The sequence below is a fragment of the Micromonospora sp. L5 genome, from assembly GCF_000177655.2.
Lineage (GTDB): Bacteria > Actinomycetota > Actinomycetes > Mycobacteriales > Micromonosporaceae > Micromonospora > Micromonospora aurantiaca.
In genome coordinates this window covers 5577601-5803326 of record NC_014815.1, presented here as the reverse complement: position 1 = coordinate 5803326, position 225726 = coordinate 5577601, and the positions used below count along the sequence as shown (strand labels likewise).

Sequence of the window (225726 nt, the reverse complement as noted above, 5' to 3'; positions counted from 1 at the left end):
CGACGTGACAGTCGTCAGCGTGGCGCTGCCGACGTTCCAGAGCGAGTTCGACGCCACGTACGCCCGCGTCGCGTGGACCATGACCGGCTACACGCTCGCGCTCGCCACGGTGATCCCGCTCAGCGGCTGGGCCGCCGACCGGTTCGGCACGAAACGCCTCTACATGGTGGCGCTGGCGTTGTTCACCATCGGCTCGGGGCTGTGCGCCACGGCCGACTCGATCGGCGAGCTGATCGCCTGGCGGGTGATCCAGGGCCTCGGCGGCGGCATGCTCATGCCGCTCGGCATGACGATCATGACCCGGGCCGCCGGCCCGCACCGCATCGGCCGCCTGATGGCGGTGCTCGGCATCCCGATGCTGCTCGGCCCGATCACCGGCCCGATCCTCGGAGGCTGGCTGATCGACGTCGCGAGCTGGCACTGGATCTTCCTGATCAACCTGCCGATCGGCGTGGTCGCCCTGGTCTACGCCCAGCTCGCCCTGCCCAAGGACAACGCCGAGCCGTCCGAGTCGTTCGACTTCCTCGGCATGCTCATGCTCTCGCCGGGTCTCGCGCTGTTCCTCTACGGCATCTCCACGCTGCCCGAGACCGGCACCGTCGCCGACACCAAGGTCTGGCTGCCGATGCTCGCCGGCGGCGCGCTCGTGGTCGCCTTCGTGCTCTACTCGTTCCGGCCCCGGCACCCGCTGCTCGACCTGCGGCTGTTCCGCAACCGCAACCTGACCATCGCCACCGTCACCATGTTCGTGTTCATCATCGCGTTCATGGGCGCGGGCCTGCTGTTCCCCAGCTACTTCCTCCAGGTGCGCGGCGAGACGACGCTGACCGCGGGCCTGCTGATCGCGCCGCAGGGCATCGGCGCGATGCTGACCATGCCGATCGCCGGCATGCTCGCCGACCGCGTGCCGGTCGGCCGGACGGTGCCGTTCGCGCTCGTGCTCATCGCCGCCGGGTTCTTCACCTTCACCCAGCTCGGCACCGACACGTCGTACTGGCTGCTCTGCGGCTCGCTGTTCGTGATGGGCCTCGGCATGGGCGGCACGATGATGCCGATCATGACCTCGGCGCTGAAGACGCTCAGCGCGGCGGAGGTGGCGCGCGGCTCCACGCTCGTCAACATCCTCCAGCAGATCGGCGGCTCGGTCGGCGCCGCGGTCATGTCGGTCATCCTCACCAGCGAGCTGAACGGCTCCCGGCCGATCCCCGGCGTCACCGACCCGGCCACCGGCGCCCCGCTGACCGAGGCCCAGCTCGCCATCGCCTCCCAGCAGCAGCCCGAGCTGACCCAGCAGTTCCCGGTGCCGCCGTCGCTGATCGAGCGCGGGCTCGACTACGCGGCGAACTCCTTCTCCACCACGTTCTGGGTCGCCTTCGGTCTGGTGCTGCTGACCTTCATTCCGGCCGCGTTCCTGCCCCGCCGCCGCGAGCCCTCGCACCTGCTCGACGGCGACCCGGGCGAGGACAAGCGTCCGGTGCCGGTCCCGATCCACTGACCGCCGCCGTGACCCGGGGCCGGACGCGTCTGCGTCCGGCCCCGGGCCGTTTCCGGCGCCGCGATCCGCCACCCCGGCGACGACCGGCGCCTAGGATCGGAGACGGAACCGAAGGAGGGCGGGTCAGCGTGAGCGCAGACGACGCGCAGCGGTCGGCGCGACGGCGTAACCGGCTGCTGCTGGCGGGCCTGCTCGCCGTCGTCGGGCTGATCCTGCTGCTGCTCGGTCTCACCGTCGCCACCGGCACCGTCGCGGGCGTCGAGGTGGTACTCGCGCTGTTGCTGCTGGTGACCAGCTACGCGATCCAGCGGGTGGCCCGCCGCGAGACCGTCTACCGCGACGAGCGGCGCTGACCGGTCCGGCGTTCCGGCCGGGCTAGGCTGCCACCGTGGATCACGAAGATCGCATCGCGCTGTTCCTCGACTACGAGAACCTCGCCCTGGGCGTACGGGACCATCACGGCGGCCGCCCGTTCGACTTCCGGCCGATCGCCGACGCGCTCGCCGAGCGGGGACGCGTGGTGGTACGCCGGGCGTACGCCGACTGGTCGTACTTCGACGAGGACCGGCGCATGCTCACCCGCTCACACGTCGAGCTGATCGAGATCCCGCAGCGGATGGGCGCCTCGCGCAAGAACGCGGCCGACATCAAGATGGCGGTGGACGCGGTCGAGCTGGCGTTCGAGCGCGGCTACATCTCCACGTTCGTGATCTGCACCGGGGACAGCGACTTCACCCCGCTCGTGCACAAGCTGCGCGAACTCAACAAGCGGGTGATCGGCGTCGGGGTGGAGAAGTCCACCTCCGCGCTGCTGCCGCCGGCCTGCGACGAGTTCCTCTACTACGACCGCCTCGAAGGCGTGGACGTACCGCCACCGGCCGCCCGCCGCTCGCGCCCGGCCCGGCCCTCACCGGCTGAGCCGGCGCCCGAGCCCGTGGTGGTGACCGCGGCCGAGGAGGAGTCGGCGCGGGACGTCGACACGCTCGCCGTGCAGCTCGTGCAGACAGTGGCCGGCATGCAGGGCAGCTCCAGCGGCGACGTGACCGCCTCCGCGCTCAAGCGCGCCCTGCTCCGCAAGGATCCCACGTTCAGCGAGTCCGACTACGGCTTCCGTACCTTCGGGGAACTGCTGCGCCACCTCGCGGCGCACAACGTGGTGGAGTTGGCCGCCGGGCCCGCCAAGGGCGACCCGGAGGTGTCACTTCCCGAGCAGGGCGACCGGGAGGTCGCGTTCGGGCTGCTCCGCTCCGTGGTGGTGGACCTCGCCGCGGACGGCGGAGCGGTGGCGCTGTCCGGGCTGAAGGACCAGCTCCGGCGCGCCCGGCCCGACTTCAGCGAGAAGAAGCTCGGCTACCGCAGCTTCCTCCAGTTCTGCAAGGCCGCCGCGACGGGCGGCGCGGTGGAGTTGCGCTGGAGCCCGGACGACGGCGACTACCTCCTCACTCCCCAGACCCCCTGACCCACTCCGCCCGCCCCGCCCCGCCCCTCGCCCCCGCCTTCGCCTCCGCGATCTTGCACTTACCGACCTCCGAAAGCGGGATGAATCGCCTATCCCGAGGGCAGCAAGTGCAAGATCGCGGGGGCTCGGGGCTCGGGGCTCGGGGCTCGGGGCTCGGGGCTCGGGGACTCGGGGACTCAAGGGCACGGTGGCTCAAGGGCTCGGGGTATCCCGAGGGGATGGGATCGGGCGGCGAGGGGATGCGGCGGTGGGACGTGGCTGCGGGAAGGGCTGCGCCGGTGGGCCACGGCGCTGACCGATCTTCCCCGCCTGGGACACCCAGCTTGATCCACGCCAGCTCGCCGAGGTGGCGGGGTCCGAGCCGGCTGGATGCCGCCACCTCGGCGTAATGGTGTCGATCAAGCGGCCACCACGGGTGTCGATCAAGCGGCCGCCACGGGTGCGATCAAGCAGTCGCCGCGGCAACCGCCCGGGCACAGCCGATCAGCAGCCTGGGCGCGGCCTCGTTCGCCGTCCTCGACCGGTACGCCGAGGATGGCGGCACCTTCATCCTCGGCTGGCACTCCACTCCGCGGGTCAGGAGAGGGCCGCGTCCACCTGGGCTGTCGCGCCGAGCCTTACGGCCAGGCCGAGCCGTCGGCCCACCTGGCCCACCAGGTCCAGCAGGGCCGCCTCGGATGAGGCGGTCGGGCTCGGGTCGCCGGTGGGACCGGGCTCTCCGGTCGGATCCGGGTCGCTCGTCGGGCTCGCGGTCGGCGCCGGAGTCACCTGGTCGGCGGGAGGGCTGGGCGGCTCGACGGGCGTCGACGGGCGGTCGCCGACCCGTGCCGGCGGCGACCCGGCGACGGGCGGTGCGGTGGTGAGGACTCGCGCCCCGGACGCTGCGGTCGCGTTCGGGAGGCGCTTCGGTGGCGGCGCGGGCCGGGTCGGCCGGACCACCGGCGACGGCGGGTCGACCGGAGTCGCCACGGGCGGCACCCCGGGCGCGGGCGGTGCGGCCGTGGTGGCGGGCGCGGTCGCCTGTCCGTGCGCCGGATCGGTCTGCCCGGCTGTCGCCGTCCAGGTGCCGGCGGAGGTGACGCCCAGCAGCACGGCCGCCGCCGCGACGCCCGCCGCGGCCAGCCGCTGGGGGAGTGCCCGGTCGGCCGGGGCGTCCCACGGGCCGAGCGGCCGGGGAGGCCGGGGCCGGGCAGCCCGGTGGGCGGACCGCAGCGCCTCGACGTCCTCGACGACCGCCTGCCGTGTGCCGGTGGCACCGGCGTGGGCGAGGGTGAGGTAGAACCTGGTGTTCGCCGCGCCCGGGGCCGGTACGCGCAGGCCCGCCGGGGCGCCGCCGTCGTGCAGCAGGGTGACCGGACGGTCCGGGTGGTGCCCGAGGCCGCGCACGTCCCGCAGCGGCCAGTCCCGCCGGGCGTTCTGCCCGGCGAAGGCCACCCGCCGGTCGGTCACCACGGCGGTGCCGCTGTCCACCACGCGCAGTCCCGCCGGCAGCGGGCCGTCGGACGGGTCGAGACAACCGGCGAGCGTGCGGTCCGGCACCGGCATCCCGGGCAGGTGCCGGGCCGTCGCCTCGACCAGGTCGACTGTGGGCAGGATGCGGTAGACGACCTCGCCGTCGTCCAGCGGCACCGGCAGCGCGGTGCCGGGCAGTGGGCAGCCGTGGAAGCCCGCCGCCTCCATCGACAGCCGGTCGAGGTGGTCGGCGCGGCGGCGCCAGGTCCGGGCCGCCGTCTCGTACGCCTGGCGCCCGCGCTCGTTCTCGCGCCGCGCCCAGGCCAGTCGCCGCTGCGGATGAGCCCCGATCGCGTCGGGTCGCCTCGCCGTCACACCTGGTACAACGTCCTGCGGAGGGCGCGGATACGTGAGCGCGGCTATCGTCCGGTTTGGCGGTGGTATGCCCCCGATTAGACTTCGCGCATGCCGCGGATCGTCCAGTTGCTGGCCTCACCCGTGCACCGGTACGTGGGCCGCCCGGCGGACGGACCCGCCCCCGCGCCACCGGGCGAGCTGGTGGACCGGGTGGAGCTACGCGCCGGGCTCGGCATCGTCGGTGACCGCTACTTCGGCCGTCCCGCGCACCGTCAGGCGAGCGTCACGCTGATCGCGCGGGAGTCGCTGCCGCCCGGCGCGGACCTCACCCAGCTGCGGCGCAACGTGCTCACCGAGGGCATCCCGGTGGACGATCTGGTCGGGCGCGTGCTCACGCTCGACTCCGGCGACGGCCCGGTCCGGCTGCGGGTGCACCGGGCCGCCCCGCCCTGCGCCTGGCTCGACGTGGTGGTCGCCCCCGGCACGTGGAAGGCGATGCGCCGCCGCGGCGGCGTCCGGTGCTCGCCGCTCACCGACGGCGTCCTGCGGGTCGGGCCGGTCACCGTCTCCGTGGACGACTGACAGCGAGGGAACTTTCCTGACCCGCCGGCCGACCAACCGGGGGTGACCGGACTCCGGCGCCGGCAGGAGGGACGCCACTGATGAACCGAGCGGGGCGCGCATCCGTACCGTCCGGCATGAGCATGCCGGACCGGCGGGTCGGCCGCGGATGAGCGCGGACGACGACGAGCAGGTGACCGGGTGGGCACGACGCGCCGCCCGGGGTGACCAGCTGGCCGCTGCCGCGTTCGTCAGGGCCCTCCAGGCGCCGGTGTGGCGTTTCCTCGCCCACCTGGCCGGGCCCGCCGAGGCCGACGACCTGGCCCAGGAGACCTTCCTGCGCGCGCTGCGCAGCCTGCCCGGCTTCGCGGGCCGGTCGTCGGCGCGTACCTGGATCTTCACGATCGCCCGCCGGGTCGCGGTGGACCACGTGCGGGCGGCGACCGCCCGGCCCCGGGTCGCGGCGCTGCCGGACTGGCAGGCCGCCGCGGAGGCGGCCGGCGCGGTGACCGGCGGCGGGGAGGACGGGGTGGTGCTGCGCGGTCTCATCGCCACGCTGGCGCCGGACCGGCGGGCGGCGTTCGTGGCCACCCAGGTGCTCGGTCTGTCCTACGCCGAGGCGGCCGAGGTGTGCGGATGCCCGGTGGGCACCATCCGCTCCCGCGTGGCCCGCGCCCGGGAGGACCTGGTCGCCGCATGGTCCGGCGACGCCCGCGACCGCCGGGCGCGCTGACACCACGACCGCCGAGACCACGACCGCCGAGGCCTGCGGGGACCGCGACCGGCCGGGGCCCGACCGCGACCGAGGGCCGCAGGGACGCCGCGAGCCGGAGACCCGCGCCGCGGGCCGTCAGGCGGCGCGCCGGTCGCGGGCCTGTGCGGGGTACGGGCCGGGCGGCACCAGCCGCAGCGCCGGCGCGGCCGGTTCCTCGGTCGGCAGCGCCCACCGAGATCCGTCCGGCCGGCGCTGACCGGGCGGGGTGTCGCCGGGGCGCCGGCCGAGGCGGGACAGCACCAGCATCACGGCCCAGCCGACCAGCAGGAAACCGTGACTGACCAGCCGGGTCATCGCCACCTGCCCGGTGATCAGGTCGTTCACCGACAGCAGCACGAGCGTGGCGACGAACGCGCTGAGCATCGGCAGCAGGCCGGACGGGGCGGACCGGCGCGCGGCCACGTAGAGGAACCCGGCGCCGACCGCGACGTTCCACGCCGCCGACTCGTGCCACAGGTGCTGGCCGGAGGTGTGCGCGTGGGTGACGACCGCCTCCCGGCCGATCTGGGCCAGGCCGAGTACGAGCTGCACCGCGCCGAGCAGCCCGAGCGCCCCGCGCAGCCCGAGCGTGATCCGATGGCGGCGGCTGGGCCGGGGCGGGGGAGCGGCGGCCAGGACCGCGTCGACCAGGTCGGGCACCCGCGGGGCGAGCTGCGTACGGGCCCGCCGGGTCACCGACGCGGCCGAGTCGAACCAGCCGCGGCAGCCGGCGCAGCCGGTCAGGTGCGCCTCGGCCGCCTCGATCTCCGACTCGGACGCCTCACCGTCCAGCTGTGCCGACAGGATCTCCCGCCACTGCTCACACACCATGTAGGGATAGTCGTCGGGAGCGCCGCGCTGGTTCCCGGCGGGGTGCGGGTCACGCCGGGCCGCCCGGCGGCGGCGGTCACGGCGCGGCGGCGACTACCCCGGGCGGGCACGGGTAAGCCGGCCGGGGAGGGGCCGCTGTGACACGCGAATTCGTGAACTGGTCCGGCAGTCTCCGCTTCACGCCGGCGGACCGGGCCGAGCCGGCCGACGAGGCCGAGGTGTGCGACCTGGTGCGCCGTGCCCGGGCCACCGGCGCCACCATCCGTCCGGTCGGTTCGGGGCACTCGTCCAGCCCGCTGGTGCGTACCGACGGGATCCTGCTCGGCCTGGACCGGCTGTCCGGCGTGATCTCCGACGACGGGCGGCTCGCGACCGCGTGGGCCGGCACCAAGCTCCGGGCGCTCGGCGAGGGGCTCTACGACGCCGGGCTGGCCATGGACAACCTGGGTGACGTCGACTACCAGTCGATCGCCGGGGCGACCGCCACCGGCACCCACGGCACCGGCATCGGCTTCGGGAACCTGAGCACCCAGGTCACCGGCGTACGCCTGGTCACCGGTACCGGCGACGTGCTGGACGTGGACGCGCGCCGCAACCCGGACCTGCTGCCCGCCGTCCGCCTCTCCCTCGGCGCGCTGGGCGTGGTCACCCGGATCACGCTCGATGTGCAGCCGACCTATCAGCTGCACCGCCGTTCCTGGTGCACGCACCTCGACTGGACCCTGGACCACCTCGCCGAACTCCAGCACACCAACCGCAACATGGACTTCTACTGGTACCCGCGCAGCGACCGGACGCAGATCCGGGTGATCAACCGCATCGACACGGACGCCGCGCCGGACCGGGCGGACGTCCGGTTGCCGGACGGCGAGCCCCGGCAGAGCCAGGTCGGGCCGACCCACCGCACCATTCCCCGGGAACGGGAGCTGCGCTTCGAGGAGATCGAGTACATGCTGCCGTCGGAGGCGTTCCCGGCGTGCTTCGCCGAGGTACGCCGCCGGGTGCGCGACCGGCACCGCCGGGTGGCCGCCTGGCGGGTGCTGGTGCGCACCATCGCCGCGGACGACATCTGGCTCAGCAACGCCTACGGCCGGCCCACCACCACGATCGCCTGCCTGCAGAACACCTCACTGCCGTACGAGGAGTACTTCCGGGACGTGGAGGCGGTGTTCCGGCACTACGGCGGGCGCCCGCACTGGGGCAAGAAGCACTGGCTCGGCGCGCGGGAACTGCGTCCCCTCTTTCCCCACTGGGACGACTTCCAGGCGGTGCGCCGCCGGCTCGACCCGGACGGGGTGTTCCTCACGCCGGACATAGCCCGGCTGCTGGAGGAGCAGTGAGCGCGCCCGTCGGCGCCCGGGTCTGGGTGGTGCCCGGCGGGCACGTGCCGTTCCCCGCGCACGGCCCGGAACCGGCGTTCACCGCCTTCGACCAGCTCTGCGTGCTCAACGCCGGTGACCGGGACGCCGCTGTGGAACTGGACTTCTACTACCAGGACACCGAGCCGGTGGGGCCGTACCGGCTGCTGGTCGGCGCCCGCCGCATCCGGCACGTCCGGGTCAATGACCTGATCGATCCGGAGGCCGTGCGGCTGGACCGCCCGTACGGCTGCGTGCTGCGCTCCCCGGTGCCGGTGGTGGTGCAGTTCCTGCGCCAGGACACCCGGCTGCCCGGTGTGGTGGCGCTGACCGGCACGATGGCGTACCCCGGATGAGATTCGAGCGGTCGGCCGCGGGTACCCCGGTATATGCGGGCTGCCGTCGACCGGGTGCGTGATGTGGGCCGGACCGGTCACCGGAGGCTGCGGACGTACTTCCTCGTGGCGGTCCAGGCCGGCCTGGCCGCCGCGCTGGCCTGGACGGTCGCCCGGGAGGTGCTCGGTAACCCGGACCCGACGTTCGCACCGGCCGCGGCGGTGAGCGTCATCGCCGCCTCGCTCGGCAACCGCACCCGGCGGACCGTGGAGCTGGTGGCCGGTGTCGTGCTCGGCATCGTCGTCGGTGACCTGCTGGTGAGTCTCCTGGGCACCGGGCCGTGGCAGACCGGCGTGATCGTGTTCCTGGCGGTCACCGCGGCGGTGCTCGTCCGCGGCACCGGCGCGCTCGTCACCCAGGCCGGCGGTACGGCGGTCCTGGTCGCCACGCTGACCCCGGTGTCGCCCGAGCTGGAGCTGCCCCGGACCGTCAACGCGCTCGTCGGCGGTGTGGTCGGCCTGCTCGTGGTGCTCGTGATCGCGCCGTTGAACCCGCTGCGCGCGGTCCGCCGCGTCGCCGACCCGGCGCTCGACAGGTTCGCGTGCCAGATGACCGCGTCGGCGGAGGCGCTGGCGCGGGCCGACGTGCGCGCGGCCGACGAGGTGCTGGCCCGGATGCGCGCCGCCGAGGCGGAGCTGGACCAGATCGACGAGATGGTCACCGCCGCCGACGAGGTGGTCCGGTTCTCCCCGGTGCGCTGGCGGCGACGGCGGGCCCTGGCCGCGTACCGGCACGGCGCCGAGCACCTGGACCGGGCGTTCCGCAACAGCCGCGGCATGGTCCGCCGGATCGGCACCACGTTGCGGGACCGGGAGCCGGTGCCGCCGCAGCTACCAGCCGCGCTCGAGCACTTCAGCGAGGCGATCCGGCTGCTGCACCGGGAGTTCCTGGCCGCCGAGGAGCCGGTCGCCGCCCGGGAGCGGGTGCTGCGCGCGGTGCGCGACGCGGGCGAGGCGTGCCGGCAGGACATCGGCTTCTCCGGCACCATCGTGGTCTCGCAGTTGCGGACCGTCGCCAACGACCTGCTGCGCGCCACGGGCGTGCCGCCGGACGAGGCCCGCCGGCTCGTCCGCCGGGCGGCCGCGGCCCGCTGAGGCGGCCGGTCACACCTCGGTCAGCCGGGACTTCTGCACCTTGCCCATCGCGTTGCGGGGCAGCGCGCCGACCAGCCGTACCTGCCGGGGGCGTTTGTGCGCGGACAGGTGCCGCGCCACGAAGGGCCAGCAGCGCGTCCTCGGCCACCCCTGCCGGGCGTGCCGTCGGGTATGTGTCATCGTGGTCGGCGGCGAGGGAGGGTGGCATGTCGGGTCCGTTGCGCGGGGTGCTGGTCGCCGACTTCTCCCGGATCCTCGCCGGGCCGTACGCGACGATGCTCCTGGCCGACCTCGGCGCGGACGTGGTCAAGGTGGAGGCGCCCGGCGGTGACGACACCCGCGGCTGGCGGCCCCCGGTGCGCGACGACGTGGCCACCTACTACCTGGCGGTCAACCGCAACAAGCGCTCGCTGGTGCTCGACCTGACCGATCCCGGCGACCTGACGCTGGCCCACCGGTTGGCCGACCGGGCCGACGTGCTGATCCAGAACTTCCGTCCGGGCGCGCTGCGCCGCTTCGGCCTCGACCACGGCACGGTCACCGCCCGCAACGCCCGCCTGGTGTACGCCTCGATCAGCGGCTTCGGCGACGCCGGGGGCGCCGACCTGCCGGGGTACGACCTCATGGTGCAGGCCGCCGCCGGGCTGATGAGCCTCACCGGGGACGCGGACGGCCCGCCCTACAAGGCCGGGGTGGCGGTGTTCGACGTGATCGCCGGGCTGCACGCGGCGGTCGGGATCCTGGCCGCGCTGCGGCACCGGGAGGAGACCGGTCGCGGGCAGCACGTCACCGTGGACCTGCTCTCCTCGGCACTGTCCGGGCTGGTCAACCACGCCAGCGCGTACGTCGCGGGTGCGGCGGCGCCGCACCGGATGGGCAACGCGCACCCGAGCATCGTGCCGTACGAGCCGCTGCCCACCGCCGACGGCGAGCTGGTGGTGATCGCCGGGAACGACGGCCAGTTCCGTACCCTCTGCGGGGTGCTCGGCGTGCCGGAGCTGGCCGGCGACGCGCGGTTCCGCGGCAACGCCGACCGGGTCGCGCACCGCGACGAGCTGCGGCCGCTGCTGGTGGCGGCGCTGTCCCGGCGCGGCAGCGCGGACTGGTTCGCCGAGCTGCGTGCCGCGGGCGTGCCGTGCAGCCCGATCAACTCGGTGGCCGAGGGGGTGGCGCTGGCTCAAGGGCTCGGCCTGGAGCCGGTGGTGACGGCCGGCGGGGTACCGGGGATCCGGAATCCGATCGGCCTGTCCGGGGCGCCACCTCGCTACGACCTGCCGCCGCCGGAGCTGGACGAGCACGGCGTCGAGCTGCGCGCCTGGCTCGCCGCGGAGTGACCAGCCCGGCCGCCGTCAGAGCGTCTCGACCAGCCGGAAGCGTTCCAGCACGGCCGGGGTGTCGTCGTCCACTGTGAACGCGGGGTCGCCGAGCCAGCCGCGGTAGTCGTCGCCGTGCCAGAACCGTTCGTGGCCGGCGCGCCAGGCGGCGACCGTCTCGAACCCCTCGCCCTCGTCCCGGGCGTGGTCGAGGTCGACGTCGCCGAGGCGGGCGACGCGGACCTCGACCAGCTCGATCACCGCCACCGGCCGGCCGTCGGAGTCGATCACCGCCGAGCGGGTGCCGACGGCCGGTAGCGGCTCACCGTCGATCTCGTAGTCCTGGAGCAGGCCGGTGGTGGTGGTCTTGCCCCCGTCGAGCACCGCGGCGACGAGCTGGTCGCGCAGCGGGCCGGGGAAGGCGAACTCGAAGGTGGGCAGCTCGGCGTCCATGCGCGGCAGCGTAGCGGTCAGCGGCGGCGCAGCGCCGGGTCGAGCAGGGCGGGCGGGGTGTCGTGCTTCTCCTCCGGGGCCAGGTCGACGCCGGGGGCGACGATCGCGTCGATCGCGTCGAGGACGTCGGCGTCCAGGACGGTGCCCGCGGCGGCGAGCTGGCTGTGCAGGTGTTCCGGCGTGCGCGGACCGATGATCGCGCTGGTCACGGCGGGGTGCGCGGTGACGAAGCCGAGTGCGAGCTGGATCAGCGTGAGTCCTGCTTCGTCGGCGACACCGGCCAGCCTTTCCACCGCGTCGAGCCGGGCCTGGTTGGCCGGGACCGTGGGGTCGAAGCGCTGCGGCATGAACGTGGACCGGTGGGTGGTGATCTCGCGGCCGGCCCGGATCGCCCCGGAGAGCCAGCCCGAGGCGAGCGGGCTCCAGACCAGGACGCCGAGCCCGTAGCGCTGTGTGACCGGCAGGACGTGTGCCTCGATGCCGCGTTGCAGGATCGAGTAGCTGGGCTGCTCGGTGACGTACCGGCCGAGGTGGTGCTCGCGGGCCGCCCACTGCGCCTCGACCAGGCGGTGGGCCGGGTAGGTGGAGGTGCCGAAGTACCGGATCTTGCCGGCCTGCCGCAGGTCGGTCAGCGCCGACAGCGTCTCCTCGTCGCTGGTTGCCGGATCCCAGCGGTGGATCTGGTAGAGGTCCACGTGGTCGACGCCGAGCCGGCGCAGGCTGTCCTCCAGGGCGGTGACCAGCCAGCGCCGGGAGCCGCCCCGGCGGTTGCGCTCCTCGCCCATGGGCAGGGCGGCCTTCGTCGCCAGCACCACGTCGTCGCGGCGGCCGGCGATCGCCCGGCCGACCATCTCCTCGGAGATCCCGTTGCCGTAGGCGTCGGCGGTGTCGATCAGGTTGATCCCGGCGTCGAGTGCGGCCCCGACGAGCGCGGTGGCCTCGTCCTGGGTGGTGCGCCCGATCGGGCCGAGGTTCATGGCGCCCAGCGCGAGCGTGCTGACCTGTACGCCGGTGCGGCCCAGGGTGCGGTACTGCATGGGGTGTCCCTCCGGTGGCCGCGACGGGCGCGGCCTGACTCGGTGATCTCTCGTCCCGCCTGGCATGATGGCCATGCGGAACATTGCTCCGGTAACGATACGGAACGCTGTTCCGTTTGGCAACCGCAGTCCAGGAGAGGACGCCGAACGTGACCGACACCACCGGGCCGGGCCGACGCCGGGCCGACGCGCGGCGCAACCAGCGCTCGCTGCTCGATGCCGCCGCCGCGGTGTTCGTCGCCTCCGGCGTCGAGGCCCCGGTACGCGACATCGCCGCCGCCGCAGGCGTCGGCGTGGGTACGGTCTACCGGCACTTCCCGACCCGCGCCGACCTCGTGGTCGCGGTGTACCGGCACCAGGTCGAGGCGTGCGCCGAAGCCGGCCCGGTCTGCCTGGCGCAGGCACCCACCCCGTACGCCGCGCTGACCCGGTGGATCGACCAGTTCGTCGACCTGCTGGTCACCAAGCACGGGCTCGCCGCGGCGCTGCGCGCGGACAGCGGGCAGTTCGACGCGCTGCACGGTTACTTCGTCGACCGGCTGGTGCCGGTCTGCGCCGCTCTGCTGGACGCCGCGGCCGAGGCCGGCGAGATCCGCCGGGACGTCGACGCGTACCAGCTGCTGCGCGGCGTCGGGAACCTCTGCATCGGCGCGGACAGCGATCCCCGCTACGACGCGCGCCGGCTGGTCGGCCTGCTGCTCGCCGGGCTGCGGTACCGGGACTGACCGCCTGCTCAGCCGGCGGGCGGCAGCCGCCGGTCGAGCCAGTCCAGCAGCACCCGCTCGTACTGCGGGCTGACGCTGTCCAGATCCTCGCCCTCGCCGAGCGTGGGGGCGTGGTCGCAGCCGGCCAGCCGGGCCACCGTCAGCTCGGCGTCGCGCGCCGCCCGCCGCCACACCGCGAGGCTGTCCTCGATCGGGATCCACGCGTCGGTCTCGCCGTAGCAGAGCAGCACCGGGCAGGTCAGCCGCGCCAGCACCGGCGCCGGGTCGTAGTCCATGTCGGTCCAGGTGCCGGGCATCGCGGGCAGTTCGTTCGGCAGGAACGCCAGCGGGAACCACCGGCGGCGGGCCGCCGAGTCGATCGCCGCCTGTGCCTCCGCGCGCGGCACGTCGCCGCGCTGGAATCCCTCGGCGACGCGGCGCAGCTCGGCCAGCTCGGCGAGGTCGGCCGGGCCGTAGCCGTTGCGGCGGAGCTGCTCGGCGGTGCCGTGGCGCATCTGGACCGCGGGGCTCACCGCGCTGCACCCCACCAGCACCAGGAAGTCGACCGGGTGCCGGACGGCGGTCAGGGCCGCCGCCCACGCGCCCTGGCTGAAACCCCACAGCCCGACCGGCGGCGACCCGACGTGCCGGCGCAGCTCCGCCACGGCCGCCGACGCGTCCTCGGCCTGGTCGGCCAGCGGCACGTCGTGTCCGTCGATCCGAGGGCGGCGGTCGTAGCGCAGCACCGCGATCCCGGCCGGAGGCAGCAGCCGGGCCAGATGGGCGTAGAGGAAGTAGGAGTGCTGCTCGGCATGCGAGCCGTGCAGCACCACCAGGCCGCCGCGTACCGGCCCGGCCGGCAGGTCGAGGACCGCCGGCAGGCCCGCCGTGCCGACTGTCGTCTCCATGCCGGGCAGTGAACCACGAACCGTCCCGCCCGGTGGTCCCGGCCGCCGTCCGGGACACCCGCGTGCGTACGCTGACCAGGTACGCCGCCGCGACCGTGGAGAACCGCCATGACCAGCCCCGCACCCCGTACCGTCCGGGTCGCCCGTCCCGAAGACGTGGCAGCCCTCGTCGACCTGATCGAGTCGGCGTACCGGGGTGAGCGCAGCCGGCAGGGCTGGACCCACGAGGCGGACCTGCTGGCCGGGCAGCGCACCGACCCGGCGATGGTGACCGCCGCGGTCACCGGCCCGGACGGCGTGGTGCTGGTCGCCGAGCAGGACGGCGACCTGGTGGCCTGCTGCCAGCTGGAGCGCCGCGACGACCACGTCTACTTCGGGATGTTCGCTGTCGCGCCCGGCCGGCAGGGCGGCGGCGTGGGCCGGGATCTGCTGGCCGAGGCCGAGCGCTACGCGGCCGAGCAGTGGCACGCCGGTGAGATGCGGATGACCGTGATCGTCCAGCGCGACGACCTGATCGGCTGGTACGAGCGGCGCGGTTACGTCCGCACCGGCGAGCTGAGCCCGTTCCCGTACGGCGACGAGCGGTTCGGCGTGCCGCTGCGGGCGGACCTGGCGTTCGAGACGCTGCGCAAGAAGCTCGGCTGACTCAGCCCGGCCGGTCGACGAGCGCGACCAGTTTCTTCGGGGCCAGCACGCAGTAGCTCTCGGTGAGCAGTTCGGCGACCTCGGTCCAGTCCGTGTCCGCGTCCAGCCGCAGGCCGACCACGTCGGCGGCCCAGTCCGGCTTGAAGAAGTGCGGCCCGGCCGCGAGCAGCCCGGCGATCTCGTCGCCGGGGGAGCGGAACGTCATCACGCAGACCGGCTCGTCGGTCGCCGCGGCCCGTGCGTACGCCGCCTGGTGGCCCGGGTCGACGGTGAGCACGTGGGCGAACGTGCGGCCGCGGACGCGCCACCGGACGCCCACCCAGGCCGCCTCCTCGTAGGTCTCCGGCAGGCCGAGGCAGACCGGCCGCAGGCGGTCGAGGTGCTCGGGCGGGACGTCTGCGGGGCCGGTCATGCGCGCAGGCTAGCCGCACCCCCCGACATTCCGGCCGCACCGGCGTGGCGGCGCCGCCGCCGCCCGCCCGACCGGGAAATGTCGTAGCCGGGGAGTACGACAGCGATGAGTTTCGGTGAGCCGCACGGTCATTGCGGGGAGAACCCCTCGGACGAGAGGACGAGACATGAGCGGCGTACGAGTACTGGTCGGCACGCGCAAGGGCGCGTTCATCCTGACCTCGGACGGCAAGCGCGACGACTGGACCGTCGACGGGCCGCACTTCGGCGGCTGGGAGATCTACCACCTGACAGGTTCGCCTGTCGAACCGGACCGGCTGTACGCGTCCCAGTCCGGCGGCTGGTTCGGGCAGCTGATCCAGCGCTCGGACGACGGCGGCCGGACCTGGACGACGGTCGGCAACGACTTCGCCTACAGCGGCGAGGTGGGGCAGCACCTCTGGTACGACGGCACTCCGCGGCCGTGGGAGTTCAAGCGGATCTGGCACCTGGAGCCCTCCCGCCACGACCCCGACACCGTGTACGCGGGCGGCGAGGACGCCGCCCTCTACCTGTCCACCGACGGCGGCCAGAAGTGGTCCGAGCTGACCGCCCTGCGACAGCACCCGACCGGCCCGTCCTGGCAGCCCGGCGCGGGCGGGATGTGCCTGCACACGATCCTGCTCGACCCGGCCGACCGGGACCGGATCTACGTCGCGATCTCGGCGGCGGGCGCGTTCCGCAGCGACGACGCCGGCGCGAGCTGGCTGCCGATCAACAAGGGGTTGCGCTCGGGCGAGATCCCGGACACCGACTCCGAGGTGGGGCACTGCGTGCACCGGCTCGCCCAGCATCCGTCCCGGCCGGACACGCTGTTCATGCAGAAGCACTGGGACGTCATGCGCACCGACGACGCCGGCGCGAACTGGCGGGAGGTCAGCGGCGACCTGCCGACGGACTTCGGCTTCCCGATCGCGGTGCACGCGCACGAGCCGGAGACGGTCTACGTGGTGCCGATCACCAGCGACTCGCTGCACTACCCGCCGGAGGGCAAACTGCGCGTCTACCGCAGCCGTACCGGCGGTGAGCACTGGGAACCGCTGACCGAAGGGCTGCCGCAGTCGCACTGCTACGTCAACGTGCTGCGCGACGCGATGGCCGTCGACACGCTCGACCCGTGCGGCGTCTACTTCGGCACCACGGGCGGTCAGGTCTACCACTCGGCCGACGGCGGCGACACGTGGGCGCCGATCGTGCGGGACCTGCCGGGCGTGCTCTCGGTCGAGGTCCAGGTGCTGCCGTGATCCGGGTGGTGCTGCCGGCGCACCTGAAGAACCTGGCGCACGTCACCGGCGAGGTCCGCGTCGAGGTGGCCGGGCCGCCCACCCAGCGGGAGGTGCTCGACGCGCTGGAGACCGCGTACCCGATGCTGCTCGGCACGATCCGCGACCGGCACAGCGGGAAGCGCCGGCCGTTCGTCCGCTTCTACGCCTGCGAGCTGGACCTCTCCAACGAGTCCCCGGACGAGCCGTTGCCGGAGGAGGTGGTCGCCGGCAAGGAGCCGTTCATCGTGCTCGGCGCGATGGCGGGCGGTTGAGCGGCACGGCCGGTGGTTGAGCGGCACGGCCGGGAACCGTGCTCGTCACCGCCACGTCTGACCGGCATGACCCGTCACGGATCCCGGACGTTTGGATGGACGATGGCCGCCGCGCTGGCTCTCGCCGGCTGCACCGCGTCACCGCCGGCCGCCGACCCGCCGCCCACCGGGCGGGTCGTACCGGCCGGCGGGCTGCGGCTGGTGGCTTTCGACGGCTGCGACGAGGCGCTGCGGCAGCTCCGCACGGCCGCGAAGGCGGCGGTCGGCCCGTGGGGTCTCGGCCCGGACGTACGCATGCAGTTCAGCGCGGAACGGGCGGCGGTCGGCGGCGCCGCCAAGGACGCGGCGTCGGCGTCCACGCCCGACTTCTCCGGCACCAACGTGCACGAGGCCGGCGTGGACGAACCGGACCTGGTCAAGACCGACGGGCGGCGGATCGTCACGGTCAGCCGGGGCGTGCTGTCGGTGGTCGATCCGGCGAGCCGCCGCGTGACCGGCCGGCTGGCGCTCGACCGCGATGCCGAGCGGTTCTCCGGCGACGAGGGGAGCCTGCTGCTGCACGGTGACCGGGCGCTCGTGCTGCTGCACGCCGGACGGACCGTCAAGGGCCCCGTACCGGACGGGCAGACGCGCCCGGGCGCGACCCCGCAGGCCCGGCTCGTCCTGGTGGACCTCGCCGGACCGCCCCGGGTGGTGGGGGAGTACCGGATGGACGGTCTCCTGGTCGACGCCCGGCAGTCCGGCGGGACCGCCCGTGTGGTGATCCGGTCCGCGCCCCGGCTCGACTTCCCGTACCCGTCCGGTCGCCGGACCGACGCCCAGCGGATCGCCGCCAACCGGGCGGTCATCGACAAGGCCACGCTCGACGACTGGCTGCCCCGCTACGAGATCCGCGACAGTGTCCGGACCGTCGGCACGGGGCGGGTCGGCTGCGACCGGGTCAACCGTCCGGCCGGATTCTCCGGCGCGTCGATGGTGACGGTGCTCAGCTTCGACCTGGGCGCGGCTGCGCTCGGTGCCGGTGACCCGGTCACCGTGGTCGCCGACGGCGACACCGTCTACAGCAACGGCGCACGCCTCTACGTCGCCAACGACCACCGCTGGCGGATGTGGCGGGGCGGACCGTCCGGGGCACGTGACACCAGCACCGAGATCTACCAGTTCGACACCGCGGCGGGCACGCCACGCTTCGTCGCCGCCGGGTCCGTGCCCGGCTGGCTGATCAACCAGTACGCGCTGTCCGAGTGGGACGGTCACCTCCGGGCGGCGACCACGACGGGTGACACCTGGGGGCGCGGCACGTCCTCGCAGTCCGGCGTCTACGTGCTGCGCGCCGACGGTGCCACGCTGAAGCGGGTCGGCGCGGTGACCGGCCTGGGCAAGGGCGAGCGGATCTTCGCGGTGCGGTTCGTCGGCGGCACCGGCTACGTGGTCACGTTCCGGCAGACCGACCCGCTGTACGGCGTGGACCTGCGCGACCCGGCCGCGCCCCGGGTCACCGGCGAGTTGAAGATCAACGGGTACTCGGCGTACCTGCACCCGGCCGGCGACGGCCGCCTGATCGGGGTCGGGCAGGACGCGACGGACCGGGGACGGGTGACGGGCACCCAGGTGTCGCTGTTCGACGTGGCCGACCCGGCCCGTCCGGCGCGCATCGCCCAGCACCACGTCCCGGGCGGCTGGTCCGAGGCGGAGCACGACCCGCACGCGTTCCTGTACTGGGAGCCCGAGCGCCTGGTGGTGCTCCCGGTGCGGCAGCCGGGCGTGGTCACCGACCGCGCCGACGGCACCAGGCGCCCGCCGTCCGGCGGTGTGCTGGCGCTGCGCATCGGCGACAAGGGCTTCACAGTGGCCGGTGCCGTCGACCACCCGGGCGTCCTGGCCGACGGCGGCGAGTGGGCGCCGATCCGCCGTTCGCTGATGATCGACGGTGTGCTCTGGACGGTCTCCGACGCCGGTCTCAAGGCGACCGCCCTGTCCGGCATGACCACCCTCGCCTGGGTGCCGCTGACCTGACGCTGACCGGACCTCGCCGCGCGCTGTGGGCGCGCGACGAGGTCCGGCACGTCACTGTTCCAGCGCCGCCTCGGCGGCCGCGACCTGCGGTCCCACCCGCAGCGCGTACGCGACGACGCCGCCGAGGAGGAACGTCGTGGCGGTGACCGCGGCGATCCGGTTGCCCGGCTCCTGCGCCATCCACAGCGCGACCTGCCGCCACTCCGGTCCGCCCGGTGCGGCGAGGAAAGCCCCCAGCGCGGCCCAGGCGGTCGGCACCTGCCAGGCGGCCCGCGCGCCGGCGAGCGCGGCCCCGAGTCCGACCAGCCCGGTCAGCCCGGCCGTGTTGCGGGCCAGCACGGACAGCGGCCCGAAGTCGGCGCCGAGCATGCGGGCGGCGGCCAGCAGCCCGACCACCACCGCCCCGTACGCGAGCAGGTGCCCGGCCCGGCGCGGCGCCCACTGCCACGCGGCGGTCCGCTCCAGCGCCGGGTCGGTGCCGGCGAGCGTCGGCCCGAGCGGTGCCACCGCCATCGCGGTGGTGAGCACGGCGAGGCCGGCGGGCACCTCGGGGCGGTCGCTGAAGGCGGACCAGGAGGCGGTCATCACCGCGACGGCGACTGCCGATCCGGCCAGGGCGGCGGGTAGCCGGCGGGACCGCACGTACAACGGCAGCCAGCGGGTCACGGCGCGGCCCGGCCGGTGAGCGCCGGCATCAGGTCCGGCTCGCACCGCGCGGCCGCGTCCCGCAGCGCGGTGACCCGCCGCAACTGCTCCGGCTCGGGCAGCGCGCGCAGTTGCCGCACCCCGGCCCGGATCTCCTCCTGCTGCTCGTCGGCGTACCGGTATCCGGTCCAGGAGTCCCACAGCCGCACGGTGTCGGTGTCCAGCAGCCAGGCCGCGACGATCGCCGGGGCGATGTCGTCGCCGCTGCGCCCGCAACCGGACCACCGGGTGCCGCCGCCCATGGCGATGCGCTCGGCCACGTCCGCGGCCCGGCCGGTGTCCGGATCGACCTCCAGGTGGAACTGCACGGTGCCGGGTGTGGGCTCGGGCCGGTGCCACTGCTCGCTGTCGTTGCTGCCGATGGTGTCCAGCCGCAGTTCCACCGCGCGGGTCGGCGCGTTCGGCAGCTTCGCCAGCGCGTGCAGCCCTCGCCGGGCCTCGGTGGTGACCTCGGGCAGCAGGTGCGCGTTGACGGCGGTGACGCACACCTGCGGCGTGCCGTCGGCGCAGACGTAGCGGCGTGCTTCCGCATCGAGCTGCCAGATGCCGGCGGGGCCCGGTACGCCGATCAGCAGGAGACCCGCCACACCACCGGCGAGGCTCGCCGCCGCGCCGGCCCTGGTCAGCCAGGATCTGCCTGCCGCCAGCAGCAGGCCGGCCAGGACCAGCCCGGCGCCCAGCACGAGGCGGCTCAGCAGCAGCCGGTCGGACAGCGTCTCCCACGGGGTGTCCGGCGGCCAGGAGATCATGAGGGAGGCGTTCGTCAGCCGGCTGCCCGTACCGCCGAGCATGGCCGTGCCCTCCTGCGCGACCAGACCGGCGGCGGCCAGCAGCGGCGGCAGCAGCGGTGAGGACCACAGCCGGCCGACCGCCACGCCGACCCAGGCCGCGCCCACCAGCACCAGCACGTCGATCAGGGGCCCGGCGAGTCCGCGTACGCCGAGGTGGGCGCCGCCGGAGGCGACCACCGCCGCGCTGGCGGCGAGCACGAGCAGGTGCGCGGCCGCGACGGCGACGCCGAGCGCTGCCATCGCTGGTAGCGCGCGCTGCCAGCGGGGCCGGCCGGTGCTGTTCATCAGTTCCTCGGCGCGGGTACGCCGGTCCCGGCGGCCCAGCACCGCGCCGCCGGCGAGCGCGAGCGGCATCAGGAAGAACACGTCGGAGGCGTGCACGTAGCCCAGCCGCAGCCACTGGCCCTGCCAGAAGCTGTACATGCTGGCGGTGCCGAGGGCGCCGACGGCCAGCAGCAGCACCGCCACGGCCGGCGCGTTGGAGCGGCGCAGCTCGATGCGTACCTGTCTGATCATCAGGCGCTCCGGTGCTGCTTGAGGAGGTACGAGTAGCCGCGCTCGGCGGCGCTGTCGCCGACGCCGCCGGTCTCGCCGTGGCGGATCAGGTCGGCGGGCAGGCCCTGGAACACGCGGGTGCCGTGGTCCATCAGGATGACGTCGGAGCAGGCCGCCACCACGTCCTCCACCAGGTGGGTGGAGACCAGCACGCAGGCGTCCGTGCCGAGTTCCCGGATCAGCTCGCGGAACTCGACCCGCTGTTCCGGGTCCAGGCCGACTGTCGGTTCGTCGAGCAGCAGCAGGTCCGGTTCGTTCACGATGGCCTGGGCGATGCCGGCCCGGCGCAGCATGCCGCCGGACAGCGACTTGAGCTTGGCGTCGGCCCGGTCGGTGAGGCGTACCCGGTCGATGGCCCGCTGGGCCGCGCCCGGCACCGCCGAGGCCGGCATCTCCCGCAGCCAGGCCACGTACTCGACGTACTCCCGGACGGTGAACCGGGGGTAGTAGCCGAACTGCTGCGGCAGGTAGCCGAGCCGGCGGCGCACCGGCCGCAGCTCACGGGACGCGGTGGCGTCCGCGCCGAGCAGCCGCAGCACGCCGTCGTGCGGCTTGACCACTGTGGCGAGCGCACGCATCAGGGTGCTCTTGCCGGCGCCGTTCGGGCCGAGCAGCCCGTGCACGCCGGCACCGAGCGTCAGGCCCAGGTTGTCGACTGCGAGGTGCCGCCCGGCCTTCACCGACAGTCCCACCGCCTCGATCCGCCAGGCGTGCCGGGTCGGCGCCACCTCGTCGGCGCTCACTGCGCGTACCAATGTCGTCTCCTTCTTCGGGCAGGGTCGGTCGCGGCACCGGACGGGCGCCGTGTCGTGGTGGTGCGGTTTTCGGGGTCAGCGCCAGGCGGCGGGCCGCCGCAGGTGTTCGGCGCGCAGCGTGGTGAGGAGGGTGAGCACGGCGGCGGCCGCCGCCCAGGCGGGCATGGTGGCGGGCCGGAGCAGGGCCTCGGTCGCGGCGGCGGCGCGGGCCGCGTCGGCGTCGCCGGTGAACGACACGGCCGCGACCACGGTGAGCCAGCCACCGCCGAGGACGGCGGCGGCCAGCGGCACGCCGACGCGGCTGCCGAGCAGCAGCGTCGCGGCGGTGAACGTCAGGCAGGGCAGCAGCCACAGCGCGGGGTTGCGGCCGACCGCCAGCCCGGCCACCGCGAGCACCGGCGCGACCAGGAGCAGAACCGCGAGGGTACGGCGAAGCAGCAGTTCCAGCCCCGCGCGGGCGGTGCCGGCGACCACCTCCCAGTTCGGGTTGGCGCGGCGGGACCAGGCCACCGCGAGCCCTGCGAGCGGCGCCACAGGTGCCAGCAGCAGCACCGCCGAGGGCTGCTCCGGGTAGTTGCGGTCCAGCAGCACCGCGGCGAGGATCGCCGTGCACGTCATGGCCGCCCACGCCAGCAGCGACCAGTCGGTCCAGCGCAGCCACCACTGTCGCAGCGGGCGCCGGCGCACCGGTCGTGGCCCGGTGCGGGCCTGTTCCAGGATCGTCTCCCGGGCGTCGCCGAGCAGGGCGCGCAGTGGCGGGCTGGCCAGCTCGCCGAGCCGGTCGCGGCACTCGGCGCAACCCTCCAGGTGCACCTCGATCGTCCAGGTGGCGGCGTCGTCGGGGCTGCCCGCCGCGTACGCGGCCAGTGCCGGCGGGGGAACGTGAGCGGTCATGTCAGTGCCTCCCGTAGGGCGTTGCGGGCACGCCGCGCCCGGCTCTTCACGGTGCCCTCGGGCACCCCCAGCAGGACGGAGGTCTCCCGGACGGTCAGCCCGTCCAGGACCATCGCGGCGAGCACCGCCCGCAGTTCCGGGGCGAGGGCGTCCAGCGCGGCGCCCACCTCCGAGCCGAACGACCCGGCGAGCGCCTCGTCCTCGGCGGCCGGCGCGCTGCGGACCGGAAGCACGTCGGTCGGCACCTCCTGCACCCGGGCGCGGCGGCGCAGCGCGTCGACCAGGCGCCGGGCCGCGATGGTCCAGATCCATCCGGCGGCCGAGCCACCGGGCGCGTCCGCGCCGCCTGCGGGACGGAGCCCGCTGAACGAGCCGGCGGCCCGCCACACAGTCAGGTACGTGTCCTGGAGGACCTCGGCGACGATGCCGTCGTCCGCGCACCGCCGCCGCAGCCGGATCGCGAGCCACGGCGACGTACGCCGGTACAGCTCGTCGAACGCGTCCAGGTCGGCGCGTGCGACCCGCCGCAGCAGCCGCTCCTCGTCCTGTCGGCTTCCTCCCACGCTCAGTTGGTCGTTCACGGCACCTCCGACGGATCACGGCGCGGCATGACCTGGGTCACACCGCGCCGTGATGGGCCGTCAGTCATTCCGCTGCGGCGAACGGTCCCTTCGGGCCGAACGCCAGCGCGGCGAACCGCTCGCCGATGCGGCGGTCGGCGGCCGGGTCGGGGTGCAGCTCGTCGGGCAGCGGCAGTTCGGCGTAGTCGGCCTCGCCGTACAGCTCCAGCCCGTCGAGGTAGTGCAGGTTCGGGTCCGCGCCGGCCCGGGACGCCACGATCCGGGCCAGCTCGGCGCGGATGACGCGCAGCGTGAGCCGGCCGGTGGCCACCTCGGCCGGGTCGCCGGTGGCCCGGAACCGGACCTTCCCGTCGACGAACTCGACCGCGCCCGGGCCGGGCGTGTCCTCCTGGATCGGGCACAGGACCGACGACACGACCAGCAGCGGCGTGTGCGGATGTCCCTCCCGGATGGTGTCCAGGAAGCCGTGCACGGCGGGGCCGAACGCGCGCAGCCGCATCAGGTCGCTGTTCACCACGTTGATGCCGATCTTGACGCTGATCACGTCGGCCGGGGTGTCGCGCATCGCGCGGGCGGTGAACGGGTCGAGCAGCGCGCTGCCGCTGAACCCCAGGTTGACCAGCTCCACGCCGGCGAGCGTGGCGGCCACGGCCGGCCAGGTGCCGGTGGGGCTCTCCGCGTCCGAGCCGTGGCTGATCGAGCTGCCGTGGTGCAGCCACACCCGGCGGCCACCCGTGTCGGCCGGCTCGACCGGCGCGTCCGTGCGCAGCGCCACCAGCTCGGTGATCTCCCGGTGCGGCAGCCAGATCACCACCTCCTTGTCGGTGGCGGGCAGGTCGGTGAAGCGCACCGTGCCGACCGGACCCGGCTCGACGCCGGACGTGCCGGCGGCCAGGTCGATGGTGAGCACCTTGCCGCCGTCGGCGGTGGCCTGACCGGCGAGACGGCCGTCGACGACCAGGTCGTAGCGGCCGTCTGGACGCGGCCCGGTGCCCCGGTAGACCATCTTCGTGGGCAGCACGTCCAGCTCCACGACTGTGGCGCGGGTACGGAACACCAGCCGTACGCCCGACGGCATCGCCTCGGCCATCGTCAGCTGCGGGTCGGTGTTCTGTGCCCGGGCCCACGCGGGCAGCCGGTGCGGCAGCACCCCGTCCGCTTTCTGTTCCAGGTCGAGCGCGCCGCGCAGCAGGTCGGTGGTGATCGGGGTGGTGATGTGCGGGGATGGCATGATCCCGATCCTGCCCCCGGATCCCGGGGAGCGGCCACCTGATTTATCCGACAGACCGGACTCGTCACGCTGGGTCAGTCGGTGAGCACCCGCGCCACGTAGCGGGCGATCATGGTGGCGAGGACCCGGTCCGGGTCGGTGGCCCACACCTCGGCGTTGAAGATCTCCACCTCGACGTCACCGGTGTACCCGGCGGCCTCCACCGCGCGGCGCAGCGGCGGGAAGTCGATGTGCCCGTCGCCCATCATGCCGCGGCCCAGCAGCACGTCGGCCGGCAGCGGGGTGAGGAAGTCGCAGACCTGGAAGCTCGCGATCCGTGCCCCGGCGCGGGCGATCTGCCGCCACACGTCCGGATCCCACCAGACGTGGAACGTGTCCACCACGACGCCGACCTGCTCGGCCGAGAACGCCTCGGCCAGGTCGAGCGCCTGCCCGAGCGTGGACAGCACCGCCCGGTCGGCGCAGTACATGGGGTGCAGTGGCTCCAGCGCGAGGCGTACCCCGCGCTCGGCGGCGTACGGCGCAAGCTCGGCCAGCGCGTCGGCGACCCGCTGCCGGGCACCCGCCAGGTCGCGGGAGCCGGGTGGCAGGCCGCCGACGACCAGCACCAGGCAGGCGGCGTCCAGCGCGGCGGCCTCGTCGATCGCGCGCCGGTTGTCTGCGAGCGCCTCGACCCGGCCGGCGTCGTCGGCGGCGGTGAGGAACCCGCCCCGGCACAGCGACGACACCCGCAGCCCGGCATTCGCGACGAGCCGCGCGGCGGCCGGTACGCCGATCTCGGCCACCGGCTCGCGCCACAGCCCGATCGCCGGGATGCCGGCGCGTACACAGCCGTCGACCGCCTCGGCCACCGACCAGCGCTGCGTGGTGCGCTGGTTGAGCGACAGCCGCGCCAGCCGGGCATCGGCGGTCATCCGGGCACGCCCGCGACGTCCAGGTACGCGCGCATCCGCCGCGCCGCCAGGTCCGGGTCGTGCAGCAGCCCGGCGGCGTCGGCCAGCCGGAACGCCTCGACCAGGTGCGGGACGCCGCGCCCGCCGTGCAGGCCGCCGACCATGGTGAAGCCGGGTTGCCGTCCGTTCAGCCAGGACAGGAACGCGATGCCGGTCTTGTAGTACGGCGTGGGCGGGGCGAACAGGTGCCGGGACAGCGGTACCGTCGGGTCGAGAATCGCCCGGAACCCGGCCGGATCGTCCGCGTCGAGCCGTCCCAGCGCGGCCGACGCGGCCGGGGCGATGGCCGCGAACGCTCCGAGCAGCGCGTGGCTGAACCGCTTACCGTCGCCCTCGATCAGCTCCGGGTAGTGGTAGTCGTCGCCGGTGTAGACCTTCACCGCGGGCGGTAGCAGCTCCCGCAGCCGTACCTCCCGGCCGGCGTCCAGCAGCGACACCTTCACCCCGTCGACCAGGTCGGCGTGGGCGTGCACCAGCGCGGCGAACGTGGCGGTGGCCTCGTCCAGGTCGGTCGATCCCCAGTAGCCGGACAGCGCCGGGTCGAACATGTCGCCGAGCCAGTGCAGCACCACCGGCGTGCCGGCCTCCCGCAGCACCCGTTCGTAGACGCGCAGGTAGTCGTCCGGGCCGGTGGCGAGCGCGGCGAGGTGCCGGCTGGCCATCAGGACCGGCGTGGCGCCGTACTCCTGGACCACGGCGACCTGCTCGGCGTACGCGGCGACGACCTCGTCGAGCGTGCCGGGCACGCCGGTGAGCTGGTCGGTGCCCGCCCCGGCGACGATCCGCCCGCCGCACGCGGCGGCCTCGGCGGCGCTGCGCCGGATCAGCTCGCGGGTGGCCGACCAGTCCAGCCCCATCCCGCGCTGCGCGGTGTCCATCGCCTCGGCCACGCCGAGGCCCCACGACCACAGGTCGCGCCGCACCGCGAGCGTCGCGTCCCAGTCCAGCCCCGCCGGGCGGGCGGGGGAGTTGTCGGCGTACGGGTCGGCGACGACGTGCGCGGCCGCGTACGCGATCCGGGTTGCCGGTGGCCCGGACGGCCGTCGCCACGCGGGGGGTTCCCGCAATGTCAGCCGCTCGGTGCCGCCGCCCGGTGCGGGAAGCGTGATGTGCGTGCTCACCGGGGGATCTCCTCGATCGTCACCCGCCGCCCCTCGCGGGCTGAGCGCAGCCCGGCCTCGGCCAGTTGCACGCCCCGGGCGCCGGCGAGGAAGTCCCAGGGGAACGGCTCGCCGTCGACGACGTGGCGCAGGAAGGCCTCCCACTGCACCTTGAACGCGTTGTCGTGCTCGCCGTTGTCCGGCACTGTCTGCCACTGCGCGCGGAACGCCTCGGTGACCGGCAGGTCGGGGTTCCACACCGGCATCGGGGTGGCGCCCCGGTGCTGGATACGGCAGTCGCGCAGCCCGGCCACGGCGCTGCCGTGCGTGCCGTCGACCTGGAACTCGACCAGTTCGTCCCGGTGCACGCGGACCGCCCAGGAGGAGTTGACCTGGGCGACGATGCCACCGGCCAGCTCGAAGATGCCGTACGCGGCGTCGTCGGCGGTGGCCCGGTAGCGGGTGCCGGTCTCGTCGACGCGCTCGGGGATGTGCGTGGCGGTGACAGCGGTGACGGCGGTGACCGGGGCGATGATCTGCTCCAGCACGTAGTGCCAGTGCGGGAACATGTCCAGCGTGATGCCGCCGCCGTCCTCGGCGCGGTAGTTCCAGCTCGGGCGCTGCGCGGCCTGCCAGTCGCCCTCGAACACCCAGTAGCCGAACTCGCCGCGCACGGACAGGATCCGGCCGAAGAAGCCGCCGTCCACGAGTCGCTTGAGTTTGCGCAGGCCGGGCAGGAACAGCTTGTCCTGCACGACGCCGTTGCGGACCCCCTTGGCGGCGGCGAGCCGGGCCAGCTCCAGCGAGGCGAGGAACCCCTCGGCGAGCGGCTTCTCGGTGTAGACGTGCTTGCCGGCCTCGATCGCCGCCCGGATCGCCTTCTCCCGCTGGGTGGTCACCTGCGCGTCGAAGTAGATCTGGTGGGCGTCGTCGGCGAGGGCCGCGTCCAGGTCGGTCGTGTACGCCGACAGCCCGTGCCGCCCGGCGATCTCGGCGAGCCGGTTCTCGTCGCGGCCCACGAGTGTCAGCTCGGGCCAGATCCGGCTGCCGTCGCGGGCCGGCACGCCGCCCTGTTCGCGGATGGCGAGCAGGGACCGGACGAGGTGCTGCCGGTAGCCCATCCGGCCGGTGACGCCGTTGAGGATGATGCCGACGGACGTGCGTTCCACTGTGCCTCCCGGCGGTGAATGCGCTTTCAGTAAGCGCTTTCAGGGTGCTACCGTAGCCACGCCGGAACACCGGGTCAAGACGTTCCGCAGGGAGACGCATCGATGTCGCACGTGACGCTGGAAGACGTGGCCAGGGCGGCCGACGTCTCACTGGCCACCGCCTCCCGGGCCCTCAACGGCAGGCGCGTCACCCCGCACCTGCACGACCGCGTCCTGGCCGCCGCCGCACGGCTCGCGTACACCCCGAACGCCCACGCCCGCGCGCTCGCCGGTGCGTCCCGCCGAAGCGTCGGCGTGGTCTGCCACGACGTCACCGACCCCTACTTCGCCGCCGTCGCCGGCGGCGTCATGCGCGTCGCCGCCGACAACGACCTGCTGGTCATGCTGGCCAGCACGTTCCGCGACCCGGAACGGGAGATCGCGTACGTGTCGATGCTGCGCGCCGAACGCGCCCCGGCGATCCTGCTCATCGGCTCCGGCTTCGAGGACCCCCGCTGGGAGCGGGCCATGGCCGCCGAGCTGGCGCCCTACCTCGACGGCGGTGGCCGGGTCGCGGTGGTCAGCCGGCACCGCACCCTGAAGGTCGACAGTGTCCTGCCGGAGAACCGGGCCGGGGCCGCCGAGCTGGCCCGCGCGCTGCTCGGCCTGGGGCACCGCCGCTTCGCGGTGCTCTCCGGCCCGCCCGAGCTGACCACAGTCGCCGACCGGCTCGGCGGGTTCCGCGACGAGCTGGCCGCCGCCGGTGTCACGCTCGACCCGGGCGCGGTGGCCGAGGCGGCGTTCACCCGCGACGGCGGCTACCGGGCGATGACCGAGCTGCTCGACCGCGGGCTCGACGCCACCTGCGTCTTCGCGTGCACCGACGTGATGGCCGTCGGCGCGTACGCGGCGTTGCGCGACCGCGGGCTGTCGGTGCCCGGCGACGTCTCGGTCGCCGGTTTCGACGACATCCCTGTCGTGCGTGACCTCACCCCGCCGCTGACCACAGTGGCGCTGCCACTGCACCGGCTCGGCGAGGAGGCGATGAAGCTGGCCCTGACCGAGAACGCCGGTCGCCGCCGCCGGATCGTGCGCCTGCCCGGCGAGGTCGTGATGCGGGCCAGCACCGCGCCGGTCGCCTGATCCCGGCCGGTAGGGTGCCGTCATGATCGAGGACGCACCGTGCCGCTGACGAACCCCTGGCTGACCGGTCCGACGCCGACGAGGAAGCTGGACCGGGACCGCCTGGAGGAACGGATCCTCAACCTGCTGTCGTCGCAGAACATGTGCGTGCTCGCCACCGTCGGGCCGGACGGGCCGCTTGCTACGCCGGTGCGCTACTACCCACTCGACTTCACGCTGATGTTCACCGCCGCGCCACGCTCGCCGAAGATGCGCAACATCGCCGCCGATCCGCGGGTGTCGGTCGGCGTCTTCGCGCCGCTGGTCGGCCTGGCCAGCAGCCGTGGCGCGCAGGTGTTCGGCACCGCCCGGGTGCTCGGCCCCGAGCACCCTGACCGGGCCCGCCACTGGGCCGCGTTCCGCTGGGAGAACGAACACGCCGAGCGGGGCCGGTCGCTGTCCGAGCCGCCCGAGGACCCGCTCGTGGTGATCGAGGCCGACCGGATCGTCTACACCGAACACTGGCTGCGCCGCGAGGGCTACTCCCCACGCCAGCACTGGCGTCGCTGACGCCGCTCGCCGTCCTTGCGGTGGTGTCGCGGCGGGCGCGCTACGGGCCGGCGGGGGAGCGGGTGGCGCGCAGCAGGTTGCCGGCCAGGCGCAGGTCCGCGCCGCCGACCCTCGCGAGCACGTCGATCCGCTCGGCCGTCACCTGCGTCCAGAGCGGGTCGGGGAAGGCCGCGCGCAGCGTGTCCGCGTCCAGGCCCCAGCCCTCGCCCGCCTCCGGCGACACAGCCAGGACGAACACCGCACCACCGGGCGCGGTCAGGCGCGGCAGCAGCGCCAGGTAGTCGCGTACCGCAGCGCCCCGCCGGTCCAGCGAGTGCAGCAGGCCGGAGTCGAACACCGAGTCGTACGGCACCGGCGGCACCGGGATCGCCGTCGCGTCGCACACCTCGAAGCGCACCGGCAGGCCCGCCGCGGCGGCCTTGGCCCAGGCCTGGTCGATCGCCACCGGCGAGATGTCGACGCCCGTCACGTCGTGGCCGCGGCGGGCCAGCGCGAGCGCCAGCTCACCCGTGCCGCAGCCGACGTCGAGCACGCGCGGGCCGCGTACCCCGGTGTCGAGGACCGCGGCGAGCGCCGGCTGCGGGCCGCCGATCTCCCAGGGCGGACGCTCGGCGTCGCGATAGAGGCGGTCGTAGTGGACGTCGTCCGGCTCGTCGGTCATCGCGTACCCCCTCGGTCGGCGCGGCCACCCCCGAGCGTGTCACGTCCGGCGGCGGCCGGTGCCCCGTCGCGGGTCAGAACCGCAGGCGGCGCAGGTAGCGGTAGCCGACGGCGGCGGTCTGCTGCGGCGTCACGTCGGGGGTGTCGTTCTCCACGATGTACTCCATCACCTGGTGCCCCCGGAAGATCCGCGCGAAGTCGATCATCCCGGTGCCCAGGTCGGCCATGTCGCCGGTGGCCGGGTCACGGTCCTTGACGTGGTACTGCAACACCCGCTGCGGCGCCGAGCGGATCACGTCGAGCGTGAAGCCCTCCGGGTCGTCGACGACCTCGCCGGAGTTGATGCCGCCGGTGACCGCCCAGTAGATGTCGATCTCCAGGTGCACCAGGCGCGGGTCGAGCTCCTCGGTCAGCACGTCCCACGGCCGCCTGCCGTTGCCGAAGTCGATGGTGAACTCGTGCGCGTGGTTGTGGTAGCCGTACCGCAGGCCCGCCTTGCGCGCGGCGGCGGCCTCGACGTTCATCTGCTCCGCCCAGCGCTTCCAGTCGTCCTCGCGGTCGGAGTTCAGGTACGGCACCACCATGAACCGCTGGCCCAGCGTCCGGGCGTTCGCGATCTTCTCTTCCAGCGCGGCGGCGTCGGCGGCGATGCCGTCGTGGCTGGAGCTGGCCTTGATGCCGATGCCGTCCAGGAAGCGGCGCAGCTCCCGGGCGGTACGGCCGAAGTAGCCGAGCGCCAGCTCGACCCGGGGGTAGCCGATGCGGGCCAGGTGCGCCAGCGTCGCGTCGTAGCCGGGCGAGCCGTTGAGCGCGTCGCGGACCGTCCAGAGCTGGAGGCTGATCAGCTCCTTCGGCACCGGGCGCCGGCCGTGATGGTGCCCGCCGGCCTGGGCCGCGGTCGCGCCGAGCCCGGTGGCGAGGCCGATTCCGGCGAGCGCCGCCAGTGAGCCGCGCAGCAGGTCGCGCCGGTCCAGCGACTGCCGTAGCGCGGCGTGTCCGTCATGTCCGTAGCACATGGTCGTACTCCTTCGTCGCCTGTGCGCCGACGCTACAAAAGGGATGTCGATATGTCTATTGCTTTCGGTGCTCCGAATCAAACTTTCGGTCGGCGTGGCGGAAAGTGGGGACTGCGCGTCGCCGGTGCCGCGTGGCAGGCTCAGGACGTGGCCGCATACGACGTCGCTCTCGTCCTGCTCGTCGACCCGACCGGCGCGATCCTCATGCAGCACCGCGACGGCAACACCTCGGTGTCTCCGTACCAGTGGAGCCTGCCCGGCGGCAGCATCGAGCCCGGCGAGACACCGGAGCAGGCCGCCCGCCGCGAGCTACGCGAGGAGACCGGGCTGACCGCCGGTGAGCTGCACCTGCTGTGGAGCGGCCCCCGCCCGCACGAGGACGGCTTTCCGCACACCGTCACCGTGTACGTCTTCCGCGGCGCCACCGACGCCCGGCAGGAGGACGTGGTGCTCGGCGAGGGACAGGCGATGGTCTTCGTGCCCCGCGACGAGGTGCTCGACCGCGACCTGGCGGTGAGCGCCGCGAAGGTGCTGCCGCTGCACCTCGCGGAAACCGCCTAGCGCCCGGTCAGCGCCCCGGCCAGCACCCCGGCGAACCGGGGGAGCAGCTCGTCGTCGGGCAGATGATCCGGGTTGATCTCGGTGACCGACAACCCGGCGAACCGCGGGCTCGCCACCAGCTCCGTCAGCGTCGCCGCCGCCTCGCCGAGGCTGAGCCCGAACGGCTCCGGCACGTCCGCCAGCGGCGCGTCCACGAAACTCAGCACGTCCACGTCGAAGTGCACCACGAACCGGTCGGCCGCACCCTCGGCCACCGACCGGGCCCGGCGCGCCGCCGCCCGCGCGTCGGCGTGCACCTCGTCGGCCGGCACGTACGCCAGCCCCAGCTCCGCCACCAGCTCCCGCTCGTGGTCACCACGGGGCAGCGAGTCCCCGTACACCACCACCCGCTCCGGCGGCAGCAGCGGCACCTCGGGCCCGACGCCCGCCACCTGGGGCAGCGTCCCCGGCAGGCCGAGCATGTGCGCCAGCCCCATCGCGTCCAGGTTGCCGTTGGCGCGGGTCTCCGGCGTGTAGAGATCCGGCCCGCCGTCCACGTACACCAGCGCGGGCGACAGCCCGGCCCGCGCGCAACCGGCGACCAGGCCGACGGTCACCGTGCAGTCGCCGCCGAGCACCAGCGGCGCGCGGCCCCGGCCCAGCGCCGCCGCGACCCGGTCGGCCACCGCCGAGGCGACGGCGGCCACCGCGCCCGCGTTCTGACCCCTGGGGTACGCCGGATCCGGCCGCCACCGGAAGCCCGGCACGTCACCGGCGTCCTCGACGTCGGCGCCCAGCAGATCGAGCAGGCCCGCGGCGCGCAGGGCGGCGGGTGCGCGCTCGATACCCGGGGTGTGGGCGCCGGCGCTCGACGGCGCTCCGACGACCGTCCACTGGCGATGATCCATCGGCCCACCCTAACCTTGCTTGGGCCTGACGCCGGGATCAGCGCAGCACCAGCAGGTCCAGTGCGTCGATCACCGGGCCGCTGTCCGCCTGTGCTGCTTCGTGCAACCGCTGGACGCCTGCGGCGTACTCCGCATCGGTGATGAGCTGAAGCGGCGTGTGCGCCTCCCGTCGCAGGCCGGCCGCCGCCTCTCGCAGCGAGGATGCGGTGACCTGCGGGACCTGCTCGACCGCCGCGGTGGCGAAGCCGGCGGCGGCGAAGGCGGCCTCGACGTCGGCGATGCCCGGGTACGTGTCCAGCACGCGGATCGCCTCGGGAAAGTAGTCGAACAGCGTGATCGCCTCGTGCCGTCCCGCGAATGCGGACCGGATCAGCACCGGTGCGCCCGGCCGCAGTACCCGGCGCAGCTCGTGCGCCGCGGCGGCCAGGTCGGGCACGTGGTGGATGACCGTGGACAGCCACGCGGCGTCGACGCTCCCGTCGGCCAGCGGGATGTGCCCGGCGTCGCCTGCTACGAGTGGCGCGAACGCGCAGCGGGCGCGCATCGCCGCCGACGGTTCGACGGCGACCACCTCGACGCCGGGGAACCAGCCGGTGAACGCGTGTGCCCAGCTGCCGGTCCCGGCGCCCAGGTCGAGCAGTCGCATCCCCGGGCGCGGTACGAGGTGCCGGGCGACGGCGGTCCGCCAGGCCGTGAGACTGTCGTCGGTGAGGTGCCGGGTCGCGGCGAACGCCTCGGCGTCCGCGTCGTGGTACGCGATGCGGGCCATACGCCACAGCCAACTCCCCGGCGGGCTGCCAGGGCAAGCACTGTGACGCGTTACCTGTGGACCTTGGGGAGGGGCAGAGAGTGCGGTATCGGATCCACTTCGACGCCGAGCTGCCGGCGGATGCCCTGCGCGCGTTCCTGTTGACGGAGTACGGCGTCGCGCCGGAGACCGTGTACGTCGGGCGGGTCGAGGGCCGGGCCGTCGATGACCCACGGCCGGTGGCGATGCTCACCCCGCCCGACGGGGACGAGGGTTTCGGCTGGATCCTCACCGGCGACACCGAACTGGCCGCCGCCATCGGGCTCCGCGAACATGACCTCGCGGTCACCCTCGCCCGCGCGTTCGGCGTGCGGGCGCTCGTCGACGGCGGCATCCACCCCGACCGGTGGGTGCTGGTGAGCGCCGACGGCAGCAGCGGCCGGGTGCTGACCGACTCCGACGCCGCCGCCGACGGGGACCTGCGGATCGTGCACGCACTGGAACCGATCAGTGGGGAGCCGCAGCTCGCCGTCGTACCGCCGCCGGACTGGGCCCGCGACTGCTGACCCGGCCGTGCCCCGAACCGGCAATTCCTTGGGAACTATGAACCGCCGCTCGGCTCGTAGATCGTCTCGAGACCACGTTCCACGCGGATCAGCGAGTTGAGCCATGCCCGGGTCTCGGCGTCTGTCGAGTACAGGATCGTGCCGCGCATGCCTCGCGTCATCAGCACCTTGTAGGTGTTACGGATCAGGCGGTCGGCCTCCGCGTCACTGAGCGACTTGCGGCTGCGGAATGCGGGGTCCTTCGACTCCGCCCGCTGGGTCACCAGCCGGCCGTCGCGGGCGACCAGGTCGGGTCCGAGGATGACACCGGACCACTCGTACTCGAAGCCCTGTGCGGTGTAAACGCAACCGACCTGGCCGAATCCGTGCGGATCGGTGGCCCAGAACGCGCTGCCCGGCGCGTCGCCGACGCTGCGGTCGCTCTTCACGTTCCAGGGACGCGCCCAACCACCGATCCGTACGTCGGCGACCAGGGACTCGTCCGGCAGCGGGTCGCTCCACGGCCAGCAGTACCCGGCCGACATCCGCGCCGTCTCCCCGGCCGCCTGCTTCGCGGCCAGGAACGCCTCCATCTCCTCCGGCGAACTCGCCAGCCGCAGGTCGAAGCGTCCGTCTCCGGCCCACACCGACGGCTTGCCGCCGTCGAGGCCGAGCAGGTCGACGACCCACTCCTCGTACGCCTCACTGCCGCCGCACCGGAACTGGTCGTGCAGCGACACGACCTCGACATCCAGATTGAGCTGTTTCGCGTACGTGGAGATGACCTCGACGTTCCCCAACTCGCCCGGCTTGACCACCTGGTGCTCGTCGAGCAGGAAGACCGGTACCCGGGCCGCGGCGAGGAGCTCGTCGATCTGCGGCCGGGCACGGTCCCGCTTCGCCTTCGGCGTGAACCGGTTGACCGAGGTCTCCCTGATCCGGTGCGCCTCGTCGCAGATCAGCACGTCGAGCCCGTTCCGCTCGGCGGTCATGAAGCTGTTGAAGTAACCGAACAGGTTCTTCAACCGGGTGGAGCCCTTGCCCGCGTAACGCCGCAGCGTCTGGGTGAACGATCGCGAACCCGTGGCGTGCATGACCGAGCGCTGCTGCCGGGCCAGTTCACCGAGCACCGAGAGTGCGATGACGCTCTTGCCGCTGCCCGGCCCGCCGGCCACCACCACTACCGACTTGCGGTCGGCGCTGCGCGCACGCTCCACGGCGTGCAACACCAGCTCGTACGCCAGGCGCTGCTCGTCGAGCAGGGTGAAGTGGGACCGGTCCTTCAGCTCGGCGGCGGCGTAGGACAGCAGGTGCTTGCTGGGGCGTACCGAACTGGTGAGGAAGCGGTCCGCGGCGGCTGCGCCGGAGCCGGGGGCCAGGTGGTTTCGCAGGTAGTCGAGGAACCGGCCGCGGCGCTGCTTGGTGAAGATCCGGCTCTGCTCCGTCGCCCGCCGGGCGAAGAGGTCGTCGACGTCGCGGTCGACGGCGTTGTGCAGGTAGGCGGCCCCGACGATCGGGTTGCGCGAATGGGCGAGCACCCCGAGGAAGTCCGCGAGGTACTCGCAGTAGTCCTCGACCTGCACGCCCGGATGCAGCCGAGGGGTGGCGGCGTGCTCGACCAGGACCAGGCTCTCTGATCCCTCGTACGACTCGACCCGGGACCACTGCTTCAACTCCACCACGACGTAGGAGTCCTCGGCCGTCTTCGGATGTGTTCCGGCGAGGACGACGTCGATCCGCTTGCTGGTCAGCGGGAGCTGGTACTCCACGAGCATCTCGACCTGCCCGAGACCCGCGTCGGCGAGATCCTGGGCGAGCACCGGCAGGCTCCGCTCCCAGGACCGCCGTTCGGAGGCGCTCACGTTGTGCCCGATGTGCTCCGCGATCCGGTCGGCGAGGGCGCCACCGGCCGCGTAGCGCAGCAGTCCGTCGGCGGAGGTGCGAAAGGCTGACACGACTTGCCCCCGGGCAGCACGAAATGATCGTGCGCATGGGGGGCGTGTCCGGCGACGACCGGAAGCCCGTCGTTACGCGCTTGTACCGGGTGGACTGTAGCGGAGAGATCATTCTCCGGCACGCCCCGCTATCGCTTGGCCGCAGAACCTCTGACTTCTCCAGCCGGATAGCGGACGGACACCTCGGCCAACTTGGCGACTGCGGCCTCCGTCAGGTCGATGCCGAGGACGTCCGCCAGTCTCGTCAGGTAGATCATGACGTCGCCGATTTCCGCCCGCACACGTGCGCCCGCCTCGGGGTCGTCCATCACCGTGGCGGCCTGCTCCGGGGTCAGCCACTGGAACTCGGCGACCAGTTCACCGACCTCGCCGGCGAGTGCCATGGCGAGGTTCTTCGGCGTGTGGAACTGCTGCCAGTCACGTTCCTCCGCGAACGCCCGCACCAGAGCCGTCAAATCGTCCATGTCGGCAGTCTGACACCGCGGGCCGGCCGGTCACGGGAGCCCAGCCCGGTGAGAAGGTTCGACACGTGAGTCTTGACCGGCGGGCGTCGGAGGCCTCTCTCCTAACGAGAGGAACCGGGGGCAGAAGAGGGTGCGGTATCAGATCCACTTCGAGGGCAAGCTGCCGGCGGACGCTTCCGCCTTTTCCTTGAACGGGAGTACGGCATCGCACCTGACGCGGTTTACATCGGGCGGATCGATGACTGGGCCGCGGACGACCCCCGCCCGGTGGCGATGCGTACCTCGCCTGATGCGGGCGAGAGGTTCGGCTGGATGCTGACCGGCGACACCGAACTCCTCGACGCCAACGGCCAGGACCAGCGGGACCTCGCCGTCACCCTCGCCCGGACCTTCGGGGTACGAGCACTCTTCGACGACACCGCACGTCCTGACCGGGTGGCATGTTCCGTAAAGACCGTCACGTCGTCCGCCTCGCACTTTGGTCGATGAGGCTGGCCAGCGGTTCATTCGGCACGGCGATCCAGCCCTCGACAGCAGCGGTGGCCAGGTCGGCTGGTCCGGGCCGGGTTGCCTGACCCACCGCCGCCGCCCGAGCGGTCAGAGCAGCCACCACCGCGTCAATAGCATGATCGGTGCTACGACACTCACGCTCAAACGCGCCGAGGTGCAGCCAGGGAGCGGCGGTGATCAGTTTGTCCACCAGCTCGCCGAGGGCGGTTCCGTTACGCGAGCCCTTGTACCCCCGGTAGGGGAGACCCCACTTTTTCAGCGACGCCGCTGGGTACACCTCGACGAGGGTGCCGGTGCCGGTGCGGTCAACCCGCTGGCCGTCCTCGGCGAGCCGCGCCTGCAGGGCGGCACATCGCATGGCCATGTGGGCGATCCTGTCTGCTGCCACAGTCAACGGAGGCCGGCCGATCAGTGTGTGGGTCACCTTGTCAGTGCGCCGCCAAACGAGGCTTCTGCGCCAGGCACGCCCGCTCAGATCGGCTGCGACGGCGAGCTCACCCCGATGGTGAGACACGAGGAAGTCGACGAACGGTACAGGCCAGCCCAGAGGGCAATCGATTCCGACCTTGTCCGCCGTCGAGACCGTGCGAAGAAGTTCCGTGTCATCGGCGCCGACGATCAGGTTTTCGAGCATCCCGCCTTTCGCTGTCCACCGGATCCAGGCCACCGCTGTATTCGAGTCCTCTGCTGCAAGGTCGATCCCGGCCGTCAACATTCGTCCTACCGTAGGGGTGCCGGAGAGTGAAGACATCATTCGCGACGCCACCTGGATGTCGGCCGTTCGATCGGCGCTGGCCGAGCCGCTACGTCCGGAGGTGAAACGCCGTAGGCCTGTGTCGGTATGGAGGATTGGCGGCCGAATATCCGCTGACCAGGATTGCATTCGTGACGCTCTTCCTGACCTTCCCACCGTGGTTGCTGATTGGATGCCGTCAGCGGGGGAGATCGTCTGTACGCGAGGTGTGGGGAAGAAAGCCACAGCCGGCTCGTGGGCTTTCGGATCGCCCCCGGGCGGTCGCATGATCGCCCACGGTTGGACGCCGGGGGGACCGGCTCACGGCGGATGCCTTCCAGGCCGTCGTGCGCGCCGTCGACCGCGAGACGGACCGGTAGGAGCTCCAGCTGGCCGGCTCCGACAGTCGATGACTTGGACAGGATCTGTCGGAACGGAGTGAGGGGTGGTCGAATTGCTCGGGAGGCGCTGGAACGCGGCATTCGAGGGGGAGCATCTCGTCCTTCGGCGGCGACGGTTCCTTCTCTGGTGGAAGCCGGACACCCGACGGATCCCGCTGCCCGCAGTCGTGGACATCCGACCACTGCCGGCAGCCGATCACGCGCGGCGGTATGCGCAGATCACGATTGCGGACCCGGCATCGCCGCGCGTGGGCGCCATCCTGCTGATCTGGTTCGCGCCTGATCAGTGGGTACACGCAGACGCGTTCATACGAGCGCGACGACCCGCGACCACCCGGCCGGCGCGTCCCGCTACGCCGCCGGGCGCACCCGCCGCGTTGCGTACCACCGTTCCTGCTCAGTCGAGGCGGCAGGCGTACCCGGTTCCGCCGCGGATCAAGGCGGGTGACGGTAAGCGGCCGATGTGGCTCTGGCTGGACGACGGGATGATCCACGCGTCCCTCGTGCCGACGGGAGACGTAACTCCGCGGCAACTGAGCGCTGCGGAGGTCGCCCAGCTGTTGCTCGTTGACCCGGCCAGGGCGCTGCCGGCGATCCGTTCGCTGACGGGCATCGACGACATCGAGCAGGCGTTGCTCAAGCTGCGGGAGTGGCTGGCGAGGGATCCGGTCGTGGTCACGCTGAGCGCTGCGGATCTGGCCGGGCGGCGTGTCAACGAGGCTCCGCCCAAGCGGGTCCGCAGCAATCCGGATGGCACCGTCCGGACTGTTTCCGGCGGTCTGCCGAGCCTGAACAAGCGCCGCCGATGACGCGGATCGGACACGGCCCGCGGATCCGTACTCAGGTCACCAGGCCGGTGCGGTACGCGTACACCACCGCCTGCACCCGATCGCGCAGGTCCAGCTTCGTCAGGATCCGCGACACGTACGTCTTCACCGTCTCCTGACTGATCACCAACCGCGCCGCGATCTCGCTGTTCGACAGCCCGTCGGCGATCAGCCGCAGCACCTCCAGCTCCCGCGGCGTCAGCCCCACGTCCGCCGGCGTGCCCTCGGCGGGACGGATCCGCGCCGCGTACCGGCCGACGAGCTGCCGTGTCACCTCCGGCGCGAGCAGCGCGGCGCCGGAGGCGACGGTGCGGATGCCGTGCAGCAGCTGCGCCGGTGGGGCGTCCTTGAGCAGGAACCCGCTCGCGCCGGCGCGCAGCGCCTCGTAGACGTACTCGTCGAGGTTGAACGTCGTCACCACCAGCACCTTGACCGGGTGGGCGACGCCCGCGCCGGCCAGGAGGCGGGTCGCCTCGATGCCGTCGAGCACCGGCATGCGTACGTCCATCACCACCAAGTCGGGCCGCAGGCGGCCGGCGAGGTCGACAGCGGCGCGGCCGTCGCCGCACTCACCCACCGCGGCCATGTCCGGCTGCGCGTCGATGATTGTGGTGAATCCGGTACGGATCAGCGCCTGGTCGTCGCAGACCAGCACCCGGATCGGGGCGGTCACGACGCGCTCCCGGTGGGGATGCGCGCGCGGACCACGAAGCCGTCGCCCGCCCGGCGCCCCGCGTCGAATTCGCCGCCGAGCAGCGTGACGCGCTCGCGCAGCCCGGCGAGGCCGCGTCCGCTTCCGCCCGGACCCGCGGCGCGCGTGCCGGGGCCCTCCGTGCTGATCTCCACAGTGATCTCCCTGTCGCCATGGTGTACGTGCACAGTGGTGGGGCGGCCGTGTGCGTGTTTGAGGGCGTTCGTCAGCGCCCTCCTGGACCACCCGGTACGCGGCCACCTCCGCGCCGCCGGTCACCTCCGCCGGGCTGCCCTCCTGCGTGAACTCCACCGGCTGCCCGGCTTGCCGGGTCTGCTCCACCAGGGCCTGCAGTTCGCCGGCCGAGGGTGTACGCGGCTCCGTACCGTGGTCGGGGTTGAGCACGTCGAGCAGCACCCGCAGGTCGCCGATGGCGCGGCGGCCGGTGTCGGTGATGGCGGTCAGTGTGGTGTCGAGCCGGTCGGGGGCGGCGGTCAGGTAGCGGGCCGCCTCGGCCTGCACCACCATCGCCGTCACGTGGTGGGTCACCACGTCGTGCAGCTCCCCGGCGATGCGGGCGCGTTCGGCGGCGCGGGCGGTCTCGGCGACGTGCCGGCGGCGCTCGGCCTCGGCGGCGCGGTTCTGCCGCAGCCACGACCCGGTGCCCCAGGCGAGCGCCAGCAGCAGGTAGAACGTGGTGAAGCCGACCACCCCTTCGGTCGACCCCTGCCGGTCGAGGGCGACGGCCAGTCCGACGTACGCGAGGGAGCCGACGAGCAGGGTGGTCCTGCGTCCGCGGTCCAGGTGGGCGCCAGCGCTCAGCAGTGCGATGGCGAGCGCGGTGCCCGCGAAGGTGTGGTAGGCGCGTACCTGGTCGAGCGCGAAGCCGAGCGACACCAGGGCGAGGGACAGCGCCGGACGGCTGCGGCGCAGCGCCAGCGGAAGGCACTCCAGGGCGATCACCACGACTGTGAGCGCGTCGAACGGCCGAGCGGGCAGATCGCCGAGCTGCGTACCGATGCCGCGCAGCGGTGGGGTCACTGATGCGAGCGCGATCACCAGTGCGAGCGGGAGATCCCGGACCGTGACGGGCCACTGCCGCCACGAGTCCGGGAGCATCCGTCGGGTGATCATCAGGAGACCTTAACGCTCTCCGCCGGGGCCTCGGCCGCGCGGCGGCGCCGCGTCACGATGTGGCCGCGGCGGTGGGCCAGCCAGAGGAAGACCACTGTCAGCGCCGCCCCGGCCGCCACCGTGTAGAGGCTGCCCTCCGGCCCGAAGTCGCCGCCGCTGAGCAGCGTCGAACCCGACGTGCCGGCGTCCAGCAGCCCCGCCGAGTCGCCGTTGCCGGAGACGACGACGCTGAAGACGCCGCCGGCGGCGAAGTTCCACCCGAAGTGCAGGCCGATCGGCACCCACAGGTTGCGGGTCGCGGCGTAGCAGGCCGCCAGCATGAACCCCGCCTCGATCGCGATGGCGGTCGCGCCCCACAGGCTGGCGCCCGGGTTCAGCAGGTGCATCAGGCCGAACAGTACGCCGGTCAGCAGCAGCGAGAGCCACGTACCGAGCCGCTCCTCGACCAGGCGGAACAGCAGACCGCGGAACATCAGCTCCTCGGTCACCGCCGCGGCGGCCATGAACCCGAAGATGCCCACCGCGCCGGACACCGAGCCGAGACCGTGTACGTGGTAACCGCCCATGAGGGCGATGTTGACGATGACCGCCGCGAACATGGCGAACCCGATCAGCACCCCGCGGCTGAGCCTTGCGGCCGCGCCGTCCCGGGCCAGCTCGGTGACCTCGCGGCGTTCGGTGCGGCGCACCACCCACCCGTACACCATGATCGCGGCCGCGGCGGTCGCGACGCCGAGGATCAGGCTGAGCCAGGCGTTGTCCTGTGCCGCGACGACCGCCCGGCTGCCGACGAGACTGACCGCGACGACGGCCAGGAACTGCTTCACCACACGCATGACGATTCCTTCGAGAGGTCCGCGGCCGGAGCGCCGCGGTTCACCTGGAACGCTATGGATTCGCAGGCCGGGAATCGTCACCGTGCGGTGGACACTTGCGGGTAGCTCGCACGGGGGACAAGCGCTTCGAGGGCCTGCCCTCAGCAGAAATGCTGGCTCGGAGACGACCGCGGCGGACAGGCTGCCGGCATGGCGACGGGCTTCGGCGGTGAGGTGGCGACCTACTATGCGCAGCATCGGCGCGGCTATCCGCCCGAGGTGCTCGACGCCCTGGCGGCAGCCTTCCAGCTCGGTGCCGACGACACGGTGGTCGACCTCGGCTGCGGCACCGGTCAGTTGAGCCTCCCGCTCGCCGACCGGGTGGGCACGGTCATCGGCATGGATCCCGAGCCGGACATGCTGGCGATCGCCCGGCGTACCGCCCTTGACCAGGGCATCGGCAACGCCACCTGGGTGCTCGGCAGCGATGGTGACGTGCCCGCGTTGGCCCGGCTTCTGGGCGGGCGGACGGTCGGTGCGCTGACCGTCGCCGTCGCCATTCACTTCGTGGACCGCGACGCCCTGTTCGAGGCGGCCCGGCCGTTGGTGCGCCCCGGAGGTGGCATCGCCGTCGTCACCAACGGCGAACCGCTGTGGATGCAGGACACCGAATGGTCGGCCGCACTGCGCGGCTGCCTGGAACGGATGCTCGGCCACCCGGTGACCGGACGATGCCAGACCGACGAGGCCGGGCGTCGGCGCAACCGGAAGGCGCTCGTGCGTGCCGGTTACCGGTACGAGGAGACATCGGTGCGGTACGACGCGCCGCTCACCGTCGACGACATGGTCGGCGGCGTCTTCTCCGCCATGTCGGCCGAACGGTTGCCGTCCTCGCGGCAGCGGGCGACGTTCGCCGCCGACGTGCGCGACGCCCTCGGCGGGAGGACCGAGGTGATCGAGAATGTGCGGGTCTGGATGCAGTGCGGCGTGCGTGACGAGGGCTAGCGCGCGCCGCCTGCTGTCGGCTGTTGCCCGATCCGGCGGGCCACGACGCGCATGTGAAGCCCTCCGGTGCGGTCAGGATCCTCGACGTCGTCGGCGCTGACACGCTCGATCGGTCAGCCCTGCAACCGCTGCGCCCAGTACACCTGCCCGTCCGGTCCCATGTAGACGAGCGCCAGCAGCAGGTCCGGCAACGTCACGGGCGCGGTGGCGATCGGGTGTACCCGCTCGTGTCTCTCCAGGTGGGGAAACCGGACGACGAACGTCAGGGGTGAGGCGGCGGCGTCGACGATCCCCAGGCGGCTGCCGACGCTGAGCCACTCGTGCTCGCTGACCCGGATGTCGCCCGCGCCGCGCAACCACGGGTAGCGGTCGGGGATCCTGTTCTCCACACCGGCGCTGCCCATGCCGACGCTCTCCTGCGGCGCGGCCACCGCGAACACCGACGGCTTGAGATCCGTGCGCTTGTCGATGAGGAACAGCGCGAAGTACCCGCCCTCAAGCGGTGCCGGTGGCTTCTGCCACGACACGCGGCCCAGCACCAGCTGGTCACCGTCGGACATCACCGGCGCCTGGTACGCCGGCCCGAGAGCGGCCTGCGCCTCCTCGTAGCCGACGAACTCCAGGGACGAGCGGAGGTGCAGCGCTTCCGGCCCGTACGGCGGGTGCTGGTGCCACCAACGCCACCCGCCGACGGCCGCCACGGCCAGGACCAGCACCGCCACCATCGAAGCCGCCCGCCGCCACGTCACGGTGCTCAGTGAACCAGCTCGCCGCCGATCCCGTGAGCCAGCCGGGCGATCGCCGCCACCGACCGGTCGACGTCCGCCTCCGTGGTGGTCGCGTTCGACACCGAGATCCGCATCAGCCGGCGTCCCCGCCACGTCGTCCCGCCTGCCCAGCACGTCCCGTCGGTCTGCACCGCGGCCACCACCCGGTCGGTGCGCGCGTCGTCGCCGAACCCGACCAGCACCTGGTTGAGCACCACGTCGTTCACCACCTCGAACCCGGCCGCGCTCAGGCCGTCGGCGAACCGCCGGGCCAGCGCACAACACCGCTCCACCAGCGCGGCGACGCCGTCGCGGCCCAGCTCCCGCAGGCCCGCCCAGACCGCGAAACCACGGGCGCGGCGGGAGGACTCCGCGGTCAGGTCCGCGCCCGCGGGCACCCCACCGGAACCCACGAGGTACGTGGCCGTGTACGACATGGCCGCCGCGTGCACGTCGGGCCGGGCGCAGAACGCGAACGCCGTGTCGTACGGCAGGTTCAGCCACTTGTGGCCGTCGCAGGCCCACGAGTCGGCCGTCTCCAGCCCGTCCACCAGGTGCCGGGTGGTGGGGCTGGCGGCCGCCCACAGCCCGAACGCGCCGTCCACGTGCGCCCAGCCGCCGTGCCGGTGGACGAGGTCGCAGGCGCGGCGCAGGTCGTCGCACGCACCGGTGTTCACGTTGCCCGCCTGCAGGCAGACGATCGTCGGTCCGGGACCGGCGTCGCGCAGCGCCGCCGCCAGCGCGTCCGGGTCGATCGCGCCCTGCGGGCCGGTGGACACCGGGTGCAGCGCGTCGGTGCCGAGGCCGAGCAGGCGCAGCGACCTGTCGATGGTGGCGTGCCGTTCCGCGCCGGCGAACACGCGGACCGCCGGCGCGCCGGGCAGGCCGCGTCGTTCCACGTCCCAGCCGGCGTCGGCGAGCACCTGGTGGCGGGCGGCGGCGAGCCCTGCGGTGTTGGCGGCCTGGCCGCCGGTGACGAAACCGGTCGACGCGGTCGCCGGGATGCCGAGCAGCTCCTTGAGCCAGGTCCCGGCGGCCGTCTCGGCGGCCACCGCGGCGGGGGAGGTGACCGCGTTGAACGCGATCTGGTCCCATCCGGCGGCCAGCATGTCGGCGGCGGTCGCGGCCGGGGAGGCGCCGCCGACGACGAAGCCGAAGTAGCGCGGCCCGGCGGTGGCCACGAGTCCCGGTTCGGCGGCGGCCACCAGCTCCGCGAGGACCCGCTCGGGCGGCGTGGGCGCGTCCGGCAGCGGGCCGGCGAACGCCTCGTTCAGCACGGCCTGGTCCACGGGTACGCCGACCGGCCGCTCCGGCAGCGACAGCCGGTAGTCGGCCGCGTGGTCGGCGGCGCGCCGGAACAGGTGCCTCAGCTCGTCCATCGCCGCACCCTAGCCGAGGGCGCGTTCCATCCGAGCCGCCGTCATGAACGGTCCTGACCGCCGGTCATCCCGAGTGCGGCGTCGAGCCGGTCCAGGTGCACGGCGACCGGTCCCACGGTGAGCAGACCACTGCCTGCCCCTGCCAGCTCGCCTGCCGCCGGGGCGAGCGCGGACCGTGCCCGGAGCATCGCGTCCCGGTCGCCCAGCGCTACGGCGGCGCGGCCGGTCAGGCACCACAGCGCCTCCATGAGCAGGTCACGCGGCGGCGCCGGGGTGCGCCGCAATGCCTTGGCGGCCTCCTCGCGCCGGCCGTCGGCGAGCAGGAGCAGCGGGCGGGCCCAGGGCGCGTACGGGCCCCAGTCCGTGTCCGCCGGGAAGACGGCCGGCAGGTCGTGCCACACCCGCAGGCAGAGCAGCGCCAGCGGCGCCAGCCCGCGTTCCACGCCGGGCATGCCGCAGCCGGCCAGTCCGGTCGCCCACGACCGGTACGCCGCCTCCGCGTCCGGGTACGCGGCTCCGGTGGCGGCTGTCCGCATGGCCCGGTAGCCGCCGGTGAACACGCCGACGAGCGGGCTCTCGTGCCGGGCGGCGAGCCGGTCCGCCGCCTCGGCGTGCGCGTCGGCGGTGGTGAAGTCGGCGAGTGCGCTCCGCGCCTGCACCCGGATCAGATGTCCGAGGATCTCCACTGTGGCCAGGCCGTGCCGCGCCGCGAGCGCGACCAGTTCGGCGCCGATCCCGTCCCGCTCGGCGGCCAGCCCCGCGCGGTGGAACGTCTGCATGTACACGCCGTTGAGGGCCTGGGCCAGCAGCGCCGGGTCGGCCACCCGCCGGGCGATCGCCTCCGCCTCCCGCGCGGCCTCGGCGGGGCGCGGCGACGCCGTACCGCGGGACTCGATGGCGACGGTGGCCAGCAGCCGGGCGCGGGTCGCCTCCGGCGCGTCCGGGCCCAGCCCGGCGAGGGCCCGCTCCGCGGCCGCGACGACCCGGGCCGCCTGCGCCGGGTCGTCCGAGCGGGTCCAGATCGCGGGTACGTCGTACCCGCCGATGACCCGCGCGGTGAACTCCGGGTCGCCCAGCTGCTCGGCCGCGGTGATGGCCGCCTCGCGCTGGTCCCGGGCGGCCTCCAGTCCGCCCGGCCCGGTCACCGCGAGGCTGCGCAGCAGCCCGACCGTCGACTCCAGCCGGGCCCGCGCGCCGGGGACCACACTGCGCTCGTACGCCGCCGCGGTCTCCGCCCAGACCCGCGCCGGGCCGGTCGGTTCGGGTTCGGCCTGGCGCAGCAGGTCGGTCTCCAGCCGCCGCAGCCGCGGTCCCGGGTCCAGGCCGAGTTGGTCGCGCAGCAGTTCCCGGGCGCGGCGCAGCACGGCGAGCGCGTCGGCCTGCCGCCCGGCCCGGTAGAGCGCCGACGCCAGCAGCGCCCACCCGTCCTCCCGCCACGGGTGCGCGGCGACGTGGGCGTCGAGATCGGGTACGGCGTCGGTGGCCCGGTCCAGCGCCAGCAGCGCCTCGGCCCGCCGCTCGACGGCTGTCAGCCGGATCTGGTCCAGCCGGGACCGCTCGGCGTGCGCCCACGGCTGGTCGAAGTCGGCGTACGCGGGTCCGCGCCACCAGCCCAGCGCCTCGTCGAGCCGGTCCAGCGCGGCCCGGGGCAGCGCGTCGGCCGCTGCGGTGACCGTGTCCTCGAACCGCCAGGCGTCGACGGTGTCCGGGTCGGCGCGCAGCGCGTACCCCGGTCCGTCGGTGACCAGCAGCCGGGCCGGCTCGCGTGGCGGACGGTGCGGTTCCAGGCGGCGGCGCAGCGCCGCGACGAACGTGCGGACCGCGCCCACCCCGCCGGGCGGCGGGTCGTCCCACAGGTCGTCGACGATCTGCCCGACCGGCACGGTCCGGCCCCGGGCGGCGACCAGCCGCGCCAGCACGGCCCGGTGCCGGGGCCCCTTCAGGTCGACCGGCGCACCCGCGTCGTCCCAGGCCGTGACCGGACCCAGCACACCGAAACCGACAGGCACCGACCCCTCCTCGACCCGGGTCACCGTATCGCGCTCATCGGTTGCTCATCCGGCGCCGCCACGCTGGACCGGTACGACGAGACGAAAGAGGGATCGAGATGAGCACCACCATCGCGGGATTCGACTACCAGCGCGTTCCGGTCGCCGAGGACGTGGCGCTGAACGTGGCGGTGGGGGGCTCCGGCAGCCCGGTCGTGCTGCTGCACGGCTTCCCGCAGACCCACCTGATGTGGCGGCACGTCGCCGCCGACCTGGCAGGCGAGCACACGGTGATCTGCCCCGACCTGCGCGGCTACGGCGCCAGCGACAAGCCGGCCGCGCACACCGAGGACACGTACAGCAAGCGGACCATGGCCGCCGACGTGGTGGCGCTGGCCCGCGCGCTCGGACACGAGCGGTTCGCGCTCGCCGGGCACGACCGGGGCGCCCTGGTGGCGGTCCGGGCCGGCCTGGACCACCCGGACGCGGTCACCCACCTGGCGTCGCTTGATGTGCTGCCCACCCTCGACATGTGGGACGTGCTGCACGGCGCCTCCGCCTCGGTGGCGTTCCACCTCTACCTGATGGCCCAGCCGCCCGGCCTGCCCGAGACGATGATCGCGGCGAGCGCCGACGCGTTCTTCGGGCACTTCCTGGACGCCTGGGCCGGTGACCCGGCGGCCATGCCGGCGGAGGTGCGCGCCGAGTACCTGCGTGCCTCCCGGGAGGCGGTCGACTCGATCGTCGCCGACTACCGGGCGTCGGCCGGGATCGACGTGGCGCACGACCGGGCGGACCGGGACGCCGGGCGGCAGCTGACCATGCCGGTCACCGTCATCCAGCAGGACTGGGGCGCCGCGCTGGGCTACGACGCGGCGGCGGTGTGGCGGGCCTGGGCACCGGACCTGGAGCACCGCACCACCACGGCCGGGCACTTCATGGCCGAGGAGGCACCCGGCGAGATCGCCGGGGCGCTGCGCGCGCTGCTCAAGCGGTAGGTACGGCGGTCCGGGCGCGCGCGGCGCCCGGACCGTCCGCCCCCGTCCGCTCAGCCGGCCCGTCTCCGGACGTGCCACAGGCCGAGCGCCGCCAGCAGACCGGCCGCGCCGAGGTGGAGCGCCAGCTCGATCCACTGGAACGCCCAGAACCGGCGGTTCGGCTGGTAGGCCAGGTCCACGTGCAGGTCGAGCGCGCCGAGACAGACCGCCGTGTCGCCGAACGTGCCGGTGGCGCCGGTACGCGGCGGATCGCGGAAACAGGTGCCGAACGCCTCGTCGGAGAGCTGACGCCCGTCGGCGGTCCGCAGCGGGCTGATGTCGGTGACCCAGGCGCCCGGCACGTCCAGCCCGCCGACCACAGGGGAGCCGGTGATGCTGCCCAGGTTGCGGGCCCGGTTGACGGTGTCGGCGGTCATCGGCACGGTGATGCGCTCCGGCGGCAGGTAGTGCGGGCGCAGCAGGTTCGGCACCGCGAGCTGCACCACGACCACGGCCAGGAACACCACTGCCATCGCCGGCAGGGTGCGGCGCAGCAGCAGCCCGGCGACCACGCCGAGGACGAGGCCGAACACCGCGTACCCGACCGGTGCGACGCCGCGCGCGCCGAACAGCACGGTGCTGAACCGGTCGCCGGCGACCCGGTCGACGGGCGAGGCCGCCCAGGTCAGCAGCGCACCGAGCACACCGGCGACGAGCGCGGCGGCGGCCGAGAGCACCGCCAGCTTGACCGCCAGCCAGCGGCGGCGGGGCACGCTCTGGTTCCACACCAGCCGGTGCGTGCCCTGCTCCAGTTCCCGGGCGACGAGCGGCGCGCCCCAGAAGGCCCCGATCAGCGCGGGCACCAGCGCGAAGCCGCCGGCGAGGAACAGCATCGTCTGCGCGTACCGGTCGGGCAGCCGGGCCGGATCCGGTACGGCGCGGATGTCCGCGCCGAGGCGCAGCAGGTAGGCGCCGGCCAGCACCAGCAGGGCGGCGCCGACGAGCGCCGGGAGGCGGAACTGCCGCACCGTCATCCGGATCATCGGGTCACCGCCGGGCGGGTGGCGGCCCGGGACAGGTACGCCAGGACCAGTTCCTCCAGAGTGACCGGCGCGCCGTCGCGTACCGCCGGTCCCCGGACCACGACGCGGCCGGGCTCGGCCCAGACCACGTCGGCCCCGGCGGGCGCCGCGGCTGTCCGGTGGTGCGTGGCGAGCAGGTCCGGGACCGGACCGGCCACCTGCACCCGGGCGCCGCAGAGCACGACCAGGTGGTCGCAGACCTGCGCCACATCGCCGAGCAGGTGCGAGGAGAGCACCGCGCCCGCGCCGAGTTCCCGCACGAATCCGGCCAGCCCGTGCATGAACTCGCGGCGCGCAAGCGGGTCCAGCGCGGCGGCCGGCTCGTCGAGGATCAGCAGCTCGGGACGTTTCGCGGCGGCCAGCGCGAGGGCCAGTTGCGCGCGCTGGCCGCCGGAGAGCCGGCCCGCCTTCTGCGCCGGGTCTAGGCCGACCTCGTCGACGCGCCGCCGGGCCAGCGTCGAGTCCCAGGACGGGTTCAGCCAGGCGCCCATCCGCAGGTGCTCGGCGACGGTGAGGGAGGCGTAGACCGGCGTGTCCTGGGCGACGAAACCGACCCGGGCCAGGTGCGCGGCGTCGGCGGCCGGTGGCGAGCCGAGCACCGTCAACGTGCCCGAGGTCGGCGCGATCAGCCCGCAGGCCAGTTGCAGCAGCGTGGACTTTCCGGCGCCGTTGGGGCCGACCAGGCCGACCACGTGCCCGCGCGGAACGCTCAGGTCGCAGTCGGCAAGCGCGGTGCGGCGGCCGTACCGTTTGGTCAGCCGCTCGGCGTGCAGGGCGTGTGGTGGATGCATGCGGCTCATCCTGGGCACGTCCGGACCGGCGGGCATCGGTCCGGAGCAGGGTCCGGCGCGCGGCGGACCCTACTTTCGGCCGGTTCGGCCCGGCCCGCGATCTCCTAGCGTGCTGGGCATGGCTACCGAACGGCTCACCCGGGTTGCGGCGACGGCGGGGCTCGCCGTGGTGCTGCTCGCCGCGATCGGCGTCCAGGCGGTGGCGGTCGCCGCGAGCTGGGGTCTGCGGTACTGGCTCCCCGGCGGCGCGGCCGCCGTCGTGGTCGGCGTGCTGGCTCTGGTACGCCATCGGCAGCGCGTCGTCACGGCCACTGCCGGACTCGCCGTCGCCGGGTCGGCAGTCGCCGCGGCCCGGCTGTTCGACCTGCCCACCGAGCCGGGGCCGGCGCTGGCGCTGGCGTCGGCCGTCCTGGTCGGATCGGCGGTACGCGCACTGCCGCCGCTGCCCGCCGGCCTGATCGCCGCAGGTGGTCTCGTGGTGGCGGCCGGGGCGTGGGCGGCGGTCCGGCCGGGGGCGGGCGGGTCCGGGGTGGTGGCGCTCAACGGGCTGTGCTGGCTCGGCGGGGTCGTCGCGGGGCTCACGCTGCGGTTGCTCGACGAGCGGGCCCGGGCCGCGGCCGAGCGGGTACGCCGCGACGAGCGGCTGGAGTTGGCCCGGGAGCTGCACGACGTGGTGGCGCACCACGTCACCGGCATGGTGGTGCAGGCGCAGGCCGCCCACCTGGTCGGGCGGCGGGATCCGGCGCGCGCCACCGAGTCGCTGGCCGGCATCGAGGCGGCCGGCGGCGAGGCGCTGCGGGCCATGCGCCGCCTGGTCGGGGTGCTGCGCGACACCGCCGACGCGCCGCCGGCCTCGGCCGGTACCGAGCAGATCGCGGAACTGGTCGAGCGGTTCCGCCGGCAGGGCCCGCCGGTGCGGCTGCGGCTGCCGGGGGAGACGGCCTGGCCGCCGGAGGTCACCAGCACCGTGCACCGGATCGTCCGGGAGGCGCTGACGAACGTGGCCCGCCACGCCCCGCACGCCGGCCAGGTCACCGTGGACGTGTCGCAGGAGCCGGACGCGGTGGTGGTCGAGGTGACCGACGACGCGTCCGGCGTTTCCGGCGTTTCCGCCGAGCAGCGGGGCGGATACGGCCTGATCGGCCTGCGCGAGCGGGTCGAGGCCCTCGGCGGCACGCTGCGCGCCGGTCCCCGCTCCGGCGCCGGGTGGTCGGTGCGGGCGGTAGTGCCGAACGGGAGGGCGTGATGACGATCCGGGTGCTGCTCGCCGACGACCAGGCGATGGTCCGCGGCGGGCTGCGGCTGATCCTGGAGGACCAGCCCGACATCACAGTGGTCGCCGAGGCGGCCGACGGCGTCGACGCGGTAGCCCAGGCCCGCCGGCTGCGCCCGGACGTCTGCCTGGTGGACATCCGGATGCCGCGGCTCGACGGGCTCCAGGTGACGCGGGCGCTCGCCGGGCCCGAGGTGGCCGACCCGCTGCGGGTCGTCGTGGTCACCACGTTCGACCTGGACGAGTACGTCTACGGCGCGCTGCGCGGGGGAGCGGCCGGGTTCCTGCTCAAGGACGCCGGACCGGCGCTGCTGGTGGAGGCGGTCCGGGCGGCGTACCAGGGTGACGCGCTCGTGTCCCCGTCGGTGACGGTCCGGCTGCTGCGGCACCTGACCCCGCCCGCGCCGCCCCGCGACGAGCGCCGCCCGGCGCTGTCCGAGCGGGAGATCGAGGTGGTACGGGAGATCGCCCGGGGCCGGACGAACCTGGAGATCGGCGCGGAGCTGTTCATCTCACTGAGCACCGTGAAGAGCCACGTGTCGGCGGTGCAGACGAAGCTCGGCCTGCGGAACCGTACCGAGATCGCGGTCTGGGCCTGGGAGCACCGCGTGGTCGACTGAAACGTTGGCGGACGCGCTACCGTACGTTGTACGTTAGCGGCCGTCGTCAACGGAGGGGGCACAGTCGTGGAACATGCGATCCTGGCGGAGGGCCTGCGCAAGCGATACGGGGACACCGCCGCGCTCGACGGATTCGACCTGCGGGTGCGACCGGGCACCGTGTGCGGGCTGCTCGGCCCGAACGGGGCGGGCAAGACCACAGCCGTCCGCATCCTGGCCACGCTGCTGCGCTTCGACGCCGGGCGGGCCGAGGTCGCCGGCTTCGACGTGGCGGGACAGGCCGACCGGGTGCGCCACCGCATCGGTCTGGTCGGGCAGCACCCCGCTGTGGACGAGGCACTGAGCGGGCGGGAGAACCTGGTGATCTTCGGCCGCCTGTTCCACCTGGACCGGGCCGGGGCGAGGCGGCGCGCCACCGAACTGCTCGACCGGTTCGGGCTCGCCGACGCCGGCGGGCGGCCGGTACGCACGTACTCCGGTGGCATGCGCCGCCGCCTCGACCTGGCCGCCGGGATGATCCTCGCGCCGTCGGTGCTGTTCCTCGACGAGCCGACCACGGCGCTGGACCCGCGCGGGCGCAACGAGGTGTGGGAGGCGGTACGCGACCTGGTACGCGGCGGCACCACGGTGCTGCTGACCACGCAGTACCTGGACGAGGCCGACCAGCTCGCCGACCGCGTCTGCGTGCTCGACGCCGGCCGGGTGATCGCCGAGGGCACACCTGACGCGCTCAAGTCCCGGCTCGGCGGCGACCGGATCGAACTGGTCGTCCGCGACGCCGCCGACCTGGCCACAGCCGCCGGGCGGTTGCGCGCCGTCGCCCTTGCCGAACCGGCAGTCGATCCGGACCGCCGGGCGGTCAGCGCCCAGGTCGGCGACCGGGCGGGCGCGCTGACCGAGGTGCTGCGCGCGCTGGACGCCGACGGCGTGGGCGTGGCCGACGTGGCGCTGCGGCGACCCACACTGGACGAGGTGTTCCTCCAGCTCACCGGCGCGCCGTCCGCCGCCCGTACCGGCGTGGAGGTGACCGCGTGACCGCGACGGTGACCCCGGCCCGGCGTGCGTCCCTGGCCGGTGACGGCCTGACGCTCACCGGGCGCGCGCTGGCGCACTGGCGGCGCGAGCCCGGCCCGCTGATCGGCTCGCTGGGCTTCGACATCCTGATGGTGCTGATGTTCGCGTACCTGTTCGGCGGCGCGCTCCAGGTGCCCGGCGGCGGCAGCTACCGCGAGTTCCTGATGCCCGGCATGTTCGCCATGACCATGGTCTTCGGCATCAGCATGACCACCATGGCGGTCTCGGCGGACCTGGACCGCGGCGTCACCGACCGGCTGCGGTCCATGCCGGTGTCCCGGCTGGCCCCGCTGCTCGGCCGCGCGGCCGCCGACCTGATGTTCGCGGTGGTGACGCTCGCCGTCATGCTGGGCGTCGGCCTGGCGGTCGGATGGCGGGCGCGCGGCGACCTCGGCGACACGCTCGCCGCGCTCGGGCTGATCCTGCTGCTGCGGTTCGCGCTGGTCTGGGTGGGCATCTTCCTCGGCCTGACCGTGAAGGGGCAGAGCGCGGTCACCGCCGTGCAGACGCTGGAGTTCCCGCTCGGCTTCCTGTCCAGCGCGTTCGTGGCACCGTCCACGATGCCCGCGTGGCTGGGCGCGGTCGCCGAGTGGAACCCGCTGTCCGCGACCGTCGGGGCCACCCGGGAGCTGTTCGGCAACCCCGGCTGGGGCGGCGACTCGTGGGTGGCCGCACATCACCCGCTGCTGGCGGTGCTGTGGCCGCTGGTGCTCGTCGCGGTGTTCCTGCCGCTGTCGCTGCGCCGCTACCGGGCGCTGAGCCGCTGAGCCGGACCCCGGGGGCGGCAGCGTGCCGCCCCCGGGGCGCCGGTCACGGCCCGGTGAGCACGACCAGCTCGCCGGTGGCCCGGGTCATCGCGACGTACCGGTCCACCGCCCCGGCGATCCCGTCGCCGAACGACTCCGGGTCGACCAGCACCACCAGGTCGAACTCCAGGCCCTTGGCCAGCACCGGGCTCAGCGACCGGACCCGGTCCGAGGCCGGGAACGCCGGATCGCCGACGACGCACGCGACGCCCTCGCCGTGGGCGGCGAGCCAGCCGTCCACCACCGCGCGCAGCTCGGCGCGGTCGCCGTACCGCACGGGGGCGCCGTCGCGGATGGACGTGGGCACGTTGGCGTCCGGGAGGACGGCCCGGATCACCGGCTCGGCCGCCGCCATCACCTGCGCCGGGGTGCGGTAGTTGACGGTCAGCGTCGCCACCTCGACCCGGTCGAACCCGGCCCGCGCCAGCCGCTCCGGCCACGACTCGGTGAACCCGTGCCGCGCCTGCGCCCGGTCACCGACCACTGTGAAGCTGCGCGACGGGCAGCGCGCCAGCAGCATCTGCCACTGCGCGTCGGTCAGCTCCTGCGCCTCGTCCACCACGACGTGCGCGAACGGCCCCGCCAGCAGGTCCGGATCCGCCGCGCTCAACGCGCTGGAGTCGACCAGGCTGGTCCGCATGTCCTCGCCGTACAGCATGGTCATCAGACCCTCGCCGTCGTCGTAGGCGTGCGACGCGATCAGCGCGTCGACCACCGTGTCCATCTCGACGCGCTGCGCGGCCAGCACCGCCTCGTCGCGGCGCCGCCGCAGCGACGCCTCCGGGTCACCGACCCGCCGCCGGGCCGCGTCCAGCCACGGCAGGTCCGCCACCGTCCACGTCCGGGCGTCGGCCCGCCGCAGCGTACGGATCTCCTCGACGCTCAGCCAGGGCGCGCACCGGCGCAGGTAGGCCGGTACCGACCACAGGTCGGCCACCACGTCGAGCGGGTCGAGCAGCGGCCACGCCCGGCCGAACGCGGTGCCCAGCTCCCGGTCGCGCACCAGCGCCCGGCGCACCGCCTCCTCCGGCTCGTCGCCGCGGTACTTCTCCACCAGGATCGTGAGCAGTTCCTCCCACACGTCGTCGCGGGCCTCGTTGTGCGGGACGCCCGGTCCGGCCGCCTCGAACGCCGTCGTCCAGTCGTCGGCGGTCAGCCGCAGCTCGCCGTCCCCGACGCCGACTGTCATCCCGGTCGCGGGCGGCTCCTCGTAGAACCGGACCGCGGCGTCGACCGCCCGCACCGGGTCCGCGGACGCCTTCAGCCGGGCCACCTCCGGGTCGGTCTCCGGCGCCGCCGCCGCGCCCTCGGGCACCAGGTCGGCGAGCGTGCAGATCTGCACGTCCTCCTCACCCAGGCTGGGCAGCACGTCCGACACGTAGTTCAGGTACGGCTGGTGCGGCCCCACCACCAGCACCCCGCCCCGGCGCTCGCCCAGCCGCGGGTCGGCGTGCAGCAGGTACGCGGTCCGGTGCAGCGCCACCACCGTCTTGCCGGTGCCGGGGCCGCCGTCGACCACCAGCGCGCCCCGCGACCCGGCCCGGATGATCGCGTCCTGGTCGGCCTGGATGGTGCCGAGCACGTCGCGCATCCGCGCCGACCGGGTCGCGCCCAGGCTGGCGATGAACGCCGACTGGTCGTCGAGCGCGGCGTGCCCGGCCAGGCCGTCGGCGGTGAACACCTCGTCCCAGTAGTCGGTGATCCGCCCTCGGCTCCACCGGTACCGGCGGCGGCTGACCAGGCCCATCGGGTCGGCGTGGGTGGCGCCGAAGAACGGCTCGGCGGCGGGGGAGCGCCAGTCCAGCAGCAGCCGGCCGCCCGCGCCGTCGGTCAGGCCGAGCCGGCCCACGTACACCGGTTCGCCGCCGTCCGCGCCGACCATCCGGCCCAGGCACAGGTCCAGGCCGTAACGGCGCAGCGTACGCAGGCGCGCACTCAGCCGCCGGACCTCCTGGTCCCGGTCGACCGCCTGCCGGCCCCGGCCGCCCGCGGTCCGGCGCGTCGCGTCGAGCCGGTCGGTCAACTCGGCGATCGAACGGTGCAGGCTGTCCGCGATGGCGGCGAAGTGCCGCTCGTCGGCGGCGATCAGGTCCGGGCCGGCCTTCGCCGACAGACGCTCGGGAAGATCGAAAACGCTCGTGGCAGGCAGATTCAACTCGTCTCCGATCACGGGCACGGCCGAGCCTCCGCTCTTCGCGGCTTTCGAATGCCTCGGCAATGGGTTACGGCCGGCAATTGTGCGCCCTCACCCGGGTCTTGCGGCAAGACCGGGGGTGCGCTATATGTTGGTAGTGGCGGGAGAACCCGCCATTCTTTTTGCGCGAACAATTCTCGGGCTCCCCTTTCCGGCGTCCCGCCGACCGCCGGTGACCGGTGTGGCCGGTAGGATGACGGCACCATGTCGAAGGAGCGCCGGCGCAAGGCCGATCCCGCCCGCAGCCTGGCCCTTCTCTGGCGCACCCAGGAGCCGGCCAGCCGCGGCACCGGTCCCGCCCTGAGCGTCGACCGGATCGTGCGCACCGCGATCGAGATCGCCGACGCCGACGGCATCGACGCGCTCACCATGCGCCGGGTCAGCGAGGCGCTCGGCGTGGGCACCATGTCCGTCTACACGTACGTGCCGGGTAAGGCGGAACTGCTCGACGTCATGGTGGACGCCGTCCTCGGTGACCTGCCGCGCCCGTCCGACGTGCCGGGTGGCTGGCGGGGGCGGCTGGAACGCGTCGCGCGGGACAACCTCGCCCTCTACCGGGCCCACCCGTGGCTGCTGCGCGCCGAGACCACCCGGCCGGTGCTCGGCCCGAACGTGCTCGCCAAGTACGACTACGAACTGCACGCCGTCGCGGACATCGGGCTGGACGACGTGGAGATGGACGCGGTGCTCACGCTCGTGCTGGGGCACGCCAAGAACGCGGCCCGGGTCGCGCTGGACGTGGCCGAGCTGGAACGTGAGACCGGGATGACCGACGACCAGTGGTGGCAGACGCACGGGCCCTGGCTGGAGAAGTTCATGACCGCCGGCAGTTTCCCGCTCGCCGCGCGGGTCGGCACCGCGGCCGGCATGGCGCACGGCGCGGCGTACGGGCCGGACCACGCCTTCGAGTTCGGTCTCCAGCGTGTGCTCGACGGCATCTCGGTGGTGGTGGCCGACCGTGCCGCTGGTGGGCCGGAGCCCGGGAAGACCTTGTGATCCTACTGATTGGGTAGGAAACTCTCCCTGGGGTCGACGATCCCCCGTCGTACACCTTGGAGGAACACCGTGACCGAGCCTGCCGACACCCCGGTCGACGCCGACGCCGACGCGCTGCGGACGCTGCTGCGGCACCAGGCCAGCACCGTCACAGTGGTCACCGCCGCCGGTCCGCCCGCGGCCGGGTTCACCGCCACCTCGTTCACCGCGGTATCGCTGCGGCCGCCGATCGTCTCGTTCTGCCTGGACCGGGGCTCGTCGAGCTGGCCGGTGGTGTCCCGGGCCCGGCACGTCGGTGTGCACCTGCTCGGGCACGGCCAGCACGAGGTGGCCCGGACGTTCGCCACCAGCGGGATCGACCGATTCACCGAGCCGACCCGCTGGCGGCCCGGCCCGGAAGAGGTGCCGGTCCTTGACGACACGCTGGCCTGGCTGCTCTGCCGGGTGGTGGACCGGGTTGTCGTCGGGGACCACGCCGTCGTGCTGGCCGAACCGGAGCTGCTGCGGCACGCCGACGTCGGCTCGCCGTTGCTCTACCACAGGGGGCGGTACGCAGGCCTGGCCGACACGACCGACCCCGGTGGCCGCCGCTCCGCCGCCTGACCGGCCGCCGCTATCGTGGCCGCGTGATCACCTGCGTCGTGCACTACACGATCGAGAGCCTGGCGGCGTACGAGCAGTACCGGGCCCGGTTCGGAGTGGATCCCGAGTTCGTCGCCGCCGACCGGATCCGCGAGGAGTCGGGCTGCGTCCTGCGGTACGAGCGCACGTTCATGCGCCCGCTCCTGCCCACCGACTGACAACCCGGCCGGCCTGGCTACCGAGGCGGGCGCGGGCCCTCTGCCGCTGCGGCGTAGCGGCGGGCCAGACGGGCGAACGCCTCGCGCAGCTCCGGCGGCCCGACCACCTCGATGTCGGCGTCGTAGCGGCCGAGCACGGCGGCCAGCCCGGGCCACGACCAGGCGCCCAGCACCAGCCGGCAACGGTCCGGGCCCAGCGCCTCGACGATCCCGTCGCGGGTCCACCCGGACACCACGCGGGCGGGCAGGTCGAGGATCACCTCGCCCCGGCAGGGCCAGTCACCCGGCCCGGTGGCGCCCTTGAACCGGCCGGCGACGTACGCGGCCACGTCCCCGCCGGGCAGCTCGCGGGGCGTGAACCGGGGGCCGGTGGGCGTACGCGGGCTGATCCGGTCGACCCGGAACGTGCGCCAGTCGTCGCGGTCGAGATCCCAGGCGACGAGGTACCAGCGCCCACCCCAGGTGACCAGGTGGTGTGGTTGCACCCGGCGCGGCGGCCGGCCCGCGACCGGCGGCGTCGTGGACACCGACTCGTAGTCGAAGCGCAGCTCCTCGCGGGCGTGCACGGCGGCGCTCAACGTCATCAGCAGCGCCGGTTCCACCCGGTGCCGGGAGGGCGTATCGGCGCGTTGCACGTCGACGACCCGCAGCGCGTCCACCCGGTGCCGCAGCCGCGCCGGCATCACCTGCCGCACAGTGGTCAGCGCCCGCGCCGCCGCCTCCTCGATGCCGGTCACGCCGCCGGCGGCGGTCTGCAACGCCACTGTGAGCGCGACCGCCTGCTCGTCGTCGAAGAGCAGCGGCGGCAGCGCGGAACCGGCGCCCAGCCGGTAGCCGCCGTCCGGCCCCTTGGCGCTCTCGATCGGATAGCCCAGCTCGCGCAGCCGGTCGACGTCGCGACGCACGGTTCGCGGGCTGACCCGCAGCCGTTCGGCGAGCAGCGACCCGGGCCAGTCGCGTCGCGCCTGCAACAGGGACAGCAGGGAGAGCAGTCGGGCGGAAGTCTTCGGCACGCCACGCATTCTGCCGCGAGAAGAGGACACTTCCTGACCGCTATGCCTGCGAGGGTGGACCCGTACCCGATCAGGACCGGAAGGAACGATGACGATGACCGGCACCACCACGACCCCCACCACCCTCGACGCCGAGCGGACCGACCTGCTGGCCGAGCTCGCCGAGGCCCGGAACATGCTGATCAACACGGTGCGCGGCCTCACCGACGAGCAGGCCGCGCAGAAGCCGACTGTCAGCGCGCTCTGCCTGGGCGGCCTGATCAAGCACGTCGCGTCCACCGAGGAGGCGTGGCTGCGGTTCGTGGTCGAGGGCCCGTCGGCGATGTCCTTCGCCATGCCCGAGGGCGTCACCTGGGAGGACTTCATGTCCGGGCAGGCCCGCGAGCTGCCGCAGTGGGCGATCGAGCGGGGACAGGACTTCCAGATGCTGCCCGAGGACACGCTGCCGGCCATCCTGGACCGGTACGCCCGCATCGCCGCCCGTACCGAGGAGATCGTGGCCGGCGTCGAGGACCTGTCGGCGACCTGGCCGGTGCCGGACGCGCCGTGGAACGAGCTCGGTTCGGTCCGCAGCATCCGGCGGGTGCTGATCCACGTCATCGCCGAGACCACCCAGCACGCCGGGCACGCCGACATCCTGCGCGAGAGCATCGACGGGCAGACCACCACCTGAGCGGGCCGGAGACCGCAGCGATGACAGTGCTCGACCAGCTGATGCTCAACCGGGCCACGCTCGCCCGGCAACTGCTGCTGGAGCGCGCCGACCTGCCGGTGGCGGGCGCCGTGACGCACCTGTGCGGGTTGCAGGCCCAGGAGCCGCAGGAGCCGTACGTCGGGCTCTGGTCGCGGCTGCGGGCCTTCGACCCGGCGGTCCTGTCGGACCTGCTGGTGCGCCGCCGCCTGGTGCGTACCCACCTCATGCGCCGCACCGTGCACCTGCTCGCCGCGGACGACGTGCTGGCCTGGCGGTCCCGGCACGACGCGATGCTGCGGCAACGGGTGCTGGGCGTCTACCGCGGCGAGTTCGACGGGGTCGACCTCGACGAACTCGCCGCGGCGGCCCGGGAGGTCCTCGCCGACGGCGAGCCGCGCACCACCGCCGAGATCGTGGGGGCGCTAGCCGCGCGCTGGCCGGAGACCGACCGGCGGGCGCTCGGCGAGATCGTGCTCGCGCTGGTGCCGGCCGTGCAGGCCCCGCCGCGCGGACTGTGGCGGGCCACCGCCGGTGTCCGTACCGTCGCTCTGGCCCGGTGGCTGGGCCGCGACGCCGACCCGCCCGGCCCGGACGGCGACGACCCGGCCGGGCGGGCGCTGGTGCGGCGCTACCTGGCCGCGTTCGGTCCGGCCGCGTCGGCGGACCTGCGCGCCTGGTGCGGCCTCGCCGGGCTGCCCGCGGCGGTGGCGGCGGTCCGCGACGAGCTGGTGGCCTTCCGGGACGCGCGCGGCCGCACGCTGCTGGACCTGCCCGGCGCGCCCCGGCCCGACCCGGACACCCCCGCGCCGGTACGGTTCCTGCCCGCCTTCGACAACGCTGTGCTCGGCTACCACGACCGGAGCCGGATCATCGACGACGCCCACCGCAACCTCTCCGTCGCGGGTGCCCGGTTCGTGCTCGTCGACGGCCGGGTCGCCGCCACCTGGACGGTCGACGCGGGCGTCGTGGTGGTCACGCCGCTGCGCGCGTTCACCCGCGCCGAGCGCACGGCCGTCACCGCCGAGGGCGGCACCGTGGCGTCGTTCCTGTCCGAGGGCGACAACCAGGGGGTACGCGTCGTCGCCCGTTGAGCCGCTGGTAAGGCGCGCGAGCGCGCTGGCCGCCGGTCAGGCGCGCACCGCGCGGCCCATCCGGATGACCGCCTCGGTGAGCATGGCGGGGGAGGTGGCGAAGTTGAGCCGCACGAACCCGGCGCCACCGGAGCCGAAGACGTGCCCGGAGCTGAGCGCCACCCGGGCCCGGTCGAGGAACATCCGCGCCGGACCGGCCAGGTCGCTCGCCACGCCCGGTCCGTCGCCCGCCTCGGTGGGTACGCCGAGGCGCCGGCAGTCCAGCCAGGCCAGGTACGTGCCCTCGGGCGGCTGCCACGACACGGTCGGAAGGTGCTCGGCCAGCAGTGATCCGAGCAGCGCCCGGTTCGCGTCGAGGCCGTCGAGCAGCCGGTCCAGCCACGGCCCGCCGGCGCGGAACGCGGCGGTGTGCGCGAGCACCCCGAGGTGACTGGGTCCGTGGCTGACCTCCTCCGGCATCCGCGCCAGGTCGTCCGCCGCGTCCGGCCCGGCGACCGCCAGCGCCGCCTTGAGCCCGGCCAGGTTCCACGCCTTCGACGCCGACACCAGCGCGAACGCGTTCTCCGCGCCCGGCACCGTCAGGTACGGCGTGAACCGCGCGCCGGGCAGCGCCAACGGCGCGTGGATCTCGTCGGCCACCACCCGTACGCCGTGCCGGGCGGCCAGCTCGGCGACGGTGGCCAGCTCGTCCGGCCGGTGCACCACACCCGTAGGGTTGTGCGGGTTGCAGAGCAGGAACGCCGGCCGCTCGCCGATCGCGCGGGCCCGGCGGAACGCCTCCTCCAGCGCGGCCGGGTCGAGCCGCAGGTCCGCGCCGAGCGGCGCCTCGAGGACCTGCCGGCCGGCGTTGGTGACGAACGCGTAGAACGGCGGGTAGACCGGGGGAGTGACCACCACCGCGTCGCCCGGGCCGGTGACCAGGCGCAGTACCTCGACCGTGCCCATCATCACGTCCGGCACCAGTGTGGTCCGGCCGACCGGGAAGTCGGCCCAGCCCCACCGCTGCGCGGCGAACCCGCCGACCGCCTCGGCGTACCCGGTGCCGAACGCGTAGCCGGTGTCGCCCAGCTCGACCGCCCGGCGCAGCGCCTCGGCCACCGGCGGCGCGAGCGGCACGTCCTGCTCGGCCACCCACAGCGGCAGCACGTCCGGCGGGTACAGCCGCCACTTCACGCTGGTGCGCTGCCGGAGCTGGTCGAGCGTGAGCTGGGTGAGCGGATTGCCCTCGTCGGCGGAAACGACCATGCGGCCCACACTAGGTACCTCCTACCATCGCCCGATGACCCACCCGGCGTACCCGCTGCGCACGCCCCGGCTGCTGCTGCGCCCGGTCACGCTCGGCGACCTCGACGACGTGCACGCCTGGCAGCGCCGCCCGGACGTGGTCCGCTGGATGGCCGGCGCCGCGCCGCGTACCCGGGCGGAGTCCCTGTCGTCGGTGACCGCGATGGCCGGCGAGGACGCGCTGCGCGCGGAGGGCGACTGCGTGACGCTCGCCGTGGTGCGCGAAGCGCGGGTGATCGGCGCGGTCGAGCTGGTGTGGCGCAGCGCGGCGGACCGCACCGCCGAGCTGGGGTACGTCTTCCACCCCGGCCACGGCGGCCGGGGGCTGGCCACGGAGGCGGCCGGCGCGCTGCTGGACTGGGGTTTCGGCGGGTTCGGGCTGCACCGGGTGGTGGCCCGCTGCCACGCGGACAACGAGCCGTCGGCCCGCCTGATGGCCCGGCTCGGCATGCGGCGGGAGGCACGGCACGTGCGCAGCTACCGGTTCCGGGACGGCTGGGCCGACCAGCTCGTCTACGCGATCCTGGCGGACGAGTGGCGGTCCCGGCCGGTCAGGCCGGGCTGACCGCGCTCAGTCCACCCGCCCCGGCGAGCAGCACGGTGTCGAACGGCGGGCGGTCATGTCGCCTCGCATTCGTCGCCGGCCCGGATCTCGCCGGTGGTCAGCGGGACCAGGCGGATGCCGAACCACGTCTTGCCGTCGTAGCGGCGGTGCCGGGCCAGCGTGCGGATCGGCTCCTTCCCGGTCGCGAGCGTCTCCGGGTCGATGAGCGTCACCGAGCAGCGGTCGCAGCGTTCGGACACCCGGAAGTCGACGGCGCCGATGCGTACCCGGCTCCAGCCGTCCTCGGCGAACGGTTCGAACGGCCCGTCCAGCACCACAGTCGGGCGGAACCGGGCCATCGCCGGCGGCTCCGGCGCGGGCTCGCCGCGTTCCAGCGCGCCCTCGACGATCCAGTCCCGCAGCCGCCGCAGCGACGGCGCCGTGGCGACCAGCAGCGGCCCGGCGTCGGACAGGTTCAGCGGATCGCCGGGCCCGCCGCCGTGCTCGGCCGACATCGGCCGGCGGCGCGGATCGTCCAGCCAGGCCAGCCGTACGGGCCGGCCCAGCCGCGCGGAGAGCCAGTCGTGGGCCTCGTCGGCGGCGAGCCGGACCGTGTCCAGCCGGGACACGTCGGTCGGGACCGGTGGCCCGTCCACCGGCTCGGCGACTGTCAGCGACGACCCGTCGCGGGCGGTGAGCGTGATCGACCCGGAGCCGGGCGCGGCGGTCAGGCCGAGCAGCGCCGGCAGGGCGGTCGAGCCCAGTTTGCGGCCGTCCGGGCGCAGCACCAGCCAGCGGCGGTCGTGACGCAACCCCCACGGCTGGACATCGGCCCGGTCGACGTCGACGCCGCCGAGGGACTTGACCGGATACAGGTGTACCGAGGCGAGTCGCATCACCACGCACTCAGCCGATCTTGGGAGTGGCGCGGTCGATGATCGCGGCGAGGTCCAGTCCGCCCGGCAGCGTCCCGTACGCCTGCCCGTGGTCGCCGTCGAGCCGGGACGCGCAGAACACGTCGGCGACCGCCGGGTGGCCGTGGCGCACCAGCAGCGCGCCCTGGAGCACCAGCGCCAGCCGCTCGACCACCCGCCGGGCGCGCAGCTCCAGGTCGGTGTGGTCGGCCAGTTCGTCGCGCACCCGGCGCACCGCGGCGTCCAGCCGGGCGTCCGCGCCGGCCGCGGCGGCCACCTCCGCCTCGTACGCGGCGAGCACCTGCGGTTCCCGGGTGAGCGCGCGCAGCACGTCGAGCGCGGCGACGTTGCCGGAACCCTCCCAGATCGAGTTCAGCGGCGACTCGCGGAACAGCCGCGGCATGCCGGACTCCTCCACGTAGCCGTTGCCGCCCAGGCACTCCAGCGCCTCGGCGGCGTGCCCCGGCCAGCGCTTGCACACCCAGTACTTGCCGACGGCGAGGGCGAGGCGCTTGAACGCCGTCTCGCCGTCGTCGCCGCGCGCGGACCGGTCGGTCGCGCCGGCCAGCCGGACCATCAGGACGGTGGCCGCCTCGGACTCCACCGCCAGGTCGGCCAGCACGTTGCGCATCAGCGGCTGGTCGGCCAGGTAGTCGCCGAACGCCCGCCGGTGGGTGGCGTGGTGCACGGCTGTGGTCACGCCGTGGCGCATCCCGGCCGCCGCGCCGATCACGCAGTCGAGCCGGGTCAGGTTGACCATGTCGATGATGGTGCGCACGCCCCGGCCCTCGTCGCCGACGCGCCACGCCACCGCGTGCTCGTACTCGACCTCGGCGGAGGCGTTGGAGCGGTTGCCGAGCTTGTCCTTGAGCCGCATCAGCCGCATCGGGTTGCGGGTGCCGTCGGGCAGCACCCGGGGGACCAGGAAGCAGGTGAGACCGCCGGGCGCCTGGGCGAGGGTGAGGAACAGGTCGCACATGGGCGCCGAGGTGAACCACTTGTGCCCGACGAGCCGGTAGCTGCCGTCCGGCTCGGGCCGGGCCGTGGTGGTGTTGGCGCGGACGTCCGAGCCGCCCTGCTTCTCGGTCATCGACATGCCGGCGAGCAGGCCGCGCTTGGTCTGCGGCGGGCGCAGCCCGAAGTGGTACTCGCGGGTGGTGAGCAGCGGCTCGTACCGGGCGGCCAGGTCCGGGCTGTGCCGCAGCGCGGGCACCGCCGCGTAGGTCATCGAGATCGGGCAGCCGTGCCCGGCGTCGGGCCGCCACAGGTAGAAGCCGGCGGCCCGGGCCACGTGCGCGCCCGGCCGGTCGTCGGCCCACGGCGCGGCGTGCAGGCCGTGACCGACGGCGGTACGCATCAGCTCGTGCCAGGACGGGTGGAACTCCACCTCGTCGATGCGGTGGCCGTACCGGTCGTGGGTGCGTAGCACCGGCGGGTGCTCGTTGGCGAGCCGACCGTGCTCGGCGGCTTCCTCGCCACCGGCGAGCCGGCCCAGCTCGTGCAGCCCGGGCAGCGCCCAGCCGGCGCCCTCGCGGGCCACCCCGTCGCGCAGCGCCGGGTCGTCGGCGGTGTCGTGGCCGACCATCGGCGGGACCTGGTTGACGACCTCGTGTGTGGTCACGGCGGCAACTCCCAGCGCTGGTGGCGGATCGGGTCGGGGCCCGGATTGAACCACCGTTCACTCCGCACCGGCAAGCGGCGGCCGACCAGTCACTTTGGCGGTATTCGTTGACATCATCCCGCTCGGGGAGAAGACTCGCCGAAACTTTCTTTTGTCCGGGAAGTGGCTAGGGGGGCCTGTGTCCAGGAAAAAGCTCGGTGTGCTCGGTGCCGCACTCACACTGACAGTCGGCGTCCTGTCCGGATGCACCGGCGGCGAGGCGGTCGACGTCGGCGGCGGGGGGAACGCCGGCGGCGCCGGTGGTGTCCTCAACGCCGCGATCGGCGGCGAGCCGGACCAGCTCGACCCGCACAAGACCTCGGCGTACTACAGCTTCCAGGTGCTGGAGAACGTCTACGACACGCTCGTCGAGCCGGACGCCGACCTCAAGATGGTGCCGTCGCTGGCGACGAAGTGGACCACCAGCGACGACCAGCTCACCTGGACGTTCACGCTGCGCGAGGGCGTCACGTTCTCCGACGGGTCGCCGCTGACCTCCGAGGACGTCGTCTACTCGTACGAGCGGATCATCAAGGAGAAGCTGAACAACGCGTACAAGTTCGCCACCGTCAAGTCGGTCACCGGGCCCGACCCGGCCACAGTGGTGGTGACGCTCAGCGCGCCCACGCCGAACCTGCTCGCCAACCTGGGCGGCTTCAAGGGCGTGGCGATCGTGGAGAAGTCCAACGTCGAGTCCGGCGCGGTGAAGACCGCGCCAGTCGGCAGCGGCCCGTTCAAGGTGGCCGGCTACACCTCCGGCGACAGCGTCAAGCTGGTCCGCAACGACTCGTACTGGGGGGAGAAGCCGAAGCTGGACGGCGTCACGTTCACCTTCGTCAAGGACCCGACGGTGGCGTTGCAGAACCTGCGCAGCGGCCAGGTCCAGTGGACCGACAACCTGCCGCCCCAGCAGGTGAAGTCGTTGCAGGACGGCGACGACCCGGTGGTGACGTCGGCGGCCTCCACCGACTACTGGTACGTGGCGCTCAACGAGGCCCGCAAGCCGTTCGACAACCCCGAGGTGCGGCGCGCCATCGGCTACGCGCTGGACCGCGAGGCGATCACCAAGGCGGCCAAGTTCGGGCTCGCCACCGTCAACCAGACCGCGATCCCGAAGGCCAGCGCGTTCTACTACGACTACGCGCCCTACAGCCACGACCCGGGCAAGGCGAAGCAGATGCTCGGCCAGGCCGGCGTGAGCAACCTGACCATGGACCTGATGGTCACCAGCGAGTACCCGGAGACGGTCACCGCCGCGCAGGTCATCGCCGCGCAGCTCAAGGACGTCGGCATCACCGTCAAGATCCGTACGCTGGACTTCGCCCAGTGGCTCGATGAGCAGGCGAAGGGCAACTTCGACGGGTTCATGCTCGGCTGGCTCGGCAACATCGACCCGGACGAGTTCTACTACGCCCAGCACCACAGCGGCGGCACGTTCAACTTCCACAAGTACAAGAACCCGGCGGTCGACAAGCTGCTCGACGACGCCCGTACCCAGACCGACCAGGGCGCCCGCAAGCAGGCGTACGAGCAGGCGGCGAAGCAGATCGTCGACGACGCCAGCTACCTCTACCTCTACAACCCGGACGTGGTGCAGGGCTGGTCGAAGAAGGTCTCCGGCTACGACGTGCGCACCGACCGGGCGATCCGGTTCCGGTCGGTCGCCCTGGCGAAGTGATGGCCCGCTTCGTCCTGCGGCGGGTCCTCCAGTCGGCGGTCGTGCTGGTCGGCGTCACGCTCGTGGTGTTCCTGCTGCTGCAACTGGTGCCGGGCGACCCGGTCCGGGTGGCGCTCGGCACCCGGTTCGACCCGCAGACGTACGAGGCGCTGCGGGAACGCGCCGGCCTCGACCAGCCGCTGCCGGTGCAGTACGCCAGCTACCTGGGGCACGCGCTCACCGGTGACCTGGGGGTCAGCTTCCGCACCGGCCAGCCGGTGAGCCAGATCGTGCTGGAACGGCTGCCCGCCACGCTGTCGCTCGCCGTCACCGCCGTGGTGTTCGCGCTGCTCGTCGCGTTCCCGCTGGGCATCGTCGCGGCGGTACGCAGCGGCTCCGCGGTCGACCACGCCGCCCGCGTGTTCAGCCAGTTCGGCGTCTCCGTGCCGGACTTCTGGATGGGCATCATGGGCATCCTGCTGTTCGCCGGGGTGCTCGGCTGGCTGCCCCCGTCCGGTTACGTGGCGCTGACCGACGACCCCGGCAGGTGGGCCACCCACGTGGCGCTGCCGGCGGTCACCGTCGGCCTGGTCACCGCGTCGATCCTCACCCGGTTCATCCGCTCCTCCGTGCTGGAGGTGCTCTCCGCCGACTACGTGCGGACCGCCGAGGCGAAAGGGCTGCGCAACCGGGTGGTGATCGTGCGGCACGTGCTGCGCAACGCGCTCATCCCGGTGGTCACTGTGGTCGCGGTGCAGCTCGCCAGCCTGCTCGGCGGCGTCATCGTGATCGAGGTGCTGTTCGCCTGGCCCGGCATCGGCCGGCTCACCTTCGACGCCGTGCAGGCCCGCGACTATCCCGTCCTGCAGGGCGCGGTGCTGCTCGTCGCAGCCCTGTTTCTGCTGGTCAACCTGCTGGTGGACATCCTCTACGCCCGCCTCGACCCGAGGATCACGGTCAAGTGAGCGCCACGACCGAGAGCACCGGACGCCGCGTCCTGGACGCGCTGCGCCGCGACCCGCTCGCCGTCGGCGGCACGATCGTGCTCGTACTGCTCGTGGTGGTCGGTGTGGCCGGCCCGTGGCTCGCGCCGGCCGGCGTCAACGACGTCGACGTGGACCAGATGCTGCGCCCACCCAGCGGCGCGCACCCGTTCGGCACCGACGAACTGGGCCGCGACGTGCTCAGCCGGGTGCTCGTCGCCGCCCGCGTGTCACTGCAGGTCGGCGCCGTCAGCGTCGGCATCGCGCTGGTCGCCGGCGTGACGCTCGGACTGTTCGCCGGCTACTACCGGGGCTGGCTGGACAGCGTGCTCATGCGCTGCATGGACGTGCTGTTCGCGTTCCCGGTGCTGCTGCTGGCGGTCGCCATCGTGGCGGTGCTCGGCCCCGGCCTGCTCACCGCCATGGTCGCCATCGGCGTGGTCTACACGCCCATCTTCGCCCGGATCACCCGCGCCGGCGTCCTGTCCGTACGCGAGCAGGTGTTCGTCCGGGCCGCCGTCTCCATCGGCGCGTCCGACCTGCGCATCATGCGCCGGCACGTGCTGCCGAACATCGCCGCGCCGCTGATCGTGCAGACGTCGCTGTCGCTGGCGTTCGCGATCCTCTCCGAGGCCGCGCTGTCCTTCCTCGGCCTCGGCATCCAGCCGCCCGCGCCGGCCTGGGGCCGGATGCTGTTCGACGGGCGCGGCTTCGTCACCGACGCGTGGTGGCTGGGCGTGTTCCCGGGCGCGGCGATCTTCCTCACCGTACTGGCGTTCAACCTGGTCGGCGACGCGCTGCGCGACGTGCTCGACCCGCGCCAGCTCACCCTGGGCGAGGCCCGCAGGAGCACCCCATGAGCGAGCGCACCGAGCCCATGCCGAGCCAGCGCCGGCACCCCACCATGACCGACTCGACGGTGCTGTCAGTGGACGACCTCACCGTCACAGTCGGCACCCGCCGCGGCCCGGTCCGTGCCGTCGCCGGGGTGTCCTGGCAGGTGCGGCAGGGGGAGACGTTCGCGCTGGTCGGCGAGTCCGGCAGCGGCAAGAGCATGACCCTGCTCGCCGCCACCGGCCTCGCCCCGCGCGCCGCCACAGTCACCGGCCGGGTCCGGCTGCTCGACACGGAGCTGACCGCGCTGCCCGACGACCGCCGCCGCAAGGTACGCGGCCGGCACGTCGGGTTCGTCTTCCAGGACCCGATGACCTCGCTCAACCCGGTGCTGCCGGTGGGCCGGCAGGTCACCGAGGCGGCCGAGGAGCACCTGGGGCTGACCCGCCGCGCCGCCCGCGACCGGGCGGTGGAGCTGCTGGAACTGGTGGGCATCCCGTCGGCCGCGCGGCGCGTCGACGCGTACCCGCACCAGTTCTCCGGCGGCATGCGCCAGCGCGTCGCCATCGCCATGGCGCTCGCCTGCGAGCCGGACCTGCTGATCGCCGACGAGCCGACCACCGCGCTCGACGTCACCACGCAGGCGCAGATCATCGAACTGGTCGCCGACCTCCAGGCCCGGCTGGGCACCGCCGTCGTCTGGGTCACCCACGACCTGGGCGTGGTGGCAGGCATCGCGGACACCGTGGCGGTCATGTACGGCGGGCGGATCGTCGAGCAGGGCCCCGTCGACGCGGTGTTCGACACGCCCACCCATCCGTACACCCGGGCGCTGCTGGCGGCCCGGCCGGACCCGTCACGCCGCGGCGAGGACCTGGTCGCCATCCCCGGTTCGCCGCCGAGCCCGCTGGACCTGCCGCCCGGCTGCGCGTTCTGGCCGCGCTGCCCGGTACGCGCCGACCCCCGCTGCGAGCACGAGCTGCCCCCGCTGACGCCGGTCGGCGACGGGCACACGGTCCGCACCTTCTACCGTGGAGAGGCCGGATGAGCGCCGACACCCCGGACGTGGTCGCCGAGCTGGACGACCTGAAGGTGCACTTCCCGACCCCGGCCGGAACCGTCCGCGCCGTGGACGGCGTCAGCGTCGCCGTACGCCGGGGCGAGACGCTCGGGCTGGTCGGCGAGTCGGGCAGCGGCAAGTCCACGGCCGGCCTGGCGCTGCTGCGGCTGGTCGACCCGACCGCCGGACGGGTCCGGGTGGCCGGCGCGGACGTGACCCGCTGGTCGCGCCGCCGCCTGCGCGCGACGCGCCGCCACGTCGCGATGGTCTTCCAGGATCCGCAGGCGTCGCTCGATCCACGCCGGACGGTCGGCGACAGCATCGCCGAGCCGCTGATCGTGCACCGGCTCGCCACGTCCGCCGCCGCCCGGCGGGACCGGGTCGCGGAGCTGCTGGACCTGGTCGGTCTGCGCGCCGACACCGCCGGCCGGTATCCGCACGAGCTGTCCGGCGGCCAACGCCAGCGCGTCGGCGTGGCCCGGGCGCTGGCCGGCGAGCCGGACCTGATCGTCCTGGACGAGCCGATCGCCTCGCTGGACCTGAGCGTGCAGGCGCAGATCATGAACCTGCTCCGGCACCTGCAACGCGACCTGGGGCTGACCTACCTGTTCATCGCGCACGACCTGGCCGCCGTCGAGCACATGAGCGACCGGATCGCGGTGATGTACCTGGGCCGCATCGTCGAGACCGGCCCACCCGAGCGGATCTACCGGCACCCGGCGCACCCCTACACGGCGGCGCTGCTCTCCGCGGTGCCGGTGGCCGACCCCCGCGTGGAGCGGGAGCGCCGCCGGATCGTGCTCACCGGCGACATCCCGAGCCCGGTGGACCCGCCGAGCGGTTGCCGCTTCCGTACCCGATGCCCCCAGGCCCGCCCCGCGTGCGCCGAGACCGATCCGGCGCTCGCCGAGGTCGGCACGGGCCACCACGCGGCGTGCCTGTTCCCGCTCGACGGCGACCGGGACGGCGGCGTGGGGGAGGCGGCGACGACGCACGCCGACGCCGCCGGCACGCCGTAGGCTCGCGCCCATGGCGTTCACCACCCGGCCGACGTTGCGCGGCACGTTCGGCATGGTCTCCTCCACGCACTGGCTGGCCAGCCAGTCCGCGATGGGCGTGCTGGAACGCGGCGGCAACGCCTTCGACGCCGCGGTGGCCGCCGGGTTCGTGCTGCACGTCGTGGAGCCGCACCTCAACGGCCCGGCCGGCGAGGTGCCCGCGGTCCTCGCCACCGCGACCGACCCCACCCCGCGGGTGCTGTGCGGTCAGGGCCCGGCCCCTGCGGCCGCGACGGTCGCCCACTTCCGGTCGCTCGGCCTGGACCTCGTGCCGGGCGCCGGTCCGCTCGCCGCCGTCGTGCCGGGCGCTGTCGACGCCTGGCTGTTGCTGCTGCGCGACCACGGCACCCGAACGCTCGCCGAGGTGCTGGAACCGGCGATCGGCTACGCCGCCGCAGGCCATCCGCTGGTCGGCCCGGCCGGGCAGACCGTCGCGCGGGTCCGTTCGCTGTTCACCGACCACTGGCCGACCTCCGCGCGCCTCTGGCTCCGCGACGGCCGCCCGCCCGCGCCGGGGGAGATGGTCACCAACCCGGCGTACGCGGACACGCTGCGCCGCCTCGTCGACGCGGGACGGGCCGCCGGTGCGGACCGGGAGGCGCAGATCGAGGCGGCCCGGCGCGCCTGGCGGGAGGGTTTCGTCGCCGAGGCGATCGACGCGTTCAGCCGGCTGCCGTTCCGCGACTCCAGCGGGCGTGCGCACGCCGGGCTGGTCACCGGCGACGACCTGGCCGGATGGTCGGCCACCTGGGAGGAACCGGTCACGCTGGACTGGCACGGGCACACGATCGCCAAGACCGGCTTCTGGGGCCAGGGCCCGGTGCTGCTCCAGACGCTCTCCCTCCTGGACGCGCTCGACGACCCGCGTGTCCACGACCCGTCGAGCCTGGAGGGCATCCACGCGCAGGCCGAGGCGCTGAAGCTCGCGTTCGCCGACCGGGAGGCGTGGTACGGCGACACCGACGTGCCGGGCTCCGCGCTGCTGTCGGCCCACTACGCCCGTGCGCGGGCCGCGCTGGTCGGCGACCGTGCCGACACGACGCTGCGCCCCGGCAGCCCGGCGGGCGAGCCGCCCCGGCTCCCGTCCCACCTGCACGCCGACGTGGACCGCCGGACCGTCCCGCAGGATCCGAGCACCGGCGAACCCACGGTACGGGCGGACGGCGTGACCCGCGGCGACACCTGCCACGTCGACGTGGTGGACCGGTGGGGCAACATCGTCTCCGCCACGCCCAGCGGTGGCTGGCTGCAGAGTTCACCTGTCATCCCGGAGCTGGGCTTCCCGCTCGGCAGCCGGTTGCAGATGTGCTGGCTGGAGGAGGGGCTCGCCTCCACGCTGCGGCCGGGGCGGCGTCCGCGTACCACGCTCAGCCCGACGCTCGTGCTCCGCGACGGCGAGCCGGTGATGGCCTGCGGCACGCCCGGTGGCGACCAGCAGGACCAGTGGCAGCTGCTGTTCCTGCTGCGGCACCTGGCCGGAGGACGGGAGTTGCAGGAGGCGATCGACGCGCCGACGTGGCACACGACGAGCTTCCCCGCGTCGTTCTATCCACGCGAGGTCGAGCCGGGCGTGCTGGTGCTGGAGGACCGGATCGACGGCGACGTGCTGGCGGGCCTGCGCGCAAGGGGCCACACCGTCCGCCTGTCCGGCCCGTGGAGCCTGGGCCGCATGTGCGCGGTGACGCGCGACCCGCGCACCGGGGTCCTCTCCGCGGCGGCGAACCCCCGAGGCGCCCAGGGCTACGCCACAGGCCGCTGACCCACCCTCCCCTGAGCCCGGCCGTGGGCGTACGGGCATGATGGGGCCGTGGCCGGGCCCTGTGTCGCAGTCCTGCTGCCCGATCCGTGGACCGCTTCGCATGTCGAACTGTTCCGGGTCTGGCTGGCGGAGGCGCTCACCAACCAGACCGGCGACTGGTGGCTGCTCCGAGAGCCGTCCCGCTTGGGCTGGCAGGCTGAGTCACCGGTTACCGGGCCGATGCTGGTCGAGCCGGATGACTGGGACGTGGAGGATCCGGACGAGGCAACATTTCTGGCGCGCGCCGCCGGGTTCCGGCCCGCGACAGAGGTCGTTCTGGCCTCGGCGACGAACGGCGTGGACGACCACCGGTTCCTGGCGCATCTCGCGGTAGCGATAGCGCACCGGTACGGCGGCCTGATCGATCTCACCGGTCCACTACCGGTCCCACCTCCGGCGAGAGTCCGCGTCCTCGATGCCGTCGAGGCCGGTACCGGGATCGAGGAGTGGTGGGCCGGATCCCGGGAGACCCTCAGGATGCTCGGCGGGGCATGGCACGAGATCCCCTACGTGGCCGCCGGTGGCACCCGGCACATCTACCACGTCGTCGAGCCCGATCTCCTGACAGTTTGGTTGACGCATCCACAATTTCGCATGGTGAAGTAGCGCGACGAGTCTGGCGACGTCGAGCCGGCCCAGGGAGAGGGCAGGGTCAGGTGTCGATCCGGGTGATGTTGCGGATCTTGTTGGCGGCGTCGAGGGCGGCCACCTTGTACGCCTCCGCCAGCGTCGGGTAGTTGAAGACGGCGTCCAGCAGGTAGTCGACTGTGCCGCCGCAGCCCATCACGGCCTGCCCGATGTGGACGATCTCGGTGGCGCCGGTGCCGAACACGTGCACCCCGAGCAGCCGCCCGTCCTCGGGTGAGACCAGCAGTTTCAGCATGCCGTACGAGTCGCCGACGATCTGCCCCCGGGCCAGCTCCCGGTAGCGGGCGATGCCCACCTCGAACGGGACGGACGCATCCGTCAGCTCCTCCTCGGTCTTCCCGACGAAGCTGATCTCCGGAATGGTGTAGATGCCGATCGGTTGCAGGTCCGACATGCCGCGCGCCGGTTCGCCGCAGGCGTGCTGGGCGGCCAGCCGGCCCTGTTCCATCGAGGTGGACGCCAGCGCGGGGAAGCCGATCACGTCGCCGACGGCGTAGATGTTCTCGACGGTGGTGCGGTAGTCGGCGTCGACGGTGATCCGGCCCCGGTGGTCGGCGGTGAGCCCGGCCGCCTCCAGCGCGAGGTCGTCGGTCTGCCCCTGCCGCCCGGCCGAGTACATCACCGTGTCGGCGGCGATCTTCTTGCCGCTGCGCAGGACGCAGAGCGCGGCGCTGCGGTGCTTCTCCACGGCGGCCACCTCCTCGCCGAAGCGGAAGGTCACCGACAGGTCCCGCAGGTGGTACTTCAGGGATTCGACGATCTCCTCGTCGCAGAAGTCGAGCATCCGCGGGCGGCGCTCGACCACTGTCACCTTGGTGCCGAGCGCGGCGAACAGGGACGCGTACTCCATGCCGATCACCCCGGCGCCGACGACGACCATGCTGCGCGGTACGGCCTGGAGGTTGATGACGCCGTCGGAGTCGACGATCGTCCGGTCGTCGAAGTCGACGCTGTCCGGGCGGGCCGGGCGGGTGCCGGCGGCGATGACCGCCTTGTCGAAGCTGACCCGGGTCTCCCGGCCGGAGCCGGCGTCGACCCAGACGGAGTGGGCGTCGGCGAACCGGCCGGTGCCGGTGATCAGCGAGACCTTGTTGCGGGCCAGCTGGTTGCGGATGACGTCGGTCTGCCGGGTGATCACGTGCTGGGTGCGGGCGGCCAGGTCCGCGACGGTGATGTCCTCCTTGACCCGGTAGCTGCTGCCGTAGAGGTCGCGCTGACTCAGCCCGGTCAGGTAGAGGACCGCCTCGCGCAGCGTCTTGGAGGGCACGGTGCCGGTGTTGATGCACACCCCGCCGAGCATGTCGCGGCGGTCCACGATCGCGACGCGGCGGCCCAGCTTCGCCGCGGCGATCGCCGCCTTCTGTCCACTCGGTCCGGAGCCCAGCACCAGCAGGTCGTAGTCATACACGAGCGCCAGCCTCGCAGGGTCTCGCAACCCGCGCCAGCCGAGACGCCCCCACGAAGATCGATCACTGCCGTAGGGTGCGCTGATGCGCCGCCCCGTAACCCTGATCATGCTCCTCGTACCGTTGCTCGTCGCCGGGTGCACCACCGCTCCCGCCACCCCGGCCGCGACCCCCTCCGCCTCCACTCCGCCGAGCCCGACCGCGCCCGCCGTCGACTACGCCGCCTGGCAGGCGGGGCGGTCGACGCCGGTGGCCGACCCGGTCTATCCGGCCCGGGGCACCGACGCGCTGGACGTCCTGCACTACGACCTCGCGCTGGAGTGGGCGCCGTCGACCACCACCCTCACCGGCACCGCCACGCTGCGGATCCGGCCGGTGAAGGACGCGCCGAGCCTGGTTCTCGACTTCATGCCCTACCAGCTCGACAGCGTCACGCTGGACGGCGCGACGGTTCCCGGCGCGGTGGCGAAGGAGAAGCTGACCGTGTCCGCCCCGGTGGTGGCGGACGAGCCGGTGACCCTGGTGGTCACCTACCACGGCCGGCCGAAGACGACCCCGATGCCGTCGCACCGCAAGGACACCGAGGCCCTGGGTCTCACCGTCACCAAGGAGGGCGGCCTCTGGACCATGCAGGAGCCGTTCGGGGCGTTCACCTGGTACCCGGCGAACGACCAGCCGTCGGACGAGGCCCTCTACGACATCCGGGTGACAGTGCCGGCCGGCTGGTCCGCGATCGCCGGCGGCACGCCCGCCGGCCAGTCCGGCACCACGTTCAGCTACCGGAGCACCGACCCGGTCGCGACCTACCTGACCACGCTCGCGGTGGGGAAGTACCAGAAGCTGACCGCGGCGGGGCCGCGCGGCGTGCCGCTGACCTACTGGTACCGCAAGGGCGCGGACGACAAGCTGCTGCCGTACCTGAAGAAGTCCCCGCAGTACCTGGCCTGGCTGGAGAAGAAGTTCGGTCCGTACCCGTTCCCCTCCGGCGGCGTCGTGGTGGTGGACTCGGCGTCGGGCATGGAGACCCAGCAGATGATCACGATGGGCCGGAAAATCGAGAACACCGCGGCCCGCCGGGACCGCTGGGGCAGCGACCTGCTGCACGAGTACGCCCACCAGTGGTTCGGCAACTCGGTCACGCCCACCACCTGGACGGACCTGTGGCTGAACGAGGGCTGGGCGAAGTACATCCAGGACCTGTACACCAAGGAGACGCTGAAGCTCAGCGAGGCCAGCCTGGACCGTTACCTGCGCGAGGGTGACGCCGTGCTGCGCAAGAAGCTGGGTCCGCCCGGCCGGCCCGATCCGAAGCGGTTCGCCGAGGGGAACGTCTACCTGTGCCCGGCGGCGATGCTGCGCGAGATCCACCGGACGGTCGGCGACGCGGCGTTCTTCGCGCTGGCCCGCGCCTGGGTCCAGGAGCAGCGCAACACGCCGCAGGACCGGGCCTCGTTCATCGCCTTCGTCAACAAGCAGACGGGCCGCGACTTCACCGCGCTGATCAACGCCTGGCTGGACTCCCCGACCACGCCGAAGAAGATCACCCCGAAGAAGATCGGCTGACCCGGCGCGGGCCCCGCCCGTCCGGCGGGGCCCCGCGCCGCGTCTCAGCGGCCCTGGAGCGAGCGGACGTTGTCGGCGAACGTCCAGCCCTTCGAGCCGTCCCAGTTGACCGACCAGGTCATCAGGCCCTTCAACCGGCCCTGGTAGGTGTTCCACGCCTGGGCCACCAGCGCCGGGCTCATGTAGCCGCCGCCGGCGCCGACCTGCGCGGGCAGCCCGGGGACCTGACGGTCGAGCGGTACGCGGATGGTGGTGCCCTGCACGACCAGGCCGGCGTCGAGGCAGTTGGTCTGCGCGACGAAACCGGCCACGGTGCCGGCCGGGTACGAGTCACCGGCGCAGCCGTACATCGAGCCGTTGTAGTACTGCATGTTCAGCCACCACAGCCGCCCGTTGTCGGCGTACTTCTTGACGATCGGCAGGTACGCGCCCCAGATCGAGCCGTAGGTGACGCTGCCGCCGGTGACGTACGCGGTCTCCGGTGCCATGGTGAGCCCGAAGCCGGCCGGCATCTGGGCCAGCACCCCGTCGATGATCCGGATCAGGTTGGCCTGCGAGGGGGAGAGCTGGTTGATGTTCCCGCTGCCGGTCAGGCCGGTCTCGATGTCGATGTCGATGCCGTCGAAGTTGTGCCGCTTGAGGATCGGCACGACGGTGGCGACGAACCGGTCGGCGACCGCGCTGGAGCTGAGGTCGATCCCGGCGGTGGCGCCGCCGATGGACAGCAGCACTGTGAGCCCGGCGGCTTTGGCCTGGCACACCTGCGCCGGGGTGGGCACCTTGACGCCGGCGTCCATGCCGTCCTCCCAGAGCACGGTGCCGTCGGCGCGGATGACCGGGAACGCTGCGGTCACCACGTTGTAGCCGTGCCCGGTGATCCGGGAGTCGGTGATCGGGATCCAGCCGAGGCCGGGGTGTACGCCGTTCGCGGCGCCGTCCCAGTTCTCCCAGTAGCCCTGAAGCACCTTGCCGGACGGCCGGGACCGCAGCGCGCAGGTGTCTCCGCCCGGCGTGGTCGGGCTGGACGACACAGTGGGCGTGGGCGTCGGCGTCCGCGTGGGGGAGGCGGTCGGGGAAGGGGAGGCGGTGGGGGAGGGCGACGGCGGCCGGGTGGTGGGGCTCGGCGACGGCGTGCCGCCGGTGCAGGCGCCGAGGTCGGTCCAGAGCGCCGGTACGGCGGCCGGGTTCCAGCCCGCGCCGGCGGGCGGGGTGTGCGTGACGAGCGCCTGGTAGAGCCGGCCGTTATAGGTCACCCGGCTGCCGGCGGTCCAGGTGACGCCCTCGGCCCAGCCCGGCGCGTCACAGGCGACGAGCGCGCCGACGGCGCGGGCCGGTGTGGCGGCGGTGGCGGGCAGGGCGGCAGCGGTGGCGGCGAGCAGCGCGACGCCACCGAGCAGAGCGGTCATCCCACGTCCGAGTCGCATGACATACCTCCTCATCGATGCGCCGGAGGTTATCAGTTAACTTTGTTAAGTGTAAATGCGGCGTACCCTGTCACCACCCCGTTCAGGGTGTGAAGCAGGAACGAAAGCCGCCCGCGGGCGGCCGGGAAGGACGGCGGCGACGTGGACGCCAGACGCACCACGGTGCGTGACATGCGCCGGGCCAACCGGTCGGTCCTGCTGACCCGGATCTGGCTGGACGGTCCGCTCAGCCGGCACGAGCTGGGCCAGTCCACGGCGCTCAGCCTGGCCAGCGTCAGCAACCTGGTCGGCGAGATGATCAACGAGGGCCTGGTCGAGGAGGCCGGCTCGGTCGAGTCCGACGGCGGCCGTCCCCGCGTGCTGCTGCGCGTCGCGCCCGGCTACGGCTACCTGGTCGGCGCCGACGTCGGCGAGACCCGGGTCCAGGTGGAGTTGTTCGACCTGAGCATGACCGCGCTGGCGAAGGCGGAGTACCCGATCGCCGCGGCCGACCCCGACCCCGAGCAGGTCGCCGCGCACCTGCGGCACGGCCTCGCCGCTGTCACCGAGCAGGCGGGCGTCGACCCGGCCGCGGTCCTCGGCTTCGGCGTCGCCGTCGCCGGCACCGTCGAGCGCACCGCCGACGCCGTGGTGCACGCCCAGACGCTCGGCTGGGACGGCGTGCCGCTCGGCGCGATGCTGCGCGCCGGCACCGACGTACCTGTGCACGTGGACAACGGCGCGAAGACGCTCGGCCAGGCCGAGATGTGGTTCGGCGCCGGCCGCGGCGTCCGGCACGCGGTGGTCGCCCTGGTCGGCTCCGGCGTCGGCGCGAGCGTGGTCGCCGACGGCGTCGGCTACCGCGGCGCGCACAGCAGCGCCGGGGAGTGGGGCCACACCACAATCGTGTACGGAGGCCGCCGCTGCCGCTGCGGCAACCTCGGCTGCCTGGAGGCGTACGTCGGGGCGGAGGCGGTGCTGGACCGGTTCCGCCAGGCCAACCGGGGCCGCCCGGCGCCCGGCGCGGACGAGGAGACCGCCTTCGGTGAGCTGCTGCGCTCCACCGGCAGCACCGCCGCGAAGGTGATCGACGAGACGGTCGGCTACCTGGGCGCCGGGGTGGCGAACCTGGTCAACCTGTTCAACCCGGAGCGGGTGGTGCTCGGCGGCTGGGCCGGGCTGGCCCTGGGCGAACGGCACCTGCCCGCGATCCGCGAGGCCACCGCGCGGCACGCGCTGCGGCAGCCGTACGCGCAGACCTCGATCGAGCTGTGCCGGCTCGGACCGGACGCGGTCGCGATGGGCGCGGCCACCCTGCCGATGACCCGGCTGCTGCGCGACGGCGGCGTGGCCCGCGACCCGGCCGCCCGCCCGGTTCCGGCGTGGGGGCAAGGCCGGCGTCACTGACCGGCCCGGCCCCCCACGCCGCGGCGTCAGCGCTGCCCGCGGACCCGCCGCACGGTGTCCCGGTACCACAGCGCGCTGCGCTTGGGGGTGCGGCGCTGCGTGTCGTAGTCGACCCGAACGATGCCGAACCGCTTGTCGTAGCCGTACGCCCACTCGAAGTTGTCCAGCAGCGACCAGGCGAAGTAGCCGCGCACGTCGGCGCCGGCCGCCCGCGCCCGGGCCACCGCCCGCAGGTGCTCGGTGAGGTAGCCGACCCGGTCGTCGTCGGCGACGAACCCGTCGGCGTCCGGCGTGTCGTCGAACGCGGCGCCGTTCTCGGTGATCACCATGGGCGTGCCCGGGTAGTCGCGGTGCAGGCGCACCAGCAGGTCGGTGAAGGACTCCGGCACGATCTCCCAGTCCATCGCGGTACGCGGCAGGTCGCGGCGGACCACCCGGCGTACCGGCTTGCCGTCGTCGTCGCGGTCCCGGCCCTGCTCGTCCACGCCGGAGTGCAGCTGCCCGAAGTAGTAGTTGACCCCGAGCACGTCGATCGGGGTGGCGATGACGTCCAGGTCGCCGTCCTCGACGGGGATACGTACCCCCTCGGCGGCCAGGTCCGCGATCACGTCCTGCGGGTACGCCCCGCGCAGCACCGGGTCGAGGTAGAGCCGGTTGGCCAGCCCGTCGGCGGCCCGCGCGGCGTCCCGGTCCGCCGCGCTGTCGGTGGCCGGGTCGGCGGTGGACAGGTTCAGCGTCAGGCCCAGCTCGATCGGGGAGCGGGCCGCCTCGCGCAGCCGCCGCGTCGCCAGCCCGTGCCCGAGCAGCAGGTGGTGCGCAGCGGCGATGCCGTCGCCCAGGTTCCGCCGGCCCGGGGCGTGGTCGCCGTAGGCGTACCCGAGCATCGCCGAGCACCACGGCTCGTTGAGCGTGGTCCAGGTGCGGACCCGGTCGCCGAGCGCGGCGAAGACCAGCTCCGCGTAGTCGGCGAACCGGTACGCGGTGTCCCGGTTCGGCCAGCCGCCCGCGTCCTCCAGCTCCTGCGGCAGGTCCCAGTGATACAGCGTCACCCACGGCTCGACGCCCCGGCCGAGCAGCTCGTCCACCAGCCGGTCGTAGAAGGCCAGCCCGGCCACGTTCGCCGGACCGCGCCCGCCCGGCTGCACCCGGGGCCAGGCCACCGAGAACCGGTACGTGTCCAGTCCCAGGTCGGCGATGAGCGCGACGTCCTGCGGCATCCGGTGGTAGTGGTCGCACGCCACGTCGCCGTTGTCGCCGTTCGCCACAGCGCCCGGCACCCGGCAGAACGTGTCCCAGATGGACGGGGTGCGGCCGTCGGAGGCCACCGCGCCCTCGATCTGGTACGACGACGTCGCCACCCCCCACCGGAAGGTCGGCGGCAGCGTGTCGATCGGGTCCGCACCGGCGACTGACGACGGGCGGGTGAGGTCGGTGTCCATGGTTCTCCTCGCGGGTAGCGGGTGGTGTCGGGCGGGTCAGCGGGACAGGGGCGCGACGGCCGGGTGCAGCCGGCACGCGACGGCCCGCGCCGGGTCGTCGACGCGCGGGGCGCCGAGCACCGGCACCTGCTGGTCGCACCCGTCGAACGCCTTCGGGCAGCGGGGATGGAACGCGCAGCCGGAGGGCATGGCGCGCAGGTCCGGCGGAGAGCCGGGGATGCCGGTCAGCTCGCGGCGCGGCCCGTGCAGCGCCGGGAACGAGTGCAGCAACCCCTCGGTGTACGGGTGCAGCGGTTCCCGGTACAGCCGGGTGGCGGGCGCCTCCTCGACGATCCGCCCGCCGTACATGATCGCGATCCGGTCGGAGAACTCGACCAGCAGCGACAGGTCGTGGGTGATGAACAGGACCGCGAAGCCGAGGCGTTCGCGCAGCTCGGCGAGCTGGCCGAGGATCTGCCGCTGCATCACCACGTCCAGTGCGGTGGTCGGCTCGTCCATGATGACCACCTGCGGTTCCAGCGCCAGCGCCATCGCGATCATGACCCGTTGCCGCATGCCGCCGGAGAGCTGGTGCGGGTAGCTGTCCAGCCGGTCGGCGGAGATGCCGACCAGGCGCAGAAGCTCCTTGGCCCGGGCCGACCGGCTCGCCGCCGTGCTCCTGCGCTCGTGTGCCCGGATCACGTCGAGCAGCTGGGTGGAGACCTTGTGCACCGGGTTGAGCGAGTTCATCGCGCCCTGGAACACGATCGACGTCTCCGCCCAGCGGAACTCGCGCAGCTTCGCCGGGCTGAGCGTGAGCACGTCGACCGGCGGGCCGTCGCCCGGGTGGTAGATGACCTGGCCGCCGCTGACCACGCCGGGCGGGGGCAGCAGCCGGGTCAGCCCGTACGCGAGCGTGGACTTGCCGCTGCCGCTCTCCCCAGCCAGGCCGAGCACCTCGCCGCGGTGCAGCGTCAGGTCGACGTCGCGGACCGCGCGGACCGCCTCCGCGCCGACGCCGTAGTCGACGCACAGCCCGCGGATCTCCAGCACCTGGTCGCTCATGAGCGCTTCCCTCTCTCGTCGGCGGGCGGCCTGACGGCGTCGGCGGGCGGCCGGCCGTCGGCGTCGCGCGGCTGCATCGGCACCGACGCGGTGACCGGCGCGAGCACCGGGGTGAACCCGACGCGCATCGCGACGACGCGACCGTCGGCGGTACGGATCCGGGTCCGGCCGCCGGTGCGCAGCCGCGGGCTCACGAACTCGTCGATGCCGAAGTTGATCAGCGCCAGCGCGGTGCCGAGCAGCGCGATGGCCAGCCCGGCCGGGACGAACCACCACCAGGCGCCCTGCGCCAGGGCCTGCTGTCCCTGCGCCCAGAACAGGATCGTGCCCCAGTTCCACGACGTCATCGACGAGATGCCGATGAACGCCAGGGTGATCTCCGACATCACCGCGAAGATGACGGTGCCGACGAAGCCGGAGGCGATGATCGCGGTCAGGTTGGGCAGGATCTCGAACCCGATGATCCGCCAGGTCCGTTCGCCGGTGGCCCGTGCCGCCTCGACGTAGTCGCGGCGGCGCAGCGACAGCGTCTGGGCGCGCAGCACCCGGGCGCCCCACGCCCACGAGGTGAGGCCGATGATGAGCGCCACGAGCATGTCGCTGGCCTGCTCGACCAGGGACGTGACGATGATGATCAGCGGCAGCGCCGGGATCACCAGGAACACGTTCGACACCGCCGACAGGCCCTCGTCGGCCGCGCCGCCCAGGTAGCCGGCGGTCACGCCGATCAGGATGGACAGGATCGTGGCGAGCACGCCGGCGATCAGGCCCACCACCATCACGCTGCGCGCGCCGACCAGGATCTGGCTGAAGATGTCCTGCCCGAGGTGGGTGGTGCCGAACCAGTGCCGGGCCGAGGGGGCCTGGAGCACGTCGGCGCTGCGCGCGTCCGGGTCGTACGGCGCGATCCACGGCCCGATCACCGCGAGGAGCACGTACACCCCGAGGACGGCGAGGCCGGTCGCGGCCTTGGCGTTGGCGACGAAGCGGAACCGGCGGCGGCGGGCCCGGGCCGACGGCTGCGCCATCGCCCCCTGGCCGGGAATGACCTGCTCGATGCTGGACGGGGAGAGTGTCATCGCTCAGCTCTTTCGGGTCCGCGGGTCGAGGAGCAGGTACGCCACGTCGGCGAGCAGGTTCGCCACCAGCACCGAGATCGTGATGATCAGGAAGATGCCCTGCATCAGCGGGTAGTCCTTCGCGCCGACGGCCTGGAAGAGCTGGAACCCCAGACCCGGGTACGAGAAGACGATCTCCACGAGCAGCGTGCCGCCGACGATGAAGCCCAGCGACAGCGCGAACCCGGACACGTTCGGCAGCAGCGCGTTGCGGGCGGCGTAGCTGAGGGCCACCCGGCGCTCGGACAGCCCCTTGGCGTGCGCCACGGTGATGTAGTCCTCGCTGGCGACGGTGACCATCATGTTGCGCATGCTGAGGATCCAGCCGCTCATCGACGACACCAGGATGGTGGCGGCGGGCAGGATGCTGTGCTGGAGCGCGCTCGGGATGAAGTAGGCGTCGAACGCCGGCACCAGGCCCGGCTCGTAGCCGCCGGAGGACGGGAAGAAGCTGCCCGGCCCGGCGAACAGCGCGATCGCGACCAGGCCCAGCCAGAAGTACGGGATCGAGGAGAGGAACGTGGTGGCCGGCAGCAGCCCGTCGATCCACGAGCCGCGCCGCCAGCCCGCGCCCACGCCGAGCGCGGTGCCGAGCAGGAAGCTGACGATCGTGGTGACGCCGACCAGGCCGACCGTCCACGGCAGGCTGCTCCCGATCACCTCCGAAACCGGGGCGGGGAAGAACGTGAACGACAGCCCCAGGTCGCCGCGCAGGAGCTGCCCCCAGTAGGCGACGTACTGCTCCCACAGCGAGCGGTCGGAGTCCAGCCCGAACAGCACCCGCAGCGACGCGACCGCGTCGGCGCTGATCCGGCCCTGGTTGCGGGAGATCAGCGACTGCACCGGGTCGCCCGGCACCATCCGCGGGATGAAGAAGTTGAGCGTGATCGCCGCCCAGGCGGTGAACAGGTAGAAGGCCACCCGTTGCAGCAGGAATCTCACCGGGCCGCCTCCGTTCCGGCCTGCTCCGCGTTCGCCGGCTTCTCCGCGTTCGCCGGCTTCTCCGCGTTCGCCGGCTTCTCCGCGTTCGCCGGCTTCTCCGCGTTCGCCGGCTTCTCCGCGTTCGCCGGCTTCTCCGCGTTCGCCGGCTTCTCCGTGGCGACGGTGTCCGCGTCGTACAGCCAGCACGCCGCCCAGTGGCCCGGCACGTCGTCGACCGGGATCGGCGGCGGCAGGTCGGTGGCGCAGCGCGGCATGGCCGCCGGGCAGCGCGGGTGGAACCGGCATCCGGCCGGCGGACGGATCAGGCTGGGCGGCTCGCCGTGACCCCGCTCGCCCGCCGCCGCGCCGTCGCCGCCCGCGCCGGTGATCCGCTCCGGGTCCGGCGCCGATTCGATGAGCAACCGGGTGTACGGGTGGGCCGGGCGCTGGGTGACCGTCTCGCTGTCGCCGCCCTCGACCATCCGCCCCGCGTACATGACGATCGTCTCGTCGGCGAAGTAGCGGGCCGAGGCGATGTCGTGGGTGATGTAGAGGATCGCCAGGTCGAGCCGGTCCTTGAGGTCCTGGAGCAGGTTGAGCACGCCGAGGCGGATCGACACGTCGAGCATGGACACCGGCTCGTCGGCGAGCAGCACCTCGGGATCGGCGCCGAGCGCCCGCGCGATCGCCACCCGCTGGCGCTGCCCGCCGGACAGCTCGTGCGGGAACGCGTCGAGGTAGCGCTCCGGCGGGGTGAGCGCGACCCGGGTCAGCAGGCCGGCGAGCGCCTTCTCCAGCCCGTCCGGTCCGGTCCCGGCGTTGCCGTGGATGCGCAGCGACCGGGTCAGGTGGTAGCGGACCGTGTGCACGGGGTTCAGCGAGGCGAACGGGTCCTGGAGGATCAGCTGCACCCGGCGCACGTACGCCCGGAACCGGCGCCCGCCGCGTACCCGGGTCGAGCGGCCGTGCAGCCGGATGTCGCCGGCGGTACGCGGGTAGAGCTGGGCCAGCAGCCGGGCGACTGTGGACTTGCCGGAGCCGGATTCGCCGACGAGTGCCGTCACCCGGCCACGGCGCAGCGCGATCGATACGTCGTCGACGGCGTGCACCACCGCCGGGGTGCGGGAGAGGAGGTCACGCAGCCGCCGGCGGACGGGGAAGTGCTTGGTCAGGCCGACGGCCTCCAGCACCACCTCGTCGGCCGGCGCCGGTGCGCTCTCGGTCAACGTCATGCCGCATTCCTGTCTCAGGGTTGCCGAAGAGAGGGGCGGGCGCCGCCGGCCCGGCCGGGCGATCGTGGCCGGGCCGGCGGCGCCGGGTCAGCCGGCGACCGGCTTGAGGTGCAGCACCACGTCCACCGCGTTGGGCTGGGTGGGCTGGAGCGCGCCGTACGGGTTCGAGTCGTCCGGCCAGCCGGTCCAGTTCTTCGTGCTGTACGCGCCACCGATGTTGTCCGCGCCGACCGGGATCATCGGCACCTGCTCGACGAAGATCTTCTGCAGGGTGGCCATCGCCGTGGTGCGGGTGGCGTCGTCGGTGGCGTTGGCGTACGACACCAGCGCGTCGGTGGCCTCCTTGCTCTGGAACCGGCCGAAGTTGCCCGCCGGGGAGGCGGTGCCGATCGGCTTGAGCACGCGGCCGTCCATGATGGTCCGGTAGATGTCGTACGGCGTGGCGCCGGACTCGGTCCACCGGAACGTGGCCTCGAAGTTGCCCTGCTCGACGTTGCGGAACCAGGCGTCCTGGTTGGCCTTGTCGATGGTCGCCGCGATGCCGATCTTCGCCAGGTTGCCCTTCACGATCTCCAGGCTGGTCTGGTAGTCGGACCAGCCGGCCGGGTCGGTGAGCCGGATCGTGACCGGCTTGCCGCTCTTGTCCTTGAGCGTGGTGCCGTCGAGCTTGTAACCCGCGCCGGCGAGCAGCGCCTTGGCGCCCTCGACGTCGACCTTGTGCTCCTGGCCCTTGTACTCGGGCGCGATGAACGAGTCACCGGCCGGGCTGGGCAGGCCGGTCACGCTCTTGACCTCCGGGTGGAAGTAGCCGGCCTCGGCGGTGGTGAAGATGTCCGCCCGGTCGATCACCATGTTCATCGCCTTGCGCAGCGTCGGGTCGTCGAACGGCTTCTTCGTGGTGTTCACGTAGAGGCCGTGGATGCCCAGCACCGGCGGCGCCCACATCTTGTGGTTCTTCTGGTCCTTCGCCACGAACACGGTCTGGTAGTTCGGGATGAAGACGAAGCTCCACTCCGACTCGCCGTTGGCGAGCGCGGTGGTCTGCGCGCTGTTGTCCGTGTAGGACGTGTACCGCAGTTCCTTGACCTTCGGCGGGTCCTGCCAGTAGCCGCTGTCGCGCACGGAGAGCGTCGTGGTCGCCGGGGTGAACGACTTCAGCGTGTACGGGCCGCTGCCGACCGGCTGCTTCACCGGGTCGGTGGCCGGGTCGGCGATCTTCTCCCACAGGTGCTTCGGCACGATCGGCACCCGCCACAGCACCTTCTGCTGGTTGACGAACTGCGGGCTGGCCATCGAGATGGTGACCTCGTTGCCGCTGGCCACGGCGTCCGTGTACGGCACGCCCTGGTCGTTGAGGGCCGGGAACTTCTTGACCAGGTTGTAGGTGAACGCGACGTCCTCGGCGGTGACCTTCTGCCCGTCGGACCAGGTGGCGTTCTCCCGGATGGTCACCTTGACCGTCTTGTAGTCCGACGACCACTCGGCCTTGGTGGCGAGCCACGGCTTGAACGGCTCGGCCGGCTTGACCGGGTTCCACATCATCAGCGGCTCGTAGATCTGCCACCGGTAGCCGAGCGACGCGGCGGCCGAGGTGGTGAGGAACGGGTTGTTGTTCTCCGCCTGCGGGCCGTTGGGCATGCCGACGTTCAACACGGTCGCGGCCTGACCGCTCTTCTTGTTCGCGTTCGGGCTGTCGCCGCAGGCGGCGGCGCCGGTGACCATCGCGCCGGCCAGCGCGAGGGCGAGGAGTTGCCGTCTTCTCATGGAGGTCTCCCTCGGTGGTCCCGCAGTCCTCGGGCGGGATGTGGTGGATGGAGGTGTGCGGTGGTGCCACCGGCGGGCGGGCCCGCCGGCGTGGTCGCCGGTACGGCGGGGTGGGTCAGGTGACGCGGGCACCCGTCGGCGCCCGCGCGCCTGTCGAGTCCGGTGCGGTCGGGTCGCTCGCGGTCGTCGAGTCGCGGGCGGTGAAGCCGGTCGGGATGACGGTCGGGGTGTCCGGCAGCGGGGTGCCGGCGAGGTGGCCGATGAGCAGGCGGGCCGCCGCCGTACCCATCTCCCGCAGGGGCTGGCGCACCGAGCTCAGCGGCGGGTGGGTGTGCCCGGCCAGCGGGAGGTCGTCGAAGCCGACCACCGCCACGTCCTGCGGGACGCGCCGCCCGGCGTCGCGCAGCGCCTGCAACGCCCCGGCGGCCGACAGGTCGTTGTGGGCGAAGACGGCGTCGAACGGTACGCCGTCGGCGAGCAGCCGCCGTACCGCCGCGCGCCCGCACTCGAAGGTGAAGTCGCCCTCCACCACCCGGTCCGGCTCGATCGGTACGCCCGCGTCGGCGTAGGCGCCGGCGAACCCGGCGAGCCGTTCCCGGGTGCAGCCGAACCGGCGCAGGCCGGTGACGACGAGCGGCCGCCGCCGGCCGAGCGCCAGCAGGTGCGTGGCGGCGGCCCGCGCGCCTTCCTCGTTCGTGGTCCGCACCGACGGGAAGCCGGGCTGGTGGCCCCGGTCGTCGATGAGGATGACCGGCAGGCCGCGCCGGTGCAGCTCGGTGATGTAGTCGAGCGTCCCCTCCGGTTCGACCACGAGCAGGCCGTCGAACGACTTGGCCGAGACCTGGGAGGCGAACCGGCGCATCGACTCGTCGCCGTGGGTGCAGGTGAACAGCAGCATGCCGTAGCCGGCGGCCTCGACCACGTCGGCCGCGCCCTGGAGCACCTCGCCCATCCAGGGCCAGGTCAGCGCCGGGACCAGCATCCCGACCACCCGGGTACGCCCCCGGGCGAGGCCGACCGCGCGGGCGCTCGGCACGTACCCGAGGTCGCTGATCACGGCACGGACCCGGTCGGCGGTACGGACGTGCACCTCGCCCTTGCCGTTGAGCACCCGGGAGACCGTCGTCTTGCTCACCCCGGCGCGGGTGGCGACGTCGGCGATGGTGATCGGCACGTGACGCTCCCGGGTCGCAGGGATGAGCGGGGTGTTTCGGAACCGGTTGCGGAAGCGGTTCCGTGGCAGTCAACCCAAGTGGCGCGGGTCACGTCAATCACAGACGGATAACGATGCACTGCTAAGTTCGAGGCTTGAAAAAAGTGCCCGGGCTGCGGCTCCGCCGATCACGGCGATGAGCAGGGTCGATGCCTCGTTCCTTCGTGCAGGGCGGTCCGAAGTGGACGCTCAGGGGCGGGCGTACACGTCGCCGGAGTTGGCCTCGTCCGGCAGCGTGCGCAGGTACGCGGCCACCTCGGCGGCCTGACGCCAGCCGGGCAGCGCGAACTCCATCTCGTCACCGATCGCCACGGTGAACCGGGTGAAGCCGAGCGCGGCGAGCCGGTCCAGGCAGCGCGCCGCCGCCACCCGGGCGATGGTGGTGAACTCGAACGACAGCGCGGGGACCGGCCGGCTCAGCCCGGCCAGCACGGCGTCCTCGAAGCCCTCCACGTCGATCTTCACGAACGCCGGTACGCCGTGCGCGGCCACGAGCGCGTCCAGCGTGGTGCCCGGCACCTCGATCTGGGCGTCCCAGATCTCGCCCGTCCAGCCGGGCGCGCCGTCGGCGGCGCGGACGAACCCGGGGGAGGCGGTGGAGACGGTCGGGTTGGCCGAGTTCACGTGCAGTCGCACCGGCCCGGCTGTACGCCCGCACGCCGCCTCCACCACCGTCACGCCGTCGTCGTCCGTGTACATCTCGCGCAGCACCCGGGCGCACAGCGGCTGCGGCTCGACCGCCACCACGCGCGCGCCGAGACGGCGGAAGCTGCCGAGCCGGTCGCCCACGTGCGCGCCGACGTCGAAGACCAGGTCACCGGCGCGGACCAGCGGGGCGTAGAACGCGTCCAGGGCGGCGTCGCGCGCCGGGTCGCCGTGGTAGAAGTCCAGCGACCGGCGCAGACCGGACATCGCCGGGTCCGCCTTGAGCGTCTCGATCACCCCGTCCCGCACCCTCCCGACGCTAGCCACCCGGGCGCACCCGCGAGCCCCATTCGCGTCCCTTGAGCATCACCCCATCCTCCTAGGACGCCGTAGAGATGGTGCGCTGCCCCGCGCCCGCTCCGCATCTCCACGCGAGCAGTCAACGACGACCAGCAGATCTTGGTACGAAACGGCCCTCATGGCGGCCGTCTCGTACCAAGATCGCCCGCAACCCCGGTGACCGGAACGCGGATCCCGCTCATCAGGACTCGCACTCGTTGCCCGAGGAGTGCTAACCACGGGGTGGAACGTCATGGGTGTCTCCGCCCTCGTTTGACACCCATGACGTTCCACCCGCTCGCGGGGCGCAGCGGACGCCAGGGAAGGGGCTGGGCACGGCGAGGGCCCGGCCCCGGCCCCGGCGGCGCGGGCGGCGCGGGTGCCGGGGCCGGCATGTGGTTACGGGTTGTCGACGACCTCCTGGCCGAGCGGCCACAGCGCCGCCGGGACCAGCTTGAAGTTCGCCACCCCGAACGGGATGCCGATGATCGTCACGCAGAGCGCGATGCCGGCGAGGATGTGCGACAGCGCCAGCCACCAGCCGGCCAGCACCACCCAGAGCACGTTCGCCAGGCCGGAGGGCAGACCAGCACCCGGCTTGCGCACGATCGTGCGGCCGAACGGCCACAGCGAGTACGACGCCAGCCGCAGCGAGGCGACACCGAACGGGATGGTGACGACGAGGACGAAGCAGATCAGGGCGGCCACGCCGTAGCCCAGGGCCAGGACGAAGCCGCCGCCGAAGACGAGCCACAGCAGGTTCAGCAGAAAGCGGATCACCACTCCATGGTCGCCTGCCCTCGCAAACCCGCCGACGTCGATCAGTCCGCCAGCAGCGTCGCCACCGCATGAGCCGTCGCCGGGTGTGCGGCGAGCAGCACCGACGCCCCGTCACCCGGCGACGTGCCGCCCTCGGCGAGCGGCTGCCAGTCGCCGGAGCAGCCGAGCAGCGCCGCCACCGCGTCGACCGCCTCCGGGTGGGCGACCAGCAGACCGTGCACCGGACCGGTTCCCGGGGACGGTGCGAGTGGGGTGGACGGGGTGGGCGTGGCCGCCCACGGCGGTGTCCAGGCGTCCAGCGCGGGCAGCGTGGCGGGGAACGTGCGTTCCGCCTCGCGGACCAGCAGCGGCACCAGCTCCGGGCCGTGCTCGCGCAGTGTGGTGATCAGCATCGGCAGCCAGGGCAGCAGCACCGGGTCGGGCAGTCCGGCGAAGGCGGACGACATGGTCTCCACCACGAACGGCGCGAGCCCCGGCACCGGTTCGAGCGCGTGCACGAAGCCGGACAGGTACTGCGGGAACGCGGGCACCACGAGCGGATTGGCGAGCAGCTCGGCGCACTGTTCGCGCAGGCGCGCCAGCGGCAGCAGGCCGAGCTGGTGGCGGGCGGCCCAGAGCAGCGCGAGCTTGGCCGGGGCCTCCGGGTGGGCCTGCGCGACGGCCAGTTCGAGCTGGGAGCGGTCGCACCCGAGCGACAACGCGAGGCTCTCCATGCTGAACAGGAAGCCGAGCATCGCGCCGACCTGCCGTACGCCGGTGGACTCGTCCACGAACGCGGTGGGCAGCAGCGTGCAGTAGTGGGCGTACCCGGTGGTGACGAACGTCCGGCACCACGCGGGCAGCGCCGGTGTGGTGGTGCGGTGGTGGGCGAGCAGCCGCCGGATGCGGCGCAGCACCTCCGGCGCGTCGTCCACCGTGCGTTCGGCGGCGAGCAGCTCCACCGCCCGCGCGCCGAGTTCGTCGACCAGGCGAGGGCTGTCCAGCAGCCGGATGGCGTCCTCGACGGCGGCGAGCGCGCGGGCGGCTGTCGCGTCGGGGCCGCGTACCGCCCGGCGCAGCCGCTGCTCCAGCACCTGTTCGACGGTGACGCCCTCGTAGCCCAGCTCGATCAGGGCGCGCTGGTTGCGGCCGAGCGCGAGGTCCCAGCTCTCCTGTTCGGAGCGGTGGCCGAGGCGGCGCTCACCCATGATCGGGCGGACCGCGTCGGCGGGCAGCAGATGCCGCAGCATCCACAGCAGGTCGGAGCAGGGTGCCAGCGCCGGGTCGGCGCGCAGGTCGAGCAGCGCCCGCTGCACGGTGCGCCGTTCCAGGTCGAGGCCGAGGGGGCGCAGCCGGTCCAGGACGTCGCGGGCCAGCGGCGGCAGGGAGTCGTACCCGACCTGGCCGACACGGTCGCCGCCGAGGAGGATCTCGCAGAGCCGGCGGACGTCGCGGCGGCCGGGCACCACGTCCTTCTCGATGCAGGTCACGGCGGCGTCGGCGAAGTCGTACGGCGTGGGCCGCGCGCGGTTGCGCATGGTGGCGAGCAGGATCGACGTCTCGAACACGGCGATCGCGTCGGCGGTGCTGGCGAGGTAGCCGTTGCGGCGGGCGAGCCGGACGATGTCGACGCACCAGCCGCGCAGTTCGGCCTCGTCCAGCTCGTCGAGGACGGGCGGGGCGGCGAGGAATCCGCTGAGCCGGTCCGTGGCCGGGCCGGTCGTGGCCGGCGCGGCGGCGCGGGCCCGGCGGCCCTTCTTCCCGGTACGCTGCCCGGCCAGCCGGTACGGCGTGAGCCGGGTGCGGGCGACAGCGGCCGTCCAGTTCGCGGCGGCGATGGACACGGTGCCCGGGGCCAGCCCGAACTGCGCCTCGATGGCCGAGTGGCTGGACGGGATGAGGCCGTAACGCCAGCGGGTGCCGGTGCGCGGGCTGATCGGGAAGTCCGGTGCGGTCGAGTCGAGGCCGAACTGTTCGACCCGGCTGGCGGCGTGGAAGGCGCCGCAGACGTAGAGGCAGTCGGCCGGGTCGGCGCCGCTTTCGGCGAGGTGCTGTCGCATCCGGGTCCACATGTGGCGTTCGCGGTCCTCGTCGCGGTCGTCGCGGGCGGACCGGGACGGGCGCAGCCGCCGGAACAGGCTGCCGATCAGCACCATGACCTGGCGGTACGTGTCGTGGTCGGCGTCGGCGAGCGGCCGTTCGACGTACTGGTCCCACCATTCCGACCAGTGCCGCACCTTGCCGTGGTGCAGCAGGTGGGCCTCCAGTTCGGCGAACCGGGGGCGCAGGTCGCCGATCTCCACGCCGACCGCGTCGCCGTGCAGTGCCGTGTCGTCGTCGGCGGACGCGGGGGCGGAGTCCGGCCCCGGCGCGGGCCCGGTGTCGTCGCGGGGGGTCCACTGGAAGACGTGGTCGGTGGACCGGTCCACGAGCACCAGCTCCACGCCGGGAGTGTCCAGCGCGTACGCGACGGCCTGGTATTCGGCGGACGCCTCGGTGATCGGGGCGACCACGCTCAGCGGGCTCCACTCGGCGGGGAAGCCGTCGAGTTCGGTGGCGAACGCCTGCACCGCCACCGGCAGCCGGCAGTTGCGCAGCTCGTCGAGCAGGGGGCGCAGGTCCTCGCAGAGTTCCAGGTAGATCACCTTGGGCGGGCGGGCGCGCAGGCGGCGTGCCATGGCCAGCGCCGAGGCGGGGGAGTGATGGCAGACCGGGAAGATCTCCAGCCGTTCGCGCAGCGCCCGGTCGACGTCGTCGACCATGCCGGTGAGGATGTCGGCGAGCGCGTCCGGGGAGCCGGCGAACGCGGCGGCGGCGTCGGTGAGCTGGTCGCGCAGCGGACCGAACAGGCCGGTCGGTGCGGGCGCGGTCATGACAGCGACGCGATCGCCTGGCGGCCGCCGTCGAGGAAGCCCTCCCAGTCGCCGCCGTCGGCCTTGGCGCGGGGCTCGACCACGCCGTGCAGGTACTTGTTGAGGATGGCCAGGTCCTCCGGGGCGCGGCGGGCCAGCGAGCCCATCAGTGAGCCGGCGAGCGTCTGCGCGCGCAGGGTGCGGTCGCCGAAGAACTGGCTGTGCAGGATCGCGTCCTCCAGCACGCCGATCTGCTCGGCGGTGGACAGCGCCGACTCCAGCTTCTCGTCGTCGCTGGTGGCGGCGGACGCGGCGGCGCGCAGGTCGGCGAAGCTCTGCAGCAGGATGTCGAGCAGGGTGGGCGGGACGTCCAGTTCGATGCGGTGCCGGCGCAGTAGCTCCTCGGTCCGGAAGCGGACGATCTCGGCCTCGCTGCGCTTGTTGGTGACCACCGGGATGCGGATGAAGTTGAACCGCCGCTTGAGTGCGGAGGACAGGTCGTTGACGCCCCGGTCGCGGCTGTTGGCGGTGGCGATGACGGAGAAGCCGGGCTTGGCGAAGACGATGTTGTCGTGGTCCAGTTCCGGGATCGAGACGTACTTCTCGGACAGGATCGAGATCAGCGCGTCCTGGACGTCGCTGGTGGAGCGGGTCAGCTCCTCGAACCGGCCGATCACGCCCTGCTCCATGGCGGTCATGATCGGCGAGGGGATCATCGACTCGCGCGACTGGCCCCGGGCGATGACCATGGAGACGTTCCACGAGTACTTGATGTGGTCCTCGGTGGTGCCGGCGGTGCCCTGCACGACGAGCGTGGAGTTGCGGCAGACAGCGGCGGCGAGCAGCTCGGCGAGCCAGCTCTTGCCGGTGCCCGGGTCGCCGATGAGCAGCAGGCCGCGGTCGGAGGCGAGCGTGACGATGCTGCGTTCGACGAAGCTGCGGTCGCCGAACCACTTCTGCGGGATCTCCCGGTCGAGGCCGTCGGCGCGTTCGGAGCCGAGCACGAACAGCCGGACCATGCGGGGGCTCAGCCGCCAGGAGAACGGCTTCGGCCCGGTGTCGACGGATTCGAGGTAGGCCAGCTCGTCGGCGTACTTGACCTCGGCGGGGGCGCGGAGCATGTCGGACATCAGGGATGCTCTCCTAGGTGAGGAAGTTCTTCAGCTCGGCGACGAGCTTGCGGATGTGGCCGGAGATGACGGGGGTGCCGAGGTCCTTGAGTCGCTGCCGGAACCAGGGGTTGACGCTCTGGTTGCCGGAGCTGTTGACCGAGCCGACCGGGATGAACTTCACGCCGGAGCGGTGCACGGCCTCGATGCCGTCGAACAGCGGCTGGGACCTGTCGAACTCGTAGAAGTCGGAGATCCAGACCATGACCGTGTTGCGCGGCTCGACGATCTTGGGGCGGGCCAGGGCCATGGCGACCGGGCCGTCGTTGCCGCCGCCGAGGTTGGTGCGCAGCAGCACCTCGAACGGGTCGTGCACCCACGGGGTGAGGTCCAGCGCCCGGGTGTCGTACGCGATCAGGTGTACGTCCACCTTGGGCAGGCCGGCGAAGATCGAGGCGAGGATGGTGCAGTTGACCATCGAGTCGACCATCGAGCCGGACTGGTCGACCACCACGATCAGCCGCGACGGGGTGGTCCGCCGGGCGGTCTGCCGGTAGTAGAGCCGGTCGACGTAGAGGCGCTCGTCGTCCGGGCTCCAGTTGGTGAGGTTCTGCCAGATGGTGCGGTCCAGGTCGAGGTTGCGGTAGACCCGCTTCGGCGGGATCGACCTGTCGACGGCGCCGACCGTGGCCTGCGCGACCTGGGTGCGCAGCACCTCGGCGACCTGGTCGACGTAGCGGCGGATCAGCGACTTGGCGTTCGCGAGCGCCACTCCGGACAGGTTGGACTTGTCCCGCAGGAGCTGCTCGATCAGCGACATGCTCGGGGTCAGCCGGGCGGCCAGCGCCGGGTCGGCGAGCACCTCGCGCAACCGCATCCGGGCGACGAGGTCGCCTTCCAGCCCGGCGAGCGTGGCGCCCAGGCCGGTGCCCTCTCGGCGCAGCTCACCGGCCTGCGCGCCGCACGCCTGCTCGAACCAGCCGGCGTCGGCCTGCCAGCGGGCGAGCTGCCCGGCGCTGACCTCGCCGCCGCCGGTGGCGAAGACGTTGAGCAGCAGCTTGGACGCCAGCGCCGCGCGGCGTACCTCGGTCTCGGCCGGCTGGAACGGCCCGGCGGCGGCGGTGTCGTCGCCGGGGGTGAGCAGGCCGCGCAGCTCGCCGGCCAGCGCCGGGAAGCGCTGGACGACGGTGTCGACGGAGACGGCCGGGTCGAGCAGCGCGGCGGGCAGGCCGAGGTCGTCGACGACGGCGACGCTCGCCGACTCCAGCCCGGGTTGCTCGTCGGGGCTGAACAGGCGGGCGAGCAGCCGCCAGTAGAGCACCTGGCGGCGGTTGGCGTGGGTCCGGTCGTCGGTCATCGGCGCAGCAACCGTCCCGCGCGTTCGCGCAGCACGGCCACGGCGTCGCCCGCCTTGGCCTCGGCCTTCGCCGTCTTCGGGTCGGTGACGCCGCACGCCCAGTCGCCGTTGTGCGCCTCGACGGTCTGCTTCCTGACGGTGGCCCGGACCGCGAGGGGTTGCAGCAGCCAGCGGCCGTCGTCCCAGCGGAGCAGGCCCAGGCAGGCGGTGGAGGCGGCGACGAGCGCCGGGGTGAGCGGACCGGCGGCGGGCAGCCGGCCGGTGGCCAGGCGCAGGGGCCGGCCGTCGAGGTCGAGCGCCGGGGCGCCGTCGTCGTCGCGGACGGTGTAGCCCTCCATCAGGACCGGTTCGGCGATCGCGGCGGGGTGGCGCAGCAGCGGCGCTGTCGCCGCGGCGGTGGCGCCGGCGAGCAGCACCCGGGCGGTGGCGAACGGGTCGGCCGGCTCGCCGAGCGTGGCCCGCTCCTCGGCCCAGCGCAGGTCCGCGCCGTGGGCGGTCAGGTCGGTGACGGTGACCGCCCGCCGTTGGGCCAGGGCGGTGAGCAGGATCGGGTACGCCTCCAGCAGCCGCCAGCCGGCCGGGCCGACGATGGTGGCGACCTTCGCCGCGACCACTGTGACCCGGACGAGCCGGGGCGTGCCGCCCCCGGCCGGTTCGAGCAGTGCGTGCACCTGCGCCTGGAACGCGGTGTCGTGCTCGTGCAGGTCGACGCCGAGGGGCAGCAGCCGGCCGGACACCGGCTCGCCGGGCGCGGTCTCGCCGTGCGCGCCGAGGGTGAGCAGGACGGCTCGGGTCCACAGGTCGGCCCACCGGCGGGCGGGCACCTGTGGCAGCGACGCCACCGGCAGGGCGGCGCGCAGTTCGGCGGCGAGGCCGTCGAGGAGCACCGCGATGCGGCGTGACGCCGGGTCGGCGAGTGCGGCCTCGACCGGCGCGGCGGCGGCGGAGAGCAGTTCGTGGTCGGTGCCGCGCCAGCCGGCGAGCGCCAGTTCGTGCAGCCAGGCCCGCGCGCCGGCCAGGGCGGGCGGGGAGACGGCGGTGCCGCCCGGTGCGGCGGTCCACGCCTCGCGGGGCCGGCCGAGCGCGGTGTCGAGGCGGTCGAGCAGGGCGTCGTGTGCCGCGCCGAGCAGCGCGGCGCGGGCCCCGGCGAGGTCGGCCAGGTGGTCCTCGGCGAGCGCGCCGGTGCGCACCGCGCCGGCCGCCGCGTCCGCCCGCTCGGCCAGCGGCGTGCCGCCGACCGCGGCGGCCAGCGCGGCCCAGGCGGCGGCGCCGGGCTCGTCGGCGCGGGCCAGCCCGGCGGTGAGCGTGTCGTCGGCGCGGTCGACGACGGCGAGCGTCTCGGCCAGCCCGGGGATCGTCCCGTCGTGGAGCCGGGTCAGGTGCGCGGCGAGCATCAGCGCACCCCCGCCGTGGCCGGGAACCAGTGCAGCTCCGGCACCGCCGTGGTGGCGGCCGGGACCTCGAGGTAGGCCAGGTGGCGCAGGAAGCGGCTGAACACCACGGCGGCCGGGCCCGGCTCGTGCCGCGCGTCGGTGCGGGCCAGCAGGGCGGTGCCGTTGTCCACGCCGTCGCCCACGTCCACCCGCAGGTAGCGGGCGACCTGTGTGACGCCGTACTGCAGCACCGCCTCGTCGGCCAGCGCGTGCAGGTGCTTGCAGAGCATGGTGCCGCGCAGCCCGCCGCAGGGCCGGTTGTTGTTGGTGCTGCAGTTGACCGCGTGCGTGCCGGCGGTCACCGAGGAGACGTAGACGCGTTCCACGTCGGAGCCGCTGGACACCACCCCCTGCAACCGCCCGTCGGCCAGCTCCACGAAGGGCACCTTGGCGAGCTTGCGGGCCCGCGCGGGCGGCGCCACCCGCAGCACGCTGCGCCGTCGCCACGAGGCGTCGTTCGCCTCCGTCATCTTCCCGACCTCCCCGCCGGCCGGCCGCCGCCGGGCACGCCGGGACGCCGTCGCCGGCCGTGATCCGTGCCGCTGTGACGACAAGGATCATGGACCACGGGTACGACAGGAGCGCCGTCGCGGGCGGCGCCGGGAATACCGTGCGGCCCGGCGGGTAGAGGAGGGCGTGATCGAGCCCGAGCCGTCGTGCCCGCGATGCCCGGGCGGGCGGCCGGTGCCGTGACCCCCGTGGCTCCGGCGGCGCGCCGGGAGGTCCGGGAGGCGTACGAGCGGCTGCGGCGGTACTTCATCGTGGCCCTCCAGGCCGGTCTGGCCGCCGGTCTGGCCTGGTACGTGGCCAGCACGCTGCTCAAGAATCCGCAGCCGCTGTTCGCGCCGGCGGCGGCGGTGGGCACCATCGCCGCGGCGATCGGCAACCGGATCCGGCGGACGGCCGAACTGCTCGGTGGCGTGATCCTCGGAGTGCTGGTCGGCGACCTGCTCATCAAGCTGATCGGGGCCGGTCCGGTGCAGACCGGCCTGGTGGTCGCGCTCGCCATCTCGCTGGCGGTGGTGATCCGGGGCAGCGGCGCCGTGATGGTGCAGGCCGGCAGCACCGCGGTCCTGCTGGGCACCGTGGAGCCCAACGCGCCCGACCTGGCGGTGCCGCGTACGGCGAACGCGCTGGTGGGCGGCGGGGTGGCGGTGGTGGTGGCGCTGCTGTTGTTGCCGCTGAATCCGGTCCGGGTGGTGCACCGCGCCGCCGGGCCCACGCTGGACCTGTTCGCCAACGAGCTGACGGCGGCGGCGAAGGCGCTCGCCGCCCGGGACGCCGGGGCGGCGGAGGCGTCGCTGGGCCGGCTGGAGGCGGCCGAGGTCGAGCGGAAGCAGACCACCGAGATCGTCGCGGCGGCCCGGGAGGTGACGTCGCTGTCGCCGTGGCGGTGGCGGCGCCGGGCCCAGTTGCGCCGCTACGAGAACGCCGCCGTCCACCTGGAGCTGGCGTACACGAACAGCCGCAACATGGTCCGCCGGGTGGTCGCGTTGCTGGAGGCCCGGGAGCCGGTTCCCCCGGCCCTGCCGGCCGGGGTCGAGGCGTTCGGGCAGTCGCTGCGGCTGCTGCACCGTGACTTCCTGGCCGGGCGGCCGCCGGACATCGCCCGGGCGCGGGCACGGGAGGCCGCGCAGGATGCCGGCCGGGCGCGGGCGGCGGGGCTGGGCTTCTCCGGCACGATCGTGGCCTCGCAGCTGCTCATCGTGGTCGGCGAGTTGCTCCAGGCGTCCGGCATGACCAAGATCGAGGCGGACCGGACGGCCGGTGTCTGCGAGCATCGCCCGGACTCCCGCCCGGACCCAAACGACCGTTAAGCTTCGGGGGTGGGAATCGAGGAACTGTACCCCGCCGGGCGTCTCGTCGCGGCCCAGCGCGCCGCCGCCGCTGCGGGCCTGGACGCGCTGCTGCTCACCCCGGGTTCCGACCTGCGCTACCTGACCGGCTACGACGCCCGGGAGGGGGAGCGGCTGACCTGCCTGGTGCTGCCCGCCGAGGGTGAGCCGACGCTGATCGTGCCGGTGCTGGAGCGGCCGGACGCCGAGGCCGCGCCCGGCACCGGGTACCGGATCGTCGACCACGCCGACGGCACCGACCCGTGGCCGCTGGTTCGCGCGGCGCTGCCCGGCCCGGTCCGCGCCGTCGGGCTGGCCGACCGGATGTGGGCGCAGCAGGTCCTCGCGCTGCGCGACGCGCTGCCCGGCGCGGCCCAGCGACTCGCCTCCGACGTGCTGCGGGAGATGCGGATCCGCAAGTCGCCGGCCGAGGTGGCGGCGCTGGCCGAGGCGGGCGCCGCGATCGACGCGGTGCACCTGCGGATGGGGGAGTGGCTGCGCCCCGGCCGCACCGAGCGGGAGGTCGCCGCCGACCTCGCCGCCGCGATCCGGGCGGCCGGGCACGCCGCCGTCGACTTCGTCATCGTGGCCGCCGGCCCGAACGGCGCGAGCCCGCACCACGGCACCTCGGACCGCCCGATCGGCGTGGGCGAGCCGGTCGTGGTCGACATCGGCGGCACCATGCCGTCGGGCTATCGCTCCGACTGCACCCGCACGTACGTCGCCGGCGGTCCCGCCCCGGCCGGGTTCGTGGACTACTACACGGTGCTGCGGGAGGCGCAGCGCGCCGCCGTGGCCGCCGTCGCGCCGGGCGTGACCGCCGAGGCCCTCGACGCGGTCGCCCGCGACGTCATCACCGCCGCCGGTTTCGGCGGCGCCTTCCTGCACCGCACCGGTCACGGCATCGGCCTCGACGGCCACGAGGAGCCGTACGTGGTGACCGGCAACCCCCGGCCCCTTCAGGCCGGCATGGCTTTCTCGGTCGAACCCGGGATCTACCTCGCCGGGCGGCACGGAGCCCGGATCGAGGACATCGTCGTCTGCACGACGGACGGCGGGCAACGGCTCAACACCACCCCCACGGAGCTCATCGCGCTATGAACGTCGACCGGATCCTGCCCACCGACGAGGCCCACGACCTGCTGGACCTCGCCACCGAACTCGCCGACCGGGAGCTGGCCCCGGCCGCCGCCGGTTTCGAGGCCCGCGCCGAGTTCCCCCGGGAGGTGCTGCGCACCCTGGGCCGGGCCGGCCTGCTCGGCCTGCCGTACGCCGAGGAGCACGGCGGCGCCGCCCAGCCGTACGAGGTGTACCTCCAGGTGCTGGAGATCCTCGCCAGCAGGTGGCTGGCAGTGGCCGAGGCGGTCAGCGTGCACACGCTGTCCTGCTACCCGCTGGCCCAGTTCGGCACCGACGAGCAGCGCAAACTGCTGCCGGACATGATCGGCGGGGAGCTGCTCGGCGCGTACTGCCTCTCCGAGCCGCAGGGTGGTTCGGACGCGGCGGCGCTGACCACGCGGGCGGTGCGCGACGGCGACGCGTACGTGGTGACCGGCACCAAGGCGTGGATCACGCACGCCCGGGTGGCCGACTTCTACAACATCTTCTGCCGCACCGGCGGTCCGGGCCCGAAGGGCATCTCCTGCCTGCTCGCGGACCGGTCCACGGCGGGCATCCACCCGCAGGCCGCCGAGCGCACGATGGGTCTGCACGCCTCGCCGATCGCGCAGATCGCCTTCGACGACGCGCGGGTGCCGGCGGAGCGGCTGATCGGCGGCGAGGGCGCCGGGTTCACCATCGCGATGTCCGCGCTGGACTCCGGTCGCCTGGGCATCGCCGCGTGCGCGGTGGGCCTGGCCCAGGGCGCGCTGGACTATGCGGTCGGCTACGCCCGGGAACGCCGCCAGTTCGGCCGCGCGATCATCGACTTCCAGGGGCTCGGGTTCAACCTGGCCGACGCCGCCACCCAGATCTCCGCGGCGCGGGCGCTCACGCTCGCCGCCGCGCGGCTGCGCGACGCCGGCCGCGCGTACTCGATCGAGGCGGCCAAGGCGAAGCTGTTCGCCACGGACGTGGCGATGCGGGTGACCACCGACGCGGTCCAGGTGCTCGGCGGCGCCGGTTACGTCGCCGACCACCCGGTCGAGCGGTACATGCGGGAGGCCAAGGTGCTCCAGATCGTCGAGGGCACCAATCAGATCCAGCGGCTGGTCATCTCCCGCGCGCTGGCGAAGGGCTAGCCTGTCGCGGTGACCTTCCCCCGGATCACCGTGGACCCCGACGTCATGGGGGGTGCGCCCTGCGTACGGCAGTCGCGCATCCCCGTGGCCACCCTGCTGGCCATGATGGCCGAGGGCATGTCCGTCACGGACATCCTCACCGACCTGCCGTTCCTGGACGAGGAGGACATGGCGGAGGTGCTGAACTACGCGGCGGACGCGGTGCGCGACCGGACGGCGCGCTGAGCGTCACCGCGGCGGGCCGGGTGCGGCGTGGGAGCGCTTTTCCGGCTAGGGTGCAGCGCGTGGAGGAGATCGACCGTGCCATCGTCGCCGCGCTGACCGGGGACGGTCGGCTGTCGTACACGGATCTGGCCGAGCGGGTGGGCCTGTCGGTGTCGGCCGTGCACCAGCGGGTCCGCCGGCTGGAGCAGCGTGGGGTGATCAAGGGGTACGCCGCCCGGGTGTCGTTCGAGGCGCTGGACCTGCCGCTGACCGCGTTCGTGGCGATCCGGCCGTTCGACCCGTCGCAGCCGGACGACGCGCCGGAGCGGCTGGCGCACCTGCCCGAGATCGACTCGTGTTACTCGGTGGCGGGGGAGGACTTCTATCTCCTGCTGGTGCGGGTGGCCGGTCCGGCCGACCTGGAACGGGTGCTACAGGAGATCCGTACCGCCGCGAACGTCACCACCCGCACGACAGTGGTGCTGTCCACGCCGTACGAGAACCGGCCGCCGAAGATCAATGGCGAGCTGACCGGTCGGGGACGTCCCCGACCGTCGGCGGAGCCGGCAGGTTCCACCGCCTGATCACCCGCCGGCCGTGCTCGTGACCGAGCACGCTGAGCGTGGCGGTGTCCAGCCGCAGCAGCCCACCGGCCGAGGGCGGCAGCCCGATCCAGCGCGCCCCCAGCACCCGCAGGCTGTGCCCGTGCCCGACGAGCGCGACGTCACCCTCTGCCAGCAGCGGCGCGGCCCGGTCCAGCACGCGGTCCAGGCGGGCGCCCACCTGCTCCGGTGACTCGCCGCCGGGGCCGCCGTCGGTCCAGATCGACCAGCCGGGCCGTTCCCGCTGGATGTCCGCAGTGGTGCGGCCCTCGTACTCGCCGTAGTTCCACTCGGCCAGGTCCGGCTCGATCGCGTCCACTGTGAGCCCGGCCAGGGCGGCCGTGCGGGTGGCGCGCTGCCGGGGGCTGGACAGCACCCGGGCGAGGTGCCGGCCGGCCAGCAGAGGAGCCAGCGCGCGTGCCTGCCGCTCGCCGTCGGGCGTCAGGTCCAGGTCGGTGTACGAGGTGTGCCGGTGGGCGGCGCTCCAGGTGGTCTCGCCGTGCCGGATCAGCAGGATCTCGTTCACCGGCCCAGTCAACCATGATGAGGCGGGTCGGGCCCGCCGACGGTTTGCGCCGGCGCTACCGGGCCGCCGGCGCGGGTTCGGTGTCGCGCGCCGGTCCCGGTCGGCCGGTCGGCTGTTCCCGGGGCCGTACGCGGCCGGGGCGCAGTTGCAGGACCGCGACGGAGGACAGCACCAGCGCGCCGCCGGCGAGCTGCGCGAGCGTCAGGGCCTCGCCGAGCGCGAGCGTGGCCAGCGCGGCGGTGACCACGGGTTCGAAGGTGGACAGGATGGCCGCGGTGGACGGACCGGTCCGCCTCAGTCCGGCGAAGAAGGCCAGCATCGCCACGACCGTGGAGACCACGGCGATGGCGGCCAGCCAGAACCATCCCCGCCACCCGAAGCTCAGGTCGACGCCGCCGGTGACCAGGGCGCGAGCGCCGAGGGTGCCGGCGGCACCGGTCATCACCAGCGCCGACAGTGCCACGGGTGCCAGCCGGTGCACGACGGTGTCGGAGACCAGGATGTAGACCGTGTAGGTGACGGCGGCGGCGAAGGCCAGCAGCGCCCCGAGCGGGTGGAAGCCCGCGCCACCGGCGCCGAGCAGGACCAGCAGCGTTCCGCCCGAGGCGGCCACCAGGGCCGCGCCGCGTCCCGGGGTGAGCCGGTCCCGGCCGAGCAGGACCGCGGCCACTGTCACCATGACCGGGTACGTGTAGAGGATCAGCGCCAGCAGTGACGCGTCCATCAGCTCCAGCGCGGAGAAGAACAGGCTCGCCTGCGTGGCGTACCCGATCGCGCCCAGCCCCAGGGCGACGGCCACCACCCGCCCGCGCCTCGTCGCCGGCCGCCCACCGCCGGCGTCGCCCGGCGCCGCGCGGCGCAGGCCCGGCCGGGTGAGCAGGACGAGCCAGAGCAGTGCGGCGGCCAGCCCGAAACGCACCAGCAGCAGAGACGTCGGGGAGACACCGGCGTCGTACGCGAGCTTGCCGAAGACGGCCATCGCGCCGAAACAGGCGGCTGACAGGAGACACAGTGCGGCACCCACGCGCCAAGGATCACCGGAGCCGACTGCCCAGGTCCAGCGATGAATTCCGTATGTGAATCATTAGGATTTCCGCATGATCGAGCTGGACCTGCGGCGGTTGCGCTTCCTGCGGGAGTTCGAGGAACGCGGCACGATGGCCGCTGTCGCCGCGGCTCTGGGCTACAGCCCGTCGACTGTCTCGCAGCAACTGGCCCTGCTGGAGAAGGAGGCAGGTGTCCGGCTGCTGGGCAGGGCCGGCCGCGGCGTACGGCTCACCGAGGCCGGGCACGTGCTCGCCCGGCACGCCCGGGTGCTGCTGTCGGCGGCCGAGGCGGCGGAGGCCGACCTGGCCGCCCTCGACTGTGACGTCCGGGGGAGCGTCCGGGCGGGCGGCCTGCAATCGGCGGCGCGCCGCCTGCTCGTGCCGGCCGTGGCCCGGATGAGAGCCGAGCACCCGCGGGTCCGGGTGGAGATCTTCGAGCTGGAACTCGAACAGTCCCTGCCGGGCCTGCGCCTGGGCACCGTCGACCTGGTCATCGGCGACGAGTACGACAGCCAGCCCCGCCCCCGCCCGGCGGGGCTCCGTTTCACGCTCCTGCTCGAGGAGCCCCTGCGTCTCGTGCTTCCCGCTGCGCACCCGCTCGCCGGGCACGGGGGACACGTCGCGGTCACCGACCTGCGGTCCGAGGTGTGGACCGCCTCCGCCGAGGGCACCGGGCACCACGCCATGGTGGTGGGGACGTGCCGTCGTCTCGGCGGCTACGAACCGGACCTGCGGCACCGTTCCAGCGACGCGGACGTCCAGCTGGAACTGGTCCGGGCCGGGGCGGCGGTCGCTCTGATGCCGGCCCTGACCCTGCCCGACGCCGACCCGGCGCTGGCGGTCCGGGGTATCGCCGAGACCGTTCTCCGGCGCCGCCTGGTCGCAGTCACCCGGGACACGCCGCCCGGGCCCGCCCTCACCGCGTTCCTGGCCGCCGTCACGGAGCGGGTCCGCGACCTCGAACGGTAGGCGCACACCGTCAACCTATTATCCTAGGACGCCTTACGCGATGTGCGCCGGTCAACAGCGTTTGCAGCGACACTCACCGGGGACGCGACAAGGGCAAGGCGTAGCCGGACGAGGGAGGGCGACATGAGCTTCACCGACAAGGCGAAGAACAAGGCCCAGGAGATGAGCGGCATGGCCAAGGAGCGGATCGGCGACGTGACCGACAACGAGCGGTTGCGGGCCGAGGGCGCCTCCGAGCAGAGCACGGCGCGTGCCAAGCAGGCCGGGGAGCACGCCAAGCAGGCGGGCCGCGACGTCAAGGACGCCTTCAACAAGTGAGTACGCGAACGGCGGGCCACCTCATCGCAGAGGTGGCCCGCCGTCGTACGCCCTGAGGGCCGGGGGTCAGTCGTCGCGGTGCGCGAGCCACCAGGCCTGGCCGGCCTCGGGCAGCGTGTCGATCGGGTCGTAGTAGGCGTAGCGCTTGTTCAGCGCCTCCAGGTCGGCCGACTCGATCGAGGTGCGGTAGTTCTTGGTCCAGTACGAGATGCCGCGCTCACGGTCGTAGTCGGTGAGCATGTGCACCCAGCGCTTGCCGACGAACGGCACGTCGCAGACGATCCGCGGGGTGGCGTAGCCGGGCAGGTAGCCCATGATGTCGTGCTGGAGCTGCTGGGCGTGCCAGACCGGGACGCGCCAGTGCTCGGCGTTGGGGATCATGTCGCACATGTAGAAGTAGTACGGCAGGATGCCCGCCTCGCCCTGGAGCGCGAAGCAGAGGTCGAGCAGGTCGGCGCTGGTGGCGTTGACGCCGCGCATGAGCACGCCCTGGTTGCGCACGTCGCGTACGCCGACGTCGAGCGCGGTCTGTGCGGCCTTGGCGACCAGCGGCGTCAGCGACTGGGCGTGGTTGACGTGGGTGTGGATGGCCAGGTTGACGCCGCGGCGGGCGGCGGTGCGGGCCACTCGTTCGAGGCCCTCGACCACGTCGGGCTGGAGCCAGTGCTGGGGCAGGCCCATGAGCGCCTTGGTGGCGAGCCGGATGTCGCGGATCGTCTCGATCTCCAGCAGGCGCATCAGGTACGACTCGAGGTTGCGCCACGGCACGTTGGCGACGTCACCGCCGGAGACGACCACGTCGCGTACGCCCGGGTGGGCCTTGAGGTAGGTGATGTGGGCGTCGTAGCGGTCGACCGGCTTGAGGGTGAGCTTGAGCTTGTCGACGGCGGGGGTGGAGTTGCCGACGAGGTCCATGCGGGTGCAGTGGCCGCAGTACTGCGGGCAGGTGGAGAGCAGCTCGGCGAGGACCTTGGTGGGGTAGCGGTGAGTGAGACCCTCGGCGACCCACATGTCGTGTTCGTGGAGGCTGTCGCGGCTGGCGTACGGGTGGGACGGCCAGTCGGTGCGCCGGTCGGAGGCGACCGGGATCATGTAGCGGCGGATCGGGTCGGCGAGCAGCGCCTCGGTGCTCATCGGTTGATGCGGCACCATGGTGTTGAGCATCTGCGGCGGCACCAGCATGGACATGGTGGCCAGCGCCTTCTGGTCGGCCTCCAGGTCGGCGTAGAAGGTCTCGTCGACGGTGTCGCCGAGGACGGCGCGCAGCTGCTTGATGTTCTTGACGCAGTTGACCCGTTGCCACTGGGCGCTCTCCCACTGGTCGCGGGTGATGTGGCGCCAGCCGGGGAAGCGGGTCCAGTCGGGTTCGACGAGGGGCGCGCGGCGGTATTCGTAGGGCTGTCCGGCGGTCGGAACGGCGACCGGCGCGGGGCGGGGCGTCGGGATGGTCTCCACCGGTTGGGTCTGGGTCACGGCCCCTCCTCGTCAGTGTGCGGGTTGATCAACGAATGCGTAGGCTACTGGAAAATCTGCGGTGAAGAAATTAGTCTGCCGGAAGTTTTCCCGCGACGCGAGCCCTGACCGGGGGTTCGGGCGGCTGGACATAGGGGGTCGGCGTGACGTCACCGGTGGGTCTGCACCGAGTCGTGGAACCGGCGGGGGTGCTTCCGCAGGCGGCCTGGCGGCTGGACCCCGACCCGCGGATCGCGGCGAACGAGGTGCGGATCCGGGTCGAGCGGCTGAACCTGGACGCGGCGAGTTTCCGGCAGCTGGCGGAGAAGCACGGCGGCGACGGGGAGAAGGTCCGCGCCGAGGTGCGGGAGATCGTGTCGGCCCGAGGGAAGATGCAGAACCCGGTGACCGGTTCCGGCGGCATGCTGATCGGCACGGTCGAGGAGGCGGGCCGCCGCTCGCCGCTGGGGCTGAAGCCGGGTGACCGGGTGGCGACGCTCGTGTCGCTGACGCTGACGCCGCTGACGATCACCGACGGGCTGGCCCGCTGGGACGGGCGCAGCGAGCAGGTGCCGTGCGACGGGTACGCGATTCTGTTCGCCCGGTCGATCGCGGCGGTGCTGCCGCCGGACCTGCACCCCGAGCTGTCGCTGGCGGTGCTGGACGTGTGCGGGGCGCCGGCGTTGACGGCGCGGGTGGTGGCCGAGCAGGTGGCGCGGCGGTCCCGTGAGGGTGATCCGCGTCCGGTGTCGGTGGCGGTGATCGGCGGGGCCGGCAAGAGCGGGTCGTTGTCGCTCGCGGCGGCGCGGCGGGCGGGCGCCGCCCGTACCGTCGGGGTGGTTCCGGTGGTCGCGGAGCGGGACGCGCTGACGGCGGCCGGGCTGGCCGACGTGGTGGCGCTGGCCGACGCGCGGGATCCGGTGGGGTTGTCGACGGCGGTGACGACGGCGCTGGGTGTGCCGGCGGACGTGACTGTGGTGTGCGTGGACGTGCCGGGGTGTGAGCACGGTGCGGTGCTGGCCACGGCGGACGGCGGTACGGTGATCTTCTTCTCGATGGCGACGAGCTTCGCGGCGGCGGCGCTGGGTGCGGAGGGCCTGGCGGCGGACGTGACGATGCTGGTGGGCAACGGGTACGTGCCCGGGCACGCGGCGCTGGCGCTGGATCTGTTGCGTGCCGAGCCGGGGGTGCGCGGTCTGTTCGAGGCTCGTCTGGCGGCAGACTGAGACCATGACGAACCCCTCGACGCTGTATCGCGGTGGAGTGCTGCACTGTCCGGCGGACCCGAGCGCGACGGCGCTGCTGGTGCGGGACGGGCGGATCGCCTGGTTGGGTACTGATGCGGAGGCGCCGCGGGCGGACCGGGTGGTGGAGCTGGGCGGTGCGCTGGTGACGCCGGCGTTCGTGGACGCGCACGTGCACGCGACCGATACCGGGTTGGCGTTGTCGGGGCTGGATCTGTCGGCGGTGCGGTCGGCGGGTGAGCTGCTGGAGGCGGTGTCGGCGTTCGCGGCGGGTCTGCCGGGTGACGCGGTGGTGCTGGGGCACGGCTGGGACGAGTCGGCCTGGGCGGATCGGGCGTTGCCTGATGCGGCGGCGCTGGGCCGGGCGGCCGGTGGGCGGCGGGTGTACCTGTCGCAGGCGTCGATCCATTCGGCGCTGGTGTCGGCGGCGTTGCTGGCGGCGTGCCCGGAGGTGGTGTCGGCGGCCGGCTACGACGCGTCGGGGTGGCTGCGGCGCGACGCGCATCACGTGGTGCGGGCGGCGGCGTTCGCGTCGGTGTCGCGGGCGCAGCGGGTGGCGGCGCAGCGGCGGGCGCTGGAACACGCGGCGTCGCTGGGTGTGGCGGCGGTGCACGAGTGCGGTGGTCCGGACATCTCCGACGAGGAGGACTTCACCGGGCTGCTGGCGATCTCGGGGGCCGGGGTGCCGGAGGTGTACGGGTACTGGGGTGAGCTGCTGGGTGCGGCGAAGGCCCGGGAGCTGGGTGCGGTGGGCGCGGGTGGTGACCTGTTCGCCGACGGGGCGCTTGGGTCGCGGACGGCGCACGTGTCGGCGGCGTACCTGGACGGTGAGGCGGGGGCGTGCGGGCACGGGTACGTGTCGGCGGAGCAGGTTCGTGATCATCTGCTGGACTGTGCGGCGCACGGGTTGCAGGGCGGGTGCCACGCGATCGGGGACGCGGCGATCGGGACGGTGCTTGAGGGGTTCGGGCTGGCGGCGCGGTCGCTGGGTGTGGACCGGTTGCGGGCGGCCCGGCACCGGGTGGAGCACGCGGAGATCATGAGCAAGGCGTTGATCGCCGGGTTCGTGGAGTACGGGATCGTGGCGTCGATGCAGCCGGCGTTCGACAGGTTGTGGGGCGGCGCGGGCCGGATGTACGAGTCGCGGCTGGGGTTGGCGCGGTCGCTGGAGTCGAATCCGATGGGTGCGATGCACGGGGTCGGTGTGGCGTTGGCGTTCGGGTCGGATTCGCCGGTGACGCCGGTCGATCCGTGGGGGTCGGTGCGGGCGGCGGCGGCGCATCACAACCCGGCGCAGCGGATGAGTGTGCGGGCGGCGTTCGCGGCGCACACGCGCGGCGGGTGGCGGGCGGTGCACCTGGACAACGAGGGTGTGCTGGCGTTGGGGGCGCCGGCGACGTTCGCGGTCTGGGACACCCCGGCGGGCGTGGAGCGGGGGCTGCCTGTGGTGCTGGCGGAGGATCCGGAGTTGCGGGGTGCGGACGATCCGACGCCGCTGCCGGTGTGCCGGGCCACCGTGTTGCGCGGTGACGTGATCTATCAGGAAGGGTCTTCGTGACAGGGAAGCTTGGGCTGGATCCGGCGCTGGTGGCGCGGGCGCGGGAGTTGGCGCGCCGGGCCGGGCAGCCGGTGGTGGATCTGGCGCGCAGCCACACCACTGTGTCGGTGGAGCGGGCGGTGCTGCGGCTGGCCGGGGTGACCGGCGCGGACCCGGACGGCATTCCGTGGGTGAACCGGCTCGTGGACGCGGTGGTCGCGGACGTGGGGCTGGGGCACGGGGTGGCGGCGCCGGTGTTCGACGCGCTGGCTCGTGAGGGCATCGCGGATGTGACGTTGCTGGCGCAGAAGGCGGCGGCCGGGTCGGTGCGGTTCGCGCAGCCGTCGGGGAAGGCGGCGACTGCGGCGCGGCGGGCGTCGCGTAAGGCGGTGGCGGCGGGGATCCGCAGCATCGACCGGCGGCGCGCGGAGCGGGACCGGCTGGTGAGGCGGTTCGGGGATCCGGAGCGGCGGCCGTGGATCTACCTGATCGTGGCGACCGGTGACATCTACGAGGACATCCCGCAGGCGCAGGCGGCGGCGCGGGCCGGCGCTGACGTGATCGCGGTGATCCGGTCGACGGGCCAGTCGCTGCTGGACTACGTGCCGGAGGGGGCGACCCGGGAGGGGTTCGCGGGCACGTACGCGACGCAGGAGAACTTCCGGCTGATGCGGGCGGCGCTGGACGAGTCGTCGCGGGAGCTGGGCCGGTACGTGCGGTTGACGAACTACGCGTCGGGTCTGTGCATGCCGGAGATGGCGACGCTGGCCGGGTTGGAGCGTCTGGACATGATGCTCAACGACTCGATGTACGGGATCCTGTTCCGTGACATCAACCCGATCCGCACGTTCGTGGACCAGCGGTTCTCGCGGCAGGTGCACGCGCGGGCGGGCATCATCATCAACACCGGTGAGGACAACTACCTGACCACCGCGGACGCGGTGGACGAGGCGCACACGGTGGCGGTGTCGCAGCTGCTCAACGAGTTCTTCGCGCACGAGGCGGGGCTGGCGGACTGGCAGCTGGGGCTGGGGCACGCGTTCGAGATCAACCCGGATGTGCCGGAGTCGTTCCGGTTGGAGCTGGCGCACGCGTTGCTGGCGCGGGAGTTGTTCCCGGACGCGCCGTTGAAGTGGATGCCGCCGACGAAGCACATGACCGGTGACGTGTTCCGGGGCAACCTGCTGGACGGGTTCTTCAACCTGGTGGGCACGATGACCGGGCAGGGCATCCTGCTGGTGGGGATGATGACCGAGGCGGTGGTGACGCCGTGGCTGTCGGACCGGGACATCGCGCTGCAGAACGTGCGGTACGTGCTGGGCGCGGCGGGCGGCCTGCACGAGGACTTCGTGCCGGCGCCGGGCGGGTTCATCCAGGAGCGGGCGCACCGGGTGCTCGGTGAGGCGGTGGACCTGCTGGAGCGCATCGGGGACCAGTCGTTGCTGACGGCGATCGCCGAGGGCACGTTCGGGATCATGAAGCGGCCGGCGGACCGGGGCAAGGGCCTGGACGGGGTAGCGCGGCACGAGGCGGACTACTACAACCCGGCCACGGAGATCCTGGAGCAACCCTCATGAGTGAGAAGACGGTCGTGCGGCCGTACGGGGACACCACCGGTGACGGCATGGTGCAGGTGTCGTTCACGTTGCCGGTGCCGCACGACAAGCGGGCCGAGGGCGCGGCGGTGCAGCTCGCCAACAAGATGGGCATGGACCCGGCGATGCTGGTGCACGCCAAGCCGATCGGTGACGGGTTCACGTTCTTCGTGGTGTACGGGCGGGTGAACCACCTGGTGGACCTGTCGAAGGTGCAGGTGGTGGAGCGTGACTATCCGCTGCTGTCGGCCAAGGAGGTCAACGCGGTGGTGAAGCGGCGGCTGCGCCGCAAGCTGTCGGTGGTGGGCGCCTGCATCGGCACGGACGCGCACACCGTGGGCATCGACGCGATCCTCAACGTCAAGGGCATCGCCGGCGAGAAGGGCCTGGAGTACTACCGGGAGCTGAAGGTCACGAACCTGGGCGCGCAGGTGAGCGTGCCGGAGCTGGTCGAGGCGGCCCGGCGGGAACGCGCCGACGCGGTGCTGGTGTCGCAGGTGGTGACGCAGCGTGACGCGCACCTGCACAACACGCGGGAGATGTCGGCGGCGTTCCGGGAGGCGATGCCGGCCGGGAAGCGGCCGCTGCTGATCGTCGGCGGGCCCCGGTTCGACGAGACGATGACCGGCGAGCTGGGCGTGGACCGGATCTTCGGCCGTGGCACCACCCCGGGCGAGGTCGCCAGTTACCTCGTCCACGCTTTGATCACCTCCAGGAAGGCGAACGCCTGATGAGCGATCCCCGTGTCGGTCTGACAGTCACCCACCGCCGGTACGTGCCGTACTCCCACGCCCACTACGCGGGCAACCTGGTCGACGGGGCGTACGCGCTGGGCTTGTTCGGGGATGTGGCCACCGAGGTGTGCATCCGCACCGACGGCGACGAGGGGTTGTTCGCCTCGTACTCCGACGTGCAGTTCCGGGCGCCGATGAAGGCCGGTGACGTGCTGGAGGTGACGGCGACGGTGACCCGGGTGGGCACCCGCAGCCGCACCGTCGACTTCGCCGCGACAGTGGTGTGCCGGGGCCGCCCGGACAAGGGCGAGTCGGCCGCCGAGGTGCTCGACGAGCCGATCGTGGCGGTCACCGCGACCGGCACGGTGGTCGTGCCGCCAGCACCGTGAGCGCGAGGAGCGAGCCGGTGTTGCGAGCCCCGCAGTCGCGAACGAAGGACAGCCCGGCGTGAGCGCGAGGCCGGTCGTCGTCTGCGCCGACGTCGGGTCGACGTACACGAAGGCCGCGGTGGTGGACCTCGACGGCGGCCGTCTGGTCGCTGCGGCGTCGGCGCCCACCACGGTGGGCACGGATGTGCTGCACGGCCTGGACGCCGCGGTCGGTGCGGCCACCGCGTCGGCCGGGGTCGCTGAGGTGCCCTGGTACGTGTGTTCGTCGGCGGGGGGTGGGCTGCGCCTGGCGGTGGTGGGTTACGAGCCGCTGGTGACCGCTCAGGCGGGCCGGCGGGTCGGTCTGTCGGCGGGCGCGAACGTGGTGCACGTCGCGGCCGGGCGGCTCGGTGGGGTGGACGTGGCGGCGTTGCGGGCGGCCCGCCCGGACGTGGTGCTGCTGGTGGGCGGCACCGACGGCGGCGACGCCGAGACGGTGACGCACAACGCGACGCGGCTGGCGAAGGCCCGCTTCCGGGTGCCGGTGGTCCTCGCGGGCAACGCCGACGTGCGTGCCGACCTGCACGCGCTGCTGGCGGGCGCGGGTGTGCCGGTGACGGTGGCCGACAACGTGCTGCCGCGCATCGGGGTGCTGGAGCCGGCGTCGGCGCGGGCGGCGATCCGGGAGGTGTTCCTGCGGCACGTCATCGGCGGCAAGAAGCTGTCCCGGGGTACGCGGTTCGCGCGGCTGGTCCGCGCCGCCACCCCCGACGCGGTGCTCACCGGCGTGGAGGTCCTCGCCGGGACGCTCGGCGGTGACCTGGCAGTGGTGGACGTGGGCGGCGCGACCACCGACGTGTACTCGGTGCTCACCCCCGACGAGCGGGACAGCGGCCCGAGTCAGGAGGTCGCCGGGACGCTGTGGCGGGCCCGTACCGTCGAGGGTGACCTGGGCATGCGGTGGAGCGCGCCGGGTGTGGTGCGCGCCGCGGTGGAGGAGCGGCTGCTCGACGCGGCCGAGGAGGCGGAGCTGACGGTCGCGGCGGCGGTACGGGCCGCCGACCCGGGGTTCCTGCCCGCCGGTGACGGCGAGCGGGCCGTGGACCGGCGTATCGCCTCGTTGGCGGCGACTGTGGCGTTGCGGCGGCACGCGCGGGGTGCGGCGACGGGGGAGCGGGCCGGGCGGGACCTGCGGGAGGTGAAGCTGCTCGTCGGCTCCGGTGGGGTGCTGCGGCACGCCGAGCCGGGCGACGCGGCGGCGGTGCTCGACGCGGTGCTGACCGACCACGCCGGCGGGTGGGCGTTGCCGCGGGCGGCCCGGCCGGTCGTCGACGTGGACTACGTGCTGGCCGCCGCCGGGCTGCTCGCCGAGGAGCATCCGGGTGCGGCGGCGGCGATGCTGCGGCACCATCTCGGCGCCTGAATCAGCCTCAGGAATCGAGACGCGCCGACGCGACACGCCGTGTCGCAACACACGACAGGCCCGGGTGGGTTGACAGCGGCGGGGGTCTACGCCGTACCGTCTTTGAGTCCTACCACGGGAAGCGGCTGTTGTTCGCTTCGTCCCTTCGTCCGCTGGCCGAGCGACCGGAAGGTTGCGGCGGCCAGGTCCAGCGGGCGGGGGTCGGCGGGGCGGCGCGAACCGGCCGCGGTTACCGGTGTACGGGCAGGGTGAGAGGCACGGCCAGTAGACAACGGCCAGGCGGGGGCAGCCAGTCCACGTCGGGTCGGTCCGAAGGTCGGCGCCGATCGTCTTCGCCCCACCGGCCGGGAAGGGCCTGGGAGCATCGGGGCGCGGCTTAGGCCGCGCCCCGATTTCATCCCCCCGATGTTCCCCGTGTCAGCGGCCGGCCCTCGTCAGCGGCCCAGCTGCCGGTAGCGGCGCACCGCCGCCGGGGCGGCCACCGCGATGAGCGCCAGCGGCCAGGCGACCGCCAGTTCCAGCGCGTGCCGGGCCGGCCACGAGTCGCTGCTCAGGCCCGGGTTGCCGAACAGGTCCCGGGCCGCCGCCACTGTGGCCGACAGCGGATTCCAGGCGGCGATCGCGCCCAGCCAGTCCGGCATCAGCTCCGGCGCCACGAACACGTTGGACAGCGCGGTCAGCGGGAACGCCAGCGGGAACACCACCACCGCGACCGTGTCCGGGTTCGGCACGAGCAGCCCGAACAGGATGCCCACCCAGGTCATCGCGACGCGCAGCAGCAGGATCAGCGCCACCGCGGCCAGCGCCGGGCCGACGCCCTCGCGCCACTGCCAGCCCACCAGCAGCCCGCACACCACCAGCGTGGTCATCTCCAGGCACGCGCGTACCAGGTCGGCGCTCGCGCGGCCGGACAGCAGCGCCGAACGGGCCATCGGCAGCGACCGGAACCGGTCCACCACGCCCCGGCCGGCGTCCACAGCGATGGCCGACGCGGTCGCGCCGAGGCCGTAGAGCATCGTCATGACGAACACGCCCGGCAGCAGGAACTCCCGGTAGCTGCCGTCGCCCGGCACGGACATGCCGCTGCCGAACACGTAGCCGAACACCAGCACGAACATGATCGGCAGGCTGAAGTAGAGGATGATCTCCTCCGGGGCGCGAACCACGTGCCGCATGTTCCGCCCGGCCATCAGCCACCCGTCGGCAAGCGCCCTCACGACGCCACCCCCACCCGCTGCGCGTCGGCGTGACCGCCGGTGAGCCGTAGGAACGCCTCGTCCAGCGTCGGGCGGCGGACCAGCACGTCCTCCACCGCGATCCCGGCGTCGTCGAGGGCCCGCAGCACGGCGGTGAGCACGGCGATCCGGTCGGCCACCGGCGCGTCGACGCGCCGCAGCTCGACGTCCACAGTCGCGGTCGCGCCGGTGGCGCGTTCCACGACGGCTGCCGCGGCGGGCAGGTCCGCCGCGTCGTGGACCACCAGTTCCAGCCGGTCGGCGCCGATGCGGGCCTTCAGCCGCTCCGGGGTGCCCTCGGCCACGACCCGGCCGGCGTCGATGACGCACACCCGGTCGGCGAGGTGGTCGGCCTCCTGCAGATATTGGGTGGTCAGCAGCACAGTGGTGCCGTCGGCGACCAGTTCCCGCACCGCCGTCCACAGGCCGTTGCGGCTGCGCGGGTCCAGGCCGGTGGTCGGCTCGTCGAGGAACAACACCCGCGGCGGCACCACCAGGCTGGCCGCCAGGTCCAGGCGGCGGCGCATCCCACCGGAGTAGCCGCCCGCCGACCGGTCCGCGGCCTCGGTCAGACCGAACCGGTCCAGCAGCTCCTCGGCGCGGCGGCGGGCCCGGCGCGCGGACAGCCGCCGCAGCCGCCCGAACAGCACCAGGTTCTGCCGTCCGCTGAGCACCTCGTCGACCGCCGCGTACTGGCCGGTCAGGCTGATCGCGGCACGCACCCGGTCCGGGTCGGAGGCGACGTCGTACCCGGCCACCCTGGCCCGGCCGGCGTCGAAACGCAGCAGCGTGGTGAGGATCCGCACCGCCGTGGTCTTGCCCGCCCCGTTCGGGCCGAGCACCCCGTACACGGTGCCGGCCGGAACGGCCAGGTCGAAGCCGTCCAGGGCGGTGGTGCGTCCGTACGATTTTCGTATCCCGTCGGCCAGCACGGCCGTCGCGTCGTCGGTCATGGGCGTCAGCGTCACCGGCGGCGCTGACCGGGCGCGTACCGCGCGCGCACCGGACGGCGCCGCGCCGGTCAGCGCCCGTCGACCAGCGCCAGCGCCCGCTGCCGGGGCAGGTCCGCGCCCCGGGCGTACGCGCTGGCGAACGCCGCCTCACCCAGGTGTTCCCGCAGCGTGACGGCGGTGGGTGTGCCGGCCGGGGCGTCTGCCGCGCCGGTGCCTGCGAGCAGCGCCGCCGCCGCGCCCAGCAGCCGGGCCGCCGACTCGGGGTCGCCGTCGCGCAGCAGCGGCCCGGCCAGCCCGTCCGCAGCGGCGGCCACCACCGGCACGTCCCACACGCCGACGCCGGCGGTGAGGACCTGCCGGTAGTGGGCGCGGGCCGCAGCCGGGTCGCCGGTGGCGTCGGCGAGCTGCCCGAGCGTCACCAGCGCCGCGAGCCGCACCACATCGGCGCCGAACCAGCCCGACGGGCATTCCGCGACCGCCCGTTCGCACAGCGTCCGCGCCCGCTGCGGGTCGCCCTCGCGGCGGGCGATCTCGCCGAGCCCCAGGTACGCGGCGGCGACCAGCTCCGGCGCGCCGGCCGGCCCGGCGATGCGCCATACCCGCCGGAAGTCCTCGGCCGCGCCGGTCAGGTCACCGGCTGCCAGCCGCCCGTCGGCGCGGGTCCGCAGCAGTTCCGCCAGGTCCAGCGTGGAGCCGAGCTGCTCGGCCAGCTCCAGGGCCTCCGCCATCGGCGCGGCCGCCGACGCGACGTCACCGGTGCGGTAGGCGGCCTCGGCGTGGGTGGACAGCGTCACGATCATGCCCCAGCGGTCGTCGAGGGCCCGGAAACCGGCCAGCGCGGCGTCCAGGTCGGCGCGGGCCTGGGCGTGACGGCCGTGCAGCAGACTGACCATCGCGGTGCCCAGCAGGCCCAGTGCCCGGCTCCACGGGTCGGTGCCGAGCAGCCGGTCCCGGACGGCCTGCTCGTGCAGCGCCGCCGCGTCCTGCGGCGACGGGGGACCGCTGGCCATGCCGGACAGGTACAGCAGGAACGGATGCCGGGGCGGCCGGGCCAGGGTCCACAGGATCCGCGACGCGGCGTCGACCTCGCTGCGCTCGCCACCACCGGCGAGCGCAGCGATCAGCAGGCCCAGCGCGTACTCCTCGGCCACGCCGTCGGGCGGGCCGTCGAGCCGGTCGACCAGTCGCCGGGCCAGCGCGGCGCCCTCCCCGCGCAGGCCCCGCAGCCACCAGTAGAACGCCAGAGCCGCGACCAGCCGCAACCCGGTGGTGGTTTCGGCGTGCCGCAGCGCCGCGTGCAGGTCGTCGCGGGCGGCGTCGAGGCGGCGCAGCCACCGTTCCTGGCCGCCGCCGCGCAGGGCCACGTCGCCGGCCTGTGCCAGGTCCAGAAAGTACGCGGCGTGCGCGTCGCGCATCCGGCGGGTCTCGCCGTGCTCGGCCAGCCGGGCCGCCGCGAACTCGCGGATCGTCTCCAGCATCCGGTAGCGCCCGCCGGTGGCCTCCACCAGCGACTTGTCCACCAGGCCGGTGAGCACGTCGAGGACGTCATCGGCGTCCGGCGCGCACACCGCCTGCACCGCGGCCAGGTCGGCGGCGCCGGCGAACACGCTCATCCGGGCGGCCAGCCGCCGCTCCGGCTCGTCGAGCAGGTCCCAGCTCCACCCGACGACCGCCTCCAGCGTGCGGTGGCGGGGCGCCGCGGTGCGGTCACCGCGGCACAGCAGCCGGAACCGGTCGTCCAGCCGGGCCGCGACCTGCGTCACCGGCAGGGCCCGCAGCCGCGCCGCGGCCAGCTCCAGGGCCAGCGGCAGCCCGTCGAGGGTACGGCAGATCCGCAGCACCGCCGGGGTGGTGGCGTCGTCGAGGGTGAACCCGGGCGACACGTCGGCGGCCCGGTCGGTGAACAGCCGCACCGCCGGGTACGCGGCGGCAGTCGGCGGTGCGGCCGGCCCGGCCGGGGCGGGCAGCCCGCCGACCGGGCACAATGCCTCGCCGGTGAGGCCCAGCGGTTCCCGGCTGGTGGCGAGCACCCGCAGCCCGGGCGCGGCGGCGAGCAGCCGGCCGGTCAGCCGGGCCGCGTCGTCGATCACGTGCTCGCAGTTGTCCAGCACCAGCAGCAGCCGCCGGTCGGCCAGCGCCGCCACCAGCCGGCCGGTCAGGTCGGCGGGGCCGCCGGGGGTGCGCAGGCCGGCGTCGCGCAGGTCCAGCGCGGCCAGCACCGCGGGCGCGACCGGCGCGCCGGGTGCCACAGCGGCCAGCTCCACCAGGCACACCGGCCCGTCGTGGCCGGACGCGACGGTGGTGGCCAGCCGGGTCTTGCCGGCGCCGCCCGGGCCGTGCAGGGTGACCAGCCGCGCCGCGTCCAGCAGCTCGTGGACCCGCCGCAGTTCCGGTTCCCGGCCGACGAAACTGGTGAGCGGGCTGGGTAGCCGGGCGGGCGGTGCGGCGTCGTCGCGCAGCAGCGCCGTGTGCAGTGCGACCAGCTCCGCCGACGGGTCGGTGCCCAGTTCCTCGGCGAGCACCCGGCGGGCGTCGGCGTAGACGGCGAGCGCCTCGGCGCGGCGGCCGGCGCCGTGCAGGGCACGCATCAGCTGCCCGTGCAGCCGTTCCCGCAGCGGATGCGCCGCCACCAGGTCCCGCAGTTCGGCGATCAGCGGCGCCCCGGCCGGCGCCAGCGCCAGCTCCGCCTCGACGCGGTCCTCGACCGCGGCCAGGCGTGCCTGGCGCAACCGGGCGGCCTCGGCGTCGGCGAACGGCGCGTCCGTCACGTCCGCGAGGGGTTCGCCGCGCCACAGGCCGAGCGCGTCGCGCAGCAGCGCCGCCGCGCCGGCCGGGTCACCGGCGGCGAGTGCGGCCCGCCCGGCCGCGGCCAGCCCGGTGAACCGGTGCACGTCCACCCGCTGCGGATCCACCGCCAGCCGGTAGCCGGCCGGGCCGAACTCGATGTGCGCGCCGGGCAGCAGTCGCCGCAGCCGCGACACCTGGGACTGCAGCGCGTTCGTGGCCTGTTCGGGCGGCCGGTCGCCGTACACGCCGTCGACGAGGCGCTGCGGCGCAACGGTGCGGTCGGCGTCGAGGAGAAGCAGCACCAGCAGCGCGCGCAGCCGCCCGCCGGCGACGGGCAGCACGCTGCCGTCGGCCGCGTACGCCTGGGTCGCGCCCAGCACACCGAACCGCATGCGCCCGATTGTCGCCTGTCGCCGGTGGCGCCCACACTCCCCACCCGCCGGTCACAGGTGGTGCCGCCGCCATTCGGACTGCTCCTGCTCGGCGGCGACCTGCTCGTCCAACGCGGTCCGGCGCACCCGGCTGCGCCACGGGTCACTCGACCGCAGGCCCAGCAGGACCACCGAGACGCTGGCCACCGCCAGGATCGCCAGCGCGGCCACCGCAGGCAGCCGGCCTGCCCACGGCAGTCCCACAGCCATCGCGACCACCACGGCGGTGGGTACCGCCGAGATCCGGTGCGTCGCGCGCACCCCGAGTGCCAGCAGCCCCGACACGTAGATGACCAACCCGGCGAACAGCACCCGGTTGTCCAGAGCGGCGGCGTGTTCCCGCCAGGGATCACCGCGCGGGTGGGAGATGACGGCGAGGTAACGCTTGAGGCCGAGGGCGAACAGGATGATCCCGGTGATCAGCGGCAGGTGCAGGTAGGCGTAGGCGTCGCGGGCGAGCGCCGCCCGTGCGCGGACGTCGCGGGTGCGGTGCAGCCGCTGCTCCAGCGCGGGCGCCAGGCTGTCGAAGTACAGCCACCACAGCGCCGCGATGATGGTGACGCCGAGCACCGACGCCACGATCACCGGCCACGTGGCCGGCAGGCCGGCGCTCAGCTTCGGCCCCAGCCCGAGCGAAATGATCGACTCGCCGAGCGCGATGAGCAGGATCAGGGCGTACCGCTCCGCCCAGTGGGCGGCGGACACGACTGTCAGCCCGGCGCTGGGGGCGAGGCCCCCGGAGGTGTACTCGATGCAGAGCGCGGCCAGCCACAGCGCCAGCGGCAGCCACGTCGCCCAGGTCTGCCGGGGCGACTCGGGCAGGGCCGCGGTGGCGAGAATCAACGCCACGCTGATCAGCGGCGGCAGGCCGAGGCGCACGGCGGTCCGTCCGCGGTGGCTGCTGCGGCTGAGGAACACCAGCACCTGGGCCGCCCGGATGACGAGATAGCAGCAGGCGAACAGGACCGCGGCGGGTGGCCCGGACTGCCGCTGCGCCGGCCCGTCGGCGAACGCCGCCGGCATGGCCAGGGTCAGGACGAACAGGGCCGCCACCGTCACCGCGCCGACGAGCGGCATCACCCCCTGGTCGGTACGGACGACGTTGCCCAGGGCGGCGAAGGAGACCCAGCACCACCACAGCAGCAACAGCAACACCAGCCCGGCCAGCAACGACCTGCCGCTCAGGGTTTCGGAGAGCACGTTGGTGACGTTCAGGAACGCGAACACGAAGACGAGGTCGTAGAACAACTCGACCCGGGTGACGCGGAAGCCGGGCGCGGTCGGCAGGATGCGACCCCGTCCCCGCTCAGCGCTCATGCTGCCGAGCATGGCAGCGGGCTCCGCCCGCCGGGGCGCTGTTGTCCGATCGGCGGCGCAGGGGCGCGGGCCGGCGACCGGTACGGGCGGGTAGCCTTCGGCCCGTGATCGTGGGGAGAAGCCGGTGACGACGCTGGACCGGGAACAGCCGCGTGCCACCGACGGGGCACACGGTGACGGCGGCGCGCGTCCCCTGCCGCTGACGTTCGCCGTGCCGGCCGCCGTGCTGGCCGGGGTGGCGCTGCTGCTGGCGTTCCCGCCGTACGGGTGGTGGCCGCTCGCGCCGGTCGGTGTGGCGTTGCTGGGCGCCGCGGTGCACCGGCGGCGGCTGCGCGCCGGCGCGGGGCTGGGCTTCCTGACCGGGGTGGCGTTGTTCGCGCCGCTGCTGGAGTGGACGAACCTGCACACCGGCTACCTGCCGTGGGCGCTGCTGTCGCTGTTGCAGGCCGCCTATCTGGCGCTGCTGGGCGCCGCCACCGCCTGGGTGTCGCCGCTCGCCGACCGGCACCGGGCGGCGTGGCCGCTGCTCACCGGTGTGCTGTGGGTGGGGCAGGAGGCGCTGCGTGACCGCACCCCGTTCGGCGGGTTCCCGTGGGGGCGGCTGGCGTTCAGCCAGGACACCTCGCCGCTGCTGAAGCTCGCGGCGCTCGGCGGCGCCCCGCTGGTCACGTTCGCCGTCGCGGTCGCCGGTGGGCTGCTGGTCACCGCCGCGTGGCGGGACTGGCGGCGTGCGCCCGGGCAGTGGCGGCCCGTCGCCGGGCTCACCGCCGCGCTGGTGGCGCTGCTCGCCGCCGGTACGGCCGTGCCGACCGGGGTACGCGGCGCGGGCGACACCGTGACCGTCGCGATCGTGCAGGGCAACGTGCCGCGCCTCGGGCTGGACTTCAACGCGCAGCGGCAGGCGGTGCTGAACAACCACGTCGACGCGACGCTGGAGCTGGCGCGTCGGGTCGCCGAGGGCGGGCAGGACCGTCCGGACGTGGTGGTGTGGCCGGAGAACTCCAGCGACATCGACCCGTTGCGCAACCCGGGCGCGGGGGAGCGGATCTCCCAGGCGGCCGACGCGATCGGCGCGCCGATCCTGGTCGGTGCGGTGCTGGTCGGGCCCGGCCGGGGTGAGGTGCGCAACGCGGGGCTGCTGTGGCGGCCGGGCACCGGCCCGGATCTGGGCCAGGTGTACACGAAACGGCATCCGGTGCCGTTCGCCGAGTACGTGCCGCTGCGCTCCATCGCCCGCAAGGTCAGCTCCCAGGTCGACCGGGTCCGGTCCGATTTCGTAGCCGGTGACCGTCCCGGCGTGCTGAACACCGGCCCGGCGGTCCTCGGCGACGTGATCTGCTTCGAGGTCGCCTACGACGGCATCGTCCGGGACACCGTCACCGGCGGCGCGCAGCTGCTGGTGGTGCAGACGAACAACGCCACGTTCGACGTGGCCGAGGCCCGTCAGCAGCTGGCCATGGTGCGGCTGCGGGCCGTGGAGCACGGCCGGGCCGCGTTGATGGCCTCCACGGTCGGTGTGTCCGGGTTCGTTTCCCCGGACGGGCGGGTAGACGGTGCGACCGGGTTCAACACCGCCGCGGTGGTGGTGCGGCAGATGGAACTCGGTAACGGGCGTACCCCGGCGACCACTGCCGGGGTGTGGCCGGAGGTGGCGCTGACGGCGCTGGCGGTCGCGGCCCTGGCCGGTGCGGCCGTGCTGCGCCGCCGCCGGGAGGTCGCTCCCGGCTGAGCCGACGAGAGGCGGTGCGACGGTGGGCGTGGCAGCCGACAGGCGGACGGTCGGCCATCCCGGGGTGGGGCGGGTCCTGGTGGTCATCCCCACCTACAACGAGGCCGACAACGTCGGGCGCATCGTCGCCCGGGTACGCGAGGCGGCGCCGGCGGTGGACGTCCTCGTCGCCGACGACAACAGCCCCGACGGCACCGGCGCGATCGCCGACACGATCGCCGACGGCGACCCCCGGGTGCACGTGCTGCACCGGGCCGGCAAGGAAGGACTGGGCGCGGCCTACCTGGCCGGGTTCGCCTGGGCGCGCACACGCGGCTACGACGCGGTGGTGGAGATGGACGCCGACGGCTCGCACGCCCCGGAGGACCTGCCGGCGCTGCTGCACGCCGCCCGCGACGCCGACGTGGTGATCGGTTCCCGGTGGACCCGCGGCGCGCGGGTGCTGAACTGGCCGTGGCGGCGGCTGCTGCTGTCCCGGGTGGGCAACCTGTACGCGCGGCTGGCGCTGGGCATGCCGGTCAGCGACGCCACCGGCGGCTACCGGGTGTACCGGGCCAGCGCGCTGGACGCGATCGACCTGGGTTCGGTGCGGTCCCAGGGGTACGCGTTCCAGGTGGAGCTGTCGCGGCTGGCGCACCGCGCCGGGGTGCGGATCGTGGAGGTGCCGATCACGTTCGCCGAGCGGGAACACGGCGACAGCAAGATGAGCCCGCTGATCGTGGCGGAGGCGCTGTGGCGGGTCACCCGCTGGGGGGTGCGGGACCGCCTGGCGACCGCGTCCGCCCGCCCGGACGCGCTCGCGCGCTGGCCTTGAGCGAGGGCGTGTCATGCTTGAGGGGCGTGATGACCCCGGGCTGATGAGGTGAGATGCGCCGAGGACTGAAATACGTACCACCGGCCCTGCTGCTGCTCGCGCTGCTGGAGCTGACCGTTTTCGTGCTGGTCGGCCGGGCCGTCGGGTTCGGCGTGGCGGTGCTGCTGGTGTTCGGGGCGTCCCTGCTGGGTCTGGTGCTGCTGCGCCGCGAGGGCATGCGGGCGTGGCGCGGCTTCCGCGCTGCGGCGCAGGCCGGCCGGCCGCCGGGCCCGGAGGTGACCGATGGGCTTGTCGGTCTGCTGGGCGCGCTGCTGCTGGCGCTTCCGGGCCTGGTCAGTGGCGTGGTGGGCCTGCTGTTGCTGGTGCCGCCGCTGCGCCGGCTGGCCGGTGGCGGGGTGCGCCGGGCCACCGAGCGCCGGGTGTCGTCGATGGTCGCCGGTGACCTGTTCGGGCCGCGCCGGGTGCGCGTGTACCGGGGTGCGCCGCAGCCGACCCCGGAGCCCGCGCCGGCCCCGTCGCCTGGTCCCGCGCCGTCGCCGCAGCCGGTCACCGACCCGGGCAAGGCCATCGAGGGCGAGATCGTCGACCGCTGACGCGCCCCGCTGCGCCGTCAGTTTGATCAACTCCACTTCGCCGAGGTGGTGGCATCAGACCGCGCCCGACCCCGCCACCTCCCCGGGCCGGCGGCCCGTTCACCGGCCCGGCACCCGGACCGGCCCACGCGCGGCGGATCAGCCGCCCACAACCAACCCGCCCTCCCATGATCGGCACAAGTTCGGGGAGATGGCGCCATCAAGGCACGCTTGATACCGCCACCTCCCCGAAGTGGCGGGGCCGTGCCTGCCCGGGCACCGAAAAACGCCCCCGGGTGATCCCGGGGGCGTTTTCGGTCATTGCGGGAGATGCTCAGGCACGACCGCGGCGGGTGCGGACCTCCTGGAGCCGCTCGGCGAGGATGTCCTCCAGCTCGGCGATCGAGCGCCGCTCCAGCAGCATGTCCCAGTGGGTACGCGGCGGCTTGGCCTTCTTCTGCTCCGGCTCGGTGCCGTCGACCAGACGGGCCACGCTGCCGTCGAACTTGCACTCCCAGGTCGTCGGGACCTCGGCGTCGACGGCGAACGGCACCTCGAACTGGTGACCCTTGGCGCAGAGGTACTCGCGGGTCTGGCGCGGCGCGAGCTCCGTGTTGCGGTCGGACTCGTAGCTGACCGCTCCCAGCCGGCTACCGCGCAGCATGCGCTCGCCCATGATCGACTTCCCCTCGTTCGTGGTGCTGGTCTTCAGGTGTAACGACCGGTCACCGCTCGCCCATTCCCCGGCCCGCGGCGGCAGGGCCGTATGCGGGTCGGGAGTGTCAAGGGTAACCGGCCATGACAGCTGCCCGGCGGGGTCGTCCCCGGCCGGGCCGAATCGGTGGAGTGTTTCGCCTGTCAACGGGGATGTTACCCACCTGTTTGCGTGCCGGAGGTGACGATGAGCAGTGACGCGCCGGTCGGGGCCCGGCCACCAGCCGGGAAGACCTTCTTCGGTCACCCCCGCGCGCTGTCCACGCTCTTCCTCACCGAGATGTGGGAGCGGTTCAGCTTCTACGGCATGCGGGCGATCCTCGTGCTGTACCTGACCGCCGCGGTCGCCGACGGCGGGCTGGACCTCGGCGAGTCCAGCGCCAACGCCGTGTACGGCACCTACAACGCCATGGTCTACCTGATGGCGCTGCCCGGCGGCTGGGTCGCCGACCGGCTGATCGGCGCGCGGCGCAGCGTGCTGTGGGGCGGCGTGGTGATCGCCGCCGGTCACTACGTGATGGCGATCCCCACCGGGTGGAGCGTGTTCGCCGGCATGGCGCTGATCGTGCTCGGCACCGGCCTGCTCAAACCGAACATCTCCACCATGGTCGGTGACCTGTACGAGCGGGACTCGCCGCGCCGCGACGCCGGGTTCTCCATCTTCTACATGGGCATCAACCTGGGTGCGTTCATCGCGCCGCTGATCACCGGCTTCCTCGGCGAGAAGATCAACTGGCATCTGGGGTTCGGCGCCGCCGCGGTCGGCATGACCTTCGGCGTGCTCCAGTACGTGCTGGGCCGCCGCAACCTCGGCGAAGCCGGTGCCCGCCCGGCGGACCCGCTGCTCGGCGCCGACCGGCGGCGCGCGCTGACCCGCGTCGGCGTGGCGAGCGTCGTGGTGCTCGCCGTCCTGCTGGTGCTGCTGGTGGCCGGCTGGTTCACCGTCGACACGGTGGTCAACCTGCTCACAGTGGTGACGGTGCTGGTGACAGTCGGCTACTTCGCGCGGATCCTCACCGACCGGGAGATCAGCGGCACCGAACGCAGCCGGATGAAGGCGTACGTGTGGCTGTTCCTGTTCGCCGCCTCGTTCTGGCTCATCTACGACCAGGCCGGGTCGGTGCTGAACATCTTCGCCGCCGACCAGACCGACCGGTCGGTGGGCGGGTTCACGTTCCCGGCGTCCTGGTTGCAGTCGGTGAACCCGATCCTCATCATCATCGGCGCGCCGCTGGCCGCCGCGCTGTGGCTCAAACTCGGCCATCGGGTGTCCACGCCCACGAAGTTCGCCGTCGGCCTGGTGCTCAACGGCCTGTCGTTCGTGCTGATGGCCGCCGCCGCGCAGGCCGCCGTCGGCGGCGACCTGGTCTCACCGCTGTGGCTCGTCGCGGTGTACGCGATCCAGGTCGCCGGTGAGCTGTCCCTGAGCCCGGTCGGCCTGTCCGCCACCACGAAACTCGCCCCGGTCAAGTACGCGAGCCAGATGCTGGGCCTGTGGTTCCTCGCCACCGCCGTCGGCGACGCCATCGGCGGTCAGGTGGCCCGGCTGGCCGGCACCTGGTCCCAGCCGGTCTACTTCCTGACCTTCGGGCTGGCCTCGGTGGTGCTGGGCCTGGCCGCGGTGATGTTCACCCGCCAGATCCGGCACCTGATGGCCGGCATCCACTGACAGCGCTCACCCCGCCGGGGTCGGCGGCAGCGGCAACGGCAGGCCGGGCAGCCCGTCGATGCTGGTGGCGACGTGGTCCTTGCCGGCGAAGTACGCGCTCAGCGACGCGTCGTCCTCCCGGGCGAACCGGCGTTCGTGCAGGTCACGGTCGGCGTCGTAGGTCATGAACGGCACCGCGTAGCCGCAGGTGTCCCGGACCAGCTCGGCGCGCACCACGATGATCGCCCGCAGCCCGTGCGGACCCGGGTCGATGTCCGGGAAGTGGGCCAGCAGGCCGGGCCAGCGCGGGTCGTCGCGGAACACCGGCTCACCGTGGCCGTGCACCCGCACGATGTTCGGCGGGCCGGCGAACGCGCACCACATCAGCGTGATCCGGCCGTTCTCCCGCAGGTGGGCGATGGTCTCGGCGTTGCTGCCGGCGAAGTCCAGGTACGCCACGGTGTGCTCGTCGAGCACCGCGAAGCAGCCGCGCAGCCCTTTCGGGGAGAGGTTGACGGTGCCGTCACCTGACAGCGGGGCGGTGGCCACGAAGAACATCGGCTGCGCCTCGATGAAGTCCCGCAGCCGGCCGTCGATGCGCTCGTACGTCTTTCCCATGCCCCGATCCTCGCCGCCCGACCGGGTGCGGCGCTGCCCCGTTCCCAGCCCGTGGCCGCCTCAGCCGGTACGCGTGCCGAGCCGCGCCAGCGCCGTCGCCAGATCGCTCACCTGGTCGGCGAGCTGCCCGGCCCGGCGCTGCGCGGCGTCCCGATCGGCCTCGATCACCGCCGTCCGCGCGGCCAGGTCGGCCGCCCGGGCCTCGGCGGCGCTCGCGGCCCGCCGCGCGGCGGCCAGCTCCGCGGCGAGCGCGTCCCGCTCGGCGGTACGGGCCGTAGCCTGCTCCACCGCGGCGGCCATGTCGGCACGGGCGCGCTCGACGGAAGCGGCAGCCTCGGCACGGACGGCCTCGATCGCCGCGCTCGCCTCGGCGCGGGCTCGTTCCAGCGCCGCCTCCGCGTCGGCGCGTGCCGCGTCGGCGCGGTCCCGCTCGGCGAGGGCCTGCCGCGCGGCGGCGGCCTCGGCGTCGGCACGTTCGGCGGCGGTCCGGGCCGTGCGGTCCGCCTCGGTGGCCCGGGCCTGGGCGGCCTGCGCGTCGGCGCGCGCCCGGTCGGCCTCGGCGCGGGACTGTTCGGCCCGGTCCAGGGCCTCGGTGGCGGAGCGGGTGGCCCGCTCGGCGTCGGCCCGGGCGGCGTCCCGCTCGGCGGTCAACTCGGCCGCGCGGCGGCGTTCGGCGTCACGTTCGGTGCGTACCGTGCGCAGTTCGTGCCGGGCCGCGTCGCGGTCGCGTTCGGCCTGCACCCGCAGCGCCTGCGCGGCACCCGCCTCGGCGCGCGCGGCGTCGCGGGCGTCCTCGGCCGCGGCGACCCGCTCGGCGGCGGCGGACGCGGTGGCCTCCGCCCGTTCGGCGCGTTCGGCGGCGGTGTCGCGGTCGGCGTACGCGGCGCGGGCCTGCTGCCGGTCGCGGGCCGCCGCGGCGGTCGCGTCCTCGGCCTCACGGCGGGCCTCGTCGCGTTCGGCGTGCGCGGCGGCGACCTGCGCCGACGTCTCCGCGCGCAGCTCGGCGAGCTGCCGCTCCACACCGGCCGGTGACAGTTCGGCGTGCAGCGCCTCGGTGAGCGTCTCCACGATCTGGTCGAGCCGGTCCACCGCCTCCCAGGTGCGCGCCACCTGCCCGGGCAGGCCGGGGGAGTTGCGGTGACGCATCCGCGAGTTGCGGGCGGCCCGCTGGCAGGCGCCGTCGTTGTCCCGGCAGTAGCGGAACGGGCGGCCCGCGCCGACGCGCTGCGGCACGTCGCGTCCGCAGTGGGCGCAGGGTCGGGTGTCGGTGGCGGGCTCGGCGTCCATCGGGGGCGAAGTCTATCCGGCGGCGTCCGCGCGGGCCGCGCCGTCGAGGGTGTAGCGGCGTTGGAGCAGCACGGCGACCACCATCACGGCGGCGGGCAGCAGCCCGAAGCCGTAACGCAGCGCGTCCAGCGCGGCCGGGGACTGGGTCACGGTCTGCCCGGCGGTCGAGGCCACGAACCCGCCGGCGGCCAGGCACAGCGCGTACGCGTAGGGGCCGAGCGCGGCGCCGGTGGCCTCGGTGGCGGTCCACACCCCGGTGTACGTGCCGGCCCGCTCGGTGCCGCCTGCCGCGCGGATCACGTCGGGCAGCATCGAGAACGGCAGCAGTTGCATGCCGGCGAACGCCACCCCGAGCACCGCCACGGCGGCCACCAGCACCGGCAGTCCGGCGGGGCGGCCGATCGCCAGCACCAGCGACCCGGCGGCGAACGCGGCCTGCCCGGCGAGCAGGGCACGTTGCTTGCCGATCCGCCGCGCCACCGCCAGCCAGCCCGGGGTGACCAGCAGCGCGGGTGCGACGAACGCGGCCACCAGCACGGTGGTGAGCCCGGGTCGGCCCAGCTCGTACTCGGCGTAGTAGGGCACCCCGGCGAGCACCAGGTGGGTGGTGGTGGACATGGCCAGGTACGCGCCGACCAGCCAGCGGAACTGCCGGTCCCGCAGGCTCGCCGCCAGCGCCCGCCACCCGCCCGGGCCGTGCGGCGGGGCCGTGTCGGCGGCGGTACGGCGCAACCGGCCGATCCCGGCGACGCCGACCAGCATCGCGGCGAGCATCCCGGCCGCCAGCACCACGCCCATCCGCAGGTAGCCGTCGCGTGTGGCGTCGTCGCCGCCGGCCAGCAGCGGCGCGAGCAGCCCGGAGACCAGGATGCCGAGCGTCAGCACCACCATCCGGAACGCCATCAGCCGGGTCCGCTCGTGGTAGCCGATCCGCAGGTCCGCCGGGGTCGCCAGGTAGGGCACCTGGTACGCGGCGAACAGCAGGTTGCCGGCGACGAAGAAGACCGCCACCCAGCCGGCCGCGGCGGCGCCGGTGAGGCCGCCGGGCACCGCGAACAGGGCGGCGAACGCCAGCGGCAGCGCACATCCGGCCAGCAGCAACCGGCGGCGGTGGCCCCGGCGGGCCTGCTCCACGTCGCAGCGGTGCCCAATCCACGGGTGCAGCAGCACGTCGGCGATCTTCGGCAGCAGCAGCGTGAGCCCGGCGAGCCACGGCGCGACCGCCAGCACGTCGGTCAAAAAGTAGAGAAGCAGCAGCCCGGGCACGGTGACCCAGACGCCCATGCCGAGTGAGCCGGTGGCGAACCCGACGAGCGGGCCGCGCGGCAGGGTGACCGCGTCGGAGCGCTGATCCAGCCCGGTCATGGCGGTCTCCTGTCCTCGGGGCGCGCCGCCCCCAATCCAACGGTTGCTGGATTGTAGGGGTAACAATGGCCGGATGACCATGCCTCGCCGCCGTCCGGGCCGGCCCCGCCGCGACGACCAGCGGCCGACCCGTGACCTGGTGCTCGCCGCCGCCACCGCGTTGTTCGCCGAGCGGGGCTTCGACGCGGTGAGCGTCCGCGACGTCGCCGCCGCGGCGGGCGTGGACGCGGCCACCGTCGTGCACCACACCGGCACCAAGGCGCAGCTCTACGAGGCCTGCTTCGCCCGGGTGTTCAGCGCCGAGCGGGAGGTCATCGAGGCAGCAGGGGAACGCGCCCGGGCGGCGCTGGCAGCGGGCCCGCAGGACGCGCTGCGGGCGCTGCACGACCTGGTGGACGTGTTCGTCGACTTCCTGGAGGACCGGCCGGAGACGACCGCGCTGTGGCTGCGCCGCTGGCTGGAGCCGCAGCGGCACGGCGAGCTGGACCGCCGCTACGCCGCCCCGCTGTACGGGCTGGTCGAAGAGCTGCTGGTGGCGGCGTCCGGGGCCGGCGCGCTGACCGAGCCGACCCCGCACGTGACTGTGCGTTCCCTGGTCTGGGCGGTGCACGGGCACGTGGTGGCGCTCGCCGCCGGGACCGGCTCGGGGGCGCGGGAGCGCCGGGAGTTCCGGGCGTTCGTGCACCGGTTCCTCGACGCCCTGTACGCCGGCGGTCCGGGAGACACCCGCCCTTGACGCCGGCCCGCGCTCCGGGGATTATCCATCAGTCGTTGGATTAAGGAGGCGGGTATGGCCACACCCAGGGTCGCTGTCGTCGGCGCCGGAGCCGCCGGGCTGGCCACGCTCAAGGCGCTCGCCGACGCCGGTGTCCCGGCGGTGGCGTTCGAGGCGGCGGACACGCTCGGCGGCCTCTGGGTGTACGGCGCCCCCGGCTCGCCCGCGTACCGGACGCTGCACCTGAACACCAGCAAGGGGCGCACCGAGTTCGCCGACCATCCGATGCCCGCCGACTGGCCCGACTACCCCGACCACGCCCGCGTCGCCGGCTACCTCGGCGACTACGCCGACCGGTTCGGGCTGCGCGAGGCGGTACGGCTGCGGCACACCGTCGAGCGGGTCACCCGCACCGGCGACGGCTGGCGGGTGCGGGCCACCGGCCCGGACGGCCCGGTCGAGGTCGACGTCGAGGCGGTGGTGGTCGCCAACGGGCACAACCGGGTGCCGAAGCGACCCGAGCCGTACCCGGGCGAATGCACCGCCGAGCAGATGCACAGCCACGACTACCGCGGCCCGGAACAGCTCGCCGGGCGACGGGTCCTCGTGGTCGGCGGCGGCAACTCGGCCATGGACATCGCCGTCGACGCCTCGTACGCCGCCGAACGCACGCTGCTGTCGCTGCGCCGCGGCGTGTGGGTGGTGCCCAAGTACCTGCTCGGCCGCCCGTCGGACACGCTCAACGGCGCGCTGGCCCGCCGGCTGCCCTGGCGGCTGCGGCAGCGGATCAGCCAGACCATGATCACCACTGCGGTCGGCCCGCCCACCCGGTACGGGCTGCCCGCACCGGCGCACGGCTTCCTCCAGGACCACCCGACGCTGTCCGACGCGCTGCTGTCCCGGCTCACCCACGGCGACATCCAGGCCCGGCCCGGCATCGCCCGCTTCGACGGCGACCGGGTCGAGTTCACCGACGGCCGCCACGACGAGATCGACCTGATCGTCTGGTGCACCGGCTACCGGGTGGAGGTGCCGTTCCTCGACCCGGCGCTGCTCGGCGACGGCGCCGACCGGCTGCCGCTGTACCGGCACGTGTTCCACCTGGACGCCCCCGGTCTGGCGTTCGTCGGGCTCATGCAGTCCACCGGCGCGGCGTTCCCCCTGGTCGAGGCGCAGGCCCGGCTGGTGGCCGCGCGCCTGGCCGGCACCTGGACGCCACCGGATCCGGCCCGGCAGGCCGCCGCCTGCCGCGACGAGTTGCGCGCCGCCACCGCCCGGTGGGGGCAGCGCCGCCCGCACATGCGTGTGGACTTCGACGTCTACCTGGGCGAACTGGGCCGCGAACTGGCCGCCGGCCGGCGCCGCGCCGGAGCGGCCCGATGAGCGCGGCAGGCCGTGAGCGGACCGGAGTGAACGCGCCGGGCCGTGGCAGCGTGCTGGCCGGACGGCGGGTGCTCGTCACCGGCGCCCGGGGCACGTTCGGGCAGCACCTGAGCGCGGCGCTCACCGCCGCCGGCGCTCACGTGGTCGGGCTGGACCTGCACGCCGACCCCGACGTCACACCGCCGGTGCTCGGCGTCGACCTGACCGACCCGGCCGCGACGCCACCGGCGGTGGCCGCCGCGATCGACCGGCTCGGCGGACTGGACCTGCTCGTCAACAACGCCGGTGTGGGCGGGCCCGCGCCCGCCGAGCTGCCGCCCGACGAGGTGGTACGCCGCCAGATCGAGGTGAACCTGCTCGCCGCCTGGCGCACCACCGCCGCCGCGATGCCGGCCCTGGAGGCGGCCCGCGGCCGGGTGATCTTCGTGGCCAGCCGGATGGCGGTGCTGCCGCTGCCGCTGGCCGCTGCGTACGGGGTCAGCAAGCGGGCGCTCGTCGCGTACGCCGACGCGCTGCGCCACGAAGTCGGCACCCACGTGGGCGTCAGCGTCGTCTACCCGAGCATGGTCGCCTCCCCGATCCACGACAGCACCGTGGCGGCCGGGCTGTCGCTGAGCGGGGTGTCCCGCCCGGAGTCGGTCGAGGGGGTGGTGGCCGCGATCCTGCGCGCCGCGACCGCCCGGCGCGCGCCACGGGACGTCGCCACCACCCGGCGCGGCCGGATCGAACTGGCGCTGGCCCGGCACGCTCCGGCGCTGGCCGACCGGATGGTGCGCCGTACCGTCGCCACAAGGCTGGCCGCCGGTGACCTGGACGGTGCGGCGCTGGCCGAGGGCATGGTCCGGCGGCACCGGCAGGACCGCCGGTAGCCTGCTCGCCATGGCCGTCTCGCCCTACATCGCCCGGCTGCGCCGCCATGTCGGCCACGACCTGCTCATGCTGTACGGCGTCAGCGGCGTGGTCACCGACGACGCGGGACGGGTGCTGCTGGCCCGCCGGGGTGACAACGGCCGCTGGTCGGTCCCGGCGGGCACCGTCGATCCGGGCGAGCAGCCCGCCGACGCGCTGGTGCGGGAGGTCCACGAGGAGACGGGCGTGAAGGTGGCGATCGACCGGCTCGCCGGTGTCGCCACCCACCCGGTGGTCTACCCCAACGGCGACGCCTGCGAATACCTGAACATCTGGTTCCGCTGCCGGGCGGTCGGCGGGGCGCCGGCGGCCGACGGCGACGAGTCGCTGGCGGTGGCCTGGTTCGCGCCGGACGCGCTGCCCGACCTGGACGACTGGGCGCGGCTGCGGATCGGCACCGCGCTGACCGAGGACGCCCCGCCCTGGTACGCCGCGCCGGGACAGAGCCACCCGGCGCTGCACCAGCCCGACAATCTCTAGCCGAACGCCACCTCGTACGGCCGGTCCGGGGTCAGCGTCACCGCACGGTGGCCGCCGGGCGCGTGCACGACGACGCGCTGCGCCACCGGCGACACCAGCCGCGCCCGGACCCGGCCCGGCGTCCAGGTCAGCTCCTCGACGGTGACGCGTCCCCGGCAGGTGATGCCGCGCAGCGTGCCCGAGGACAGGCCTGGTAGCGGCGCGGGCAGCAGCCGCAGCGTCCCCGGGTGCGACTGCACCAGCGACTCGATGAGCACGGCCGGGAGCGCGTGCGCGGCGTCGGCGTTGTACGTGGTCCGGCCCGGGTTGTGCGCGCTCATCAGCGACCGGAAGAACATGTCCGCGCCGAGGATCTTGCGCAGGTTCGCCGCGACCAGTTCGCCGTCGCGCAGCCGGGCCGCCGCCAGCGCCCGGTGCAGGCTGCCGTGCGCGGACCGGTTCTCGTCGCCGCGCAGCGTCAGCGCCCGGTGCGCGGCGGCGGCCAGTTCCGGGGTGTCGTCCGGGTCGATCTCGTGCAGCGGCCACACCGGATACAGGTGGCTGACGTGCCTGTGGTCCTCGTCGCCGGTGCTGCCCGGCCACGCCCACTCGGCCAGCGCGCCGCGCCCGTCCACCAGGTAGCCGGGCGGCCGCACCCCGGCCCACCGGTCCGTGCCGGTCACCTCGGCGGCCAGCCGCAGCGCGTGCCGGGCGGCGGCGACGTCCATCGTGGCGTTGACCGCGACCGGCGCGACCCGGCCGGTGTCGTCGTACGGGCCGGTCTCCGGCGAGTACGACGGCACCAGCGCCGGCCGCCCGTCCACGACGGTCAGCACGTCGGCGAAGAAGTCCGCCACCTCGGCCAGCCAGCCGGCCACCTCGCCCAGCGGCTCACCGGTGACCAGGTGGTGTTCGTGCAGCGGGTGCAGCAGCCAGTCCGCGCCGGCCAGCCACGCGGTGAACGGCCAGTCGGGGTGGACGTGGAACAGGTGCCCGTGCTCGCCGTCGGTGCGGCTGGGTGCCAGCAGCCCGCGCGCCCCGTACACCGCGTGGGCGTTGGCGCGCCAGTGGTCCACCTGCGCGGCGACCAGCCGGGCGTGCGCGGCTGTCACCTCCGGCAGCGCGCCCACGTTCGCGCCCGCCAGTTGCAGGTTCAGGTTCGCGTCGGTGGTGAAGTCACCGGCCCACGCGGCGTCCCAGGAGCCCAGCCACAGCCCGGTCAGCCGGGGCGGCAGCACCCCGCTGGCGCTGAACAGCAGGTACCGGCCGGAGTGAAACAGCCGTTCCAGCAGCGCCGGGTCCAGCCGGTCCGGCGCGGCGGCCTGCCGGGCCAGCAGCTCACCGACTGGTAGCGCCCGGTCGGCGGCGGGCACGCCGAGGTCCAGGCCGACCCGGGTGTACGGGCCGCGATGGCGCAGCACGTGCCGCGCCAGCAGCGTGTCGTAGTCGCCGGTCAGCGCGGCGAGCCGCCCCTCCGAGGCCCGGGTACGCCACGGCGGCGCGCCGGGCCGGTCCACGAGCGTGGTGAGCAGCGCCGGTCCGCGTACCCGCACCCGGTCGCCGTCGACGGTCACGTCGCCGCGCAGCAACGTCAGCCCTTCGAACCCGTACGCGCCGCCGGCGTCCGGATAGCGGGCGCGGACCCGCAGGAACACCAGCCCGTCGCTGCGGTACGCGGCGTGCTCGTACACCACGTCGGCCGGCTTGCCGGGCAGCTCACCCGTCGCCCCGACCACGCAGTCGCCCTGGTCGAGGTGGAGCACCGCGACACCGTCGGCGCGGGAGGCGAAGCAGCGCCGCCGCCCGCCCGACCACTCGACAGTCACCTCCCCGGTGGTGAAGTCGGTGTCGCGCCGGTAGTCGCGTACCGGTCCGGGCGCGGCGTCGACTGTGAGCGCGTACCCGGGGTGGAACGACTGGGTCCACTCCAGTTCCCGGCCGCCGGTGAGCAGCCGGGCGGCCTCGGCCCGGCGTCCGGCGAGCACCAGCGCGCGGATGTGCGGCATCCGGGCGGCCAGCTCGGGCGCGCGGGCGTGCCGGGTGCCGTTCGGCAGGACGAGCCGGTGGTGGTTCACCACGATCCGTTCCGCGTGCGGCCGCCCGTGGACCATGAGTCCCAGCTCGCCGTTGCCGGTGAGGAACGCGTCCGTCCAGTCGTCGGCCGGTGCGGTGTCGTGGATGCGGTGCGCCGTCACCGGCCGGCGCTGGTGTCCCGCACGGTGAGGTGCGGTTCCAGCAGCGTCACCTCCGGCACCGGCTCGCCGTTCAGGCGCCGCATCAGCAACGCCACCGCCTGCCGTCCGACCTCCTCGGCGGGCACCGGCACGCAGGTGAGCGCCGACTGCTCGGCCAGCTCGTCCGGGCAGATCGCGACCACCGACACGTCGCGGGGCACCCGGCGGCCCAGCAGCGGCAGCGTGGCGAGCACCGGCCCGACCGCCGACTCGTTCTGCACGACCAGCCCGGTGACGTCCGGGTGGTCGGCGAGCAGCGCCTCCAGGTCCCGGCGTACCGCGGCCGGTCCCTCCTCGCAGGGCCGGGTCACCGCGTCGACGCCGAGCCGCTCGGCCGCGGCGCGTACCCCGGCGCGGGTGCGGTGGGCGAACCCGGTGCCCCGGTCGTAGACCGCGGCGGGGGCGCCGAGCAGCGCGATCCGCCGGTGCCCGGCGGCGGCCAGGTGTTCCACGCACAGCTCACCGGCGCGCCGGAAGTCGAGGTCCACGCAGGCCAGCCCGGTGCTGTCGGCAGGGTGCCCGATCAGGACGCCAGGTAGCGCCAGCTCGCGCAGCAGCGGCACCCGGGAGTCCTCCAGCTCCACGTCCATCAGCAGCACGCCGTCGACGAGCGCGCTGCCGGCGATGCGGTGCAGCCCGGCAGGTCCCTCGTCGGCGGTCACCAGCAGCACGTCGTGGTCGTAGCGCCGGGCGGTGGTGACGACGGCGGTGGCGAACCGCATCACCACTGGCACCTGCATGCCGGTACGCAGCGGCAGCACCAGCGCGATCACGTTGGCCTTGCGGCTGGCCAGCGCGCGGGCCCCGGCGTGCGGGTGGTAGCCGAGCGCGCGGACGCTGGCGAGCACCCGTCCCCGGGTGGTGGCCGAGATGGTGCGTTTGCCGCTGAGCACGTACGACACGGTGCTGGCGGCCACTCCGGCGTGCCGGGCCACGTCGGCGATGGTGACCTGCTCACCCGGGGTACGGCCGCTCACCGGACCGCCCCGATGCGGGAGCCCGCCGGCTCGGCGGTGGCGTCGCCGCCGGTCACTGTCAGCGCGCCGGCGAGCCGGATGTCCCGCGCGGACCGGCCGACCAGCACCGAGTGGACGGCGTCCTCCACCACCATCGCGGCGCGGGTCTCGTCCCACCAGGCCAGGTCGGCGGTACGCAGCCGCAGCGTCACCCGGGCGGCGCAGCCCGGGTCGAGCGTGACGCGGGCGAAGTCGCGCAACTGCCGCAGCGGCTGCTTGACCCGGGAGCGCCGCTGGCGGGTGTAGAGCTGCACGACCTCGGTGCCCGGGCGGCGGCCCGTGTTGGTGACCTCGACGCTCACCTCCACCTCCTCGCCGGCGCGCGCCGTGGTGGTGCTCAACCGGAGGTCAGCGTAATCGAACGTGGCGTAGCTGAGCCCGTGCCCGAACGGGTACAGCGGCTCACCCCGGTGGTACAGGTACGTGGCGTCGGCGCCGATGACGTCGTAGTCGAGCAGGTCGGGCAGTTCGGCGGCGTCGGCGTACCAGGTCTGGGTGAGCCGCCCGCCCGGGTCGGCGGCGCCGAGCAGCACATCGGCCAGCCCGTTGCCGTGCTCCTGTCCACCGTGGGCACTCCACAGCACCGCCGGCACGTGCTCCTGCGCCCAGCCCACCGCGTACGGGTAGCTGCTCGTCAGCGCCAGCACGGTACGCGGGTTCGCGGCGTGCACGGCCCGCAGCAACTCGGCCTGGCCGGTGGGCAGCGCCAGGTCGGCCCGGTCCTCGGTCTCCCGGCCGTTGACCATCGGGTGGTTGCCGAGCACCACCACCGCCACGTCGGCTTCGGCGGCGAGCGCGGCGGCAGCGGCGGCCCCGTCGACGAGCAGCGTCACGGTGAACACGGCCGGGTCGCCGGTGGCGACGCTCAGCCGTCCGTCCGGTGCGACGCCGACGTGCCAGCCGGTGGCGAGGTGGTGCAGCAGCGCGGTGCCGTCGGGCCGGTGGTGCAGGCGGAACGTCTCGCGTACCACCCAGCCGCCCGGTCCGTCGCGGTCGGCGACGAGGGCGCCGGTGTCGTCGGCGCCGACGTACCGGCCGGTGTCCACGGCGCGCAGCGCCACCACGTCCTGCCCCCAGTCGACCACGTCGAACTCGGCCGCTGTGTCGCCGAGCGCCAGCGGGCCGTCGCCGTGGCGTACCGCGCGGTCGCCGACGTGCAGGGTGATCCGGTCGGTGCCGGGGTGGGTGGTCACCTCGGGCAGGCGTCCGAGCAACCCGGCGTACGGGCTGATCGTGTACGGCGGGGTGCCGCTGTACCAGTCGGTGAGTACGGTGTCGGCGAGCGGGCCGAGCACCGCGACCCGGGTGCCGGGGCGCAGCGGCAGCAGGCCGTCGTTGCGCAGCAGCACCACCGACTGGCGGGCGGCCTCGCGGGCGAGTTCCCGGTGGGCGAGGCTGTCGAGCGTGTCCGGCGGCACGTCGTCGTGGGGGTCCGGGGCCAGGTCGCCCAGCCGCGACCGGACGGACAGGATCCGCCGTACCGCCCGGTCCACGTGGGAGGGCTCGATCAGTCCGCGCGCCAGCGCCTCGGTGAGGCGCTCCACTGTGGGGGCGGTGTCCTCGTCGTCCTCGGTGAAGCTGTCGATGCCGGCACGCAGCGCGGCGGCGAAGCCTGCCACGTGGTCGGGCAGGTACTCCTGCACGCCGGCGATGTTGCCGACCGCACCGGCGTCACCCACCACCATGATCTCGTCGTCGGCGTAGCCGCGCAGCTCACCCTCGATGAGCGGGCTCAGGTGCGCCGGTACGCCGTCGACCAGGTTGTACGACGCCATCACCGCCACCGCCGCGCCCGCGGCCAGGGGAGCGCGGAACGCGGGCAGCTCGTACTCGTGCAGCACCCGGGGCGGCAGGTCGCTGGAGGTGGTGGCCCGGTCGGTCTCGTTGTTGTAGCCGAGGAAGTGCTTGAGCGTCGGCGCGGTCCGCAGCCGGATCGGGTGGTCGCCGCGCAGCCCCAGCGCGTACGCGGTGGCGAGCCGGCCGGTCAGCCACGGGTCCTCGGACCAGCCCTCCTCGTTGCGCCCCCACCGGGGGTCGCGCAGCGGGTTGACCACCGGCGCCCACACGTTGAGGCCGACGCGGTCCGGGTCGGCCCGGTGCTTCACCCGCACCTCGTCGCCGACGGCGGCCCCGACCGCCCGGATCAGGTCCGGGTTCCAGCTCGCGGCCAGGCCGATCGCCTGCGGGAAGACGGTGGCGGTGCCGAGCCACGCGACGCCGTGCAGCGCCTCGGTGCCGGTGCGGAACGCGCGCAGGCCGAGCCGGGGCACCGGCGCCTGCCACTGGTGCAGCAGGCCGAGCTTCTCCGGCAGCGTGAGCCGGGCCAGCAGGTCGTCGAGACGGTGGGGGACGGGGTCGGTCATGGTGGGCGCCTCCGGTCGGCGTACGTGCTGCCGCTCGTTCGTCGAAGCGCTTCGACTAACGAGCCGGTGATGCGGCGGCGCGTACGCGAAAAGGGGTGGTGGTGGGGGTCGGCGGTGTCGGCCCGGAGCGGTGGTGAAGCGCTTCGACAACCGCCGAAAAACACGCCGCTTCGCAGGTTGCCCGGTCCCGGAACGCGGCGCTACCGAGGTTGACACCTTCCGGCGGGTGCGGTCAAGGGGTCATCCGGCGGGCAGGCGTCCCGCCTCCACTGTGGCCATTGCGGCGGTGGCCCCGCCCAGCGCGCCGGCCGCGGACCCGAGCGTGCTGGCCTCCAGCCGCACGCCGGGTGGGACCGGTGTGCGGGCGGCGAGTTCGGCGTGGGCGGCCGGCAGCAGCCACGGCGCGAGCGCCGCCAGGTGACCGCCGACCACCACCACCTCCGGGTCGAGTAGCCCGGACAGCACCGACACGGCCTGCCCGAGCAGCCGGCCCATCTCGGTGAGCCCGGTCCGTACCGGCTCGTCCCCGGCGCGGGCCAGGGCCTGGATCCGTTCGATCTCCGGCAGGTGGTCGGTGACCGGCCCGGCGTCTGGTAGCAGCCGGCGGATCACCGCGTCCACGCCGAGCAGCGCGGTGAGGCAGCCGCGCCGCCCGCAGTCGCAGGCCGGGCCGTCAGCGGCCAGCGGCAGGTGCCCGACGTCCCCGGCGAAGCCCCGGCCGCCGCGCAGCAGCCGGCCGCCGCTGATCAGGCCCGCGCCGATCGCCGGGCCGCCGGTGAGGTGCACCAGATCGGTGGTGGCGGCGTACGGGCCGTGCCGCCGCTCGGCCAGCACGGCGAGGTTGGCCTCGGTGTCGACGGCGACGGGGAAACCCGGGTCGCGCAGCGCGCGGCGCACCGACGCCGCAAGCGGCACGCCGCGCCAGCCCAGCGCGGGGGCGGCCGGCACGTCGCCGTCGGGGTCGACCAGCCCTGGTACGGCCACGGTCAGGCCGAGCACGGTGCGGTCGGCGCCGATCCGGGTGACGGCGCGCCGGACCAGCGTGGCGAGCGCCTTCACCGTCTCCTCGGGACCGGCGGTGGCGGCGGGGAACGCCCGTCGCCAGGTGAGCACCGGGTCGCCGCCCGGTCCGGCGGCGACCGCCACCAGTTCGTCCGCGCCGACGCGCAGGCCGAGCCCGACGTAGCGGGAGCCGTCGAGCACGAGCATGGTGGCCGGGCGGCCCACCCGGTTCTCGGTCAGCCCGGTCTCCCGCAGCAGGCCGTGCTCGATCAGCTCGGCGACCAGGCTGGAGACGGTGGCCTTGTTCAGCCCGGTGTGCGCGGCCACGTCGGCCCGGGAGCAGGGGGCATGCCGGCGGACGTGCCGGAGCACGGCGGCCCGGTTGGTCACCCGCACGTCGCCGAGGTCGGCCGTCGGCCGGTCGATGCTGATCACGTACTGCCCGCCTCCTGCGCCCGGCCCGAGTTCGGCTACAGCTTAAACTAAATGGGCGAGATTCCGGCCGGCCGGTCTCCGCCGCCGAACCACGGCGCGAACGGCGTCACCGGGACCGGCTCGCCGTCGAGCACCACCCGGCGCGGCGGGTCCTCCCCGACCACGCTGACCCGCCGTACGTCCAGCGGCCCGTCCACGCGTACACGCAGCGTGTCCCCGTCGCGCACGGCGGTGATCGTGGTGTCGCCGTCGGGGTCGCGCACCACGCTCACGCCGTTTACGCCGCCCCAGGCCACCAGCGTGACGTCCCGGAACGCGCCGGTCCCGACCGTCGCCGCGGGCGCCACCGTGGGGATCAGTGCGCCGTGCCGCACGTACAGCGGCAGCCGATCGAGCGGCACGCTCACCCGCAGGTGCCGGCCGCCGGGGTGCCGCTGCCCCGTGTACGCGTCGAGCCAGTCGTCGCCCGCCGGCAGGTAGACGGCGCGCTCGCCGGACGGGTCGAGCACCGGCGCCACCAGCAGGTCGGGGCCGAGGCGGTACTGGAGGTCGGCGGTCCAGGCGGCCGGGTCGTCCGGGGTGTCGACGAGCAGCGCCCGCAGCATCGGGCCGCCGGTGCGGGCGCTCGCCACCGCCGCCGACCAGAGGTACGGCAGCAGCCGGTAGCGCAGCCGCAGCGCGTCCACCGCGTGCCGTTCGGCCTCGGGCGGGAACTCCCACGGCAGGCGGCTGGTGGTGCCGTGCAGCCGTACCAGCGGGGACAGTGCGCCGAACTGGGTCCAGCGCACGTACAGGTCCGGCTCGGGGGTGCCGTGGAAACCGCCGGTGTCGTGGCTCCAGAACGGCACTCCGGACAGCCCGTGGGACAGGCCGCCACGGAGCGTGCTGGCCATGCCGGGCCAGGTGGCGTTGACGTCGCCGCTCCACTGGGCGCTGTGCCGCTGCCCGCCCAGGTACGACGAGCGCGCCCACACCGTGCGGTGCCCTGCGACCTCCTCGGTGACGTCGGCGACCGCGTCGTTGAACAGCAGCGCGTACACGTTGTGCAGTTCCACGCCGGTCATGCCGTTGTGCGCGACCGCGTCCGCAGGTACGCCCTCGGCGAAGTCGGTCTTGAACGCCGCGACGCCCTGCGCCAGCAGCGGCCGCAGCAGGCCCTGGAACCAGCGCACCGCCGCGGGGTTCGTGAGGTCCACGATGGCGCACTCCGGGTAGCTGCCGTGCCAGGTGTCGGCGACGTACGTGCCGCCGTCGGGGCGGCGCAGGAAGTACCCGGCGGCCTCGGCCTCGGCGTAGAGCGGGCTGCCGGTCATCAGGTACGGGTTCATCCACAGGCACACCCGGAAGCCCTGTTCGGTGAGGTCCTTGAGCATGCCGTCCGGGTCGGGGAAGGCGTCGGCGTCCCAGCGCAGGTCCGACCAGTGCCCGGCGACCTGCCAGTAGCAGTCGAGGTGCAGCACGTCGCAGGGGATGTCCCGCTCGCGGATGCGCCGGGCCCGTTCCAGCACGTGCTGCTGGCTGTCCGGGAAGAAGCCCGACGAGATCCAGGCGCCGAACGCCCACCGTGGCGGCAGGTACGGCCGCCCGGTCAGCGCGTCGAGCCGGTCGAGCACCCGCTCCGGGGTGGGCCCGGCCAGCACGTAGTAGTCGAGCAGGTCGTCCGGGACGAGTATCTGCACGCTGCTGTGGGTGCTCGCGCACACGTCGAACTGCACCGGCAGTCCGCTGTCGACGAGGACGCCGTAGCCGCGGTCGGACAGGTAGAACGGCACGTTCTTGTGCGAGCGGTCGGACTCGCCGCCGAACGCGTCGAAGTTCCACATCAGCGGTCGCTGGCCGCGCTTGTCCAGCGGCGTGAACTTCTCGCCGAAGCCGACGAACCGTTCGTCGCCGGGTGCGACGAAGCTCTCGTGCCAGGCCACCGGCTCACCGTCGACTGTGGAGCGGCCGAGCGGCAGCGTGCGGCGGCGACCGCTGATGTCCCGGGTGCCGCCGTCGGCGGCTAGCAGCAGCCGACCGTCGGGGGTGAGGAAGCGCAACCCCCACGGGTCCAGGCGCACCTCGGCGACCACGCCACCGGCATCCACCCGGACGTGCCCGTCGGTGACAGTCACCGTGGCCGGGTGCGGCTGCGGGTGGACCAGCGTCAGTGCCCGTGCGGACCGGCTGCGGACCGAGAGGTCGTCGGCGAGGCGTACCCGGATGATCCCGTCCCCGGCGGCCTCGACGCGCGAGGCGAGCGTGCGGCCGGACGCGCAGGTCGCGGTGAGCGTGACGCCGTGCGCGTCGGTCGCGGCGACCTCGGCCCGCAGCACGTCGTCGGCGCCCTCCTCGCCGGGGGCGCGGACCGGCAGGTCGGGCGGGTCGGCCACGAACGTCTCGTACGGGACCAGCGGCGGGCGGTACGGCATGGGCGTCTCCTCGCGGCGTCCACGGGCGGTCCCGCCAGTTTCTTTGGAAGCCCAACTAACTGTCAATGATCGACGGCATTGACTTTCCGTCTCACCTGTTCCTATTTTGGCCGGGATGCCAACTAAAGCGCTGTGGGACGACGGCCGGCTCTGCTACGGCGGCGACTGGAACCCGGAGCAGTGGCCGCCCGACGTGTGGCGCGAGGACGTCGCCCTGATGCGCGCCGCCGGGGTCAACCTCGTCACCGTCGGCGTGTTCGCCTGGTCCCGGCTGGAACCCGAACCCGGCCGCTACACACTCGACTGGCTCGACGACGTGCTGGACCTGCTGCACTCGGCCGGCATCCGGGCCGCCCTGGCCACCCCCACCGCGTCGCCGCCACCCTGGTTCTCGCTGCGCCACCCGGACGCCCTGCCGCTCACCGCCGACGGCGTACGCCTGCACCACGGCAGCCGGGACACCTACTGCGCCGCCGCGCCCGCGTACCGGGACGCCGCCCACGGCATCGCCGAGGTGCTCGCCGCCCGCTACGCACACCACCCGGCGCTCGCGCTGTGGCACGTGCACAACGAGTACGGCACCACCTGCCACTGCCCGCACGCCGAGACGGCGTTCCGCCACTGGCTCATCACCCGGTACGGCGACCTCGACGCGCTGAACGACGCCTGGGTCACCAGCTTCTGGAGCCAGCACTACTCCGACTGGGCGCAGGTCGGCACCCCCCGCGCCACCCAGTACCTCGCCAACCCCGGCCAGCTGCTCGACTTCCGCCGCTTCTGGTCCGACACGTTGCTGTCCGCGTACACCGAGCAGCGGGACCTGCTGCGCGCGGCGAACCCGGCGGTGCCTGTCACCACCAACTACGTGCTCGGCGACTGGGTGCCGGTCGACCACGCCCGCTGGGCGCGCGAGGTCGACCTGGTGGCGATCGACCACTACCCGTCCGCCACCGACCTGGGCGCGGAGGAGCAGACCGCGTTCGCCGCCGACCTGGCCCGCGGCTGGGCCCGTCACGGCGCCGGACGGCCGGTGCCGTGGCTGCTGATGGAGAGCGCGCCCAACCAGATCCACACCGCCGGGCGCATGCACACCAAGGAACCCGGCCGGATGATCCGGCACAGCCTCGCCCACGTCGCACGCGGCTCCGCCGGGGTGATGTTCTTCCAGTGGCGTGCCCCGGCCGGCGGGGCGGAACGCTTCCACTCCGCAGTCGTCTCGCATGCCGGCGCCGACACCCGCGTGTTCCGCGAGGCCGCCGACCTGGGCGCCGCGCTGGGCCGGCTCGCCGGGACCGCGCCGGGCCGCGTCCAGGCGGCGGTGGCCATCGCGTACGACGCGGCGAGCGGCTGGGCGCTGCGGCACCCGGGAATGCCCCGCGACGGACTCGACCACCCCGGCGAGGCGGCCGCCGTGCACCGGGCCCTGTGGCACGCGGGCGTCACCGCCGACGTGGTGCCGCCCGGCGTCCCGCTCGACGATTGCCGGCTCCTCGTGCTCCCCGCCCTCTACCTGGCCTCGGACGCCACAGTCGACTGGGTACGCCGGCACGTGCACGGCGGCGGGCATCTGCTGGTGACCTGGCTCAGCGGCGTCGCCGACGAGCACGCCCGGGTACGCCTCGGCGGCTACCCGGGCGCGTACCGGGATCTGCTCGGCGTGCGGGTGGAGGAGTTCCACCCCCTCGCCGACGACGAACACGTGCCGCTGACCGGCGGCGGGACCGGCCGGATCTGGTCGGAGACGGTGCACCCGGCCGGCGCGGAGACGGTCAGCGCGTACGCCGGGGGAGTGCCGGCGGGCCGTCCCGCGATCACCCGGAACCGGGTCGGCGACGCGTACGCCTGGTACGTCTCCACCCGCCCCGACGACGACACGTACCGCGGTCTGCTCGCGGAGGCGGCCCGGCTCGCCGGTGTGGCCCCGGCCTGCCCCGGCGCGCCCGCGGGTGTGGAGGCGGTACGCCGCCACGACGGCCTGCTCTACCTGCTCAACCACACCGACCGGCCGCAGCCGGTGCCGGCTGCCGGGTTCGAACTGCTCACCGGCGCGGCTGTCGACGGCGAGTTGACGGTGGCGCCGGGCGGCGTGGCGGTGGTACGCGAGAAGACCCCGTGACGCGGCTCTGGCGGCGGGACGTCCTCGGGCGCTGAGGCGCGTACCCCGGGTCAGGGGGTGGCGACGGCGGCGCGGGAGCGGTCGGCGGCGATCCGCACCGCGAGCGCCGCCAGCACCGTGCCCATCACCCACCGCTGCACGCGCGCCCAGCCCGGCCTGCGAGTGAGGAACGCCGACACCGAACCGGCGCTCAGCACGATGAGCGCGTTCACGGTCAGCGCCACGACGATCTGGGTCAGGCCGAGCAGCAGACTCTGCACCGCCACGTGCCCGCGCGCCGGGTCGACGAACTGCGGCAGCAGCGACACGTACAGGATGGCGATCTTCGGGTTGAGCAGGTTGGTGACCAGGCCCATGGTGAACAGGCGCCGGGGCCGGTCCGGCGGCAGCGGCGCCGGGGTGAACGCCGACGCGCCACCGGGGCGCAGCGTCCGCCAGGCCAGCCACAGCAGGTACGCCGCGCCGGCCAGCTTCACCGCCGTGTACAGCGGCGGGACCAGCACGAACACGGTGGCGATACCGGCCACTGCGGCGGCCAGGTAGACCAGGAAGCCGACGGCCACGCCGAGCAGCGACACCAGCCCGGCCCGCCGCCCCTGCGTCACCGACCGGGACACCAGGTAGACCATGTTCGGCCCGGGCGTGAGCACCAGACCGAGCGCCACAAGGGCGATTCCCAGGACCGCGCCGACAGTGACCACGTCGCCTCCCCGTTGCCGACCGTGAACCGGACCCTACGCCGGTTGCCGCCGTCCGCGGGTGCCCGTGGGGCGCTGGTGGGGTGTTGCGCGGGTCACGTGATCGGGTCGAGGGCGGTGATACTTGCCGCATGTCGATCGTGCTGTCCGCGCCGGCCACCCCGACCGCACCCGCCCTGCTGCTGCGCCCGTGGCGCGACGGCGACGCCGGCGCGCTGATCGAGGCGTACCGGGATCCGGTGCTGCGCGCCTGGACCAGGCATCCGGTGACCGGTCCGGCGCAGGCGCAGGTGTTCCTGCGTCGCAGCCACCAGGGCTGGGCCGCAGGGCACCGGTTCATGTTCGCGGTGCTGGAGGAGAACCGGGTGGCGGCCTGCGTGGTGCTCAAGGATGTCCGCCCGGGACGCCCGTCCGCCGAGATCGGCTACTGGACGGCGGCGCCGGCACGCGGCCGGGGCGTCGCGCCACGCGCGGTGGAGGCGGTCACCGCGTGGGCGTTCGCCCGGTTCGCCGCCACCGGCCTGACCCGCCTGGAGCTGCTGCACCAGGTCGACAACCCGGCCTCCTGCCGGGTGGCGGAGAAGAGCGGGTACGTCTTCGCCGAGGTGCTGCCGGCCCGCCCGCCGTTCCCCCGGGACGGCCACCGGCACGTCCGCCACCTGCCCTGACACCGGCCCGCCGCTGCTCTCACGGGCCGAGCAGGCGCAGCAGCAGCCGCGGCTCGCCCGGCCACGCGTCGAGCAGCACCTGCCGGGGCACCTGCCGGGCGGCGTAGCGCAACGCGAGCGCCACCACCACGATGTCGTCCAGCGGGCCGATCACCGGCAGGAACTCCGGGATCAGGTCGATCGGGCTGGCCACCCAGATTCCGGCGACCACGATCGCGACGCGGGCACGGCGGGGCACCCGCGGATCGCGGCGAAGCCGTCGTACCGCTGTCACGCAGTCGGGCACGAACGCGGCCAGATCGCGCAGGATCCCCGGCGGCAGGCGCCGGGCCAGCAGTACCAGGACCGCCCAGCTCCCGACCAGGCAGACCGCCGCCACCGCGAGTCCGATGAGCCAGTCGCGCACGCCGTCACCCCTTTCCCCGGGGGCACGCTACGCCGCAGTCCTGCCCGGCGCCCGGGAACAGCCCGGCCCCGCGCGACGCTGACCCTTGTCGGACGGCGGCGGATACCGTGGGTACGGGAGGTGACGGCGGTGACGACAGACTGGGAGGCCGCGGTCGAGGCGCAGATCCGCTCGGCCCAGGAGCGCGGCGAGTTCGACAACCTGCCGGGCGCCGGCAAGCCCATCCCGGGGCGTGACATGCCCTACGACGAGGGCTGGTGGATCCGCAGCTTCATGGAGCGCGAGCAGATCCCGTCCGACCTGCTGCTGCCCACCCCGCTCCAGTTGCGCCGCCGCATCGAACAGCTCCCGGCCGAGCTGCGCGACCTGCCCACCGAGGAGGCCGTCCGGTCGTACGTGGCGGCGCTCAACACCGAGGTGGTGGCCTGGCTGCGTACCCCGACCGGGCCACGCGTGGTGGTCCGCCCGGTGAACGTCGACGAGGCGGTGCGCCGCTGGCGCGCCGATCGGGAACGCGCCGCGCCGGGCGTCACGGCACCGGAGCCGCAGCGTGCGGCCTCGGCCCGCCCGCGCCGTCGCTGGCGCTGGTGGCGTCGCTGAGAGCGCTCAGGGAAGCGCCGCCTGCCAGGTCCACGCGGTACGCCGCGGCCGGTCGCCGAGCGGCGCGCGGCCGGTCAGCCACAGCAGCACCGGCACCGGGTCGCCGCCCGGCGCGTCGGGGAACAACCGGCGCACCACGCGGGCACACGACTCGGCAGGTGGCGACCAGTCCAGGCCGAGCCCTCGGGTCAGGTCGTGCGTGTGCAGCAGGATCTCGGCCACGCCCATCGCGGCGAACCCGCCCGGATCGCAGGGGCCGAAGTGCCACGCCCGGTCGTCCGGGCTCGCCGCGTCGATGGTGGCGGCGAGCATCCCGGCCGCGGCCGCCGCGACAGTGAGCACCTCGGCGGGCGCGGCGTCGGCGCGTACCCGCAGGTCGAACGGGAGGTAGCCGCCGTCGGGCCGGCCGGACACCTGACCGGCGTACGCGACCAGGTCGTGCGCGACGTGCGCGGCGGTGGTCCAGCAGGACCAGTCCAGGTCGCGCGCGCGTACCGTCCAGTCGCGGTCGACGGCGGGCCGCAGCACGGCGGTCATCGCGGCGGCGGCGGACCGGACATCCGCGCCGTTCACCTGCGCCACACCCGCAGTACGCAGGTGAGCATCGGGAGCGTGAACTCCCCGTCGGCCGTCTCCGGCCGGCTCGCCAGGTAGGCGCGGATGCGGTCGAGCGTCTCCGTACGTTCCCGTTCCGGCATGACCAGCATCCCGGCCCGGGTGGCGAGCGTCGCCACGAGCGAGTCGGCGGTACGGCGCTGCCCGTGCGGGAACTCCGCCTGCTCGGGCGAGCCGAACCGGGCCTCGCCCGTCTTCGGCAGGTGCATGGTCGCCGTCGCGGCGCGCCAGCTCGCGGGCGTGTCCCGGGGGCCGATGGCGGCGCTTCCGCTGACCGCCGCGAGCCCCGCGACCCAGTCGACCCGGTCGTCCACGACGTTCCACAGTCCGGCCAGGACTCCGCCGGGCGCGAGGACCCGGGCGATCTCCGGCCCGGCCACGGCCATGTCGAACCAGTGCATGGCGTTGCCGGCAACGACGGCGTCGACGGAGGAGTCCGGCAGGGGGATCGCCTCGGCGCTGCCGGCGAGCGCACGTACGTCCGGCAGTGTGCGGCGGAGTTCGGCGAGCATCGCCGGGTCCGGCTCCACGGCCGTGACGTCGTCGCTCACCTCGGCCAGGGTGGCGGTGAGCTTGCCGGTGCCCGCGCCGAGGTCGAGCACCCGCACGCCGGGTGCGGGTTCGAGGGCCCATCGCAGGGCGGCGTGCGCATAGTCCGGGCGGTGTTCGGCGTACGCGGTGGCCGCCGCGCCGAACGACGACGAGTGCCGGCGTCGTGCGTCTTCGTCCATCCGGTCACCCTATCGACGGCCGGCTCCCCCTTGACGCACGAACTGTGCTTCGTGAATAATCAATCGTAGTTCGAGGGGGAGTACCCGACGATCCACGCACCGCCGTCAGTACGGGCCCGGCCCATCCGGATCCCGGCGGTGCAGCCACCGCTACGGGTGGCCCGGGGAGACCTTCGTCCAGCAGCGCCGGAACACCTCGGGTGTGCCGGCCCCGGGCGAAAGGTCCCCTTCGTCATGTCCGTGTCCTGGTGGATCTGGGCCGTACTCATGCTGGCGATCGCGGCGATGCTCGCCGTCGATCTGTTCCTGCACCGCGACAACCACGTCATCGGCTTCCGTGAGGCAGCGGTCTGGTCCGGCATCTGGATCGCCGCCGGCCTGCTCTTCGGCGTCGTCCTCTGGGCCTGGCAGGGCGGTGACATGGCCGGCACCTACTACGCCGGCTACCTGATCGAGAAGGCGCTGTCGATCGACAACGTCTTCGTCTTCGCGCTGATCTTCACCTACTTCGCCGTGCCGGCCGCGTTCCAGCACAAGGTGCTGTTCTGGGGTGTCATCGGCGCCCTGGTCTTCCGGCTGGTCTTCATCTTCGTCGGCGCCGAGCTGCTCGAGACGTTCTTCTGGACCGCGTACGTGTTCGGCGCGTTCCTCGTCTACACCGGATACAAGATGGCGTTCCGCCACGACGAACAGACCCCGCCGGACCGCAACCCGGTCGTCCGGCTGGTCCGCAAGGTCATGCCGACCGACCCGGCCTATCACGGCGACAGGTTCTTCACCCGGGTCGACGGCAAGCGGGTGGCGACTCTGCTGTTCGTGGTCCTGATCGCGGTCGAGGCCACCGATCTGATCTTCGCCGTCGACAGTGTCGCCGCGATCCTGGCCATCACCACCAGCACGTTCATCGTCTGGACCGCCAACGCCTTCGCCATCCTCGGCCTGCGCAGCCTCTACTTCTGCCTCGCGGGGCTGCTGCGCCGCTTCGTGCACCTGCACTACGGCCTGGCCGTCCTGCTCGCCTTCGCGGGCGTCAAGTTGATCCTCTCGGAGACGCCGGTCGGCAAGCTGCCCATCCCGGTCACCCTCGGCGTGATCGTGGTGACGATCGCGGTGTCGATCGGGTGGAGCCTGCGCAGCACCCGGGGCGCCGGGGCGCTCGACGGCGCCGACTCCCCGGCGAGTTCGGCGCGCTGATCCTCCGCCCCCGCGGTACCGCCGCTGGAGCCCATGGGCGCACTACCATCTGCGCATGGGCTCCAGCGGGGCGTCTGTCGAAGCCGTCTTCTTCGGCACCACGACCGTCTACCTGTCCGACGGGGCGTCCGGCATCCTGATCGACGGCTTCCTGAGCAGGCCCTCACTGCTCCGCGTCGCACTGGGCCGCGTCGCCCCCGACCTCGGGCGGATCACCCGCGCTCTCTCCCGAGCCGGCGTCACCCTTCTCGACGCCCTCTTCGTCTCCCATTCCCACTACGACCACGCCATGGATGCCCCCGAGGTCGTCAAGCATCTCGGCGGACGGCTGTTCGGCTCCGAGTCGACTCTCAACATGGGACGCGGCGCGGGTCTCGCCGAGGAGTCGATGACGTGCATCGCGGACGGCGACGAGCACAGGATCGGCGCGTTCACCGTGCGCGTGCTCGCCGGCGTCCACAGCCCGGACAACAGGTTTCCGGGCACGATCGAGGAGCCGCTGGTCCCGCCGGTACGGGCGAGCAGTTACCGCGACGGCGGGTGCTTGTCCTTCCTCATCACCCACCCCGGCGGCTCGCTGCTGATCCATCCGAGTGCCAACTTCGTGCCGGGCAAGTTCGACGGACTCGACGTCGACGTCCTCTACCTCGCGATAGGTGCCCTGGGGGTTCAGCCGCAGCGGTTCCAGAGCGACTACTGGCGGCACGTGGTGGAAGCGACCCGGCCCGACCTCATCGTGCCGATCCACTGGGACAACTTCTTCGTGTCGCTGGACCGCAGGCTGCGCCCGCTGCCGGCGATCTTCGACAGGTTCGCCGTGACGAAGGCGTTCCTCGACCGCAAGAGTGAGGAGACCCGGATCCCCGTGCGGTTCCCCGAGCCCTTCGAGGTGATCAGGCCGTTCGCGAGGTAGGGCGCGCGGCCGTCGTGTTCACCGGCGGGGCGTCAGCGGAACCGGTCGACCGTGACGGGAACCATCCCCTGCCGGCGCACCTGCGTCGTCAGACCGTGCAGCAGCACACCGGCCGCTTCGTCGCGTTCCCCGAGAAGGTCGCAGGTCACGTCCAGTGCCCAGGCGGCACCTGCGGCGACCCGGCGCAGATCCCAGCGGAAGGCGTCGCCGGAGACCTGACGGCGTACCGCGCCCAGGATGCGCGTCTCGGGATCCGCCGGGTCGCCGGTGATCGGCATCTGCCAGGCCTCGCTGAGTGCCGCGAGACCGTCCGGGCTCAACTCGCCGGCGAACAGGATCCGGTAGACGCGCGTCTCGCGGAACCCTGGCCGGGGCCCGGAGTCGTTCAACCGCAAGGGGGACGGCGGCGGAGCCGGAGGGGTGCCGAAGCACTCCCGCAGCGCGCCTTCGTCCGGCAGGTCCTCACCGCAGAGGTCCCGATAGAGCGCCGCCGCCGCGGACCGGCCGACGGGCGTCACCCGCTTGCGCAACGCGGCGTCCACGCGTAGGCGCCGGCTGGTGGCCGACGCCTCGTGCCAGCGGCTCTCGGGACGAGTCCAGCCACCGCTCACCAGCCCGGCGGAGGAGTGGTCCGCCGCGAGCAGGAACTCCTCGACCAACAGCCCTTCCGGCGCGCCGACACCGTCGTACACCACGTAGTAGTGCAGCGCGGGAGGCAAGCCGGCCATCTGTCGCGCGAGGGAAGTCTTCGTCACACGTGGATTGTCGAGCAGTGCGGGAGCTGCCACCGTCCGGCTCGCCGAGGGCTTCGCCGACGCTAATTACCGGATTACCGGTAACACCAATTGCCTAATACGAACGGTCAAATAGGACGAATAGGTGGTGCACCATAATGACAGTTATGTGCGCGCACGCGATGCGGGAGCGCCTCGGCCCGTTTCGCCGACTACGGTGAGGCGGACGCATCCGAGAGGAGGCCGATGGCGATGCGGATCGCGGTTGCGGGAGCGACGGGCCGGATCGGGGCACTGACCGTCGCCGCGTTGGAGCGGCAGGGCCACGACGTCGTGCGCATCAGCCGCTCTCTGGGCGTGGATCTGACGACGGGCACCGGGCTGGACGAGGCGCTCGCCGGCGTGGAGGCGGTCGTCGACACGACGAACGTGGCGGCGGGCGATCGTTCCGAGACGATGGCGTACCTGGGCGGCCTCACGCGCAACCTGCTGGCGGCCGAGCGGCGCGCCGGCGTACGGCATCACGTGCTGCTGTCGATCGTCGGCATCCACCGGGTCGACGACAACGCCCACTACGCGGGCAAGCGGGAACAGGAGCGACTGGTCGAAGGCGGGCCGGTGCCGTGGACGATCGTCCCGGCCACCCAGTTCCACGACTTCGCCGCCATGGTCACCGGCTGGACCGAACGCGACGGCGTCGCCACCGTCGCACCGCTGCTGGTGCAGCCGATCGCACCCCGGGACGTCGCCGACATCCTCGCCGAGGTCGCCGTCGGTGAACCGCAGGGACACCACGCAGACATCGCCGGACCCGCGACGGAGGATCTCGTCGACATGGCCCGGCGCACCCACGAGGCGCGGGGCCGCCGGATCCGGCTTGTTCCGACGTGGTCGGGCGTGTTCGGCACCTCGATGTCCGGCAACGTGCTGCTGCCGGGCGACGGCGCACGCATCGCGCCGACCAGCTTCGACGACTGGCTAGCCGCGGGTGCTCGTTGACGGGGTGACGGCGGCGACGACCAGGTCGACGATGCCGTCGGCGTAGTCGTCGGTCAGCGGGCCGTTGCGTAGCAGCCAGCGGTGGTAGAGCGGGCCGAACAGCAGCTCCACCACCTGGTCCAGGGGAGCGTCGGGGCGTACCTGGCCGGCCTCGCGGGCGGCCTCCAGGCGTACGCGGACGGCGTTCAGCTGGGGGCGGAGCAGCCGGCCGCGCGCCTGGTCGGCCAGCTCCTCGTCGGTGAGAGTCTCGATGGTGACGGCGCGGGTGGTCGCGGACAGCCGCGGATCGGCGAACTCGGCGACAGTGGCCCGGAGCACCTCACGGAGATCGGCCCGCAGGTCACCGGTGTCGGGCAGGGCGATGACCTCCGGCATGTCGTCGGCGAGCGCGTCCAGGATGACCGCGCCCTTGCCGCGCCACCAGCGGTAGATGGTCTGCTTGCCGACTCCGGCGCGGGCGGCGATCGCCTCGACGGTCAGGGCCGGATAGCCGGTCTCGGCCAGCAGCTCCAGCGCGGCGGCGAGGATCGCGCGGCGGGACTGCTCGTTGCGGCGGGTGGGCTGCGGGGTCACACCATGAGCTTACAGCGAGACGAGACGTACCGTCTTGACGGCGCGGTCGCGCCGTGCTCTTCTTTGGCAAGCGAGACGGGACGTCTCGTCTCAGTGGAGATCAGGAGATCACGTGCCGCACATCGCCATGGTCAGCATTCCGTTCCACGGCCACGTCAACCCGAGCCTGGAGATCATCAGTACCCTCGTGCGGCGCGGCCACCGGGTCACCTACGCCAACGATCCCGCCTTCGCCGAGGTCGTCCGGGCCACCGGCGCGGAGCTGAAGCCGTACGCCTCGACGCTGCCCGCCGACGGCGGCGCCGGCATCGACGACCCGATCGCGCAGCTCACGCTCTTCCTCGACGACGCCGTCGCCATGCTGCCGCAGCTACGGACCGCCTACGCCGACGACCGGCCGGACCTGTTCCTCTACGACATCGCCGGCGCGCCGGCGCGGCTGCTCGGCGAGCAGTGGGGGATCCCGGCCGTCCAGCTGTCCTCGACGTTCGTCGCCTGGGACGGCTACGAGCAGGAGATGGCGCCCGCCGTGGAGGCGATGCGGGCAGATCCGCGCGGCGCCGACTACTACCAGCGGTTCACGGCGTGGCTGACCGCTGAGGGTTCGTCGGTCACCGACAGCATGGCGTTCCAGGGGCGGCCGGTGCGCAGCCTCGTCCTGCCGCCGGAGGCGCTCCAGCCGAACGCCGACCGCGTGGACCGGTCGGTCTACAGCTTCGTCGGCCCGGTCCTGGGCGACCGCTCCGACCAGGGCTCCTGGGTACGACCGGCGCGCGCAGACAAGGTGCTGCTCGTCTCGCTCGGCTCCGCCTTCACCCGGCAGCTCGAGTTCTACCGCCGTTGCATCGCCGCGTTCGGTGACCTGCCCGGCTGGCACACGGTTCTCCAGATCGGCAAGCACGTCGATTCCGCCGAGCTCGGCCCCGTTCCGGACAGCGTCGAGGTGCACCGGTGGGTGCCGCAGCTGGCCGTACTGGAGCAGGCGGATGCCTTCGTCACCCATGCCGGCATGGGCGGCAGCAGCGAAGGTCTCTACTGCGGGACGCCGATGATCGCCGTACCGCAGGCGGCCGACCAGTTCGCGAACGCCGAGCAGCTGGCATCCCTCGGCGTCGCCCGGGTCGTCGACTCGGCCACCGTCACCGCCGCGGAGCTGCGCGAGACGCTGCTCGCCCTCACCGCGGACCCCGCCGTGGTGGCGCGTAGTGCCGAGCTGAAGCGGCAGGCCCGCGCCGCCGGCGGCGCCGACCGGGCCGCCGATCTGATCGAGGCCGAACTCGTCACGGCGAGCGGCGGGTGATGCGTGGTCGCGGCGGCCGGGTGCCGCCGCGACCACGCCCCGGTCAGTCCTCCGCCAGCACGGTGAAGGTGAAGGCGGTGCTCGTCGGACGCTTGAGCGGGATGTCGCACTTGACTCGACGCAGCACCTCGGACCGGGTGAGGCCGAACCGGCGAGCGATGAGCCGGTCCGGGCGTACCGGCACCGGATCCTCGAAGGTGACGTCCACCTGGACCGGCCACCGGTCCAGCGGCACCGTGGGCGCGTCCAGCGTCCACGCGTCCGTCCAGTCCAGGGTGAAGCGGCAGCGCCGGGCGAACGCCGGATCCAGCAGTGTGGCCGCCACCAGGGCGGGATCGTTGACGTGGTGGCCGTGCAGCTCGGCGGGATCGAACGAGCTGACGGTCGCCCGCTCGCGGACGGTGAGCTTGACGGTGCGGTCGCAGGACACGCACCGGACGAGCAGCCACACGTCCAGCAGCTTGCCGTTGGCGTTGACGCGGAACCGGCCCTTGGCGGCGGTGGCCGACTCGGCCCGGCAGACGGCGCAGCGCAGCGACAGCAGCGGAAGGCGGGTCCGGCGTACGACCCAGGGCAGCACGATATGCGGTTGGGATGACATGGAGACCTGATCTCTGAAGACCTGACGCGAGGCCGATCACGCGCGGCCTCGGACGCTGTGGCCGGGCGCGCGAGGGCAGCCCGGGGAGCCGGCGCGCAACGGCCGGCTGCAGGCGTGGGGAACGTGTCAGGTTCTAGAGAGCAGGAGGGGTCACGCGGAGTCGTCCTTCTTCGCTGCGACAGGAGTGCGGGAAACGTACGGGACGTCCGGAACCGCTCTCAACCCGTTTTCCGGCGCCGGTGCGGTGCGGCGCCCATCACTTCACTCACTAAAAGTTTGCACTGTCTGCAAGATCGCTCGTAGTGTCGTCGCGTGACCCCGGATCAGAGCCGCCCCGGCCTGCGTGACCGCAAGAAGGCCCGTCCGTAGCTTCCAGACCAAAAACAACGCTAAGCAGTTGATCTAGGCGTCTACCTGGAGAGCTGTCTCAAGTGGGCAACTGTCCAGGGGGCCGCTTCGCCGTTTTCCGTGATCCCGTTCCGTGGGATTCGAGATCAGAAGGTTCACTGCCCGGCCCGGCCGAGTAGGGTGTCGTGCTGGTCGACCGTCGGCGGCCCAGGCCGCGAGTCCGGCGGTAGTCGGGCGAGGACGTCGTCCAACCCGCTGCGGTCGCGCTTGGCGGCCTGCAGCTCGGGCAGCGCGGTGTAGAGGGTGCTGCGGGAGACGCCGAGCAGTTTGGCGATCGAGGTCATCGTCCGGTCGGGCTCGCCGAGCAGCTGCAGCGCGTACGCGATCTTTTCCGGGGTCATCGCCGGCGGCCGGCCGAGTTGCTGCCCACGGGCGCGAGCGGCGGCCAGGCCCTCGTTGGTGTTGGCCACGATGATGGTGCGGATGAACTCGGCCAGGGCGGCGAAGACGTGGAAGACGAACATGCCGCCCGGGGTGGTGGTGTCGAGCTTCTCGTGCAGAGACTGGAAGCCGACGCCGAGGCGCTTGAGCCGGCCGACGATGGTGATCAGGTCTTCCAGGGAGCGGCCGAGCCGGTCGAGGGAGACGACGGTGAGCGCGTCGCCGGGTCGGATGTACTCGAACACCTTGTTCAGCTCGGGCCGGTCGGCGTTCTTGCCGCTGGCCTTGTCGAAGAAGCACTTAGCGCAGCCGGCCGCGGTGAGCGCGGCTTGCTGGCGGGCGAGGTTCTGCTCGCGGGTGGAGACGCGGCCGTAGCCGACGAGCACGCCGGCAAGCGGGGTCGGCAGCAACAGGTCGTCGGTGGAGGCGGGGATGGCGGTCACGTCATCCAGGGTGTCCGAGAAACCCATGTTCGCCTTGTTGGACACACCGACTTTCCGGACGGCTTTTTCGGACATGGTTGACCTGCCCAGACGGCAGTTCTCGATCTTGTCCGGGAAACGATCGATTCCCGGACACCGCGACCCGAGGCTGGTCGCGCACCGAGGGCGAGGGTCAGTGCCGCCGGTCGTAGTCCTCGCGTGCGGTCATGACCGCGGGGATCTCGGCTTCGATCGCGTCAAGCAGGGCGCGCAGCGTGGCGGCGATGCGGGCGCCCGGGGCGGTGAGTGTGTATTCCACCCGGGGCGGGATGGTGGCTTGCACGTCGCGGGTGACCAGGCCGTCGCGTTCCAGGGCGTGCAGGGTCTGCGCGAGCATCTTCTCGCTTACCCCGTCGACCCGGCGGCGTAGGGCGTTGAATCGGTAGGAGCCCTCGGTGAGGGCGACCAGGGCCAGCGTCCCCCACTTGCCGACAACGGTCTCCATCGTCTGGCGCGACGGACACGCGCGGTTGAACACATCGACGATCAGGTCGTCGATCGGATCGGCTGCGGTGTCTCGCGATGCAGTGCTGGACATGCCTATGACGGTAGCTGCTGGAACGTACCCCCAGCAATGACGGTGCTCACCCAAGGTTGGCACTTTCTCAAAGTTAGTGCATTCTGGTGGCAGGCAGTTCGCCAACCGACATCGGGAGAACCGAAATGATCACTGTCACCGCCGCCACCGGTCACCTGGGCCGCCTCGTCATCGAGGACCTGCTGCAGCGCGGTGTGCCCGCCGGCGAGATCGTGGCCGCCGTGCGGAACCCGGACAAGGCCACGGACCTCGCCGAGCGTGGCGTTCAGGTGCGCGAGGCCGATTACTCCCGGCCCGAGACCCTCGCCACGGCGTTCGCCGGCACCGACAAACTGCTGCTGATCTCCGGCAACGAGGTCGGCCAGCGCCTGCAGCAGCACACCAACGCCGTACAGGCCGCGAAGGCTGCCGGCGTCCAGCTGATCGCGTACACCAGCACCCTGCGCGCCGAGACCAACAGCACGATCCTCGCCGAGGACCACAAGACCACCGAGGCGATGATCCGCGAGTCCGGCGTGCCGTACGTCTTCCTACGCAACGGCTGGTACATCGAGAACACCACCGACAACCTCGCCACCGCGCTGCAGTACGGAACGCTCGCCGGCTCCGCGGGCGACGGCAAGATCTCCGGCGCCACCCGCGCCGACCTCGCCGCCGCCGCGGCCGTCGTACTGACCACCGACGGTCATGACGGCGCCGTGTACGAACTCGGCGGCACGCCCTACACCATGACCGAGCTCGCCGCCGAGGTCGCCACCCAGAGCGGCAAGCCGGTGACCTACCAGAACCTGCCTGCCGAGGCGTACACCGAGGTGCTGGTCGGCGCCGGGGTGCCCGCGCCGTTCGCCGCCCTGCTGGTCGACTCCGACCTCGGCATCAGCCGCGGCGAACAGTTCACCCCCAGCACCGACCTGCAGCGACTCATCGGACGCCCGAGCACGCCGCTCGCCGACGCCGTCGCCGCGGCGGTCAAGACCGCCTGAACCGGCCGCAGCACGAGCGAACGGGGTGGGCGTCGATTACGACGTCCACCCCGTCGTTGCTCACGGGCCGCAGTCAGAGCGAGCCCCGGTTGAACCCGATGCACGGTCAGCTGCTCGCTGGGGCGGCATCGGCCAGCCGTAGCGGCCGATAGCCGTCGGTGTCGAGCTGGGCGAGTTCGCCGTCGATGTCGACGGAGTGGGTGCCGTAGAAGTGCACGTTCTCGTGGTGGGTCGGCCAGATGTGCGCGAGGACCTCGTCGTCGACGTCGCGGCCGGTCCGGCGCAGGGCGGCCACGCCGAGGCCGTGGTATTCGGTGGACCAGCAGACGATCGCGTTGGTGGCCAGGGTCAGGCACCACATCTGCTCGGTCTGCTGCTCGTGGTGCCGGCGCCGCAGCGCTCCCTCGCCGGCGTAGGCCAGCGAGCGGCGCAGGGCGTGCAGGTTCTCGCCCTTGTTCAGCTGCCGGGCGATGCGCCGCCGATACGTCTCGTCCGCCAGATACCGGGCGGCGTAGACCGTACGGCGCAACGCCCCGTACTCTTTGATCGCGCTGGTCAGCGCATTCTGCTGCCGCTTGCTCGAGCACAGCTTCCCGACCACCAGCGCCGCGGTGGCATGCCCGCCCTGCACGCTCGCGGCGACGCGCAGCAGGTCATCCCACATATCCGTGACCAGGTCCAGGTTCAGCCGCCGGGTCAGCAGCGCCCCGGCACGCGGGTACCGGTCGAGGAAGTCGGCGCGGGGCCCGGTCCGGTACAGAGTGATCTTCCCCAGGTCGCGGATCCGCGGCGAGAGCTGCTTACCGACCAGGTCGAACAGGGCGAAGTTCGCCAGGGTCGCACCGTGGGTGTCGGTGGCGTGCTCGAAGGTCGGCAGGTCGGTCTCGTTGCCCAGCAGCCCGTCGAGCACGTAATGCGACTCCGGCGCGGTCGCGACGATCACCTTCGTGTCGAACGTCGAGTGCTGATCGGAGACGTGGGTGTAGGTGGACACGCCCTGCCCGCGGGCGAAGTACCGCGACAGGTGCCGGGCGGTGATGGACTTGCCCTTGACCGGGAACCGCTGCCCGTCCGAGGAAGACAGGGTGCCCGAACCGAACGCTCGGGTCAGCGGCAGCCGGTGGTGGTAGTTGACCACCGCGACGTTGGCCGCCTCCAGGGTTTCCGGGCGGAAGTACCACTCGGCGGTCCAGGCGAGCACGTCGTACGGCACGCCGCAGGACTCGGCCATCGCGGACAGGCCCATGTTCGTGGCCTCCGCGATGATCACGTACATCAGGTTGCGTTTCAGCTCCGCCGGCCGGGCGACCTTCCCGCCGGCGTGCATGAGGTGGTCGGTGAATCCGGTCCGGGCGTCGACCTCGACCAGCACCGAGGCGATCGGCACCCGCGGCAGCATCCCGGCCAGCTCCGCGCGCAGCGCATCGGCCTCGGCGGGCACGGCCTCGGCGGTCAGCGGCGGGATGATCAGCTCACCGTCGTCGGTCAGCCGGACCTCGCCCGGGTTGCCCTTGGCCAGCTGAGTCTCCAGATCGGCCAGAGCGGTGTGCAGCTCGTCGCCGGCCGCCGCGAGCGCGTCGGCGGCCTCGACCGGTTTGCCGACCAGGTGACAGAATTCCACCTTCTGCGGCGCCCACGTCTGCGGGGTGAGCAGGAACGACGCCGGATCGGCGTACCGGCGCGAGCCGGGCACGAACACGTCGCCGGAGCGCAGCCCGTCGCGCAGGCCGACCAGCACGGCCAACTCCCAGTACCGGCGGTACGCGGTGACGTCGCCGGCCTGCTCTGCGGCGACCAGGTAGCCGGCCCACTTCGTCGGCACGAAACCCACCGGGGTGCCGGCCGGCACCTTGCGGGCGCCGGTGGCGTACAACTCGGTCAGCATGCTCACCGCCTGCAGCAGCTGCTCGGTGCCCGGCCCGCCGTCGAACTGGACCGCGCCGAGGACGGCCGGGGCGAACTGGCGCAGGTACGACATCGACGCGTCGAGCATGCTCAGCTGCCCGTGGTCGCGCGGCAGCCGCTCGCGGCGCTCGGCCCACGCCGCGCGCATCCGGTCCAGGCCGATGCTGGTGCGCAGCATGGCGCCGATCTGCTCGTCACCGATCGCGGTGTCGAGCACGATGGTCAGGATCTCGTCCAGCAGCGCCTGCCGGTTCTCGCCGCCCTTGGCCCGCTCGGCCAGGGCGTCGGCGACCTTCTGCTTCGCCGCGGCCTCCCGGCCGCTGATCGCCTGGTCGAACAGCAGCAGCGTCTCGTCGAGCACGTCGACGGCCGACTGCGACAGCAGCGTGAGCAGGATCGGGTACCGGCGCTCCGGCTCGCGCCGCTGCAACGCCTGCCCGGTCAGCCGCCGGCCGACCCCGGCCAGGAACCTGCGCCGCTCGGTCGGGAGCATCAACAGATCGAGGGTGTGCGCGTCGAGGCGGCGCAGGTAGGCCAGCTTCTCCAGCTCCGTCTTCACCGCGGCCGGGCTCGACGACGTCGGCCACACTCCCAGCCACGCCAACGGCGTGCGGCCGAGATAGGCGTCCGGGACCAGCAGCAGATCCAGCTCGGCGCACCGCCGGTCGGACAGCAGGTGCTTCACCCGAATCCACGTCTCGGTCCGGGCACGGGCCCGGGCCGCGGCCACCCGGCGCAGCAGCAGGATTACCCCGGGCCGGAGCACCCGCGACGAGAGTAGGTACTCGCAGGCCAGCCGGAACAGCAGCTTCGGCGAGTCGTGCTCCATCGCCCGGGCGAACAGGAACTCGTCGAGGTCCTTCCACTCGGCGGTGTCCATCACCCGCCAGCCGGCGTAGCCGGCTACCTCCCGCAGATGATCCGTGCGGGTCTGCTCCCGCTCGCCGTACCCGCGCAGCTCGCCCATCGCGATCCCGAGCCGCTGCGACAGCCGGCCTACCGCGGCGTCAGGCGCCAGCGCCACCTCATCGGGCACGAACCCGAGCCACGGCAGCGTGCACAGCTGGACCGCCACGCCCAGCACGTTGCGGCCGGTCCGGAACTGGCGCACGAACGCCTCGTCCGCACCGGTCAACGTGAAGTACCGGATCAGCTCCGCCCGGTTGATCTCCGGGAAGCCCCGAAGCCGCGCCAGTTCCTCCGCCGAGAACACATCCTGAGTCGCCACGAACCACCGCCTGAGTATCGATCGTCACCAAACGGGACGGGACGCTAGGGCTCGGGACGGACCCTGATCAACCCTCAGTTCTTACCGTTGTTTTTGGTCTGGAAACTACGGGCGGGCCAAGAAGCGCCAGACCCGCGCCGCCCTCAGCGCCGCCGCGCTGCGCCTGGTCGCCGAACGCGGCCTGGACCAGGTGACGGTGGAGGAGATCAGCGAGGCCGCCGAGGTGTCGGCCCGCACCTTCTTCAACTACTTCCCCAGCAAGGACGAGGCGCTGCTCGGCGACCAGCCGACCGACCGCGAGGTGCTTGCCGCCCGCATCGTCGCCGCCCCGCCGGAGCTGTCCGCGTTCGACGCGCTGCGGCTGGCCTTCGACGACGTGGTCGAGGCCGTCGAGGCCGACCGCGAGGTGTGGCTGCTGCGCCTGCGGGTGATCGCGGCGAACCCGTCGCTTCTTCCGCGGCTGATCAGCGGCAACGCCGAGACCGAGCAGGTGATCGTCGCGGCGGTGGCCGCCCGGCTGGGCGTCGACCCGTGCCACGGCCACCCGACGCTCGTCACCACTGTTGCCGGCGCGGTCTTCCGCACGGCCCTCATGCAGTGGGTCGAGCGACCCGACACGACGACGCTGCGCGAACTGACCGCCGAGGCGTTCGCCGCCGTCGCCGCCGGCCTGCCCGATCCGTACGCCTCGGCCTGAGCCGTTCCTACCGGCCGCCGCCGTCGCGCGGCCGCTCGCCCGTGCACACGACAAGGAGTTCGATGACCACCGCCACTGTTCCGCCCGCCGAGACGGGTACGCGGATGTCACGCCGGGAGGTCCTCCAGGCGTTGTCCGGCCTGATGGTCGGCATGTTCGTGGCGATCCTCGCCTCCACGGTGGTGGCGAACGCGCTGCCCCGGATCATCGCCGACCTCGACGGCAGCCAGACCGTCTACACCTGGATCGTCACCAGCGAGCTGCTGGCGATGACCGCAACGGTGCCGCTGTGGGGCAAGATGGCCGACCTCTACAGCAAAAAGCTGCTCATCCAGCTGTCCCTCGGCCTGTTCGTGGCCGGTTCGCTGGTCGCCGGCTTCACCCCGAACGTCGAGGTGCTGCTGCTCAGCCGGGTCATCCAGGGCATCGGCGCGGGCGGCATGACAGCGCTCGCCACGATCGTCATGGCGGCCATGATCCCGCCGCGTGAGCTGGGCCGGTACGCCGGCATCTTCGGCGCCGTGTTCGGTGTCGGCACCATCGCCGGCCCGCTGATCGGCGGCGTCCTGGTCGACACGTCCTGGCTCGGCTGGCGCTGGTGCTTCCTGATCGGGGTGCCGTTCAGCCTGCTGTCCATCGCCCTGCTGCAGAAGACGCTGCACCTGCCGGTGGTGCGCCGCAAGGTCCGCATCGACTGGCTCGGCGCCCTCCTGATCACCTCGGGCGTGTCCACGCTGCTGATCTGGTCGTCGCTCGCGGGCAACAAGTTCGACTGGGCGTCCGGCTGGACCGCGCTGCTGGTCGGCGGCGGGCTGGCGCTGCTCGCGCTCGCCGTGTTCGTCGAGTCCCGCACCGAGGAGCCGATCATCCCGCTCGGCATCTTCCGCAACCGCACCGTCAGTCTCACCACGATCGCGAGCATCCTCGTGGGCGTGGCGATGTTCGGCGGCACCGTGTTCCTGTCGCAGTACTTCCAGACCTCGCTGGGCAAGTCGCCGACCGCGGCCGGCCTGATGAGCCTGCCGATGGTCCTCGGCCTGCTGGTCTCCTCGACGGTGGCGGGTCAGCTGATCACCAAGTACGGCCGCTGGAAGATGTTCCTGGTCGCCGGCGCCGCGGTGATGACGGTCGGCATGCTGCTGCTGAGCACCATCGACGCGAACACGAGCGTGCCGGTGCTGTCGGTGTACATGGCGGTGCTGGGTGTCGGCGTGGGCATGCTCCTGCAGAACCTGGTGCTGGCCGCGCAGAACGACGTACCGGCCGCCGAACTCGGCGCGGCCACCTCGGTGCTGACGTTCTTCCGCAGCATGGGCGGCGCGGTCGGCGTGAGCGCGCTCGGCGCGGTCCTGGCGAACCGGGTGACCTCGCTGACCGTGGAGCGGCTGGGGCCGATCGCGGCCGGCGGCGGTTCGGCCGAGGTGCCGGACCTGTCCGCCCTGCCGGAGCCGGTGCTGCGGATCGTGCAGGACGTCTACGACATCGCCACGTCGGAGATGTTCCTCATCGGCGCGCCGTTCGCGCTGCTCGCCCTGATCGTCGTGCTGTTCATCAAGGAGAAGCCGCTGAACACGCTCAGCGGCGACGAGCGCCGGGCCCGCGAGGAGGCGGCTGCCGCCGCCGGCATGCACTGACCGCGTCCGGTCGAGCGTGGAGGGCCGCCCCCGGGAACACCGGGGGCGGCCCTTTCCTCGCGTACGGTCAGCGTTCGGTGCGGTCGTTGATCTCCGTGCCGGACTCGCCGGGCATGGCGCCGATCGACTCCTCGGCGGCCCGGCCGCCGGTGCTCTCGTCGCCCTGCTTCAGCGAGCTGCGGGGCAGCCCCGCCAGGTGGGCCGGGTCCTCGATCGGCTGGGGCGGCCACTGGTCCTGCGTACCGTCGGTCACCCCGGCGCGGCGCAGCGCCTCGACCAGTTGGTCCGGCGACAGGCGGTCGACCTCCTGTATCCCGGCCCCGCGCGCAATCGCCTGCAGTGTCTTCAGGTCTTCGCTCACGAATGTCTCGGCCATGCCCGAGCCTTCCCGGCGCTCAAGACAAGGAAACCCGGCCGGCGCCCCGGCCTGCCTGCCCTCCGTCGATCATGACGTTGTGCCGGGCAAAACGGACACGGAACGCCGTCAACCTCATGATCGACCCGAAATGAGAGGTCTGGTCAGCGGCGGGCGGGTTTGCGGTCGGGGCGCGGGCGGTCCCGTTCCGGGTCGACGCCGACCTGTACGGCGAACGCCGGGTCCACGGCGAGCAGCGGCCGGGGGCCGAACAGGGCCATCCCGGTCAGCAGCGTGTCGGTGTCCCGGCCCTGCCAGACCGGGCGGCGCTCCGGGTCCAGGTCGGCGTGCTCGCGGCGCAGCCGCCGCAGCAACCGGCGGGCGGCGGCGCCGGTCTCCGGCACCTCGGTCAGCCACCAGCCACCCAGCGCGGTGGCCAGGCAGCACAGCAGCAGCCCGGCGACCGAGGCCGGACCGCCCGCCGAGCGCCCCTCGACCGCGCTGTCCACCAGCCGGGTCAGTCCGACCGCGGCGACCGCGAACAGCGGCACCGTGCCCAGCGCGATCCGCCGCCGCTGCCCGGGGGTGAGCAGCCAGCCGTCGCGGACCAGCCGCCCGACCGTACGGCGCAGCGCCCGGCCCACTGCGGGATCGGCGAGTACCGCCGCCCAGGTCTGCGGGCGGCGCAGCGCGGTGTGCAGGGCGCGCACCAGCGCGGGCGAACCGGCCGGGGGCGGCCCCTGCGCGTGCAGGGTGGCGAGTTCGCCGACGTCGACCCCGCCCGCGCGGCGCAGCGCGGCCACCCCGACCTGGCAGGCCAGCAGCGCCCGGTCGGTCAGGTACGCCAGCTCGACCCGGTCGGGTGTCGCACCGCGGGTACGGCGGCCGGTCAGTTCGCGTATCGCCACGGCGATCACGACTGCCACGGCGACCGCGCCGAGGTAGTCGAGGAGGAAGATCGGCCCGCTGACTCCCCAGAGCATGGCGGCAAGTATCTCAGGAGCCGTGGCGTACCTCGGTGTCCCAGATCTGTGACCACGGACGCCGCAGGCCCCGGGCGAGGAAGATCGGCTCGCCGTTCTCGTCGTTGTCGACGTCGGCCCGCTGGTCGACCCGGCCCACCTCGGTGACCTCGGTGAACCAGGCACGCAGCGGCTCCGGCCGGGGCCAGCCGACGACGATCACCACGTCGGCGTCGTCGGGCGGCCGGCCGAACGTGGCCATGCTGTTGTGCCCGGAGTACGCGCGGGGCAGGCCCCGGGCCGGACCGTAGCGGGCCAGCGCCCCGGCCTCGCCGTAGTTACCGGTCAACACCACGGCCCGGTCGCGCTCGGCCGGCGGCAGCGCGCGGTGCACGGCGGCCACCGAGTCGGCGAACTCGGGCCAGCCGATGGTCTCGCCCGCGTCGTAGTTGACAGCGACCACGAACCCGGGCAGCCGGTCGGCCGGCAGCGTGGGCAGCAGCAGCACCGCGCTGCTCGCCGCCATCAGCACGGCGGCTGTGACCAGCAGCGCCTGCCGGACCCGGGCCGCGCCCCGCTGCGCCCACGCGACGACCGGCACCACCCCGGCGGCGGTGAGCACCAGCAGCAGCGGCGCGTCGTAGTAGCCCTTGCCACCGGCCGCCACCACGATCGCGACCACCACCAGCCACGCCCAGGCCAGCGACCGGTACGCCGCCCAGGACGGTCGGCGCAGCAGCGCCACCAGCCCGGCTACCCACACCGGGACCGCGAACGGGCTGATGATCAGGAACTGGAGCACCACCGCGTCGATCCGGCCGCTGTAGGAGCTGTCGCCCTCGGCGATCGACGCGGCGACGTCGAGCTGCGGGAAGCCGTGCGCGGCCTGCCACACCGCGTACGGCACGGCGAGCAGCGCGGCGATTCCCGCGCCGGCGAGCACCCACCGGTCCCGCAGCAGCCGGCGCGGCCCGGCGATCAGCAGACCGGCGACCAGGCCCACGCCGAGCAGCGCGGGCAGCGGCTTGTTGAGCAGGCCGACGCCGAGCGCGAGCCCGGCGCCGAGCGCCCACCGGGTGTCGCCGGTGCGCAGCATCCGCACCACGCACAGCGCGGCGGCCAGCCACACCAGCAGGTCGACGCTCGTGGTGCTGAGCAGGTGGCCGCCGGCCAGCACGATGCCCGAGGCGGCGGCGAGCACCGCCGCGGCCGTCTGGGCGACGCGGCCGGCGCCGAACTGCCGGGCGATCGCGGCGACCAGGACCACCGCCGCGCCGCCGATGAACGCCGACGGGGTACGCAGCACCACCAGGTTGCCCGGCGCGATCGTGTCGGCCAGCCGCGCCAGCGCCGGCACGAGAGGCCCCTGGTCGACGTAGCCCCAGTCGAGGTGCCGGCCGCACAGCAGGAAGTACAGCTCGTCGCGGTGGTAGCCGTAGCGGCCGGCCAGCGACAGCAGCACGACGGTGAGGGCCGCGCCCACCACCAGGGGCGCGGCGGTACGCGGACCGGCGGGCGGCGGGCCACCGGGTGCGGCGGCCTCGCTCCGATCGATGTCGGCGACTGATTCGGCCACCCGTCCATGATGGCCCCGGCGGGTGGTCCGCCGATGCCCCGCCGCCCTCGGCCGGGTGGACGGAAACCGGTGGCCGGACGGCCGGGGCGGCGGCTAGCGTGCGCGCCGATGCTGATTCGTGACTACACCGACGCCGACTGGGCCCAGGTCCGGCCGATCCTCGCCGACGTCATCACCGCCGCCGACACGTTCCCGTACGACCCGCGGTGGCCGCCGGAGACGGTGCGCGAGGTGTGGGTGGGGCGCCCGCCGGGGCGTACCTCGGTCGCGGTGGACCGCGACGGCGCGGTGCGCGGCACCGCGAAGATGGGCCCGAACCGGCCCGGGCCGGGGTCGCACGTGGCGACGGCGAGCTTCATGGTCGCGGCGGACGCCCGGGGCCGGGGTGTGGGCCGGGCGCTGTGCGAGGAGGCGCTGGACTGGGCCCGGCGGCAGGGTTTCGCCGCGATGCAGTTCAACGCCGTGGTGGAGACCAACACGGCGGCGGTGGAGCTGTACCGGCGGCTCGGCTTCACGGTGATCGGCACCGTGCCGGAGGCGTTCGCGCACCCGGAGCGGGGACGGGTCGGGCTGCACGTGATGCACCGGCGGCTGTGAGCGCGGCCCGGGAGTGTCGGGGGCCGGGGCTAGGTTGACCGGGACCGTCACCACCCGAGGAGTCGCCATGACCACGCTCACCGGCCGTCCGCACACCGCGTTGCTCGTCGTCGACGTGCAGAACGGTGTGGTGGGCGGCGCCCACGACCGTGACCGCGTGGTCGCCACCATCGCCGGTCTGGTCGACCGGGCCCGCGACGCCGCCGTCCCGGTGGTGTGGGTGCAGCACCGCAGCGACGACCTGCCGCCCGACAGTGAGCAGTGGCGGATCGTGCCGGAGCTGTCGCGCCGCGACGACGAGCCGCTGGTGCACAAGGCGTACGGCGACTCCTTCGAGGACACCGACCTGGAGCCGGTGCTCGCCGCCGCCGGGGTGGGCCGGCTGGTCGTGACCGGCGCGCAGACCGACGCGTGTATCAGGTCGACGCTGCACGGGGCGTTCACCCGCGGCTACGACGCCACGCTCGTCGCCGACGCGCACACCACCGAGGACCTGTCCGCCTACGGCACGCCGCCGCCCGCGCAGGTGATCGCCCACACCAACCTCTACTGGAATTTCCAGACCGCCCCGGGGCGCACCGCCGGCACCGTCGAGGCCGCCGAGGTGGACTTCGCGGCCTGACCTGCCGGGACGCGCCGGTCGCACCGGTCGGTGTCGGGGACCGGCCGGGCCGCCGTCCGCCGTGGCGACCCGGGGAGCGGCGGCCGGAAAACGCCTCGCCGGATCCGGCGGGTTGCTGACAGGCTGCCCGCCATGACCGCTCAAGCCCTCGCCGGGGCGCTCGCCGACGAGCGCCGCCGGACCGTGTTCGCCGCGATCGTGCTCGGCGCCCGGGACGTGCCGGCCGTGGTGGCCCGTACCGGCCTGCCCGCCCGCGACGCCGCAGTGGCCGTCCGCCGTCTCACCGACGCCGGCGTGCTCACCGACGACGGGGACGGGCTGCGGGTCGACGCCGGGCGGCTGCGCGAGTTCGCCCGGGCCGGTGCGGCATCCCCGGCGGCCCCGGCCGCGAACCCGCGCGAGACGATCCTGCGCACGTTCCTGCGCGACGGCGCGCTGACCCGGCTGCCCGCGCAGCGGGGGCGCCGCCGCGTGCTGCTGGAGCACATCACCGAACGCACCTTCGAACCCGGGCGGCGCTACCCGGAACGGGAGGTGGACGAGGCGCTGCGCCGCTGGTGCGAGGGCGGCGACGCCGACCACGTGACGCTGCGCCGCTACCTGATCGACGACATGCTGCTCACCCGCGAGCAGGGCGTCTACTGGCGGACCGGCCCGTGACGGGCTGGAGCACGCAGGTCGTGCGCCCGGACGGGCCGGACGCGGCGCTGATGCTGCGCGAGTACATGGCGGAGATGGTGCGCCGCTGGTACGGCCGCCCGGAGCGGCCCGGCGAGGTGGACGCCGCGCTGGCCGAGGACCCGAGCGACGACCTGGCCCCTCCCACCGGGCTGCTGGTGCTCGCCCGCCACGAGGGGCGGCTCGCCGGGTGCGCCGGGCTGAGGTGGCAGCCGGACTGGGCCGAGCTGACCCGGGTGTACGTGCGCCCGGAGCGCCGGGGCGCCGGGGGCGGGGCGGCGCTGATCGCCGCGATCGAGGCGTACGCGACCGGGGGCGGGGCGACGCGGATCCGGCTGGACACCCGCTCCGACCTGGTCGAGGCGCGGGCCCTGTACGCCCGGCACGGCTACCGGGAGATCCCCGCGTTCACCAGCGGCCCGTACGCGCAGCACTGGTTCGAGAAGGCGCTCGCGGGACGAGTTGACGACGCGGCGCAGGCGCGCTAAAACAGAACCAGGAACTTGAGTCACCCAGACTCAACTTGAGACCTTGGGTCAGGAGAACCGAGGAGGCAAGAGTCATGTTGATGCGTACCGACCCGTTCCGCGAGATCGACCGGATCGCCGAGCAGTTCTTCGGCACCACCGCCCGGCCCGCCGTGATGCACCTCGACGCGTACCGCGACGGTGACCACTTCTACGCGGCGTTCGACCTGCCCGGCGTAGACCCGGACAGCATCGACTGCACCGTCGAGCGCAACGTGCTGACCGTCCGCGCCGAGCGCCGCCGTCCCACCGGCGAGAACGTGGAGCTGGTCGCCGCCGAGCGTCCGATGGGCACGTTCACCCGGCAGCTGTTCCTGGGCGACACGCTCGACACCGACCGGCTGGAGGCGGGCTACGACAACGGCGTGCTGACGCTGCGCATCCCGATCGCCGAGCGCGCCAAGCCGCGCCGGATCACTGTGAGCACGCCCGCCGAGAGCAACGGCCACCGTCAGCTCACCACCGCCTGAGCACGTCACGCCCGAAGCGGGGGAGGCCGGAGCGCCGGCCGACCCCCTTCGGCGTACCGGCGGTCAGCGCGCCTCGTCGCCAAACACCCCGCCGGCTGAGAACCTTTCTCACATGCTTCGCCCCGAGGTGCTGCCCCGCGCCCGCCCCGCCGCCCTGCCCGCCGGTCCGGCCGACGTCACCGAGGCGTGGCTGCGCAACCGGCGACTGTCCGAGCACACCCGCGACGCGTACCGCCGCGACGTCACCGGCTGGCTGACGTGGTGCGCCGAGCAGGCAGTCGACCCGCTGCGGGCCACCTTCCTCGACGTCAACGCCTACGGCCGGGAACTGGAGTCCACACCCCGCGGCCGCGCAGGCCGGCCGCTCACCCCGGCCACCGTCGCGCGCCGGCTGTCCGCGCTGTCGAGCTGGTACGACTTCCTGGTCAAGCTGGGCGCGGTGCCCGCCAACCCGGTGTCGGCGGCGGACCGGCCACGAGTCGACCGGGACCACTCCGCCACCGTCGGCCTGACCCCCGACGAGGTGGACGCGCTGATCGCCGCCGCCGAGGCCGACACCGGCCCGGCCGCCGCCCGCAACCGGGCCGCCGTCGCGCTGCTGGCCGACCTGGGGCTGCGGGTGGGGGAACTGGTCGCGCTGGACGTGTCCGACCTGGGCACGGAGCGCGGTCACCGCAGCATCCGCTTCGTCGGCAAGGGCGGCAAGGTACGCCGGCGCGCGCTCACCCCGGGCACCGCGTACGCGGTCGACGCCTACCTGGCCGTGCGGGCCGCCGCGCAGGGTGTCACCGTGCCGGAGCTGACCGGTCCGCTGCTGGTCACCGCCACCGGCGGCCGGTTGGACCGGCACGCCGTGTTCCGGCTGGTGCGCCGCCTCGCGCAGCGGGCCGGGATCGCCGCGTGGGCGAAGTTGTCGCCGCACTCGCTGCGTCACGCGTTCGCCACCACGGCCCGCTCCGAGGGGGTGCCGCTGGAGGACGTGCAGGACGCGATGGGGCACGCCGATCCGCGTACCACCCGCCGCTACGACCGGGACCGGCACAACCTGGACCGGGATCCGGCGTACGCGATCTGGGCGGCGCGGGCCCGCCGCCGCGGCTGACCGCCACCAGCCGCGCAGCGGGCCGCGGAGCACTGCGGCCCGCTGCGCCGACCGGTCAGCCCTGGGGGCGGGGGCAGAGGCAGAACGGCTGCCCGATCGGGTCGAGCAGCACGGTCCACCGCTCGCCGCCGGGCTGGAACTCGGGCCGGGTCGCGCCGGCCGCCACCAGGTCCTTCTCCGCGACCGCCACGTCGTCGACGTAGAGGTCCAGGTGGTAACGCTTGTCGCCGCTCTCGTCCGGCCACGCCGGCGGCGTGTAGCCGGGCACCAGGCCGAACCCGATCGCCGGGCCGTCCTTGACGATCATGGCGTACTCGGCCTCGCTGTGGGTTATCTCCCATCCCAGCGCCTTGGCGTAGAAGGCGGCGTGCGCGGCCGGGTCGGAGCTGTCGATACTGATCATGGCGATGTCGGCATGAGCTGTCATGCGGACAGTCTGCCGCCGATGCCCGCCGTTTGCTGTCCGGTACGAGCGCGCGTCGCAACCGGCTGCGCGTCACCGTCCGGTTGCCTACCGTCGACAGTGATGGGCAGGCAGCGGGAGTGGCACCACACGGCCCGGCGTCGCCGCCCGCTACGCGCGGGCGTGCTGATCGCCGGTCTCGGCGTGGGCACCTGCCTGATCGGGGTGGCCGGGCTCGCGGCGTGGAACGCGCAGGTGGTGTTCCAGGCCGACGGGCCGGTGCGGGAGACCGCCGACGGGTTCTTCCGCGACGTCGCGGCCGGTGACACCGACGCGGCGTACGAGCGGCTGTGCGCCGAGGCCCGGGGCAGGTGGAGCAAGTCGGGCTTCGGCAGTTGGGTGCGGACGCCTCCGCAGGTCAGCGGCTACGAGATCGTCGACGTGTCGGTGGCGACCCGATCGGGCCGGCCGCGCGGCACGGTGCTCGTGCGGATCAACCGGGACGGCGGCGGCAGCGAGGAGCGGGAGCTGCCTGTGGTGCCGGAGGGCGGCGGCTGGCGGGTGTGCGGAGACCCGTTCTGACGCTCAGGCACGCGGGCCGAGGTCCCCGGAGCGGTAGTGGCGCCGGCACAGCACCTGGTAGCGCACGTCGGCGGTGTCCACGGTGTCGCCGATGACGACCTGCGCGCCCTCGCGGACCACCCGGCCGCCGACCACGCGGGCGTTGAGCAGCCCTTCCCGGCCGCACCAGCACAGCACCTCGACCTGGATGCGGGCCACCTCGTCGGCCAGTTCGAACAGCCGCTGCGCCGCGGGGAACAGACAGGAGCGGAAGTCGGTCGCCAGGCCGAAGGCGTAGACGTCGACGTCGAACCGGTCGACCAGCTCGGCCATCTGCTCGATGTGTTCGAGGTTGTAGAACGAGGCCTCGTCGCAGATCAGGTAGTCCACGCGTACCCCCTCGGCCCACGCGTCGCGGACCAGGACGCGCAGGTCGAGGTCGTCGGTGACCTCGACGGCCTCGTGGGCCAGGCCGATGCGGGTGGTGACCTGCGGGCCCAGCGAGCGGTCGATGCGGGTGGTGACCAGGCCGCGGCGGCCCTGCCGGGCGTGGTTGTGGTTCATCTGCAACGCCATGGTGGACTTGCCGCAGTCCATCGGCCCCCAGAAGAACTTGAGCGCGGCGGCGTGCAGCGGCCGGCCGTCGACGCCGCGGGCGGCGGCGCAGCCGGCGGCCCGGTCGTCGCCGGGCCCCGGCAGGGGGCGGGCCAGGCAGGTGGGGGCGGCGTCGTCGGTCACGTCGGGGCAGCCTAGTCCATCGACGCCGCCTGATCAGGCCCCCGATGATCCACGAGGGCGCGACGGGTCAGAGCACCCGGGGCGGGGTGTTCCCGGCGGCGATGATGGCCCGGCGCATCGGCACGGCGGCCAGCAGCGCGAAGCCGACCACGAAGAAGATCAGCAGCGACACCAGGCCCACCCGGTACGACGAGGTCAGCTGGAAGACCAGGCCGAACGCCAGCGGGCCGAGCCAGCTGGTGCCCTTGTCGCTGATCTCGTAGAAGCCGTAGTACTCGCCCTCCTTGCCGGCCGGGATGAGCTGGCTGAACAGCGACCGGCTCAGCGCCTGGCTGCCGCCGAGCACCAGGCCGATGCAGCCGCCGAGGATCATGAACGGCACGGGCGCCTCGGCCGGCAGCCGGAACGCGGCGATGATCACACCGGTCCAGAGCACCAGCGACAGCAGCACGGTCTTCCAGGCACCGATGCGTTTGGCGAGCGCGCCGAGGGCGAGCGCGCCGCCGAAGGCGAGGAACTGCACCAGCAGGATCGTCACGATCAGCGTGCTCTGCTCCAGCCGCAGCTCCTCGGTGCCGTACTGGCTGGCGAGGGTGATGACGGTCTGGATGCCGTCGTTGAAGACCAGGAACGCGAGCAGGAAGTACAGCGTCAGCGGGTACGTCTTGATCTCCCGCAGGGTGCGCCCGAGCTGCCGGAACCCGTCGGTGAGCACGTTGACGCCGCTGCCGCCCCGGCGGGCCGCCTCGGTCGGGTGCTCCCGCAGCCAGCGCAGCGGCACCAGGGTGAACGCGGCCCACCACACGCCTGCGGACACGATCGACCAGCGGGCCAGGTCCAGCGTGCGCTGGGCGTTGCCCTCCTCGCTGAGCATGGTGACCGCGACGAGGTTCAGCGCGAGCAGCAGGCCGCCGCCGAGGTAGCCGATGGCCCAGCCGCGGCTGGAGATGCCGTCGCGCTCGTCGGGACCGCCGAGTTGCGGCAGGAACGAGTTGTAGACGACCACGGCGGCGCCGAAGGAGATGTTCGCGATCAGGAACAGCGCGCCGCCGAGCAGGTAGCGCTCGCCGGTGACGAACGCGAACGCGATTGTCGCGCCGGCGCCGGTGAACGCCGCGGCGGCGAGCAGCCGCTTCTTGTGCGCCGACCGGTCGGCGATCGCGCCGATCACCGGCAGCACGAACACGGTGAGGAAGACCGACAGCGAGATCAGGTACGGGTAGAACGATCCGGCGGCGACCTTGATGCCCAGCGGGTACACCGCGCCGTCGCAGCTGTCCGCGCCCAGCTCGCAACCGGCGGCGAGCTCGGTGACCGTGGTGAGGAACGGCCCGAGGAAGACCGTGATGACTGTGGTCTGGAACGCGGAGTTCGCCCAGTCGTAGAAGTACCAGCCGGTGCGCTCGCGGCGGGTGCTGCCCGGTCCGGCGGGGTCGGCGACGGCGGGGGTGACCGTATCGGCCATCGGGGGTCGTCCTCGGGGGCTCAGGCGGCCCAGTGGCCGCGACTGCGATAGACGTCACGGAGCACGCTGACGTGATCGGTCATGATGCCATCCACACCAAGATCAAGTAAGTGGTGCATCTGGGCGGGATCGTCGATCGTCCAGACGTGCACCTGCAACCCGATCCGGTGGCAGTGCGCGAGGAACCGCCGGTCGGCCACCGGCACCCGCCCGAAGGCGACGGGCACCTGCGCGGCCACCACCGACGGGGGCAGCCGTAGCGGCCGTCCGTGCAGCGAGGCCAGCCGCAGCCGGGCCACGCCGCGCATGCCGAGGCTGGTGGCGACCTTCGGCCCGGCCAGCGCCCGCAGCCGGGCCAGCCGGGCGTCGCTGAACGAGGCGAGCAGCACCCGCCCGCCCGCGCGGACCCGGGTGACCGTGGCGACGGTGGGCGCCACGCCGCCGTCGGACTTCACGTCGATGTTGAACCGCACCTGCGGCCAGGCGCCGAGCACCTCGTCCAGGCGGGGCACCAGGGCGGCGCCGCCGACGCGTACCGAGGCCAGGTCGGCCCAGCGCAGATCCGCGATGCGACCCGGCTCGCCGGTGACCCGGCGCAGCGTCGGGTCGTGGAAGACCACCGGTACGCCGTCGGCGGTGGCGTGCACGTCGGTCTCCACGTACCGGTAGCCCAGGGCGACGGCACGGGCGAACGCGGCGGCGGTGTTCTCGTCGCCGTCGGCCGCGCCGCCGCGGTGGGCGAACGCCAGCGGCGCGGGCGCGTCGAGGTAGCCGTGACGGGGCTGCACGCGGGCAGTATGCCCGGCCCGGGTGGCGCAGACATGGCCGGGCGGTGAAATTACCTATCGTTCCCCATCATCGCTAAGATACGGTGCGATGAGTAACGACATGTACTCGGTGGAGCAGGTCGCTGACCTGCTCGGCCTGCACGTGCGCACCGTGCGCGGCTACATCCGCTCCGGGCGGCTGCGGGCCACGCGGATCGGCAAGCAGTACCGGATCACCCGTGCGGACCTGGACGCGCTGACCGGCCGGCCCGCGCCGCCCTCGGCGCCGGGGGCGGAGGTGTCGAGCGTCGTGCGGCTCGACGGCGTCGACCGGGCCGCCGTCGACCGGCTCGCCACGCTGGTGCTGGCCGGCGTGAACACCCACCACGACCCGGACCGTCCGCTGCGCGTGCAGACGGTCCACGACGAGGAGCGGCACCGCATGACCATCATGATCCTGGGCGATCTCACCGCCACCGCCGACCTGCTGCGCCTGCTCGACGGGGTGCTCGACGGCGGCAACGGCCTGCTCGGCGGCGGGGAGCACAGCCGTGGCTGACCTGATGCAGGAGCGCGCCGGCGAGCAGGTGCTGGTCTGCGACCCGGACGGCCCGCCGATCGCCACCGAGCGCGACGCGCTGGACCTGATCGGCGCGGCGTTCCTCGGCGCGACTGTGGTCGCGGTACCGGCCGAGCGGCTCGACCCCGACTTCTTCACGCTCGGCACCCGCTTCGCCGGTGACGTGATGCAGAAGTTCGTCAACTACCGGCTGCGCCTGGCGATCGTCGGTGACATCTCCGCCCACCTGGAGCGCAGCGGCGCGTTGCGCGCGCTGGTGGCCGAGTCGAACCGGCACGACCAGGTGTGGTTCGTCCCGGACCTGGCCGCACTCGACGACCGGCTGCGCACCACCGCCTGACCCCACCCACCCCGCCCCGGCCTCGCCCGCCCTCGCCTCGCTGATCTTGCACTTGCGGCCCTTGTCGGGGGCGTTTGGCCGGGTTTGCCGGGGCACCAATTGCAAGATCGACGGCGGAGTAGCGGGCCGCGGGGTCGGGTCGGGTGCGGGCAGGGGCGCCGGGTCAGCCGGACTGGCTGCTGGGGCCGGTGCCTGCGTCGCGGGTTCCGGGTGGCGGGTAGGGCTGCTCCGCGAGCAGCCGGGCCAGGTGGGCGCTGTTGAGCGCCAGCGCGGCGGTGGTGCGGCCGGTCGTGTCGGGTTTGGGGCGGGCGTCGACGTAGTCGGTCTTGTGCAGCGCCTCCCCGACCCAGTAGGTGGCCCCGGCGGCCGGGCAGGTGAACCCCACCTCGTTGAGGGCCTGCTGCACCTCGGCGATGGTGTGGTGCGCGCCGTCCTCGTTGCCGACCACGGCCACCCCGCCGACCTTGCCGTAGGTGCGCAGGCGGCCCTGGTTGTCGGTCTCGGACAGCTCGGCGTCCAGCCGTTCGAGGACCATCTTGGTCACCGACGAGGGCTGACCGAGCCAGATCGGCGTGGCGATGATCAGGATCTGGGCGGCGAGCAGCTTGGCGCGGATGCCGGGCCAGCCGTCGCCGTCGCCCTCGTCGACGGAGACCCCGAAGCGCACGTCGTGGTCGACCACCCGGACGATCTCGCCGTCGACGCCCTGCTCGGCCAGCGCGTCGAGCACCTCCTGACCGAGCACCTGTGAACTGGACGTCGCCGGGGAGCGCTTCAGGGTGCAGTTGAGAACGAGTGCTCGGACAGCGGTCATGACCAGGTCCTCTCCACCTGAAGGGGCGCGAGGACTTGATACCCGCCACCGGCGCCGGGATGCGTCAGCCGGCGCGGTGGCGACGGTGGGCGCGGGCGGTGTCGACCGGCCGGCCCGGGTCGACGTGGCGCGGCCGGTCCGGCTCGTCGGGGCGCAGCGGCACCAGGTCGTCGGTGATCGCGTCGATGATCCGGTCGGTGGCCTGCCGGGCCGCGCCGGGGGAGCCCGACCGCAGGTCGTCCAGCGGCACCGGAGCGCCGAAGTGCACCCGGATGGCGGGCCGGCGGACGATCGCCCGGGCTGTCGCGCGCAGCATGCCCTTGGGCGCCCGGTAGGGGAGCACCTCGTGCGAGCCCCACTGGGCGACCGGGACCACGGCGGCGCCGCTGGCGAAGGCGAGCCGGGCGGCGCCGGTCTTGCCCCGCTCGGGCCACATGCCCGGGTCGAGCCCGATGCGTCCCTCCGGGTAGACCACCACCACCGAGCCGCCGGCCACGGCCTCGGCGGCGACCTCCAGTGACCGGTGCACCGCGGAGGTGCCCCGGTCGACGCGGATGTGCCCGGCGCGGCGCATCAGCGACCCGATCACCGGGGCGCGGAACAGACCGCCGGTGGCCATGATCCGGGGCGCGACGCGCCGGACCCGGCAGGCGGCGGCGAGCACCACCGGGTCGAACGGGCTGATGTGGTTGGCGGCCAGGACCAGCGGGCCGTGGCGCAGCGCGTCGGGCACGTCGCCGGTGACCTCCAGCCGGCCGACCAGCCCGACGACGGCGCGGGCGAGCGTCTGCGCGCTCCGCCACAGCAGCGGCGCGCGCCAGGGGGTGCTGTTCATCAGTGCTGGATGTTCCCACGCGCGGGCACAGCGGGGGGAGCCGGTGGGGGTCCTCCGGCGTGGGTGATCCCGGGACCGCAGGTCCTCCGGCAAGGTGATCAGGGTCATTGGTCCCGGGCCGGGTGGGGCCCTGCGGCCCTGCTGCTTTCGCTACGACGCCGAGTAGTATCTACTACGTCTCGTAGTATGCGCAGCTGGGGGTTTCAGGTGGACGCGTTGGACGTCGCCCGCTGGCAGTTCGGTGTCACCACCGTCTACCACTTCTTGTTCGTGCCGTTGACCATCGGCCTGTCCGTGCTGGTGGCGATCCTCCAGACCATGTGGCACCGCACCGGCAACGAGCGGTACCTCAAACTCACCAAGTTCTACGGCAAGCTCTTTCTGATCAACTTCGCGATGGGTGTGGTCACCGGCATCGTGCAGGAGTTCCAGTTCGGCATGAACTGGAGTGACTACTCCCGCTTCGTCGGTGACATCTTCGGCGCGCCGCTGGCCATCGAGGCCCTGGTGGCGTTCTTCCTCGAATCCACGTTCATCGGCCTGTGGATCTTCGGCTGGGACCGGCTGCCCAAGCGCCTGCACCTGGCCGCGATCTGGGCCGCCGCGATCGGCACCAACCTGTCGGCGTACTTCATCCTCGCCGCCAACTCGTTCATGCAGAACCCGGTCGGGTTCCGGATCAACCCGGAGAGTGGCCGTGCCGAGCTGACGGACTTCGTCGCCGTGCTCACCAACAAGGTCGCCCTGGTGACCTTCCCGCACACCCTGGCCGGCGCGTTCCTGGTCGCCGGGTCGCTGATGGTCACCGTCGGCCTGTGGCACGTGATGCGCAACCGCGACAGCGCCGACACCGGCGCGTACCGCTTCGCCACCAAGCTCGGCTCCTGGGTCGTCCTGATCTCCTCGGCGCTGGTCGTCCTCACCGGCGACATCCAGGGCAAGATCATGACCGAGGTGCAGCCGATGAAGATGGCCGCCGCCGAGGGCCTCTACACCACCGAGAGCCCCGCCTCGTTCTCCGTGCTCACCGTCGGCAGCCTCGACGGCAGCCGCGAGCTGTTCGCCGTCAAGATCCCGTACCTGCTGTCGTTCCTCGGCACCGGCGACCCCAACGGCACCGTGCAGGGCATCAACGACCTGCAGGCCCAGTACGCCAGCCAGTACGGCCCCGGCAACTACGCCCCGATCATCCCGGTCACCTACTGGAGCTTCCGCTTCATGATCGGCTTCGGGCTGGCCGCCGCCGCGATCGCGCTGCTGGTGCTGTGGAGCCAGCGCAAGGGCCGCACCCCCACCAGCAAGTGGCTGCTGCGGGCCGGCCTGGTCATGCCCGTGCTGCCGCTGCTGGCCAACTCCTTCGGCTGGATCTTCACCGAGATGGGCCGCCAGCCGTGGATCGTCTTCGGCGAGATGCTCACCCGCGACGGCGTGTCCCGCAGCGTCTCCCTGACCGAGGTGCTCACCTCGTTCACCGCGTTCACCCTCATCTACGCCGTCCTCGCGGTGGTCGAGTTCAAACTGCTGGTCCGCTACGCCCGCGCCGGCGTACCGGACGTCACCCCCCAGTCCGACGACGACGACACCGACGACGCCGAGCGCCCGCTGGCGTTCGCCTACTGACACCCCGGAGCCCAACCGTGGAACTGACGACCGTCTGGTTTCTCCTCGTAGCAGTGCTCTTCACCGGCTACTTCATCCTCGAAGGCTTCGACTTCGGCGTCGGGATGCTGCTGCCGGTGCTCGGCCGCGACGACAGGCAGCGCCGCGTCCTGATCAACACCATCGGCCCGGTCTGGGACGGCAACGAGGTGTGGCTGATCACCGCCGGCGGCGCCATGTTCGCCGCCTTCCCCGAGTGGTACGCCACCCTGTTCTCCGGCTTCTACCTGCCGCTGCTGCTCATCCTGCTGGCCCTGATCGCCCGCGGCGTCGCCTTCGAGTACCGCCACAAGCGGCCCGAGGCGTCCTGGAAGCGCCGCTGGGACCAGGCCATCTTCTGGGGCTCGGCGATCCCGGCCGTGCTGTGGGGCGTGGCGTTCGCCAACATCTTCCGCGGCGTGCCGCTGGACGCCGACCACGAGTACGTCGGCGGCCTGCTCGACCTGCTCAACCCGTACGCGCTGCTCGGCGGCCTGACCACGCTGGGGCTGTTCCTCACTCACGGCGCGGTGTTCCTGGCGCTCAAGACCACCGGTGACATCCGGGAGCGCGCCGGCGCCCTCGCCGTGAAGCTCGGCGTCGGCACCGCCGTGGCCGCCGTGGCGTTCCTGAGCTGGTCGCTGAGCATCCGCTCCAGCGCCGCCGCCGTCGTGCTCGCCGTCGGCGCCGCCCTCGCCCTGCTCGGCGGCCTGGCCGCGGCCAAGGTACGCCGGGAGGGCTGGGCGTTCACCGGCACCGCCGTGGCGATCGCGCTGGCCGTGGCGACGCTGTTCGCCGCGCTGTTCCCGAACGTGATGCCGTCCACCCTCGACGCGGCCGGCACGCTGACCGCCACCAACGCCGCGTCCACCCCGTACACCTTGAAGATCATGACCTGGGTGGCTGTGGTGTTCACGCCGATCGTGCTGGCGTACCAAGGTTGGACGTACTGGGTGTTCCGCCGCCGGATCGGGGTACAGAACATTCCGCAACACTGATCGACCTGTGGGCGCAGGGGCGCGGGGCCGGTGCGAGGGGGTCGCACCGGCCCCGCGGGGCGTTCCGGGGTCAGCGCGCCTCGCGCAGCTCCGCCAGCCGCGCCTCGATCTCGGCCAGCTCGGCGCGCAGCTTCTCCGCCTGCTGCTCGGCCTCGGCCCGCTCGGCGGCCAGGATCTGCTCCACCGCCTCCTGCACCCCGGGAACGTCGACCAGCGCCACCATCCGCAGCGCCTCGGCCGGCTTCACCACGTACGGCCGGGCCAGCGCCTTCGTGCCCTGCTGCGCGGCCACCGTCCACTCGCCCTCGGCGTAGGCCAGCGTGACGGTCAGCCCCGGCGGGGTCTTCGGCTTCGCGGCCTTCACGACCCGCTTCGCCGGCTTCGGTTCCGCCTGCGGCTGCTCGGCCTTCGGCTCCTCCCGCCGCGGCGCCGGCACCCGCGGCGTGTCCAGCACGAACTCCGGCTCCGGCGCGGCCGGCGGCTGCTCCGGTTCCGGCTTCGCCTCGGCGGCCGGACGCCGCCCGGCACCCTTCGGGGCGATCGCCACGTCGGCGGGGGAGAACGGCAGCTCGTCGCGGCCGAACCGCACCACCACGAACTCCTCCGACGCCGCCGGGTCGGTCAGCTCCACCACCTGCCCGAGCTGCCCGGCCATCTGCCCGGCCGCCTCGGTGAACACCACCCGGGGCTTGCGGCCCGCGGCCAGCGCCTCCCGGATCCCCTGAACCTCGTCAGTGGACAAACCCTGACCCGCCATCACGCCCTCTTCCGTACACCTGTTTGACGCAGCCTTGATACCAGCCGGCTGCGACACCGCAATGATCAGCCCCCGAGGGCCCGCAGCGCCGCGTCGGCGTGCTCGTTCATGCTCAGCTCGCTGTGCACCACTGCGAGCACCCGCCGGTCCGTGCCGATCACGAACGTCATCCGCCGGGTGCTCAGCGCGCCCAGCGGCAGCCGCCGCCGCACCCCGAACGCCCGCGCCACCTCGCCGTCGACGTCGGACAGCAGCGGATAGTCGAACCCGTGCCGGCGGGAGAACTCCGCCTGCCGCTGCACCGGATCCCGGCTGATCCCCACCCGAGACGCGCCCACCGCCGCGAACTCCGCCGCCAGATCCCGGAAGTGGCAGCTCTCCGCTGTGCAGCCCCGCGTCATCGCCGCCGGGTAGAAGAACAGCACCACCGGACCGGCGGCCAGGAACTCCGACAGCCGCCGTGGCGTGCCCGTCTCGTCCGGCAGCGTGAAATCCTCGACCAGGTCACCGACACCCACCGCGTCACTCATGACGCGAGGATATGTAGACATCGGCGATCCCGCTCCGTCGTACCCGGCGAGCGGCGGGGAGGCACCGCCGCACGACGCGAAGGACCGACAGTGAAGTACGTGATCATGATCCACTCCAACCCGGAGCCGTGGGGCCACCCCACCTCCGAATACCTCGCCGCCCACCAGGAGCTGCCCGCCGAGGTACGCGACCGGCTCAACGCCGACTTCGAGCAGGTGATGACCGAGCTGCACGCCAACGGGGAACTGGTCGTCGGCGAGGCGCTCGGCGACCCCCGCACCGCCCGGCTCTACCGGTGGCGCGACGGCGCGCCGCTGGCGACCGACGGCCCGTACTCTGAGGCGAAGGAACACCTCGCCGGTTTCTTCCTCGTCGACGTCGAGGACCAGGCCCGCGCCGACGCCGTCGCCGCGAAGTTCGCCGGCCCGGGGGAGACCGTCGAGCTGCGGCCCCTGATGTGGCCGGGCGGGTCCGATCAGTAACGCCCCGCCCCTCGCGGACGTGTGGCGCCGGGAGGCGCCGCACGTCCGCGCCGCGCTGCTGCGCCGCTACGGGCAACCCGACGCCTGTGAGGACGCCCTGCAGGACGCGGCGGAGGCGGCCGCCGCCCGGTGGCCGCTCACCGGCGTCCCCGACGAACCCCGCGCCTGGCTCATCCGGGTCGCCGCGCGGCGGCTGATCGACCGGATGCGCGCCGAGGAGGCCCGCAGCCGCCGCGAGCGGCTCGACGCGGTCCGGCAACCCGGCGCCGGCGTCGTGCCGCCCGTCGACGACACGCCCGTGACCGGCGCCGACGACACGCTGCGGCTGCTGTTCCTGTGCTGCCACCCGGCGCTGAGCCGCCCCTCCCAGGTCGCGCTGACCCTGCGCGCGGTCGCGGGACTGCGCGTGGAGCAGATCGCCGCCGCCTACCTGGTGCCGGCCCGGACCATGACCCAGCGGCTGAGCCGGGCCCGCGCGACGCTGCGCGAGGCGGGCGCCCGGTTCACCATGCCGCCGCCGGACGCGCTGCCCGGCCGGGTGGCCGCCGTGCTGGACGTGTGCCACCTGGTGTTCAGCGAGGGCTACACCCGCACCTCCGGCGACCAGCTCCTCGACGTCGAACTCGCCGAGGAGGCGATCCGGCTCACCCGGCAGGTCCACGCCGCGCTGCCCGGCCACCACGAGGTCACCGGCGCGCTGGCGCTGATGCTGCTCACCCACGCCCGGTCGCCCGCCCGCACCGACGCCGCCGGTGACCTCGTGCCGCTGGCCGACCAGGACCGCTCCCGCTGGCGCGGCGACCTCATCGACGAGGGCGTCACGCTGCTCGGCCGGGCCCTGCCCCACGGCCCGGTGGGCCGCTACCAGCTCCAGGCGGCCATCGCCGCCGTGCACGCCGAGGCACCGGCCTTCCCGGACACCGACTGGCTGCAGATCAGCGTCCTCTACGACATGCTGAGCCGGGTCGCCCCCAGCCCGTTCGTCACGCTCAACCAGGCCGTCGCGGTGGCCATGGCGCACGGCCCCGCCGTCGGGCTGGCGCTGCTCGACCCGCTGCTGGCCGACCCGGCGATGCGCGGCCACCACCGGCTGCACGCCGTCCGCGCGCACCTGCTGGAACTCCACGGCGACCCACAGGCCGCCGCCGAGCACTACCGGCTGGCCGCGCGGCTGACCGGAAGCCTGCCCGAACAGCGCTACCTCAACCGGCGCCTGAGCCGCCTGACCGGCGTCTCCTGAGCTGCGGCGCCGGTCAGGAGACGCCGTGCTGCACGCCCTCGGTCAGCGCCACACCGCTGCCACCTCGTCGGCCACCGCGTCGGCCTGGGCGAACCCGGCCCGCGCCGACGCCGCCCGCCGCGCCGGATCCAGCACGTTGCGGCCGATCGCCGTCCGCGCCGCCCGGTCCGGCGACACCACTGCCACCCGCGCCCCCGCCTCCCGCAACGCCGCCACCTGCGCCGACAGCCGCGGCATCGGCCCCACCGCCGCGCGCGTCGGCGCCAGGACCACCACCTGCCCGCACCCGGCCGCCAGGTCCGCGTTCACCGGCGAGCGGACCCCGCCGTCGACGTAGCGCCGGCCGCCGACTGTGACCGGCGGCCACACCCCCGGCACCGCGCAACTCGCGCCGACCGCGTCCACCAGCGGCACCCCGCTGTCCGCGTCGAACACCACGAACTCGCCGGAGGCCGCGTCCACGGCGGTGACCAGCAGCCGCGCCGCCGGCCAGTCCGGCGACGGCAGCCGCGCCGCGATCACCGCCCGCCGTGACTGCTCCGACGGGGTACGCGCCGACAACGCCATCGCGCCGATACGTGCCCGGGCCCGCGCCGCGTCCCGGCCCCGCCCACCGGCCCACGCCCAGCGCAACAGCACGCCCGTCCCGAGCCGGGCCGGCACCTCGTCGCGGGGCGGCCGCAGCTGCGCCTCGTACAACTGCGCCGGCGGCGTACCAGAACGCACCTGCGCCCCCACCACCGACCCGGCCGACGTACCCACCACCAGGTCCGCCTCGTCCAACCGCAGGCCGTGCCCGGCCAGCCCGGCCAGCAGACCCAGCTCCCAGGCCACCCCGGTCACCCCGCCGCCACCCAGCACCAACGCGCGCCCCATGTGACAGTCCTCTCCACCCCGGATGGTCCCGCCCACGGTAACGTCGCCCCCACCGCAAGGCAGGGGAGAAGGGCATTGACCTCCGTCACCATCGTCACCGGGGGAGGACGCGGCATCGGCGCGGCCACCGCCCGCCGGCTCGCCGCCGACGGCCACGACCTGGTCATCGGCTACCGCACCGACCACACCGCCGCCGAATCCGTGGCTGCCGACGTGCGCGCCGCCGGCCGCCGCGCGGTCACCGTCGCCGCCGACACCACCGACCCCGACCAGGTACGCCGCATCTTCGACGCCGCCGACCGGCTCGGCCCGCTCACCGGCCTGGTCAACAACGCCGGCGTCACCAGCCCGATCGGCCCGTTCACCGACCTGCGCGTCGACGACCTGCGCGAGGTCGTCGACGTCAACCTCATCGGGTACGTGCTGTGCGCCCAGCAGGCGGCCCGGCGGCTCACCCGCGGCGGCGCCATCGTCAACGTCTCCTCCGTGGCCGCGACGCTCGGCTCACCCGGCGAGTACGTGCACTACGCCGCCGTCAAGGCCGCCACCGACACCCTCACCGTCGGGCTGGCCAAGGAACTCGCGCCGCACGGTGTCCGCGTCAACGCCGTCGCCCCCGGGATCATCCGCACCACCATCCACGCCCGCTCCGGCGTGCCCGACCGGCCCGACACCGCCGCGGGCCGGATCCCGATGGGCCGCGCAGGGGAACCCGAGGAGGTCGCCGGCGCGATCGCGTACCTGCTCGGCCCGGACGCCTCGTACACAACGGGCGCGGTCCTGCGCGTCGGCGGCGGTCTCTGACCCGGCGGCGGCCCGGGGATCTCCACCCCCGGGCCGCCGCGTCGCGTCTCCTACTGGGTGAACAGCTTCGCCGCCGTGATCAGCGTCTGCACCACGCCGTAGCCCAGCAGCGCCGACACCACCAGCCACGACACCACCAGACGGGCCCGCTGCCCGCCACCGGTCCGCTCGTTCACGATCCGCTCCTCTCCGCCGTCACCGGCTGCCCCGGTCCCGTCTCGTCCCGCCCGGACGCGGGCTCGTGGTAACGCTGCGGCACCGGCCGCACCAGCAGGTTCGCCACCAGACCCACCGCCAGCACGCCGACCATCGTGAACAGCGCCGGCCGGTACGCCGCCGCGGTCAACGTGCCCGGCTCGCCCTGCGCGTCGAGGAACGCGTTGACGATCAGCGGCCCGGCCACGCCCGCCGCCGACCACGCGGTCAGCAGCCGGCCGTGGATCGCACCCACCTCGAACGTGCCGAACAGGTCCCGCAGGTACGCCGGCACGGTGGCGAACCCGCCGCCGTAGAACGACAGGATCACGCACGCCAGCAGCACGAACAACGCCGTCGCGGTCTGCCCCACCAGCGCCAGCAGCAGGTACAGCACCATGCCCACACCCAGGTACACCATGTAGATCGGCTTGCGGCCGATCACATCCGAGGTGGACGACCACACGAACCGGCCCGCCATGTTGAACAGCGACAACAGCCCCACGAACCCGCCGGCCGCCGCCACCGACACCGCCGACGTGCCACCCTCGCGGAAGAAGTCCTGGATCATCGGGCTGGCCTGCTCCAGGATGCCGATACCCGCCGTCACGTTGCAGAACAGCACCACCCACAGCAGCCAGAACGACCGCGTCCTGACCGCGTTGGCCGCCGACACGTTCGCTGTCGTCACCAGCGGCTTGTCCGCCACCCGAGCCGGGTCGAACCCGGCCGGCCGCCAGTCCGGCGCCGGCACCCGCACGTTGAACACCCCGAACATCATGATCACGAAGTAGCCGACGCCGAGCGTCACGAACAACCACACCAACGCCGGCCCCGACGCCGTGGAACCGCTGTTCGCCGGGTCGTAGGCCGGGTCGTAGAACGACAGCAGCTGCCGGGACAGGGGAGAGGCCACCATGGCCCCGCCACCGAACCCCATGATCGCCAAGCCGGTCGCCAGACCCGGCCGGTCCGGGAACCACTTGATCAACGTGGAGACGGGGGAGATGTACCCGATCCCCAGACCGATCCCGCCCAGCACCCCGTACCCCAGATACAGCAACCACAGCTGCCCGGTCGCGATACCCAGCGCCCCGACCAGGAACCCCGCCGCCCAGAAACACGCCGAGACGAACATCGCCTTACGCGGCCCGTTCGCCTCCACCCACGTACCGGCCACCGCGGCCGACAACCCCAGCATCACGATCGCGATACTGAAGATCACCCCGATCGCCGTCTGACCGGTGTCGAAATGCGCGATCAGGGAGTTCTTGTACACGCTCGTGGCGTAGACCTGCCCGATGCACAGATGGATCGCCAGCGCCGCCGGAGGAATCAGCCAACGGCTGTACCCCGGCGGCGCGACGGTGTGCCGACGATCGAGTGCGGAAAGCATCAGTGCTTCCTCCGTCCGAATGGCGAGAACACCCCGGTTCATGCCCCTGCCGCACGCTGCACCCAAACCCGCCCCGCGCCGGACGGCCGAAACGCTGCGCCGAACGGTCACCGCCGTCCCGGCCCGTCATCACCCCACCACCGGCAGTCATCCCCGGCCCGGGATGCGACGATGACCGGGTGAAGATCCTGTCCATCCAGTCGTCGGTCGCCTACGGCCACGTCGGCAACTCCGCCGCCGTGTTCCCGCTGCAACGCCTCCGCCACGAGGTCTGGCCGGTCCTGACCGTGCACTTCTCCAACCACACCGGCTACGGCGCCTGGCGCGGCCCCCTGCTCGCCCCCACCGACGTCGCCGACGTCATCGCCGGCATCGAGGACCGCGGCGTGCTCGGCACCGCCGACGCCGTCCTCTCCGGCTACCAGGGCGACCCCGCCGTCGGCGCCGTCATCCTCGACGCCGTCGCCCGCGTCAAGGCCGCCAACCCGGCCGCCCTCTACTGCTGCGACCCGGTCATGGGCGACGTCGGCCGCGGCATGTTCGTCCGCCCCGGCATCCCCGAATACCTCCGCGACACAGTCGTCCCGCGCGCCGACATCGTCACCCCCAACCAGTTCGAGCTGGAATTCCTCGCCGGCCGCACCACCGACACCGTCGACGACCTGCTCGCCGCCGTCGACACCGTCCGCGCCACCGGCCCCCGGCACGTCCTGGTCACCAGCGTCCTGCACGGCGACCTGCCCGCCGGCCACCTGGAAGTCGTCGCCGTCTCCGACGACGGCGCCTGGGCCGTCACCACCCCGCTGCTGCCGATCGCCCCCAACGGCGGCGGCGACGTCACCGCCGCCCTCTACCTCGCCCACCTCGCCACCACCGGCTCACCGAAGACCGCACTGGAACGCACCACCAACTCGATCTACGCGGTACTCGAGGCGACCCTCGAAGCCGGCACCCGCGAACTGCAACTCGTCGCCGCCCAGGACGCCATCGCCGACCCACCCACCCGCTTCACCGCCCGCCGGCTGCGCTGACCGACAGCGCGGGTGCACCTGCCGCGCGGGTGCACCCGCGCGGCGACTCGCCGCTCGAACAGGTGGACGACCCCACCGCCCACCAGGCAGGATGCGGACGTGCCACCGCACCCGGCAACCGACGACCCCGCGTTCGCCCAACGGCTGCGCGACCTCACCCGGCTACGCCGCGTCCGCGACCGCATCGACCGCGAATACGCCAAACCCCTCGACGTCGAAGCCCTCGCCCGCGGCGAACACATGTCCGCCGGCCACCTCAGCCGGCAGTTCCGCCAGACCTACGGCGAATCCCCGTACGCGTACCTCATGACCCGCCGCATCGAACGCGCCATGGCCCTGCTGCGCCGCGGCGACCTCAGCGTCACCGACGTCTGCTTCGCCGTCGGCTGCCAGTCCCTGGGCACCTTCAGCACCCGCTTCACCGAACTCGTCGGCGAACCACCCAGCGCCTACCGCGCCCGCCACGCACCCGACACCGCCGAACCACCCCCGTGCCTGACCAAACAGGCGACCCGACCGATCAGGAATCGAGAAGCCCGCACCGGCCGACCACCACTAGCGTGACCACCATGACGATCACCATTCACTACGCCTTCCTGCCCCACACCGACGCCGACGCCGCCCTCGCCTTCTACCGCGACACCCTCGGCTTCGAACTGCGCAACGACGTCGGCTACAACAACATGCGCTGGCTCACCGTCGGCCCACCCAACCAGCCCGAGACCGGCATCGTCCTGCACCCGCCGGCCGCCGACCCCGGCATCACCGACGACGAACGCCGCACCATTCTCGAACTCATCGCCAAGGGCAGCTACGGCGCGCTCACCCTCGCCACCGACGACCTCGACGGCCTGTTCGACCGCCTCCAGGCCTCCGGCGCCGACGTCGTCCAGGAACCCACCGAACAGCCCTACGGCGTCCGCGACTGCGCCTTCCGCGACCCCACCGGCAACCTCATCCGCATCAACGAGCGGCGCTGACCCACCCCATGACCGACGCACCCCGCACCCGCGCCCGCCGCCGCAACGACACCACCCACCGCCTCGAAAACGACGTCGACTGCTGGGTCGCCACCGCCGAACCCGACGGCACCCCGTACCTCGTGCCCCTGTCCTTCGACTGGGACGGCCACACACTGCTCGTCGCCACCCCGGCCGACAGCCCCACCGGCCGCAACCTCGCCGGCGGCCGCGCCCGCGTCGGCCTCGGCCCTACCCGCGACGTCACCATGATCGACGGCGATGTCGAAACCCTCGCCCTCGACGCCCTGCCCACCGGCCGAGGCGACCGCTTCGCCACCCGAACCGGCTTCGACCCCCGTACCCTGACCACGCCCTACCGCTGGTACCGCATCACGCCACACCGCATACAAGCCTGGCGCGAAGCCGACGAGCTACCCGGCCGCACCCTGATGCGCGACGGCCGCTGGCTCGACTGACACCCGCACCACCGGACGGAGAGACCATGAGCAAGGCCACCACCGGCCTGCACCACGCCGACAGCCACGACATCATCCGCGTCCACGGCGCCCGCGAGAACAACCTGCGCAACGTCGACGTCGAGATACCCAAACGCCGCCTCACCGTGTTCACCGGCGTCTCCGGCTCCGGCAAGAGCTCACTGGTCTTCGGCACCATCGCCGCCGAGTCCCAGCGCCTCATCAACGAGACCTACAGCGCCTTCGTCCAGGGCTTCATGCCCACCCTGTCCCGCCCCGAGGTCGACATCCTCGAAGGCCTCACCACCGCCATCATCGTCGACCAGGAACGCATGGGCGCCGACCCCCGCTCCACGGTCGGCACCGCCACCGACGTCAACGCCATGCTGCGCATCCTGTTCAGCCGCCTCGGCGACCCCCACATCGGCCCACCCAACGCCTACTCCTTCAACGTCCCCTCCGTACGCGCCGCCGGCGCCATCACCGTCGACCGCGGCCCCGGCAAGACCCAGACCAAGAAGGGCACCTTCAACCGCCTCGGCGGCATGTGCCCCCGCTGCGAGGGCCGCGGCGCCGTCACCGACTTCGACCTCACCGTCCTCTACGACGAGAAGCTCTCCCTCAACGAGGGCGCCATCACCATCCCCGGCTACAGCATGGACGGCTGGTACAGCCGCACCTTCCGCTCCAGCGGCCTGTTCGACCCCGACAAGCCCATCCGCGACTACACCAGACGCGAACTCGACGACCTGCTCCACAAGGAGCCCACGAAGATCAAGGTCGACGGCATCAACGTCACCTACACCGGCCTCATCCCCGCCATCAGCAAGTCGATGCTCGCCAAGGACGTCGACGCCATGCAGCCCCACATCCGCGCCTTCGTCGAACGCGCCGTCACGTTCACCACCTGCCCCGACTGCGACGGCACCCGGCTCGCCCCCGAAGCCCGCTCCTCGAAGATCAACGGCATCAACATCGCCGACGCCTGCGCCATGCAGATCAGCGACCTCGCCACCTGGGTACGCGACCTGCACCACCCCTCCGTCGGCCCGCTGCTCAAGGCACTGGGGGACACCCTCGACTCCTTCGTCGAGATCGGCCTCGGCTACCTCAGCCTCGACCGCCCCGCCGGCACCCTCTCCGGCGGCGAGGCCCAGCGCACCAAGATGATCCGCCACCTCGGCTCGTCCCTCACCGACGTCACCTACGTCTTCGACGAACCCACAATCGGCCTGCACCCGCACGACATCGCCCGCATGAACAACCTCCTGCTCCAACTCCGCGACAAGGGCAACACCGTCCTCGTCGTCGAACACAAACCCGAGACCATCGCCATCGCCGACCACGTCGTCGACCTCGGCCCCGGCGCCGGCACCGCCGGCGGCACCATCTGCTACGAAGGCACAGTCGCCGGCCTGCGCGCCAGCGACACCACCACCGGCCGCCACCTCGACGACCGCGCCACCCTCAAGGACAAGCTGCGTACGCCCACCGGCACCCTGCCGATCCGTGGCGCCCGCACCCACAACCTGCGCGACGTCGACGTCGACATCCCCCTGGGCGTCCTGGTCGTCGTCACCGGCGTCGCCGGCTCCGGCAAGAGCAGCCTCATCCACGGCTCACTGGCCAAACGCGAGGACGTCGTCAGCGTCGACCAGACCGCCATCCGCGGCTCCCGCCGCAGCAACCCCGCCACCTACACCGGCCTGCTCGACCCCGTCCGCAAGGCCTTCGCCAAGGCCAACGGCGTCAAACCCGCCCTGTTCAGCGCCAACTCCGAAGGCGCCTGCCCGACCTGCAACGGCGCCGGCGTCATCTACACCGACCTCGGCATGATGGCCGGCGTCGCCAGCACCTGCGAGGACTGCGAAGGCAAGCGCTTCCAGCCCGCCGTCCTCGACTACCACCTCGGCGGACGCGACATCAGCGAGGTCCTCGCCATGTCCGTCGACGAAGCCGAGACGTTCTTCAGCGACGGCGAGGCCCGCACCCCGGCCGCCCACACCATCCTCGACCGGCTCGCCGACGTCGGCCTCGGCTACCTCACGCTCGGTCAGCCCCTCACCACGCTGTCCGGCGGCGAACGGCAGCGGCTCAAGCTCGCCACCCGGATGGGGGACAAGGGCGGCGTGTACGTCCTCGACGAACCCACCACCGGCCTGCACCTGGCCGACGTCGCCCAACTGCTCGGCCTGCTCGACCGGCTCGTCGACACGGGGAACTCCGTCATCGTGATCGAGCACCACCAGGCCGTCATGGCGCACGCCGACTGGATCATCGACCTCGGTCCGGGCGCCGGGCACGACGGCGGCCGGATCGTGTACGAGGGCACCCCGGCGGATCTCGTGGCGGCGCGGTCGACGCTCACGGGCGAACACCTGGCCGACTACGTCGGCGCCTGACCGCCGGACGGCAGCACAGGGGAGAGGCGACGGTCAACGCCACTGTCGATCGGCGCCTCTACTCTCGGCCCGTGAGCTTCAGCGCCTTCGCCCGCCGCGTCCGCGACCCGGCGCTGCCGTACCAGCGCCGGGTCTCCGCACTACGCTCGTGCGTGCAGCTGTACCGCCCAGTCGGCTTCGAGGCGACACTGAGCTTCCTCGAAGAGCTGGCCGGACCGTTCAGGCGTGACGAAGCGGCGCTGCTTCGGGCGCTGGAGCATCTCGCGGCGAGCCGCCGCCTCCGGCACGAGGATCTACAGCGGTACGCCGCCGAACGCCGCACCGCGAAGCAGCTCGGCCGCCGGACACCGGGGCGCGCTGATCGAAACCCCAACCTGGGCCCGCCGATCTGGTACGGAGCTGCCCAGCGAGCGGCACTGCACGCGCTGAGCTATTGGCGGCGCAGCCGGCTGCCCGAGCTGCTCGCGGGCAACGACCCGGGCGCGCGGGAGATCGGCAGCTCGGTGTCCGCCTGCCTGGCCAGCGGCGGGCCCTTGACCGTCGAGCAGCAGCGGCGACTCGATGACGCGGTACAGCAGGTGCGGCAGCGTGCCGACGGGCGGCTTCACGACGAAGATGCGCCAGCGTACTTCCGTGCGCGAGACCTACTGTGCGTCGCCGCGCTCGTCAGGGACGCGGCGACGCCGGAATGTGCCTACGCAGCGCCTCGGGCCGGAGGTGAGAACGGCGGCCCTCAAGGGATCGCTGCGGAGAACGAAGGCGCGAAGCATGCCTGAGCACCGAACAATGCACATTCGATAATGTACATTATGTCAAGTAACGCTGAGGTGGGAGCTCCCCGAGCGCCCGCGCGAGGCAGGTGACCGCTTTTGCGGGCCTTCGGGGTGCCGGAGGGCCAAGCAGTCACCCCCTGTCGTGCTGCGGGACCGCGTGCTCCACCTGGCGAGCGCTGGCAGCGGCAGCAAGCTCGCCGCGAGCCGGCTCGCACCTCCGGACACGATGTCGCCGCCGTTGCGCCCAGGCACCAATCATCGGGCCGGCCCACCCACCAGGCGACCCGCGCATCCCCCGCCGGATCCCACCTCGCTCCACCCACCGTCCGCCGATCATGAAGTTGGCGGCAACAAATTAGACGGCACTCCCGGCCAACCTCATGATCGCCGGAGCCGCCGCCAGTTCGCCGATGTGGCTGCATCGGAGCACTGGGATTACCGCCATCTCGGCGAGATGGAGTTGATCATGGCGTTGATCGCCCGCGCTCCCCTGATGTGCCTCCTGACGGGAACGCGAGAATCATGCATAATATCCCTTATGCATGACAAACCGGACGAAACGGTGGGCGCTCTTATTGAGGAGTTCCTGACCGCCCGGGCCACCCGTAAGCCCTCCCCCCACACACTGGCCGCGTACCGGCGGGATCTGACCACTGTGGCCGAGCTGGTGGCGGCGGCCGGTGACGCCTCTCCCCTGCGCCTACCGGTCAGCACCCTCTCCCCCAAGGTGATGCGCGCGGCGTTCGCGCGGTTCGCCGGTCCCCGCGCCGCCGCGTCGGTCCATCGTGCCTGGTCGACCTGGAACAGCTTCTTCACGTTCCTGGTCGCCGAGGGTGTCGTACCGGGGAATCCGATGCCGGCGGTGGGGCGACCCCGTACGCCGCTCCCCCGGCCCAAGCCGCTGCGGGGCGAGGACACCCCGGAGGAGTTGCTGGCGGCGGTGGCCCGGGCGGAGGGCCGGCAGCGTGACCCGTGGCCGGAGCGCGACCTGGCGGTGCTGGCGCTGGCGTTGTGCGCGGGGTTGCGGCTGTCGGAGCTGCTGGCGCTGCGGGTGTCGTCGGTGGCCGGGCGCGACGGTGAGCGGCGGGTGGACGTGGCGGGCAAGGGCGGGCGGCCGCGTACGGTGCCGATCGAGGACGGCGTGGACCGGGTGCTTGCGGGTTATCTGGACAGCCGGCGGCTCCGGTTCGGGTCGCGCAGTGTGCGGCCGGACTCGCCGTTCCTGGTGGATCGTCAGGGTGAGGCGTTGCGTCGGGGTGGGCTGCAGTACCTGGTGGAGTCGTGTTACCGGCGGGCGGGCATCGGTGACCGGGTGCCACGGGGTGCGCGGTTGCACGCGTTGCGGCACACGTTCGCGACGCGGTTGGCGGAGGACGGCGCGAGCGCGGCGGAGATCATGCGGTTGCTGGGGCACGCGTCGTTGGCGTCGTCGCAGACGTACATCGAGGTGACGGCGGGTCAGCAGCGGGCGGCGGTGGCGGCGAACCGTACCAACCGGGCGTTGTCGGGGCTGGCGCCGCGGCGGTGACTGTCGTGCGGCGGGCGGCGTGTGGGGTGGCGCGCTGGCAGGATCGGCGAGATGCGGGTGGGTGCGGCGCGCGCGGTGGCTGTCGGGTGGGTGCGGGAGCGGATGCGCGCCGACCCGTCGATCGAGGGGGCGTTGTTCAGCGGGTCGACTGTGGGGTTGCCGGACGACGCGGTGCTGCCGGTGTGGTCGGACGTGGACGTGCTGCTGGTACGCCGGGAGCCCGGTGTGAAGGTGGGCAAGTTCGTGCACCGGGGGGTGCTGCTGGAGGTCAGCACTGTCACGTGGGAGGAGTTGGGTGGCCCGGAGGACGTGCTGGGGTCGTGGGTGTTCGCGCCGATGTTCCGTACCGATGGGGTGATCGCGGATCCGTCGGGGCGGCTGGCCGCGGTGCGGGAGCGGGTGGCGGCGGGGTTCGCGGATCCGGTGTGGGTGCGGGAGCGGTGCGCGGGGGTGCGGCGGCGCATCGAGGCCGGGTTGCGGGCGGTGGGCGGTTCGGCGCCGGTGGCGGAGCAGGTGCTGTCGTGGGTGTTTCCGACGTCGTTGCTGGCGGTGTGGCCGGCGGTGGCGGGTCTGGCGGATCCGACGGTGCGGCGGCGGTACGTGCGGGCGGAGCGGGTGTTGTCGCGGTTCGGGTTCGCGGATCGGTACGCGGGCCTGCTGGACACGCTCGACGGCGGCGGGGTGGGTGTGGACGCGGCGCGGGTGCGGGAGCATCTGGCCGGGTTGGCGGTGGTGTTCGACGAGGTGTCGCGGTTGCCGCGGGAGGGGTTCGCGTTCGGGGCGGATCTGGGTACGGCGGGGCGTCCGGTGGTGTTCGACGGTGCGGCTGAGCTGATCGAGGCGGGTCGGCATCGGGAGGCGATGTTCTGGGTGCTGGTGACGTGGGCGCGGTGTCATGTGGTGTCGGGCGTGGTGGCGCCGGAGTGGGAGCGGGCGTTCGGGGCGGTGCTGGCTGATCTGGGTGTGGCGTCGGCGGCGGATCGGCGGCGGCGGGCGGACGGTTTGCTGGCGGCGTTGCCGGGGTGGCAGTCGGTGGTGGATGCGGTGGCGGTGGAGGCTGTGGCAGGCTGAGGGGAACGCGACTGGCGGCACGGGGATGGGTGAACCATCGGGGAGCTCGTCGCGGGGGTCGACCGCCTGGGCCTCCGCGGGCGAGGTGTCGTATGTCTTCTGCGCGGTTGTTGCCGGGTGCCCCGGTGGCGGAGCAGGTGTTGTCGGAGGTCGCCGCGTCGGTGGCGGAGCTGCGTGCGGCGGGGGTGACGCCGGCGCTGGCGACGGTGCTGGTGGGTGACGACGACGCGAGCGCGGGTTATATCCGGATCAAGCAGCGTCAGGCGGCGGAGCTGGGGTTCGTGTCGCCGCACGTGCATCTGCCGGCGTCGGCGTCGCAGGCGGATCTGCATGCGGTGCTGGCGGATTTCAACGCGGACAAGACGGTGCACGGGGTGCTGGTGCAGTATCCGATTCCGGGTCATCTGGACTACGACCGGGCGTTGGCGGTGCTGGATCCGGACAAGGACGTGGACGGGATGCATCCGGTGAACATGGGCCGGCTGGCGTTGGGGTTGCCGGGTCCGTTGCCGTGTACGCCGGCGGGGATCGAGGCGTTGCTGGCGTTCCACGGTGTGCCGGTGGCGGGCCGGGAGGTGGTGATCCTGGGCCGGGGTGCGACGTTGGGTCGGCCGTTGGCGATGTTGCTGGCGCAGAAGCGGCCGACGGCGAACGCGGCGGTGACTGTGGTGCACACGGGGGTGGCGGACTGGCCGCGGTATACGCGGCGGGCGGAGATCCTGATCGCGGCGGCGGGGGTGCCGGGGATCGTGCGGCCGGAGCATGTGCGTCCGGGTGCGGTGGTGGTCGGTGGTGGGGTGCGGTACCAGGGGCGGCGGTTGCTGCCGGACGTGGACGAGTCGTGTGCCGAGGTGGCGGGGGCGATCACGCCGCGTGTGGGCGGGGTGGGTCCGACGACGGTGGCGATGTTGTTCCGCAACGCGGTGGAGGCGGCGCGGCGGCAGAGCGGTCTGGGCTGAGCGGTCAGCCGAGGTCGACGACGAGGGGCCGGTGGTCGGAGATGGTCGCCAGCGGGGTGTGGACGGCGGTGACGGCCGGCAGCCGGTCGAGCCCGTGCCGGTCGGCGAGGATGTGGTCGAGCTGGACGCGGGGTTGCCCGGCCGGGTAGGTGGGGCGCCGCGCGAGGGGCTGCCAGCGGGTGAGCGCGGCGGCGGGTCCGGCGGGCAGGTTGAGGTCGCCGAGCAGGATCCGGGGTGCGGGGAGGGTGCGCAGGACGCGCACGACGCGGCGTAGTTGCCAGATGTTCCAGCCGGGCACGAAGGACAGGTGGGTGGCGGCGACGGTGAGTGGGCCGTGGGGGGTGTCGAGGACGGCGGCGAGCACGACGCGGGGTTCGTCGCGGAGCAGGACGAGTCCGCCGCCGGGGCCGGGTGCGTAGATGGGTGAGCGGACGGGGGCGGCGCGCAGGCGGGTGACCTGCCAGGAGCGGACGGGGTGGCGGCTGATGAGGCCGATGCCGTAGAGGGGTTCGCCGTGGCCGTCGTCGTCGTGGGTGAGGGGGCGGAACTGTTCGCCGGGGGTGCCGACGACGGCGGCGGCGAAGCGGTGGTGGTCGGCGTGCAGGGCGCGGGCGGCCACGGCGGTGAGGTCGAGTTTGCCGCTGCGGGTCTGGTCGCGGTCGACTTCCTGGAGGGCGAGGACGTCGGCGTCGAGGTCGGTGACGGCGGCGGTGAGCCGGTCGGGGTCGACGAGCCCGTCGGTGAGGGATCGGCCGTGCAGCAGGTTGAAGGTGGCCAGGCGCACCTGGACACCCTACGTCGTCGTGGGAGTCTTGCCGGGTGCTGAAACTGCTGTGCTGTTCGATGCTGGTGTTCGTGGCGGTGGGGTCGGTCGGGGTGTGGTTGCGGCGTCGCCGGGGGCGGTGAGGCTGGCCACAGGTGGTCTCGTCGCTGGTGGCGGCGTGGGCAGAATGCGTCGGTGGATGCCCTGTCGTTGACGACGTTGCTGACCGCTGCCCTTCTGGCGGGGTGGGTGGACGCGGTGGTGGGTGGCGGCGGTCTGTTGTTGTTGCCGGCGTTGCTGGTGGCGGCGCCGGGTGTGCCGGTGGCGACGGCGTTGGGCACGAACAAGCTGGCGGCGATCTTCGGTACGTCGACGGCGGCGGTGACGTACGCGCGGCGCACGAAGCTGGACTGGGCGGTGGCGGGTCCGGCGGCCGGGTTGGCGGTGCTGACGGCGGGGTTGGGTGCGGCGTTGGCGGGTGCGGTGCCGGGTAGCGCGTACCGGCCGGTGGTGCTCGTGGTGCTGGTGGCGGTGGCGGTGTTCGTGCTGGCGCGGCCGTCGCTTGGTGTGGTGGCGTCGCCGCAGCGGCGGACCCCGGCGCGGGTGGTGGTGGCGGTGGCGGTGGCCGGTCTGGGTATCGCTCTGTACGACGGGTTGATCGGGCCGGGTACCGGCACGTTCCTGGTGCTGGCGTTCACCGCGATTCTGGGTTCGGATTTCGTGCATGCCTCGGCGATGGCGAAGGTCGTGAACGCGGGCACGAACCTGGGCGCGCTTGTGGTGTTCGGGTTGACCGGGCATGTGTGGTGGGCGTTGGGCGCGGCGATGGCGGTGTGCAACGTGGTGGGGGCGGCTGTGGGCGCGCGGATGGCGTTGCGGCGGGGCGCCGGGTTCGTGCGGGTGGTGCTGCTGGTGGTGGTGCTGGCGCTGGTGGCCCGGTTGGGTTACGACCAGTGGACGGCGGGCTGATCGCGGTGGCGGTGCGGGCGGAGCACGACCGGGCGGTGCTGGCGGGTCTGCTGGGCCGGGATCCGGTGTTGCACGCGTACCAGTTGGGTGATTTGGACGATTTCTTCTGGCCGTACACGTCGTGGTTCCGGCGTGGCGACCAGGTGGTGTTGCTGTATCACGGGGTGGAGTTGCCGACGTTGCTGGCGTTCGCGGCGCCGGAGCGGGTGGCGGAGCTGGCGGGGTTGCTGACGGAGGCGGCGCCGGTGTTGCCGGCGCGGATGTGGGCGCACCTGTCCCCCGGTCTGGAGGCGGCGCTGGGCCGCTGGTTCGTGGTGTCGGAGGCGGCGGCGCATCACCGGATGGCGTTGACGGATCCGGGGCGGCTGGCGGCGGTGCCGGCGGTGGGTGAGCCGTTGGGGCGGGCGGACGCGGCGGAGCTGGCCGCGTTGTACGCGGTGGCGTATCCGGGGAACTGGTTCGATGCGCGGATGCTGGAGACGGGCCAGTACGTGGGGGTGCGGGAGCACGGCCGGCTGGTGGCGGTGGCGGGGGTGCACGTGTTCTCGCCGCGCTGGCGGGTGGCGGCGCTGGGGAACGTGACGACGCATCCGGATGTGCGGGGTCGTGGTCTGGGTGCGGGTGTGGTGGCGGCGTTGTGTGCCCGGCTGCGCGCGTCTGTGGATCATGTGACGTTGAACGTGCGGGCGGACAACGCGGCGGCGGTGCGGTTGTACGAGCGGCTGGGGTTCTCCCGGGTGGCCGGGTTCACCGAGTGCGCGTTGACGTCAGCGGCCGCGGCTGGGTGAGTCGAACCGGCCGGCGCGGATCTCGCGCAGGGCCCGGCGGCGGGTGTCGCCGCGCAGGGTGTCGACGTAGAGGCGTCCGCGCAGGTGGTCGGTCTCGTGTTGCAGGGCGCGGGCGAGGAAGCCGCTGCCGGTGACGGTGAGCGGCTCGCCGTGCTGGTCGTAGCCGTGGGCGGTGGCGTGCAGCGCGCGCGGGGTCGGGAAGTACAGGCCGGGGATGGACAGGCAGCCCTCCTCGTCGTCCTGGAGTTCGTCGGACACCTCCAGCGTGGGGTTGATCATGTGGCCGCGGTGGCCGTCGGCGTCGTAGACGAACACCTGGGCGTTGACGCCGATCTGGGGTGCGGCGACGCCGGCGCGGCCAGGGGCGCCGAGCAGCGTGTCCATCAGGTCGGTGACGAGGGCGCGCAGTTCGGCGTCGAAGCTGGTGACGGGTTCGCTGGGGGTGCGCAGCACGGGGTCGCCGATGATCCGGATGGGGCGCATAGTCATGTCCGGAAGGCTATCCGTTGCTTACCGCTGCGCGGGGGGCACCCGCCGGGGCGGCGACGCTCGTAGGGTGTGCGGACACTGTCACAGGGAGGCCGCCGCATGTATCCGCCGATCGAGCCGTACGCGCACGGGATGCTGGATGTCGGGGACGGGCAGCGCGTGTACTGGGAGACGTGCGGCAATCCGGACGGGCGGCCGGCGCTCGTGGTGCACGGTGGGCCCGGTTCGGGGGCGGGCGCGTCGTGGCGGCGGCTGTTCGATCCGGCCGCGTACCGGATCGTGTTGTTCGACCAGCGTGGCTGTGAGCGCAGCACTCCCCCGGCGTCGGATCCGTCCACTGACCTGTCGGTGAACACCACCGGGCATCTGCTGGCCGACATGGAGCTGCTGCGCGCGCATCTGGGGATCGACAGGTGGCTGCTGTGCGGCGCGTCGTGGGGGTCGTCGCTGGCGCTGGCGTACGCGCAGCGGCACCCGGGGCGGGTCAGCGCGCTGGTGCTGTTCAGCGTGGTCGCCAACACGAACCGGGAGATCGAGTGGGTGACCCGGGACATGGGCCGGGTGTTCCCGCAGGAGTGGGCGCGGTTCCGTGGCGGGGTGCCCGAGGCCGACCGTGACGGTGACCTGTCGGCGGCGTATGCGCGGCTGGTGAACGACCCGGACCCGGCGGTGCGGGAGCAGGCGGCGCGGGACTGGTGCGACTGGGAGGACGTGCACGTGTCGCTCGCCGGTGGGTTCGCGCCGGATCCCCGGTTCGACGATCCGGTGTTCCGGTACGGGTTCGCCCGGCTGGTGACGCACTACTTCGCGAATCGGGGTTTCCAGCCGGACGGGCAGGTGCTGCGCGACGCGGGCCGCCTGGCGGGCATTCCGGGGGTGCTGGTGCAGGGCCGGCTGGACGTCAGCGGGCCGCCGGACATCGCGTGGCTGCTGACCCGGGGCTGGCCGGACGCGCGGCTGGAGATCGTGGAGTCCGGCGGTCACGGCGGCGGGCACGGCATCGGCGAGCGGGTCGTCGCCGCCCTCGACGAGTTCGCCGCCGCCGGCTGAGCCGCCGCGCACGGCCGCCACCGCCCGCGTAGCCCGAGGCGCCGCGCACGGCCGCTACCGGCCCGCGGAGCCGCCGCGACAAGCCAGGCCGCCGAGAGAGGCCGGGCCGCAGCGGGAAGGCCGGGCCGCCGGGCGACCCGTCAGCCGGCGAGCAGGGCGCGGATCGGGGCGGCCTTGGCGGCGGCCTCGGCGACCTCGGCGGCGGGGTCGCTGTCCCAGGTGATGCCTCCCCCGGCCCACAGGTGCAGCAGGTTCCCGTCGGCGGCGGCGGTGCGGATGGTCAGGCCCAGGTCGAGGCGGTCGGGTCCGACCCAGCCGAGCGCCCCCATGCTCGCGCCGCGGCCGACCGGCTCCAGTGCGGCGATGTGGGCCAGGGCGGCGTGTTTGGGCGCGCCGGTGACCGACCCGCCGGGGCAGACCGCGCGCAGCAGGTCGGCCAGGCCGAGGCCGTCGGCGGGCGCCGCCGACACCGTCGACTCGGCCTGCCACAGGTCACACCAGCGGCGTACGGCGAACAGCTCGTCGACGCGCACCGAGCCGGTGCGGGCGACGCGGGCCAGGTCGTTGCGTTCCAGGTCGACGATCATGACGTGTTCGGCGCGTTCCTTGGCCGAGGTGAGCAGGTCGCGGCGTCCGGCGGGGGTGGCCGGGCGGGTGCCCTTGATAGGGCGGGTGACCAGCCGGCCGTGTTCGACGGCGATGAGGGTTTCCGGGGAGGCGCAGCCGAGTGCCCAGCCGGGGCCGTGCAGGGTGCCGCCGTAGCGGGCGCCTGGTAGCGCGGCGAGGCGGGCCAGCGCGGGCAGCGGGTCGCCGGTGTAGCCGGCGGCGGCGTGGCCGACGATGTTGACCTGGTAGACGTCGCCGCGGGCGATGGCGTCGCGGACCGCGGCGACGGCGGCGGCGTGCGCGGCCGGGGTCCAGCTGTCCTGCCAGGATCCGAGCCGCCACGGGGCCGGGGCCGGCGGCCGGGGCGCCGCGGGGCGGTCGGTGTGGTGGTAGACGACCACGACCAGGTCGGGCAGCGCCGGTGCGGGGCTGGGCGCGCCGGGCGACACGCCGAGGGTGTACGCGCCGGCGGCGGCGGACAGGTACAGCGCGGCGCCGCACACTCCGGCGCCGGAGTCGTGGCGGCCGGGCCGGGCGAGGTCGCCGCGGTCGATGCCGTGTGCGGCGAGGAAGCGTTGTGCCAGGTCGGCGGGGTCGCCGCCGTCGCCGATACGCCAGTGCAGCCGGGCGGTCTCGACGAGCCGGCGGCGGCATCCGGGCGGGGCGCCGGGAGCATCGACCTCCACCTGTGGGAGCGCTTCCACGACGTCCGGGCCGTTACGGGTCATCCGTTCAGCCCATTCTGGGTGAACAAGACGCATCCTTGCTCGTTGCCGCTCAGTTTTCCTTGGTACTGTGCGTCACTGGTCATGTGAACCATGACACAGTGCCCCCACAGTCCGGAGAACCCGATGTGTCAGCACCAGCCCACCTGCCCCTCCGCCGACGCGACCGACCGCGAGGCCGCCCGCGTACTCGCCTGCTTCCCTGAGCAGGGCTGGAGCCTGCTCTGCAACGGTGTCATCGTCTTCGAGGACACCGGTGAGCTGCTCCCCGACGGGCGCACCATCGCCCCGCACCGGGGTCCGGCCCGCCACGCCCTCGTCGCCTGAGCGATCACGCAGCGTCAGTGAGCGTACGCGCCGGTCATGACCGTCCGGCGCACCGGCCGGGGCGGCGAGAGCCCACCGCCCCGGCGTCAGCCGCTCAGTCCTCGAACGCCTCCGGCGCGGGGCACGAGCAGACCAGGTTCCGGTCGCCGTACGCGCCGTCGATGCGCCGCACCGGAGGCCAGTACCGGCCCGCCCGGTCCACACCCGCCGGGTAGGCGCCCATCGACCGCGGGTACGGGTGCGGCCACTCGTCGGCCGACACCATCGCCGCGGTGTGCGGCGCGTTGGTCAGCGGATTGTCCCCCGCCGGCCACTCCCCCGAGCCGACCTTGTCGATCTCCGCCCGGATCGCGATCATCGCGTCGCAGAAGCGGTCCAGCTCGGCCAGGTCCTCGCTCTCGGTCGGCTCCACCATCAGCGTCCCGGCCACCGGGAACGACATCGTCGGCGCGTGGAAGCCGTAGTCGATCAGCCGCTTCGCCACGTCGTCCACGGTCACGCCGGTGGCCTTGGTCAACGGACGCAGGTCCAGGATGCACTCGTGCGCGACCAGGCCCTTGTTGCCGGCGTACAGCACCGGGAAATGCGACCGCAGCCGCGCCGCGACGTAGTTCGCCGCCAGGACCGCCACGCCGGTGGCCCGGGCCAGCCCGTCGGCGCCCATCATCCGCAGGTACGCCCACGGGATCGGCAGGATCCCCGCCGACCCGTGGTTCGCCGCCGAGATCGCCGGCCGCCCGTCGGCGCGCGCGCCGAGCGGGTCGCCGGGCAGGAACGGCGCCAGGTGCGAGCGCACCGCCACCGGGCCCACACCCGGGCCGCCGCCGCCGTGCGGGATGCAGAACGTCTTGTGCAGGTTCAGGTGCGACACGTCCGCCCCGAACCGGCCCGGCTTGGCGAACCCGACCAGCGCGTTGAGGTTCGCGCCGTCGACGTACACCTGACCGCCGGCGTCGTGGACCTTCGCGCACAGCTGGGCGATGCCGGTCTCGTACACGCCGTGCGTCGACGGGTACGTCACCATGATCGCGGCGAGCGCGTCCCGGTGCTTGTCGATCTTCGCGTCGAGGTCGACCAGGTCGACGTTGCCGTCGGCGTCGCAGCCGACCACCACGACCCGCATGCCGGCCATCACCGCTGACGCGGCGTTCGTGCCGTGCGCCGACGACGGGATCAGGCACACGTCGCGGTGGCCCTCGCCGCGCTCCCGGTGGTAGCCGCGGATCGCCAGCAGCCCGGCCAGCTCACCCTGCGACCCGGCGTTCGGTTGCACGCTGACCGCGTCGTAGCCGGTCACCTCGGCCAGCCAGCCCTCCAGCTGCGCGATCAGCTCCCGGTATCCGGCGGTCTGCTCGTCCGGCGCGAACGGGTGCAGGTGCGCGAACTCCGGCCAGGTGATCGGTTCCATCTGGGTGGTGGCGTTGAGCTTCATCGTGCACGACCCCAGCGGGATCATGCCGCGGTCCAGCGCGTAGTCGAAGTCGGCCAGGCGGCGCAGGTAGCGCAGCATCGCCGTCTCCGAGTGGTGGCTGTGGAACACCGGGTGGGTGAGGAAGTCCGACGTGCGGGCCAGCCCGTCGGGCAGGGCCGCGTCGGTGTCGCCGTCGAACCCGTCGACGCCGAACGCCTCCCACACCGCCTGAAGGTGCGCGGGCGTGGTGGTCTCGTCGCAGGAGACGCCGACCCGGTCGGCGTCGACCAGCCGCAGGTTCACGTTGCGCGCCGCGGCGGCGGCGACCACCTCGGCGGCCCGGCCCGGCACGGTCGCGGTGACAGTGTCGAAGAACGCGACGTCCGCGACCTGGACGCCCCCGGCGCGCAGCCCGGCCGCGAGCCGCGCCGCCGCCTCGTGGGTACGCCGGGCGATGGCGCGCAGCCCGTCCGGGCCGTGATAGACGGCGTACATGCCGGCCATCACCGCGAGGAGCACCTGGGCGGTGCAGATGTTGCTGGTCGCCTTCTCCCGGCGGATGTGCTGCTCACGGGTCTGCAACGCCAGCCGGTACGCCGGATTGCCGTCGGCGTCGCGGGACACCCCGACGAGGCGGCCGGGCAGCATCCGCTCCAGGCCCGAACGCACCGCCAGGTAACCGGCGTGCGGCCCACCGAAGCCCATCGGTACGCCGAACCGCTGGGTGGTGCCGGCGGCGATGTCGGCGCCGATCTCGCCCGGCGGGCGCAGCAGCGTCAACGCCAGCAGATCCGCGGCGACCGTCACCAGCGCGCCCACGCCGTGCGCCGCGTCGACCAGCGCCCGGTGGTCGCGGACCGCACCGGAGGCGCCCGGGTACTGCAGGTGCAGGCCGAAGAACTCCGCCGGCAGCCCGTCACGCTCGACGTCGACCACGCGCACCTCGATGCCGAGCGGCTCGGCGCGGCTGGCGATCACCGCGACGGTCTGCGGCAACGCGTCGGCGTCGACCACGTACACCGGGCTCTTGCTCTTGGACGCGCGGCGGGCGAGCGTCATCGCCTCGGCCGCGGCGGTGCCCTCGTCGAGCATCGACGCGTTCGCGGTGGCCAGGGCGGTCAGGTCGGTGACCATGGTCTGGAAGTTCAGCAGCGCCTCCAGCCGGCCCTGGCTGATCTCCGGCTGGTACGGCGTGTACGCGGTGTACCAGGCGGGGTTCTCCAGCACGTTGCGGCGGATCACCGCCGGGGTGTGCGTGCCGTGGTAACCCAGGCCGATCATGGACACGGCGACGGTGTTGCGCGACGCGAGGGCGCGCAGCTCGGCGACAGCCTCCCGCTCACTGGCCGGGGCGGGCAGGTCCAGGGTGCCGTGCCAGCGGATCACCTCGGGGATCGCGGCGTCCATCAGCTCGTCGACGGAGCCGTAACCGACGGTGTCCAGCATCCGGCGTTCGTCGTCGCGGCCGGGGCCGATGTGCCGGTCGGCGAACTGCTCTGCGGTCATGCGCTGCGCTCCTTGGTGGGGCGAGGTCGACGGGTCGGCCTCCCCCTGAGTCGCGCTGACGCGCTCCACAGCGCCTGCCCACGTGGTCCTTTTGCCTGAGAGGTTCCGGGGAGAATCTGCCCCTTCGGCGCCGTCGGATCGACGGTCTCTCCCACGTGGGTGGTACCGGCACTTCCCACGCTACCAGCGGGCGTGTTTCCGGCTCATGTCCCGGGGGTTGATCACACCGGCGCCGGCGCCGCCGCCACCCGGTCGGCCAGCGCGCACAGCGTGGCGCCCAGCGGCGCGTCCAGGCGCAGCGCCGCGTACCCGTCGCCGCGGGTGACGCCCTGGTTGACGATCGCCACCGGGATGCCGTGGCGGGCCGCCCGCAGCACGAACCGCCGCCCCGACATCACCGTCAACGACGACCCGAGCACCAGCAGCGCCCGGGCCCGCTCGACGAGCGCGAAACAGTCCGCGACGCGGGGCGCGGGAACCGTCTCGCCGAAGAACACCACGTCCGGTTTCAGCATGCCGGTGCCGCAGACCCCGCAGTCGACGGTGCGGAACCCGGTCACCGCCTCGTCGGGCAGGTCCACGTCGCCGTCGGGGTTGACGCGCGCCACCCGCGCGTCGAAGCCCGGGTTCGCCTCGGACAGCCGCCGGTGCAGCTCGTCGCGGCCGGTGGCGTTGCCGCAGTCCAGGCACGTCACCTCGTCGAGGCGGCCGTGCAGCTCGATCACGCCGGTGGCGCCGGCGGCGGTGTGCAGCCCGTCGACGTTCTGGGTGATGATCCCGCCGAGCAGCCCGGCGTCCTGCAGCCGGGCCACCGCCCGGTGCCCGTCGTTGGGCGCCGCCCGGGCGATGGTCTGCCAGCCCAGGTGGCTGCGCGCCCAGTACCGCCGCCGGGCCAGCGGATCCCGGGTGAACTCCTGGTACGTCATCGGGGTGTGCCGGCGCGCCGCGCCACTGGGCCCCCGGTAGTCCGGGATGCCCGACTCGGTGGACAGGCCCGCGCCGCTGAGCACCACCACGTCACCGGCGGCCACCAGCCGCGTCAACTCCTCGAACGCCTCACTCACCCGTCCATGCTCCCTCGCCGGACCCCGCACCTCCCACCCGTACGGCGGTCGCGCGGCGGGGTGCGGCCAGGCGGGCTAGGTTGAGCCCATGCGCGTCGTCATCGCCGGAGGGCACGGAAAGATCGCCAAACTGCTGGAGCGGGAACTGGCCGGACGCGGAGACACCGCGCTCGGACTGATCCGCAACCCCGACCACGCCGCCGCGCTGCGCGCCGCCGGCGCCGAACCGGTCGTGTGTGACCTGGAACACACCGACGTCGACACCCTCGCCGCCCACCTGGCCGGCGCCGACGCGGTCGTGTTCGCCGCCGGCGCCGGACCCGGCAGCGGCGCCGCCCGCAAGGACACCGTCGACCGCGGCGCCGCCGTGCTGCTCGCCGACGCCGCCGTACGAGCCGGGGTACGCCGCTACCTGCTGGTCTCCTCCATGGGCGTGGACGCCGCCCCCGCCGAGGGCACCGACGACGTGTGGGCGGCGTACCTGCGGGCCAAGAAAGCCGCCGAGGACGACGTCGCCGCGCGGGACCTCGACGTGACGGTGCTGCGGCCCGGCCGCCTCACCGACGACGAACCCGCAGGCCGCATCACCCTGGCCCGGCACGTCGAAGCCGGCGCGATCAGCCGCGCCGACGTGGCCCGGGTGCTGCTCGCCCTGCTGTACGCCCCGGCCACCGCCGGGCACACCCTGGAACTCGTCGGCGGAGACACCCCCATCGCCGACGCGATCGCAGCCGTCGCCGCCTGACACCCGCCGGCGCGTCCCGGCCCGCCGTGAACACGGGCCGGGACGCCGCTCAACGCTGGTGCCGCGACAACGCCGGCTGCGGCGTGCCCCCGCCGCCCTGCGGCAACTCCCGGGCGATCCGCTCCATCGTGCGCGACAACTGCTCACTGCCGTCGTCGAGGTGCCGGGCCGCCGCCTGCATGTGCGAGATCATCATCTCGCCGAAGATCCGCAGCGCCTCACGCGTCGCCACCGAGTCGTCGAAGCCGCTCCCGGCGGTACTGCGGTACTCCGTCACCGCCCGCTCGGCCTCCCGCTTCGCCTCCTCCGCCGCCGCCCGCATGTAACTCTCGTACTGGGTACGGGCGTACTCGGCGACCCGGCGGGCATAGTCGTGGGCCTGCGCGATGATCTGCTCGGCCTCCCGCTGCGCCGCCGACAACAGGTTGACCTCCTTCGCCGCCGGCGCCACCGCCGCCTCCGTGCTCGGGATCACCCCGTGCCGGTGCAGCTCCAGATGGTCGTTGAGCCGCTCGTTCTCCGCCCGCAGGTTCGCCACCTGCGCCGCCAGCAGATCCAGCTCGTCGGCCACCTGCAACCGGAACCGGTCCACATCGGTCTGGTCGTAGCCGCGCCGCGTGAACGCCGCCGACCCGAACTCCCACCGCCGCACCCGGTCCGAGGTCAACCGCACCTGCACCGGACCGGACACCTGCTGCGCGTCGTAACTGCTGATCGGACCCGCGCTCACCGGCTCACCTCCGACTCGTCAGCCCCCGTCATCGTCCGCCACGCCGGGCCGTACCAGTGCTTGCCGTAACCCTCGTGGTGCACCTGGCCCGGCTGGAACCCGGCACCGGTCAACGCCGCCACCGAATGACCCACCATCTCGTCCGAGCCGCACACGTACACGTGCCGCGACCGCCAGTCCCCGTCGGCCAGCACCCGGTCGGCGATGCGCACCGACTCGCCCGGCCGGGCCGGATCCGCACCGGCCACGTACGACACCCGCAGCCACGGATGCGTCGCCGCCAGCTTGTCGATCGCCTCGCTGTCGTAGAACTCCGTCCGCGAACGGGCACCCACGTACAGGTCCACCCGCCGGCCCGAACCCTCCGCCGCGACCTGCTCCACCAGCGCCTTCACCGGCGCCCAGCCGGTCCCACCGGCCAGCAGCAGCAGATCCGACGACCCGGCCTGCCACAACGTCAACCGGTCGCCCACCGGCGACGCCAGGTGGATCTGGTCACCGGCCGCGCACCCGTACACCAGACGCGACGACACCACACCACCCGGCGCGGCCCGCACGTGCAGCTCCACCGTGCCGTCCGGACGCGGCGCGTTCGCCGGCGAGTAGTACCGCCACGACCGCACCGCCGGATGCGACACCCCGATCGACTGGCCGGGCGTGAACGGCAACAGATACTGCGGGCGTACGGTCAGCACCGCCACGTCGAACGTGCGCTGCTCGTGGGTCAGCACCTCCGCCACCCACCACGGCGGCGACTTCGACTCCGCGGCCTGCGCGCCCTCGGTCATCACCTGCGCGACGAGCCCGTACGCGGCGGTCCAGTCGGCGGCCAGCTCCTCGGTCCACGCCTCACCGCAGAAGTGCCGCAACGTCGCCAGCAGCGCCTCACCGACCGCCGGGTAGTGCTCGGCGCGCACCGCGAACTTCCGGTGATCCGCGCCGAGGTCCCGCAGGAACCCGACCAGCCGGTCCACCTGGTCCACGTGGGACACCACATGCCCCAGCGCGGCCACCAGACGGTCCCGCTGCCCGGCCATGTTCGTGGGGAACATCTGCCGGGTCTCCGGATGCGCCAGGAACAGCGTCGAATAGAAGTAGAGCGGCACCTGGTCGCCGTGCGCGGCGACCAGGGACCAGCTCTGCTTGAGCCGTGCGACGTCCACGCTCAGGCGTCCCCCGCCGACACGACCTGCTCCCGCACCTGCCCGAGCACGACCTGCACGTCGGCGATCACGTCCGCGGGCACGCCCAGCTCCACCAGCGTCGCGGTCAGATGCTCACCGACCTTCGCGTAGTGCTCACCGGTGATGTTCAGCGGCTGGTGCGCCTCCTCCAGGCCACGGCCCGCGTACTCGTTGGGACCGCCGAGCACGACCGCCAGCATCAGCGCCAGGTGCCGCCGCTGCTCCACCATGTCCACGTCGGCGAAGTAGCCGGCCAGATCCGGATCGGCCAGCACCTTGTCGTAGAACAGCTCCACCGCGGCCTTCACCGCGGCCGCGCCGCCGATGCGCTCGTAGTGGGAGATCGGGGTGGTCTCGCTCGTCACCGTCATGCTCGGTCCTTCCACAAGGGGTCCGCGGGCAGCGCCGCGGCAGGGGCTCGCCGTCCGGCGCGGCGTCACACAGCGTTCCGCCGTGACGTCGACACGCCGACGACCGGAACGGACCATAGCGCGCCCGCAACGACACTTCACGCCGACCCTGTCCTGATCCCGAGAACTGTCAATCACGGACAGTCAGCAACGCGGCCCGAGTCGGTGAACGCACCGCAGCCGGTCACACACAGGCTGTCAACACGCACGACGTACCGTCCTTTTCGGACATCACGCGCACACGTGCCGTGACCTGCGCCGACCCTCACCCGGCCCGGTCCACACCGTCCGATCACCTCAGCCCACAGGCGAGGACCACACCCCGTCACCAAAACACGAATCGCGCCACACCCTTTTTCGGGCGCGGCGCGATCCCGTCAACGAGACGCGACGCAGGTCACCCGGCCCGGCGCCGCGCCCGGCGCGCCGCCAGCTCGTCACCCACCGACTCCGACTCCGAGTCCGACTCCGGCTCCACCGCCGGCACGGCCGGCTCCTGCCCACCCACCGGCTCCGCCGGCAGATGCGACAACGAACCCTGGATCTCCTTGAACGCACCACCGATCGCGATGCCGAACACCCCCTGGCCGCCCTGCAACAGGTCGACCACCTCCTCCGGCGACCGGCACTCGTACACGGTCGTCCCGTCGGAGATCAACGTGATGCCCGCCAGATCGTCCACCCCACGCGACCGCAACGCCTCGATCGCCTTACGGATGTTCTGCAACGACACCCCGGCGTCCAGCAGCCGCTTCACGACCTTCAACACCACCAGGTCGCGGAACGAGTACAACCGCGACGTCCCCGAACCCGACGCGTCGCGCACACTCGGCACCACCAGCGCCGTACGCGCCCAGTAGTCCAACTGCCGGTAACTGATCCCCACCGCCGAACACGCGGTCACACCCCGGTAGCCGACCTCGCCGTCACCGGCCGGATCGGCCCCCACACCCGCCTGCTGTTCCGCGCCCGGACCAGGATCCCGTGGCTCGTGCATCCGGACCAACCTCCCCGCGCCCGTGGCGGTGCCGCGCCGACTCCCCGTACGCGCACCCCTCGACACGGCAACCCTAGCGCCGCCCCCCGGACTTCACCCGCAGAAGACACCGCGACACGCCGCGCCACCACCCGGCAACAAAAACACACGGCGGCCGGCCGCCACCTGCCGTGACAACCACCGCCGCGCCGACCCCGGCCACCCGGCCGGGACACCTCAACCCGCGAAGTCCTCCGGACGCACCTGCTCCAGGAACTCCCGGAACTTCTCCACCTCGTCCTCCTGCTCGTCCGGGATCACGATCCCCGCCTCACTGAGAACCTGCTCCGCACAACGAATCGGAGCACCCACCCGCAACGCCAACGCGATGGAGTCACTCGGCCGCGCCGACACCCGCACACCGTCACCGAGGAGCAGATCCGCGTAGAACACGTTCTCCTTCAACTCGGTGATCTCCACCGCCCGCAACGGCGCCTGCAACGCCGTCAGCACATCCCGCAGAAGATCGTGCGTCAACGGCCGGGCCGGCTTGACCCCCTGCTGCTCATAAGCGATCGCCGTCGCCTCGACCGCGCCGATCCAGATCGGCAGATAGCGGTCCCCCTCGACCTCCCGCAGCAGGACGATCGGCTGGTTGCTCGGCAACTCCACCCGAACTCCGACCACGCTCAGCTCGCGCACCGCCGCCTCCGTGTCGTCGTCACCATGCACCGCGCCCTTCCCTGCACGGTACACGGACCAGGACACGGGAGTCCCACGCGCTACGTGCACCACGCCTCGCCGGACGGGCATACCCCGGCAAGCCTACGACACGCTCCGCCGACCAGATCTTTCCGCGCCCACCCACGACGAAGGGCCGGGCGCACACCGCACCCGGCCCCTCGCACCGACCTCACCGGCCCAACGTCGACCGCAGCCCCACCCGCACCAACGCCGCGTGCAACCGCTGCGACAACGCCAGCAACTCCCGCGCCGTCTCCGCCGCCCGGGCCCGCGCCGCCGGATCGCTCTGCCGCGCCAACGGCGCCACCAACTGCGCGAACAACCCGACCTCACGATCCGCCGCCGACCGGTACGCCCGCAGATGCCGAGGCTCCAGCCCGTACGCCGCCAGACCCGCCACCGCACTCGCGATGATCAACGCGTCCGCGTCGTACCACCCCGGCGGATCCGACACCAGCACACCCAGCCGCTCCAACTCCGCGAGCGTCGACTCGTCCACACCACTACGAGCGATCAGACCCGCCCGGTCCAGCCGCACCTCCGACGACTCGACCGACTCCACCGGCTCCCGGCCCGGAACCTCACCACCCGGACCCACAGCCACCAGATTCGGCCGCCCCCGCCCCGGCGACGGACCAGACCCGTCCCACTGGGCCAACTGCTCCCGGATCACCCGCAACGGCAGGTACTGATCCCGCTGCGCGGTCAACACGAACCGCAACCGCGCCACATCGTCCCAGCCGTACTTCCGATAACCCGCCGGCGTCCGCTGCGGCTCCACCAGGCCCTCGGCCTCCAGGAACCGCAACTTCGAGATCGTGACGTCCGGAAACTCCGGCCGCAACTGCGCCAGCACCTCGCCGATACTCATCAGCGCAGGCGCCCGCGCCGCCCCGGACGGCGTCGAAGCCGCAGGCTCGTTCACCCCCGGCCGGCCTCCTCCTCCGGGCGCGGACCGGCGATGAACACCACCCGGAACTTGCCGATCTGCACCTCGTCACCGTTGCTCAGCGTCGCCGCCTCGACCCGCTCACGATTCACGTACGTGCCGTTCAGGCTGCCCACATCCCGCACCGTGAACGTCCCACCGTCACGGTGGAACTCCGCGTGCCGACGCGACACCGTCACGTCGTCCAGGAAGATGTCACTGTCCGGGTGCCGCCCACTCGTCGTCACATCGTGGTCCAACAGGAACCGGGCACCCGCATTCGGACCCCGGCGAACCACCAGCAACGCCATACCCGGCGGCAACGAGCCGGACATCCGGCTCGGCACCACATCGGTGTCCGGGCCCTCCAGCACTTCGTCGAGCGAGCCGAGATTGAGCGTCGAAGTGACGTCGAGCGGGGGGAACTCGTCGTCTGGGCGCGTCATGGGACCACCTCACGGATCTGTTCGGTCGGCGTCAGGGAATGGCGGGTCTGGCCGCCGGGCAACACCACACCCGGCGGCTGGCTCCCCGTGCCCGGGAAGGCGCATTCCGCAACGCTCAAACTATTGGTTCTCGGTCGACTGGGCGAGCCTAGCCAGCGCCGAAATGCAGGGCAACCGGACGCGCGGAACCTCGCCGCCGCCCGGAACAGCACGAACTCAGCTCTCGGTGAGCTCGCGGTACGCATCGGCGGTCAGCAGACCCTCGACCGCCGCCGGATCGTCCGGAGTGATCTCCACCAACCACCCCGCACCGTACGGATCCGTGTTGATCACCTCAGGGGTGTCGGCCAACGCCTCGTTGCGCGCCGCCACCGTGCCGCTCAACGGCGCGTAGATCTCCGACACGCTCTTCGTCGACTCGATCTCGCCCAGCGACTCACCCGCCGCCACCACCGCACCCGGCTCCGGCAGCTGAACGAACACGATGTCACCCAGGGCGTCCTGCGCGAAGTGCGTGATACCGACGCGGACGACACCACCGTCACCACCGACCACCCACTCGTGCTCGGCGGTGTACCGCAGATCCTCAGGAATCACCAACTGCGTCCTTCGTCATCGGTGCACCGGAGAAACCGGCGCGGCCGCGACCGGTCACGAGACCGGCCGGGCGTGGTCCAGCTTGATCGGCGCGTGCAGCTGCGAAACCTCCACAACCTCACGATCCTCGGAGGTCACGTTACCGCCGCCGTCCCGCACCGATGCGACCACCCCGCCGGGAATGTTCAACGCCGTACGCATCGTCGCCGGATCACCGATCACCATGATCGTGAACGGACCCGTCAACCGCCGCCCGTCCACCACCAGCGCACCGTCCGGCCCGTCCACGAAATACGTCGACGCGATGATCCGCGCCGCCGTACCGTCAGTGCCCTGGATCTGCATCGCCTCCGCGCCCGCACCCCGCAACTCCTGCACCGCGTCCAGGATCCGCGTCGACGACACCGCCTTCGCCGGCCCCGAGAACCGCACCTCAAGACCCGGACCCACCGCCGGCAACGTACCCGCCAGGATGCCCAACTCGTCCGCCCGCCGCGTCGCCTCCTCCAGCGCCGCCTGCCGGCCCTGCTCACCCGACCGCAGCTGCCGCTGGCTCTCCTCCAGCAACTCGATCTCCTGGCGCAGCCGCCGCTCCCGCGAATCCAGATCCGACGAGATCCGCACCAGGTCCTCCTCCCGCGTCGCCGCGAGCGTCGGATCCGTCGACGTCGTCTTGAACTGCACCACCAGCGTGAAACCCAGCAACGCCAGCAACACCGCGATCATCGCGCCCGCCGACGAGAACCGCCGCGCCGCCGACGGCGCACCGGCACCGGCCGCCGCACCCGGCTCCGGCTCGGACTCCGGCACCGGCTCCACCGGCGCCAACGGGCTCAACTCGTCCGGATCGGGCGCGTCCGGGCGCGGATCCGGCTCACCCGCCGGACCCGACGGCCGCGCCGGCTCCCCCGGCCGCGGCCACCCGGTACCCGTCTCCCTGTGTTCCTCGCTCATCGCCACAAACCTACGCCCGGAACAGGTGCCGGCGGATCGCCGCCACATTTCCGAAGATGCGCACCCCGAGCACGACCACCACACCGGTGGACAACTGACCGCCCACGCCCAACTGGTCACCCAGGTACACGATCAGACCCGCCACCAGCACGTTCGAGATGAACGACACCACGAACTGCTTGTCGTCGAAGATCCGGTCCAGCTTCGCCCGCACCCCACCGAACACCGCGTCCAACGCGGCCACCACAGCGATCGGCAGATCCGGCTGCAACGCCGCCGGCACCGTGGGGTCCAGATACACCCCGAGCACCACACCGGCGAGCAACGCCAGCACCGCGATCATCGGCCACCTCCCGAGGGGCTGAAAGAACCACCCGGGCCGGACGACCCGGGACTCGACGAACCGGCGCCACCCGAACCCGACGGGCGCGCGCTCGCGCTCGGACCCGGGCTCGCCGGAGGCTCGGCGTAGCGTAGCCGCGGCTGCGGCGCCGCCGGCAAGGTGAGGTCGTCGACCCGCTTCACCCCGAACGACAGACCCGTCGTCCGCGCCACCTCACGCATCAACGCCGCCGCCCGGCTCTCGTCGAACCGGTCCCGCATCGACCTCGGCCCGATCGCCTGCACCTCGTACGGGCCCGTCACCGGCCGGTAGTCCACCAGGATCGCCTCACCCGCCGAGCGGATCGTCGACGTCGCCGTCAACCGCTGCCCGTTCACCGCCACCGCCTCGGCGCCCGCCGCCCACAACGCGTTCGCGACCTTCTGCAGATCCGAATACAGCACCCGGGACGGGCCCGCGTCCCCGCCGGTCACCCCGTCCTGGTCCGCCGCCGCGTCGGCCAGCCGCACCACCACGCCGTCCCCCCGCACCCGGGCCAGGCCGGTGCCCGCCTCCAGCGTGCGCAACCGGGACGCCTGCGAACCGCTCAACGCCGCGTCCCGCTGCCGGCCGACCTCCTCACGCAACTGCTCGGCGCGCTCGGTCAACCGGTCGGTCTCCGCCTCCCGCCCCTTGATCTCGGCGACCAGACCCGCCCGCGCCGTCGCGCGGCTCGGCTCCTCCGCCACCGTCTCCCGGTACGCCACCGCGAACAGGAAACCGATCAGCGCCAGCACCACCAGGCTCACCGGCCGGCCCAGCACCTCCCGCAGCCGCGACATGGAGCCCGTCGCCCGGCGCGCCGCCGCGTCCCCGTACCCCGGGTCCAGCGGATTGCGGAACAGCTCGGTCAGGAAGTCCGGGGCGTACACCCGGGTCGACGGGTCGCGTTCCTTGTCCCCGTCCCGTGACGGCGTCGTCATGCCGCCGCCTCCGTACGCCGCGCCCGCATGGCCCGCACGAGGCGGCTCGCCTGCACCACGTACATCGCGCCGGCGACCCAGTAGAGGACCAGGCCCCACCAGGCCAGGCCCCAGCCGATCGCGCCTGCGGCGGTGCCGGCGTCCGGCACCGCGTCGGCCAGCAGCAGGATGGGGAACGCCGCCAGGAGCAGGAACGTCGCGGTCTTGCCCACGTAGTGCACCGGCGGCGGGCCGTAGCCGTACCGGCGCAGCACCCCGAGGGACACCAGCAGGAGCAGCTCCCGGGCCAGCAGCGCGCCGGTGAACTGCCAGGGCACCACCTCGCGGGCGGTGAACGCGAGCAGCGTGGCGAGGATGTAGAGGCGGTCGGCCAGCGGGTCGAGCAGCTCCCCGAGCCGGCTCACCTGGCCCAGGCGGCGGGCGATCCAGCCGTCCACCCAGTCGCTGGTGCCGCCCACGGCGAGCACCGCGATGGCGGCGACGTCGGCCCGCACCACGAGGAACAGGTAGAGGAAGATCGGTACGCCGACGAGCCGGACGAAACTGATCAGGTTGGGCAGCGTGAGGACGCGGTCTCCCACGACCGTGGCGGTCCCGGAATCCGGTTGCTCCGCTGGAGCCGGCCGACGCGACACCGAACCCTCCCTTCGCAGCACGGTCCGGCAGCCGGATGAACGGCCGCTGGAGGGACGTGCGCGTTGCCGGCCGGTCAGACGCCGGCGCCCTCTGTGATCCCGGGCTGGGACCTCCCCGACGCGGCCCGCCCTCGTGGTGATCACGGGCCGCCCAGTTGCGCTGCCACTATATCGGGCTCGCCGCTCTCGCCCGGTGGCCCGCTGCGTCGTTGCTCAGTGGTGTCACGGTGGTGACCGTCACAACCGCTAAGGCATCCTAGGACACTAGTTGAGCGGTGGGACGCAGGGCGGACATCGGTGCGAGGGGTCAGGCGGTACGGGCGGTCGAGTCCGAGCCGGCCTGCGGGGCGTTGGCCGCCGCGGCCTGGCTGAACGCCACCAGCGCCAGCAGCAGCTCGTGCTGCACCCGGTTGGGCATCCGGTCGAGCACGGCCTGCACCGCCCGGTGCCGTCTCTCCTGAAGGTCGCGCAGCAGCGTGTCGGCGGCAGCGGTCGGGATCAGCCGCACCTCCCGCCGGTCGCGCGGGTCCGCCACCCGGCGCAGCAGGCCGACCGCCTCCAGACGGTCGCACAACCGGCTCGCCGACGAGGGGACCACGTCCAGCAGCTCGGCCAGCCGGTTCACGTTGGTGTCCGGATGCGACACGATCAGCGACAGCACCCGCAGCTGGGTGGGCGAGACGCCGACGGTGTGCCGGGACGTCGCCGAGTCGAGCACACCGATGAGCGCCTCCGCAGCCGATTCGATGGCCGCGGCAAGATTCGGAGGTCGCTCCACTCGCCGTCCCCTGCGATCGTCCCGCTCGTGTTCGCTCCGCAGCCCCGGTCACTGCCCCGTCACGTCGTCGGACCGGCTGGGGCCGCGCCAGTCCAGGCAGACGACGACCGCGTCGTCGCGGAGATCCGCGTCGGCATGGTACGCGTGCAGTTCGCGCATCACCGTACCAACTGCCTCGGTCGCCGGCTGCAGCCGAGTCGACCGCATCGCACGCGCCATGGCCCGGACGCCGTACGGCTCCTGCTCGTCGGGCTCCGCCGCGTACACCCCGTCGCTGACGACGAAGAGGCGATCGCCCGGCTCCAGAGTGAACTCCTGCACGTCGTAGCGCGTCTCGGCGAACATGCCCAGCGGCAGCTGCTGCTCCAGCGCGATCGGCGTGACGCGGCCCCCACGCAGCCGCAGCAGTTGCGGTGAGCCGGCGTCGACCACGCGAATCACGCCCCGGCGGCTGTCCAGCTCCAGCAGGAGCGTGGCCACGTGCCGGTCGCCCCGGTGCTGGTAGTAGATGGTGTCCGAGGCCAGCTCCGCCTGCTCCACCAGACTGCCGCCCGAACGCCTGGCGTTGCGCATGGCGTTCACCGTCATCGCCGTGAGCATCGACGCGGCCAGCCCGCTGCCGGTGCCGTTGAGCACGGTGAGGGTGAGCCGGTCGCCGTCCACCGACCAGTCGAAGTGGTCACCGCCCACGGTGTACGCCGGTTCGAGCTGCCCGGCGAGCAGCGCGTCACCGAGCCGTACGCTGCGCCCCGGCAGCAGGTCCCACTGCATCTCGGCAGCCATGCTCAGCCGCTCCCGCCGCCGGGCGCGCCGGTAGCGGTCGGTCTCCCGGTCGGCCGCCCGGATCGCCACCGCCAGTTCCCCGGCGGCGTCACGCGCGGCCTCCACAGTGGCCGCGTCCGGGTCGCCGGGCAGCTCCACCATCAGCACGCCGAGCCGCTCCCCCCACACCGACAGCGGCAGGTAGGCGCGGCAGCGGCCGTCCTCGACGGTGTCCAGCACCGGCTCCTGGCTGCTGAAGCAGCGCTGCGCGACGCTGTGGGCCAGCAGCGGGCCGCCGTCGGGCACGTCCGGGTCGAGCACCGGCCAGAGTCCGCTGGCGCGGTAGTCGGCGACGAACACCTCCGCCCGCGCAGCCCCGAGCGTCTGGCGCAGCACCGCGTCCGCGGTCTCCGCCAGTTGGTCGGGTGGCGCCGTGCGCAGGGCACGTGACACCGATCCGGACGCCTCCGGCATGCTCATCCTCCGATGACGACTATTGCTACAGGGCAAACATCATACGAAGGCCGCCAGACGGCGAACGCCCCGCCTCGGCCGGGCGTGACGGGACCGGCTCAGCCGGCCGTGCGGAACGCCAGCGCGCCGTGGAACGCATCCGGCACCGGCTCGGGCTCACCGGCCGGCCGCCACCGCGCCACCGGCACGATGCCGTCGCCGGTCGGCTGCCAGCGGCCCAGCAGCGGCGCGAACCGCTCGGGCGCCCGCATCCGGAACGCCGGGCCCATCATGGCCAGCGCCTCGGGGTGCCCGGCCAGCTCCTCGGTGTCGAAGTCGATCGCCAGCCGGCTGCCCGGCGCCACCGCCTGGTACAGCTCGTCGAGCGTACGGGCGAGCGTGTCGTCGTCCAGGAACGCCGCCAGCCCGAGGAATACCACACCCACCGGCCGTCTCCCCCAGCCCGGCACGAACCGGTGCAGCTGCGCCCGGTCGACGGTCCCGATGTCGGTGGCGTCGCCGTAGCCGTACCCGGCCCGGTCGCTGCCGGCGAGCAGGCTCCGGCCCAGGCGGACCGTCTCCGGGTCCACGTCGGTGTAGAGCACTGTCGCCTCCGGTGCGACCTCGTGCACGTTGCCGCAGGTGGGCACACCCGCGCCGAAGACCAGGAAGCCGTCGATCCCGTCGGCGGCCATCGCCTGCACGGTACGGCCGAGGAAACCACGCAGCGACCGGAAGATCGCCGCGCAGGGCCCGTACGCCGCCTCGAAAGCGGCGGCCGCGGCGACGTCCACCGGACGGTGGTGCCGGCCGCCGAGCCAGTAGTCGATCATGCGGGCGGTGCTCGGTCCGTCCGGCTGATCCATCGACGGGGCTCCCTCCCCTGGGTGCTGCACGCCAGCGTACCCACCGGGCGACCCCGGCGGTATCGCCCCGGGCCGCCCACCCGGGCCGCGATACTGGCCGCGGGGGCGCCGGCCACGAGGAGGTACGGGTGAACTCGGCGAACGGGGCCGCGGTGGTGGTCGGGGTGGACGGCTCCGAACCCGCGACACGGGCGGTGCGTCTGGCGGCCCGGGAGGCGCGGCGGCGCAACCGCCCGCTGCGGGTGGTGCACGGTTTCATCTGGCCGCTGCTGCGCGTACCGGTCTCCGCGCCGGCCGGGTCACCACCCGGTGCCGGGTTGCGCAACCAGGCCGAGCAACTGGTCTCCGACGCGGTCGCGGCGGCCGAGGCGGAGTCGCCCGGCCTGCGCATCACCGGCGAGATCATCGACGGGGAGGCCGCCGCGGTGCTGCTCGGCGAGTCCCCCACCGCCGCCCTGATCGTCCTCGGCGACCGGGGACTGGGCGGATTCGCCGCGCTCGTGGTCGGGTCGGTCGCGGTGCAGGTCGCCTCGTACGCCGACTGCCCGGTGCTGATCGCGCGCGGCACCGCCCGCGCGGACGGCCCGGTCGTGGTCGGCGTGGACGGCTCCACGCCGTCGCGCGCCGCCGTCGAGTTCGCCGCCGAGACCGCGTCCGCGTGGGGCGCGCCGCTGCACGTGGTGCACGCCCGCCCCGCCCCGCCCGGGCGCAAGGGCGGGGCCGAGGAGGACGAGCGGGTGCTCACCGAGGCGGTCGACGGGATCGGCGAACGGTGGCCGGACCTGCCGGTGCACGCCGAGACGGTACGCGCCAAACCGGTCGCGGCACTGACCACGGCGTCGGCCGGGGCTCAACTGGTCGTGGTGGGCCGGCAGGGCCGGGGCGAGCTGGGCGGGCTGCTGCTCGGCTCGGTCAGCCAGGGGATCCTGCACCGCGCCGCCTGCCCGGTCGCGGTGGTCCGCGCCTCCGACTGAACGGCGTCCGGCGCGCCCGGCTGAGCGGTGGTCCACACCCCCGCCTGAGCGGCGCTCCGGCCGGGGGGATGCGCCCGCAACGGTTGGTCCCGGCCCGGGCGGGTAGACGCCTACGGTCAGCCGACAGCGATCCGGAGGAGGCAGAGATGCCAGGACCACGGCCGGGCAGCAACGCGTACGACAAGCAGCGAGCACGCCTTCGCGACCTCGTCGAACAGTCCGGACGGGCGTCGGACAAGGAGGCGAACCAGGTCGCCAACCGGATCCTCCAGGACGACCGGGGGCAACGCGGTGTGGTCCGGGGCGAACGGACCTACGGCCCCAAGGGGAACCGGGAACCGGGTGACCCGAAGTGAGGACGGCAGCGGCTGTCGACGGCGCCATCGCGGGCGCCGTCGGCAGCGCCGTCCTCAACGCGGTCTCGTACCTCGACATGGCGTTGCGGGCCCGGCCGGCCAGCAGCACCCCGGAATCGGTCGCCGGACGGCTCGCCGACGTCACACACGTCGACCTGGGCCCCGGCGACGAGGCGGAGAACCGCCGCTCCGGTCTGGGGCCGTTGCTCGGGTACGCCACCGGCATCGCCGCGGGGGCCGCGTTCGGTCTGCTCGCCGCGCGCCGGCGAATCCCGTTGCCGCTGGCCACGGTCCTGCTCGGCGGCGGGGTGATGGCCACCTCCGACGGCTCGATGACGGTGCTCGGCGTAACCGACCCGCGTACCTGGCGGCGCAGCGACTGGGTCTCCGACCTGATCCCGCACCTCGCGTACGGGCTGTCGGCCGCAGCCACCTGGCGGCGGCTGCGGCCGACGTCGGCTCGCGGCTAGCTCTCGTCGTCGGCGACCGGCTCACCGGCCGGGCCGTACGGCGACACCTGTCCCTTGGGGACCGGGCGTCCCGCGTCGCCGTTCGACGTGCCCCGGCCTCGCGAACGGCTGCCCGCCTGGGTGGCCGTCTTGCGGCTGTCCTGGCTGGTGGCGCCGAGGTCGTTCCGGCGCAGTTCCTCCTGCTGCGGCTTGACCACGGGTCTCTCCTTCCCGGTGGAGCACACGGCCGTCGACCGCGCACCCGACCCGCGTACCCGCCGCCGCCCGGCGCATTCCGGATCGGCCCGGGGGTCTGGCCGGGGCCGGGGCGGGTAAGCCGGACGGATGCCAGACGATCGCAACGTCGCGCGCGCCCTGCTGGAACGGCAGAACCGCACGTACGCGGAGGAGGCCGGCATCGCCCTCGCAGACCGGCCCGGCCCGCTGTACCAGTTGCTGGTGCTCACCACGCTGCTGAGCACCCGGATCCGGGCCTCGGTGGCGGTGGCCGCCGCCCGGGAGCTGTTCGCCGCCGGCTACCGCACCCCGCAGGCGATGGAGGCGGCGAGCTGGCAGGACCGGGTCGACGCGCTGGGCCGGGGCCACTACCGGCGCTACGACGAGCGGACCGCCACCATGCTCGGCACCGGCGCCCGGCTCTGCCTGGACCGCTGGCACGGCGACCTGCGCCGGCTGCACAAGGAGGCCGGCGCCGACCGGGCCGTGCTGCGCCGGCTGCTCACCGAGTTCCCCGGCATCGGCCCCACCGGTGCGGACATCTTCCTGCGGGAGGCGCAGTCGGTGTGGCCGGACGTGCGCCCGTACGCCGACCGGCGCACGCTCGCCGGGGCGCGGCGGCTGGGCCTGCCGGCGAGCCCCGGTGACCTGGTCGGGCTGGTCGGCGAGGCCGACTTCGGCCGGCTGGCGTCGGCGCTGGTGCGGGTGGCCCTGGGCGAGGAGTCGGCGGGCGAGGTGAGTCGCAGCGCCGCCACGGCCCACTGAGGGTCGCTACTTGGCCGGGCCGGGCTTGGTCAGGTTCCAGGCCAGCAGCGAGGCGAGCAGCGCGAGCAGCACCACGCCACCGGAGACGCCACCCTCCTCGCCGCTGCCACGGCTTCCGGAGAAACCGAAGTAGATCACGGCCAGTCCGGCCAGCACGGTGACGAACGTACGCAGTCCTCGGTCCTTCACGCCCGGACCGTACGACCGGCGACGCGGCCCGGGACGGGTATCGGGCGGTTGTCCCCCGTCCGGGTGTCAGTCCGGCGTGCGGCCGACAGCGGGGCCGCGCAGCCGGACCCGGCGGATCGCCCGCCCCGCCACCTCGACCACCTCCACGGTGAGGCCGGGCAGCCGCACCCGCTCCCCCGGCCCCTCGGGGAGCCGGCCCAGGCCGGCCAGCACCAGCCCGGCCACCGTGGTGTACTCCCGGGACAGCGGGAACGTCACGCGGACGCCCACGTCGGGCAGGTCGTGCAGCGGGAAGTCGCCCGGCAGCAGCAGCGCGCCGTCCGGCTCCCGCACGGCGCGGCGCACGTCCCGGTCGGTCTCGTCGTACAGCTCGCCGACCACCTCCTCGAGCAGGTCCTCCATGGTGACCAGGCCGTCCACGCCGCCGTACTCGTCGACCACCAGGGCGAGCTGCTCGTGCCGCTGGCGCAGCTGCCGCATCGCGTCGGCCACCGGCAGCGTGCCTGGTAGCAGCACCGGCGGGCGGGCCCGGTCGCCGACGAGCGCGCCGTCGGCGTCCACCAGGTCGCGGATGTGCACGGTGCCGCGTACGTCGTCGAGCCCGCCGGGTCCGATCACCGGCGCCCGGGACCGGCCGCCGGCCGCCAGCCGGCGCATCGCCTCCGCCGCGGGCAGGTCGGCGGGCAGAGTGGTCACGTCGCGGCGCGCGACGAGGATCTCCCGCAGCGTACGGCCGGCGATGTCGAACGCCCCGGCGAGGATCTCCCGCTGCTGGGCGGACAGGCCGCGCTGGCTGACCAGCATCTCCCGCAGTTCCTCCTCGGTCACCTCCTCCCGGCTGGCGCGCGGGTCGCCGCCGGCGAGCCGGACCAGCAGGTCGGTGGAGCGGCCGAGCAGCCACACCGCCGGCCGGGACAGCCGGGCGAGCAGGTCCAGCGGCCCGGCGCTGACCAACGCCCACCGCTCCGCCGTCTGCATGGCCAGCCGCTTGGGTGCCAGCTCCCCCACCACGAGCGTGAGGAACGTCAGCAGCAGTGTCACCAGGAACACCGCCACCGGGCGGGCGGCCGCGCCCAGGAAACCCAGCGGGCCGACCAGCGGCTCGGCCAGCGTCACGGCGGCGGCGGCCGAGGCGAGGAACCCGGCGAGCGTGATGCCGAGCTGGATGGTGGCCAGGTAGCGGTTCGGTTCGCGGGTGAGGCGGCTCAGCCGCGCCCCGGCCCGCCCGGACCGCGCCAGCCGGCGCAACTGCCCCTCCCGCAGGCTCACCAGCGCCATCTCGCTGCCGGACAGGGCGGCGTTGATCAGGATCAGCACCAGCACCAGCGCGACCTGCACGCCCATCAGTCGGTCTCCAGGTCGTCCAGCGAGATCGCGTGGGTCATCAGCCAGCGGGCCAGCGCGGCCATCCCGAACAGCCACAGCGGCGCCGAATCGGTGGGGCCGTTCGTGGCGAAGATCGCGAAGCGCAGGTCCGGGGCCCGGTACGCCTCGATCCGCCACTTGTGGTTCTTGTCCCGCCAGACCGCGGAAGGGTCCATGGCGTCACGGTAGGTGACCGGCGTGGGCCGGCGGCACCGGTTGGCTCAGCCCGGCGGGCGGACCACCTCGCGGGCGTCGTCAGGGAGCCGCCGGGTGGCGCCGCGCCGGTCCAGCAGTTCCAGCAGCGGCACCGCCACCCGGCGGGTGGTGCCGAGCGCCTGCCGGGCGGCGCTGAGCGTGAACGGCTGCGGCAGCCCGGCGAGCACGCGTACCGCGTCGTCCGGGGCGCCCGGCAGCAGCACCACGTTCTCGGCCAGCTTCAGCAACGCGCCGGCGCGTACCGCGGCGCCGATCTCGCGGGGCCCGAGCCCGAGGTCGGCCAGGTGGTGCGCCTCGGGGGCCTGGAACGGCCGGTCGCCGTACTCGGCCCGGACCCGGTCTACCGCCTGGGCCACCGGGTCCGGCAGAGTCCCCTGCGGGGCGGCGGTGACCAGACCGTCGCGCAGTCGCAGCGGCGGGCGCAGCAGCGCCGTGACCAGAGCACGCTCGGGCAGGTCGAGCCGGTGCCGCAGCACGTCGACCGGTACGCCCGCGGCGAGCGGATGCTCGGCGGCGTACCGGGCCACCTCCTCGGTGAGGCGACGACCCAGGTCCCGCCAGTGCTCCGGGTCGGCCAGCCACTGCCCGGCCACCGGCGTCGCGGTCGGCGGCACGCCCATCCGGGTCAGGTCACCGGCACGGACCAGCCGTCGCCGGCGCAGCTCCCCGGCCAGGTCCGGCCGCCCGTCCAGGCCGGCCAGCACCGCCGCGCGGGCAGCCGCCGCGCCCCGGCGGCGCAACGGCGGCGGGTCCACGTCCAGCACCGTCACGCCGCCCGCGACGTGGTGCCGGCCGGGGTCGCGCAGCAGCGCCCGGTCCCCGATCAGCAGCGGCAGCGGGCGGGCCAGGCGCAGCCGTACCGTGTCCGGGCCCAGCGGCCGGACCCGGGCGGGCACCGCCGCCGAGCCCACGTGCAGCGTGAGCGTGGCCGGCAGGTCGGCGGCCGGGTCGCCGGACAGCCGCACGTCGAGCAGGTTTGTACGCCCGAACCGGCCGGGCGTGAGCAGCGCGTCGCCGCGCCCGACCCGGTCCCGGGGCAGGCCGCGCAGGTTCACCGCGGCCCGGGCCACCGCCTCGACGTCGGTGCGCGCGACGCCGAGCGAGTGCAGTCCGCGTACGCGCACCGCCTCGCCGGTGGCGGCCAGCTCCAACTCGTCGCCGGCACGCAGCCGGCCACCGCCGAGCGTGCCGGTGACCACCGTGCCGCTGCCGCGTACGGTGAACGCGCGGTCCACCCAGAGCCGTACCGGGGCGTCCCGGGCCGGGTCGGGCAGCCGGGCGGTCAGGCGGTCCAGCGCGGCGCGCAGCTCGGGGAGACCGGCACCGGTGACCGCGGAGACCGGCACCGCCTCCACAGCGCCCAGCGACGTGGCGGCGATCTCCGCGAGGGCCCGCGCCGCCGCCGGCCCGGGGTCGGCCAGGTCCGCGCGGGTGACCGCGAGCAGCCCGTACGACACACCCAGCGCATGCAGCGCGGCCAGGTGCTCGGCGGACTGCGGCATCCAGCCCTCGTCGGCGGCCACGACGATCAGCGCGGCCGGGACCGGGCCGATGCCGGCGAGCATGTTCGGCACGAACCGCTCGTGCCCCGGTACGTCGACGAAGGCGAGGGTGCCGCCCGACGGCAGTGTGGTCCAGGCGAAGCCGAGGTCGATGGTCATGCCCCGGCGGCGTTCCTCCGCCCACCGGTCCGGTTCCATCCCGGTCAGCGCCCGCACCAGCGTGGACTTGCCGTGGTCGACGTGCCCGGCGGTCGCCACCACCCACATGCCGGTCAGTCCCCCACGCTCAGCACGGCCGCCCGGACCCGGTCGTCGGCGTCCTCCGGCACGGCCCGCAGGTCCAGCAGGAGACGGCCGTGCAGCACCCGGCCGAGGATCGCCGGGTCGCCGGTGCGCAGCGGCTCGGCGTACCGCTCGGGCAGGCTCAGCGCCCACGAGTCCAGCTCCACGCCGGGCGCCCCGCCGCCGCCGACCACAGCGACGCCGGGCACCACCTCGGCCTTGCAGCCGTCCTCGCCGAGCCGGTCACGCAGCCGCTCCAGCCGCTGCCGCAGCCGAGCCGGGTCGGCGTGCAAGGCGTCCCGGGTGGGCGTGGACGGCGCGTACAGGGTGGCGGCGAGCGCGGCGAGGGTGAGCTTGTCCACCCGCAGCGCCCGCGCCAGCGGGTGGCGGCGCAGCCGGTGCACGAGGTCGGCGTCGCCGAGCAGCAGACCGGCCTGCGGGCCGCCGAGCAGCTTGTCGCCGCTGGCGGTGACCAGGTGCGCGCCCGCGCGCAGCGTGGTGGCCGCGTCCGGCTCGGCCGGCAGCAGCGGGTCCGGCGCGAGCAGCCCCGACCCGATGTCGGCCACCACGGGTACGCCCAGCGTGGCCAGCTCGGCCACCGGCACCGCCGAGGTGAACCCGGTGACCACGAAGTTCGACGGGTGCACCTTGAGCACGAACCCGGTGTGCTCGCCGATCGCGGCCTCGTAGTCGGCGCGCGTGGTGCGGTTCGTGGTGCCCACCTCGCGCAGCCGCGCGCCGGTGCTGGCCAGCAGGTCCGGCAGGCGGAACCCGTCGCCGATCTCGACCAGCTCGCCGCGGCTCACCACGATCTCCCGGCCGGCGGCCAGCGCTGTGGCGGCGAGCGCCAGGGCGGCGGCGCCGTTGTTCACCACGTGCACCGCCCCGGCGTCGGGCACCGCCGCGGCGAGCGCGTCGAGCGCCTCCCGGCCGCGCCGGGCCCGCCGCCCGGTCCGCAGGTCCAGTTCCACGTCGGTGTGCCCGGCGGCGGCGACCAGGGCGTCCACGGCGGACGGGGCGAGCGGCGCGCGGCCCAGGTTGGTGTGCAGCACGACGCCGGTGGCGTTGAGCACCGCCCGTGGCGTCCGGCCGGGCAGGTCCGCCAGCGCCGCGTCGCGTACCTGATCGGGGGTCAGCTCGCCGCGGCGGGCGCGGTCCTGGGCGCGGACGATCGCGGCCTTGACCCGGTCGCGGCCCAGCGTGCCGGTGGCGGCGGCCAGCGCGGGATCGGCGAGCAGCGCGTCGGTGCGCGGCACCCGCCGTCGCGGGTCGACCTCACGCATCGCGCACTCCCGGGAACGGTTTGGCGGAGACGGACGGGAATCGAACCCGCCTGGCCCGGGTCCCGGACCACACCGGTTTTGAAGACCGGGAGGGGCACCAGCCGCCTGAACGCCTCCACGCAGCAGTCAACCACAGCGGACGGAAGGCCGCCCGGGGAGGTGTCAGACCTGGTCGGCGGCCCGCCGGTCGGCGCGTTCGCGCTGCGGCACGACCGTGTACCGCGGATCGCGCGCCGAGGCGACCCCGCCGTGGAAGATGCCGAACCGGGTGCACACCGACGCGGCGATCAGCGCGCCGCCGGAGAGCGCGGACAGCACCCGGCTGCGCCGGCCGACCAGCGCGCCGACCACACCGGCGGCGGTCAGCGCCCGGCCCGCGCGCAGCAGCTTCCCCGGCGTGCCCTGCGTGTAGGGCTCGCTGAGCAGTCCGAGCCGGTTCTCCACCCGGTGCGAACCCCACAGCTCCATCGCCGCGCCCGCGACCGCGAGGCGCCGCGCCGGGCCGGCCTGGGCGCAGGGCGCGGCCACCAGCCCGACACCGGCGCCGCTGGCCAGGGCGCTGCCCGCGAAGATGGCCGGCAGTTCCGGGTACGCCTCGTGCCACGACGGCACCGCCGTGTCCGCCAGCAGCACCCCGGTGTACGTGGCCAGCGCCGGCGCGGTGACGGCGGCGACCACACCGGCGGCGTGCCCGGCCGGGGGCAGCAGCCGGCGGCCGAGCCCCAGCACGCCGCGCTCGGGCAGCAGCGGAGCCGCCTCGGCGACCGCGGCGACCCCGGCGGCCGGGCCGAACACGCTGAGGATCCAGGTGCCCACGGACATCGGCGAGGTCACCTTCGCCACCCGCAGCATGTGGTGGAAGCGGGACGGCCGGCCCAGGTCGTTGACCAGGAAGTACGTGCTGGCGCCGACGCCCGCGAGCGCGGCTACCCGGCCGGCGCGGCGCAGCGCGGGACGGCCGGTGAGCTGCCCGCCCGCTGCGAGCAGCGACGATCCGGCGGCGAGACCGCCGGTGAACAGGTACGCGGCGATGTCCCACCGCCACACCGGCGGCTTGAGGATGGGCCGGCCGTAGTAGGAGGTGAACTCGGCCGGCGGGACGTTGAGCTGCTCCCCACCGCCCCTGCCGCCCTTGCGGCGTCGGCGCGGTTCCGCGTCGCGGGGCGGGTGCGGGGCGAGGCCGGCGTCGTGGGAGCCCGCGTCGGTGCGGCCCACGCCGGGACCGGCCGCGGTGGCCCGGCTGCCGTTCTCCCGCTCGGCGGCGCCGCCGTCCTCCGGTTCGGCGGACAGGCGTTCGCGGAATCGGCGGAACAGGTCACCGACCGGGCGGTCCGGGCTCACGACGATCCTCCGACGAACGCGGCGACGGCAGCCGCCGCCATGGCCAGGGCGGCGAACCCGGCCCGCTTCCACATCTTCGGCAGGTCCCGGGTGGTGACCACCGGGTCCGGCGGCAGCCCGTACACCTCCGGCTCGTCCAGCAGCAGGAAGAACGCGCCGTCGCCGCCGACACCGTCGGTCGGGTCGTGGCCGTACAGGCGCGCCTCCGGCACACCCCGCTCGTGCAACGCGGTGACCCGCTTGGCGGCCCGTTCCCGCAGCTCGTCGAGCGGCCCGTACTGGATCGACTCGGTCGGGCAGGCCTGCGCGCAGGCGGGCGTCATGCCCGCGCCGATCCGGTCGTAGCACAACGTGCACTTCCACGCCCGGCCGTCGCCCTTGCGCTGGTCGATCACGCCGTACGGGCAGGCGGAGATGCAGTAGCCGCAGCCGTTGCAGATGTCCTCCTGCACCACCACCGTGCCGAACTCGGTGCGGAACAGCGAACCGGTCGGGCACACGTCCAGGCAGGCCGCGTGCGTGCAGTGCTTGCACACGTCGGACATCATCAGCCAGCGGAAGTCGGTGCGGCTCTCCACGCCGATGGCCCGCCCGGGCGGGTGGGCGCCGGGCATGCCGAGGAACTCCGGACCGGCGGCCATCCGCGCCGCCGCCTCCGGCTGCCCCGGCGGCAGGCCGGGATTCGTACCGGTGTCGGGAGCGGTGAGCGCGCCGGCCGCCGCTGACGCCGGGCTGGTCGCCGGGCCGGTCGGGTCACCGGCGAACGGCGGCGTGCGGTGCCCGGCCGGGCGGGGCTGCTCGATGAACGCGACGTGCCGCCACGAGTTCGCGGTCAGCGCGCCGGTGTTGTCGTACGACATGCCGAGCAGGTCGAAACCCGAGTCGGGGACGCCGTTCCACTCCTTGCAGGCCACCTCGCACGCCTTGCAGCCGATGCAGACGCTGGTGTCGGTGAAGAAGCCCATCCGGGGCGGCGCGGAGGTCCAGCCCGCGTCCGGGGCCGGGTCGAGCGGGCCGTACAGGCTGTTGGCGTCAGGCATCCCGATCCCCGTCCTGGTGCGCGGCGGCCGACTGCTCGTCGGTGCTGCCGGCGGCGTCGTCCCCGCCGGCCGCGTCGGTGGTCACCACCGGCACCTTGCGGTCCGGCGTCATCCCGGCCCGCCGCTGGTAGTCGCCGACCAGGTCGAGCAGCGGCGGACCGGTGGGCCGCCGCCCGGGCCGGACGTCGCAGGTGCCGACCTTGCTCTCCTGGATGAGGACGTTCGGGTCCAGCGTGATGCCGAACAGGTCGTTCGCCGAGTCGCCGGTGACCAGACCCTCGGTGCCGAAGTGGTACGGCAGCCAGACCTGGTGGATGATCCGGCCGTCCACCCGCAGCGGGGTGAGCCGGTCGGTGACCAGCACCCGCGCCTCGATCACCGCGCGTCCGCTGATCAGGTGCGCCCAGCCCAGGTGGGCCAGCCCGATCTCGCCGGCCAGCTCCGGGGACACCTCGACGAACATCTCCGGCTGCAGCTCGGCCAGGCGCGGCACGGTACGGCTCATCCCACCGGCCGTGTGATGCTCGGTGAGACGGCTGACCGTGAACACGTACGGGAAGACCTGGCTGTGCGGCTCCGGCGGACTCGGGTTCATCCGGTTGATCGGATGCTCGTAGATCTTGCGGGTCGGGTTGGCCTGCTGACCGTAGAGCGGGTTGCGCATCGGCGACTCGGCCGGCTCGTAGTGCGTCGGCAGCGGACCGTCGAGGACGCCGCTCGGCGCGTACAGCCACGCCTTGCCGTCGCCCTGCATGACGAACGCGTCGTCACCGGCGAGCGCCGCCGGGCCCGACGCGCCCTCCGGCGGCCGGTACGACGGCGGCTTCGTCTTCTCGAAGTCCGGCACGTCGTACCCGGTCCACTCGCCGGCGTCCGGATCCCACCAGACGTACTTCTTCCGCTCGCTCCACGGCCGGCCCTCGGGGTCGGCGGAGGCACGGTTGTAGAGCGTGCGCCGGTTCGCCGGCCACGCCCAGCCCCACTCGGCCGCCACCCAGTCCTGCTCGTGGCGGGACCGGCGGCGGGCCGCCTGGTTCACGCCGTCGGCGTACACGCCGGAGTAGATCCAGCAGCCGATCGCGGTGGAGCCGTCGTCGCGGGCCTCGCCGAACGCGTTCAGCAGGCGGCCGGTCGCCACCTCGTACCCGTTGATCTCCTTGAGCACCGCCTCGGCGCTCGGCTCGGCGTGCGGACCGTGCGTCGGATAGTCCCAGGTCAGGTCCAGCAGCGCCCGGTCCCGGCGCTCGGTGGAGGCGGCCAGCTTCTCCCGCAGCACCCGGCCCAGGTGGTAGAAGAACCACAGCTCGGAGCAGGCGTCGCCCGGCGGGTCGACGGCCTTCTCCCGCCACTGCAGCAGCCGCTGCGTCTGGGTGAAGGTGCCCTCCTTCTCCACGTGCGAGGCCGCCGGCAGGAAGAACACCTCGGTGCGGCACTCCTCCGGCACGATCTCGCCGGTGGCGACCTCCGGGCTGTTCTTCCAGAACGTGGCGCTCTCGATCATGAACAGGTCGCGGACCACGAGCCAGTCCAGGTTGGCCATGCCGAGACGCTGAGCCCGGCCGTGCGCCGAGCCGACCGCCGGGTTCTGGCCGAGCAGGAAGTAGCCCTTCACCTTCCCGTCGATCATGTTCAGGACCTGCTGGTACGTGCCGTGGTCGCCGGTCATCCGGGGCATGTACCCGTAGCAGAAGTCGTTCTCCGGCGTCGCCGCGTCACCCCAGTACGCCTTGAGCAGGCTCGCCGCGAAGGCCCGCGAGTCGCCCCAGAAGCCCTTCTGGCCCGGGTGCCGGATGCTGTCCACCCACTCGTCGAACGTCGGGTGGTCGGCGTGGTGCGGCATCGGCAGGTAGCCGGGCAGCAGGTTGAACAGCGTCGGGATGTCGGTCGATCCCTGGATGCTGGCGTGCCCGCGCAGCGCCAGGATGCCGCCACCCGGGCGGCCCAT

223 protein-coding genes, 1 tRNA gene, 1 pseudogene and 1 riboswitch (2 of these 226 cut by a window edge) are annotated in these 225726 nt (G+C 73.5%); of the genes and pseudogenes, 104 read left to right on the top strand and 121 right to left on the bottom strand.

Features of this window, described 5'->3' with window-relative positions; genetic code table 11:
• The 3 genes from ML5_RS26765 to ML5_RS26755 all read left to right on the top strand — a co-directional run.
• A protein-coding gene (locus ML5_RS26765) for a DHA2 family efflux MFS transporter permease subunit (RefSeq protein ID WP_013286168.1) crosses the window boundary here: on the top strand, positions 1-1495 show its 3' portion. Its footprint begins 95 nt before the window's first position; only the last 1495 of its 1590 coding nucleotides appear in the window; its start codon lies beyond the left edge, outside the window; it ends in the stop codon at positions 1493-1495.
• Between the two features lie 128 nt (positions 1496-1623).
• Positions 1624-1848 carry a hypothetical protein gene (locus ML5_RS26760; RefSeq protein WP_013286169.1) on the top strand — a complete coding sequence of 75 codons (225 nt, stop codon included), beginning with the start codon at positions 1624-1626 and terminating at the stop codon, positions 1846-1848.
• Positions 1849-1883: 35 nt separating this feature from the next.
• Positions 1884-2954: a PIN domain-containing protein gene (locus ML5_RS26755; protein ID WP_013286170.1), complete on the top strand. Its 1071-nt coding sequence runs from the start codon at positions 1884-1886 to the stop codon at positions 2952-2954.
• Positions 2955-3530: 576 nt separating this feature from the next.
• Here ML5_RS26755 and ML5_RS31275 read toward each other — a convergent pair.
• Positions 3531-4781: a hypothetical protein gene (locus ML5_RS31275; protein WP_236619299.1), complete on the bottom strand. Its 1251-nt coding sequence runs from the start codon at positions 4779-4781 to the stop codon at positions 3531-3533.
• A 90-nt stretch (positions 4782-4871) separates the two neighbouring features.
• Here ML5_RS31275 and ML5_RS26745 point away from each other — a divergent pair, with 90 nt between their 5' ends.
• Positions 4872-5345 carry a molybdenum cofactor biosysynthesis protein gene (locus ML5_RS26745; protein ID WP_013476911.1) on the top strand — a complete coding sequence of 158 codons (474 nt, stop codon included), beginning with the start codon at positions 4872-4874 and terminating at the stop codon, positions 5343-5345.
• 148 nt (positions 5346-5493) lie between these two features.
• The gene (locus ML5_RS26740) at positions 5494-6057 is read left to right on the top strand and encodes a sigma-70 family RNA polymerase sigma factor (protein WP_013476910.1); all 564 of its coding nucleotides are present in this window, start codon (positions 5494-5496) and stop codon (positions 6055-6057) included.
• Between the two features lie 117 nt (positions 6058-6174).
• Here the strand turns inward: ML5_RS26740 and ML5_RS26735 are convergent, their stop codons facing one another.
• Positions 6175-6909, bottom strand: coding sequence for a zf-HC2 domain-containing protein (locus ML5_RS26735; RefSeq protein ID WP_013286174.1), 735 nt, complete (start codon positions 6907-6909; stop codon positions 6175-6177).
• A 137-nt stretch (positions 6910-7046) separates the two neighbouring features.
• Here ML5_RS26735 and ML5_RS26730 point away from each other — a divergent pair, with 137 nt between their 5' ends.
• The 4 genes from ML5_RS26730 (at position 7047) to ML5_RS26715 (ending at position 11091) form a co-directional block, all read left to right on the top strand.
• Positions 7047-8249, top strand: a complete 1203-nt coding sequence (locus tag ML5_RS26730; protein ID WP_013476909.1) for a D-arabinono-1,4-lactone oxidase — start codon at positions 7047-7049, stop codon at positions 8247-8249.
• On the top strand, positions 8246-8623 hold the full coding sequence (locus ML5_RS26725; protein ID WP_013286176.1) for a sensory rhodopsin transducer: 378 nt from the start codon (positions 8246-8248) through the stop codon (positions 8621-8623). Before ML5_RS26730 ends, ML5_RS26725 begins: the two co-directional genes overlap by 4 nt.
• Positions 8624-8677: 54 nt before the next feature.
• A complete protein-coding gene (locus ML5_RS26720) occupies positions 8678-9757 on the top strand; it encodes an aromatic acid exporter family protein (protein WP_236619298.1) in 1080 nt (359 codons plus the stop codon).
• Positions 9758-9963: 206 nt separating this feature from the next.
• Positions 9964-11091: a CaiB/BaiF CoA-transferase family protein gene (locus ML5_RS26715; RefSeq protein ID WP_013476907.1), complete on the top strand. Its 1128-nt coding sequence runs from the start codon at positions 9964-9966 to the stop codon at positions 11089-11091.
• A gap of 15 nt (positions 11092-11106) precedes the next feature.
• Here ML5_RS26715 and ML5_RS26710 read toward each other — a convergent pair whose 3' ends face one another.
• Together ML5_RS26710 and ML5_RS26705 are read right to left on the bottom strand one after the other, a co-directional pair.
• Entirely contained in the window at positions 11107-11523 is a 417-nt protein-coding gene (locus ML5_RS26710; RefSeq protein WP_013476906.1) for an ASCH domain-containing protein, read from the bottom strand.
• Positions 11524-11540: 17 nt separating this feature from the next.
• A complete protein-coding gene (locus tag ML5_RS26705) occupies positions 11541-12560 on the bottom strand; it encodes an aldo/keto reductase (protein WP_013476905.1) in 1020 nt (339 codons plus the stop codon).
• Between the two features lie 149 nt (positions 12561-12709).
• On the opposite strand from ML5_RS26705, the gene ML5_RS26700 reads away from it, so the two are divergent.
• Positions 12710-13285, top strand: a complete 576-nt coding sequence (locus ML5_RS26700; RefSeq protein WP_013286181.1) for a TetR/AcrR family transcriptional regulator — start codon at positions 12710-12712, stop codon at positions 13283-13285.
• 8 nt (positions 13286-13293) lie between these two features.
• Here ML5_RS26700 and ML5_RS26695 read toward each other — a convergent pair whose 3' ends face one another.
• Positions 13294-14172 carry a S9 family peptidase gene (locus ML5_RS26695; protein WP_013476904.1) on the bottom strand — a complete coding sequence of 293 codons (879 nt, stop codon included), beginning with the start codon at positions 14170-14172 and terminating at the stop codon, positions 13294-13296.
• 108 nt (positions 14173-14280) lie between these two features.
• Here ML5_RS26695 and ML5_RS26690 point away from each other — a divergent pair, with 108 nt between their 5' ends.
• Positions 14281-14817 carry a GNAT family N-acetyltransferase gene (locus ML5_RS26690; RefSeq protein ID WP_013286183.1) on the top strand — a complete coding sequence of 179 codons (537 nt, stop codon included), beginning with the start codon at positions 14281-14283 and terminating at the stop codon, positions 14815-14817.
• A 1-nt stretch (position 14818) separates the two neighbouring features.
• Here ML5_RS26690 and ML5_RS26685 read toward each other — a convergent pair whose 3' ends face one another.
• Positions 14819-15229, bottom strand: a complete 411-nt coding sequence (locus ML5_RS26685) for an MmcQ/YjbR family DNA-binding protein (RefSeq protein ID WP_013476903.1) — start codon at positions 15227-15229, stop codon at positions 14819-14821.
• A 166-nt stretch (positions 15230-15395) separates the two neighbouring features.
• Between ML5_RS26685 and ML5_RS26680 the strand changes: the two genes are divergently transcribed.
• From ML5_RS26680 to ML5_RS26670, 3 genes are all read left to right on the top strand, one after another.
• Entirely contained in the window at positions 15396-16511 is a 1116-nt protein-coding gene (locus tag ML5_RS26680; protein ID WP_013286185.1) for a sialidase family protein, read from the top strand.
• Positions 16508-16804: a MoaD/ThiS family protein gene (locus ML5_RS26675; protein ID WP_013476902.1), complete on the top strand. Its 297-nt coding sequence runs from the start codon at positions 16508-16510 to the stop codon at positions 16802-16804. The genes ML5_RS26680 and ML5_RS26675 overlap by 4 nt, the downstream gene beginning before the upstream one ends.
• A gap of 102 nt (positions 16805-16906) precedes the next feature.
• Positions 16907-18820, top strand: a complete 1914-nt coding sequence (locus ML5_RS26670) for a beta-propeller domain-containing protein (protein ID WP_013476901.1) — start codon at positions 16907-16909, stop codon at positions 18818-18820.
• A 51-nt stretch (positions 18821-18871) separates the two neighbouring features.
• Here ML5_RS26670 and ML5_RS26665 read toward each other — a convergent pair whose 3' ends face one another.
• The 9 genes from ML5_RS26665 to ML5_RS26625 form a co-directional block, all read right to left on the bottom strand.
• A complete protein-coding gene (locus tag ML5_RS26665) occupies positions 18872-19486 on the bottom strand; it encodes a hypothetical protein (protein WP_013476900.1) in 615 nt (204 codons plus the stop codon).
• The gene (locus ML5_RS26660; protein WP_013476899.1) at positions 19483-20832 is read right to left on the bottom strand and encodes a hypothetical protein; all 1350 of its coding nucleotides are present in this window, start codon (positions 20830-20832) and stop codon (positions 19483-19485) included. Before ML5_RS26660 ends, ML5_RS26665 begins: the two co-directional genes overlap by 4 nt.
• Positions 20832-21626, bottom strand: a complete 795-nt coding sequence (locus tag ML5_RS26655; protein ID WP_013476898.1) for an ATP-binding cassette domain-containing protein — start codon at positions 21624-21626, stop codon at positions 20832-20834. Before ML5_RS26655 ends, ML5_RS26660 begins: the two co-directional genes overlap by 1 nt.
• Positions 21627-21701: 75 nt before the next feature.
• On the bottom strand, positions 21702-22520 hold the full coding sequence (locus ML5_RS26650) for a hypothetical protein (RefSeq protein ID WP_013476897.1): 819 nt from the start codon (positions 22518-22520) through the stop codon (positions 21702-21704).
• Positions 22517-23101: an RNA polymerase sigma factor gene (locus ML5_RS26645; protein ID WP_013476896.1), complete on the bottom strand. Its 585-nt coding sequence runs from the start codon at positions 23099-23101 to the stop codon at positions 22517-22519. The genes ML5_RS26650 and ML5_RS26645 overlap by 4 nt, the downstream gene beginning before the upstream one ends.
• Before the next feature lie 64 nt (positions 23102-23165).
• A complete protein-coding gene (locus ML5_RS26640) occupies positions 23166-24332 on the bottom strand; it encodes an SGNH/GDSL hydrolase family protein (RefSeq protein WP_013476895.1) in 1167 nt (388 codons plus the stop codon).
• Positions 24333-24406: 74 nt separating this feature from the next.
• Entirely contained in the window at positions 24407-25246 is an 840-nt protein-coding gene (locus ML5_RS26635; protein ID WP_013476894.1) for a sugar phosphate isomerase/epimerase, read from the bottom strand.
• Positions 25243-26406, bottom strand: a complete 1164-nt coding sequence (locus tag ML5_RS26630) for a dihydrodipicolinate synthase family protein (RefSeq protein WP_013476893.1) — start codon at positions 26404-26406, stop codon at positions 25243-25245. Before ML5_RS26630 ends, ML5_RS26635 begins: the two co-directional genes overlap by 4 nt.
• The gene (locus tag ML5_RS26625; RefSeq protein ID WP_013476892.1) at positions 26403-27554 is read right to left on the bottom strand and encodes a Gfo/Idh/MocA family protein; all 1152 of its coding nucleotides are present in this window, start codon (positions 27552-27554) and stop codon (positions 26403-26405) included. The genes ML5_RS26630 and ML5_RS26625 overlap by 4 nt, the downstream gene beginning before the upstream one ends.
• Positions 27555-27656: 102 nt before the next feature.
• Here ML5_RS26625 and ML5_RS26620 point away from each other — a divergent pair, with 102 nt between their 5' ends.
• The gene (locus tag ML5_RS26620) at positions 27657-28676 is read left to right on the top strand and encodes a LacI family DNA-binding transcriptional regulator (protein WP_013286198.1); all 1020 of its coding nucleotides are present in this window, start codon (positions 27657-27659) and stop codon (positions 28674-28676) included.
• A 39-nt stretch (positions 28677-28715) separates the two neighbouring features.
• The gene (locus ML5_RS26615) at positions 28716-29225 is read left to right on the top strand and encodes a pyridoxamine 5'-phosphate oxidase family protein (protein ID WP_013476891.1); all 510 of its coding nucleotides are present in this window, start codon (positions 28716-28718) and stop codon (positions 29223-29225) included.
• 40 nt (positions 29226-29265) lie between these two features.
• Here the strand turns inward: ML5_RS26615 and ML5_RS26610 are convergent, their stop codons facing one another.
• Together ML5_RS26610 and ML5_RS26605 are read right to left on the bottom strand one after the other, a co-directional pair.
• The gene (locus tag ML5_RS26610) at positions 29266-29886 is read right to left on the bottom strand and encodes a bifunctional 2-polyprenyl-6-hydroxyphenol methylase/3-demethylubiquinol 3-O-methyltransferase UbiG (RefSeq protein WP_013476890.1); all 621 of its coding nucleotides are present in this window, start codon (positions 29884-29886) and stop codon (positions 29266-29268) included.
• A 73-nt stretch (positions 29887-29959) separates the two neighbouring features.
• Complete coding sequence (locus ML5_RS26605; RefSeq protein WP_013476889.1) at positions 29960-30901, bottom strand: sugar phosphate isomerase/epimerase; 942 nt, start codon at positions 30899-30901, stop codon at positions 29960-29962.
• Between the two features lie 147 nt (positions 30902-31048).
• On the opposite strand from ML5_RS26605, the gene ML5_RS26600 reads away from it, so the two are divergent.
• Entirely contained in the window at positions 31049-31462 is a 414-nt protein-coding gene (locus ML5_RS26600) for an NUDIX domain-containing protein (protein WP_041784292.1), read from the top strand.
• Here ML5_RS26600 and ML5_RS26595 read toward each other — a convergent pair.
• A complete protein-coding gene (locus ML5_RS26595) occupies positions 31459-32349 on the bottom strand; it encodes an arginase family protein (protein WP_013476887.1) in 891 nt (296 codons plus the stop codon). The genes ML5_RS26600 and ML5_RS26595 overlap by 4 nt on opposite strands.
• 37 nt (positions 32350-32386) lie before the next feature.
• The gene (locus ML5_RS26590; RefSeq protein ID WP_013476886.1) at positions 32387-33118 is read right to left on the bottom strand and encodes a class I SAM-dependent methyltransferase; all 732 of its coding nucleotides are present in this window, start codon (positions 33116-33118) and stop codon (positions 32387-32389) included.
• Between the two features lie 80 nt (positions 33119-33198).
• Here ML5_RS26590 and ML5_RS26585 point away from each other — a divergent pair, with 80 nt between their 5' ends.
• Entirely contained in the window at positions 33199-33663 is a 465-nt protein-coding gene (locus ML5_RS26585; protein ID WP_013476885.1) for a hypothetical protein, read from the top strand.
• A gap of 35 nt (positions 33664-33698) precedes the next feature.
• Here the strand turns inward: ML5_RS26585 and ML5_RS26580 are convergent, their stop codons facing one another.
• Positions 33699-35597, bottom strand: coding sequence for a DUF2075 domain-containing protein (locus ML5_RS26580; protein WP_013286206.1), 1899 nt, complete (start codon positions 35595-35597; stop codon positions 33699-33701).
• A gap of 128 nt (positions 35598-35725) precedes the next feature.
• Positions 35726-36061 carry a nucleotide pyrophosphohydrolase gene (locus ML5_RS26575; RefSeq protein WP_013476884.1) on the bottom strand — a complete coding sequence of 112 codons (336 nt, stop codon included), beginning with the start codon at positions 36059-36061 and terminating at the stop codon, positions 35726-35728.
• 267 nt (positions 36062-36328) lie between these two features.
• Between ML5_RS26575 and ML5_RS32145 the strand changes: the two genes are divergently transcribed.
• Positions 36329-36550: a hypothetical protein gene (locus tag ML5_RS32145; RefSeq protein WP_143766957.1), complete on the top strand. Its 222-nt coding sequence runs from the start codon at positions 36329-36331 to the stop codon at positions 36548-36550.
• On the opposite strand, the gene ML5_RS26570 is transcribed toward ML5_RS32145, so the two are convergent.
• A complete protein-coding gene (locus ML5_RS26570) occupies positions 36519-37286 on the bottom strand; it encodes a DUF429 domain-containing protein (protein ID WP_013476882.1) in 768 nt (255 codons plus the stop codon). The two genes, ML5_RS32145 and ML5_RS26570, sit on opposite strands and share 32 nt — an antisense overlap.
• Positions 37287-37749: 463 nt before the next feature.
• Between ML5_RS26570 and ML5_RS32990 the strand changes: the two genes are divergently transcribed.
• A complete protein-coding gene (locus tag ML5_RS32990) occupies positions 37750-38514 on the top strand; it encodes a hypothetical protein (RefSeq protein ID WP_236619297.1) in 765 nt (254 codons plus the stop codon).
• 31 nt (positions 38515-38545) lie between these two features.
• Here ML5_RS32990 and ML5_RS26560 read toward each other — a convergent pair whose 3' ends face one another.
• The 3 genes and pseudogenes from ML5_RS26560 to ML5_RS26550 all read right to left on the bottom strand — a co-directional run bounded on the left by ML5_RS26560 (position 38546) and on the right by ML5_RS26550 (position 41193).
• Complete coding sequence (locus ML5_RS26560; protein WP_041784290.1) at positions 38546-39205, bottom strand: response regulator transcription factor; 660 nt, start codon at positions 39203-39205, stop codon at positions 38546-38548.
• Positions 39202-40357, bottom strand: a pseudogene (locus ML5_RS26555) (sensor histidine kinase). The gene ML5_RS26560 and the pseudogene ML5_RS26555 overlap by 4 nt, the downstream one beginning before the upstream one ends.
• A complete protein-coding gene (locus tag ML5_RS26550) occupies positions 40357-41193 on the bottom strand; it encodes a CPBP family intramembrane glutamic endopeptidase (RefSeq protein WP_013476879.1) in 837 nt (278 codons plus the stop codon). Before ML5_RS26550 ends, ML5_RS26555 begins: the two are co-directional and overlap by 1 nt.
• Before the next feature lie 189 nt (positions 41194-41382).
• On the opposite strand from ML5_RS26550, the gene ML5_RS26545 reads away from it, so the two are divergent.
• Positions 41383-42177 (top strand): class I SAM-dependent methyltransferase, encoded by a 795-nt coding sequence (locus tag ML5_RS26545; protein ID WP_013476878.1) that lies wholly within the window; start codon positions 41383-41385, stop codon positions 42175-42177.
• Positions 42178-42290: 113 nt separating this feature from the next.
• Here ML5_RS26545 and ML5_RS26540 read toward each other — a convergent pair whose 3' ends face one another.
• The 3 genes from ML5_RS26540 to ML5_RS26530 are packed head-to-tail and all read right to left on the bottom strand — an operon-like array spanning position 42291 to position 46332.
• Positions 42291-42926: a hypothetical protein gene (locus tag ML5_RS26540; RefSeq protein ID WP_236619296.1), complete on the bottom strand. Its 636-nt coding sequence runs from the start codon at positions 42924-42926 to the stop codon at positions 42291-42293.
• A gap of 5 nt (positions 42927-42931) precedes the next feature.
• A complete protein-coding gene (locus ML5_RS26535; protein ID WP_013476876.1) occupies positions 42932-44323 on the bottom strand; it encodes a pyridoxal-dependent decarboxylase in 1392 nt (463 codons plus the stop codon).
• Between the two features lie 41 nt (positions 44324-44364).
• On the bottom strand, positions 44365-46332 hold the full coding sequence (locus tag ML5_RS26530) for a BTAD domain-containing putative transcriptional regulator (RefSeq protein WP_013476875.1): 1968 nt from the start codon (positions 46330-46332) through the stop codon (positions 44365-44367).
• Positions 46333-46430: 98 nt separating this feature from the next.
• On the opposite strand from ML5_RS26530, the gene ML5_RS26525 reads away from it, so the two are divergent.
• Complete coding sequence (locus tag ML5_RS26525; RefSeq protein WP_013476874.1) at positions 46431-47309, top strand: alpha/beta fold hydrolase; 879 nt, start codon at positions 46431-46433, stop codon at positions 47307-47309.
• Between the two features lie 50 nt (positions 47310-47359).
• Here ML5_RS26525 and ML5_RS26520 read toward each other — a convergent pair whose 3' ends face one another.
• Both ML5_RS26520 and ML5_RS26515 read right to left on the bottom strand, forming a co-directional pair.
• Entirely contained in the window at positions 47360-48331 is a 972-nt protein-coding gene (locus ML5_RS26520) for an ABC transporter permease subunit (RefSeq protein ID WP_013286225.1), read from the bottom strand.
• Positions 48328-49161, bottom strand: a complete 834-nt coding sequence (locus ML5_RS26515) for an ABC transporter ATP-binding protein (protein WP_013476873.1) — start codon at positions 49159-49161, stop codon at positions 48328-48330. Before ML5_RS26515 ends, ML5_RS26520 begins: the two co-directional genes overlap by 4 nt.
• 118 nt (positions 49162-49279) lie before the next feature.
• On the opposite strand from ML5_RS26515, the gene ML5_RS26510 reads away from it, so the two are divergent.
• The 4 genes from ML5_RS26510 to ML5_RS26495 all read left to right on the top strand — a co-directional run bounded on the left by ML5_RS26510 (position 49280) and on the right by ML5_RS26495 (position 52895).
• Entirely contained in the window at positions 49280-50407 is a 1128-nt protein-coding gene (locus ML5_RS26510; RefSeq protein WP_013476872.1) for a sensor histidine kinase, read from the top strand.
• Positions 50407-51054, top strand: a complete 648-nt coding sequence (locus ML5_RS26505; RefSeq protein WP_013286228.1) for a response regulator transcription factor — start codon at positions 50407-50409, stop codon at positions 51052-51054. Before ML5_RS26510 ends, ML5_RS26505 begins: the two co-directional genes overlap by 1 nt.
• 66 nt (positions 51055-51120) lie before the next feature.
• Entirely contained in the window at positions 51121-52089 is a 969-nt protein-coding gene (locus ML5_RS26500) for a daunorubicin resistance protein DrrA family ABC transporter ATP-binding protein (RefSeq protein WP_013476871.1), read from the top strand.
• On the top strand, positions 52086-52895 hold the full coding sequence (locus ML5_RS26495) for an ABC transporter permease (RefSeq protein WP_013476870.1): 810 nt from the start codon (positions 52086-52088) through the stop codon (positions 52893-52895). Before ML5_RS26500 ends, ML5_RS26495 begins: the two co-directional genes overlap by 4 nt.
• A 43-nt stretch (positions 52896-52938) precedes the next feature.
• Here ML5_RS26495 and helR read toward each other — a convergent pair whose 3' ends face one another.
• Positions 52939-55110, bottom strand: a complete 2172-nt coding sequence (gene helR, locus ML5_RS26490) for an RNA polymerase recycling motor ATPase HelR (RefSeq protein WP_013476869.1) — start codon at positions 55108-55110, stop codon at positions 52939-52941.
• A gap of 222 nt (positions 55111-55332) precedes the next feature.
• Here helR and ML5_RS26485 point away from each other — a divergent pair, with 222 nt between their 5' ends.
• The 3 genes from ML5_RS26485 to ML5_RS26475 all read left to right on the top strand — a co-directional run bounded on the left by ML5_RS26485 (position 55333) and on the right by ML5_RS26475 (position 56924).
• Positions 55333-56124: a TetR/AcrR family transcriptional regulator gene (locus ML5_RS26485; protein WP_013476868.1), complete on the top strand. Its 792-nt coding sequence runs from the start codon at positions 55333-55335 to the stop codon at positions 56122-56124.
• Between the two features lie 69 nt (positions 56125-56193).
• Positions 56194-56727, top strand: a complete 534-nt coding sequence (locus ML5_RS26480) for a flavin reductase family protein (protein ID WP_013476867.1) — start codon at positions 56194-56196, stop codon at positions 56725-56727.
• Positions 56728-56750: 23 nt separating this feature from the next.
• Complete coding sequence (locus ML5_RS26475) at positions 56751-56924, top strand: NIPSNAP family protein (RefSeq protein ID WP_222947376.1); 174 nt, start codon at positions 56751-56753, stop codon at positions 56922-56924.
• A 17-nt stretch (positions 56925-56941) separates the two neighbouring features.
• Here the strand turns inward: ML5_RS26475 and ML5_RS26470 are convergent, their stop codons facing one another.
• On the bottom strand, positions 56942-57946 hold the full coding sequence (locus ML5_RS26470; protein WP_013286234.1) for a YafY family protein: 1005 nt from the start codon (positions 57944-57946) through the stop codon (positions 56942-56944).
• A gap of 85 nt (positions 57947-58031) precedes the next feature.
• Between ML5_RS26470 and ML5_RS26465 the strand changes: the two genes are divergently transcribed.
• Together ML5_RS26465 and ML5_RS26460 are read left to right on the top strand one after the other, a co-directional pair.
• Positions 58032-58610 (top strand): DinB family protein, encoded by a 579-nt coding sequence (locus ML5_RS26465; protein ID WP_013476866.1) that lies wholly within the window; start codon positions 58032-58034, stop codon positions 58608-58610.
• Between the two features lie 20 nt (positions 58611-58630).
• The gene (locus ML5_RS26460; RefSeq protein ID WP_013476865.1) at positions 58631-59722 is read left to right on the top strand and encodes a winged helix DNA-binding domain-containing protein; all 1092 of its coding nucleotides are present in this window, start codon (positions 58631-58633) and stop codon (positions 59720-59722) included.
• 36 nt (positions 59723-59758) lie between these two features.
• On the opposite strand, the gene ML5_RS26455 is transcribed toward ML5_RS26460, so the two are convergent.
• On the bottom strand, positions 59759-60967 hold the full coding sequence (locus ML5_RS26455) for a MalY/PatB family protein (RefSeq protein ID WP_041784288.1): 1209 nt from the start codon (positions 60965-60967) through the stop codon (positions 59759-59761).
• Positions 60968-61001: 34 nt separating this feature from the next.
• Between ML5_RS26455 and ML5_RS26450 the strand changes: the two genes are divergently transcribed.
• The gene (locus tag ML5_RS26450) at positions 61002-61571 is read left to right on the top strand and encodes a GNAT family N-acetyltransferase (protein WP_013476863.1); all 570 of its coding nucleotides are present in this window, start codon (positions 61002-61004) and stop codon (positions 61569-61571) included.
• Between the two features lie 53 nt (positions 61572-61624).
• On the opposite strand, the gene ML5_RS26445 is transcribed toward ML5_RS26450, so the two are convergent.
• Positions 61625-62446 (bottom strand): MOSC domain-containing protein, encoded by an 822-nt coding sequence (locus tag ML5_RS26445; protein ID WP_013476862.1) that lies wholly within the window; start codon positions 62444-62446, stop codon positions 61625-61627.
• 10 nt (positions 62447-62456) lie between these two features.
• Positions 62457-64085, bottom strand: a complete 1629-nt coding sequence (locus tag ML5_RS26440) for an acyl-CoA dehydrogenase family protein (protein ID WP_013476861.1) — start codon at positions 64083-64085, stop codon at positions 62457-62459.
• A 178-nt stretch (positions 64086-64263) separates the two neighbouring features.
• Between ML5_RS26440 and ML5_RS26435 the strand changes: the two genes are divergently transcribed.
• The 7 genes from ML5_RS26435 to ML5_RS26405 are packed head-to-tail and all read left to right on the top strand — an operon-like array spanning position 64264 to position 72120.
• Positions 64264-65802 (top strand): ABC transporter substrate-binding protein, encoded by a 1539-nt coding sequence (locus ML5_RS26435; RefSeq protein WP_013476860.1) that lies wholly within the window; start codon positions 64264-64266, stop codon positions 65800-65802.
• Positions 65802-66746: an ABC transporter permease gene (locus ML5_RS26430; protein ID WP_013476859.1), complete on the top strand. Its 945-nt coding sequence runs from the start codon at positions 65802-65804 to the stop codon at positions 66744-66746. Before ML5_RS26435 ends, ML5_RS26430 begins: the two co-directional genes overlap by 1 nt.
• A complete protein-coding gene (locus ML5_RS26425; protein ID WP_013476858.1) occupies positions 66743-67624 on the top strand; it encodes an ABC transporter permease in 882 nt (293 codons plus the stop codon). Before ML5_RS26430 ends, ML5_RS26425 begins: the two co-directional genes overlap by 4 nt.
• A 44-nt stretch (positions 67625-67668) precedes the next feature.
• Positions 67669-68646, top strand: a complete 978-nt coding sequence (locus tag ML5_RS26420; protein WP_041784646.1) for an ABC transporter ATP-binding protein — start codon at positions 67669-67671, stop codon at positions 68644-68646.
• Positions 68643-69677 (top strand): ABC transporter ATP-binding protein, encoded by a 1035-nt coding sequence (locus tag ML5_RS26415; RefSeq protein ID WP_013476856.1) that lies wholly within the window; start codon positions 68643-68645, stop codon positions 69675-69677. Before ML5_RS26420 ends, ML5_RS26415 begins: the two co-directional genes overlap by 4 nt.
• Before the next feature lie 10 nt (positions 69678-69687).
• On the top strand, positions 69688-71475 hold the full coding sequence (locus ML5_RS26410; protein ID WP_013476855.1) for a gamma-glutamyltransferase family protein: 1788 nt from the start codon (positions 69688-69690) through the stop codon (positions 71473-71475).
• A 48-nt stretch (positions 71476-71523) separates the two neighbouring features.
• On the top strand, positions 71524-72120 hold the full coding sequence (locus ML5_RS26405; protein ID WP_013286247.1) for a DUF6368 family protein: 597 nt from the start codon (positions 71524-71526) through the stop codon (positions 72118-72120).
• Between the two features lie 46 nt (positions 72121-72166).
• Here the strand turns inward: ML5_RS26405 and sthA are convergent, their stop codons facing one another.
• Positions 72167-73570 carry a Si-specific NAD(P)(+) transhydrogenase gene (gene sthA / locus ML5_RS26400; protein WP_013286248.1) on the bottom strand — a complete coding sequence of 468 codons (1404 nt, stop codon included), beginning with the start codon at positions 73568-73570 and terminating at the stop codon, positions 72167-72169.
• Between the two features lie 82 nt (positions 73571-73652).
• Here sthA and ML5_RS26395 point away from each other — a divergent pair, with 82 nt between their 5' ends.
• Positions 73653-75131, top strand: coding sequence for a M1 family metallopeptidase (locus tag ML5_RS26395; RefSeq protein ID WP_013476854.1), 1479 nt, complete (start codon positions 73653-73655; stop codon positions 75129-75131).
• 44 nt (positions 75132-75175) lie between these two features.
• Here ML5_RS26395 and ML5_RS26390 read toward each other — a convergent pair whose 3' ends face one another.
• Complete coding sequence (locus tag ML5_RS26390) at positions 75176-76555, bottom strand: glycosyl hydrolase family 18 protein (RefSeq protein ID WP_013476853.1); 1380 nt, start codon at positions 76553-76555, stop codon at positions 75176-75178.
• Between the two features lie 141 nt (positions 76556-76696).
• Between ML5_RS26390 and ML5_RS26385 the strand changes: the two genes are divergently transcribed.
• Positions 76697-77941, top strand: coding sequence for an ROK family transcriptional regulator (locus ML5_RS26385; RefSeq protein ID WP_013476852.1), 1245 nt, complete (start codon positions 76697-76699; stop codon positions 77939-77941).
• A gap of 26 nt (positions 77942-77967) precedes the next feature.
• Here the strand turns inward: ML5_RS26385 and ML5_RS26380 are convergent, their stop codons facing one another.
• From ML5_RS26380 to ML5_RS26315, 14 genes are all read right to left on the bottom strand, one after another.
• Positions 77968-79380 (bottom strand): GH1 family beta-glucosidase, encoded by a 1413-nt coding sequence (locus ML5_RS26380; protein WP_013476851.1) that lies wholly within the window; start codon positions 79378-79380, stop codon positions 77968-77970.
• 36 nt (positions 79381-79416) lie between these two features.
• Positions 79417-80424 carry an ABC transporter ATP-binding protein gene (locus tag ML5_RS26375; protein WP_013476850.1) on the bottom strand — a complete coding sequence of 336 codons (1008 nt, stop codon included), beginning with the start codon at positions 80422-80424 and terminating at the stop codon, positions 79417-79419.
• Positions 80421-81503, bottom strand: a complete 1083-nt coding sequence (locus tag ML5_RS26370; protein ID WP_013476849.1) for an ABC transporter permease — start codon at positions 81501-81503, stop codon at positions 80421-80423. Before ML5_RS26370 ends, ML5_RS26375 begins: the two co-directional genes overlap by 4 nt.
• 3 nt (positions 81504-81506) lie before the next feature.
• Positions 81507-82484 carry an ABC transporter permease gene (locus ML5_RS26365; RefSeq protein WP_013476848.1) on the bottom strand — a complete coding sequence of 326 codons (978 nt, stop codon included), beginning with the start codon at positions 82482-82484 and terminating at the stop codon, positions 81507-81509.
• Positions 82481-83695 (bottom strand): ABC transporter ATP-binding protein, encoded by a 1215-nt coding sequence (locus ML5_RS26360; protein ID WP_013476847.1) that lies wholly within the window; start codon positions 83693-83695, stop codon positions 82481-82483. Before ML5_RS26360 ends, ML5_RS26365 begins: the two co-directional genes overlap by 4 nt.
• 87 nt (positions 83696-83782) lie before the next feature.
• A complete protein-coding gene (locus tag ML5_RS26355) occupies positions 83783-85459 on the bottom strand; it encodes an ABC transporter substrate-binding protein (RefSeq protein ID WP_013476846.1) in 1677 nt (558 codons plus the stop codon).
• 115 nt (positions 85460-85574) lie between these two features.
• Entirely contained in the window at positions 85575-86633 is a 1059-nt protein-coding gene (locus ML5_RS26350) for a LacI family DNA-binding transcriptional regulator (protein WP_013476845.1), read from the bottom strand.
• Positions 86634-86861: 228 nt separating this feature from the next.
• The gene (locus tag ML5_RS26345; protein WP_049794880.1) at positions 86862-87584 is read right to left on the bottom strand and encodes an FkbM family methyltransferase; all 723 of its coding nucleotides are present in this window, start codon (positions 87582-87584) and stop codon (positions 86862-86864) included.
• A 471-nt stretch (positions 87585-88055) separates the two neighbouring features.
• Entirely contained in the window at positions 88056-88436 is a 381-nt protein-coding gene (locus tag ML5_RS26340; protein WP_030272340.1) for a YccF domain-containing protein, read from the bottom strand.
• Positions 88437-88477: 41 nt separating this feature from the next.
• On the bottom strand, positions 88478-91288 hold the full coding sequence (locus tag ML5_RS26335; protein ID WP_013476844.1) for a DUF5682 family protein: 2811 nt from the start codon (positions 91286-91288) through the stop codon (positions 88478-88480).
• A complete protein-coding gene (locus tag ML5_RS26330; protein ID WP_013476843.1) occupies positions 91285-92397 on the bottom strand; it encodes an AAA family ATPase in 1113 nt (370 codons plus the stop codon). The genes ML5_RS26335 and ML5_RS26330 overlap by 4 nt, the downstream gene beginning before the upstream one ends.
• Positions 92398-92410: 13 nt before the next feature.
• Complete coding sequence (locus ML5_RS26325; protein WP_013476842.1) at positions 92411-93733, bottom strand: VWA domain-containing protein; 1323 nt, start codon at positions 93731-93733, stop codon at positions 92411-92413.
• Positions 93730-95127: a hypothetical protein gene (locus tag ML5_RS26320; RefSeq protein WP_013476841.1), complete on the bottom strand. Its 1398-nt coding sequence runs from the start codon at positions 95125-95127 to the stop codon at positions 93730-93732. Before ML5_RS26320 ends, ML5_RS26325 begins: the two co-directional genes overlap by 4 nt.
• Positions 95127-95597, bottom strand: coding sequence for a hypothetical protein (locus ML5_RS26315; protein ID WP_201766754.1), 471 nt, complete (start codon positions 95595-95597; stop codon positions 95127-95129). The genes ML5_RS26320 and ML5_RS26315 overlap by 1 nt, the downstream gene beginning before the upstream one ends.
• Positions 95598-95864: 267 nt before the next feature.
• Here ML5_RS26315 and ML5_RS26310 point away from each other — a divergent pair, with 267 nt between their 5' ends.
• Genes ML5_RS26310 through ML5_RS26290 form a run of 5 tightly spaced genes read left to right on the top strand, consistent with a single transcriptional unit; the run spans position 95865 to position 100029 of the window.
• Positions 95865-96983, top strand: coding sequence for an aromatic acid exporter family protein (locus ML5_RS26310; protein ID WP_236619295.1), 1119 nt, complete (start codon positions 95865-95867; stop codon positions 96981-96983).
• Positions 96984-96992: 9 nt separating this feature from the next.
• On the top strand, positions 96993-98102 hold the full coding sequence (locus tag ML5_RS26305; RefSeq protein WP_013286267.1) for a Xaa-Pro peptidase family protein: 1110 nt from the start codon (positions 96993-96995) through the stop codon (positions 98100-98102).
• The gene (locus ML5_RS26300; protein WP_013476840.1) at positions 98099-99241 is read left to right on the top strand and encodes an acyl-CoA dehydrogenase family protein; all 1143 of its coding nucleotides are present in this window, start codon (positions 98099-98101) and stop codon (positions 99239-99241) included. Before ML5_RS26305 ends, ML5_RS26300 begins: the two co-directional genes overlap by 4 nt.
• A gap of 9 nt (positions 99242-99250) precedes the next feature.
• The gene (locus ML5_RS26295; RefSeq protein ID WP_013286269.1) at positions 99251-99466 is read left to right on the top strand and encodes a DUF433 domain-containing protein; all 216 of its coding nucleotides are present in this window, start codon (positions 99251-99253) and stop codon (positions 99464-99466) included.
• Positions 99467-99525: 59 nt separating this feature from the next.
• Entirely contained in the window at positions 99526-100029 is a 504-nt protein-coding gene (locus ML5_RS26290) for an Lrp/AsnC family transcriptional regulator (protein WP_013286270.1), read from the top strand.
• On the opposite strand, the gene ML5_RS26285 is transcribed toward ML5_RS26290, so the two are convergent.
• Both ML5_RS26285 and ML5_RS26280 read right to left on the bottom strand, forming a co-directional pair.
• Complete coding sequence (locus ML5_RS26285; RefSeq protein WP_013476839.1) at positions 99962-100573, bottom strand: histidine phosphatase family protein; 612 nt, start codon at positions 100571-100573, stop codon at positions 99962-99964. The genes ML5_RS26290 and ML5_RS26285 overlap by 68 nt on opposite strands.
• A 55-nt stretch (positions 100574-100628) precedes the next feature.
• Positions 100629-101597 (bottom strand): DMT family transporter, encoded by a 969-nt coding sequence (locus ML5_RS26280; protein ID WP_083816960.1) that lies wholly within the window; start codon positions 101595-101597, stop codon positions 100629-100631.
• Positions 101598-101670: 73 nt separating this feature from the next.
• On the opposite strand from ML5_RS26280, the gene ML5_RS26275 reads away from it, so the two are divergent.
• Both ML5_RS26275 and ML5_RS26270 read left to right on the top strand, forming a co-directional pair.
• Positions 101671-102588, top strand: coding sequence for a LysR substrate-binding domain-containing protein (locus tag ML5_RS26275; protein ID WP_013476837.1), 918 nt, complete (start codon positions 101671-101673; stop codon positions 102586-102588).
• A gap of 123 nt (positions 102589-102711) precedes the next feature.
• Positions 102712-102906, top strand: coding sequence for a CsbD family protein (locus tag ML5_RS26270; RefSeq protein ID WP_013286274.1), 195 nt, complete (start codon positions 102712-102714; stop codon positions 102904-102906).
• A gap of 66 nt (positions 102907-102972) precedes the next feature.
• Here ML5_RS26270 and ML5_RS26265 read toward each other — a convergent pair whose 3' ends face one another.
• Positions 102973-104379, bottom strand: a complete 1407-nt coding sequence (locus ML5_RS26265) for a KamA family radical SAM protein (RefSeq protein WP_013286275.1) — start codon at positions 104377-104379, stop codon at positions 102973-102975.
• A 143-nt stretch (positions 104380-104522) separates the two neighbouring features.
• On the opposite strand from ML5_RS26265, the gene ML5_RS26260 reads away from it, so the two are divergent.
• Genes ML5_RS26260 through ML5_RS26235 form a run of 6 tightly spaced genes read left to right on the top strand, consistent with a single transcriptional unit; the run spans position 104523 to position 111259 of the window.
• Positions 104523-105584 carry a hypothetical protein gene (locus tag ML5_RS26260; protein WP_013476836.1) on the top strand — a complete coding sequence of 354 codons (1062 nt, stop codon included), beginning with the start codon at positions 104523-104525 and terminating at the stop codon, positions 105582-105584.
• 4 nt (positions 105585-105588) lie between these two features.
• Entirely contained in the window at positions 105589-107160 is a 1572-nt protein-coding gene (locus tag ML5_RS26255; RefSeq protein WP_013476835.1) for an amidohydrolase, read from the top strand.
• Positions 107157-108716, top strand: a complete 1560-nt coding sequence (locus ML5_RS26250) for a lysine 5,6-aminomutase subunit alpha (RefSeq protein ID WP_013476834.1) — start codon at positions 107157-107159, stop codon at positions 108714-108716. Before ML5_RS26255 ends, ML5_RS26250 begins: the two co-directional genes overlap by 4 nt.
• Positions 108713-109465: an OAM dimerization domain-containing protein gene (locus ML5_RS26245; protein WP_013476833.1), complete on the top strand. Its 753-nt coding sequence runs from the start codon at positions 108713-108715 to the stop codon at positions 109463-109465. The genes ML5_RS26250 and ML5_RS26245 overlap by 4 nt, the downstream gene beginning before the upstream one ends.
• Positions 109465-109857, top strand: coding sequence for a hotdog domain-containing protein (locus ML5_RS26240; RefSeq protein WP_013286280.1), 393 nt, complete (start codon positions 109465-109467; stop codon positions 109855-109857). The genes ML5_RS26245 and ML5_RS26240 overlap by 1 nt, the downstream gene beginning before the upstream one ends.
• Before the next feature lie 58 nt (positions 109858-109915).
• Positions 109916-111259, top strand: a complete 1344-nt coding sequence (locus ML5_RS26235) for a glutamate mutase L (protein ID WP_013286281.1) — start codon at positions 109916-109918, stop codon at positions 111257-111259.
• 434 nt (positions 111260-111693) lie between these two features.
• Here the strand turns inward: ML5_RS26235 and ML5_RS26230 are convergent, their stop codons facing one another.
• The 4 genes from ML5_RS26230 to ML5_RS26215 all read right to left on the bottom strand — a co-directional run bounded on the left by ML5_RS26230 (position 111694) and on the right by ML5_RS26215 (position 117982).
• Entirely contained in the window at positions 111694-112476 is a 783-nt protein-coding gene (locus ML5_RS26230) for an ABC transporter permease (protein WP_013476832.1), read from the bottom strand.
• Positions 112473-113447, bottom strand: coding sequence for a daunorubicin resistance protein DrrA family ABC transporter ATP-binding protein (locus ML5_RS26225; protein WP_013476831.1), 975 nt, complete (start codon positions 113445-113447; stop codon positions 112473-112475). The genes ML5_RS26230 and ML5_RS26225 overlap by 4 nt, the downstream gene beginning before the upstream one ends.
• A gap of 68 nt (positions 113448-113515) precedes the next feature.
• Positions 113516-116626: a BTAD domain-containing putative transcriptional regulator gene (locus tag ML5_RS26220; RefSeq protein WP_013476830.1), complete on the bottom strand. Its 3111-nt coding sequence runs from the start codon at positions 116624-116626 to the stop codon at positions 113516-113518.
• Positions 116627-116677: 51 nt separating this feature from the next.
• A complete protein-coding gene (locus ML5_RS26215; RefSeq protein WP_225319578.1) occupies positions 116678-117982 on the bottom strand; it encodes a low temperature requirement protein A in 1305 nt (434 codons plus the stop codon).
• A gap of 133 nt (positions 117983-118115) precedes the next feature.
• Between ML5_RS26215 and lnt the strand changes: the two genes are divergently transcribed.
• The 3 genes from lnt to ML5_RS26200 are packed head-to-tail and all read left to right on the top strand — an operon-like array spanning position 118116 to position 121118.
• Positions 118116-119711: an apolipoprotein N-acyltransferase gene (gene lnt / locus ML5_RS26210; RefSeq protein ID WP_369752319.1), complete on the top strand. Its 1596-nt coding sequence runs from the start codon at positions 118116-118118 to the stop codon at positions 119709-119711.
• A 22-nt stretch (positions 119712-119733) separates the two neighbouring features.
• Positions 119734-120525 carry a polyprenol monophosphomannose synthase gene (locus tag ML5_RS26205; protein ID WP_013476828.1) on the top strand — a complete coding sequence of 264 codons (792 nt, stop codon included), beginning with the start codon at positions 119734-119736 and terminating at the stop codon, positions 120523-120525.
• A gap of 53 nt (positions 120526-120578) precedes the next feature.
• A complete protein-coding gene (locus ML5_RS26200) occupies positions 120579-121118 on the top strand; it encodes an FxsA family protein (protein WP_013286288.1) in 540 nt (179 codons plus the stop codon).
• 313 nt (positions 121119-121431) lie between these two features.
• On the opposite strand, the gene ML5_RS26195 is transcribed toward ML5_RS26200, so the two are convergent.
• Positions 121432-121773, bottom strand: a complete 342-nt coding sequence (locus ML5_RS26195) for an RNA polymerase-binding protein RbpA (RefSeq protein WP_007070998.1) — start codon at positions 121771-121773, stop codon at positions 121432-121434.
• 225 nt (positions 121774-121998) lie between these two features.
• On the opposite strand from ML5_RS26195, the gene ML5_RS26190 reads away from it, so the two are divergent.
• Positions 121999-123480 (top strand): peptide MFS transporter, encoded by a 1482-nt coding sequence (locus tag ML5_RS26190; protein ID WP_013476827.1) that lies wholly within the window; start codon positions 121999-122001, stop codon positions 123478-123480.
• A 6-nt stretch (positions 123481-123486) separates the two neighbouring features.
• Here ML5_RS26190 and ML5_RS26185 read toward each other — a convergent pair whose 3' ends face one another.
• The 3 genes from ML5_RS26185 to ML5_RS26175 are packed head-to-tail and all read right to left on the bottom strand — an operon-like array spanning position 123487 to position 126729.
• Positions 123487-124077, bottom strand: coding sequence for a pyridoxamine 5'-phosphate oxidase family protein (locus ML5_RS26185; protein ID WP_013476826.1), 591 nt, complete (start codon positions 124075-124077; stop codon positions 123487-123489).
• A 60-nt stretch (positions 124078-124137) separates the two neighbouring features.
• On the bottom strand, positions 124138-125364 hold the full coding sequence (locus tag ML5_RS26180; RefSeq protein ID WP_013476825.1) for a hypothetical protein: 1227 nt from the start codon (positions 125362-125364) through the stop codon (positions 124138-124140).
• 12 nt (positions 125365-125376) lie between these two features.
• Positions 125377-126729, bottom strand: a complete 1353-nt coding sequence (locus ML5_RS26175) for an MFS transporter (RefSeq protein WP_013476824.1) — start codon at positions 126727-126729, stop codon at positions 125377-125379.
• Between the two features lie 73 nt (positions 126730-126802).
• Here ML5_RS26175 and ML5_RS26170 point away from each other — a divergent pair, with 73 nt between their 5' ends.
• From ML5_RS26170 to ML5_RS26155, 4 genes are read left to right on the top strand one after another with little or no spacing between them, the layout of a single operon-like run.
• On the top strand, positions 126803-127465 hold the full coding sequence (locus ML5_RS26170; protein WP_236619294.1) for a TetR/AcrR family transcriptional regulator: 663 nt from the start codon (positions 126803-126805) through the stop codon (positions 127463-127465).
• A 54-nt stretch (positions 127466-127519) separates the two neighbouring features.
• Positions 127520-128827 carry an NAD(P)/FAD-dependent oxidoreductase gene (locus tag ML5_RS26165; protein ID WP_013476822.1) on the top strand — a complete coding sequence of 436 codons (1308 nt, stop codon included), beginning with the start codon at positions 127520-127522 and terminating at the stop codon, positions 128825-128827.
• The gene (locus ML5_RS26160) at positions 128824-129696 is read left to right on the top strand and encodes an SDR family oxidoreductase (protein WP_013476821.1); all 873 of its coding nucleotides are present in this window, start codon (positions 128824-128826) and stop codon (positions 129694-129696) included. The genes ML5_RS26165 and ML5_RS26160 overlap by 4 nt, the downstream gene beginning before the upstream one ends.
• A gap of 10 nt (positions 129697-129706) precedes the next feature.
• A complete protein-coding gene (locus ML5_RS26155; protein WP_013476820.1) occupies positions 129707-130216 on the top strand; it encodes an NUDIX domain-containing protein in 510 nt (169 codons plus the stop codon).
• Here the strand turns inward: ML5_RS26155 and ML5_RS26150 are convergent.
• From ML5_RS26150 to ML5_RS26130, 5 genes are all read right to left on the bottom strand, one after another.
• Positions 130213-132390 carry a glycoside hydrolase N-terminal domain-containing protein gene (locus tag ML5_RS26150; protein ID WP_013476819.1) on the bottom strand — a complete coding sequence of 726 codons (2178 nt, stop codon included), beginning with the start codon at positions 132388-132390 and terminating at the stop codon, positions 130213-130215. The two genes, ML5_RS26155 and ML5_RS26150, sit on opposite strands and share 4 nt — an antisense overlap.
• Positions 132387-133406, bottom strand: a complete 1020-nt coding sequence (locus ML5_RS26145; protein ID WP_013476818.1) for a LacI family DNA-binding transcriptional regulator — start codon at positions 133404-133406, stop codon at positions 132387-132389. Before ML5_RS26145 ends, ML5_RS26150 begins: the two co-directional genes overlap by 4 nt.
• Entirely contained in the window at positions 133403-135808 is a 2406-nt protein-coding gene (locus tag ML5_RS26140; protein ID WP_013476817.1) for a beta-glucosidase, read from the bottom strand. Before ML5_RS26140 ends, ML5_RS26145 begins: the two co-directional genes overlap by 4 nt.
• A 240-nt stretch (positions 135809-136048) precedes the next feature.
• Positions 136049-137245, bottom strand: a complete 1197-nt coding sequence (locus ML5_RS26135) for an ROK family transcriptional regulator (RefSeq protein ID WP_013476816.1) — start codon at positions 137243-137245, stop codon at positions 136049-136051.
• A gap of 47 nt (positions 137246-137292) precedes the next feature.
• Positions 137293-139656 (bottom strand): TIM-barrel domain-containing protein, encoded by a 2364-nt coding sequence (locus ML5_RS26130; RefSeq protein WP_013476815.1) that lies wholly within the window; start codon positions 139654-139656, stop codon positions 137293-137295.
• Positions 139657-139771: 115 nt separating this feature from the next.
• On the opposite strand from ML5_RS26130, the gene ML5_RS26125 reads away from it, so the two are divergent.
• Positions 139772-141772, top strand: a complete 2001-nt coding sequence (locus tag ML5_RS26125) for a beta-galactosidase (RefSeq protein ID WP_013476814.1) — start codon at positions 139772-139774, stop codon at positions 141770-141772.
• 50 nt (positions 141773-141822) lie between these two features.
• On the opposite strand, the gene ML5_RS26120 is transcribed toward ML5_RS26125, so the two are convergent.
• Positions 141823-142473 (bottom strand): LysE family translocator, encoded by a 651-nt coding sequence (locus ML5_RS26120; protein ID WP_013286303.1) that lies wholly within the window; start codon positions 142471-142473, stop codon positions 141823-141825.
• A gap of 128 nt (positions 142474-142601) precedes the next feature.
• On the opposite strand from ML5_RS26120, the gene ML5_RS26115 reads away from it, so the two are divergent.
• Positions 142602-143138: a GNAT family N-acetyltransferase gene (locus ML5_RS26115; RefSeq protein WP_013476813.1), complete on the top strand. Its 537-nt coding sequence runs from the start codon at positions 142602-142604 to the stop codon at positions 143136-143138.
• A 19-nt stretch (positions 143139-143157) separates the two neighbouring features.
• Here ML5_RS26115 and ML5_RS26110 read toward each other — a convergent pair whose 3' ends face one another.
• Positions 143158-143544 carry a YkvA family protein gene (locus ML5_RS26110; RefSeq protein WP_013476812.1) on the bottom strand — a complete coding sequence of 129 codons (387 nt, stop codon included), beginning with the start codon at positions 143542-143544 and terminating at the stop codon, positions 143158-143160.
• A gap of 129 nt (positions 143545-143673) precedes the next feature.
• On the opposite strand from ML5_RS26110, the gene ML5_RS26105 reads away from it, so the two are divergent.
• Positions 143674-144144, top strand: a complete 471-nt coding sequence (locus tag ML5_RS26105; RefSeq protein WP_013286306.1) for a DUF1992 domain-containing protein — start codon at positions 143674-143676, stop codon at positions 144142-144144.
• Positions 144145-144150: 6 nt separating this feature from the next.
• On the opposite strand, the gene ML5_RS26100 is transcribed toward ML5_RS26105, so the two are convergent.
• The gene (locus tag ML5_RS26100) at positions 144151-144717 is read right to left on the bottom strand and encodes a maleylpyruvate isomerase N-terminal domain-containing protein (protein ID WP_013476811.1); all 567 of its coding nucleotides are present in this window, start codon (positions 144715-144717) and stop codon (positions 144151-144153) included.
• Entirely contained in the window at positions 144714-145490 is a 777-nt protein-coding gene (locus ML5_RS26095) for a class I SAM-dependent methyltransferase (protein ID WP_013476810.1), read from the bottom strand. The genes ML5_RS26100 and ML5_RS26095 overlap by 4 nt, the downstream gene beginning before the upstream one ends.
• A 234-nt stretch (positions 145491-145724) precedes the next feature.
• Between ML5_RS26095 and ML5_RS26090 the strand changes: the two genes are divergently transcribed.
• The gene (locus tag ML5_RS26090) at positions 145725-146684 is read left to right on the top strand and encodes a TerC family protein (RefSeq protein WP_013476809.1); all 960 of its coding nucleotides are present in this window, start codon (positions 145725-145727) and stop codon (positions 146682-146684) included.
• A gap of 55 nt (positions 146685-146739) precedes the next feature.
• Entirely contained in the window at positions 146740-147597 is an 858-nt protein-coding gene (locus ML5_RS26085; protein WP_013476808.1) for an MBL fold metallo-hydrolase, read from the top strand.
• A 32-nt stretch (positions 147598-147629) separates the two neighbouring features.
• Here ML5_RS26085 and ML5_RS26080 read toward each other — a convergent pair whose 3' ends face one another.
• Positions 147630-148352, bottom strand: a complete 723-nt coding sequence (locus ML5_RS26080; RefSeq protein WP_225319580.1) for a hypothetical protein — start codon at positions 148350-148352, stop codon at positions 147630-147632.
• A 231-nt stretch (positions 148353-148583) separates the two neighbouring features.
• On the opposite strand from ML5_RS26080, the gene ML5_RS26075 reads away from it, so the two are divergent.
• Complete coding sequence (locus ML5_RS26075) at positions 148584-149330, top strand: SDR family oxidoreductase (RefSeq protein ID WP_013476806.1); 747 nt, start codon at positions 148584-148586, stop codon at positions 149328-149330.
• Here the strand turns inward: ML5_RS26075 and ML5_RS26070 are convergent.
• Complete coding sequence (locus tag ML5_RS26070; RefSeq protein WP_013476805.1) at positions 149310-149903, bottom strand: TetR/AcrR family transcriptional regulator; 594 nt, start codon at positions 149901-149903, stop codon at positions 149310-149312. The genes ML5_RS26075 and ML5_RS26070 overlap by 21 nt on opposite strands.
• 112 nt (positions 149904-150015) lie before the next feature.
• Between ML5_RS26070 and ML5_RS26065 the strand changes: the two genes are divergently transcribed.
• Positions 150016-151203, top strand: coding sequence for a macrolide family glycosyltransferase (locus ML5_RS26065; RefSeq protein WP_013476804.1), 1188 nt, complete (start codon positions 150016-150018; stop codon positions 151201-151203).
• 43 nt (positions 151204-151246) lie between these two features.
• Here the strand turns inward: ML5_RS26065 and ML5_RS26060 are convergent, their stop codons facing one another.
• The 3 genes from ML5_RS26060 to ML5_RS26050 all read right to left on the bottom strand — a co-directional run bounded on the left by ML5_RS26060 (position 151247) and on the right by ML5_RS26050 (position 153613).
• The gene (locus ML5_RS26060; RefSeq protein ID WP_235437602.1) at positions 151247-151783 is read right to left on the bottom strand and encodes a DUF1062 domain-containing protein; all 537 of its coding nucleotides are present in this window, start codon (positions 151781-151783) and stop codon (positions 151247-151249) included.
• 524 nt (positions 151784-152307) lie between these two features.
• Positions 152308-153063, bottom strand: coding sequence for a recombinase family protein (locus ML5_RS26055; protein WP_049800157.1), 756 nt, complete (start codon positions 153061-153063; stop codon positions 152308-152310).
• Positions 153064-153208: 145 nt separating this feature from the next.
• On the bottom strand, positions 153209-153613 hold the full coding sequence (locus ML5_RS26050) for a helix-turn-helix domain-containing protein (protein WP_013476801.1): 405 nt from the start codon (positions 153611-153613) through the stop codon (positions 153209-153211).
• A 125-nt stretch (positions 153614-153738) separates the two neighbouring features.
• Here ML5_RS26050 and ML5_RS26045 point away from each other — a divergent pair, with 125 nt between their 5' ends.
• Positions 153739-154596 (top strand): SDR family oxidoreductase, encoded by an 858-nt coding sequence (locus tag ML5_RS26045; RefSeq protein WP_013476800.1) that lies wholly within the window; start codon positions 153739-153741, stop codon positions 154594-154596.
• Between the two features lie 106 nt (positions 154597-154702).
• On the opposite strand, the gene ML5_RS26040 is transcribed toward ML5_RS26045, so the two are convergent.
• On the bottom strand, positions 154703-157729 hold the full coding sequence (locus tag ML5_RS26040; protein WP_013476799.1) for a Tn3 family transposase: 3027 nt from the start codon (positions 157727-157729) through the stop codon (positions 154703-154705).
• 157 nt (positions 157730-157886) lie between these two features.
• Here ML5_RS26040 and ML5_RS26035 point away from each other — a divergent pair, with 157 nt between their 5' ends.
• Both ML5_RS26035 and ML5_RS26030 read left to right on the top strand, forming a co-directional pair.
• Positions 157887-158426 (top strand): TetR family transcriptional regulator, encoded by a 540-nt coding sequence (locus ML5_RS26035; protein ID WP_255348702.1) that lies wholly within the window; start codon positions 157887-157889, stop codon positions 158424-158426.
• A 62-nt stretch (positions 158427-158488) separates the two neighbouring features.
• Entirely contained in the window at positions 158489-160060 is a 1572-nt protein-coding gene (locus tag ML5_RS26030; RefSeq protein WP_013476797.1) for an MDR family MFS transporter, read from the top strand.
• Between the two features lie 67 nt (positions 160061-160127).
• Here the strand turns inward: ML5_RS26030 and ML5_RS26025 are convergent, their stop codons facing one another.
• From ML5_RS26025 to ML5_RS26015, 3 genes are all read right to left on the bottom strand, one after another.
• The gene (locus tag ML5_RS26025) at positions 160128-160436 is read right to left on the bottom strand and encodes a hypothetical protein (protein ID WP_013286318.1); all 309 of its coding nucleotides are present in this window, start codon (positions 160434-160436) and stop codon (positions 160128-160130) included.
• A 143-nt stretch (positions 160437-160579) separates the two neighbouring features.
• The gene (locus ML5_RS26020) at positions 160580-161398 is read right to left on the bottom strand and encodes a TIGR04222 domain-containing membrane protein (RefSeq protein WP_013476796.1); all 819 of its coding nucleotides are present in this window, start codon (positions 161396-161398) and stop codon (positions 160580-160582) included.
• 13 nt (positions 161399-161411) lie between these two features.
• Positions 161412-162953, bottom strand: coding sequence for a glycosyltransferase family 39 protein (locus ML5_RS26015; protein ID WP_013476795.1), 1542 nt, complete (start codon positions 162951-162953; stop codon positions 161412-161414).
• 108 nt (positions 162954-163061) lie between these two features.
• On the opposite strand from ML5_RS26015, the gene ML5_RS26010 reads away from it, so the two are divergent.
• The 6 genes from ML5_RS26010 (at position 163062) to ML5_RS25985 (ending at position 166949) form a co-directional block, all read left to right on the top strand.
• The gene (locus ML5_RS26010; protein WP_013476794.1) at positions 163062-163550 is read left to right on the top strand and encodes a GNAT family N-acetyltransferase; all 489 of its coding nucleotides are present in this window, start codon (positions 163062-163064) and stop codon (positions 163548-163550) included.
• A gap of 67 nt (positions 163551-163617) precedes the next feature.
• The gene (locus ML5_RS26005) at positions 163618-164172 is read left to right on the top strand and encodes an isochorismatase family protein (protein WP_013476793.1); all 555 of its coding nucleotides are present in this window, start codon (positions 163618-163620) and stop codon (positions 164170-164172) included.
• A 132-nt stretch (positions 164173-164304) separates the two neighbouring features.
• The gene (locus ML5_RS26000) at positions 164305-164832 is read left to right on the top strand and encodes a DUF2087 domain-containing protein (RefSeq protein WP_013476792.1); all 528 of its coding nucleotides are present in this window, start codon (positions 164305-164307) and stop codon (positions 164830-164832) included.
• Positions 164829-165338 carry a GNAT family N-acetyltransferase gene (locus tag ML5_RS25995; RefSeq protein WP_236619292.1) on the top strand — a complete coding sequence of 170 codons (510 nt, stop codon included), beginning with the start codon at positions 164829-164831 and terminating at the stop codon, positions 165336-165338. Before ML5_RS26000 ends, ML5_RS25995 begins: the two co-directional genes overlap by 4 nt.
• Positions 165339-165412: 74 nt before the next feature.
• Complete coding sequence (locus ML5_RS25990) at positions 165413-165847, top strand: Hsp20/alpha crystallin family protein (protein WP_013286325.1); 435 nt, start codon at positions 165413-165415, stop codon at positions 165845-165847.
• Between the two features lie 112 nt (positions 165848-165959).
• Complete coding sequence (locus tag ML5_RS25985) at positions 165960-166949, top strand: tyrosine-type recombinase/integrase (protein ID WP_013476790.1); 990 nt, start codon at positions 165960-165962, stop codon at positions 166947-166949.
• Between the two features lie 55 nt (positions 166950-167004).
• Here the strand turns inward: ML5_RS25985 and ML5_RS25980 are convergent, their stop codons facing one another.
• Positions 167005-167376, bottom strand: coding sequence for a VOC family protein (locus ML5_RS25980; RefSeq protein WP_013286327.1), 372 nt, complete (start codon positions 167374-167376; stop codon positions 167005-167007).
• A gap of 99 nt (positions 167377-167475) precedes the next feature.
• On the opposite strand from ML5_RS25980, the gene ML5_RS25975 reads away from it, so the two are divergent.
• A complete protein-coding gene (locus tag ML5_RS25975) occupies positions 167476-167934 on the top strand; it encodes a hypothetical protein (RefSeq protein WP_013286328.1) in 459 nt (152 codons plus the stop codon).
• A 3-nt stretch (positions 167935-167937) separates the two neighbouring features.
• On the opposite strand, the gene ML5_RS25970 is transcribed toward ML5_RS25975, so the two are convergent.
• The 3 genes from ML5_RS25970 to ML5_RS25960 form a co-directional block, all read right to left on the bottom strand.
• A complete protein-coding gene (locus ML5_RS25970) occupies positions 167938-168624 on the bottom strand; it encodes a thymidine kinase (protein WP_369752317.1) in 687 nt (228 codons plus the stop codon).
• 94 nt (positions 168625-168718) lie between these two features.
• Positions 168719-170116 carry an MFS transporter gene (locus ML5_RS25965; protein ID WP_013286330.1) on the bottom strand — a complete coding sequence of 466 codons (1398 nt, stop codon included), beginning with the start codon at positions 170114-170116 and terminating at the stop codon, positions 168719-168721.
• A gap of 20 nt (positions 170117-170136) precedes the next feature.
• Positions 170137-170904 (bottom strand): glycerophosphodiester phosphodiesterase family protein, encoded by a 768-nt coding sequence (locus ML5_RS25960; RefSeq protein ID WP_013476788.1) that lies wholly within the window; start codon positions 170902-170904, stop codon positions 170137-170139.
• An 88-nt stretch (positions 170905-170992) separates the two neighbouring features.
• Between ML5_RS25960 and ML5_RS25955 the strand changes: the two genes are divergently transcribed.
• Positions 170993-171442 (top strand): helix-turn-helix domain-containing protein, encoded by a 450-nt coding sequence (locus ML5_RS25955; protein WP_201766711.1) that lies wholly within the window; start codon positions 170993-170995, stop codon positions 171440-171442.
• Positions 171435-171803: a DUF4180 domain-containing protein gene (locus ML5_RS25950; RefSeq protein WP_013476786.1), complete on the top strand. Its 369-nt coding sequence runs from the start codon at positions 171435-171437 to the stop codon at positions 171801-171803. Before ML5_RS25955 ends, ML5_RS25950 begins: the two co-directional genes overlap by 8 nt.
• A gap of 163 nt (positions 171804-171966) precedes the next feature.
• On the opposite strand, the gene ML5_RS25945 is transcribed toward ML5_RS25950, so the two are convergent.
• Both ML5_RS25945 and ML5_RS25940 read right to left on the bottom strand, forming a co-directional pair.
• Positions 171967-172617, bottom strand: a complete 651-nt coding sequence (locus tag ML5_RS25945) for a flavodoxin family protein (protein WP_013476785.1) — start codon at positions 172615-172617, stop codon at positions 171967-171969.
• A 64-nt stretch (positions 172618-172681) separates the two neighbouring features.
• Complete coding sequence (locus tag ML5_RS25940) at positions 172682-173452, bottom strand: 1-acyl-sn-glycerol-3-phosphate acyltransferase (RefSeq protein WP_013286335.1); 771 nt, start codon at positions 173450-173452, stop codon at positions 172682-172684.
• A 207-nt stretch (positions 173453-173659) separates the two neighbouring features.
• On the opposite strand from ML5_RS25940, the gene ML5_RS25935 reads away from it, so the two are divergent.
• Together ML5_RS25935 and cydB are read left to right on the top strand one after the other, a co-directional pair.
• Complete coding sequence (locus ML5_RS25935) at positions 173660-175072, top strand: cytochrome ubiquinol oxidase subunit I (protein WP_201766710.1); 1413 nt, start codon at positions 173660-173662, stop codon at positions 175070-175072.
• A 17-nt stretch (positions 175073-175089) separates the two neighbouring features.
• A complete protein-coding gene (cydB, locus tag ML5_RS25930) occupies positions 175090-176088 on the top strand; it encodes a cytochrome d ubiquinol oxidase subunit II (RefSeq protein WP_013286337.1) in 999 nt (332 codons plus the stop codon).
• Between the two features lie 70 nt (positions 176089-176158).
• Here the strand turns inward: cydB and ML5_RS25925 are convergent, their stop codons facing one another.
• Both ML5_RS25925 and ML5_RS25920 read right to left on the bottom strand, forming a co-directional pair.
• Positions 176159-176845: a hypothetical protein gene (locus tag ML5_RS25925; protein WP_013476783.1), complete on the bottom strand. Its 687-nt coding sequence runs from the start codon at positions 176843-176845 to the stop codon at positions 176159-176161.
• 65 nt (positions 176846-176910) lie between these two features.
• On the bottom strand, positions 176911-177375 hold the full coding sequence (locus ML5_RS25920) for a peroxiredoxin (protein WP_221488069.1): 465 nt from the start codon (positions 177373-177375) through the stop codon (positions 176911-176913).
• 90 nt (positions 177376-177465) lie between these two features.
• Between ML5_RS25920 and ML5_RS25915 the strand changes: the two genes are divergently transcribed.
• Positions 177466-177858: a YciI family protein gene (locus ML5_RS25915; protein WP_013476782.1), complete on the top strand. Its 393-nt coding sequence runs from the start codon at positions 177466-177468 to the stop codon at positions 177856-177858.
• Positions 177859-177877: 19 nt separating this feature from the next.
• On the top strand, positions 177878-179098 hold the full coding sequence (locus ML5_RS25910) for an RNA polymerase sigma factor (protein ID WP_013476781.1): 1221 nt from the start codon (positions 177878-177880) through the stop codon (positions 179096-179098).
• A 42-nt stretch (positions 179099-179140) separates the two neighbouring features.
• On the opposite strand, the gene ML5_RS25905 is transcribed toward ML5_RS25910, so the two are convergent.
• Positions 179141-179974: a patatin-like phospholipase family protein gene (locus ML5_RS25905; RefSeq protein WP_013476780.1), complete on the bottom strand. Its 834-nt coding sequence runs from the start codon at positions 179972-179974 to the stop codon at positions 179141-179143.
• 75 nt (positions 179975-180049) lie between these two features.
• On the opposite strand from ML5_RS25905, the gene ML5_RS25900 reads away from it, so the two are divergent.
• A complete protein-coding gene (locus ML5_RS25900) occupies positions 180050-180778 on the top strand; it encodes an SDR family NAD(P)-dependent oxidoreductase (RefSeq protein ID WP_013286344.1) in 729 nt (242 codons plus the stop codon).
• 50 nt (positions 180779-180828) lie between these two features.
• Here ML5_RS25900 and ML5_RS33135 read toward each other — a convergent pair whose 3' ends face one another.
• Positions 180829-180954: a hypothetical protein gene (locus tag ML5_RS33135; RefSeq protein WP_013286345.1), complete on the bottom strand. Its 126-nt coding sequence runs from the start codon at positions 180952-180954 to the stop codon at positions 180829-180831.
• Positions 180951-182369: an OFA family MFS transporter gene (locus ML5_RS25895; protein WP_013476779.1), complete on the bottom strand. Its 1419-nt coding sequence runs from the start codon at positions 182367-182369 to the stop codon at positions 180951-180953. The genes ML5_RS33135 and ML5_RS25895 overlap by 4 nt, the downstream gene beginning before the upstream one ends.
• A gap of 179 nt (positions 182370-182548) precedes the next feature.
• Here ML5_RS25895 and pdxY point away from each other — a divergent pair, with 179 nt between their 5' ends.
• From pdxY to ML5_RS25850, 9 genes are all read left to right on the top strand, one after another.
• Positions 182549-183400, top strand: a complete 852-nt coding sequence (pdxY, locus tag ML5_RS25890; RefSeq protein WP_013286347.1) for a pyridoxal kinase PdxY — start codon at positions 182549-182551, stop codon at positions 183398-183400.
• Positions 183401-183499: 99 nt separating this feature from the next.
• Complete coding sequence (locus ML5_RS25885; RefSeq protein ID WP_013286348.1) at positions 183500-183964, top strand: helix-turn-helix transcriptional regulator; 465 nt, start codon at positions 183500-183502, stop codon at positions 183962-183964.
• A gap of 5 nt (positions 183965-183969) precedes the next feature.
• The gene (locus ML5_RS25880; protein WP_013286349.1) at positions 183970-184380 is read left to right on the top strand and encodes a VOC family protein; all 411 of its coding nucleotides are present in this window, start codon (positions 183970-183972) and stop codon (positions 184378-184380) included.
• A gap of 8 nt (positions 184381-184388) precedes the next feature.
• The gene (locus tag ML5_RS25875; RefSeq protein WP_013286350.1) at positions 184389-184838 is read left to right on the top strand and encodes a pyridoxamine 5'-phosphate oxidase family protein; all 450 of its coding nucleotides are present in this window, start codon (positions 184389-184391) and stop codon (positions 184836-184838) included.
• A 26-nt stretch (positions 184839-184864) separates the two neighbouring features.
• Positions 184865-187240, top strand: a complete 2376-nt coding sequence (locus ML5_RS25870; RefSeq protein WP_013476778.1) for an excinuclease ABC subunit UvrA — start codon at positions 184865-184867, stop codon at positions 187238-187240.
• Positions 187241-187311: 71 nt separating this feature from the next.
• A complete protein-coding gene (locus ML5_RS25865) occupies positions 187312-188016 on the top strand; it encodes a hypothetical protein (protein WP_041784282.1) in 705 nt (234 codons plus the stop codon).
• 535 nt (positions 188017-188551) lie between these two features.
• Complete coding sequence (locus ML5_RS25860; protein WP_041784280.1) at positions 188552-189541, top strand: tyrosine-type recombinase/integrase; 990 nt, start codon at positions 188552-188554, stop codon at positions 189539-189541.
• A 51-nt stretch (positions 189542-189592) separates the two neighbouring features.
• Positions 189593-190612 (top strand): hypothetical protein, encoded by a 1020-nt coding sequence (locus ML5_RS25855; RefSeq protein ID WP_013476776.1) that lies wholly within the window; start codon positions 189593-189595, stop codon positions 190610-190612.
• 92 nt (positions 190613-190704) lie between these two features.
• On the top strand, positions 190705-191571 hold the full coding sequence (locus ML5_RS25850; RefSeq protein WP_013476775.1) for a bifunctional 5,10-methylene-tetrahydrofolate dehydrogenase/5,10-methylene-tetrahydrofolate cyclohydrolase: 867 nt from the start codon (positions 190705-190707) through the stop codon (positions 191569-191571).
• 4 nt (positions 191572-191575) lie between these two features.
• Here the strand turns inward: ML5_RS25850 and ML5_RS25845 are convergent, their stop codons facing one another.
• Positions 191576-192355 carry an endonuclease/exonuclease/phosphatase family protein gene (locus ML5_RS25845; RefSeq protein WP_013476774.1) on the bottom strand — a complete coding sequence of 260 codons (780 nt, stop codon included), beginning with the start codon at positions 192353-192355 and terminating at the stop codon, positions 191576-191578.
• Between the two features lie 174 nt (positions 192356-192529).
• On the opposite strand from ML5_RS25845, the gene ML5_RS25840 reads away from it, so the two are divergent.
• Positions 192530-193303: a TSUP family transporter gene (locus tag ML5_RS25840; RefSeq protein ID WP_176739673.1), complete on the top strand. Its 774-nt coding sequence runs from the start codon at positions 192530-192532 to the stop codon at positions 193301-193303.
• On the top strand, positions 193288-194091 hold the full coding sequence (locus ML5_RS25835; protein ID WP_013476772.1) for a GNAT family N-acetyltransferase: 804 nt from the start codon (positions 193288-193290) through the stop codon (positions 194089-194091). The genes ML5_RS25840 and ML5_RS25835 overlap by 16 nt, the downstream gene beginning before the upstream one ends.
• Here the strand turns inward: ML5_RS25835 and def are convergent.
• A complete protein-coding gene (def, locus tag ML5_RS25830; RefSeq protein ID WP_030272226.1) occupies positions 194071-194580 on the bottom strand; it encodes a peptide deformylase in 510 nt (169 codons plus the stop codon). The genes ML5_RS25835 and def overlap by 21 nt on opposite strands.
• A gap of 99 nt (positions 194581-194679) precedes the next feature.
• On the opposite strand from def, the gene pip reads away from it, so the two are divergent.
• On the top strand, positions 194680-195630 hold the full coding sequence (gene pip, locus ML5_RS25825) for a prolyl aminopeptidase (protein ID WP_013476771.1): 951 nt from the start codon (positions 194680-194682) through the stop codon (positions 195628-195630).
• Between the two features lie 140 nt (positions 195631-195770).
• Here pip and ML5_RS25820 read toward each other — a convergent pair whose 3' ends face one another.
• Complete coding sequence (locus tag ML5_RS25820) at positions 195771-196964, bottom strand: chorismate-binding protein (RefSeq protein WP_013476770.1); 1194 nt, start codon at positions 196962-196964, stop codon at positions 195771-195773.
• A 123-nt stretch (positions 196965-197087) separates the two neighbouring features.
• Here ML5_RS25820 and ML5_RS25815 point away from each other — a divergent pair, with 123 nt between their 5' ends.
• On the top strand, positions 197088-197288 hold the full coding sequence (locus tag ML5_RS25815) for a DUF5999 family protein (protein ID WP_013286363.1): 201 nt from the start codon (positions 197088-197090) through the stop codon (positions 197286-197288).
• Between the two features lie 94 nt (positions 197289-197382).
• On the opposite strand, the gene gcvP is transcribed toward ML5_RS25815, so the two are convergent.
• Both gcvP and ML5_RS25805 read right to left on the bottom strand, forming a co-directional pair.
• Positions 197383-200205: an aminomethyl-transferring glycine dehydrogenase gene (gcvP, locus tag ML5_RS25810; RefSeq protein ID WP_013476769.1), complete on the bottom strand. Its 2823-nt coding sequence runs from the start codon at positions 200203-200205 to the stop codon at positions 197383-197385.
• Positions 200206-200278: 73 nt separating this feature from the next.
• A riboswitch (glycine riboswitch) is annotated at positions 200279-200369 on the bottom strand.
• Between the two features lie 57 nt (positions 200370-200426).
• Positions 200427-201269 carry an NAD-dependent protein deacetylase gene (locus tag ML5_RS25805; RefSeq protein ID WP_013476768.1) on the bottom strand — a complete coding sequence of 281 codons (843 nt, stop codon included), beginning with the start codon at positions 201267-201269 and terminating at the stop codon, positions 200427-200429.
• A gap of 88 nt (positions 201270-201357) precedes the next feature.
• Here ML5_RS25805 and ML5_RS25800 point away from each other — a divergent pair, with 88 nt between their 5' ends.
• Entirely contained in the window at positions 201358-202014 is a 657-nt protein-coding gene (locus tag ML5_RS25800; protein WP_013476767.1) for an NAD(P)H-binding protein, read from the top strand.
• Positions 202015-202063: 49 nt separating this feature from the next.
• On the opposite strand, the gene ML5_RS25795 is transcribed toward ML5_RS25800, so the two are convergent.
• The 15 genes from ML5_RS25795 to ML5_RS25725 all read right to left on the bottom strand — a co-directional run bounded on the left by ML5_RS25795 (position 202064) and on the right by ML5_RS25725 (position 213782).
• Positions 202064-202744, bottom strand: a complete 681-nt coding sequence (locus ML5_RS25795) for a DivIVA domain-containing protein (RefSeq protein ID WP_013476766.1) — start codon at positions 202742-202744, stop codon at positions 202064-202066.
• Entirely contained in the window at positions 202741-203907 is a 1167-nt protein-coding gene (locus ML5_RS25790; RefSeq protein ID WP_013286368.1) for a globin domain-containing protein, read from the bottom strand. The genes ML5_RS25795 and ML5_RS25790 overlap by 4 nt, the downstream gene beginning before the upstream one ends.
• Positions 203908-203909: 2 nt before the next feature.
• The gene (locus tag ML5_RS25785) at positions 203910-204299 is read right to left on the bottom strand and encodes a group 1 truncated hemoglobin (RefSeq protein WP_013286369.1); all 390 of its coding nucleotides are present in this window, start codon (positions 204297-204299) and stop codon (positions 203910-203912) included.
• 436 nt (positions 204300-204735) lie between these two features.
• The gene (locus ML5_RS25780) at positions 204736-205335 is read right to left on the bottom strand and encodes a MerR family transcriptional regulator (RefSeq protein ID WP_013476765.1); all 600 of its coding nucleotides are present in this window, start codon (positions 205333-205335) and stop codon (positions 204736-204738) included.
• Between the two features lie 216 nt (positions 205336-205551).
• The gene (locus ML5_RS25775) at positions 205552-206016 is read right to left on the bottom strand and encodes a bifunctional nuclease family protein (RefSeq protein ID WP_036311069.1); all 465 of its coding nucleotides are present in this window, start codon (positions 206014-206016) and stop codon (positions 205552-205554) included.
• Between the two features lie 211 nt (positions 206017-206227).
• Positions 206228-206929, bottom strand: a complete 702-nt coding sequence (locus tag ML5_RS25770) for a MerR family transcriptional regulator (RefSeq protein WP_174361714.1) — start codon at positions 206927-206929, stop codon at positions 206228-206230.
• Between the two features lie 50 nt (positions 206930-206979).
• A complete protein-coding gene (locus tag ML5_RS25765; RefSeq protein WP_007071101.1) occupies positions 206980-207432 on the bottom strand; it encodes an FHA domain-containing protein in 453 nt (150 codons plus the stop codon).
• 216 nt (positions 207433-207648) lie between these two features.
• A complete protein-coding gene (gcvH, locus tag ML5_RS25760) occupies positions 207649-208029 on the bottom strand; it encodes a glycine cleavage system protein GcvH (protein ID WP_013286373.1) in 381 nt (126 codons plus the stop codon).
• A gap of 54 nt (positions 208030-208083) precedes the next feature.
• Positions 208084-208983, bottom strand: coding sequence for a DUF881 domain-containing protein (locus tag ML5_RS25755; RefSeq protein ID WP_013476764.1), 900 nt, complete (start codon positions 208981-208983; stop codon positions 208084-208086).
• A gap of 10 nt (positions 208984-208993) precedes the next feature.
• Positions 208994-209326 (bottom strand): small basic family protein, encoded by a 333-nt coding sequence (locus ML5_RS25750; protein WP_013476763.1) that lies wholly within the window; start codon positions 209324-209326, stop codon positions 208994-208996.
• Positions 209323-210288, bottom strand: a complete 966-nt coding sequence (locus ML5_RS25745; protein WP_013476762.1) for a DUF881 domain-containing protein — start codon at positions 210286-210288, stop codon at positions 209323-209325. The genes ML5_RS25750 and ML5_RS25745 overlap by 4 nt, the downstream gene beginning before the upstream one ends.
• Positions 210285-210923, bottom strand: a complete 639-nt coding sequence (locus ML5_RS25740; protein ID WP_013286376.1) for a CDP-alcohol phosphatidyltransferase family protein — start codon at positions 210921-210923, stop codon at positions 210285-210287. The genes ML5_RS25745 and ML5_RS25740 overlap by 4 nt, the downstream gene beginning before the upstream one ends.
• Positions 210924-211230: 307 nt before the next feature.
• The gene (locus ML5_RS25735) at positions 211231-211701 is read right to left on the bottom strand and encodes a MarR family transcriptional regulator (RefSeq protein ID WP_013476761.1); all 471 of its coding nucleotides are present in this window, start codon (positions 211699-211701) and stop codon (positions 211231-211233) included.
• A gap of 48 nt (positions 211702-211749) precedes the next feature.
• The gene (locus ML5_RS25730) at positions 211750-212937 is read right to left on the bottom strand and encodes a PP2C family protein-serine/threonine phosphatase (protein ID WP_013476760.1); all 1188 of its coding nucleotides are present in this window, start codon (positions 212935-212937) and stop codon (positions 211750-211752) included.
• 98 nt (positions 212938-213035) lie between these two features.
• Entirely contained in the window at positions 213036-213782 is a 747-nt protein-coding gene (locus tag ML5_RS25725; RefSeq protein ID WP_013286379.1) for an SAM-dependent methyltransferase, read from the bottom strand.
• A 128-nt stretch (positions 213783-213910) separates the two neighbouring features.
• Here ML5_RS25725 and ML5_RS25720 point away from each other — a divergent pair, with 128 nt between their 5' ends.
• The 3 genes from ML5_RS25720 (at position 213911) to ML5_RS25710 (ending at position 215582) form a co-directional block, all read left to right on the top strand.
• On the top strand, positions 213911-214756 hold the full coding sequence (locus ML5_RS25720) for a universal stress protein (RefSeq protein ID WP_013476759.1): 846 nt from the start codon (positions 213911-213913) through the stop codon (positions 214754-214756).
• Positions 214757-214902: 146 nt separating this feature from the next.
• Complete coding sequence (locus ML5_RS25715; protein ID WP_013286381.1) at positions 214903-215112, top strand: hypothetical protein; 210 nt, start codon at positions 214903-214905, stop codon at positions 215110-215112.
• Positions 215109-215582 carry a hypothetical protein gene (locus ML5_RS25710; RefSeq protein ID WP_013476758.1) on the top strand — a complete coding sequence of 158 codons (474 nt, stop codon included), beginning with the start codon at positions 215109-215111 and terminating at the stop codon, positions 215580-215582. The genes ML5_RS25715 and ML5_RS25710 overlap by 4 nt, the downstream gene beginning before the upstream one ends.
• Here the strand turns inward: ML5_RS25710 and ML5_RS25705 are convergent.
• Positions 215579-215779, bottom strand: coding sequence for a hypothetical protein (locus ML5_RS25705; protein ID WP_013286383.1), 201 nt, complete (start codon positions 215777-215779; stop codon positions 215579-215581). The two genes, ML5_RS25710 and ML5_RS25705, sit on opposite strands and share 4 nt — an antisense overlap.
• Positions 215780-215906: 127 nt before the next feature.
• Here ML5_RS25705 and ML5_RS25700 point away from each other — a divergent pair, with 127 nt between their 5' ends.
• Positions 215907-216563, top strand: a complete 657-nt coding sequence (locus ML5_RS25700) for a hypothetical protein (protein WP_013286384.1) — start codon at positions 215907-215909, stop codon at positions 216561-216563.
• A 6-nt stretch (positions 216564-216569) separates the two neighbouring features.
• Here ML5_RS25700 and ML5_RS25695 read toward each other — a convergent pair whose 3' ends face one another.
• The 9 genes from ML5_RS25695 to fdh form a co-directional block, all read right to left on the bottom strand.
• Positions 216570-216752 carry a hypothetical protein gene (locus tag ML5_RS25695; RefSeq protein ID WP_013286385.1) on the bottom strand — a complete coding sequence of 61 codons (183 nt, stop codon included), beginning with the start codon at positions 216750-216752 and terminating at the stop codon, positions 216570-216572.
• A gap of 66 nt (positions 216753-216818) precedes the next feature.
• A complete protein-coding gene (locus tag ML5_RS25690; protein ID WP_013286386.1) occupies positions 216819-218096 on the bottom strand; it encodes a hemolysin family protein in 1278 nt (425 codons plus the stop codon).
• Positions 218096-218293: a hypothetical protein gene (locus ML5_RS25685; RefSeq protein ID WP_013476757.1), complete on the bottom strand. Its 198-nt coding sequence runs from the start codon at positions 218291-218293 to the stop codon at positions 218096-218098. Before ML5_RS25685 ends, ML5_RS25690 begins: the two co-directional genes overlap by 1 nt.
• A gap of 45 nt (positions 218294-218338) precedes the next feature.
• Positions 218339-220102, bottom strand: coding sequence for a selenocysteine-specific translation elongation factor (selB, locus tag ML5_RS25680; protein WP_013476756.1), 1764 nt, complete (start codon positions 220100-220102; stop codon positions 218339-218341).
• A gap of 5 nt (positions 220103-220107) precedes the next feature.
• Entirely contained in the window at positions 220108-221400 is a 1293-nt protein-coding gene (gene selA / locus ML5_RS25675) for an L-seryl-tRNA(Sec) selenium transferase (protein WP_013476755.1), read from the bottom strand.
• A 21-nt stretch (positions 221401-221421) separates the two neighbouring features.
• Positions 221422-221517: transfer RNA gene (locus ML5_RS32235), tRNA-Sec, on the bottom strand.
• Positions 221518-221562: 45 nt separating this feature from the next.
• Positions 221563-222741, bottom strand: coding sequence for an NrfD/PsrC family molybdoenzyme membrane anchor subunit (gene nrfD / locus ML5_RS25670; RefSeq protein WP_013476754.1), 1179 nt, complete (start codon positions 222739-222741; stop codon positions 221563-221565).
• Positions 222738-223781 (bottom strand): 4Fe-4S dicluster domain-containing protein, encoded by a 1044-nt coding sequence (locus ML5_RS25665; protein ID WP_013476753.1) that lies wholly within the window; start codon positions 223779-223781, stop codon positions 222738-222740. The genes nrfD and ML5_RS25665 overlap by 4 nt, the downstream gene beginning before the upstream one ends.
• Positions 223774-225726 carry the 3' portion of a formate dehydrogenase gene (fdh, locus tag ML5_RS25660; protein WP_013476752.1) on the bottom strand. 1371 nt of this gene lie beyond the right edge of the window, so only the last 1953 of its 3324 coding nucleotides appear in the window; its start codon lies beyond the right edge, outside the window; the stop codon is at positions 223774-223776. Before fdh ends, ML5_RS25665 begins: the two co-directional genes overlap by 8 nt.

Bases quoted from the DNA above. Each gene is read 5' to 3' on its own strand.
- ML5_RS26745 (WP_013476911.1), top strand. From the start codon at position 4,872: ATGCCGCGGATCGTCCAGTTGCTGGCCTCACCCGTGCACCGGTACGTG.
- ML5_RS26740 (WP_013476910.1), top strand. From the start codon at position 5,494: ATGAGCGCGGACGACGACGAGCAGGTGACCGGGTGGGCACGACGCGCC.
- ML5_RS26735 (WP_013286174.1), bottom strand. From the start codon at position 6,909: ATGGTGTGTGAGCAGTGGCGGGAGATCCTGTCGGCACAGCTGGACGGT.
- ML5_RS26715 (WP_013476907.1), top strand. From the start codon at position 9,964: ATGTCGGGTCCGTTGCGCGGGGTGCTGGTCGCCGACTTCTCCCGGATC.
- ML5_RS26710 (WP_013476906.1), bottom strand. From the start codon at position 11,523: ATGGACGCCGAGCTGCCCACCTTCGAGTTCGCCTTCCCCGGCCCGCTG.
- ML5_RS26705 (WP_013476905.1), bottom strand. From the start codon at position 12,560: ATGCAGTACCGCACCCTGGGCCGCACCGGCGTACAGGTCAGCACGCTC.
- ML5_RS26695 (WP_013476904.1), bottom strand. From the start codon at position 14,172: ATGGAGACGACAGTCGGCACGGCGGGCCTGCCGGCGGTCCTCGACCTG.
- ML5_RS26690 (WP_013286183.1), top strand. From the start codon at position 14,281: ATGACCAGCCCCGCACCCCGTACCGTCCGGGTCGCCCGTCCCGAAGAC.
- ML5_RS26685 (WP_013476903.1), bottom strand. From the start codon at position 15,229: ATGACCGGCCCCGCAGACGTCCCGCCCGAGCACCTCGACCGCCTGCGG.
- ML5_RS26680 (WP_013286185.1), top strand. From the start codon at position 15,396: ATGAGCGGCGTACGAGTACTGGTCGGCACGCGCAAGGGCGCGTTCATC.
- ML5_RS26670 (WP_013476901.1), top strand. From the start codon at position 16,907: ATGGCCGCCGCGCTGGCTCTCGCCGGCTGCACCGCGTCACCGCCGGCC.
- ML5_RS26660 (WP_013476899.1), bottom strand. From the start codon at position 20,832: ATGATCAGACAGGTACGCATCGAGCTGCGCCGCTCCAACGCGCCGGCC.
- ML5_RS26650 (WP_013476897.1), bottom strand. From the start codon at position 22,520: ATGACCGCTCACGTTCCCCCGCCGGCACTGGCCGCGTACGCGGCGGGC.
- ML5_RS26640 (WP_013476895.1), bottom strand. From the start codon at position 24,332: ATGCCATCCCCGCACATCACCACCCCGATCACCACCGACCTGCTGCGC.
- ML5_RS26635 (WP_013476894.1), bottom strand. From the start codon at position 25,246: ATGACCGCCGATGCCCGGCTGGCGCGGCTGTCGCTCAACCAGCGCACC.
- ML5_RS26620 (WP_013286198.1), top strand. From the start codon at position 27,657: ATGTCGCACGTGACGCTGGAAGACGTGGCCAGGGCGGCCGACGTCTCA.
- ML5_RS26610 (WP_013476890.1), bottom strand. From the start codon at position 29,886: ATGACCGACGAGCCGGACGACGTCCACTACGACCGCCTCTATCGCGAC.
- ML5_RS26605 (WP_013476889.1), bottom strand. From the start codon at position 30,901: ATGTGCTACGGACATGACGGACACGCCGCGCTACGGCAGTCGCTGGAC.
- ML5_RS26595 (WP_013476887.1), bottom strand. From the start codon at position 32,349: ATGGATCATCGCCAGTGGACGGTCGTCGGAGCGCCGTCGAGCGCCGGC.
- ML5_RS26590 (WP_013476886.1), bottom strand. From the start codon at position 33,118: ATGGCCCGCATCGCGTACCACGACGCGGACGCCGAGGCGTTCGCCGCG.
- ML5_RS26575 (WP_013476884.1), bottom strand. From the start codon at position 36,061: ATGGACGATTTGACGGCTCTGGTGCGGGCGTTCGCGGAGGAACGTGAC.
- ML5_RS26570 (WP_013476882.1), bottom strand. From the start codon at position 37,286: ATGTTGACGGCCGGGATCGACCTTGCAGCAGAGGACTCGAATACAGCG.
- ML5_RS26550 (WP_013476879.1), bottom strand. From the start codon at position 41,193: ATGCGTGTGGTGAAGCAGTTCCTGGCCGTCGTCGCGGTCAGTCTCGTC.
- ML5_RS26545 (WP_013476878.1), top strand. From the start codon at position 41,383: ATGGCGACGGGCTTCGGCGGTGAGGTGGCGACCTACTATGCGCAGCAT.
- ML5_RS26535 (WP_013476876.1), bottom strand. From the start codon at position 44,323: ATGGACGAGCTGAGGCACCTGTTCCGGCGCGCCGCCGACCACGCGGCC.
- ML5_RS26525 (WP_013476874.1), top strand. From the start codon at position 46,431: ATGAGCACCACCATCGCGGGATTCGACTACCAGCGCGTTCCGGTCGCC.
- ML5_RS26520 (WP_013286225.1), bottom strand. From the start codon at position 48,331: ATGATCCGGATGACGGTGCGGCAGTTCCGCCTCCCGGCGCTCGTCGGC.
- ML5_RS26515 (WP_013476873.1), bottom strand. From the start codon at position 49,161: ATGCATCCACCACACGCCCTGCACGCCGAGCGGCTGACCAAACGGTAC.
- ML5_RS26510 (WP_013476872.1), top strand. From the start codon at position 49,280: ATGGCTACCGAACGGCTCACCCGGGTTGCGGCGACGGCGGGGCTCGCC.
- ML5_RS26505 (WP_013286228.1), top strand. From the start codon at position 50,407: ATGACGATCCGGGTGCTGCTCGCCGACGACCAGGCGATGGTCCGCGGC.
- ML5_RS26485 (WP_013476868.1), top strand. From the start codon at position 55,333: ATGTCGAAGGAGCGCCGGCGCAAGGCCGATCCCGCCCGCAGCCTGGCC.
- ML5_RS26470 (WP_013286234.1), bottom strand. From the start codon at position 57,946: ATGCGTGGCGTGCCGAAGACTTCCGCCCGACTGCTCTCCCTGCTGTCC.
- ML5_RS26465 (WP_013476866.1), top strand. From the start codon at position 58,032: ATGACCGGCACCACCACGACCCCCACCACCCTCGACGCCGAGCGGACC.
- ML5_RS26460 (WP_013476865.1), top strand. From the start codon at position 58,631: ATGACAGTGCTCGACCAGCTGATGCTCAACCGGGCCACGCTCGCCCGG.
- ML5_RS26455 (WP_041784288.1), bottom strand. From the start codon at position 60,967: ATGGTCGTTTCCGCCGACGAGGGCAATCCGCTCACCCAGCTCACGCTC.
- ML5_RS26450 (WP_013476863.1), top strand. From the start codon at position 61,002: ATGACCCACCCGGCGTACCCGCTGCGCACGCCCCGGCTGCTGCTGCGC.
- ML5_RS26445 (WP_013476862.1), bottom strand. From the start codon at position 62,446: ATGCGACTCGCCTCGGTACACCTGTATCCGGTCAAGTCCCTCGGCGGC.
- ML5_RS26430 (WP_013476859.1), top strand. From the start codon at position 65,802: ATGGCCCGCTTCGTCCTGCGGCGGGTCCTCCAGTCGGCGGTCGTGCTG.
- ML5_RS26420 (WP_041784646.1), top strand. From the start codon at position 67,669: ATGACCGACTCGACGGTGCTGTCAGTGGACGACCTCACCGTCACAGTC.
- ML5_RS26415 (WP_013476856.1), top strand. From the start codon at position 68,643: ATGAGCGCCGACACCCCGGACGTGGTCGCCGAGCTGGACGACCTGAAG.
- ML5_RS26410 (WP_013476855.1), top strand. From the start codon at position 69,688: ATGGCGTTCACCACCCGGCCGACGTTGCGCGGCACGTTCGGCATGGTC.
- ML5_RS26395 (WP_013476854.1), top strand. From the start codon at position 73,653: ATGCGCCGCCCCGTAACCCTGATCATGCTCCTCGTACCGTTGCTCGTC.
- ML5_RS26390 (WP_013476853.1), bottom strand. From the start codon at position 76,555: ATGCGACTCGGACGTGGGATGACCGCTCTGCTCGGTGGCGTCGCGCTG.
- ML5_RS26380 (WP_013476851.1), bottom strand. From the start codon at position 79,380: ATGGACACCGACCTCACCCGCCCGTCGTCAGTCGCCGGTGCGGACCCG.
- ML5_RS26375 (WP_013476850.1), bottom strand. From the start codon at position 80,424: ATGAGCGACCAGGTGCTGGAGATCCGCGGGCTGTGCGTCGACTACGGC.
- ML5_RS26370 (WP_013476849.1), bottom strand. From the start codon at position 81,503: ATGACACTCTCCCCGTCCAGCATCGAGCAGGTCATTCCCGGCCAGGGG.
- ML5_RS26360 (WP_013476847.1), bottom strand. From the start codon at position 83,695: ATGACGTTGACCGAGAGCGCACCGGCGCCGGCCGACGAGGTGGTGCTG.
- ML5_RS26355 (WP_013476846.1), bottom strand. From the start codon at position 85,459: ATGAGAAGACGGCAACTCCTCGCCCTCGCGCTGGCCGGCGCGATGGTC.
- ML5_RS26345 (WP_049794880.1), bottom strand. From the start codon at position 87,584: ATGTCCGGTCTGCGCCGGTCGCTGGACTTCTACCACGGCGACCCGGCG.
- ML5_RS26335 (WP_013476844.1), bottom strand. From the start codon at position 91,288: ATGACCGCGCCCGCACCGACCGGCCTGTTCGGTCCGCTGCGCGACCAG.
- ML5_RS26330 (WP_013476843.1), bottom strand. From the start codon at position 92,397: ATGTCCGACATGCTCCGCGCCCCCGCCGAGGTCAAGTACGCCGACGAG.
- ML5_RS26325 (WP_013476842.1), bottom strand. From the start codon at position 93,733: ATGACCGACGACCGGACCCACGCCAACCGCCGCCAGGTGCTCTACTGG.
- ML5_RS26320 (WP_013476841.1), bottom strand. From the start codon at position 95,127: ATGCTCGCCGCGCACCTGACCCGGCTCCACGACGGGACGATCCCCGGG.
- ML5_RS26300 (WP_013476840.1), top strand. From the start codon at position 98,099: ATGAACGTCGACCGGATCCTGCCCACCGACGAGGCCCACGACCTGCTG.
- ML5_RS26275 (WP_013476837.1), top strand. From the start codon at position 101,671: ATGATCGAGCTGGACCTGCGGCGGTTGCGCTTCCTGCGGGAGTTCGAG.
- ML5_RS26270 (WP_013286274.1), top strand. From the start codon at position 102,712: ATGAGCTTCACCGACAAGGCGAAGAACAAGGCCCAGGAGATGAGCGGC.
- ML5_RS26255 (WP_013476835.1), top strand. From the start codon at position 105,589: ATGACGAACCCCTCGACGCTGTATCGCGGTGGAGTGCTGCACTGTCCG.
- ML5_RS26245 (WP_013476833.1), top strand. From the start codon at position 108,713: ATGAGTGAGAAGACGGTCGTGCGGCCGTACGGGGACACCACCGGTGAC.
- ML5_RS26240 (WP_013286280.1), top strand. From the start codon at position 109,465: ATGAGCGATCCCCGTGTCGGTCTGACAGTCACCCACCGCCGGTACGTG.
- ML5_RS26225 (WP_013476831.1), bottom strand. From the start codon at position 113,447: ATGACCGACGACGCGACGGCCGTGCTGGCCGACGGGATACGAAAATCG.
- ML5_RS26220 (WP_013476830.1), bottom strand. From the start codon at position 116,626: ATGCGGTTCGGTGTGCTGGGCGCGACCCAGGCGTACGCGGCCGACGGC.
- ML5_RS26215 (WP_225319578.1), bottom strand. From the start codon at position 117,982: ATGAGCGCTGAGCGGGGACGGGGTCGCATCCTGCCGACCGCGCCCGGC.
- ML5_RS26200 (WP_013286288.1), top strand. From the start codon at position 120,579: ATGCGCCGAGGACTGAAATACGTACCACCGGCCCTGCTGCTGCTCGCG.
- ML5_RS26195 (WP_007070998.1), bottom strand. From the start codon at position 121,773: ATGGGCGAGCGCATGCTGCGCGGTAGCCGGCTGGGAGCGGTCAGCTAC.
- ML5_RS26190 (WP_013476827.1), top strand. From the start codon at position 121,999: ATGAGCAGTGACGCGCCGGTCGGGGCCCGGCCACCAGCCGGGAAGACC.
- ML5_RS26185 (WP_013476826.1), bottom strand. From the start codon at position 124,077: ATGGGAAAGACGTACGAGCGCATCGACGGCCGGCTGCGGGACTTCATC.
- ML5_RS26180 (WP_013476825.1), bottom strand. From the start codon at position 125,364: ATGGACGCCGAGCCCGCCACCGACACCCGACCCTGCGCCCACTGCGGA.
- ML5_RS26175 (WP_013476824.1), bottom strand. From the start codon at position 126,729: ATGACCGGGCTGGATCAGCGCTCCGACGCGGTCACCCTGCCGCGCGGC.
- ML5_RS26170 (WP_236619294.1), top strand. From the start codon at position 126,803: ATGACCATGCCTCGCCGCCGTCCGGGCCGGCCCCGCCGCGACGACCAG.
- ML5_RS26165 (WP_013476822.1), top strand. From the start codon at position 127,520: ATGGCCACACCCAGGGTCGCTGTCGTCGGCGCCGGAGCCGCCGGGCTG.
- ML5_RS26160 (WP_013476821.1), top strand. From the start codon at position 128,824: ATGAGCGCGGCAGGCCGTGAGCGGACCGGAGTGAACGCGCCGGGCCGT.
- ML5_RS26155 (WP_013476820.1), top strand. From the start codon at position 129,707: ATGGCCGTCTCGCCCTACATCGCCCGGCTGCGCCGCCATGTCGGCCAC.
- ML5_RS26140 (WP_013476817.1), bottom strand. From the start codon at position 135,808: ATGACCGACCCCGTCCCCCACCGTCTCGACGACCTGCTGGCCCGGCTC.
- ML5_RS26130 (WP_013476815.1), bottom strand. From the start codon at position 139,656: ATGCCGTACCGCCCGCCGCTGGTCCCGTACGAGACGTTCGTGGCCGAC.
- ML5_RS26125 (WP_013476814.1), top strand. From the start codon at position 139,772: ATGCCAACTAAAGCGCTGTGGGACGACGGCCGGCTCTGCTACGGCGGC.
- ML5_RS26115 (WP_013476813.1), top strand. From the start codon at position 142,602: ATGTCGATCGTGCTGTCCGCGCCGGCCACCCCGACCGCACCCGCCCTG.
- ML5_RS26095 (WP_013476810.1), bottom strand. From the start codon at position 145,490: ATGGACGAAGACGCACGACGCCGGCACTCGTCGTCGTTCGGCGCGGCG.
- ML5_RS26090 (WP_013476809.1), top strand. From the start codon at position 145,725: ATGTCCGTGTCCTGGTGGATCTGGGCCGTACTCATGCTGGCGATCGCG.
- ML5_RS26085 (WP_013476808.1), top strand. From the start codon at position 146,740: ATGGGCTCCAGCGGGGCGTCTGTCGAAGCCGTCTTCTTCGGCACCACG.
- ML5_RS26075 (WP_013476806.1), top strand. From the start codon at position 148,584: ATGCGGATCGCGGTTGCGGGAGCGACGGGCCGGATCGGGGCACTGACC.
- ML5_RS26055 (WP_049800157.1), bottom strand. From the start codon at position 153,063: ATGGGTTTCTCGGACACCCTGGATGACGTGACCGCCATCCCCGCCTCC.
- ML5_RS26050 (WP_013476801.1), bottom strand. From the start codon at position 153,613: ATGTCCAGCACTGCATCGCGAGACACCGCAGCCGATCCGATCGACGAC.
- ML5_RS26045 (WP_013476800.1), top strand. From the start codon at position 153,739: ATGATCACTGTCACCGCCGCCACCGGTCACCTGGGCCGCCTCGTCATC.
- ML5_RS26030 (WP_013476797.1), top strand. From the start codon at position 158,489: ATGACCACCGCCACTGTTCCGCCCGCCGAGACGGGTACGCGGATGTCA.
- ML5_RS26025 (WP_013286318.1), bottom strand. From the start codon at position 160,436: ATGGCCGAGACATTCGTGAGCGAAGACCTGAAGACACTGCAGGCGATT.
- ML5_RS26020 (WP_013476796.1), bottom strand. From the start codon at position 161,398: ATGCTCTGGGGAGTCAGCGGGCCGATCTTCCTCCTCGACTACCTCGGC.
- ML5_RS26010 (WP_013476794.1), top strand. From the start codon at position 163,062: ATGCTGATTCGTGACTACACCGACGCCGACTGGGCCCAGGTCCGGCCG.
- ML5_RS26005 (WP_013476793.1), top strand. From the start codon at position 163,618: ATGACCACGCTCACCGGCCGTCCGCACACCGCGTTGCTCGTCGTCGAC.
- ML5_RS26000 (WP_013476792.1), top strand. From the start codon at position 164,305: ATGACCGCTCAAGCCCTCGCCGGGGCGCTCGCCGACGAGCGCCGCCGG.
- ML5_RS25990 (WP_013286325.1), top strand. From the start codon at position 165,413: ATGTTGATGCGTACCGACCCGTTCCGCGAGATCGACCGGATCGCCGAG.
- ML5_RS25985 (WP_013476790.1), top strand. From the start codon at position 165,960: ATGCTTCGCCCCGAGGTGCTGCCCCGCGCCCGCCCCGCCGCCCTGCCC.
- ML5_RS25980 (WP_013286327.1), bottom strand. From the start codon at position 167,376: ATGACAGCTCATGCCGACATCGCCATGATCAGTATCGACAGCTCCGAC.
- ML5_RS25975 (WP_013286328.1), top strand. From the start codon at position 167,476: ATGGGCAGGCAGCGGGAGTGGCACCACACGGCCCGGCGTCGCCGCCCG.
- ML5_RS25965 (WP_013286330.1), bottom strand. From the start codon at position 170,116: ATGGCCGATACGGTCACCCCCGCCGTCGCCGACCCCGCCGGACCGGGC.
- ML5_RS25955 (WP_201766711.1), top strand. From the start codon at position 170,993: ATGAGTAACGACATGTACTCGGTGGAGCAGGTCGCTGACCTGCTCGGC.
- ML5_RS25945 (WP_013476785.1), bottom strand. From the start codon at position 172,617: ATGACCGCTGTCCGAGCACTCGTTCTCAACTGCACCCTGAAGCGCTCC.
- ML5_RS25940 (WP_013286335.1), bottom strand. From the start codon at position 173,452: ATGAACAGCACCCCCTGGCGCGCGCCGCTGCTGTGGCGGAGCGCGCAG.
- ML5_RS25925 (WP_013476783.1), bottom strand. From the start codon at position 176,845: ATGGCGGGTCAGGGTTTGTCCACTGACGAGGTTCAGGGGATCCGGGAG.
- ML5_RS25920 (WP_221488069.1), bottom strand. From the start codon at position 177,375: ATGAGTGACGCGGTGGGTGTCGGTGACCTGGTCGAGGATTTCACGCTG.
- ML5_RS25905 (WP_013476780.1), bottom strand. From the start codon at position 179,974: ATGGGGCGCGCGTTGGTGCTGGGTGGCGGCGGGGTGACCGGGGTGGCC.
- ML5_RS25895 (WP_013476779.1), bottom strand. From the start codon at position 182,369: ATGCTTTCCGCACTCGATCGTCGGCACACCGTCGCGCCGCCGGGGTAC.
- ML5_RS25880 (WP_013286349.1), top strand. From the start codon at position 183,970: ATGACGATCACCATTCACTACGCCTTCCTGCCCCACACCGACGCCGAC.
- ML5_RS25875 (WP_013286350.1), top strand. From the start codon at position 184,389: ATGACCGACGCACCCCGCACCCGCGCCCGCCGCCGCAACGACACCACC.
- ML5_RS25870 (WP_013476778.1), top strand. From the start codon at position 184,865: ATGAGCAAGGCCACCACCGGCCTGCACCACGCCGACAGCCACGACATC.
- ML5_RS25860 (WP_041784280.1), top strand. From the start codon at position 188,552: ATGCATGACAAACCGGACGAAACGGTGGGCGCTCTTATTGAGGAGTTC.
- ML5_RS25855 (WP_013476776.1), top strand. From the start codon at position 189,593: ATGCGGGTGGGTGCGGCGCGCGCGGTGGCTGTCGGGTGGGTGCGGGAG.
- ML5_RS25850 (WP_013476775.1), top strand. From the start codon at position 190,705: ATGTCTTCTGCGCGGTTGTTGCCGGGTGCCCCGGTGGCGGAGCAGGTG.
- def (WP_030272226.1), bottom strand. From the start codon at position 194,580: ATGACTATGCGCCCCATCCGGATCATCGGCGACCCCGTGCTGCGCACC.
- pip (WP_013476771.1), top strand. From the start codon at position 194,680: ATGTATCCGCCGATCGAGCCGTACGCGCACGGGATGCTGGATGTCGGG.
- ML5_RS25820 (WP_013476770.1), bottom strand. From the start codon at position 196,964: ATGACCCGTAACGGCCCGGACGTCGTGGAAGCGCTCCCACAGGTGGAG.
- ML5_RS25815 (WP_013286363.1), top strand. From the start codon at position 197,088: ATGTGTCAGCACCAGCCCACCTGCCCCTCCGCCGACGCGACCGACCGC.
- gcvP (WP_013476769.1), bottom strand. From the start codon at position 200,205: ATGACCGCAGAGCAGTTCGCCGACCGGCACATCGGCCCCGGCCGCGAC.
- ML5_RS25800 (WP_013476767.1), top strand. From the start codon at position 201,358: ATGCGCGTCGTCATCGCCGGAGGGCACGGAAAGATCGCCAAACTGCTG.
- ML5_RS25785 (WP_013286369.1), bottom strand. From the start codon at position 204,299: ATGACGGTGACGAGCGAGACCACCCCGATCTCCCACTACGAGCGCATC.
- ML5_RS25780 (WP_013476765.1), bottom strand. From the start codon at position 205,335: ATGCACGAGCCACGGGATCCTGGTCCGGGCGCGGAACAGCAGGCGGGT.
- ML5_RS25770 (WP_174361714.1), bottom strand. From the start codon at position 206,929: ATGAGTATCGGCGAGGTGCTGGCGCAGTTGCGGCCGGAGTTTCCGGAC.
- ML5_RS25765 (WP_007071101.1), bottom strand. From the start codon at position 207,432: ATGACGCGCCCAGACGACGAGTTCCCCCCGCTCGACGTCACTTCGACG.
- ML5_RS25755 (WP_013476764.1), bottom strand. From the start codon at position 208,983: ATGAGCGAGGAACACAGGGAGACGGGTACCGGGTGGCCGCGGCCGGGG.
- ML5_RS25750 (WP_013476763.1), bottom strand. From the start codon at position 209,326: ATGATCGCGGTGCTGGCGTTGCTCGCCGGTGTGGTGCTCGGGGTGTAT.
- ML5_RS25745 (WP_013476762.1), bottom strand. From the start codon at position 210,288: ATGACGACGCCGTCACGGGACGGGGACAAGGAACGCGACCCGTCGACC.
- ML5_RS25730 (WP_013476760.1), bottom strand. From the start codon at position 212,937: ATGCCGGAGGCGTCCGGATCGGTGTCACGTGCCCTGCGCACGGCGCCA.
- ML5_RS25725 (WP_013286379.1), bottom strand. From the start codon at position 213,782: ATGGATCAGCCGGACGGACCGAGCACCGCCCGCATGATCGACTACTGG.
- ML5_RS25715 (WP_013286381.1), top strand. From the start codon at position 214,903: ATGCCAGGACCACGGCCGGGCAGCAACGCGTACGACAAGCAGCGAGCA.
- ML5_RS25700 (WP_013286384.1), top strand. From the start codon at position 215,907: ATGCCAGACGATCGCAACGTCGCGCGCGCCCTGCTGGAACGGCAGAAC.
- ML5_RS25690 (WP_013286386.1), bottom strand. From the start codon at position 218,096: ATGGGCGTGCAGGTCGCGCTGGTGCTGGTGCTGATCCTGATCAACGCC.
- ML5_RS25685 (WP_013476757.1), bottom strand. From the start codon at position 218,293: ATGGACCCTTCCGCGGTCTGGCGGGACAAGAACCACAAGTGGCGGATC.
- selB (WP_013476756.1), bottom strand. From the start codon at position 220,102: ATGTGGGTGGTGGCGACCGCCGGGCACGTCGACCACGGCAAGTCCACG.
- selA (WP_013476755.1), bottom strand. From the start codon at position 221,400: ATGCGTGAGGTCGACCCGCGACGGCGGGTGCCGCGCACCGACGCGCTG.
- ML5_RS25665 (WP_013476753.1), bottom strand. From the start codon at position 223,781: ATGCCTGACGCCAACAGCCTGTACGGCCCGCTCGACCCGGCCCCGGAC.